Here is a 229992-nt window from a genome sequence, read left to right on the forward strand (position 1 = left end):
TCGACCGCAACGCTGCAGCCGCAGGCCTGCAGGAAGGCATGATCGTTCTCGGCGTCGCCCACACCCACCACATTGTGCGGCGACAGGCGAAGTTCCTCGAGCGCGGCCGCCAGCCCGGTGGCTTTGTTGACGCCGCTCGGCAGGATCATCACCGCGCCTTTGTTGAAGATGATTTCGAGTTCGAGCCCCATCTTCTTGATGACGTCGAGCACGGTCGCCTGATGTGGCTCCCAGGTGGCGACGATCGACCGTCCCACCGAAAGCGGCTTCACCCCCTGCTTTTTCAGTCCGGCGACGAATTTGGGCTCCGGCGACGGCGAGATCACCCGCTCCTCTTCGCTCGCCGGCGTGTAGATCAGGGCGCCGTTCTCGGCGACGACCTTGTCGAACAGGCCGATCTCGGGAAACACGCGCTTGAGGTCGGGCAATTCGCGTCCGGTCACCAGAAGCAGTTTGCGGCCGCTTTTCTTGAACCGCTCCAGCGCGGCGAGCGTCTTCCCTGAAACAGTCCCGTCATGCGCGAGCGTTCCGTCATAATCCGTCGCCAGGGCAATGAAATACATTGCGCCGACCTCAATAGCCGCCGACGATCGGCAGGATTTCGCCGGTGATGTAACTCGAGCAATGCGCAGAGGCGAGGAACACATAGGCGGGAGCCAGTTCCTCCGGTTGTGCCGGCCGTTTCATCGGCGTGTCGGCGCCGAATTTCGAGACGTCGTCGGCTTCCTTGTCGGACGGATTGAGCGGCGTCCACACCGGACCGGGCGCGACCGCGTTCACCCGGATGCCCTTGGCGATGAGATTGCCCGAAAGCGCACGGGTGAAGGCATGGATGCCGCCCTTGGTCATCGAATAGTCGACCAACTGCTTCGAGCCGTCTATGCCCGTAACCGAACCGGTGTTGACGATCGCCGAACCCGGCTTCATGTGCGGCACGGCTTCCTGCGCCATATGGAAATAGCCGTAGAGATTGGTCTTCAGCGTCGTGTCGAAATGTTCTTCGGTCAGGTCGCCGAAGTCGCTGGAATGGATCTGGAAGGCGGCGTTGTTGACCAGCACGTCGATGCGGCCGAATGTCTTGACCGTGGCCGCCACGGCATCGTGGCAATCCTGCCGTTCGCTGACGTCGGCCTTTATCAGAATGCAGCGCCGGCCTTCTTTTTCGACGGCGGATTTCGTCTCTTCGGCGTCCCTGTCCTCGGCCAGGTAGACGATCGCGATGTCGGCGCCTTCGCGGGCGAACAAAACCGCCACCGCGCGGCCGATGCCTGAATCGCCGCCTGTGATGAGGGCCACCTTATCCTCGAGTTTGCGCGATCCGAGATAATAGGGCGCATCATAGAGCGGGGCTGGCTCGATCGCCCATTCGTGCCCGGGTTTGGCGTGATGCTGCTTGGGAAAGGGTGGCTCGGGATAGGCCCGCGCGCCAGCCTGCATGGCGTGCTCGACCTTGCCATTGCGCTTGGCTTTGTCCTTGGCATCGATGCCGCGCTGGATATGGCGCTGCTTGGCGGCTTCACCGCCCGTTTGTGACTTCGTCTGCATGGTCTTGACCTCGGCTAAAGAGAGTTCACGCGCGGCAGACGACGGGTCTGCGCGACGCATAGGCAGTCAGGGGTATCGCCGCACGCCCTTGTCAGTCCTTGACGTAGGCGCCGGGTTGGCGGCCCGACCTTGGAGCCTTCGCGTCCTTCGAATGCTCGGAGATCGCCGGGCCCGCGCCGGATGTCTTCTCCGTTGCGGGGCTGGGTGTCGCCTTGCGAGGCGGGTTCTGTCCTTCTGACTGATGTGTCTCTTCATTTGTCTGGTCCGCCGGTCGCGTAAGCCCCATTCCGCCTGCCGGCGGCTTGTTGCCGGCTGCGTCAGACGAGAAATCATCGTTCGGATCCGGGCCGGTCCTGGCGGGATACTTCCGCGCGCCGGTTTCATATTCGGTTCTGTCGCGTGCCATGGCTTCCTCCGTTTGTGGCTGAACGGAAAACAGCCGCCGGGCGATCAGGTTCCGAACAAACGGTTATCGTCACCCCTTTTCGCCAACGGTCGCCGTCGCGTGCAACGGCTGCAACCACCTGATGGCCTGGCACGTTGAGCCCGAACCCCGGATCGGCCCCTCGCATGCTCGAAGCGCTTTATCTGAACCTTGGTCAGCACGACGCCCTCTCGGATGGAGAGAAGGCGCAGCTCGCCGAAGCCATGTCGATTGAAAGGAACTTTGCCACCGGCGAAGACATCGTCGTGGAAGGCTCCCGGCCGACCTACAGCACGCTGATCGTCGATGGCCTCGCCGCGCGCTACAAGGTGCTGGAGGATGGTGGCCGGCAATTCACCTCCTTGCAGGTACCTGGCGATTTCGTCGATCTGCATGCCTTCCTCCTGAAGACCATGGACCATGGCATCATCGCGCTATCGCCATGCCATGTGATCGCGGCCGACCACAGCAAATTGCGCGCCATCACCGAGCAGGCGCCGCACCTGACCCGGCTCCTGTGGCTGGACACGCTGGTCGACGGCGCCATCCACCGGGAATGGATCGTGGCCATGGGCCGCCGTTCCAAGACCGCGCATCTGGCGCACCTGCTGTGCGAGCTCTTCGTCAGGCTTCAGGTGGTCAAGCACACAAGAGGCATGACCTTTCGGCTGCCGCTGTCGCAGGCGGAACTCGCCGACGTCCTCGGCCTTTCGGTGGTTCATATGAACCGGGTCATCGGTGCGCTGCGCAACCTTGGCGCCATCGGCTGGACGAGCCACATGGTCACGATCCTCGACTGGGAGCGGCTGATGACTATAGCCGAGTTCGATCCGACCTATCTCAGCATGCGACGCGAGCCCAGATGATCACGAGGCTGGTTCGGCCTCTGCGGCTGTCTCGGCAGGGCGAGTGTTCCGCGTCAGCGTCCAAAAACAGAATGCCATTCCTTACACATCGCATGGGAGCGATATAAATATCGGCTGTTGGCGATATAGGAAGTCCATGGATCACGATGCCATCCTGAAGGCACTGGCCCATCCGGTTCGGCGCGAAATCCTGAACTGGCTGAGAGAGCCGGAAAAGCATTTCACCAGCCAGGAACATCCTCTGGAGATGGGGGTTTGCGCGGGTCAGTTCGAGCGTTGCGGTCTCTCGCAATCGACCGTGTCGGCCCATCTCGCCACGCTTTCATCGGCGGATCTGGTGACCACGCGCCGCCTCGGTCAATGGGTTTTCTACAAGCGCAACGATGAAACGATCGCCGCTTTCCGCGCTTCGCTCTCCGATATCTGAACTTGCACTTGCTTGAGAATGAAAGGCATCCGATGACCACACTTTTCGACCCGATTGCGGCCGGCGACCTCGCCCTTGCCAACCGCATCGTCATGGCGCCGCTGACGCGCAACCGCTCGCCGAACGCGGTTCCGGGTGATCTGTCCGTCACCTATTACCGCCAGCGGGCGACGGCGGGCCTGATCGTGACGGAAGCGACGGCGATCTCGCATCAGGGCCAAGGCTATGCGAACGTTCCGGGTCTTTACGCGCCCGAACAGCTCGCCGGGTGGAAGAAGGTCACCGACGCCGTGCACGCCGAAGGCGGCAAGATCGTCGTTCAGCTCTGGCATGTGGGCCGCATTTCGCACACATCGCTGCAGCCGGGTGGCGGCAAGCCTGTCGCGCCGTCGGCGATACGCGCGAAGTCCAAGACCTTCCTGGTCGCGGAGGACGGCAGCGGCAGCTTTGCCGAGACGTCGGAGCCGCGGGCACTGGAGGAAAGCGAGATCCAGGGCATCGTGCAGGACTTCCGGCGCGCCGCGAAGGCGGCAATCGAGGTCGCCGGTTTCGACGGCGTCGAAATCCACGCGGCCAATGGCTATCTTCTTGACCAGTTCCTGCGTTCGGGCAGCAACCATCGCACCGACGCTTATGGCGGTTCGATCGAGAACCGTGCCCGCTTCCTGTTCGAGGTGGTGGAGGCGGTCGTCGCTGAAGTCGGCGCCGGCCGGACTGGCATTCGGCTCTCGCCGGTGACGCCGGCAAACGACTCCTCCGATCCAGAACCCCAGCCCTTGTTCGAACACGTGGCCAAGGAACTTGGCCGCCATGGATTGGCCTATGTCCACGTCGTTGAAGGCGCCACGGGCGGGGCGCGCGATTTCCAGCAGGGCGAGCGGCCGTTCGACTACGCCTCCTTCAAGGCGGCCTATCGCGATGCGGGCGGCGCCGGCGCCTGGCTGGTCAACAATGGCTATGACAGGGAACTCGCGGCAGCTGCCGTGAAGGAGGGGCGTGCCGATCTGGTTGCCTTCGGCAAATTGTTCATTGCCAATCCCGATCTCGTCGGCAGATTGCGGCAGGGCACCGCGTTGAACGCGCCTGACAGCAATACATTCTACGGAGGCAGTTCGAAGGGATATACGGACTATCCGACAGCGGCATAGCGGCTTGCCGACTGAGCCGAAGTTCCGGCGGATAGCGGTCGATCCCGCCGTGCCGGACCTTCGGCCGATCGACCCTTCGGGCAAGGCGATCTCTGTGGATCGGCAAGCCGTTGGCGCAATAATTTGAGCAATACCGGCCGGATGCGTAGCCCATGACACACAAGAAGCAGTTGCGGCTCGGCGCCTTCATGCGCCCGGTCAGTTTACACACAGGCGCCTGGCGTTATCCCGGCGCCTATCCCGATGCCAATTTCAACTTCGCCCATCTGAAGCGCTTCGCCCAGACGCTGGAGGCGGCGAAGTTCGACGCCTTCTTCATGGCCGATCATCTGGCCGTGCTCAACATGCCGATCGAAGCGCTGCGGCGCAGCCATACGGTGACGTCGTTCGAACCCTTTACCCTGCTATCGGCCCTGGCCGCCGTCACCGATCATATCGGGCTGGTCGCCACGGCATCGACGACCTTCGACGCGCCCTATCATGTCGCGCGCCGCTTCGCTTCGCTCGATCATATCAGTGGCGGCCGCGCCGGCTGGAATATCGTCACCACGTCCAATCCCGACGCGGCGCTGAACTTCGGTCTCGACGATCATGTCGAGCATGACGAGCGCTACCGGCGGGCTCGGGAGTTCTATGATGTCGTGACCGGCCTGTGGGACAGCTTTGCCGACGACGCATTCATCCGCGATGCCGAAAGCGGGCTCTATTTCGATCCGGCCAGGCTGCATGTGCTGGATCACAAGGGCGAGCATCTTTCAGTACGGGGCCCGCTCAACATCGCGCGGCCGGTGCAGGGCTGGCCGGTCATTGTCCAGGCCGGCGCGTCGGAAGCCGGACGGCAACTGGCGGCCGAGACGGCGGAGGTCATTTTCGCCGCCCATGCCGACCTCGCCGCCGGACAGCGCTTCTTTGCCGACGTCAAGGGCCGGGCGCAGAAACTCGGCCGCTCGCGCGACGACATCAAGATCCTGCCCGGAGCCTTCGTCATCGTCGGCGACAGCGCCGAGGAAGCACAGGCCAAGCGGGCCAGGCTCGACAGTCTCGTCTATTACGAAAGCGGCATCGCCTCGCTGTCGATCGCGCTCGGGCATGATGCGTCGGGCTTCGACCCGGACGCGCCCCTGCCGGAAATCCCCGAAACCAACGCCAGCAGGAGCGGCCGTGAGCGCGTCATCGAACTGGCGCGCCAGGAGAAGCTCACCGTCAGGCAGCTGGCGCAAAGGCTGGGCGGTTATTCCGGCCTAGCCTTCGTCGGCACGCCACAGGCCATCGCCGACGAAATGGAGGAATGGCTCGTCGCCGAGGGCTCCGACGGGTTCAACATCATGTTTCCCTACCTGCCTGCCGGGCTTGACGATTTTGTCGGGAAGGTCGTGCCCGAACTGCAGCGACGGGGCATATTCAGGCAGCAATATGAGGGATCGACGCTGCGCGAGAATCTCGGCCTGAAACGGCCTCCCAACCGGTTCTTCGGGTAGGACGTCATTCGAGGGGAGCTAGGGCAATGACGACGCTGACGAACACCCGCATCGTGCTTGCGGCGCGGCCGCAAGGCCGGCCGAAACCGAGCGATTTCCGCGTCGAGTCCGTCGCCATCGGCGAGCCGGGGGAGGGCGAACTGCTCTTGCAGATTCTCTATCTGTCGCTTGATCCCTACATGCGCGGCCGCATGAACGCCGCCAGCTCCTACGCCAAGCCGGTCGAGATCGACGGCGTGATGGAGGGCGGCACGGTGGCGCGTGTCGTCAAATCCCGCCATGCCGGCTTCGCGGAAGGCGATATCGTGCTGTCCCACTCGGGGTGGCAGAGCTTTGCCGTGTCCGACGGCGTCGGGCTGCGCAAGCTCGATCCTGCGGCGGCGCCCGTCACCACCGCGCTCGGAGTGCTTGGCATGCCGGGCTTCACAGCTTATGCCGGCCTGCTCACCATAGGACGGCCAAAGGCCGGCGAGACCGTCGTCGTGGCTGCCGCCAGCGGCGCGGTCGGATCAGCTGTCGGGCAGATTGCGCGCATCAAGGGGGCTCGTGCGGTCGGCATTGCCGGCGGCGCCGAAAAATGCGCTTTCGTGCGCCAGGAACTCGGCTTCGACGCGGTCGTCGATCACCGCGCCGATAATTTTGCCGAGCAGCTGAAGGCTGCCTGTCCCGAAGGCATCGACGTTTACTTCGAGAATGTCGGAGGTGCTGTATGGGACGCGGTGTTTCCGCTGCTCAACGAGTTTGCGCGCGTGCCGGTCTGCGGGTTGATCGCGCAGTACAACATCCCTGTGGATACCGGCGCCGACCGGCTGCCGGTGCTGATGCAGCAGGTGCTGCATCGCAGCCTGACGATAAGGGGCTTCATCCAGCGCGAGTTTGTCGATCAGCGCCCAGCCTTCTATCGCGAGATGGCCGAATGGATAGCGTCCGGACGTGTGCGGTACCGGGAGGATATCGTGGACGGCATAGCGAATGCGCCGCAGGCTTTTCTGGGGCTTCTCGAAGGAAAGAATTTCGGCAAGCTCATCGTGCGGGTGGCCGGATAGTCATCTCCCGGGATCGGGCCATTCAGGAGGTGGCTGCCGGAACCGCAAATCGCCTTCTTTAAGGGCGGCCCCCCTGGAAGAAAAATCTTCTCCGAATTCGTCCAATGGCGACCATCAATTCCTTTCGTTCAGCAGCAATGTCTATAAAAACTATGGACATTCTGGTAACCGGTTCGAACACGGAACAAGGCATCCATCATGACCAATTCGGCCATTGTCGGCTTCTCCGGCAATTTCACGCGGCCCTCAAAGACCCGCGGCTTCGTGGACCATATCGTGACCGAGATCGCCGGGCGATACGGCCTCTCCGCCAGCACCCATGACGTCGTCGATCTCGGTCCCAGCCTTGGCAATGCCAAAGGGACGCGCGACCTGGACGAACAGGCTCGCGCCGTTCTCGAGCGGATCCTGGCCGCCGATGTGCTGGTGGTCGGCTCGCCCACCTACAAGGGCAGCTATACTGGTCTGTTCAAGCATTTCTTCGATCTCGTCGACCCGGCGGCCCTCAAGGGCAAGCCGGTGCTGTTGGCGGCGACCGGCGGCGGTGACCGCCACGCGCTGATCGTCGAGCATCAGCTGCGGCCTCTGTTCGGCTTCTTCGAAGCCTTTACGCTGCCGACGGCCGTCTACGCCTCGGAGAAGGATTTCGTCGACGGCGTGCTGGCATCCGAGGCGATCCGGGCCCGCGTCGGCCTCGCGGTGGACGATGTCGGCGTGGCGCTCTTCGGACGGCAGCGCGCCAGGATCGCCGCCGAATAGTGCGCTCCGGAAATATCCACCTCGCACTTGAGGCGCCGGCGATCGATCGCACCGGCCCCGGGACGCGATCTCCAATCCGCCAAGGTTGCCGTGGTCACGGCCGATGCCGTAGACAAGCGGCGGTGAATCACGTTGGCGGAGAAGAAACATGTCGGATCGGATGATAGTCATCTCCGCTGCCAGATCGCATGGTGGTGTGCAGGGCGTCTATTCCCATGCTTCGGATGCCTGCGCCTGCGACATGACTTTTGCCGTGTTCGTGCCGCCGCAGGCCCGTGAAAAGCCTTGCCCCGTCGTCTGGTATCTCTCCGGCCTCACCTGCACCCACGCCAATGTCATGGACAAGGGCGAGTACAGAAGGATGGCCGCGGAGCTTGGCCTGATCGTCGTTTGTCCCGATACCAGCCCGCGTGGCGCCGACGTCCCCGACGAGAAGGACAATTGGCGGTTCGGCTGCGGCGCCGGTTTCTATCTCGATGCGACGCAAGAACCCTTCGCCAGGAATTATCGCATGTATTCCTATGTTACCGAGGAATTGCCGGCGCTGATCGCGGCGGAATTTCCGGCCGACATGACGCGTCAGGCGATCTTCGGCCACTCGATGGGCGGGCATGGCGCGTTGACGATAGCACTGAGGAAACCCGAACGCTTCAAGAGCTGCTCGGCCTTCGCGCCGATCGTGCAGCCGAGCACCGCCGGCTGGTCGAAGCCGGCCTTCGAGAAATATCTCGGCGCGGACAAGGAATCATGGCGACGCTACGATGCCACCTTGCTCATCGAGGATGGTCACCGCTTCCCGGAATTCTTCGTCGATCAAGGAACATCGGATGGATTCCTCGATGACGGGCTGAGGCCGTGGCTGCTGGAGGCGGCCTGCGCCAAGGCCGGCGTTGCGCTGACGCTTCGCATGCAGGACGGCTACGATCACTCCTATTTCTTCATTTCGACATTCATGGACGACCATCTGAAATGGCACGCCCAAAGATTGTTGGATGCTGAGGTCTAATCCCGCAGCAGGTCGAACATCAGCTTGAAGAAGCGGTCCGCGTCGACTTCGTGGGCGATGCGCGCATTGTCCTTTTCACCGCGCTCGCCCCAGAAATCGGCAACCGTCGCGCCGAAAGCATAGGTGCCCGACAGATCGACGCCGATATGGGCCGGACGCGTGCGCACCAGCGTCGGGTCGATGGCGAGCGCCAGCGCCAGCGGGTCGTGCATGGCGCCGCCGACACCCATCGAGTTGCGGTGCAGCTTCTCGTAAAACAGCAGCCAGTCGTTGACGAGCTTGCCGAGCGGCGTGTCGATCGTGGCGAGTTCGGCATATTGCGGCGCCTCGATCAGCACCTGCATGGTGACGTCGAGGCCGACCATCAGGATCGGCACGCCGCTGTCCAGCACGATCTTCAGCGCCTCCGGGTCGCAGAAGGCATTGAATTCCGTCGGCGTGATGATCTCGCTCTTGCGATAGAACACTCCGCCCATCCAGATCAGTTCCTTGATCTTGGGCAGCACATCGCGATGCTTGAGGATCATCAGGCCGATATTGGTCAGCGGTCCGGTGGCGACGACCAGGATCGGTTCCGGCGTGGCACGGAGCTTGTCGGCCAGGAAGTCGACAGCGTGCTGGTCGACCGGCTTGATCGTGGCCTGCGGCAGATAGGGCGAGCCCTCGAGGCCGCTCGGGCCATCGGCGGTGCCGAGCACCAGCGGCCGCGCCAGCGGACGGTGACACCCTTGAGCGACAGGCACGTCGCCGGCGCCGATATATTCGAGGATGCGCAAGGCGTTGGCGGTCGTCTTCTCGACCTCGGCATTGCCGCATGTCGTGGTGACGCCAAGCAATTCGATGGCCGGAGAGCGGTGCGCCATGACCAGCGCAATGGCGTCGTCGTGGCCGGGGTCGCAGTCGAACAGGATGGGAGTTGCAATGGTCATTTTGTCGGTCCTCACGCCGCTTGTTCGTAGCGCGCGATGGTTTGCTTGAAGATGTCCAGGAAGCGGCGGCCGTCGAGATCGGTGCAGATGCGGGTGGTCTTCGGACCGCCGCCGGGCAGCAACTGCCGGCCGCGATGGGCAACCGTCTGTCCGCGAGCGAGGCGCCCGTCCAGCACGACGTCGACGAAGAGCGGTTCGGTCATCGTGGCAAGGGCAGGGTCGAAAGCCAGCGCCACGGTGATGACGTCATCCATCGGGAAGCCGACGAGATCGAAGAATTCGCGCCAGATGTCGATGTAGATCGGAAAGCTGTCGGCGATCATCTCCAGCACGGAATTCTTCCGCGCCACGGCTTGCATGTCGGCGATGTCGTCGCGCGTCAGCATCGAGGCGGCGACGCGGTTGTCCTCGCAGATGTCGAGCGGCACCAGGATCTTGTCGACGTCGGCGTTGAGCACGATGCGCGAGGCTTCCGGATCGGCCCAGATGTTGTACTCCGACAGCGGCGTGATGTTGCCCGGCGTCTGGAAGTTGCCGCCAAGCACCAGGAGCCGCTTCAGCGCGCCCGTCAGGCGCGGCTCCTGCAGCAGCGCCATCGCCGCATTGGTCAGCGGCCCCGTCGTCACCAACGTGATCTCGCCGGGGTTTGCCATCACCGTCTCGATGATGAAATCAACCGCGTGCCCCGGTGTCGCCTGGCGTGACGGGGTCGGCGCCGGCGGATTGAATTTCTTCAGCCGGTCGCCGAAGCGGGCAACGAGCCGCTTCTCGAAATGGACCGGCGCTTCCATGTCGGCCTTCGAATTGCCGACGATCGGCCGCCAGGCGCCGGCATGAACCGGAATGTCGTCGCGCCCGGCCAGCGTCAGCGTGTTGAGCACGACATTGGTGACCTGCTCGATCGGGCCTGCGGCACCTGTAACCGTGGTCACGCCTTCGAGCCGGACATTGGGATTCGCCGCGGCAAACAGCACGGCCAGAATGTCGTCGCCGGCAGAATCCACGTCGAGGATTATGCTTTCCATGAGAGTTCCTTCATTGCGGATTTTTGTCGACCGGGGCGCTGTTCCTGTCCACCGACAAGAGTTTCTGCATCGACGCCAGCGTCTCCTTGATGATTTTTGGCCGCGCCCGGTAGGACAGCGCGAACAGTGCCGTCAGCGCCACCACATAGGGCACGGTCAGCACCAGGTAGGACGGAAACCCGAAGGTCTGCAGGCGCAGCGAGAAGGCATCGGCGAAGCCGAACAGCAGGCAGCCGGCCAGCACCTTCAGCGGGTCGCCATTGGAGAAGATCAGGATCGCCACCGCCATGAAGCCGCGACCCGAGGACATGTTCTCGGTGAACATGGTGATGTAGCCGAGCGACAGATGCGCGCCCGCCAGTCCCGCCAGCAAACCGCACAGCAGCGAGGCGATGTAGCGGACGCGGGTGATCGAGATGCCGAGCGCTTCGGCGGCTTCGGGCTTTTCGCCGACGACGCGGATGTAGAGCCCGAGCCGGGTGCGGTTGTAGAACAGCACCAGCAGCGGCACGGCGATGAAGGCGACATAGACGATTGGCGTGAACCCCGAGATCAGTGGTGCCCATGAGCCGAGCAGTGCCTGCGCGCCGGGTATCTGCACCTTGGGCAGGCCAACGATGCCGTGACCGACGATCGATCCGCGCGTGCCGAAAATCGCTTTCATCAGCGAGATCGTCATGCCGCCGGCAAGGATGTTGAGCGCCAGCCCGACGACCACTTCATTGGCCCGGAACGTCACCACCAAAACGGCAAAGGCGAGCGCGAAGGCAAGGGCCGCGGCAACGCCACAGGCAACCCCCGCGAAGGCCGAACCCGTCCAGATCGAGCCGATGACGGCGAAGAAGGCGCCGACCAGCATCTGGCCCTCGAGGCCGATGTTGAAGATGCCGGCCTTGGTGGTGAACGATCCGCCGAGCGCCACCAGGAGAATGGGCGCGGTGGTGCGCAGCGTCGCCGCGATGAGCGCGACGTTGATGAGCTTGTCTAGAATTTCCATCGCCGCTCCCCCGCCTGGCTGTCGCCGCGGCGCCTGATCAGAACCTGCGCCGAAACGCTGAGGATGATCAGCGCCTGGATCACGGTGATGATTTCACGCGACGCGCTGGTATCGACCTCGAGCAGCAGCGACCCGCTGCGCAGCGCGCCAAAGAACAGCGCCGTCACGATGGTGGCAACCGGCGAGCCGTTGGCGAGCAGGGCCGCGATCAGCCCGTCGAAGCCGAAGCCGGGCGCGAAGCCCTCCATGAACCGGTGATGCACGCCGAGCGTCTCGACACCGCCGGCCAGCCCGCCGACGGCGCCCGAAAGCAGCAGCACGATGAAGCCCTGCCGTTTCACGTTGACGCCGCCATATTCGGCGAATTTCGGCGCCGACCCAACCATGGTGACGCCGTAACCCCAACTGGTGTAGCGGAAGACCAGCGCGACGCCGACCGCCAGCAGCAGACCGATCGCCAGCCCCCAGTTCAGCCGCGAGAATGAAAAGATCTCCGGTAGATAGGCTGTGGCCAGGATCGGTGGCGTCTCCGACCAACCGCCGGGCCGCTTGAACAGGAAGATGGTGAAGTAGGAAGTGAGCAGCACGGCGATGTAGTTCGACAGGATCGTCGAGACCACTTCGTTGGTGTTGTAGCGGGCACGGAAATAGGCGGGGATGGCAACCCAGGCAGCGCCCGCGACGATCGCGAGCGCCAGTGCTGCCAGCGTGTGGATGCCCGCGGGCAGGGAAAAGCTGAAGCCGACCCAGGCGGCGGCAAATCCGCCAAGGAAAAGCTGGCCTTCGATGCCGACATTGAACATGCCGCCACGCAGGCCGATGCAGGCGGCGACGCCGCAGATCAGGATCGGTGTCGTCTGCAGCAAGGTGCCGGCAATCTTTTCCTGGTCGCCGAAAGCGCCGCGCAGCAGCGTCATCAGGACACGGACCGGGCTTTCGCCGACCATGAGGATGATGATCGCCCCCAGCAGCAACGCAACGCCTACGGCGATGACCTGACCGGAAACGGCGCGCAAACGGTCACTCATTGTGCGGGCTCCAGCTCAGGCGATACGCCCGCCATCATCATGCCGATCCGGTCCTCGTCGGCATCGTCGCCGGCGACTTCGCCCATGATCCGCCCGTTGAACATCACCAGGATGCGGTCGGCAAGTGCGGCCAGTTCGTCAAGCTGCACGGAAATCAGCAGGATCGCACGGCCGGCCGCGCGCTGGCGCATGATCTCGTCATGGATGGCCTCCTGGGCGCCGATATCGACGCCGCGCGTCGGCTGGTCGATCAGCAGGAAGTCGGCGCCGTTGGTGAACTCGCGCGCCAGCACGACCTTCTGGATATTGCCGCCCGACAGCCGCTTGACGGCATCGCCGGACCCTTGGGCACGGATGTCGAAGCTCTTGATCAGCGCTCCGGCGTTGCCGGCGATCGCCTTCCAGTCGAGCACGCCGCCGCGGCTCCACGGACCGCGATGCTGGCGGCCCATCAGCGTGTTTGCCGCGATCGATGCGTTGCGATCGACTCCGCGCACCATCCGGTCGCCCGGCACATGGGCAAGACCCGTCTCGCGTATCGCGGCCGGCGAAAGCGTGGTGAGATCCTGGCCTTTGAGCCATGCCTCGCCGTGGCTTGCCGGCCGCAGGCCCGAAAGCACCTCCGCCAGCTCCGTCTGCCCATTGCCGGCCACGCCCGCGATCCCCACCACTTCGCCGGCACGAACCGTGAAACTGGCGCCGCGAACAGCCGGCAGCCGGCGGTCGTCGCGCGCCCAAAGATCCTTGACCTCGAGGACGGCGTCGCCGTGTAACTGGGCGCGCGGCCGGCGGTCGAAACTGACCTCGCGGCCGACCATCATGCGCACCAGTTCGTCCTTGCTGAGCTCTGACGTCGGACGGGTCGCCACCTTTCTGCCGTTGCGCAGCACCGTCACCGTGTCGGACACCTCCATCACCTCTTCCAGATGGTGCGAGATGAAGATCACCGTCATGCCCTCGGCCACGAAGCTGCGCAGCGTCTGGAACAGTTCGCGGCTTTCCTGTGGCGTCAGCACGGCGGTCGGCTCGTCGAGGATGATGGTACGGGCGCCGCGAACCAGAACCTTGAGGATTTCGATGCGCTGCTCGATTCCGACCGAGAGCAGTCCGACGCGCTCTGTGGGGTCGACATGCAGCCCGAAACGCTTCGAGAGCTCATGCGTGCGCGCGATCTGCGCCGCATGATCGATCAGCCCGTGACGGCGGATTTCCATGCCGAGAAAGACATTGTCGGCGACCGAAAGCGAAGGCACCAGCTTGAAATGCTGATGCACCATGCCAAGCCCGGCCTTGATGGCGGCGGCAGGGTCGGCGACCACGGTCGGCTCGCCATTCAACCGGATCGAGCCTTCGTCCGGCTGGAGCAGGCCGAAAAGGATGTTCATCAGCGTCGTCTTGCCGGCACCGTTCTCGCCGATGATGGCGTGAATTTCGCCCCGGCGCACGGCCAGGTCGATGCCGTCATTGGCGATGAAGGCGCCAAAACGCTTGGTGATGGCAGCCAGCTCGACGGCCATCGCGGCAGTGTTTTGGGGGGGCGGTGACCCCGGCGCGTTCGACACGATGCTCTCCCAGATTGGGGGCTCTGATAAACTGGACGCTGATCCGTCGCGGCAAGCCGCGGCGGATCAGCGTAGCGCTTTCTTGGGAGGGATGCGCTGTTGCTGCCTACTTCGCCTTGGCGATCGCGATCTTGCCGTCGACGATGCCCTTCTTGATCTCGTCCAGCTTGGCGGTCACGTCGGCTGGGATCTTGGCGGCGATATCGTCGCAGACCTTGAACTCGACACCGCCCGAAGCGAGGTCGAACGTGCGGGTGCCGGCAGTCACCTTGTGGCCTCCGACCTCGTCCTTGATCAGCGTGTAGACGGCGATGTCGCCGCGCTTCAACATGCTGCCGAGCACGTTCCCGGGAGCCGTGCCGCACATGTCGATGTCGACGCCGATCGAATATTTGTCGGCGGCGGCACTTGCCTGCATCACGCCTTCACCCGTTGGGCCGGCGACGTTGTAGACGATGTCGGAGCCCTGGCCGTAAAGCGCTTGGGCAAGCTCGCTGCCCTTGGCCGGGTCGTCGAAGGTTCCGGCGAACACGGAGTTTACCTTCACATCTGGCGCCGCATGCTTGGCGCCCTGTTCGTAGCCGCCAAGGAAGTTGCGGATCACCGGGATGTCGCGGCCGCCGACGAAACCGATTGCCTTGCCATCGCCGATCTTGGGAAATTCGCTGCCCTTGGCCTCGATCATGCCGGCCAGCGCGCCGGCGATGAAGGAGCCCTGCTCCTCGGCGAAGTTGGCGTAGATCATGTTGGGATTGTCGAGCACGCCGTCGATGAACACGAAGCGCTGGTCGGGATATTCCTTGCTGACCTTCTGCAGCGAATCCACCAGCTCCCAGCCCATCACGAAGATGAGGTCGTACTGCTTGCCCTTGGCAAGGTTTTCGAACTGCTCCTGATAGTCCAGTGCGCGATTGCCGGTGTCGACCAGCTTGAGGTCGATGCCGAAATCGGTCTTGGCCTTGTTGAGACCGTTGACGATCGAAACGCCAAAGCCCTGCGCGAAGTATCCCGAGATGGCGGCCACGGAAACCTTGGCCTGTGCGGCGGCCGATCCCAACGAAATGGCCAGCATCGTGCCGGCCAGAAATAAACTCTTGAGCGCCCTTGTCATATCATTCCCCTTCAGCTTTTTTCAGCTTTTGAAGCCACGCCTTGACCATCCCCACATATTACCGGAATACCGGCGAGTTCGTTGATGGTCATATGAGTTTATGAGCGGTCATACAGGCTGTCAATCGCCCTCCGGTGCAGTTTTCTTGCGGCTTTCCCTGCATCGTCGGTGTCGGCGCTTGACAAACACCGGTGATGCATAATTGTTGATACTCTAACGAGTTTTCATGAGTGACGGGACGAAGGATACGCGCGATGCCGGCTGTTGTGGTCAGGAAATTTCTGGTTCAGGTCGAAGAAATCTTCCATGAGGGCGGCCCGCTTTCGGCGCGCCCGCCCAAGCGCGGCGCGATCGTGGCCGTCATCGCCAACCCCTTCGCCGGGCGCTACGTGGAGGAGATCACCGGATTCATGGAGGATCTGAAGCCGCTCGGCCTCGAAATGGCGCGGCGCCTGATCGATGCCATGGGCGAGGGGACCGCGGCCATCGAAGGCTATGGCAAAGGTGCCGTCGTCGGCGCCGCCGGCGAACTCGAACACGGTGCGCTCTGGCACAATCCGGGCGGCTACGCGATGCGCGAACTTCTCGGCAACGCTAGGGCTATCGTGCCCTCGACCAAGAAGGTCGGTGGCCCCGGAACCCGCATCGACATTCCGATCACGCACATAAACGCCTCCTATGTGCGCAGCCATTTCGACGCCATCGAGATCGGCGTCGGCGACGCGCCGCGCAGCGACGAGATGGCGGTCATCCTGGCGATGACCACCGGTGCGCGTGTCCACGCACGCGTCGGCGGCCTGGCGGCGGCCGACATCAAGGGCGAGGATGGATTGCGATGAGCCCGGAAATCCGTCGCATCATCACCATCGTCGAGGAAACCCTGATCGAAGGCGGCCGCCCCGTCGATCCGCCAACGCGGCGCGCCGCGGCGATAGCGGTGATCCGCAACCCTTATGCCGGCACTTTTGTCGAGGATCTGTCGGCGCTGAGTGTCGTTGGCGAGGCGTTGGGCGACATCTTGCCCAGACGTGCCGTCGCCGCTCTCGGCATTGCCGGCGGTGAGGTGGAGAGCTTCGGCAAGGCCGCCGCCGTCGGCGCCGACGGCGAACTTGAACATGCCGCCGCCATCCTCCATCCACAGCTCGGCGCCCCGTTCCGTGATGTGCTCGGCAAGGGTGCCGCGCTCATTCCCTCCTCCAAGAAGCGCGGCGGGCTCGGCGTGCCGCTCGACATTCCGCTCGGCCACAAGGACGCGGCGAGGGTGCGCAGCCATTTCGACGGCATGGAGGTTCGCGTTCCCGATGCACCGCGCGCCGACGAGATCGTCGTCGCCATCGCCGTCACCGATTCAGGCAGGCCGCATCCGCGCGTCGGTGGGCTGACCACGGACAAGATCGTCGGCAAGGACGGCGTGAGCTAATCCAGCGCAATTGCGGAGAACCTTCGCGGAGGTTCTCCATCTGGATGCCCAAACGTCGTCAGGCAGCTCTGACTTCCGGCACCCGCATCGCCGGCGGGGTGTTGCGGCTGCGACCGGTCCGCACCTCGCCGTCGATGACCACCATGCCGATGCCCGGCAAATTGCCGAGCGCCACGCTGTCGAGCAGCCCGTCGCCGGCGCCGCCGATCGCCTGATCGATGAAGATCAGATCGGCTGCGCGGCCGACCTCGATGATGCCGCGGTCAGCCAGCCCGCGCACGCGCGCCGTGTTGCCGCTGGCAAGACAGAACGCCACTTCCGGCGCGATACCGCCCAGCGAAGCCAGCATGGTCAGCGTCCTCAGGATGCCGAGCGGCTGCACGCCCGATCCGGCTGGGCTGTCGGTGCCTAGGATGACGCGCGAAAGTTCGCCGCGCTGTCTTGCCAGCTCGAGCACGAACAGCCCGGTGCGCAGATTCCCATTGTGGACGATTTCCAGCGCGCGCGAGCCGTTCTCGCAGATCTGCCGTATCTCGGCTTCCGGCAGTGCCGTGGGTCCGCCATTGACGTGAGCCACGATGTCGGCGTCGACCTCCAGCACGACATCGGCGCCGATGCGGCCGGAACCGGGCAGGGATGGGCCGCCCGTATGGGTCATTGAGGTCATGCCGTATTTGCGCGCCCAGCCGATCATCTGGCGGCCGGTCGGACCGTCCTTGACGCCGCCAAGCCCGACCTCGCCGACAAGCGTCACGCCGGCCTCGGCGAGGGTACGGAAATCCTCCTCGACCAGGCCCGGTTCCAGAATGGGGGCGCCAGCCAGGATCTTCATGCCGTTGGGGCGGAAGTTGGAGAAGGTGCGCTGCGCCGCGATCGCCAGCGCCTTCAGCCCGACAAGATCACGTGGGCGGCCCGGTGTGTGGACCTCTCCCGCTGAAATCATGGACGTGACGCCGCCATGCACGGTCGAATCCATCCAGCCGATCTGGTTCTGCCTGGGCGTCCAGTCGCCAGCGACCGGATGGACATGGTTGTCTATAAGCCCCGGCGCCACCGCGCAGCCCATCGCGTCAATGATCGTCGCCGCACTGCCGCTGTCGACCTCGCTGGCCTTGCCAATGGCGGAAATGCGTCCGTCGGCAACGACAATGGTGTCGGCATCGATGATTGGTTTTGAAAGGTCACCGCTCAGCATCAGGCCGATGTTGCGGACGACGAGCGTGTTGGCAGACGACTTGGGGTCGGACGACATCGGGTCTCACTTCTGCTGCTATGGAAAAGTCCGGACACGGCCTATTTGCCGCTGTCGCCATTCGATGGATTGTCGTCATTGATGCGCGTGAGCAGTCGGAGCAACGTCGCCTGCTCGGCGGGTGAAAGCGGCGACAGGAAGCGCCGTCCGACTTCAACGCTGCGTTCCAGCCGCTCGAGCGTGTATTCGGTTCCTTTCTCGGTCAGGGCGATCATCGACAGGCGCTGGTCTGTGTCGGAAGCGCTGCGCGTGATCAGCCCGTGCTTGAGCAGCTTGCGCATCACAATGCTGATGGTCGACGGGTCCATCGCCGTCAGCCGGCCGAGATGGTTCTGCGAGACCTCGCCATGTTTGAGGATGGTGGCGAGCGCCGCGAACTGGGTCGGTGAAAGGTCTTCGCCGGCCATCACCTGCTGGAAACGCAGCGTCGCGCGCTGATGCGCCTTGCGGATGACGTGCGCCGGGTGGAGGTCCAACGCGTATCCGGTGTCCGCGTATCGCTGCAGCACTTGCTCGCGGCTCAACGGCGCCGCCTTGTCGCGCTGCCGCTTCGGTGTCGCGTCTCTCTCGGATTTCTTTTCGGTCGTCAAACCGGACTCCTGTTGGCTGTCTTGGATGCTGCCGATACCGGGGCTCAAGCCGCGACTTCAGCCGGTTGCAGCGACGTCCCGTCGCGAAGCGCCGCTACGACGTCGGCCGAATCGCTGACCACGCCGAAATGCGTCGCTATGTCGTAGAGCGAACTTTCCTGCTCGCGCGGTCCTGTCGCCGCGCAGCAATCGCTCGGCACCACCACTTCATAACCCTGGAAAAACGCGTCGTGGACGGTCGAGCGCACGCAGATGTTGGTGACCACGCCGAAGATGACCAGCTGGTCGACCTGCATGTCCTTGAGCGTCAGGTCGAGATCAGTCTGAAAGAAAGCCGAGTAGCGCCGCTTGATGACGTGGATCTCGTCATCGCGGGCGCCGAGGTCCTCGATGATTTCCGGTCCCCAGCTTCCTTCCACGCAATGCGGCGTGCGCTTCACCCACTCGCGCTCGCGGCGCATGCCCGGCCGGTGCGCGTCGTGAACCCAGATCACCGGGACGCCGGCGGCGCGCGCGGCTTCGATGACGGCCAGTTGCGGTGCGACCAGCGTCTCATAGCCCGGCAGGACCATGGCCCCGCCGGGCTTGCAGAACTCATTGACCATGTCGATGACGATGATCGCCGCACGATGCCGATCGAGGCGCACCGTGTCGTCGTGCCTGTGTGAGGAAAAAACGTCCACGGACATGGCGATCTCCTTTGGTCGATCGTTGATGCTCATACAAAAAACCTTGGCGGGTGCCAAGTCAATCCCGTTCGACGCAAAGCTGTGGTCGCCAGCCTTGCGCGCGCCGCTCGCACCAGCGTATGCGCTATTTGTCCGGCGCGACATGCCCTTGACAAGGGATGGCAATCATGTGCTCGATTTGTATGACCATCAACGATATCAAATCGCCTGTCTTGTCGGGTCGAGGGCCATGATATGAAGACAATCGTCACTGGGGCCAGCGGTCTGCTTGGCCGCCACGTGGCCGAGGCCCTGGCCGCGGCCGGCCACGATGTGCTGGGCATCGATGCGGTGGCGCCGGCCGGCGGCGCATGGCGGCACGCCACCGCCGATCTGACGGATTTGGGATCGGCCCTGCAGCTGGTGCGCGATTGCGATGCCGTGGTGCATGTGGCGGCCATCCCGAGGCCCACCGGGCGAGCCGGCGGCGAGGTGTTCAAGACCAACATCACGACCGCTTACAATGTCGTCGAGGCCGCCGCCCTGGCCGGCGCCAGGCGCTTCGTCTATGCCTCGTCCTTCAGCGTCTTCGGCTATCCCTTCTTCGAGAAGGCGGTCATTCCACCCTATCTGCCGGTCGATATGAACCACCCGGTAGGCGCGCAGGACCCCTACGGCCTGTCGAAATGGCTGGGAGAGGAGATCGTCGACGCGGCGGTGCGCCGCGGCGCTTTTTCGGCGGTCAGCATCCGCATGCCATGGATCCAGACGACGCAGTCCTTCTTCGCCGGCGTCGGTCCGCGCCGCGCCACCGCCGACAGCGCCCGCGACCTGTGGAGCTATCTCGACGCGCGCGATGCGGGCCAAGGCTTCCTGCGGGCACTCGAATGGCAAGGTGAAGGCCATCTGCGCGTGCTGCTCAGCGCCGCCGACACCTTCATGGAGGAGGAAACCGGGCCGCTCGTGCGCCGGGTCTATCCAGCTGTCCCCCTGTCGCGGCCGATCGCCGGTTTCGGTTCGGTGCTCGATACGGCCCATGCGCGCGAAACGATCGGCTTCGAGCCGGAGCATTCATGGCGGTCCTATCCAAAGCCGGAGATCCAGGGATGAAACGGTTCGACCAGAAGAAAGTCCTCGTCACCGGCGGCGCCGGCGCCATCGGCAGTGCGGCGGTCCGGCGTTTCCTCGACGAGGGCGCGCGGGTCGCCATCGTTGACCGCAACGGCGCGGCGGCACGGCAACTGGCAAGCTCGCTTGGCGAAAAAATCATCGCCATCGAAGCCGACGTCACCGACGAGAACAGTGTGCGCGGCGCTGTCGAAACGACCGTCGAGGCGTTGAGCGGGCTGGATGTGGTGTTCAACAATGCCGGTATTTCCGGTGTCGTCGCTCCCGTGCACGAGCTGCCGGTGGAGGATTGGGACACCATCATCCGCATCAATTTGCGCGGTATCTTCCTTGTCCTGCAGGCCTCGCTCCAGGCCATGATCAAGGCTGGAACCAGCGGCTCGATCGTCAATATGGGGTCGTCCATGGCCGGATGGGACGTCCTGTCAGGCGGCGCCGGCTATGTCGCCTCCAAACATGGCGTGGTCGGGCTGACGCGGGTCGCCGCACTCGATGCCGCGCCCTACGGCATCCGCGTCAACGCTATCTGTCCTGGTGTCATCGAGACGACGCTCGGCGTGCCGGCTTCCGGCGACGGCGATTTCAAGAGCGGCGTCCAGCATTTCGCCGACCGGATTCCCTTACGCCGGATCGGCCAGCCGGAGGATGTCGCGGCCGCGGTCGCCTTCCTCGCCTCCGACGAGGCAAGGCACGTCACCGGCGTCGACTGGCTGATCGACGGCGGCCAGACCTTGCAGAGCTGGGCCAATGCCCCGGCGGGCGACGTGTTTCCGAGGTACCGCTAGAGCAATTCCAGGAAAAGTGTATAACGGTTTTCCGTCCGGAATTGCGTAAAAACAAAGGGTTAGAGCGGTTCAGCAATTCCACCAAACGCTGAACCGCTCTAAAGCCGCTTTGGCGGCATCGCCCGGATGATCTGGACGGCAAGGTCGAGATCGGCGAGACCGCCTGAAAGCGGCGTGCGTGGCTTTGCTCCGGCCAGGATGCAATCGGCGAAGTGTTGCCATTCCCGGCGAAACGAGGTGTCGGGGGGCCCTGGTATGACGCGCTCGGACGCCGTTTCGCCTGTTGCCTCACGCAGGCGCACCGTCGCCGAGGCATTGCGGTAATAGGGATTCTGGAATTCGATCCGCACTTCGTCACGCTCGCCATGCACATGGATCCACTCGTCCCACCACTCATACTGGGCGAGCGCCATGTCGAAGAGGCAAGGGACGCCGCCATAGTCGAGCACGGCCAGCAACTGGTTCGGACCGGTCTGCTGGGCATGGACCACGCGATCGGGCGTGCCGAAGGCGCCGCGCATGACCGCAAGGTCGTGGCTGCCGAGGCCAAGCAGCAGCAGATAGAGGTCGCGATAGCCGGCATGATCGGCACCGAGTGCGGCCTCGACGCGCCGCGCGACCGCATCGCGCCCCGCCGCAAGCACGTCGGTTGGAACGTCGGTGCCCCGGATCTGCGTGTAGAGCTTGCCATAGCGGTCGAAACGGCCGGCGAAATCATGGACATGGATCGACTTCGGCCGCCCGATGGCGGCAATGTGCTCGAGGCCGACCTCATAGCTCGGATCGTAAAATTTCATGTAGCCGACAAGGGCAACGAGGCCGCTGCGCTCCGCCTGCTCGACCAGCGGGCGTGCCTCTTCGGGCGTAAACGCGAGTGGCTTCTCGACGATCACGTGCTTGCCGGCACGGATCGCGTCGGCGACCATCTCGCCATGGTCGTAGGTGCAGATCACCACCGCATCGACATTGGGATCGGCGAGCAGGGCGCGATGGTCGGTGTAGCGCGCGGCGATGCCATAGTGGTCGGCGACTTTGGCGACCGTCCCCGGCGAGATGTCGCACAAAGCGGCGATGCGAAACGCCGGCAATTCCATGAGATACGGCAAATGCATCAGCTGGGCGATCTCGCCGCAACCGATGACGCCAACGCCGATAACGCGATCCTGCATATCAACCCTTCACGGCGCCGGCCGTCAGGCCGGCGATGAACTGCCGTTGCATCGCGAGGAAGACGACGATCACCGGCAGGGTCGTGATCGTCAACGCGGCGAAATAGAGCGTCCAGAGCGAATCGTACTGCTGGAAGAAGGAGACCAGGCCGAGCGGGATGGTTTGCACGGAGGGGTCACGCAGCAGCAGGAAGGCGAGGAAGAAATCGTTCCAGATCTCGATGAAACCGAAGATCACGATCAGCGCGACGCCCGGCCGGACCAGCGGCAGCATGATGTGGATGAGGATTTCGAGCCGGCTCGCGCCGTCGACGCGCGCGGCGTCCTCGAGGTCGGCGGGCAGGGTGACGAAGAAGCTGCGCAGGATGAACACTGACAATGGCAGCGACGTCGCCGCGTAGACGAAGGCAACGCCGAGCCGGTTGTTGATCAGGCCAAGGTCGCGCGCCACCATGAACAGCGGGATGGCCATCACCTGCGGTGGCACCAGCATGGCCGCCACCGCCACCGCGAGCACCAGGCCGCGCCCGGGAAACCGCAGCCGCGCCAACGCATAGGCGCAGGGCGTTGCCACGACGACCAGGATGATCAGGGCCGAGCCGGTGACCAGCACGCTGCTGACGATGCGCGATCCCATGCCGGCGATGCGCCAGGCATCGACGTAGTTCTGAAGCACCAGGCTCGACGGCGGACCCCAGATGTTGCTCAGCATCTCCTCCTTGGTCTTGAGCGAGCCGAACAGCACCCAAAGCAAGGGATAGAGCGTCTCGATGAGCACCAGGATGAGCGCCGCGTAGAGGCCGGCGACTTCAAGCACGCCGCTCGCGCCGAGGCGCCGGGGACGGCGGGCCGCGTCACTATCGAGTGTGAGCGAAGGCTTGGCCGCGCTGCTCATCAGATATCCAGCCTCTGTCGCCGCATCATGGCGAGCAGGCCGACGCTGGCCAGCCCGACGATCAGGAACAGCACGTATCCGATCGCCGCCGCGTAGCTCATGGCCCCGTCCTGAAAAGCCTTGCTCATCATGTAGGTGAGCACCACCTCGGTGGCGTGGTTCGGGCCGCCCTTGGTCAGCACATAGACGATGTCGAAATTGCGCACGAAGGCGCCGGAAAGACCGAGAATGGTGTTGATGAAGACGATCGGCATCATCATCGGGATGGTGACATGCCGGAAGCGCTGCAGTGGACCGGCACCGTCCATCTTGGCCGATTCATAGAGTTCCGAAGGGATCGTCTGCAGGCCGGCCAGATAGATGACGGCATGGAAGCCGAGCCATTTCCAGACGTCGACGACGATGATCGAATAGAGCGCGATGTCGGCATCGCCGAGCCATGACTGTTTCAGTCCGCCGAGACCGAATAGATCGAGAGCGCCGTTGAGCAGGCCGAAGACCGGATTGTAGATCCAGGACCAGAGCAGCCCGACGGCGACGAAGGACATCGTCACCGGGACGAAGGCGGCGGCACGAAAAAAAGCGCGGCCGACCAGCGCCCGGTCGAGAAGCAGCGCCAGCCCGAGGCCGAGCATGTTCTTCAGGATGACGACGGCGACGACGAAGATCAGATTGTTGCGCAGCGCACCGAGGAAGATGCGGTCATGCGCGAGGCGTGTGTAGTTGGAAAAACCTGCCCAGGTCGGGTCGGAAAACCCGTCCCAATTGTGCAGGCTGAGCCAGAAACCGTTGACGAAGGGCCAGAGGTAGAAGAGGCAAAACAGGATCGCGGCGGGCAGGATCATCAAGAAGGCAACCGCACCGTCCCCGGCAAGAAAGCGCCAGGGATCGGATCTAGGAGCGGTAGGCTCTTGCGATCGCGTGGTCATGCGGCCTTGGCGCCTTGCGGCGTCAGCACCAGCCCGAGCGTGTCCCTGATATAGGCGATGCTTTCCAGCGTGCTTTGCTCCGCCGTCTTCTTCGACGCATCCAGTTCGATGATGGCGAGGCCGTCGTAGTTCGCCTCCAGCAGGACGTCGACGATGCCGGCAAGATCGACGACGCCGGCGCCGAGTTCGCAAAAGGCTCCGTAGCGGTCATAGCCTTTCAGAGCCGGATCGACCCTGGTGTCCTTGAAATGCATGTAGCGTACCGCCGACATATAGGTCCTTACCGCGTCGACCGGATCGGAATTGGTGTGGGCAAGGTGGGCCGGATCGATGCACAGCCCGGCGAGATCGGTGTCCAGTTCATCCATCATGCGGTCGAGCTGGTCGCGGCGCTCGATGAAGGTGTCGAGATGCGGGTGATAGACCGTCTCGATGCCGAGATCCTTGGTCCGCCTGCCGATGTCTTCGAGCGCCCGGCAAAAGGCGCGGTAGTCGTCGGGAGTGTGGGTGCCCGAAATCGCTTCCGAGGGACCGCCGCCGAGAACCAGCACCGGTGACCCAAAACCCTTCAGCATCCTGGTCAGCGCCACCAGCACGTCGCGCTCATAGGGCCATGCGACCGGATTGGTGAAGATCGCATTGACGTAGAAGGATGAGAGCTTGATGCCATGCTCGCTCTGGCCTTCCGAGAGCAGCGCGTAGCGCCGCAATATGTCGGTGTCGGTGGTGACCCCCATCGGTGCCTGATTGCCGAGCTGCATGTATTTGCGGGCGTACTGGTCTGAAAGGCTGGTGAAGGCGAGGATCTCGAACCAGCCAAACCCCTGTTCGGCCAGGAATTTGATGGCCGGCCCGAGCGGCAGGCCGGTGAGGTCCCAGCTGTTCAGATGATAGCCGATCGAGAAGCGCTGCCGGTCGGCGCGGGTCTGCGTCATGTGTTGTCTCCGATTGATGAGGCTGCCCGAAACGGGCGGCCTCTGTTTGTTTGTGCCTCGCTGATGGCTTGGCAGGGGCGCGCGCGCCTGGATGCCCTATTTGGGCGGCCAGTTGCCCTGGGCCTTGAGGTCGTCGAAGGTGGCCTGGATCGAGGCGGCGGCTTCCTCCGGCGTCGTCGTGCCGCCGACGATGCCGGCGATGGCCGAAGCCGTGGCGGTCGCGACTTCCGAGGGCCAGATCCAGTCGAGGAACTTGATCGTGCTCGGGAAGGCTTGCTTGCGCAGTTCGACGGCATAGGCGTCGTCGACTTGCGGCACGCCCTTGATCGAGGCGGCGATCGGCTGTTCCGGCGCAAGATAGAGCGTCGCCACTTCCGGCCTTGTCAGATATTCGATGAACTTGACCGCCGCATCGAGCTTCTCGGGGGGTATAGACGAGGCGACGCACATGCCGTTGTCGGCGCCGCCGCCATGGCCCGGCGCGCCCGGCGTTCCGTCCATTTTCGGAAAAGCAAAGACACCCCATTTGAACGTCTTCACGCTGGCCTGGAGCGAGGGGATTTCCCACGTGCCGCCATAATACATGGCGCTCTTGCCGGCGGCGAAGGCGGCCCGCATGCCGTCCTGGTCGACCGAAAGCGAATCCTTGGACAGGATGCCGTCGTCCACCCACTGCTTGATCAGCTTGAACCCTTCGACATCGGGTGCGTCGGTGAATTTCGCCGTGCCTTCGAGGTTCTTCTGGGTCTTGCCGACGGCGTCGCCCGAGGCCTGCGACAAGGTCTCGAAATACCACATCGGCCACATCACGGTGTTCGAACCCTGATGCAAGAGCGGGATCACGCCTTCGGCCTTCAACTTCGGCACGGCTGCCTTGAGGTCGTCATAGGTCGGCGGAACCGGGACGCCGAGCTTCTGGAACAGATCGACATTGTAGAAGATCGTCGATGTCGACAGCGTCGAGATCGGCACGCCGTAGACCTGTCCGCTGATGGTGAAGGCGCCAAGTGCCGCGGCGTCGATCCGGTCCTGGAACGGCTTGATCTTGTCGGTGATCGGCATGATCAGCTTGCGCCTGACATAGGCGCCGTTGGTGTAGAAGGCCGGGCAGGCGATCAGGTCCATTTCCTGGTTCGCCAGCTTGGCGGTCATCAGGCGCTGGATCGAATCGGTCTGCGGTCCCTGCGCGTCCCATTCGACCGCGGTCACGTCGGGATTGGCTTTGAGAAAACCGTCGATGACCTGCTGCTGGATTTTCTTCTGTTCGTCCGGCGGTTGGCGCGGTGCGAGTTCGTCAAGGGCAGAGCCGCCGAAAACCTTGAGCGTGATCCCGTCGGCATGGGCAGGTTCGGTGATCAGGCCGAGGCTTAGCAGCGCGGCGGCAAGGATGAAGCTGGCGGGTCTTTGTTTGGAACGATGGGTCACTCTCTGCTGAATGGGCATCTGGCTCTCCTTTTCGCCAATGCCGAGGGGCAACCTCGGGACCAAGATCGTTGATGGTCATATGATCTTGGTCGCCTGTTATGATTTTTGTCAATCGGCAAGTGTGCCTATAATTTGATCGGCCCGTGGCGGGCGCCTGGAGGGGCCAAAAAGGGCTCAGCCTTGCGTTCGCGTACTGGAACGACGTCGCAACAAACCGATCGCGGCCTAGCCAGGCTGCGATCCCCTGGGCCGTCGGGCCGGGCCGGCTTGTCTCGTTAGAGGCCGAACCGGTCCTTCACCCGGCCCGAAAGGATCGCCGCCTTGACGCCAAGCGGCCAGAAGCGATGGAACCGGATGGGCTTCAGTCCCGATATCGGCATGGGGAAGGGAGCGGTCGCGTCGCCGCGAAGGCGATTTGCCAGCGCCTTGCCCATCGCCGAGGCCATGGCGACGCCACGGCCGTTGTAGCCAAGGCAGATCAGCACGCCGTCTTCCGGCTCGTGAACGTGCGGGAGATGATCTCCAGTGATCGCGACCCGGCCGTTCCAGCCATGTGTCCACGCAGTTCCCGCGAGCGCCGGCCAGAGCCGCGGCGCATAGTCGGTGAGGTAGCGGATGGCGGAAGCATCCCCGATGGGTCTCATCGGTCCCCGGCCGCCCATGAGAAGCCGGTTCCGCGCGTCGATCCGGTAATAGACGGTGATGTTGCCCGCCTCGTAGACGACGGGCCTGTGCGGGAGAATTGCCGCCGCCACCGCCGGCGGCAGCGGTTCGGTCGCCGCGATGGCGCTGAACACCGGCACCAAAGATTGCTCCAGGCCCGGCCACAGGGCTCCGGTATAGCCATTGGTCGCGACAAGAACCTTGTCGGCGCTGACGGACCCGCTTGCCGTCTTGAGGACCCATCGCCCGGCCTCGCGGCCAAGCGAGAGGACTTCGCTATCGCCGAATATCCGCGCGCCGTCGTTCTGGGCCGCCGCAGCAAGGCCCAGCGTGTATTTCAGGGGATGGAGATCGCCGCCGCGGGCGTCGAACATGCCGGATATGTATCTGTCGGTTCCGGTTCGCGCCGCCATGGCCTCGGCGTCCAGCATTTCGACGGGCATCCCCCGTCGCACGCATTGCGCCGCTGTGGTCCGCACCGCGACTTCCGGCTTCGGCCGGACGGCCGCGCGTATGGTGCCGTTCTGCCGGGCCTCGCACTCGATCGACAGGCGCTTGATGAGGTCGAAGGTGAAATCTGGCGCACCGTAGGAGAAGTCGATCATCCGCGACCCGAGGTCGGAGCCGAACATCGCCTCGATCGTGTCGGGATCGTATTTGAGCCCGGGATTGACCTGGCCGCCATTCCTGCCCGATGCCCCCCAGCCCGGCTGGTGGGCTTCGAGCACACAGACGTCGTCGCCGGCTTCCGCCAGATGCAAGGCGGTCGACAGGCCCGTGAAGCCGCCGCCGACAATGGCGACCCTTGCGCGCTGCGCACCGGCCAGGGAAGGATAGTTGCCGGTGCCGCCGGCCGTTTCGCGGTAGAGGCTCCTGGGCGGGCTGCTTTCCAGCATATGACGGGCTCTTACGATAGGGCGGCGGGCTTGACGGGCAAGCTGGTTTTCAATTGCCCGATATCGTGCACGCGCGGCAGACCCAGACTTTGGTGTCGGGTGCGCCAGGCAATTCCGCCGGGGCTCGGGAGATCACAACAATTGCGACAGCGCGGTCATGAAGTGGTCGTTCTCCGACGGCGAGCCGATGCTGACGCGCACATAGGTGTCGAAGCCTTCCTGCTTCCAGGGTTTGACGATGACGCCGTCCCGCAGCAGGCCTTCGACGAAGGCGGTGGCATCTTGCCGGCAGTCGAAGAACAGGAAGTTGCCCCGGGACGGAGCGACTTCGAGGCCTTTGCCGGTCAGGAAACTCTCGACGCGTGCCCGCTCCGTCCTGGCCAGCGCGACGACCTTGGCCAGGTGCTCGTCATCCGCGAGCGCCGCCAGCGCGGCGGCCTGCGCGACGCCATTGGCGTTGAACGGCGTGCGCACCCTGTCGAGCAGCGCGCGCAATTGCGGGTCGCCGACAACGCCGAAGCCGATCCGCAGCCCTGCCAGGCCGAACGCCTTGGAAAATGTCCGCAGCACGATCCAGGGTTGATCGCGTTTGCTCAGATGGGGCAGGGACGAGACATAGTCGTCGCCCTCGGCATATTCGGCATAGGCCTCATCCATGACGATCAGCGTCTCGTCGCTGACAGCATCCAGGAGCTTCGACATTTCGCCGCCGGAGAGCCAGCTGCCGACCGGGTTCATCGGGTTCGAGAACAGGAGCATGCGGGGCCGTTCGCGCACGGCCTCAATGAGCGCGTCGACATCGATGCTGAGATCGTCGTTGACGCCGACACGTTTGACGCTCGCGCCCATCAGCGTGGCATAGTCCTCGTGCAGCGGGAACGATGGATAGAGGGTGACGACGGCATCTTCCGGCCGCAGGACGGCACGGCTGATGACGGAGAGAAGATCCTCCGAACCGTTGCCGAGAATGACCTGGTCTTCGCCGACCGCATGTCTGGCGGCGATGGCCTGCCGCAGTTCGCGCCCGGTCGGATCCGGATAGAGCCGGAACATTTCGGAGCCGCCCTGCATCATCCTGGCCAGGGTCGGGCTCGGGCCGATGGGGTTTTCATTCGAGCCCAGCTTGGCGATCCTGGCCGGGGCGTATCGCAGCATCACCTCGCCGATGGTCAGCCCGGAATTGTAAGGTGACAGACGCTTGACTTCGGTTCTGACCATGTCTGAAGCTTTGGACAAGTTTGGTCTCCTCCATCGCGGGCCGATGCTGTTGTCCGCAAGCCTCGAACAAATCGCCGCCGCGGGATCTCGTCCGGGCGAGCCAAGCATGCGATCGAGCCCGGGGGCGGACGACGTAACCACTATCGCACTCAATGTCGTTTGTATATGCTTGTATATGTAAGTTGACCTGATAGTCTCTGCGCAACGCGACCGGAGCGGCCAAGGAGGATCATATGCGCAACGCTGCTCTTTTCGACCTCTCCGGCAGGAAGGCGCTCGTGACCGGCGCAAGTCGTGGCATTGGGCGCAGCCTCGCCGAGGCGCTCAGCGCGGCCGGCGCCGACGTCGCGGTCACCGCGCGCAGCCTGGACTCGCTCGACGAGACGGCGGCGGCCATCCGCGCCGCCGGCGGGGTCGCGCATGCCATTGCCCTTGATGTGACCGATGTCGAGCGCTGCCGCGCGGCCGTTGGCGAGGCAGCCCGCCTGCTTGGCGGCCTCGACATCCTCATCAACAATGCCGGGGTGGAGGAGGTCCGCCCCTCGCTCGATGTCGACGAGGCGCTGTGGGACCGGATCGTCGACACCAATCTCAAAGGGGCGTTCTTCTGCGCCCAGGCGGCGGCGCGGCAGATGCGGGATGCCGGCCGGCCTGGCGCCATCATCAACCTCTGCTCGCTGACGTCGGAAGTCGGCATCCCGACGGCGGTGCCGTACGGCTCGTCCAAGTCGGGTCTGCTCGGCATGACCCGGGCGCTGGCGGCGGAGTGGGCTCAGCTTGGCATCAGGGTCAACGCCATCGCCCCGGGCTACTTCAGGACGGCGATGACGGAGGCGTTCTACGACAACGAGGCGTGGCGGCAATCCATGCTGGCCAAGATCCCGCAGCATCGTTTCGGCGACCTCCGCGACCTGCACGGCGTCGCCGTGTTCCTTGCCTCGGATGCCGCCGCCTACATAACCGGCCAGTCCATTCCGGTGGATGGCGGTTTCCTCGCCTCGATCTGAGGGGGATCGCCGATGTTTCGAATTGAATGTCTTCCGCGATGTGACCGGTCGGCACAATGCGCTCTGAACTGAAGGAACAATCCATGTCCGACATCAGCTTCCACGATCTCTCGTCCCTCGATGCCACCCAGCGGGCCGGGTTGCTGAAACGCGCCGAGGGCGATCTGTCGGTCTTTGTCGAAAAAGTCCGCCCGATCATCCAGGCGGTCAGGGACGAGGGTGACGCCGCCCTGATCCGCTTTGCCAGGGAACTCGACAAGGCCAATGTGGCCGAAGGCGAACTGAAAGTGTCGGAAGCGGAATTCGACGCGGCATTCGACAAGGTCGAGAAGGAAGTCGTGGAGAGCATCGGCTTCGGCATCGACAACATCAGGCGCTTCCATGAGGAGCAGAAGCCGGAAACCATGTGGCTCAAGGAGGTCCGGCCGGGCGCCTATGCCGGTGACAGGTATACGCCGATCGCCTCCGTCGCGCTTTACGTGCCGCGCGGCAAGGGCGCCTTTCCCTCGGTGACGATGATGACGTCGGTCCCGGCCGTCATTGCCGGCGTGCCGCGGATAGCGATCGTGACGCCGCCGACAGCGGACGGTTCCGTGGATGCGGCCACGCTGGTCGCTGCTCGTCTCGCCGGGGTTGACACCGTCTACAAATGCGGCGGCGCGCAGGCCGTCGCCGCCGTCGCCTACGGCACCGAGACGGTGAAGCCGGCGCTCAAGATCGTTGGCCCCGGCAGCCCCTGGGTGGTGGCGGCCAAGAGCGTGTTGTCCTCGATCATCAACACCGGTCTGCCGGCCGGACCGTCGGAAGCCATCATCTTTGCCGACGACAGCGTCGATGGCGGCCTTGCCGCGCTCGATCTGCTGATCGAGGCCGAGCACGGACCGGATTCCTCGGCCTATCTGGTGACGCACAGCCGCAAGGTTGCCGAGGCAGCACTTGCAGCACTTCCCGAACACTGGTCGCGCATGACCGAACAGCGCGTCGAATTCTCGCGCGCGGTGCTGACGGGAAAGCGCGGCGGCATCGTCCTGACCGCTTCGCTGGAAGAGTCCTACCGCTTCATCAATGACTATGCGCCCGAACATCTCGAAATCCTCTCGACGGAGCCATTCGCGCATCTCGGCCACATCACCGAGGCGGCCGAGATCCTGATGGGCCCGCATACGCCGGTGACCCTTGCCAACTTCGTGCTTGGGCCCAATGCCGTGCTGCCGACCAGCCGCTGGGCGCGCACCTATGGGCCGCTTTCGGTGACGGATTTCGTCAAGCGCTCGTCGATCGGCTATGTCACCTCGGCCGCCTATCCTGAACTGGCGCTGCATGCCCGCAGGCTCGCCCGTTACGAGGGTTTCAGCTCGCACGAAAACGCGGTCTCGGAAATCCGCGACCGCTATCTCGCCGGCTGAGGGGAGGCGATGGCGATGAAGGCGGCAAGGCTTTATGGACCCGGCGATCTGCGGGTGGAGGACGTCGCCTCACCTGGCATTCCGGATGCCGGCTGGGTGAAGCTCAGCGTCGATGCCGCCGGCATCTGCGGTTCGGACCTGCACAATTTCCGCACCGGCCAATGGATAAGCCGGTCGCCCTCGACGGCCGGCCACGAACTGACCGGCACGGTGATCGCTGTCGGCGAGGGCGTCGGTACAATCGCCGTCGGCGACAGAGTGGTCGCCGATTCCCGTTTCTGGTGCGGAGACTGCGCGCAATGCCATGCCGGCAGGCGGCATCTCTGCGTCGCGCTGGGCTTCGTTGGCGAAATCTGCGATGGCGGTTTTGCCGAACAGGTGGTGTTGCCCGCACGTTTGCTGCACGTGATCGACGCCGGCCTTGACGAACGGGTCGCCGCCATGGCCGAGCCACTCGCGGTCGCGCTGCACGCGGTGCGGCGTCTGCCGAAGACGGCGAGCGCGGTGCTTGTCGTCGGCTGCGGGCCGATCGGTGGTCTTGCCGCGCTGCTGCTTTCCCGAACTTTCGCCGGCACCGTGCTTGTCGCCGACCGCAACCAGGCACGTTGTGCCCGCGTGGCGCGGGTGACGGGCGCCACGATCGTCGATCTCGACCGTGATGCCATTGCCGCCGCAACAGCCAACACTTCGCTGCTGGCGGCCGTCGAAGCGACCGGCAGTATAGCTGCCTTCAATAAGTTGCTCGGCGTGCTCGATTCCGGCGCCACGGTGGCCATGGTCGGCATCTTCCACGGGCGTCTCGACATTGATCCCAATCTCCTGGTCGAACGCGAAATCGCGTTGCTGGGATGCCATGCCTTTGCCGACGAATTGCCCGAGGCCGTACGGATGCTGGGGGAACTCAGTGAGCCGCTGCTGGCGCTGGTCGACCGCGAAATCGGCCTCGACGAGATTCCAGCCGCCTATGAGCGGCTGCTTGCGGGCAAGAGCGATGGCTTGAAAACAATCATCCGCATGCGGCAACCTGCCGAACATCGTTGATTTCCGATAGTTTGCCGGAAAGGACTTTTGAAATGATCGATTTGCCCGACACGGCGAGCCCTCTTTACGAGAAGGTGAAGGACTACATCCTGACCAACATCGGAACAGGCCGGTGGGGCAAGGATCGCAAGCTGCCGTCGGAGAACGAGCTGGTGGTTTCGCTGGGCGTTTCGCGGATGACGGTTCACCGGGCTCTGCGAGAGCTGACCGCCGCCGGATTCTTGATCCGGCTGCAGGGGGTCGGAACGTTCATCGCGCCACCCCGGCCGCAATCGACGCTGATCGAGATCAACAACATCGCCGCCGAGATCGTCGAGCGCGGCAACAGGCATCGTTCCGAAGTCCTCGTCCTCGAAACCATCATGCCGACCAAGGAACTCGCTCTATCGTTCGAGTTTGCGAAACGGGTTTCGATCTATCACTCCGTCGTCGTCAATTTCGAGAACGACCTGCCGGTGCAACTGGAGGAGCGCTTCGTCAATCCGGGCCTGATACCCGACTATGACAAGCAGGACTTCGCCAAGACGGCAACCTATGACTATCTCATGCAGAAGACCCCGGTAACCGAGGTCGAGCATATCATCTCCGCCATCCCGGCCGACAAGGAGACCGCGCGGCATCTGGCAATCGATGTCGGCAGTTGCTGCCTTCTCCTGCATCGCCGGACATGGACGGGGGCGGTCGTGGCCACGATCAGCAAATTGACCTATGCCGGCAGCCGCTATTCGCTTGGCAGCCGCTACTCGCCTTCCAGGGCAGGCTGACGTCGATAGCGAATGCATCCCGAGAAGGTTTGGCCGTTAATGTATGTACATGTACTGATAAGAATCGCGTCACGCTTGACCGGCGGATCGCCTGGAAGGAACGACCGATGACGGCGACACCGAGCCGCACGGCGCGGATCAGGGCTCTCGCGCAGCATGATGTCGCCGAAGCGCAACGTGCGCTGTCGGCGTTGCTGGGCGACCTGTTCGGGATGAACCCCGGCAATGTCCGCATCAATGTCGACAAATACAGCCTCAATTCGTTGAACGGCTTCTTCGACAGCGAAGGTCAAGCATACTTCTTCAAGTTCCATCAGGAGGAACGGGAAGAGGCGATGACCGGCGAATATTATCGCGCCGAAATCCTGTCGCGCGCCGGCCTGCCGGTCGACCAGCCCGTGCACATGTCCGCCCAGCCCGGCGAGCAGATCCTTGTCTATCGCCGGCGTACGGATCCGAGATTTTCGGATGTGCTGTTCGCGCTGGATACCAGGGACGATGCCGGCGGACGGCGCGAGGCGGTTCTTGCCGAGCGCGACCTGTCCGCCAGGCTGCTCGATGTCTATCTGGAAACGCTGCATCCGGTGACCGTCGCGCAGGTGTCGGCGGAGCCGATCCATCGGCTGTTCCACGAGCGGCTGATCGACGCCGATACGCGTTTGTCGCCAGGGGGCCGCCTGGCCGATTTCTACGTCGGCAAGCCGTTTGTCTTTCCCGGCGTGGAACTTGGTTGGGACCAGTTCTCCCGGCTGAAGTTCGTCATCAACGGCCGGCGCTACATCAGCAGCATCGGCGAACTTTTCGACGCCGCCGCGGAGCGCCTGCGGCCGGACAGGCTTGCCGATGCCGGCGGTGTGGTCGCGCATGGCGACGCCCACAATGCCAATGTCTGGTACGTGGAGAAAGCAGGCGGGGCGGAACTGTCCTTCTTCGATCCCGCCTTTGCCGGCTCGCACATCCCCACGCTGTTGGCCGAGGTGAAGGCGACGTTCCACAACATCTTCGCCCACCCGTTCTGGCTCTACGATCCGGCCATGGCGACGCAGGCTTTTAAAGCGCTGGCGCGGCTGGATGGCGACTTTCTGCATGTCGACACGGACTGGGATTTGAGCCCGGTCCGCCACGACCTTCTGGAAGTGAAGGCGGTCGACCTGTGGCGGCCCTTGCTGCTGGAACTCAAGCGTCGCGGCATGCTGCCGGCGGATTGGCGAACCGTGCTGCGCTTGGGGCTGTTCCTGTCGCCGACCCTGGTCATGAACCTGCGGGCCGGCGCGCGAAGCCACACGCCGGTCTCGTCTCTCATTGGCTTTTCAGTCGCGGTTATGGTCGGCAGCGAGCCCGATGGCGGAACCGACCGGGTGACCGGTTTTTTTGACCGGATCGATCCCGAAAAAGCATAAGGGGTCGGGTGGAGGACTCGCGCTGATCAACGTAAAATTCTAGCCGCTCCAACTTGTATATGCATGTATGTATTTTAGCCTTGACATCCTCTGCCGCTGACGCTGAAATGTGTCAGCACTTCAACCATGAAGTGGCGGGCAAGACGCCGAGGCACAATGCCGCAAGAGCTGAACCCCGCAGTCTCACCAGACCGGACGCCCTGGGTAGAAAAGCGGTCTGATCATCAAGGGGAACGAAAGATGACGCTTAACCTAGCAGGACAATTTCGCGCGTTGGCCATGGCGGTTGCCGTCGGGCTCGCCGCCGCCCCCGCGGCCTATGCTGCCGATGCGGCCATTCCCACGACGCCCGAGGCGGGATCGTTCAAGATCGGCATCGAGCCCTGGCTCGGATATGGCCAGTGGCACGTCGCCGACGCCAAGGGCTTGTTCAAGACCAATGGCCTGTCGGACGTCCAGATCGTCAATTTCGCCGAGGACAAGGATATCAACGCCGCACTCGCCAGCGGCCAGCTCGACGCCGCCAATATCGCCACCCACACGGCGATGGGCATGGTCGCGGCCGGTCTGCCGGTGAAGATCGTGCTGCTGCTCGATGTCTCCATGACGGCCGATGCCATCGTCGCCGGCAAGGAGGTCACCTCCATCGCCGATCTCAAGGGCAAGCAGGTCGCTTTCGAGGAAGGCACGACGAGCGACATCCTGCTCAAATACGCGCTCGCCAGGAACGGCATGTCGGTCGCCGATATCCAGCCGGTACCTATGCCAGCGGCCGATGCCGGCGGCGCCCTGATCGCCGGCCGCGTACCGGTCGCGGTCACCTACGAGCCCTATCTCACCGTTGCCATGGCGCAGAACAAGGACGTCAAGCTGCTGTTCACCGCCGGCGAGGATCCCGGCCTGATCAGCGACGTGCTGGTGGTGCGCGACGAGGTGATCAAGTCGCGGCCCGGCCAGGTGCTGGCCATGATCAAGAGCTGGGACGCCGCGCTCAAGGACTATAACGCCGACACGCCTGGTGGTCGCGCCATCATCGCCAAGGCGGTCGGTTCCGACGTCAAGGACCTCAACACCGCTTTCGACGGCGTGCGCTACTACTCGCTCGCCGAAAACAAGACGGCGCTCACCGGCGAGTTTACCACCAAGACATTCGCCGATGTCGAAGCGGCCGCCAAGAACGCCAAGCTGCTCCAGGCCGATGTGACACCCGAGCAGATGATCGATCCGTCCTTCGTCAAGGCGGCGCAGTGACGAGATCCGGATCGCGGTGGTAACGCGGATGACCGGGGCGCCTCCCGCGAAAACCGGCTTGGCCCGCACGGCACCGGCGCCGGCCTCAAGACCGGCAAGACGCCGATCCTCCGGGATCGGCGTGCCCATCGCGAGGGCGCGCTTCCTGACCATAGCGGTGGCCGTCTTTGTCGGCCTTGGCCTTGCCTGGTGGGCGGCGACCGGGCTCGGATGGGTGAAACCCATCTTCCTGCCGTCACCCGGCAGCGTCGCGACCCAGATTGCCAAGCTCGCCGCCGACGGCACCTTGTGGCTCGATCTCAGGGCCTCGATGTACCGTATTTCCATCGGCTTCCTCCTCGCCTCGGCACTGTCCATACCGATCGGCGTGCTGATCGGCAGTTTCCGCTCCTGGGAGGCGGCCATCGAGCCGCTGGTGGATTTCATCCGCTACATGCCGGTCGTCGCCTTTGTGCCGCTCTCCATCCTGTGGGCAGGCACAGGCGACACCCAGAAATTCCTGATCATCTTCATCGGCACGTTCTTCCAGCAGGTGCTGATGATCATGGACAATGTGAAACGGGTGCCCGCCGATTTCATCGGTCTTGGGCGAACGCTCGGCCTGCCGGACCGCAAGATCCTGACGCGCATCGTCGTGCCCAGCGCCTTGCCGGGCATATGGGACACGCTGCGCATCAGTCTCGGCTGGGCATGGACCTGGCTGGTGCTGGCCGAACTCGTCGCCGCGACGTCCGGTCTGGGCTATCGCATCACCGTGTCGCAGCGCTATTTCCAGACCAACACCATCATCGGCTACATTCTGCTGCTCGGCGTGCTCGGCCTCATCACCGACCAGGTCATGAAGGCATTGGAGAAGGTGCTGTTCCGGCAGGACGGCCACTCGCAATGAGGAACCGCCGATGACTGTTCCCAAATTGCGGATCGCCGGTCTCGACAAGAGCTTCGGCACCGGCGAGCGGCGTACGCAAGTGCTGCGCGACATCAATCTCGACCTTGCTGACAATGAGTTCGTCTCGCTCGTCGGCACGTCGGGCTGCGGCAAGAGCACGCTGCTGTCGATCGTCGCCGGACTGCAGGATTTCGACGCCGGCGATCTCAGCATCGACGGCGCGCCGATCCTGCAGCCGGGCCTCGACCGCGGCGTCGTCTTCCAGTCCTACACGCTGCTTCCCTGGCTGACGGCGCGGCAGAACATCGAGTTTGCCCTCAAGGCCGCCGGTTATGATCGCACGAGCTGTCGCGAGATCGCCCTCGAGCATCTCGATCTCGTCAAGCTGTCGCAAAGTGCCGATCGCTTCCCGTCGGAACTTTCGGGTGGCATGAAGCAGCGCGTCGCCATCGCGCGCGCGCTCTCCTATCGCCCCAAAATGCTGCTGATGGACGAGCCCTTCGGCGCGCTCGATGCCTTGACCCGGCATCAGATGCAGGAACTCCTGACCCAGATCTGGGAAGAGCACCGGCTCACGGTGCTGTTTGTCACACATGACGTCGAGGAGGCCGTCTATCTGTCGGACCGCATCGTCGTCATGGGCATCGGCCCGGGACGCATCATGAAGACGTTCAACGTCGACATCGAGCGTCCGCGCCGGGAAGAGGTGATGGAAACGCCAGCCTTCATGGATTTGCAGCGCGAGGTGCACAAGGCGATCCGCGAGGCATCAAGACGACCTGAAATGGCGTAATCCCTGGCATCTTGAAGACGACCCAGGGACGGCGTCCGCTGAAACCGGCAATGTCTTCGCGCGGCGTCGTGGCACTGTCGACTATCTTCCCGATGCCCGTCAATTCACGGCGGTCAAGATTTGTTGACTTCCAGCGAAGCGGAAATGACTACCGCTCGTCTGTTTGTCGGACCATAAGACGGCCTGCGATCAGGCCGGCTGGCCCATACGAGGCAATCTTGCCTTTGATCCGGGATGCGCCACTTTGGCCAGGGCATACAAGCCACCTGCATGACGGAATTGGCCAGAGTATTGGACCAGCCTCAGTTTGCCACCGAGCGCGACCCGAGGCTGAGGCTGATCATCCCGATCATCGTTGCCATCGCCTTTCTGATGGAGCAGCTCGATTCCACCATCATCACCACCGCGATCCCGGCCATCGCGCGCAGCCTGGACACGACGCCGGTCAGGCTGAACCTGGCGATCACCACCTATATACTGACGCTCGCCGTGTTCATTCCCGTCAGCGGCTGGTTCGCCGACAGGTTCGGCGCGCGCAGGGTGTTCGCACTGGCGCTTTTCACCTTCACCCTCGGCTCGGCGCTGTGCGGCATGGCCGACAGTTTCGGCATGCTGCTGGCCATGCGTGCCTTGCAGGGGCTGGGCGGTGCCATGATGACGCCGGTCGGGCGGCTGATCCTGCTGCGCAGCTTTCCGCGCAGCGGCCTGATCGCCGCCATGACCTACATGACCTTGCCGGCCATCATGGGGCCAGTCATCGGGCCGTTGCTCGGCGGCCTGCTGACCACCTACGCGTCGTGGCGCTGGATATTCTACGTCAACGTGCCGTTCGGTTGCGTTGGAATCCTGGCGGCGCTGCGCTTTGTCGACGATTTCCACGAGGAAGCGGTGCAGCGCTTCGACTTTGCCGGGTTCCTGATGGTGGGTTGCGGCGTGGCGCTGCTGCAATTCGGGCTGGAAAACATCGGCCGGCCGATCATTCCGGCTTCCGCGACGGTGCTGGTGCTGGCCGCTTCCGTCCTGCTGCTGCTCGCCTTCGGGCGCTATGCGCGCCGCGTCGTGGCGCCAGCCGTCGACCTGACGCTGTTCCGGTTTCGCTCGTTCTGGGTCGGCACGCTGGCGGGCGGCCTGTGCCGTGTGGGTCAACGGCGTTCCGTTCCTTTTGCCGCTGATGCTGCAGGTCGGCTTCGGCATGAGCCCGGTCACGTCAGGCTCGCTGACATTCGTCGGCAGTTTCGGCGCGCTGCTCATGCGGCCGCTGCTGTCGCCACTGCTGCGCCGCTTCGGCTTCAGTGTCGTGCTGATCGGCAGCGCCATAATCGGCTCGGCCACCGTCGCGGGCTTTGCGCTGATGGGGCCCGATACGCCGCATTGGCTGATCGGCTCTTACGTCTTCCTGTTCGGCATCGTCCGGTCGGCGCAGTTCATGACCTCCAACACTTTGTCCTACGCCGATCTGCCGGCGCACAAGCTCAGCCGCGCCACCAGCCTCGGCGGCGTGTTGCAGCAGCTCAGCGTGTCGCTTGGCGTCTCGATCGCCGCCATGCTGCTGGGGCTGATTGCCGGCGAAAGCCACGTGCTCACGCCGGAACGGTTTCACCAGGTATTCCTGCTGACCGCGATCATCCCGCTGATCTCCATTCCCGGCTTTCTATACCTGCGCGCCGAGGACGGCGTTCAGGTCAGCGGCCACGTCAGAGGATCTCGCAACTAGGCCCTGTCGGGAAGGGCTTGGAGGCATTCCCGGTCGAACCCAGCCGATACCGCTCACGTCGCTTTTCCGGCCGCCGCGTCCATTCCCATCTCTTCCTCGGAAATGTCGTCGAAGGACGCGTAGTTCATGTTGTAGAGCCGGGCGTAGAGGCCCTTCTTCCGCATCAGCTGTTCGTGGTTGCCGCTTTCGACGATCTCGCCATTCTGCAGAACGATGATGCGGTCGGCGCCGCGAATGGTGGCGAGGCGATGCGCGATGACCAGCCCGGTGCGCCCCTCCAGCAGTTTGATCAGCGCCTTCTGGATCAGCATCTCGGTGTAGGAATCGATGCTGGCCGTGGCCTCGTCGAGCACCAGTATCTTGGCGTCGGCCACCAGCGCTCGCGCAAAACTGATCAGCTGGCGCTGGCCGAGCGAGAGATTGCCGCCGCGCTGCTCGAGTTCGGTGTCGTAGCCGTCGAGCAGGTCTTCGATGAAGTCGTGAGCGCCGACGGCAACTGCTGCGCGCACCACTTCTTCGCGGCTGGCGCCGGTCTTGTGATAGCGGATGTTCTCCAGCACCGTGCCGGAGAACAGGAACGGCTCCTGCAGCACCATGGCCACCTGGTCGCCGAGCGAATCCTGCGTCAGGTCGCGCACGTCATGGCCGCCGACCAGGACCTCGCCCGACCAGACATCGTAGAAGCGGTGCACCAGCGCCATCGAGCTCGACTTGCCCGACCCGGTTGGCCCGACAAGCGCTACCGTCTCGCCCGGATTGACGTGGAAGGAGATGTTCTTCAGCACCGGCTGGTTCGGCCGATAGCCGAAGGTGACGTTCCTGAACTCGACCGAACCGTCCATGTCGCGCGACAGCGCGATGGCGCCGTCCTTGTCGCTGACGTCCACCGGCACGTCGAGCACTTCGGAAATGCGTTGGCCCGACGCCATGGCGCGCTGCATGACGGAGTACTGCATGGTGAGCGAGCGGATCGGGTCGAAGAAGCGCTGGATATAGAACAGGAACGCCACCATGACGCCGACGTCGAGACTGTGCGACAGCACCATCGAACCGCCGACGACGATGACCGTCGCCATGGCGATGCCGGTCAGCGTATCGACGATCGGCACCATCACCTGCGCGTATTTCGCCGACCGCAGATGTGCGTTGAGATTGGCCAGCACCTTCTCGTCGTAAAGGTCGAAATTGACATGCTGTCGCTCCAGGCTCTGCACGGTGCGCACGCCGTGGATGCCTTCGGCCAGCGCGCCGTTGGCGATCGAGTTGGTTTCGTGCGCCACCATGAAGGCGACCTTGGCGCGCGGCAGCCAGAACAGGCGCACGATGAACAGCATCGGCATGGTCGACAGTGTCAGCAGCCCGAGCCGGAAGTCGAGCCAGAGCAGGACGGTGACGATGCCGAACAACAGCACGATGTCGCCGACGGACATGACCGACGTTTCGAGAAATTCCTGCATCGAATTGACGTCGCCCTGGAGGCGCGACATCAGCCGGCCGACCTCGGTCTTGTCCATGAAGCTCAGCGAGACCCGCTGCAAATGGCTGAACATGGCGCGGCGCAGGTCGGACAGCACGTTTTCCGCCACCTTGCCGACGACGCTCTCCTGCACATGGCTGGCCGCGTAATTGATGAGGATGATCACCGTGAAAGCGATGATCGCGGTGATCATCACCGAGCGGTCGAGCTTGCCGGGCGCCATGCCGTGATCGATTGCGTAACGGATGACCAGCGGGATCGCGAGCTGCGTCAGCGTGAACACCAGCACGGCGGCGACCGAGATGAAAATCCGGCCCTGGTATGGTCTGACGAAGCTCCAGATGCGCCTGACGATGCGCGGATCGTAGACCTTGCCGAAAACCTCTTCCTCGTCGCGGTGCGAGCCGACGACAGCCTTGGTCGGGCGGCCGCTTTTGTCTTCCCTCTCGTGGTCGTCCTGGGGCGACATCAGGCGGCTCCCTCGAGCCGATTGTCGTCCGGCCGCAGTTGCAGATCGTAGAGCGCGCGGTAGCGTCCGCCGAGCGCCAGCAAGTCCTCATGCGTGCCGCGTTCGACGATCCGTCCGCCCTCGACGAATAGAATCTGGTCGGCATGCATCAGCGAACTCAGCCGGTGCGAAATGATGAGCGTCACGCGATCTCGGGCGAAGCGCTTCATCGCCGTTCTTATCCGCTGCTCGGTGCCGGCGTCGACGGCCGCGGTGGAATCGTCGAAGACCAGCACCGATGGCTTGAGCATCAGGCTGCGCGCGATGGTCAGGCGCTGCCGCTGGCCGCCGGACAGCGAGGCGCCGCGTTCGCCGACGACGGTGGTGTAGCCGGCCGGAAGCCCGATAATGTAGTTGTGCAGCTGGGCATACTCGGCTGCCTGGCCGATGCGGGTTTCGCGCGCCCAGGGGTTGCCATAGGCGATGTTGTTCTCGATCGAGGTGGTGAACAGGAACGCGTCCTGCTGCACGACGCCGACCGCCTTGCGCAGCGATTGCAGCGTGACCCCGCGTATATCCTGGCCGTCGATGGTGATCGCGCCCGAGGTGACGTCGTAGAAGCGCGGGATCAGATGCGCGATGGTCGACTTGCCGCTGCCTGGCGGGCCGACGATGCCGACGGTTTCGCCGGGCCGGGCCTCGAAGGAAACGCCGGAAAGCGTCGGACGCTCGCCTGCGCCCTCATAGCGGAAACCGACATTGTCGAAGCGCAGCACACCGTCGGTGATGACGAGCTCCCTGGCGTCGGGCGCGTCCTTGATGTCGAGTTCGGCATCGAGCAGTTCGAACAGCCGCGTGCCGCAGGTCGAGGCGCGAGCGAAGGAATTGACCATCAGGCCGAGCTGGCGCACCGGCATCTGCAATATGGTCATGAAGGTGAGGAACTGGGCCAGCGTGCCGACGCTGATCTGCCCCGCGATCACCTTCTGGCCGCCGAACCACAGAACCAGGCCCATGGAGGCCAGGAAGGAGAAGTTCATGGCGCCGGTGTTGGAGACGCGGATGTCGACGCGCTCGTTGGCGAGTTCCAGCGCAGCCTGCTTGGCGCGGTCGAATTTGGCCAACTCATGCCGCTGCGCCGCGAAGGCGCGTACCACACGGATGCCGCCGAGATTCTCGTCCATCACCCGGCTCAGCACCGACAGCCGCTCCTGCAAGGTGAGCCAGGTGCTGCGCAGCCGGAGCTGCGTCACAGAAGAGCGCCAGGCGACGAACGGCACGAAGCTGAGGCTGAGCAACCCGAGCACGAGATCGATGCTGATCAAGAGATAGGCGCCGACACCGATCAGCACGCCAAGCAGGACCACGCGCAGGATGCCTGTCGAAAAGAACATGCGCACGCCGTCGAGATCGAGCAGCCCGAGCGTGATCAGGTCGCCGGTATGGACCTTGTCGTGGTAGGAAAAGCTCAGCCGCTGGATCTTCTCGTAGAAGGCGAGCCGCAGCTCATAGCCGGTCTGGTGGCCGACGGCCTCGCCATAATAGTTCTGCGCCATGGTGAAGAGGCCGCGCAGGATGCTGACGACCAGCAGTGCCAGCGCCGTGTTCCACAGCGCCTGCTCGGCCGCGGTGCCGGCACCGGCGGCCATCACGCCTTGCGCCTGGTCGATGGCGCGTCCCAACAGGCGCGGAATGAAAAGCTGCAGCGTCGCGGCGATGAAGGTCGAGATGAGAGTGACGGCTACCTGCCAGGGATGGCGCAGCGTCATGCGTACGATGCGCAGCAAGGTGCTGAGGCCCTTGCCCCAGGAGGCCTCCGCCACATGGGCAAATGATTTGCCGCGCTTGGCCGCGCTGGTTGCATCCGTAAGCAAGGAAAATACCCAGACCGTTGCGGACATTAGCCCGAACGAATGTAGCAGACTCAATCAGATAGCGCGATTTTACGCGCGTCCGACTTGCCCGTTCAAGGGGCCAATGGCGGCATCGCACTGTACCTGAAAGGCGATGCCCGCCAATTTGCCGTCACCATCGCCACGAAATGTGGTCCGGCGCGGCGGCCTTACATCTCGGTGACGAATTTCGTCCTGAGATAGGCGTCGAGGCCTTCGATGCCGCTCTCCGAGCCATAGCCGGATTCGTTGACGCCGCCGAAGGGCGTTTCCGGTGTCGACACCATCATATGGTTGACGCCGACCATGCCGGCTTCCAGTGCCGCCTCGGTCTTCTGGGCAAGGCTGAGATTGCGGGTGAAGACAAAGGAAGCCAGACCGTAAGGCAGCGAATTCGCCCGCTCGATCATGTCGTCGAAGCTGGAGAAGGTGGTCGTCGGCGCGATCGGACCGAACGGCTCCTCCGACATGATGCGCGCCGTGTCCGGAACGTCCCGCAGCAGCGTCGGAGCAAAGAAATAGCCCTTGTTGCCGATCCGCTTGCCGCCGCTGACGACGGTTGCCCCCCGCGCCGTCGCGTCGCCGACCAGGGCGTCCATGGCATCGAGCCGCCGCGGCGCGATCATCGGTCCCATCTGGACGCCTGAATCGAGGCCGTTGCCGATCTTGAGCTTTTCGGCGCGCGAGGCAAATCCATCGATGAAGCGGTCATAGACGGCTTCATGCACGTAGAAGCGGGTTGGCGAGGTGCAGACCTGGCCGGCATTGCGGAATTTGAAGGCGACGACCGTGTCGAGCGTCTTGTCGAGATCGGCGTCCTCATAAACGATGACCGGGGCGTGACCGCCAAGCTCCATGGTGCAGCGCTTCAGTGTATCCGCGGCCTGCTTCTGCAGCAGCTTGCCAACCGCCGTCGAACCGGTCAACGAGACCTTTTTGGGGATCGGCGAGGCGATCAGGTAGGACGAAACCTTCGCCGGTTCGCCGAAAACGATGTTGAGGACACCTGCCGGAAGGCCCGCGTCCTGGAAGCAGCGGGCGATGGCCACGGCCGTTCCCGGCGTTTCCTCCGCCGGCTTCAGGATAATCGAGCAGCCGGCGCCAAGCGCGCCCGCGATCTTGCGGATGACATTGCTGGCCGGAAAGTTCCATGCGGCGAAGGCGACGACCGGCCCGACCGGTTCCTTGAACACCATCTGCCGCACGCCGGGCAGCCTGGCAGGGACGATGCGGCCATAGGCGCGTTTGCCTTCCTCGGCATACCAGCGGGTCGCATCCGCCGCGAACTGCACCTCCCCGGTGGCCTCGGCCAACGCCTTGCCGTTTTCCATCGTCAGCGTGCGGGCGATAGTGTCCTTGCGCTGCTCGATCAGGTCGGCGGCCTTGTCCATGATCGCCCAGCGCTGCATGGCGGTCATCGTCTTCCATAGCCTGAAGCCTTTGAGCGAGGCCGCGAGAGCGCGGTCGAGATCGGCCTCCGTGGCATGCGGCACGGTTGCCAACGCCTCTTCGGTGGCGGGGTTGACCAATGTTTCGGACTTGCCGTCCGACCCCTGGCACCACACGCCGTCAATCAGCAACTCGATCGTCTCTGGATACATGTCCTGGCCCTTTCCGGTCCGGCGGTGCGCGGAAAGCCGCCGGCAGATTGCACGTCACAAGAAAGTTTCCGCTATGGCTTGACCTGTACATTGTATACAGTATGGTGTCGACATGATTTTGGCGCGCATCCAGAAATTGTCGGTCGCGATTCCCGAGAACCTCGCCGAGATGCTCGAGGAGGAGATCATCTTCGGTCGCCTCAAATCCCTGGAGCGTTTGACCGAGGAGACGGTCGCCGCGCGCTACGGCGTCAGCCGGTCGCCGGTGCGCGAGGCGCTGAGGCTGCTTGAGCGCGACGGTCTGGTGATGCGTGAGGCCAGGCGCGGCATCTGGGTCTCGCCGATGACGCAACGCGATTTCGACGAGGTCTACACTTGCCGCATCGAGCTCGAGGGGCTGGTCGCCAAACAGGCCGCCGAATCCGCCGACATTGAAAAGAAGGCCGAGTTCAAGAACCTTCTGTCGGAGCTGAAGCAGGCTCAGGCCAGGAACGATGCGCGGCAGTTCTTCATCGTCGACGTGCGCGGCTCTCTGCTGACCTACACGCTGGCAGGCAACAAGACCCTGACACGCTTGCTCGGCGGTCTGGAAAAGCAGGCCCTGCGCTATCGCTATCACGCCTACGAGCAGGATCCCAAGATCATCCAGCTATCCCTGGACGACACGGCCCGCATCTATGACGCGATCACCGCGGGCGATGGCGAAAGCGCCAAGGCGATGACCGAAAATCTCATCCGGGAAATCTGGCAGAGCATGCGGGCCGGCATTCGCGACGCCTTCGGAGAGGGCTAGGTCGTGTCCAGCTTCTCGTCAGCGTTCAGCGTCATCGATTCCCACACCGCCGGCCACCCCACCCGAGTGATCCTGAGCGGCGTGCCGAAACTGTCCGGTTCGAGTGTGCGCGAGAAGCGGGACGATTTCCGCCAGCGCTTCGACCATCTCCGCCCGGCGCTTCTGCATGAGCCGCGCGGCCATGCGGCGATGGTCGGCCTGGTGCCGGTCGCCTCGGATTTGGCCGACTACGGCGCGTTCTTCATCTCGTCCTATGTCTATCTCGACATGTGCGGTCACGGCACCATCGGCCTTGCCAGGACGCTGGCCTTCACCGGGCAGATTTCTGCCGAAACAGGTGACAGCTTCACATTGGAAACGCCGGCGGGCGTTGTTTCGGTTCATCTGGTCTGGAACCAGGACGGCTCGCTGGACCGCGTACGGATCGCCAATGTGCCGAGCTATGTCGGGCTGGAGCATCTCGGCGTTGCCGTCGAAGGTGTCGGCAAGGTCGATGCCGCGATCGTCTATGCCGGCATGTGGTACGCACTGGTGGACGCGGCCCCGCTCGGCTTCAGGCTGGTCCCGGACAATGCGTCGGCCTTGATGCTGGCTGGCTCCAGGATCAAGGACGCGATCAAGGCGGCAACCAGGGACATGCCGCTGCTGGCGGGCGCGGCCGCGCCGAGCGTGCTGTTCTACGATGCCGACAGCGAAACCTCGGCGACGCATTTTCTCGTCCTGGAATCCAACAAGTTCGACCGCTCGCCTTGCGGCACGGGCACGTCGGCGCGCCTGACCCATCTGCTTGGGAAGGGGCTGATCAGCCCCGACCAGACTTATCACGCCAAAAATATCTTCGGCATTCCGTTCGAGGCGCGCCTGCAACGGCGCGTCGAGGAGCAAGGCCGCGAGGCGATGATCATCGAGATCGAGGGCGCCGCCTTCATCACCTCGACCCAGACCATTTACTTCGAGAAGAGCGACCCTCTCTCGCAGGGATTTCTAAGCCGGTAATCACCAATAAACTCAGAAAAGGGGAATGAGATGAAACTGACAGTAATGCGTACGTTCATGGCCGCTTTGACCATTGGCCTCGGCCTGCTCACGGCACCGGTCGCCGCTTCGGCCGACGACAATCCATCCGCCGTCATCGACCAGATCCGCGCCAGCGGCGTGCTCAAGGTTCCGGTGATGACCGGTGAAGAGCCGGGCTACATCAAGGATCCGGCCACCGGCCAGTGGAGCGGTTTCTACTACGAATTCCTGGGCGAGATCGCGACCCAGCTCGGCGTCAAGCTCGAACCGGTCGAGACGACCTGGGGCAATCTGGCCGCCGATTTCCAGTCCAACAAGATCGACATCGCCATCGGCGTCAATCCGAACCCGAAGCGCGGCCTCGTCGTCGATTATCTCTGGGAGCCGCTGTTCACCGACGCCTGGGCCGTGCTGACGCCTCCCGGCAAGCCGGTCAAGACCTGGGCCGAACTCAATTCGCCGGACAAGACCGTCGTCGTGCAGAAGGGCAGCACCATGCAGGTCGTCGCCGAAGCGTTGCTGCCGAAGGCCAAGGTCACGCCGGTGGAAGATCGCGGCCTGGCGCTGATGGAACTCCAGGCTGGCCGCGCCGATGGTGTCGTGCTGTCCATTTTCGATGCGCTGCAGATCACCAACCAGAAGATCGGCAATGTCTCGCTTCCCGAGCCGATCCTCCGCAACCCGGCAACGCTTGCCGTCGCACGCAAGCCCGGCAATGCCGGTTACATCAACTTCCTGACCAACTGGATCCTGCAGGAACGTTCGCTCGGCCTCGCCCAGGGCAAGCTTGCCCGTTCGTGGGAAGCCCGGGGCATCGACCTGTCGATCCTTCCGGCAGGTTTTTCCTTCTGATCGCAACGGCCTGACCGCCGCCTGGTGCGGCGGTCAGGCCGCCACTGGACGTGCATCGCACCAGTGAGGACAACATGCTGTTCGACTACACCGTCATAACCAACAATATCGGGCTGCTCTGGCAGGGCCTCCTGATGACGCTCTACTTCACCGTGATCACCATCGGTGCGGGCATGCTGATCGGCTTGTTTATCGGGCTTATCCAGCTGAGCACGTTCAAGCCACTGGTCGTCCTCGGCCAGATCTATGTCGAGTTTTTCCGCAACATTCCGCTGCTCGTCACGCTGTTGTGGGTCTACTATGCATTCCCGATCTTCGCCGGCATCAATGTCACGAAATTCTGGGCCGGCTTCATCGGGCTGAGCTGCTATGTCGGCTCCTTCTACGCCGAGATCCTGCGCGCCGGCGTTCAGTCGGTCGATCCCGGGCAGACCGATGCGGCGACGGCGATCGGCATGTCCTACGGCCAGCGCATGCGGCGCATCATCCTGCCGCAGGCTTTCCGCAAGATGATCCCGCCGCTGGCTGGCCAGTCGATCATCCAGATGAAGAACACGACGCTGTTGTCGATGATCACGGTCCCGGACCTGCTCTATCAGGCGAGCTACATCTCGAGCTTCACCTATCGGCCGATGGAAGTTTACACCGCCGTCGGCGTCATCTTCCTGATCATCCTGGTGCCGCTGACGCTGCTGTCGCGGAAACTCGAAAAGAGCGGGGCCAGCGTTAAATGAGCATCTCCCAATCGAATATCCCCGAAAAAAGCGGCAAACCGGTCCTGCGGCTGCAGAGCATCTGCCTGAAGTTCGGCGACAAGCGGGTGCTCAACGGCATCGACCTGTCGGTCGTCGAAGGCGAGGTGGTCGTGCTGATCGGCGCCAGCGGATCGGGCAAGACATCGCTCCTGCGCTGCATCAACTTGCTCAACATGCCGAGCAGCGGCGGCATCGTCATCGATGATGAGACGCTGTTCATGAGGCAGGCCGATGGCAAGAGCGTCGCGCAGATACCGGCCCAGGAGGTCAACCGTATCCGCTCCAAGACCGGCATGGTTTTCCAGCAGTTCAACCTCTTCCCGCACATGACGGCGCTGGAGAACGTCATGGAAGGCCCGGTCATCGTCAAGAAGGAGCCGAAGGAGCAGGCACGCCAGAAGGCGATGCAACTGCTCGATCTGATGGGCCTGGCGCAGCACGTGGACAAATATCCGCGCCAGCTTTCCGGTGGCCAGCAGCAGCGTGTGGCCATTGCCAGGGCCATGGCCATGCAGCCGAAGGTGATGCTGTTCGACGAGCCGACCTCGGCGCTTGACCCAGAACTCGTCGGCGAGGTCATGAAGGCGATGGTGGAACTGGCCAAAAGCGGCATGACCATGGTGATCGTCACCCACGAGCTCGGCTTCGCCTTCGAGGTCGCCGACCGGGTGGTGTTCCTCGATCAGGGTTTGGTCGCGGAACAGGGCCCGCCCGCCAAGGTATTGCTGCATCCCGAACATCCGCGTCTGAAGACATTCGTCGGCCGCTTCCATGAATCGGCCGACCTGCTTCGCCCCTTCCTCGAGGCGCGTGAGGCCGAGAAGGCCTGATCGCTGCCGCAACCATCAAGCGACATCGCCGATGCGATGTTCGTTCCAGCCCATGCGATCGCCTCGGCCGCAGAAGGAAAGCATTCAATGACACTGAGTTTCGACCCGGCCGCAGTCGCCATCCCCAGAGGCCATCACATAGGCGGCCAATATGTCGAGCTGCCCGGCGCGGAGATCGAGGTTCTGCGCCCCTCCGATCTTCAGCATATGGGCATGATCACCGACGGCGGCGAAGCCACGGTGCAACTGGCTGTTGATGCCGCGAAGATGGCTCTGGCGCAAAGCCGCTGGGCGAGGATCGCGCCGCGCGACCGCGCCGCCGTGCTGGTGCGTTTCGCCGCATTGATCGAAGAGAACGCCATTTATCTCGGACAATTGGAAGCGATGGGGTCGAGCCGCCTGATCTCGATGACGATTGTCCGCGACGCGGTCCGCACCGCCGGCGTCGTGCGCTACTACGCCGAATTCTGCGACAAGGTTGAAGGCACGGTCACGTCGACCGAGGCGAATGCGTTGAGCATCGTGAAACACGAGCCCTACGGCATTGTCGGCGCGATCGTTCCCTGGAATTTTCCGATGATCACGGCCGCCTGGAAATTCGCCCCGGCGCTGGCCGCGGGCAATGCGGTGGTGATGAAGACGTCGGAACTGACCCCGCACAGCCTTCTGGCGCTGGCCGAGCTCGCCGTCAAGGCCGGCCTTCCCAAGGGCCTGTTCAACGTCATCAATGGCTACGGCCACACGACGGGCGCGGCAATCGTGCGCCATCCCGATATATTGAAGATCTCGTTCACCGGGTCGACGCAGACCGGCGCCGCCATCATGACGCTTGCCGCCCAGTCCGGCATCAAGCCGGTCACGCTCGAACTCGGCGGAAAGAGCCCGCAACTGGTGCTGGCCGATGCCGGCGACATCGACGCGGTCGCCGGCCGTGTCGCCGCTGCCTTCATGGACAATGCCGGCCAGGTCTGCACGGCGGGTTCGCGGCTGATCGTCGAGGACAAGATCGCCGACCAGCTTGTCGAACGCGTCATCGCCCGGACGAAGGCGATCAAGGCCGGCCCGACCTGGGACGAGGCGACCACCTTCGCGCCGATCATCAGCCGCAAGCAGCTCGATCGCATCGACACGATGGTGCGCGAGAGCGTCAGCCAAGGCGCCTCCGTCGTCACCGGCGGCACGGTTCTGGAAGGCCGCAACGAAGGCAGCTTCTACGCGCCGACGATCCTGGAAAACGTCTCCGACGACAATATCGGCTTCAAGGACGAGTTCTTCGGCCCGGTGCTGACGGTGCGCAGTTTTTCCGACCTGGAGGAAGGGCTCGCGCAGGCCGCGCATCCGGTCTACGGGCTTGCCGCCAGCGTCCACACCACGGACCTGAAGAAGGCGCTCAAGGCGGCGAATTCGATCGAGGCCGGCATGGTCTGGATCAACCAGCATGGGCGCGGTCCGGAATTCACCTATCCGGCCGGCGGTTACAAGGGCTCCGGCTTCGGTAAGGATATGGGCCGTGCCGGCATCGAGGCGTTCCTGCGCCAGAAGGCCATCTGGGCCAATTACGCCTGAGAGCAAGCACATGCAATTCGATTACATCATTGTCGGCGGCGGCTCGGCTGGAGCCGTGCTTGCCAGCCGTCTTTCGGAAAACGGCACCAAAGAGGTGGCGCTCTTCGAAGCCGGACCCGACACCCCGCCGGACGATGTTCCAGACGTGATCGCCGACAGCTATCCCGGCCTTTCCTATTTCGATCCGAAATACCACTGGACGGAACTGCGCGTCTTCAACCGCTCGCCCAAGCAGAACGCGCAAGTGGTCAAGACGGCCAAGCTCGAACAGGCCAGGGTGATGGGCGGCGGCTCCAGCATCAACGGCCAGTTCGCCGTGCGCGGCCTGCCGCATGACTATGACGAATGGCAAGGGCTCGGCCTGCCCGGATGGGGGTGGGACGGCATGCTGCCCTACCTCAAGAAGCTCGAGCGCGATCTCGACTTCGACGGCGAGCTTCACAACAAGACCGGGCGCATTCCGATCCGCCGCGTCTTTCCCCAGGATTGGGCAGGCTTCACCCGCTCCGTCCTCAAGGTAACAGAAAGCGAATATCCCTACCGGCCCGATTACAATGCCAGCTTCGAAGATGGCTCGTTCCCGCTGCCGCTGTCGAACGAGAACGACCGCCGCGTGTCGACGGCGATCGGCTATCTCGACAGCGCGGTGCGCGCGCGCAAGAACCTGCACATCTTCGCCAATGCCTTCGTCGAAGGGCTGGTGACCGAGGGAACGCGCATCACCGGCGCCAGGGTCACGATATCAGGCCAGACCAGGATCTACAACGCCGGTGAGACCATCGTTTCGGCCGGCGCCCTGCACTCGCCGGCCATCCTGCTGCGCGCCGGCATCGGGCCGGCCGCGCAATTGAAGCGGCTGGGCATCGAGGTGATCGCCGATCGTCCCGGTGTCGGCGAAAACCTCACCGACCACCCGCATCTGGCCGTCGGCGCGCATTTCAGGAAATCCGCGCGCCTCAAGCCCGGCCAGCGGCGCCATATCTTCCTGGGCGTCAGATACTCCTCCAACCACGCCGACTGCCACCCTGGCGACATGCTCCTGATGCCGGTCAACCGCGCCGGCTGGCATCCTCTTGGCAAGGCAATGGGGGCACTCAATGTCTGCGTCAACAAATCCTATTCGCGCGGCACGGTGACGTTGAAGTCGTCGGTCCAGACCGACGAGCCGATCGTCGATCTGAACCTTGCTTCCGATGGTCGCGACCTGATGCGCCTTGTCGATGGTTTCAAGCGCATCTGCAGGATCATGCAATCGCCCGACGTCCAGCAGCACGTCAACACCTGGTTCTTGGCCGGCTACAGCGACGAGGCGCGTGCGCTCAGCGTCCGCAAGCCGTCGAACTGGATCAAGACCGCGACCGCGGCCTACCTCTTCGATTATGCGCCCTTCTTTCGCGAGACCTTGCTCAAGCGCAAGTTCGGCACCACCGACCGCATCCAGGCGATGCTCGGCAATGAAGAGTTGATCACCGATTGGGTGAAGCAATCCGTCTGGTCGGGCTGGCATGTCTCGGGCACCTGCAAGATGGGCGCCGACGGCGATCCGCTGGCGGTGCTCGACGCCGAATGCCGCGTGCGCGGCGTGCAGGGCCTGAGCGTCGTCGATGCCTCGATCATGCCGACGATCGTCGCCGCCAACACCAACATCACCACCATCGCCATCGCTGAAAAGGCGGCGGACCTGATCCTGAATTCCCGACAGTAGCAAAGGACCTGAATTCCATGCGCAAGAACAAGGTGAAAGACATCTGGGCCGCTGGCGGCGAAGTGGTGACCGGCTGGCTCGGCATCCCCTCGTCGATTTCGGCCGAGCTGATGGCCCAACAGGGCTGGGACGCGCTGACCGTCGATCTCCAGCATGGCGCCACCGATTATGTCGACATGGTGCCGATGCTGCAGGCGATCTCGATCACCGACACCACGCCGATGGTGCGCGTGCCCTGGAACGACCCGGCGATCATCGGCAAGGTGCTCGATGCCGGTGCCTATGGCGTGATCTGCCCGATGGTCAACACGGCGGAAGAAGCGGACGCGTTCGTCAAGGCCTGCCGCTATTTCCCCAAGGGCGGCCGCAGCGTCGGCCCGCTGCGCGCCTCGCTCTACGCCGGCGCGGACTATTTCCAGCACGCCAACGACACCGTCATCACCATGGCGATGATCGAGAGCGAGCAGGCGGTGAAGAACCTCGAAGACATACTGAAGACGCCCAACCTCGACGCCATTTTCGTCGGCCCCTCGGATCTCGCGGTGACGATGGGCGAGGCGCCCGGCTTCGATCCGCGCTATCCCGCGGTCTACGAGGCGATCGAATACATCGCCGCCAAATGCAAGGAGGCCGGCGTCATTCCGGGCATCCATTGCGGCTCGGTCGCCTATGGCGTGGACATGCGTAAGCTGGGCTACCGCTTCATGGCCTATCTCTCCGACTTCCGCATGCTGCAGCAGATGGTCTCGCGCTCGCTGCCGGCCTTCCGCGCCGGCACACCGAGCGCGATCGCGCCCTGATCTCCCGGATCGATCGCCATGACACCGACAGGCACGCCGCGCGGCAAGGTCACGGTCATCGGCGCCGGCATCATCGGCGTCTGCACCGCGAACTATCTGATCGAGCAGGGTTTTGCCGTCGAGGTGGTCGATCCGGCCTTGCCGGGCTCGGAGGAGCAATGCTCCTTCGGCAATGCCGGCGGCATCTGCCCGGGATCCTGCATCCCGAATTCGATGCCCGGCGTGCTTCACAATGTGCCGAAATGGCTGATGGACCCGGAAGGGCCGTTGATCGTGCGGCTGGCCTATCTGCCGCACGCGCTGCCTTGGCTGCTGCGCTTCCTGGCCGCCAGCCGCAAGCCGCGCGTGGAGCAAATCTCGGCGGCGATGCGTGCGCTGCACCGCTACACATTCGAGTGCTACGAGCCGCTGATCAAGGCCGCCGGCTGCGAGGAGCTGTTGCAGAAACGCGGCCAGCTCTTCGTCCATGAAACGGCCGATGGACCGGCAAAAGGTGCATACGGCCTCGGCCTGCGGCGCGAGCATGGCGTCAAGGTCGATATCCTCGACGCCGACGAAATCCGGCAGCTCGAACCGGCCCTGGCGCCGATCTTCAAGAGCGCCGTCTATCTGCCCGAGCAGGGACAGTGCCCCAACCCCGGTCGGCTTGTCGCGAAACTCGCCGAGCATGCGGCGCGTCAAGGTGCGCGTTTCGTCAGGGCAAAGGTGATCGGCTTCGACATGGCCGCCAATGGCCCATCGGCGCTGCGGCTCGAAGATGGAGGGCGCATGCCCGTCGAAACCGTGGTGCTGTGCGCCGGCGCCTGGTCGGGGGAGCTTGCCCGCAAGCTGGGCGACCGCATTCCGCTGGAGAGCGAGCGCGGCTACCACATCATGGCCAGGGGCGCCGATACGGGCCTGCGCATCCAGACCATCTCGGCCGACCGCAAATTCGTCGCCTCGCCGATGGAGGACGGCTTGCGGATCGCCGGCAACGTCGAGTTCGCCGGCCTGAAGGCGCCGGCGAACATGAACCGTGCGGATGTGCTCCTCAAGCAGGCGCGGCCGATGTTCAGGAGGCTGGAGGTCGGCGAGGTCACCCGTTGGATGGGTCATCGCCCCGGCACGCCCGACAGCATACCGGTCATCGACCGCGCGACGCGGGCCAGGAACGTCATCTACGCCTTCGGCCATGGCCATCAGGGCCTGATCGGCGGCGCGGTCACCGGCAAGATCGTGTCGCAACTCGCCGCTGGTCTGCCGCCGGTGATCGATCTCACGCCGTTCCGGGCGGATAGGTTCTGAGTGCTCAGAGCCTGCTTCACCAGCAGGCCTTTCCGTCCTGCATGAAGGGAACGACGTGACCGCGACCACAGACACACACGCCGTCGAGTCGATCGATCCGCAACGCGCCTACGCCGTTTTGATCTGCGATCTGATCGGCCTGCGTTTCGACGCCGACGGAAAGCCCGACCCTTCGGAGGTGAGTGCCCATATCGAAGCCAAGGGCGGCCGCTTTCATGCGACCGGACTTGCCGACAAGGATGCTCTCGAACGCGGGCGCGTTCATTTCTTCTACCAGCCGGATCTCAGCACCCGCGAGGAGCTGATCGTAGCCGCCGGCGACGGCCGCTATGATGCCGTCATTGCCGCCGCGACCTTCCTCCCCGCCGAAACCGTCTTTCCGCTGGCCGGCGTGCGGATCGGCGCCGGCACCGGCAATATGGGCTCGCGCTCGTGGGGTGGCGGCAGTGGCGAGGGCGGCACCGCCGTGCTGATGAACACGCCCGGCATCAACAGCCGCGCCACCGCCCAGATGGTGATGAAGGCGATCCTGAAAGTGCTGCCGGATCTGCCGGTCGACACGCTGCACAGCCGTGTCGCGCGAGGCGCCTTCGACACCGGCAGGGAACTGCGCGATTTTCCCACCGAAAAGCTCGAAGGCAAGACGATCGCCGTCATCGGTTACGGCAATATCGGCCGCGAGGTGGCCAAGCTCGCCCGCGCCTTCGGCATGCGGGTGGTGATCCATGCGCGGCCTCGGCATCGCGACTGGATAGAGGCCGAGGGCTTTGCCTTTGCGCCGAACCTTGCCGACGCGGCCGAAGGCGCCGATGTGCTCAGCGTCCATGTCGGCCTGGGCAAGCAGGATGCGCAGACCGGGCGCTACGCCAATGCCGGGCTCATCGGCGCGGACGTCCTGTCACGCATGAACAAGGGCGCCGTGCTGGTCAACTACGATCGCGGCGAGCTTGTCGACATCGAGGCTCTTGATGAAGCTCTGAATACAGGCCGGCTACGCCACGCCGCCATCGATGCCGATCTGTTCAGGGATGCCTCGACCGGCAGCCTGTCCGGCCCGATGCTGCCCTATCTCGGCCTCGTCGAGAAGCATGGCGCCAGGCTTGAGCTGCTGCCGCATGCCGCCGCCGACACCGATCATCCCTCGCGTGTCGCTGGCGCCAAACAGGCCGTTGACCAGATCTTCGACGTCATCCGCCGAAACGCGGTGACGAATGCGAAAGGCACCGTGCCGCCGGGCTATATTTCCCTTGGCGCGACCACGCCCCCCGGCATCGGGCCGGTGACGGCGGGCCATTTTTTGAAACTGACGGCCAGCGACTGCGCTGAATTGGCGGATGTCTGCGATCGGCAAAGCCGGTTGTGGAAAGCGCTCTCGGATACCCCGCCTGCCGAACGGGGCAAGATTGTCGCCGGACAGGGCGACGAGCTTGTCCGGCTGATCGACCGCTTCTGCCTTCTGGCCGAGACCCTCCATCTCAGGGGGCCGTTTCAGCAATAGGCCGTCGCTGGAGTTTCTCAGTCCCGGGGACCGGCCACCATGCGGGCGACCCGCGTCATGTCGGTGCTCATCTCGCGGTCGTCGTCGAGCGGGCTGACGAGCGCGCGCACGGCGGCGAAGGTGCGTTGCGGTCCTTCGCCCATGCTGTCGACGACTCCGCGCAGCTCCACGCCCGTCGCCGCGAAGATCAACTCCATCGCAACGAGGTAGCGCAGCCGCTCGACGATCTCGGCCGTCTTTGCCACCACGCGCGGCGCCATCGACGACTGGTCCTCGATGCCGTCCGAGACAGCCAGCGGGCTGAGCGACATCGGATTGGCCAGATGCCGGATTTCGGCTTCGAGCGCTGCGAGCGGTTTCTGCAGTTCCGCGTAGCCCTGGCGGCTGCCGCCTTTGGCGGACAGGAAGCGCGGCAGCTCGGCAATCGTCGGCGACATCAGCTTCATGCAGCGGTTGGCTGTGCCGACCGCGCAATGCGCGAGCGCCTGGCCGAGATGCTCCCAGGCCAGCGTCATCGCCGTGAGGTCGAAATTGCCGTTCGAGACGACGCGTTCGTCTCCAGGCAGGATTACGGGGTTGTCGCCCGAATGGATGAGTTCGATTTCGGTCGCCAGCTTCGCCTGTTCGAATGCATGCAGCAGGCCGCCCCAGACTTGCGGCACACAGCGATAGCTGAGCGGATCCTGGAGCCGCCGTGCCGCCTTGTCCTTCCACAGGCCGCTTCTTGCCAGTTCCTTGCGTAGCCGCGCACCGATCTCGCGCTGGCCGAAGGCCGGCCGGGCGGCGAGGGCATCGTCATCGATCGCGGTGAGGGAAGAACGAAACGCCTCGTAGTTGAGCGCCACCGCAGCTAGCGCCCAGTCGATGAGATTGGCGACGTCTTCGAGACACAGGCACGCGGTGCCGGTTGACAGGCTGTTGGCGACGATGATGGCGTGGCCGTCCTTCTCGCGCAGGTCGAGCGGTTCGAGCCCGGCCAGCGCGAGCGCCTCGGCGGAAGGCATGATCCTGCCCTGGAACTCGGTCTCGCCGTCGCCGCGCAGCGCCCGCGCCATGTGGCCGAGATGGGCGAGGTCCGCCGCCCCGATCGATCCCCAGGTGGGGATCACCGGATGGACGCCGGCGTTGAGCGCCGCCACGAGGCCCAAGACCACGCGTTCGGACGTGCCGGTGCCGCCGGCGGCCATGCCTGAAATGCGCGCGGTCATCAGCGCCCGCACCGCCTCGGTCGGAAGGGCGGGGCCGATCCCCATGCTGTGGCTGAGTGGAACGCTGTGCTGGAAGGCGATCAGATCGGTCTGCGCGAGCGGCGTGTCGACACAGGCGCCGAGGCCCGTCGTGACGCCGTACATCGGCTTGCCGAGCCCGGTCAGATGCTCGATGAGCGCGCGGCTCGCCCGGATGCGGCGCATCGCCTCTTCGCCCAGCACCAGCCGCGCGTTGCGCCGTGCGATCTCGGCAACGTCGGCCGCGCTGAGCGGCTTGGCGTCGAGCAGTATCATTCGAACTGTCATGTCCCGCCTATATCCCGTGACCGGATGCCCGGGCCGATGGCGCGGCGGGCGTCACCGTTTGTGGCGGCTTGCTGGCTGGAGAGCAAGCCATTCCGATTATGACAATGGCAGGCGAGGGGAAATTCTGAACTTAGGCGGATCGCTGCGCGACGGCGTCGGGAACCACCACCAGCTTGCCGACGAAATCCTTGGCGATGAAATCGGCCTGCGCCTGGTGGAAATCGGAGAGCTTGTAGACGCCGCCGACCAGCGGTCGGATCTTGCCTTCCTCGATATAGCGAACGATGCGGCGGAAATCGGCGCGCGTGCCCTGGCTCGAACCATGCAGTTGCAGCTGCTTGAGATACATGGTCCTGAGATCGAGCTGGACGACCGGGCCTGCAATCGCGCCGGCCGTGGTGTAGCGGCCCTCTGGTCGCAGGATGCGCAGCAGGTCGTTGAAGATCGCGCCGCCGACGAGATCGGCGACAACATCGATCGGTTGCCCGCCTGTCGCCTCCGCCACGGCTTGCGGCAGGTCGGCGACGCCACGGGTGATGACGGCCTCGGCGCCGATGTCGAGTACGGCCTGTTCCTTGCCCTTGCCGGCGATCGCATAGGGAATGGCGCCACGCGCCCGCGCTAGTTGCACGATGCCGGAACCGACGCCGCCGGAGGCGCCGGTGACCAGCACGCGCTCGCCAGCCTTCAGGCCAGCGCGTTCCAGCATCTGTTCGCCGGTAAGGTAGGCGCAGCAGAAGGTCGCGAGTTCGACCTCGCTCAAGGTGGTGTCGACGACATGCGCGTTGTCTGCTGGCACCACCTGATACTCGGCATAACCGCCATCGCGGCCGTGGCCCATATAGTCGATGTCGGCCAGCGAATCGTCGTCGCGGTTGTAGATGGAGAAATCGACCATCACCCGTTCGCCGATACGGTCGGGCGATACGCCTTCGCCGACGGCGGCAATGGTGCCGACAGTATCGGTGCCCTGGATGCGCGGGAAAACAAGCGTATTGCCCTGCCTTCGCCAGGTCGACACCGCGCCGGCATCTTCCTCGGTGCCATAGGCGCCCTGGCGCACCCAGACATCGGTGTTGTTCATCCCGCAAGCGCTGACCCTTATGAGCACTTCACCTGAAGCGGGGACAGGCACTTTGACATCGGTGCGGTAGACGAGTTTTTCAGGTCCGCCATGCCCGGTGAGCAGCACGGCGGCCATGGTGGCGGGGAGGGTTTTGGTCATGGCATTCATGGGTCGGTCTCAGAGATTGGCAAATACGCTGTTCACGGCATCGGCGGCCTTGGCCACCACGATGTCGGCTTCCTCGCGGGTCAGGCAGAGCGGCGGCGCGAAGCCGAGTATATCGCCCTGCGGCATGGCGCGGCCGATGACGCCGCTGGCGGCAAGTGCCGTGGCGACCTGCGGTCCGATCTTGAGCGAGGGATCGAAGAAGACACGGTCGTCGCGGTCTTTCACGAACTCCACCGCTGCCAGCATGCCGTCGCCGCGCACCTCGCCGACGTTCCTGTGACCGCCGACGGCCTTGGCCAGTTCGGCACGGAAATAAGCGCCGGTCTCGCCGGCATTCCGCACAAGGTCCATCTCATCGATCAGTTCGAGATTGGCCACGCCTGCTGCGACGCAGATCGGATGCGCCGAATAGGTCCAGCCATGGCCAAGCGAGCCGAGCTTGTCTGAACCCTGCACCAGCACCTGCCACATCTTGTCGGCGACGATGACGCCCGACAGCGGCGCATAGGCCGAAGTCAGGCCCTTGGCGATGGTGATCAGGTCAGGCTTGATGCCGTAATGGTCTGAGCCGAACATGGTGCCGAGCCGGCCGAAGCCCGTCACCACTTCGTCGGCGACCAGCAGCACGTCGTACTTCTTCAGCACCGCCTGGATCTTCTCCCAGTAGCCGGCGGGCGGTGGCACGATGCCGCCAGTGCCGAGGATCGGCTCGCCGATGAAGGCGGCGACGGTTTCAGGCCCTTCGGCGAGGATCATCTCCTCCAGCTTGTCGGCGCAATGCTGCGAGAACTGCTCCTCGCTCATCGAACGGTCGGCGCGGCGGAAATAATAGGGCGCCTCGGTGTGCAGGATCGGCGCGCGCGGCAGGTCGAAGGCATTGTGGAAGAGGTCCAGCCCGGTCAGCGATCCCGTCATCACGCCCGAGCCGTGATAGCCACGCCAGCGCGAGATGATCTTTTTCTTCTCCGGCCGGCCGAGCACGTTGTTGTAGTACCAGATCAGCTTGATGTTGGTTTCGTTGGCATCCGAACCGGAGAGGCCGAAATAGACCCTCGACATGCCCTTCGGCGCGCGGTCGATGATCATCTTGGCAAGCGTGATCGAGGCCTCGGTGCCATGCCCGACATAGGCGTGGTAGTAGGCAAGGTTCCTGGCTTGCGCGGCGATGGCGTCAGCGATCTTCTGGCGGCCATAGCCGACATTGACGCAATAGAGGCCGGCGAAGGCATCGATGCTCTTCTTGCCATTGTTGTCCCAGACGGTCACGCCTTCGCCACCAGCCATGATGCGCGTCGGCGATTCACCCCGCGCATGCGTGCCCATATGGGTGGAGGGATGGAAGAAGTGATCGCGATCCCAGGCGGAAAGTTCGTTGGACTGGTCGAGCATCTTTTTGACTCCTGAGGAAAATGCGGCCCGCGCAGCTTACGCTACGTCGAGGCAGAGGTATTTGAGGTCGGTGAAAGCTTCGAGCCCGTGGCGTGAGCCTTCGCGGCCGATGCCGGACTGCTTGACGCCGCCGAACGGGATCGGCGCGCCGGTGATCTTGACGCGGTTGATGGCGACCATGCCGTAGTCGAGCGCGCGGCCCATGCGCTGCTGGCGCGCGCCGTTCTCGGTCACGACATAGGCGACCAGCCCGTACTCGGTTGCATTGGCGCGGGCGATGATTTCGTCCTCGCTATCGAAGGGCGTGACGGCGGCAACCGGACCAAAAGTTTCCTCGCGCATGATCAGCGCCTCGTCAGGGACGTCTACCATCAGTGTCGGCTGGTAGAACAGCGGCCCGGCCTGATGGCGTTTGCCGCCGGCAAGGCAGCGCGCGCCAAGGGCTACGGCGTCGGCAACCTGCTCCTCGACCTTCTTGACGGCGCGCTCATGCATCAGCGGCCCGATGTCGATGTCATCAGCCAAGCCATTGCCGGCCCGCAGCGTCTCGATGCGTCTGGAAAATGCGGCGCAGAAGCGGTCGTAGAGCGGACGCTGGACATAGATGCGGTTGGCGGCGAGGCAATCCTGGCCCGATGTGGCGAATTTGGCGTCGACGGCAATGGTCACCGCCTTGTCGATATCGGCATCGGCAAAGACGATCAGCGGCGCGTGGCCGCCGAGCTCCATTACCAGCCGCTTCATCGTCGGCGCGCTCTGGGCGGCGATCAGCCGGCCGATCTCGGTCGAACCGGTGAAACTCATGGCGCGCACGCGGGGGTCATCGCACATGCGGCCGACGATCGTCGCAGCCTTGCCGGTAATGATGTTGAAGACGCCGGCGGGCAGGCCGGCGCGCTCGCCGAGTTCGGCCAGCGCCAGCGCCGACAGCGGCGTCTCCGAGGAGGGATGCGCCACGATGGTGCAGCCGGCGGCCAGTGCTGCGGCGGCCTTGCGGGTCAGCATGGCCGACGGAAAATTCCATGGCGTAACGACGCCGACAACCCCGAGCGGCTCGCGCCGCACTATAATTTCCGCGTTCGGCAGATGGCTGGTGACACTCTCGGCGTTGAGACGCTTTGCCTCTTCGGCATACCATTCGACGAAGGAGGCGGCATAATCGATCTCGCCCAGCGACTCCTTCAACGGCTTGCCCTGCTCGAGCGTCATCAGCAGAGCCAGGTCATCCCTGGCGGCGACCATCAGCTCGAACCATTTTCGCAGGATTTTCGAACGTTCCTGCGGCAGGATCGCTCGCCAGGCCGGGAAGGCGCGAGCGGCGGCATCGATCGCTCTCGTCGTCTGCCCTGAGTCGAGCGCGGCGACGAAGGCGACCGTTGCGCCGGTAGCCGGATCGGTGACCTCGAAACTCTCTGCCGTCTCGCTCGCCGTCCAATGGCCATCGACATAGGCAAGTTCGCGCAGCAGCCGGCGGTCGGCGAGCCGGTCGAGCGCTTCATGGCGATGCGAGCGGGCGAAATGCGCGGACATGGTCGAAGCCTCCCGGTTAGGTTTGATCCGGGAAGACTACCCATCACCGGCAGACAGAGAGGCTGTTTGGACGCCCGACCGTAGAGAGAATCTCTCTATTGCGCCGAGAGGGCAGTCGATCTCTCCGGTCTACGTCAACGGCGGCAACAGGTCCGCTATGGGCAGGGCGATATCATCCTTCACCGTCTTGATGACGATATAGGTGAAGTAGCGGTCGATGCCGATCTCACGCTCGAGCAGGGAATCCACCAGGCGCTGGTAGGCGTCGATGTCGCGCGCCATCACCTTCAGCACATAGTCGACGCCGCCGCCCACCGACCAGCAGGCGACGATCTCCGGGATGTCGCGGATCACGCGCTCGAAGCGGTCGAAATCGGCCTGGCGGTGACTGGCCAGCGTCACCTCCATCAGCACTGTGGCGACAGGCGCCACGACGCGCATGGCGATGCGGGCGTGATAGCCCGAGACGATCCCGGCTTGTTCCAGCTTGCGCAGCCGCATCCAGCACGGTGTCGGCGAAAGCCCGACCTGCTCGGCCAGCGCCAGCTTCGTGATGCGCCCGTCACGCTGGATGGCGTCGAGGATTTTGAGGTCGATCGCGTCGAGTTTCGCAGCAGTCATCAGCGCCCACTTTTTCGTCCATCGTACCATGAGGGCGCATTATTTCGATTGTCAATTGCACTGATTTCGATCTCTAATAAGTCATGACATTGTGGCAACCCGATCCCGCGCTGATCCGTCGGCCAGCCTATCAATCATTGGCCGACCAGTTCGCGCGCGCCATCCATGACGGGCGCCTGGCCAATGGCGCGCGGCTGCCGACGCATCGCCGGCTGGCGGACGATCTCAAGCTCTCGGTGCAGACGGTCAGCCGCGCCTATGAGGAACTGATCCGGCGCGGCCTGATTTCGGGCGAGATCGGCCGCGGCAGCTTCGTCCAGACACAGCGTCGCGAACCCGAGCCGCCCTATCTGCCCGAACGCCTTGGTGAGGTCATCGATCTTTCCATCCTGAAGCCGGTCTGCGAGCCGATGCATCTGGAGCGGATGAAGCAGGCGCTCGGATGGCTGGCCGAAAACCTGCCGTCGAGTTCGGCGCTGTCGTTCCGGCCAAACATGGTGTTTCCGCGCCACCGCGCCGTGGCGGTCGAATGGCTGAAACTTTGTGGGCTGGATGCCTCCGCGCAGAACATCAGCCTGACCAACGGCGCTACCGCCGGCATGACGGTAGCACTGATGAGCGTCGCGCCGCCCGGCTCGACCGTTGCTACCGAGGCCATTGGTCACCACACGCTGGTGCCGCTCGCCCGCTATCTCGGCTTCAACCTGCAGGGCCTGCCGATCGACGGCAACGGCCTCATTCCGGAAGCGCTGGACGAGGCCTGCAAGCTGTCCGACATTCGGGCTGTCTTCGTGCAGCCGTCGGTGATCAATCCCACCGCAACGCTGATGGATGCACGGCGGCGCGAAGAGATCGCGGCGGTGGCGCGCAAGCATGACATCGCCATTATCGAAAACGATGTGCTGGGCCCGCTGGTCGAGGACCGGCCGCCTCCGGTCGCGGCCTTCGCTCCGGAGCGGACGCTCTACGTCACCTCCTTCACCAAGATCACCGTGCCCGGTCTACGCATCGGCTATCTCGCCGCGCCCGACCGTTACGTCGCCGCCGTCGCCAACCGGCACCTGGTCTCGAACTGGATGGCGACACCGATGGTGGCAGAGATCGCCACCAAATGGGTGACCGACGGCACCGCGATGGAACTGGTGCGCTGGCAGCGCACGGCGCTGCGGCGGCGGCAGGACATTGCCGCCGAGGTGCTTGCCGGCGTCGACTACCGTGCCCGTCGCGATGGATTGCATATCTGGCTGCAACTGCCTGCCGACCGTTCCGAGGAGAGCTTTGTCGCCCAGGCCAGGTTGCAAGGCGTGGCCATCGCACCAGGCACCTCGTTCCGCATTTCGGATGCGCCCTGGCATCCGGCGGTGCGCATCTCGCTGGGGTCGACCACCGAGGGGGAACTGCGCGCCGGTCTCGGCGTTGTCACCAAGCTGTTGCTTGGCGATCCGGAGCATCTGCTGCTGGCGATTTAGGCTCGCAATGCTCCGAAATTGTGCGGAATCACAAATATTGTCATGATATTATTTTATCAATTGACATGATTTGGCGCGTTCCCCATCGTTAAGGGCACAGGCTTCTCCTGCACGGGGAAATTCATTTGTCCGCAACCACGCCCATCATCAAGATCGACGGCATCTCGAAGAGCTTTGGCAGCTTCAAGGTGCTGGACGGCCTGTCGATGCAGGTCATGCCGCGCGAAAAGTTGGCGCTGATCGGCCCTTCCGGTTCCGGCAAGACGACCATCCTGCGCATCCTGATGACGCTGGAGCGTATCGACGGAGGCCATATCCAGATCGAGGGCGAGCAGCTCTACCACATGGAACGCAACGGCCAGCTGCTGCCGGCCGACGAGCGGCATCTCGCGCGGATGCGCCAGAAGATCGGCATGGTCTTCCAACTGTTCAACCTGTTTCCGCACAAGAGCGTCATCGACAATGTGACGCTGGCGCCGATGCTGACCAAGGGCACGCCGCGCGCCGCCGAGCAGAAGCGGGCGATGGAACTGCTCGACATGGTCGGCATGGCCGACAAGGCCAAGGCGATGCCGGCGCAACTGTCCGGCGGCCAGAAGCAGCGCGTGGCGATCGCCCGTGCGCTCGCTTTGCAGCCGAAGATAATGCTGTTCGACGAGGTGACATCGGCGCTCGATCCGGAACTGGTCGAGGAGGTGCTCAACGTCTTGTGGCGGCTCTGCGCCGAGACCGACATGACCATGCTGCTGGTCACGCACGAGATGGGGTTCGCCCACGACTTCGCCGACCGGGTGCTGTTCTTCGATCGCGGCCGAATAGTCGAGGAAGGCAAGCCCGACGAGATTTTCCGCAATCCCAAGCAGGAACGCACGCAAGGCTTCCTGAAGAAGATCATCGCGGCCGGACACCGTGTCTGACCGCATGCCAAGGCGGCGAATGCCGTCCTGAAATCACGCAAACCAAGACAAGAACAAGGAGTTGGGAACAATGAAGAAACTTGGCATTCTGGCCGGCGTCGCCGGTCTTGCACTGACGGCGGTTCTGGCCGCCTCGATCCCGGGTTCGGCTGATGACAGCAAGCTCGAGCAGCTCAAGTCGCAGGGCTTCGCCCGCCTCGCCATCGCCAACGAGCCGCCCTATACGGCAGTCGCCGCCGACGGCAAGGTTTCGGGTGCGGCGCCTGACGTGGCGCGCGAGATATTCAAGCGCCTGGGCGTCGCCGATGTCGCCGCCTCGATCTCGGAATATGGCGCCATGATCCCCGGCCTGCAGGCCGGCCGCTTCGACGTCGTCACCGCCGGCCTGTTCATGAAGCCGGAGCGCTGCGCGGCGGTTGCCTATTCCGAGCCGGTTCTGTGCGACGCCGAAGCGATGCTGGTGAAGAAAGGCAATCCGAAAGGCTTCAAGAGCTACGAGGATGTCGCCAAGGACACGTCCGCCACGATCGGCGCGCCCGGCGGCGGCACCGAGGAGAAGCTGGCGCTCAACGCCGGCGTGCCGCGTGAACGTGTCATCGTCGTGCCGGATGGCCAGAGCGGCCTCAAGATGGTGCAGGACGGCCGCATCGACGCCTACTCGTTGCCCGTGCTCTCGATCAACGACCTGATGAAGAAAGCCGCCGATCCGAACCTCGAAGTCATCGCGCCGGTGCAGGGCGCTCCGGTCTATTGCGACGGCGCTGCCTTCAAGAAGGGCGACGAGGCCCTGCGCGACGCCTTCGACGTCGAACTGGCCAAGATGAAGAAGTCGGGTGAGTTCGCCAAGATCATCGAGCCCTACGGCTTCTCGGCCGCCGCCGCGATGTCGACCACGCGCGACAAACTCTGCGCCGCGAAGTGACTTTTACCTTCTCCCCGTTTCACGGGGAGAAGGTGTCACGAAGTGACGGATGAGGGGCGGCGCCAAGTTTGGAGAAGCTAGCGCTGCCCCTCATCTGCCTGCCGGCATCTTCTCCCCGTGAACGGGGAGAAGGAAGCCAATCGCCAACGTTGGAACCCAGATGACCCAGTGGTCCGGCTATTTCGGCCTGATAATGCAGGGAGCGCTTGTCACCATCGAGCTGACGCTGATGGGGTCGGTGCTTGCCCTGGTCATGGCCTTTCTCGCTGGCATGGGGCGGCTGTCGCGCTTCTTCGTGCTGCGCGCGCTTGCCACCGCCTATATCGAATTCTTCCGCGGCACCTCGATCTTCGTGCAACTGTTCTTCGCTTACTTCGTCTTGCCCCTGGTGGGTTTCGAGCTCACCCCGTTGCAGGCCGGCGTGTTGGCGCTCGGCCTCAATGTCGGCGCCTATGCCGCCGAAGTGGTGCGCGGCGCCGTGCAATCGATCGGTCGCGAGCAGCACGAGGCCTGCATCGCCCTCAATCTCGGCCGCTGGCAAGGCATGCGCCATGTCATCCTGCCGCAAGCGTTTCTGGTGATGCTGCCGACCTTCGGCAACAATGCCATCGAGTTGCTCAAGGCGACATCGGTCGTCTCGCTGATTTCGCTCGCCGACCTGACCTTCCAGGCGCAGGTGGTGCGCGCCCAGACCGGCAATACCATGGTGCCGTTCACCACCATTCTCGTCATCTATTTCATCCTGGCGCTGCTCATCTCATGGGGTGTGCGCTCGCTGGAACGCCGCATGGCACGCGGCCTCGACGGAGTGCGCGTCTGATGGCCAGAGCATTCCTGATGAATCGGGCCCGCTGATGGATTGGGATTGGAATTTCGTCTGGGAGATCATGCCGACCCTGATCCAGGGGGTGAAGATCACCATCCTGGCGACGCTGCTCGGCTCGGTGCTGGCGGCGATTGTCGGGTTGGGCATCGCGCTGGCGCGCCGCTCGCCCAACAAGGCCTTGTCGCGCGGCGTTGGTTGGGTGGCCGAATTCATCCGTGGCACACCGCTCCTGGTGCAGCTCTATTTCATCTTCTACGTGCTGCCCGACATCGGCATCCTCTTGCCCCCGCTGGTCGCCGGCGCCATCGGGCTCGGGCTGCACTACGGCACCTACACGGCGGAGGTCTACCGCGCCGGCATCGACAATGTGCCGCGTGGCCAGTGGGAGGCCGCCAAGGCGTGCAATCTCAGCGCCCGGCAGACCTGGTCCCACATCATCATCCCGCAGGCCATCCCGCCGATGATCCCGGCCTTGGCCAACTACTTCATCGCCATGTTCAAGGAGACGCCGCTGCTCTCGGCGATCACCGTTCTGGAGCTGATGAACCAGGCCAAGAGCGTCGCCAACACCTATTATCGATACCTTGAGCCGATCACACTGGTCGGCGCCTTCTTCCTTGCCATCAGCCTGATTTCGGTCGTGCTGCTGCGCTGGCTGGAACGCCGCTACGGCAAGATCGAAAGATAGAAGATGAAGCCCTTGCCGCAGATCAAGCTCGTGCCCAACCGGCCAGCGCTCGATGAGCGTCCGCTGGAGCGGCGCGTCGGCCTCATCATCCTGGCCACCGACCATACGACGGAGCCGGATTTTCGCCGCATGGTGGCCAGCGAACGGATCGGCGTCTATGTCGCGCGCACTCCCTATGCCAATCCGACGACGCCTGAGAATTTGCGCAAGATGCAGCCGGCGCTGACGGCGGGCGCGGCCTTGATCCTGCCTGACGAGAAGCTCGACGCCGTCTGCTATTCCTGCACGTCGGCCTCGGTGGTGATTGGTGATGCCGAGATCGAGACGGCGATCCAGGCCGCCAAGCCTGGCGTGCCTGTCGTCACACCAACAATGGCCGGTGTGCGCGGGCTGAACGCCTTCGGCGTGCGTCGGATCAGCATCCTCACGCCCTATACGGTCGAAACCTCCAGGCCGATGGCGACCTATTTCGCCGAGCGAGGTTTCGAGATAGTCAGCTTTACCTGCCTCGGCTTTGAGGACGACCGCGAGATGGCGCGCATTGCCCCGGCAGCGCTTGTCGACCTCGCTCGTCAGGCGATGCATCCGCAGGCCGATGCGCTGTTCGTGTCTTGTACGGCGCTGCGCGGTGCACTCGCGGTCACAGGCATGGAAAAGGCGATCGGCCGTCCGGTGGTGACCAGCAACCAGGCGACCGCTTGGAACTGTCTGCGGCTGTGCGGTGACGAGACTGCCCATCCCGAATTCGGCAGTCTGATGACGCTGCCCTTGCCGGCCGGCTGACGACCATGGCGACAGTGACCCTTGGCGATATCCGTGCCGCGCGCGAGCGAATTGCCGGCAAGGTCGAGCGCACATCGACCGTGCTTTCGGTGAGTCTTTCCGAACGACTGGGCGTGCCGGTTCATCTCAAGCTCGAGCATCGCCAGACCACCGGCAGCTTCAAATTGCGCGGTGCATCCAACGCCGTTGCATCGCTTGACGCCGCGGAGAAGGCGCGCGGCGTCGTCGCGGCATCGACCGGCAATCATGGCCGTGCGCTTGCGCATGCGGCGAAGCTCGAGAGCATGCGCGCGGTGATCTGCATGTCGCGTCTGGTGCCTCAGAACAAGCTCGACGAAATCCGCCGCCTCGGCGCGGAAATCCGAATTGTCGGCAACAGCCAGGACGACGCGCAGCAGGAGGTCGATCGGCTGGTGGCGGAGGAGGGACTGGTCATGCTGCCACCCTTCGACCATCCCGCGATCATCGCCGGGCAAGGCACGCTCGGCTTGGAGATGATCGAGCAGGTCCCGGATGCCGCTCTGGTGCTGGTGCAACTCTCCGGAGGTGGGTTGGCCTCGGGTGTAGCGGCCGCAATCAAAGGCGTTAGCCCCGGCACAAAAATCATCGGCGTGTCGATGGCGCGCGGCGCGGCGATGAAGGCCAGCCTCGATGCCGGCCGTCCCGTTCTGGTCGAGGAATTGCCGACGCTGGCGGATTCGCTCGGCGGCGGCATCGGCCTCGACAACCGGCTGACCTTCGCCATGTGCCGCGACCTGCTCGACGATGTCGTCCTGCTCAGTGAGGACGAGATCGTCGCCGGCATTCGCCATGCCTATGAACAGGAACGCGAGATCGTCGAAGGCGCCGGCGCCGTTGGCATCGCGGCGCTGCTCGCCGGCAAGGTCAAGGCGAGCGCGCCGGTGGTGGTTCTGCTGTCCGGCCGCAACATCGACATGGGCCTGCACAGGAAAATCGTCTGCGGGGAAATGCCATCGATTTCGGAGCGCGCCGCATGAGCCGGATGACCATCCTCACCGAAGCTGAACTGCGCGAGATCGTGACATTGGATCTCGATGCCGTCGCCTGTGTCGAAAATGCCTTCCGCGCGCTTGCCACGCTGCCGGTGGCGATGCCGCCGATCCTGCGGCTCGACATCCCCGAGCATCGCGGCGAGGTCGACGTGAAAACAGCCTATGTGCCCGGCATCGACGGCTTCGCCATCAAGATCAGCCCCGGCTTCTTCGACAATCCCAAGCTCGGCCTGCCCAGCGTCAATGGCATGATGGTACTTTTGTCAGCGAAGACCGGTCTGGTCGAAGCGTTGCTGCTCGACAATGGCTATCTGACAGACGTTCGCACCGCTGCCGCCGGAGCCGTCGCGGCCAAACATCTGTCGCGGCCGGACGCGTCCGTCGCCGCGATCTTCGGCGCCGGCGTCCAGGCGTCACTGCAACTCGAAGCGCTGAAGCTGGTGCGGCCGATCACGCAGGCCCGCATCTGGGCGCGCGATGCCGCCAAGGCGGAAGTGGCCGCAGCCGCCTTGCGCGAAAGGCTCGGCATCGACGTACGCGCTGTATCAGACGCGGCCAACGCGATTGCCGGCGCCGACATCATCGTCACCACCACGCCTTCGACCGAGCCGCTGATCAAGGCTGGGTTTGTCTCGGCCGGCCAGCATATCACGGCCATGGGGTCCGACGCCGAGCACAAGAACGAGATCGCGCCGGCGATCCTGCGCATGGCCGATCTCTATGTCGCCGACAGCGCGAAGCAGACGCGGCGGCTGGGCGAACTGCGCCATGCCATCGCTGCCGGTGTGATGGCGGCCGATGGCGAGGTGGTTGAACTCGGCCAGATCATCGCCGGCCAAAAACACGGCCGGTGCTCGGCCAGCGATATCACCATTGCCGATCTCACCGGCACCGGCGTGCAGGACACCGCGATCGCCACGCTCGCCCGCGATCGCGCGCTGGCGGCCAATGCCGGAACCATTTTCGAAAGCTGATGCTAGCCGCGGGAGCATGATCCGGAAAAGTGGCAACCGGTTTTCCGATCGGATCATGCTCCGACAAAAGAATACCTGGAGACAGATTCAACAAAGTTGAAGCGGGTTCCAGGCCCAACAAACGAGGACCAACAAAATGCAGCCGAACCTGAAATTCTCGCGAAGCGAATACGCGGATCGCCTCGCCAAGACGCGCAAGGCGATGGAAGCCAAAGGCGTCGATCTCCTTGTTGTCAGCGATCCCTCCAACATGGCCTGGCTGACCGGATATGACGGCTGGTCCTTCTATGTGCACCAGGCAGTGATCGTGCCGCCGTCGGGCGAGCCGGTATGGTACGGCCGTGGCCAGGACGCCAACGGCGCCAAGCGCACCGCTTACCTCGCACAGGACAACATCGTCGGCTATGCCGACCACTATGTGCAGTCGACAGAACGCCACCCGATGGATTTCCTGTCCAGCGTGCTGAGCGATCGCGGCTGGGGCAAGCTTGCCGTCGGCGTCGAGATGGACAATTACTGGTTCTCCGCCGCCGCCTTCGCCTCTTTGCAGAAGCATCTGCCCAACGCCCGTTTCGTCGATGCCACCGCGCTCGTCAACTGGCAGCGCGCGGTGAAAAGCCCGACCGAAATCGACTATATGCGCAAGGCAGCCCGTATCGTCGAGGCGATGCATCAGCGCATCGTCGACAAGATCGAAGTCGGCATGCGCAAGAACGATCTCGTCGCCGAAATCTACGATGCCGGCACACGCGGCGTCGACGGCATCGGCGGCGACTATCCCGCGATCGTGCCACTGCTGCCATCCGGCGCGGATGCCTCGGCGCCGCACCTGACTTGGGACGACAAGCCGATGAAGCGGGGCGAGGGCACCTTCTTCGAGATCGCCGGCTGCTACAACAGGTATCATTGCCCGCTGTCGCGCACCGTCTTCCTCGGTAAGCCGACGCAGGAATTCCTCGATGCCGAGAAGGCGACGCTGGAAGGCATGGAAGCAGGCCTCGCCGCCGCCAGGCCGGGCAATGCCTGCGAGGATATCGCCAATGCCTTCTTCGCCGTGCTGAAGAAATACGGCATCGTCAAGGACAACCGCACCGGTTACTCGATCGGCCTGTCCTATCCGCCGGACTGGGGCGAACGCACGATGAGCCTGCGTCCCGGCGACCGCACCGAACTCAGGCCAGGCATGACCTTCCATTTCATGACCGGCCTCTGGCTGGAGACGATGGGACTGGAGATCACCGAATCCATCCTGATCACCGAAACCGGCGTCGAGTGCCTGGCCAATGTGCCGCGCAAGCTGGTGGTGAAGGATTGAGCCCGATGTCCAGTCTCCGCCCGTCGTCGATCGCGCCGACCGTCGACTTCGACCGCGACGGCGTTCAGCATGGTTTCCTGCGCTTGCCCTATAGCCGCGACGACTCGGCCTGGGGCTCGGTGATGATCCCGATCTGCGTCATCCGCAACGGCAAGGGGCCGGCGGCGCTGCTGACCGGCGGCAACCATGGTGACGAGTATGAGGGGCCGCTCGCGCTCTACGAACTCGCCCGAACGCTCGATCCCAGCCGGATCAGCGGCACGGTGATCATCGTGCCGGCGATGAACTATCCGGCTTTCCGGGCAGGCACGCGCACCTCACCGATCGACAAGGGCAACATGAACCGCAGCTTTCCCGGCCGGCCGGACGGCACGGTGACGCAGAAGATCGCCGATTATTTCCAACGCGAGTTGCTTCCCCGCGCCGACATCGTCTTCGACTTCCATTCCGGCGGCAAAACGCTGGATTTCTTGCCGTTCTGCGCCGCGCACACGCTGCCCGACAAGGCGCAGGAACAAAAAGCCTTCGCGGCGGTCGAGGCCTTTTCGGCGCCGTTCTCGATGCGCATGACCGAGATCGATGCGGTCGGCATGTATGACACGGCGGCCGAGGAGATGGGCAAGGTCTTCGTCACCACCGAACTCGGGGGCGGCGGCACATCGCGTGCCGAGACGGTGCGGATCGCCCGGCGTGGCATTCTCAACGTGCTGCGCCATGCGGGCATTGTCGATGGTGCGGTCGAGAAGACTAGAACTCAATGGCTCGACATGCCTTCGGGCGATTGTTTCGCCTTCGCCGAGGACGACGGCATGATCGAAACCATGGTCGATCTCGGCGAGTCCGTCGAAGAGGGCGCGGTGCTGGCTCGTATCCATTCGACCGGCCGCACTGGTGTCGCCCCCCAGGAGATCCGCGCGAACATGTCGGGCATGCTGGCGGCGCGCCATTTCCCCGGACTGGTCAAGGCCGGCGACTGTGCCGCGGTGGTCGCCGTGAAGGTCGATTGACCAATTCCGCCCCGACCACACCGGGGCGGACCGCTCCATCGACAATTTCTGGTTTCACTCTTCTGGCCCCGAAACCAAAGCGCTCCCGTACACGGGATACTTATATCCCCTGACGTTTTCCAATAGGCTGGATTTCGCGTGACAGGGGAGCTTCGATTGCGCGGATTCACGGAAGGCCTGATCGAAAAGCCGCGGACGGTGGCGGAGCAGGTCGCCAATGTCCTGCGCGAGGCCATAGCCAGCGGATCGCTGAAGGCAGGCACAACGCTGCGTCAGGATGAACTGGCCGAGCAGTTCGGCTTCAGCCGCATGCCGATCCGGGACGCGCTTCGCCAATTGGAAGCCGAGGGCATCGTTTCCATCCATCCCACGAAGGGCGCGCATGTCGCCGGGATGGATGGAGCCGAGATCGCCGAAATATACGCGGTGCGCGAATTGCTCGAATGCGAGGCGCTCCGGCTGTCCGTTCCGGTCCTGCCCGGCGCCAAGCTTGAAGAAGCCGAGCAGGCTCTCGACCAGATCGATGCCGAGCGCAATGTCGGTCGCTGGGGCGCCCTGAACAGGGTCTTTCACCTGTCGCTCTACGATGCCTGCGGCAACCGCCGTTTGCTTGACCTGATCGATGCGCATCACAACGCCGCCGACCGCTATGTCCGCATCCTGCTGTCGAACCTCGACTATCGCACCCGCTCGCAGAGCGAGCATCGCGATCTGCTGGCCGCTTGCCGGCGGCGTGACGAGAAGAAGGCCGTGAGCGTTCTGAGGCAGCATCTTCGCGAAGGCAGCGACACACTCGTCAATGCGATAGAGGGTGGCGGACTGTCGCGAAAATCCTAAGCCGAAAGCGTGGTTCGAATGCCTTTGACAGTCTGCGAATAGGGTCACGGAGATCAACGACACTGCCTTCGGCGCTGGTGGACTAAGCCGCCCTTCATCCGGTCGCTTGCACTGAGGCGGGCAGCTCGCACTCCTTGCATCGCAGCCTTGGTCGATTAACATGGTTTCATGGCGGTTAGGGCGCGGACGATCTCGATGGCAAGGCGGGAAGCGCGATAGATGTGGGTCAAGCGGCTTTCCTCTGACGAGAAACTAATCATCACCGCTGCCTGCGAGCGTTTCATCGCGGATGTTCTGAAGCCTCGATTCATCCCCAGCCAACCGAATCGGCTCGATCATCCGGTGGCCATCTTCGGCAAATGGCGAGGAGGCAAATACGGTTTATCGGCGCGCTACCATTTCGATGACGGTGAAGACTTCAACGTTCCCTTCGCTCGGCTCGATCACGTGGAGGAGGACGTCCGTGCCGAAACCCGGTTCGACCTCATGTGGCATAGGCACACCGGGGCATGGTGGCGGTTGCACGCCGCCGTTACGGTCGAAGAGGCCCTGCGCCTGATTGCTGATGACACAAGGCTTCAGCCGCCGTTATGAACCACGAGAACAGTCGTCCCCGCTTCGATGTCGATGCCTTGCGCGACCTTGTCGGCGACAAAGTCTTCTCGCGCGGAGAGGCCTACTGGCGTGATGGGGTGGTGGAGTTGCTGGCCGTCGGGCCGAAACGGGTACTGGCGCAGGTTGCCGGCCCGCAGGACTACCGTGTCGAACTGACGGGGCGGGGCGAATCGGCCGACGGGACGTGTTCTTGCCCCGCCTTCGGCGATTGGGGCTATTGCAAACATTGGGTGGCGACGGCGCTCGCGGCAAATGCGGCAGGCAGCGATGCCGAAGCGAAAAGCCTCGACGCCTTCGCGGAAATTCGCCGATATCTGAACGGCAAGGACGTTTCGGCGCTCGTCGAGACGATCATGGATTGCGTCGAGCGCGACCCTATTTTGTTTCGCAGGCTGGCGGCTGCCTCAATTGTCACGCATGAGGACGGCGCGACCCTTGAGGCGCGTCTTGGCAAGATGATCGACGGCGCGACCGCGACGAACGGTTTCGTCGACTACAGCGAGGCCGCCTGTTGGGCGCGAGGTGTCGACGAGGTGCTCGATGTGATCGCCGAACTCTCGACCAAGCAAGCTGGCATCGCGCTCGGGCTTGCGATGCGGACTATCGACAGGATCGAGAGCGCCATCGATGATATTGATGATTCCGATGGTCATTGCGGCGCTCTTCTCGACAGGGCATGCGAACTGCACCGAACCGCCGCCCAGACGGCACGACCTGCCCCCTTGTCTCTGGCGCGAGACCTCTTCGCCCGTGAGATGAAGGACAATTACGACATCTTCGGTGGTGCGGCCGGGCGTTATGGAGATATCCTTGGCGATGAAGGTTTGGCGGAATATCATCGTCTCGCCACCGAAGCTTGGGAGAAGCTTCCCGCGAGTTCCGGTAAGAACCGGACTGGCATGGGCCGGCCCGAAAACCATTTCAGGCTGCGGGAACTCCTCGATTTCTTTGCCGAGCGCGATGGCGACGTGGAGGCGCGTATCGCGCTTCGCGCCAAGCATCTGGACTCACAGGGAAGCTATCTGAAAATCGCACAATTCTGCCTCTCGCAAGATCGGGCAAAAGAGGCTTTGCGTTGGGTCGAGGACGGGTTGTGGATGTTCGAAGACGACCTGCCTGACGAGCGGCTCATTGCGCTGGCGGTCGACCTGCTCTCCAAGGCCGGCCGAGATGGCGACGCAGAGGCGCATTTGTGGCGTGCCTTCGAGAAGGCGCCGAGCCTCGAACTTTATCAGCGTCTGTGTAAGGCGGCCGGCGCGGCGGCACGCGACAAAGCTGTCAAGCGCCTTCAATCCCGGCTGACAGGCGCGAAGTCTTCCGCCTGGCATTTTCCGGCTGATCTGCTCATCACCATCCTGATGGAGGAGAAGCAGTTTGAAAGGGCTTGGCTCAATGTGCGCGACCATGGCGCGTCGGAAGGACTGAAGCAGAAACTTGCGCGGGCCAGCGAGGCTACGCATCCGAGAGAGGCACTGATGGTTTACGCCGCAAGCGTCGATCAAATGGCCCAACTGGGCGGTGATGGCGCATATGCCGAGGCGGCAGCACTGATCGGTCGCATGGCCGGGCTGCACGGTGCATCGGCGCATGCCGCCTATCTGGCGGATGTAAAGGTCCGCTTCGGTCGCAAGCGCAATTTCATGAAGCTGTTGGCCTGACATGCGCCGCGCGGCCATCGAGCAACAGGACCGCTATATGGTGGAACGCCAGCGGCAGTTTCGTGCCGCGGCGGATATCGTCACCGATGCCTGGATGCGCTTCCAGGAGGTGGTTGCGGTGGCGGTAATCGGCTCTGTCGCCAAGCCGCTCTGGAAAGAAGTGCCGCGTTTCTCCGAATTCCGGCGTTCGCGGATCGAGGTCTGGCACGAATGTGGCGATCTTGACCTGGCACTCTGGCTCGATTCCCAGCAGCGGCTTGGCGAACTGCGTCGCGCCGGCGCTCTTGCCTTGCGCGAAGCGTTCGAGAAAGGCATGGGGATCAGCGTCGCCGATCATCAGCTGGACGTTTTTCTGATCGAACCCGGCAGCGATATCTATCTCGGCCGGCTATGCAAATTCAGCCAATGCCCCAAGCAGAAGATCGACTGCATGGTACCAGGTTGCGGCGAGGTTGCTTTCAACAAGCGCATCGCTGAATTCCCGCCGCATGCCGATCTGCTCGCCCCAGCCGAAGGTGCGATGCTCTACAGGCGCGGCGTCGGCCGGGTGCGCTCCGCGCTCGATCTGCCGCAGACCCGTTGAACGTCCTTCACGGTCCGTCGGCCCGCACCTCGAGGCTGGAAAATCGCGTGAAGCCTGGCGACAATTTGCTTCTGCTCACATTCGCTGCCACATATTGCAACATCAATGCTTGACACGAGGATCGCCATGTCTCCCGTCAGCCGCCTGCCGGCACGCGCCCTTGCTCCTCGACGCCATGATGAGATTCTCAGGCGGCTAGGCGTCCAGGGCTCTGTCAGCGTCGCCGAACTGGCCGGGTTCTTCGATGTCTCGCGCGAAACCATCCGCCGTGACCTGAAGCTGCTTTCGGACCAGGGCAGGCTCGGCATCGTCCATGGCGGCGCCGCCCGCTTCGAGCCCAGCGAACCGGCGATGAGCCTGCGCAGTCGGGAAAACGCTGATGGCAAGGCAGCGATCGGCAAGGCGGCCGCTGGTCTGGTCAGGAATGGCATGGTGATCTTTCTCGATTCCGGTACCACCACCTTGGCCGTCGCGCATGCCCTCACGGATCTGCGCGATCTGACGATCTGCACGGCCAGCCTGAAGATAGCGCTGCACCTATGCCACGTTCCCGGCATGCGCGTGCACATGCTGGGCGGCGAAGTCGACCCGGGCGAGGAGGCGGCTTCCGGCATCGACACGCTCGATGCGATGGCCCGCTTTCGCGTCGACATCGCCTTTCTCGGGGGCGGCGCGTTGTCCCCTGACGGTGAGGTCACCGACTTCACCCGCGCCGGAGCCGAGCAGCGCGGCCGCATGATCGCGCTCGCCGGCAAGGCCTATTTCGTGCTCGACGCCAGCAAGTTCGGCAAGCTGACGCCGCTCAGGATTCCGAATTTCGAACATGCCGCCGGGGTGATCGTCGACGCCAATCCCGAACCAGCGCTTGCCGCTACGCTTTCGCAAAAGGGTCCTGAACTCGTTGTTGCGGATTGATGTGATATTTTGTGACCTTATGAGTTGATATTTGGTTTTTCCGTGATAATGTCTCGGCCATCCCTCAAATGGCGGAACGGTCATGGCACATGCATTTCCCACCCAGGCTCGAATCGTCATTGTCGGCGGCGGCATCATTGGCTGTTCGGTCGCCTATCACCTGACCAAGCTGGGCTGGAGCGATGTGGTGCTGCTCGAGCAGGGACAGCTGAGTGGCGGTACCACCTGGCACGCGGCTGGTCTTGTCGGCCAGTTGCGCAGCCATTCCAACATGACCAGCCTGATCCGCTATTCCACGCAGCTCTACAGCGAACTCGAGGCCGAGACCGGTTTTGCCACAGGCTGGAAGAATTGCGGATCCGTGTCTGTTGCGCGCACCGCCGACCGCATGACGGTGTTGAAACGTACGGCCGCGTCGGCGCGCGCCCAAGGGGTGGAGATCGACGTCATTTCACCGAGGGAAGCCGGGGATCTCTGGCCTGTCATGGCAACCGACGATCTGGTCGGCGCCGTCTGGCTGCCCGGAGACGGCAAGGCCAATCCGACGGATCTGACGCAATCGCTGGCCAAGGGCGCGCGCAATCGCGGCACCAACATTTTCGAGCGGGTCAAGGTCACCGGCATCACGGTGAAAAACGGCGTCGCTTGCGGTGTCGAGACCGACCATGGCAACATTGCAGCCGAGATCGTCGTCAACTGCGCCGGCCAGTGGGCGCGCAAAGTCGGGCTGATGTGCGGCGTCTCGGTGCCGCTGCATTCGGCCGAGCACATGTACATCGTCACTGGCCGGATCGAGGGCGTCCATCCGGACCTGCCCGTGATGCGTGACCCCGACGGCTTCATCTACTTCAAGGAAGAGGTCGGCGGCCTGGTGATGGGCGGCTTCGAGCCGCATGCCAAGCCGTGGGGTATGAACGGCATTCCAGAGAATTTCGAGTTCGCTCTGCTGCCGGATGATTGGGACCAGTTCGAGATACTGATGGAAAACGCGTTGGTGCGCGTGCCGCAATTGGCGCAGGCCGAGGTCAAGAAATTCTACAATGGTCCTGAAAGCTTCACGCCCGACAACAATTTCCTCCTCGGCGAGGCGCCGGAGCTGAAGAATTTCTATGTCGGCGCCGGCTTCAACTCGATGGGCATCGCCAGCGCCGGTGGCGCGGGCCGGGCACTGGCCGAATGGATCGTCAACGGCGCGCCGACCATGGATCTTTGGCCGGTCGACATCAGGCGCTTCGCCGCCTTCAACAACAATCCGCGCTGGCTGCATGACCGGGTCAAGGAGACGCTTGGCCTGCATTACGCGATGCCGTGGCCGAACCGTGAATTGGACACAGCACGGCCATTCCGCCGTTCGCCGCTTTACGACCGGCTCGCCGCCAAGGGCGCATGCTTCGGCTCCAAGATGGGCTGGGAGCGCGCCAACTGGTTCGCTGCAGCGGGAGAGAAGGCCGAGAATGACTACGCCTTCGGCCGCCAGAACTGGCACGAGGCTGTGCGGCGCGAGATGAAGGCGACGCGCGAAGCGGTCGCGGTCTTCGACCAGACCTCCTTCGCCAAACTGCTTGTCCAGGGGCGCGATGCCTGTGCGGTGCTGAACCGGATCTGCGCCGGCGACATCGATGTGCCGGTCGGCACGTCGGTCTACACCGGCGTGCTCAATGCGCGCTGCGGCTACGAAAGCGATCTCACCGTGATGCGGCTTGGCGCGGAAAAATTCCTCATCGTCACCGGCTCAGCCCAGGCAGTCCACGACGCCGACTGGATCGTCAAGAACATCCCGGCGGACGCGCATGCCATTCTGACCGACGTCACCTCGGCTTACGCGGTGCTGGCGTTGATGGGGCCGCGTTCGCGCGACCTCCTGGGCAAGCTGTCATCGGCGGATCTTTCCAACACCGGCTTCCCCTTCGCCACGATCCGCGAAATCGATATCGGCTATGCCACGGCCTACGCCAACCGCATGACCTATGTCGGTGAGCTCGGCTGGGAACTGATCGTGCCGACCGAATTCGCGGTCGGCGTCTACGAAGCGCTGCATGAAGCCGGCCGTGAATTCGGACTGACCGATGCCGGTTACTACGCGCTCGACGCCTTGCGCATCGAAAAGGGTTTTCGCGCCTGGGGCCGCGAGCTGACGCCCGATATCAACCCCTGGCAGGCTGGGCTCGGCTTCGCCGTCGCGATGGACAAGCCAGGCGGCTTCATCGGTCGCGATGCACTCATCGCCGCGAAGTCGGCGACAGCGCCGGCCAAGCGCATCGTGCTGTTCACGCTAGACGATGCCGAACCGATGCTGTGGGGTGGCGAGCTGATCCTGCGCGACGGCAGGCCGGTCGGCGAAGTGCGCTCGGCAGCCTATGGCCATACGCTCGGTCGCTCCGTGGCGCTTGGGCTGATCGAACAGGAAACGGGCGTAGACGTCTCGTTCTTGAGCGATGGTCATTTCGAGATCGATCTAGCCGGAATACGCCATCCAGCCACAGTGCACCTGCGCAGCCCTTACGATCCGAAATCGGAACGGGTGAAGGCGGATGCAACGGAGATGCAGGCGGAGGCCTAGAAAAATTCTAATCCGCCGACATCGAGCGCGCCATGTCGAGAAAGGCGCGCACCAGTTTGCCGCCGCTGCGCTCGCGCAGGCAGATCAGCGCCTCGTCCATCAAGGTCTCGGGCGCGTCGATGGTGATCGGGACGAGCCGCGAATCCTGGCCGAATTCGGCCGCCGAGACAAAGCCGATGCCGGCGCCCGAGGCGACGATCTCGCGCACGGCCTCGCGGCCCTCGGCCTCGATCACTGGCCGCAGTTCGACCTTCGACGCGGCGGCCAGGTCTTCGAGCTTCTGGCGCGTCTTCGAGCCGCGCTCGCGCATGACGAGTGATTCCTGCGCGAGCTGCTTCAAGGTCAGCGACTTCTTCCCCGCGAGCGGATGATCGATGGAGGTGAAGGCGATGATCGGCGTCGAATTCAGTTTCAGCACCTCGAAGTCGCGCCCGGCGGGCACTTCGCCCAGCACGCCTATATCGGCATCATAGCTGTAAAGGCTGCTGATCACCGTCTCGGTGTTGCCGGCGCGCACCGAGACCTGCACGCCGGGATAGCGGGCCCGGAAGCTGCCGAGGATGTGCAGCAGGTGGTGCGCGGCATCGGCGACGATGCGCAGCGTACCGGAACGCAAAGCGCGCGACTCGGTCAGAAGCTCGAGCGCCTGCTGCTCGGTGTCGAACATGCGGTGGGTTATTTCGAGCAGTTTCTGGCCCGAATGGGTCAGCGTGACCTGCTTCTTGTTCCGGTTGAACAGCAGGACATCATACTCTTCCTCCAGCTTGCGCACCTGGTCCGATATCGCCGGCTGCGTCAGGAACAGAGCTTCGGCCGCCCGCGAAAAGCCGCCGGAGATCGCCACCTGGTGAAAGGCCCGCAACTGGACGTAGCGCATATCTGTGCCTTTCAGGTGCCCGAAACCGCACCTTATCATAAGCCTTGCTATCCAAAAGCCGGGAATAAACGATTCCCCTGATGTCTGGGGATGAAGGCGCTGATGTTCACAGTCGTGTCATGACCAGCAGGCAGCCTGTCCAATGCGTTTTTGACCATCGTTCTAATCGATACATCGATACAAAATAACGATTTTACAAATATATCGTCCGGACCAACAATGACGCCACATCAAAGAAGCAGCGACCTGTCGGAGGACACCATGCGCGCCGAGACGATATTTGCCGCTGAGCCGTTGGCCAGGCCGGCACTGGGCGAGCCCTATCTTTTGACCCCCGGGCCACTCACCACGGCCTATTCGGTCAAGCAGGCGATGCTGCGCGACTGGGGATCGTGGGACGGTGACTTCCGCGCCATGACATCAGACATGCGCCGCCGCCTGCTGGCGCTGACCGGCGACGTGAAAGGCGAGTTCGACTGCGTGCCGATGCAAGGCTCGGGCTCCTTCTGCGTCGAGGCGATGCTGGGCTCGTTCGTGCCCAGGGACGGCAAGGTTCTGGTGCTAGCCAACGGCGCCTACGGCCTGCGCGCCGCGCAGACCATGCAGTATCTCGGCCGTGCCTATACGTTGATCGACAAGGGCGATTACCTGCCGCCGCGCGGCGACGAAGTGGCGGCCGCGCTCGAGGCTGACCCCGCGATCACGCATGTCATCGCCATTCATTGCGAGACCAGCTCCGGCATTTTGAACCCTGTCGCCGAGATCGCCGAAGCCGTCCATGCCAAGGGCCGCAAGCTGCTGGTCGATTCCATGAGTGCCTTCGGCGCCGTCGCGCTGGACGTCAACGAGATCCGCTACGAGGCGATGGTTTCCTCGGCCAACAAATGCATCGAGGGCGTGCCCGGCTTCGGCTTCATCATCGCCCGCAAGAGCGAACTGGAAGCCGCCAAGGGGCGCAGCCATTCCCTGTCGCTCGACGTCCATGCGCAGTGGGCGCATATGAACAAGACCGGGCAGTGGCGCTACACGCCGCCGACCCATGTCGTCGCAGCCTTCCTCGAAGCGCTTCGCCAGCACGAGGCCGAAGGCGGCGTCGCCGGCCGCGGCGCCCGCTATGTCAGGAACCGCGACGTCATGGTGGCGGGCATGCGCGAACTCGGCTTCGAGACGCTGCTCCGGGACCGTTGGCTGTCGCCGATCATCGTCACCTTCTTCAACCCGGCCCACGCCAACTTCGCCTTCGATCGCTTCTACGAGCTGATGAAGGACAAGGGTTTCATCATCTATCCCGGCAAGTTGACCGTCGTGGATTCCTTCCGCGTCGGCTGCATCGGCCAGATGGACGAGCATGTCATGCGCCGCGTCGTCGAGGCGGCGGCGCAGTCGCTTGATGAAATGGGCGTCGACACCGCCGCTCCACCCGCCGCGGCAATCGCCGAGCGCGCCAAACTCGCCGCCTGAAGCGGCCGATTTCGAGGATACCAGATGAACCAGATGTCTCCCATCAATGTCGCGGTCAATGGCCGCACTTATGCCTGGCCGCGCGTGCCCGCCATCGCCATCTGTCTCGATGGTTGCGAGCCGGCCTATCTCGACGAAGCGATCAAGGCCGGACTGATGCCGGCCCTGGTCAGGATCAAGCAGAAGGGCACGGTGCGCTTTGCGCACTCGGTCATTCCGAGCTTCACCAACCCCAACAACCTGTCGATCGCCACCGGTCGTCCGCCATCGGTGCACGGCATTTGCGGCAACTATCTCTACGAGCGCGAGACCGGCAAGGAAGTGATGATGAACGACCCGCGCTTCCTGCGCGCGCCGACCGTCTTCCAGGCCTTCTACGATGCCGGCGCCAAGGTCGCGGTGGTCACCGCCAAGGACAAGCTGCGTGCGCTGCTCGGCAAGGGCCTCGCCTTCGACGAAGGCCGCGCGCTGTGCTTCTCGGCTGAAAAGTCGGACACCACGACAGTGGCCGAGCACGGCATCGACAATGCCTCGAAGCATTTCGGCCTGCCTGTGCCGGAAGTCTATTCGGCCGAACTGTCGGAATTCGTCTTCGCCGCCGGCGTCCAGCTGCTGAAGGAATTCCGCCCCGACATCATGTACCTGACGACCACCGACTACGTGCAGCACAAATATGCGCCGGGCGTGCCGCAGGCCAATGCCTTCTACGAAATGTTCGACAAGTACCTGACCGAGCTCGATGCGCTGGGCGCGGCCATCGTCGTTACCGCCGACCACGGCATGAAGCCCAAGCACAAGGCCGATGGTTCGCCCGCCGTGGTCTACGTTCAGGACCTCCTAGACGAATGGCTGGGCAAGGACGCCGCCCGCGTCATCCTGCCGATCACCGACCCCTATGTCGTGCATCATGGCGCTCTCGGCTCCTTCGCCACCGCCTATCTGCCTGATGGCGCCGACCAAGCCGACATCATGGCGCGGCTTGCCGAGGTCGACGGCATCATGCTGGTCCTCGACAGCCCCGATGCCTGCGAGCGCTTTGAACTGCCGGCTGACCGCATCGGCGACATCGTGCTGATCTCGACCGAGAACAAGACGATCGGCACATCAGAGCATCGTCATGATCTCGCTGCCCTCAATGAGCCGCTGCGCTCGCATGGCGGGCTGACCGAGCAGGAGGTGCCGTTCATCATCAACCGCGTGCTGCCGGATCTGCCCAATGAGCCGACCTTGCGCAATTTCGATGCGTTCTACTACGCGACGATGGCGGCGGCGCTGGCGTAGCGGAGTTGGACCGCCGGCAAGATGTGTAGCCATCGATGATAGTGCTGGTCGACCCCCACTCCGGCCCTTCGGGCCACCTCTCCCCCGATCGACGGGGGAGAGGAAAGGTGCCGCTTCGCCGGCCTTGGCTCCCTTCCTCTCCCTCCGGAGGGGGGAGAGGTGGCGCCGCGAAGCGGCGACGGAGTGGGGGAAGCCATTGGAGGACGCGATGCCATTCCCTACGAAAATCGACCTGGCTCTCTGAGCATCTAGGAATCGACATGACCAAACTCGATACTTCCATCACAGTCCGCCACGAGCCGATGCGGATCGCCGGGCGCAAGGTTGACGCCGACGATGTCGTCCCCGTCCACTACCCCTATACTAATGCTGTGGTCGGCACCGTCCCCGCCGGCGGGGCCGAACACGCCCGTCAGGCCTTCGAAATCGCCGCCGGCTACAGGTCGAAGCTGACGCGCTACGAGCGCCAGCAGATATTGTTTCGCACGGCGGAAGCGCTGGCGTCGCGCCGCGAGGAAATCTCCGATCTCATCACGCTCGAGCTCGGCATCTCCAAGGCGGACTCGCTCTACGAAGTCGGCCGCGCCTATGATGTGTTCACGCTGTCGGCGCAGATGTGCATCCAGGACGATGGCCAGATATTCTCCTGCGATCTCACCCCGCATGGCAAGGCGCGCAAGATCTTCACCATGCGCGAGCCGCTGAAGGCGATCTCGGCGATCACGCCGTTCAACCACCCGCTCAACATGGTCTCGCATAAGGTGGCGCCGGCGATCGCCACCAACAATTGCGTGGTCGTCAAGCCGACCGAACTGACGCCGATGACGGCGCTTTTGCTGGCCGACATCCTCTACGAAGCCGGCCTGCCGCCGGAAATGCTGTCGGTGGTGACCGGCTGGCCGGCCGACATCGGCAACGAGATGATCACCAACGGGAACATCGATCTCATCACCTTCACCGGTGGCGTACCGGTCGGCAAAATGATCGCCCGCACCGCCGGCTACAAACGCCAGGTGCTGGAACTCGGCGGCAACGATCCGCTGATCATCCTCAACGATTTGTCGGACGAGGATTTGGCAAAGGCGGCGGACCTGGCAGTGGCCGGAGCGACCAAAAACTCCGGCCAGCGCTGCACCGCTGTGAAGCGCATCCTCGTCCAGGAAAGCGTCGCCGACCGTTTCGTGCCGCTGGTGCTGGAGCGGGCGAAGAAGATCCGCTTCGGCGACCCGATGGACCGGTCGACCGACCTTGGCACCGTCGTGCATGAAAAGGCAGCCGCACTCTTCGAAACCCGCGTCCACATGGCCGCCGAGCAGGGCGCAGAGATCCTCTACAATCCGGGCCGCCAGGGCGCGCTGCTGCCGCCGATCGTCGTCGACCGCGTGCCGCACACATCCGAACTGGTGATGGAAGAGACCTTCGGGCCGATCATCCCGATCGTGCGTGCGCCCGACGATGACGAGGCGCTGATCGCGCTCTCCAACTCGACCGCCTTCGGCCTGTCGTCTGGCGTCTGCACCAACTCGTTTCCGCGCATGCAGAAATACATCGCCGGCCTTGAGGTCGGCACGGTCAACATCTGGGAAGTGCCGGGCTACCGTATCGAGATGTCGCCCTTCGGCGGCATCAAGGATTCGGGCAATGGTTACAAGGAAGGCGTCATCGAGGCGATGAAGAGCTACACCAATGTGAAGACATTTTCGTTGCCGTGGTCCTGACCGGGCGCGACTGACGGACAGAAACAGAGGGGGCGGCCAACACTCCCTCATTCGCGTTTTGGAGAGGGCGATGGCCGCGATATCCGAGCTTGTGCATACAGAGGGCGATTCCAACACCACGGCGGCGCGCGGCCGCTGGGATGCCGGCCAGGATGATCCCCGCATTCGCGGCCTGCTTGACCGCGATGCTGCCGCGTTCATGCACCAGAGCCTGTCCAGCCCTTGTCTTTCGACGATCGCCAAGGCTGAAGGCATCTGGATCGAGGACACCGCCGGCCGCCGCTTCATGGATTTCCATGGCAACAGCGTCCACCATCTCGGCTACGGCCACCCTAGACTGGTGGCGGCGATCAAGAAGCAGCTCGACGATCTCTGCTTCGCGCCGCGCCGCTTCACCTGCGAACCGGCTGTCGAACTGGCGGAGAGACTGGTGGCACTCGCACCAGGCAGTCTCGGCAAGGTGCTGTTCACCACCGGCGGCTCCGACGCCATCGAGGTCGCGCTGAAGATCGCGCGCGCCGCCACCGGCCGCTTTAAGACTGTATCGTTCTGGGATGCCTTTCACGGCGCCGGTTTTGGCGCCGCTAGCGTCGGCGGCGAGGCGACGTTCCGCTCGCACATATCAGGCCCGATGATGACCGGCACCGAGCATGTCGCGCCCTGGGACGGCTATCGCTGCCCTTATGGCCACGATTCCCTTGAGGCATCGGGCCTCGCCTGCGCCAACATGATCGCCTATGTGCTCGGCCGCGAGCAGGATGTAGCGGCTGTTATCGCCGAGCCGATGCGCGCGACGCCCAATCCGCCGCCGCCCGGTTTCTGGAAGCGGGTGCGCGAAGCTTGCAACCGGCACGGCACGCTGATGATCTTCGACGAGATTCCGACCGGCCTCGGCAAGACCGGTAAATTCTTCGCCCATGAGCATGACGGCGTGACACCAGACATCGTGGTCCTCGGCAAGTCGCTCGGCGGCGGCATCTTGCCGATCGCCGCCGTCATCGCACGCAGCGATCTCGACGTCACCGGCGGCTTCGCCATCGGCCACTACACCCACGAGAAGAACCCGGTGACGACGCGTGCCGCGCTGACCACCATCGACATCATCCTGGAGGAGGGGCTCGTCGAGCGCTCGGCCGAGCTTGGCCGCCATATGCTGTGGCGGATGCAGGATCTGATGGCGCGCTCCGTCCATGTTGGCGATGTCAGGGGCAGGGGGCTGATGGTGGGCGTCGAGTTGGTCGAGGACCGCGCTTCGCGCGCGCCGGCGCGCGATCTTGCAGAACGCGTCTTCTACGCTTGCCTGGAACAGGGCCTGAGCTTCAAGATCAGCCAAGGCAATGTGCTGACGCTGTCACCGCCATTGGTCATCTCGAAGGCCGAACTCGATCGCGCCCTCGATATTGTCGAGACGGCGGTTCTGGCGGCCTGACCATGAAGGCCATCCGCACCGACCGGGAACTCGAATGCCCCGGCATTGACGCCGGCCTGCGAGCGAGAGGCGTCGACCTGGTGACGCTGCCGGATGGCATTCCCGAAGCCGATCTCATCAAGGCGGTGGCCGACGCCGATCTTCTGCTCATGTGCTATACGCCGATCACCGCGCGAGTGATCGATGCGGCGCCGAAGCTGAAGGGCATCGTCAAATACGGCGTCGGCATCGACGCCATCGATATCCCCGCCGCGATCCGACGTGGCATTCCTGTCGTCAACGTGCCCGAATATGCCGAGGAAACCGTTGCCGAAGGCGCCTTCGCGCTGATGATCGCGCTGGCCAAGCGGCTGCCGGCGATCACACGGGCAATGGCGCGCGATGGCTGGATCTGGCCCGAGCAGGGCTGGCTGGGGCGTGATATTTCCGGCGCCACGCTCGGGCTCGTCGGCTGCGGCAAGATCGGCCGCAGCATGGCGCGGATGGCCGGCCAGGGATTTCGCGCCCGCGTGCTTGGCTTTGATCCCGGTGTCGATGCCTCGACGATGCACGCCGCCGGCATCGAGAAGGCGGACGATCTCCATGCCATGCTGGGCGCCTGCGATTTCGTCTCCATCCATTGCGTGCTGAACGACCAGACACGCGGCCTGATCGGCAAGCACGAACTCGCCTGCCTCAAACCCTCGGCAATCATCGTCAATGTCTCGCGCGGCGCGCTGATCGATGAGGCGGCCCTCGTCGAGGCGATCGTTGCCGGGCGCATCGGCGGGGCCGGCCTCGATGTTTATTCGGTGGAGCCGCTGTCGAAGTCAGGCCATCCGATGAGCGCGCTGTTCGGTCGCGACAATGTGATCCTGTTTCCGCATCTTACTTTCTTCACCCACGAGGCCATGCGCCGGCTGGAAGACGACACGCTCGCGCGGTGCTTCGAGATTCTCGACGGGCGGCCGGTGACCATTCGCTCACATGATCCGCGATTGCGGGCGCAGACGGCAGGCATTGCGTCCGGCTGATAACCGATATTTTTCAAGCTCATAGCCGGTCTCCGCCCGGGCCACGTTCCTATCCACGACGTGGATGCGACAGTTCCATGACAAATATCAGAGGAAGTTTGGCTCTCATAAAATAAATAGATTTTACTTATCGATCCCCGATCCCCAGAGTTGTCACAACGAAGACATCCAACCGGCTCAACGTCCATAAGAGACCCAAGGCCGGTTGGTCCTAGTGCATCGCAGAATGTGCCTTCAATCAAAGGGGAACTCGTCATGAAATCACGAAACGCAACCATGGTCGCGGCCTTCACCGCATTGCTCGCATCGGCGGCTCTCGTCGGCCCGGCGCTCGCCGATGGCGTCGTCACCGTCTACTCCGCCGACGGCCTGCATGACGGCAATGGCAGCTGGTACGAGACCGAATTCGCCGCCTTCACCAAGGCCACCGGCATCACCGTCCAATACATCGAGGCAGGCTCGGGTGGCGTCGTCGAGCGCGTCGCCAAGGAGAAGTCGAACCCGCAGGCCGACGTGCTGGTGACCTTGCCGCCCTTCATCCAGCGCGCCGCCGCGGATGGCCTGCTGCAGGACTACAAGCCCGAAGCCGCGTCCCAGATCGACGGCGGCACCGACAAGTACCGGCCGCTGGTCAACAACTACATGAACTTCATCTACAACAGCGCCGTGCTGTCGGAAGCGCCGAAGAGCTACAACGACCTGCTCGATCCGAAGTTCAAGGGCAAGATCCAGTATTCGACCCCCGGCCAGGCCGGCGACGGCACTGCCGTCATGCTGCAGATCATCCATGCCTTCGGCGGCGAGGACGCCGGCTTCGAATTCATGAAGAAGCTGCAGGACAATAATGTCGGCCCGTCCGCCTCGACCGGCAAGCTGACCGCGCTGGTCAACAAGGGCGAACTGCACGTCGCCAATGGCGACCTGCAGATGAACATGTCGCAGATGGCCGACAATCCCAACATCAAGGTGTTCTGGCCTGCCGGTCCCGACGGCGTGCGCTCCACCTTCGCGCTGCCCTACGAAATCGGACTGGTCACCGGTGCGCCGAATGGCGACAACGGCAAGAAGCTGATCGACTTCCTGCTGTCCAAGGAAGCCCAGTCGACCGTAAGCTCGATTGCCATCGGCATGCCCGCCCGCAAGGACGTGGCGCCGTCCGATGCCAACTTCGCCAAGCTGCAGGAGGCGATGAAGGGCCTGACCATCTGGTCGCCGAACTGGGACGAGGCGCTGAAGAAGCTCCCCGACTACGTCAAGAAGTGGAACGAAGCGACCGGAAGCTGACACCCGAGGGCAGAAATCCGGAGGACCAAGCCATGTCGGCCGTCGCTTTCACAGGTCCCAGTGTCATGGATATCGACGCCGCGAAAATTCGCGGCGCCGGCTCCAACGTCCACTTCGACAAGGTCAGCGTCGCCTATGGCGCCCATGTCGTCCTGCATCCGCTGACCCTCGACATCGCGCCGGGCGAAATCCTGGCGATGATCGGCCCGTCCGGTTCAGGCAAGACCACGGCACTACGCGCCGTGGCCGGCTTCGTGCGGCCGGCAAGCGGCCGCATCCGCATCGGCGCGACCGACGTCACCGACCTGCCGCCCTATGAGCGCGGCCTCGGCATGGTGGTGCAGAACTACGCGCTGTTCCCGCATATGCGCGTCGAGGACAACGTCGCCTTTGGCCTGCGGGCACAAGGCGCCAACAAGGCGTTGATCAGCGAACGGGTGAAGGATGCGCTCGCCACCGTCGGCATGGCGACATTTGCCCGGCGTTATCCGCGCGAACTTTCGGGCGGCCAGCAGCAGCGCGTCGCAATTGCCCGCGCCCTGGCCGTGCGGCCGCGCGTGCTCCTGCTCGACGAGCCGCTGTCGGCGCTCGACGCGCAGATCCGCCGCAACATGGTGGAGGAGATCGCCCGGCTGCACCGCAGCCTGCCCGGCCTGACCATCCTCTATGTCACCCATGACCAGACCGAGGCGCTGACGCTTGCCGACAAGATCGCCATCATGCGTGACGGCAGGGTCTGTTCGCATGGGCCGACGACCGAACTCTATCGCCGCCCGCCAAACCGCTTCACAGCCGAGTTCCTCGGCCGCGCCAACCTGCTGCCGGTGACGGTTGCCGAAGCTGCCGGCCCGAAGGGCTTTGCCACGGCAAGGCATGGTGATGCCGTGCTCACCGGGGCCGGCCGCGACGAGAAGGCCGGCGACAAGAGCCTGCTCTGCATCAGGCCGCAGCATCTGAGCCTGACGGCAGACAGCGAGCACACCAATCGCATTGTCGGCACGCTGAGCGAAGTGCACTGGCAGGGCGAACTTACCCATCTGGTTCTCGATGTCGACGGCACGCCGGTGCGTGTCTCGGCGACGAAACTGCCTGTCGCCTTGCCCGAACCCGGCGCAAAGGTGCCGCTGTTCTTTGCGCCGGCCGATACGTCGCTTCTTCCGGAAGACGCCAGTGTCTGAAGCGCTCGCCATTGCTGCGCCGACGGCGAGGAAGCGAGAGCCGGGCCGACTATGGATCGTGCCACCGGCGGCGCTGCTGGCGCTGCTGTTCTTTTACCCGCTGGCGCTGATTATACGTCAGGCCTTCCTCGACGACAGCGGTGTCGCCAATGTCGCGGAGATCATCCGCGTCCTGCATTCGCGCTTCTTCGTCAACGCGCTGATCAATACGGTGACGATCTCGGTCACCGCGACCGCCGGTTGCCTGATCGTCGGCCTCGTGCTGGCGCTGATCCTGGCCTTCGTGCCGTTCCCCGGTAGCGGCTTCATCGCCCGGCTGATCGACACCTTCATCGCCCTGCCGACCTTCCTGGTGACCTTGGCCTTCACTTTTCTCTACGGCTCCGCCGGCATGCTCAACTCCGGGCTGATGGAGGCCTTCTCGCTGCCGCTGCCGCCCGTCGATTTCCTCTATTCGACCTGGGGCGTCGTGCTGGCGGAAGTCACGGTGTACACGCCCTTCATCCTGCGGCCGCTGCTCGCCGCCTTCTCATTGGTCGATCGCGGTCAGATAGAAGCGGCAAGCGTGCTTGGCGCCAGGCCGTTCCGCATCGTGCGCCAGATCATCCTGCCGGCGGCAATTCCCGCGCTCATCGCCGGAGGCAGCCTCTGCCTGCTGCTCACTGTCAACGAATTCGGCATCGTGCTGTTCATCGGCGCCAAGGGCGTGATCACGCTGCCGTTGCTGATCTATGGCAAGGCAATCCAGGAATCGGCCTACCAGGTCGCCTGCATCATCGCCGTGGTCAACATCGCGCTGTCGCTCGGCCTGTTCGGCCTCTACCGTTTCGCCGCCGGCCGGTTGGGAGTCTAGCCATGCTGGTCTGGTCGCGCTCCGGCCGCTTGGTGATCTGGGTGATCTTCGCGCTGATCTTCGGCGTGCTGTTCCTGGCGCCGCTGGCTGTCATCCTCTTGTCCAGCCTCGCCGACCAATGGAACGGCGTGCTGCCAAATGGCTTGACCACGGAGCACTACGCCGATGTCGCCAAGGGCGCGGCCTGGAACGCGGTCAAGGCGAGCCTCGTCACCGGCTTCGCGGCAAGCGCATTGGCGCTGGTCAGCGGCACCTGGGCGGCCTTGTCGCTTCGTCTTCAAGGGCCTGCTTTGAAGCGGCTGCTCGGCCTTTTGTTCTTCATCCCGAGCGCGGTGCCTTCGGTGTCCGTCGGCCTCGGCCTGTTGGTGGCCTTCAGCCACCCGCCGCTGCTGCTCAACGGCACGATCGCCATCGTCATGATCGCGCATTTCGTGCTGATCTCGGCTTTCACCTTCGGCAATGTCTCGGCCGGGCTGGCGCGGCTGTCGCCCGATTTCGAGCAGGTCGCGTCGAGCCTCGGCGCGCGGCCGGCCTACCGGCTCCGGCATGTCACGCTGCCCTTGCTCGCGCCCTATCTGGTCGCCGCCTTCGGGCTGAGTTTCGCGCTCTCCATGGGTGAGCTTGGCGCCACCGTCATGGTTTATCCGCCGGGCTGGGTGACGCTGCCGGTGTCGATCTTCTCGCTCACCGATCGCGGCGACATCTTTGCCGGTGCCGCACTCACCATGATCCTGGTGGCGGCAACGCTGGTCCTGCTGCTTGGGCTCGAGCGCATCACCAAGCGCGCCACCGGTTCGTAGGCATTGAAGCTCAGCTCTGCGCCGGCTTGCGTTCGACGATGTAGATGTGGTCGGTAGCCAGCACCACTTCGCCGCGCTGGTTGATCACCTCGCAACGCTCGATCACGCGTCCTGAAGCCGGCCGCTTCGGATCGTCTTCCTTGGCCGCGATGGTGGTGCGCGTGCGGATCGTGTCGCCGATGAACACCGGCTTGATGAAGCGCAGCCGGTCATAGCCATAGGAGAAGGCAACGGGATTGATGACCGTCGCCGTCAGCCCGATGCCGACCGAGAACACCAGCGTGCCATGCGCGATGCGCTGGCCGAACGGCGTCGTCTTCATGAACTCTGCGTCCATATGATGCGGGAAGAAATCGCCGGTATGTCCGGCATGGACGACGAAGTCGGTCTCGGTGATGGTGCGGCCGCTGGTGAGGCGTGACGAGCCGATCTCGTAGTCTTCGAAATAATGGATCTGTTCCATCAGGGCCTTTCCGCGATCGGCGTCGCTGGCGCCGCGCTCGAACGATAGGCCGCTTCCACCAGCGCCATTGTGCTCCAGGCGTCCTCGACCGAGCTGATCAACACATCGTCTTCGCCTGATGCAAAGCGCTGGACATTGGCCATGCGGCCGACAAAGGCGTCGGGAAACCATTCGCCGGCCAAAGGCACTGCGATCCAATCGCTCCCGCCTTTCGGGTAGATTTCCAGAATGTCCGGCTCGCCTCGGGGATAGTCGAGGTTGAGACCGAGCTTGAGATAGGCCGCACCCTCTGTGCCGCTGATGCGGAACTCGCAGGCCTGGTGCCGGCGCCCGAACTTGTGGTCGTGGTTGATCGACAGCGCGCAGCGCACCGTGTCGCCATAGTCGAGAATGGCGCTGGTGCGCGTCTGCGCCACTTTGTGATTGGGATGGCCAAGCGTCTTGGCGTGAACACCCTTGGGGTCGCCGAGCAACTGCCGGATCAGGTCGAGATAGTGGATCGAATGCATGGCGATCTCGACGCGCGGCGCCTTGAGCAGGAATTCCCACAATTGCCACGGCGTCGCCAGCGCCAGCCAGGCGTCGAAGTCGACGACCTCGCCGAGCCAAGCCTTGGCGACGGCGTCCTTCAGCGCCAGCATCATCGGCGCGAAACGGAGCTGGAAATTCACGGCCGCCTTGAGCTTCTTGGCGCGGCAGATTTCGAGGATTTCGGTTGCTTCGCCGAGATAGTTGCCCATTGGCTTCTGGATCAGGGCGACCGCATCGTCGGGCAGAGCCTTCAGGATATCGGCGTGCCGCCCCGGTGGCGTTGCCAGATCGAAGATCGCGTCCTCAACTCCAGCGGCTTCTTCCATCGAGCGGAACGCCGTCACGTCCCATTTATCGGCCAGGGCCTGCGCCTTGGCCTGGTCCGGATCGTAGAGACCGGCGATCGGAAACCCCGCTTTTCGGTAGGCCGGGAAATGCGCGTCGCCGACAATCGACCCTGCACCGAAAGTGACGATCGGTCGGGGTTGTGAGGGTTTGGCCCAGGCCTGGACGAGTGAGGCAGGGTCGAAACCGCCTTCAGTCATGGTGGAAGACCTCGTCCATCGAAGCCCACCATTCACCCTCTTTGCGGGTCGCCAGCGGCTCCTGGCAAGGTATGCAGACGGCCCACCATTCCTGCGTCCTCGGATCGGCCGCCATCTTGGCCATGTCGGCCACGTAGTCGGCGCCGTGGTATTCGAAGGTGCTGAACAGCAGGTTCTCCGGCCGCTTCAGGTAAATGGAATAGTTCTTGATGTTGCAGGCCGAAATCATAGTCAGCACGTCGGGCCAGACGGCGGCATGCAGGCGAACATATTCCTCGACCTTCTCCGGCTTCAGCCCGAGTACAAATCCCATCCGCTGCATATCAGCTCCTTATGTCGTGATCGCCGTGGTGAATTCGGCGATGCTCATGGCCTTGACCGCGTCCCAGTCCCAATCGATGCCGATACCGGGCTCGTCGGGCGCCAGCGCATGCCCATCCTCGATGCGCATGCGCTTGCCGGTCAACTGGTCGAGTTGAGGAATGTACTCGACATATCTGCCGTTCTGAACAGCGCAGGTCAGGCTGACATGCAATTCCATCAGGAAATGCGGGCAGACCGGAATGTCGAAGGCCTCCGCCGCATGGGCGATCTTGAGCCAGGGCGTGATGCCCCCGATGCGGCCGACATCGACCTGTACGATCGAGCAGGCGCCTTTCTGCATGTATTCGCGGAAGTGGCGCATGGAATAGAGCGATTCGCCGATGGCGATCGGCGTCGGCGTTGAGTTGGACAGCCTGATGTGTCCGTCTATGTCGTCGGCGGGCAGCGGCTCCTCGATCCAGGCGAGATCGAGTTCGCGCAACCTCGCAGCGCGCCGGATCGCCTCGTCGACGGAAAAACCCTGGTTGGCGTCGGTCATGATCTCGTAGCCGTCGCCGACCGCCTTGCGCACTGCCGCGAGCCGCGCGAGATCCTCCGATCCATGCGGCCTGCCGATCTTTACCTTCGAGCCGCGAAACCCCTTGGCCTTGGCGGCCAATGCATCATCGACCAGTGCCTGGGTCTCGATGTGCAGCCAGCCGCCTTCGGTCGTGTAGAGCGGGCAGCGGTCCTTGGCGCCGCCGGCGAGCTTCCACAGCGGCAGGTTCTGCTTCTTCGCCCTGAGATCCCACAGTGCCGTGTCGATCGCCGCGATGGCGATGGCCGTGATGGCGCCGATCGTGGTCGCATGGGTGGCGAATTCGAGATCGTGCCAGATCGCCTCGATCATGTCAGGGTCGCGGCCGACGAGACGTGGCGCGAGATGGTCGGAGAGCAGCCGCATCACCGACGAGCCGCCGGTGCCGATCGTGTAGCTGTAACCCGTGCCGACCGCGCCATCGGAATCCGTGATGGTGACGATCGGCGTTTCCTGGCTGACGAAACTCTGGATGGCGTCGGTGCGCTTGACCTTGGGTACGAGGTCGACCATCCGCAGTTCTATCTTTTCGATCCTGGCCATTTCAGCTCCGCAAGGTCTTGCCGGTGTCGACGGCAAACAGATGTGCCTGCGACAGGTCCAGGCTCATCGTCATCCGCTCGCCGGACTTCAGCGGGCGCGGGTTCAGCATGCGCGAGACCCAGTCGCTGCCATTGAACTCGACGAACACCAGCGTCTCGTTGCCGAGCGGTTCGGTGACGGTGATCGGCAGTTCGATCTGGTGCACGTCCGCGGCACCGCCGGAGCTGATGCCATGGCCGGTCGGATAGATGTCATCGGGCCGCAGCCCGAACACGACCTTGTCGCCGACAGCGACATTGGGCTTGAACTGACCGGGCAGGGGCAGCTTGGCGCCGCTGGCGAAAACCAGTTGGCCGTCGTCGACCGTCGCCTCGTGCAAATTCATCGGCGGTGAGCCGATGAAGCCGGCAACGAAGCGCGTCGCCGGCCGGCGGAACACTTCATCTGGGGTGCCAACCTGTTCGATATGGCCGTCGCGCATGATGACGATGCGGTCGGCAAGCGTCATCGCCTCGACCTGGTCGTGGGTGACGTAGATCACCGTCGACTGCACCTTGGCATGCAGCTTCTTGATCTCGGTGCGCATCTGCGTGCGCAATTTGGCATCGAGATTGGAAAGCGGCTCGTCGAACAGGAACACATCCGGGTCGCGAACGATGGCGCGGCCCATGGCGACGCGCTGGCGTTGCCCACCGGACAGTTGCGAGGGGCGGCGGTCGAGCAGCGTGTCGAGGCCGAGGATGGCCGACGCCTCCGCGACGCGTCGGTCCATATCGTCCTTGGCGGCGCCCGCGATCTTGAGCGAAAAGCCGAGATTCTCGCGCACCGTCATGTGCGGATAGAGCGCGTAGGATTGGAACACCATGGAGATGTTGCGTGAACGCGGCGGCAGATCGTTCACGACGCGCCCGCCGATCTCGATCGAGCCGGCGCTGATTTCTTCCAGCCCGGCGATCATGCGCAGCGTCGTCGACTTGCCGCAGCCGGAGGGCCCGACCAGCGCGATGAATTCGCGGTCGGTGATGTCGAGGTCGATGCCATGCACGATCTCGATGTTGCCGTAGCGCTTGGTCAGTTTTTTGAGGGAAACCGTTGCCATGGATCAGCCTTTCACCGCGCCGGAGGTCAGGCCGCCGACAAGGTGTTTCTGGACGATGAACGTAAGCGTGAGTGCCGGGATGATCATCACCACGGCGAGCGCGCACATGCCGCGCCAATCGATGGTGAATTCGGCCGTATAGTCGAGCAGGCCGACCGGCAGCGTCTTGGCGCTGACCGAGCGGGTCAGTTGCGAGGCCAGCGCGAACTCATTCCAGCAGGTCAGGAAGGCAAAGATCGCGGCAGACGCGATGCCCGGACCGGCGAGCGGAAACTCGACCTGCCAGAAGGCCTGCCAGCGCGTGCAGCCGTCGATCTGGGCGGCTTCGGCGAGATCCTTGGGCACCTGGCGGAAGAAGCCGTCGATCAGCCAGATCGTGAACGGCACGTTGAGTGCGACATAGGCCAGGATCAGGCCGAAATGCGTATCGATGATGCCGAGCCGCACATAGAGGAAGAACAGCGGCAGCGACAGCGCAATGCCCGGCACCGTGCGGGTCAGCATCAGGCCGAGGAACACGCTCGACTTGCCGCGGAAGCGGTAGCGCGCGAAGGCATAGCCCCCGGCCATGCCGATGGCGACCGCGATCACCGTCGAGGTCACCGAGATGATCAGCGAATTGCGAAAATATTCGATGACCGGGATGCCGCCCTTGCCGATGCCTGAGAACATCGCGACATAGGCGTCGAAGGAGATTTCCTGCGGGATCCACACCGGCGGTTTGGCCATGATCTCGACTGTCGGCCTGAGCGACGACAGCACGATCCACAGGCCAGGCAGGCAGATGGTCAGCATCGCCAGGAACAGGCCGATGCGATAGACGATGCCGAGCAGCCGGCGCTTCAGGCGGGCGGAAGAATTCTCGTTCATCTTCACCACCCCGCCCTTCACCACTCGGCGCCGATTTGCGTGCGCGCCGCGGCGAGCTTGTTGAAGAAATAGACGGTGAAGGCGATCGACAGCAGGATCGAGAAATAGGCCATGGCGTTGGCCATGCCCATGCGCCCGTCGCTATAGGCGGTGCGCGCCACCAGCGTCCACAACAGCTCCGTGCGGCCAGCCGGTCCGCCATCGGTCATGATCTTGACGATGTCATAGGCGCGCGCGACGTCGAGCGAGCGGATGGTCATGGCGATGTAGGCGAATGGCATCACGAACGGCCACGTCACATAGCGGAATGTCTGCCACGGCGTGCAGCCATCGACGCGCGCCGCCTCGATCGGCTCCTTCGGCATGGCGAGCAGGCCGGCGAGAATGAGAATGGCGAAGATCGCCGTCGACGACCAGATCTCGGCGACCGAAATGGCGATGAAGGCGAGATGGCCTTCGATCAGCCATGGTATGGCATCCCTGGTGATGCCGAGCGACTGCAGGGCGTTGTTCACCAGGCCGATATTGTCGTTGAACATGAATTTGAACTGGAAGCCGACCAGGATCGGCGAGAACATCATCGGGAACATCATCAGCGTGCGCAGGATGCGTTGCCCGCGCGTCGCCTTCTCGACCAGCATCGCCAGGCCGAGGCCAAGCAGCATTTCGAGATTGAGCGCGATCGTCAGCAGCAGAACCGTGCGCCCGAACGCCCACCAGAAATCGGTGTTGGCCAGTATCGAAAGATAGTTGCGAAAACCCACGAAGACGAAGAACGTCTCGGGTTTGGTCAGCCGGAACGGCGTGAAGCTGGAATAGAGCGACAGAAGCAGCGGCACCACGACGACCGCCGCCAGCACGACGATGGCCGGAAGCAGCAGCAGGAACGGCGCGGATGGCTTGAGGCCCTTCATCGGGCTCCTCTGGTGTCTGGCATTCAAATCTTGGGCCGAGGCCCGATATGGTGAAACGAACAGTGCCGCCAAAAGGCGATCGCCTCCCCCATTTGTGAATGGGAGAGGCGGCTTTGGGAGCAATGCCTAGAGTTTACCGGCGTCCTGAAGGATCTGCGTCGCCTTGGCGGCGGCTTCGTCCAATGCCTGCTTGGAGGTCTTGTCGCCTAGGATCGCCGCCTGCAACTCGGGATAGACGGCGTTTGAGATCTCGATCCATTCAGGCGTCTGCGGCACTGCGAAGGCGTGCTTGGCTTCTTCCTGGAAGGCAGACAGAACCTCCTTCTTGTAAGGATCACTCGCCGCCTGCTGCAGGTCCCAGTCCCAGACCGCGGTGCGGGTCGGTAGCGGACCCGCGGCGGCCTCGAGCTTCTGGCTGTCCTCATTGGTCAGCCACCACACCAGCGACGCCGCGGCCTCCTTGTTCGGGCAGTTCTCGGTCACCGAGAAGCCATGGAAGCCCGACCAGCCGGTGCGCTTGCCGGAAGAGCCCTTCGGTGCGACCTTGACGCCGACATTGCCGGCGACCTTCGACGACTTCGGGTCGTTGAAGAAGCCGGCCCAGCCCGGCCAATCGAGGTTGATGGCGACGGTGCCGGAGGCGAAGCCTTGGCCCAGATCGTCCCAGAGGTAGTTGGTGGTCCCGGCCGGCACCGCCTTGGCCTTGTAGAGGTTGACGAACCAGTCGAGCGCCCGGATGCCGGCCTCGGAGTTGAAGACCGGCTTGCCGTCCTTGTCGAGATATTCGCCGCCCTCGGCGACCACCATCTCATAGAAGCGGCCATTGATCGCCTCTTCCTTGCCGGCGAACTGCGTGCCGTAGAAATTGGGCGGGTTGGCGAAGAACTCGGCCTGGTCGGTGACTTCTTTCCAGGTGTCCGGCGGCACCAGGTCATAGCCGTATTTGGCCTTGAACTTGGCTTTGTTGTCGGCGTTCTCGTAAAGGCTCTTCTGGTAATAGAGCGCAGAGACGTCGAACTGCGCACGCGGCAGCATCTCCAGCTTGCCGTCGATGGTCGCCGCCGTGATCGTCGACGGCACGAAGGCGTCGATCTCCGATTTCGGCAGGAGCTTGCTGAGGTCGGTGTAGAGCCCGGTATATTGTGGCGCAAAGGAGGAATGGTTCCAGCCGACGCACCAGTTGGTGCTGCCCGAGGCGATGTCGGACTTGAGCTCCTTGTCGATATCGAAGCCGTTCTTCTTGGTCAGGATGTTGACCTTGGCGCCTGTCGCCTTCTCCCATTCGGGGATGCGCTCGTAGAGCTTTTCATATTGCTGGCCGCCGATCAGTTTCACGTCGACGGTCACGCCTTCGAATTTGCCGGGCAAGTCGCCGGCAAGGGCGGTGCCTGCGCCTGACGCAAGCACCAATGCGCCGGCGCACACGCCGGAAAGCAGTCTGTTCATTGGTATCCTCCCTGGGTGCGCCTTGGCGGCGCCGGCAACTCGTCACGTGACAAGAAGTGCTACATTCATATACAAACAAAACATTCATCCATACGTCAAGGCGAAATTTGTTTCCGCCGGCCGCGTTCCTGCGTATATGAAAAATCGAATTCACTAAGGGATGAGCCATGGACGACAGCGAAGACGAGCGGTACCGCGCGCCGGCGCTTGACAAGGGCCTAGACATCCTCGAACTGCTGGCCGGCGTCGACGGCGGCCTGACCCAGGCCGAGATCGCCAAGAAGCTCGACCGCAGTCCCAATGAATTCTATCGCATGCTCGACCGGCTGGTGCGACGCGGCTATGTCACGCGGCTTGATGGCGACCGCTATTCGCTGACGCTCAAGCTGTTTGGCCTGGCGCAGCTGCACGCGCCGGTGCGCAGGCTGGTTTCCTACGCGACACCGCTGATGCGCGAACTGGCCGAAACCTCGCAGCAGGCTAACCAACTCGTTGTTTTTGATCGCGGTTCCGCTGTCGTCATCGGCCAGCAGGAGGCCCCGAATTACTGGGGCATCTCGATCCGTGTCGGCTCCCACATCAGCCTTTTCGACACCGGTTCGGGCCATGTCCTACTCGCATTCCGTTCACCGGAAGAGCGGCGGATGATGATTTCGGAGCACGTCCGCAGCACCGACAAGACGGCGCAGCCGGCCGAGTTCTTTACCCGGCTCGATCAGATCCGCGACCGCGGCTACGAGATGATGGCTTCCATGCAGACGGCAGGCGTCTTCAACCTGTCGGCACCGGTGCGCGGGTCCGACGGCAATGCCATTGCCGCGCTGTCGATCCCCTACATCACAGTGGTCAATGCGCCGTCCGCGCCCGACATCACGCGAACCATCGAACTGTTGCTGGCAACCTGCGAAAAGCTGTCGCATCTGGCCGGGTCGGCTGTGGGCTCATCGGCCTAAATTCTTATTTGAATGAAGAATTCCTCCGTGAGATGATCCGGAGAGCCTAGGGGAGGAGCCCGCCATGATCATCGACACCCATCTGCATCTCATCGATCGCTCGGCCTTGCGCTATCCCTGGCTGGCCGGTGTGCCGGCGCTGAACCGCGACTTCTCCTACGAGGAATACGCCGCGGAGGCGCAGCGGGCAGGTGTTGGGTACGTGCTGCACATGGAGGTCGATGTCGATCCGACCGATATCGAGGCGGAGACCGCCCGTGTCGAGGGCCTGTCACGACAGGCGGGCAGCATGCTGGTCGGAGCGATCGCATCTTGCCGGCCCGAGGAGGCGGATTTCCCGGCCTATCTCGAACGCCAGCGGGCAAATCCCTTCGTCAAGGGCTTCCGCCGCGTCCTCCACGTCGTCCCCGACGATCTTTCGGAAGGCGCACTGTTTCGGGACAACATCAAGCGGCTTGCCGGCACCGGTCTGACCTTCGACCTCGTCGTGCTGCCGCATCAGATCCCCAAGGCGATCGCGCTGGCCGACCTGGCGCCCGACGTCCAGTTCGTGCTTGATCATTGCGGCGTCCCCGACATCAAGGGCAATAGCGAACACCCCTGGCGCGAGCATATGAGCGAGATCGCGCGGCGCCCGAACGTGATGGCCAAGATTTCAGGCGTTGTCGCCTATGCCGATGCCTCCAGCTGGATCGTCGAGACGCTACGGCCTTACGTCGAACACACCATCAATGCATTCGGCTGGGACCGTGTCGTCTGGGGCAGCGACTGGCCGGTCTGCACGCTTGGCGGCGGCCTGTCGACCTGGGTGGCGGCGACCCATGCGCTGCTTTCCGGCTGCAGCGTTGCCGAGCGCGACAGGCTGTTGTCGGGAAATGCCCGCAAGTTGTGGCGGTTGCCGTAGCAGCCCTCAGATGGTCGTCGAGACGTGCCGCTCGCGACCGTACAGCGAGACCAGCAGCACGATGATGAAGCCCAGCGCTGCCTGCACCGCCGAGGGCTGGAAGCCGAGGCCGATCAGCAGCGTGTTGATTTCGGTCAGCACCAGCACGCCGGCGATCGTGCCGAGATAGCTGCCGCGGCCTCCGACCAGTGCCGCGCCGCCGACGACAACGGCTGCGATGGTCTGGAACAGATAGGGCTGGCCGACATCGCCATAGGCCGAGCCGGTGAAACCGAGCAGCAGTACGCCCGCCACGGCGGCGAAGAAGGCGCTCGCCGCATAGGTGACCACCCACATGCGCACCGGGTCGATCAGCGCCAGCGGCGCGGCGCCAGGATTACTGCCCAGCGCGTATAGCCGGCGACCGTAAGCCGTTCGTTCCAGCACCAGGACGACGAGCGCCGCCAGCACGATGAAGCTCGGCACCAGCCACGGCACCGGCAGCGGTCCGGCCGATCCGCCGATCGAGACGAAGCTCGAAACCGCTTGCGGCGCGGAGCCCGAGGGGAAGCCGGCGGTCCACAGCAGCACGAGACCCTGCACGACCATGCCGATGCCGAGCGTGACGATCAGCGGCTGGATATCGAGGCTGCGCGAGATCAGCCCGTTCAGCCCGCCGATAAGCAATGCCAGCACGCCGACGAGGCCGCAGACAAGGACAAAATTCCAGCCATCGCCATAGAGCTGTGCGGCCACGACGTTGGCGAAGCCGATGACGAAGGGAATCGACAAATCGATACCGCCCATGATGACGACGAGCGTCTGGCCGATCGAGGCGACGGCAAGCAGCGAAGCAAGCACCAGCATGGCGCGCACGGCAAATGGCGAGGAGTAACCGGGAATGAGGATCGTGCCCGCGAGATGCAGGAGCGCTGCCACACAGAAGGCGCCGACGGCGCGGGCGTTGGTTGTCGCGAACAGATTTCGGCCCGCCATGTCAGCGCCCTCTCATGGCAAGACGCTCCTGCGCTGCTGTCAGCATCACCGCCAGCACGAGGATGGCGCCGTAGGCGATCTGCAGCACGAAGGTCGAGACGTTAAATGTCGTCAGCACGCTCTGCAAAAGGAAGATGTCGATGGCGCCGATCGCGGCACCAGCGACGCCGCCACGCCCGCCTGCCAGGCTGACGCCACCGAGAGCGACCGCGGCGATGGCGATCAGTGTGTAGGTCGGCCCGATATTGGGGTCGGCCGAGCCGATCAGCGCCGTCAGCATCAGCCCGGCACAGCCGCCGAGAACACCTGACATGACATAGGCGATGAAGCGCACGCGCGTGACGTCGACGCCGGCGGTGTAGGCGGCACGGTCGTCGCTGCCGACCGCCATCAGCTGGTCGTAGTAAGGCGTGCGCCGCACCAGCCCCCAAGCAATGAACATCAACAGCAGCGGCAGCATCGACCAAGGACCCGCCAGCGCCTTCAGCCAGGCCGGCGCCGGGCCGATCGGTGCGGGCAGGATCGTCAGCGTCACGCCGGTCAGGATCAGATAGGTGCCGAGCGTGGCGACGATAGGCTGGATACGCACGACGGTCGCTAGAAAACCGTTGGCCACGCCGACCAGCGCGCCGATGAGCAGAGCCGCCGGGACAAGCAGCAGCGGCGACGAGATGCCGGCCTTGAGGAACAGCACCTCGATCACGGCGGCGTTGACGAAGCCCATCAACGGCCCGACCGAGATATCGATGCCGCCCCGTCCGGCAAGGATCGCCGGCGTCGAGGCGATGGCCGCGCCGATCAAAGGTGCCGCCAGTCCGATCAGCGCGCCCCACGACCCCGGCTGGAAGCGTGCCGGATTGAGGATGAGATTGACCGCCAGCAGGATGACCAGCAGCACGACGGCGAAACCGACGCTCCGCGAAAGAGACAGAAGGCGTGTACTCATGCCGCACGTCCGAACATGGCCGATATCACGCCATCGGTGTTCATGGCTTCGCCGGCAATTTCCGCTGCAACCTCGTTTTCCCTGAACACCAGCACGCGATGGCAGAGGAGCAAGATCTCTTCGATCTCGCTGGACAGGATGACAAGCCCCATGCCGTCGGCGGCCAGCCCGCGAAAGACATCGTAGAGAACATGGCGGGTCGCCACGTCGACGCCGCGCGTCGGGTCGTTGAGAAGCAGGATCGCGGGTTCCAGCGCCAGCGCCCGCGCCAGCAGCACCTTCTGCTGGTTGCCGCCCGACAGGGTGGTTATCGGCGCATCGGGCCGGGGCGCCACGATCGACAGCTTTTCGCGGTAGAGTTCGTAGCGCGCCTTGCGCGCCGCTGGACTGATCAAACCAAGGCGGGTATCGCGCGACAGGGTCGATACGGCGAAATTGTCGAGCACCGACTGTGTGGGAAATATGCCGTTCGCGCGTCGGTCACGCGGCAGATAGGCGACGCCGCTGGCGACGGCCTTGCGGAACCCGATGATCTTGTGCGCCCCGCCGGGCAGGTCGAGCGTGATCGAGCCGCCAAGCGGCGGTACCAGGCCGGCGAGCATTTTCAGGAATAGTTCCTGGCCATGTCCGTCGAGGCCGGCAAGGCCGACGATCTCGCCCGGCGCGATGGCCTGCGTGATCGGGCTGGCGCCGGGCGCGATGACGAGGTTGCGAACGGTGAGGGTGCCGCGATCAGCCATGCGCCAGCTCCGCCGCCGTGCGTGGCGCCATGGCTTTCAACAATTCGGCCGGCGTCGAGGTCCCACGCTCTTCGGTGCGCACCACGTTGCCGCCGCGCAGGATCGAGATGCGATCCGACAGCGACATCACTTCATCCATTCTGTGGGTGATGAACAGGATGAGGCAACCTTCGGCGGCGAGCGAGCGCATCAGCAGAAACACCGACTCGCGGTCGGCGAAATCGAGCGCGGCGGTGACCTCGTCGAGGATTAGAATTTTTGGGCTACGCACGACCGCACGCGCGAGGACGACGAGTTGCTGCGCGGCGAGCGGCAGCAGGCCGGCGGGCGTGTCGAGCGGAACGTCGGTGACGGCGAAGCGTTTGAGCGCGGCGGCAGCCCTGTCGCGGCGTTCGTTGCGCGGCACCGTGCGCCGCACCAGTCCATCGAGACCAAGCAGAATGTTGTCGGTCACGCTGCGGTCCGGCGCGATCAGCACTTCCTGGAAGACGGTCGCGAAGCCCTGCGCCTTGAAGGCCGAGGGGTTGCCCCCCGAGAACGGCTTGCCTTGCAAAAGAATCGCGCCGCTGTCCGGCTGCACGATGCCGGACAACAGCTTGACCATCGTGCTCTTGCCTGAGCCGTTCTCGCCCAGGATGGTGTGAATGGTGCCCGCCCGGAACGCAATCGAGGCATCCGCGAGCGCGACCGTCTCACCATAGCGTTTGGATATGTTTCTGATTTCAAGCATGCCGTGTTTCGAAGCTGGCTGGCCGGCTTCCCGAAGGGAGCCGGCTAGCTGGTCTGTCGCGGACGTCACTTCGAGCGGGCGCTATTTTGCACAGGCATCCGGCACCTTCGAATAGTCCCAGCCCTTGGTCGGTGCCGGGTTGGAGAAATAGGCGTCGAGCCATTCCTCCGGCATCGGATCCTTCGGCGGGATCGGGAAGATCGAGACGGCATCCGTCGTCATGCAGTCCTTGTACCAGGCGCCGAGATCGGCGTTGTGTACCGGCGGGATCGGTATGAGCAGCGTGTTCAGCTTCGGCTTCTGGCCGTCGAGCATGCGCTCGCCGACGCGAAACAACGTCTGCGCGGTCCAGTGCGGCAACACCGCATGGCCCTCGAAACGGTATTTCTCCGGGTTGGCCTTCCAGTAGCCCAACGCATCACCGGTGATCGAGCCGGTGATCAGCGGCGCTGGCCGGCCGGCCTCGGCAAAGGCCTCCGCGACGACGCGGCTTTCGCTGCCGGTTGTCCACACAGCATCGATCGGCGCCGGGTTGGTCGCGATCGCCTGCAGCACCACGGTCTTGGTGACGTTCGCCGTCCAGTTGCCGTTGACGTTGCGCGAGACCTTGAGTTTGGGGTTCTCGGCAAGCGCCTTGTCGGCGCCCTGGCGCTCCTGCACGACGATCGGGTGGCCGGCAATGCCTTCGACCAAAAGGATGCTGGCCCCATCCGGCTCAGCCTTGCCGATCGCCGTCATCATGTCATAGCCCCAGCGCGCATAGTTGGAATCGACATTGATCGCGTTCGGGCTGGTCACCGACCCGGCCGCCGTTATGAACGGAATGCCTGCCTTGGCGGCGGCGTCGATCGCATCGTCAAGTGCCGCCGCCGAGCCCGGGATCGAGGTGATGATCGAGCACTTCTTGTCGATGAAGGCGCGGATCTGATTGATCTGCTGGCTGGCGTCGTTGTTGGAGTCCGATACTTCGAAGCTGGACACGGTGCCGTCGGCGATCAGCCCGTCGACAAGCCGCTTCAGTTCCTTGGTGACGGTCACCCGCCACGGATTGCCCTGGTAGGATTCCGAGTGGCACCATTTCCACGGCTTGGGCGGCGGGGTGAAATTGTCCCAGGCCGAAGGCAGCACCTTCTGTGGCGCGCCGTCATATTGCGCCTTGAGTTCATCAGGCAGCCCACCGATGACGCCTTGTACATCCTGGGCAAGAGCATTTGTCGCAAGCGAGGCCAGCGCGGTTGCGGCCAACAGGCCGCGGATCATGTTCTTCATTTTGTCTCCTCCGTTCGGTTTGGTTCAGGCTCCTCCACCGGCAGCGCCGGACACCTGCGCCGGAGAGTTGTCCCGGAACAGGCTGATGAGATCGGCGACCACCTGGCCAGCCGAATGGCCCGATGTCATGCCGGAATTGATGCGATCGGACGCCGCTTGCTGGAACGCCATGTAGCCGTCATGGCGCGGCCGCACCCATGCGCCCTCCAGCGTCGCGCGCGTGTCCCGATAGAAGTTGCCGGCCGCTTCGTTGATGGTCCGGTCTTCCCAGGCAGCCGCATGGCCGGGTTGACCGCCGGCTGCGGCATAGGGCCCACGCTGGACATCGCCGCTGGCGACCCAGTAGGCAAAATCGATCGCGGCCGCCTTGGCTTTCGAGAAGGCCGACACCGCTATTCCGGTGCCGCCGAGCGCCGAACCGATAGGGCCGCCGGCACCGACAACCGGCATGTCCGCGAAGGCCAGGCGATGGGTGCGAAAACCGGCAACGGCGTAGGGAACATAGCCGTAGATCAGCGGTGCGCAGACGAACCGGGAGTGGGCCTCCGCCATCCGTTCAAAAACGGCGATCGGGTCCATCTCGAGACAGGCTGGATCGACCAGCGCCGCGATCTCACGCATCCTTTCGAAGACTTCTGTGCCTGTCTCGACATCGATGAGATCGTGGGACGGGTCGGTCCCGCAAGGGCGTCCCAGATTGCCGGCCAGCGTGTAGAAGGTCATCAGCGAGTGAGGCGGCCGCAACGGGAGCAGCACGCGGCCCTGCCGTGCGAGATCGAGCACCTCGCGCCAAGTCGCCGCCGGCGCTTCCAGCGCGTCCGGCCGCCAGGCCTGCACCTGCGCCGCCGCGTCGATCGGAAACGCCCATTGCCGGCCCTGCCAGCTGTAGCTCGGATAGGACTGGCCGACGCTGCCCGAGGCGAGCGCCGTGCGCTCCGCCTCGCGGCCGGCGACGTCGAGCGGTTCAAGGCAGCGCTCCGCCGTGATCTGGCCGACATGCGGATGATCTATGACGATCAAATCATAGGCGCGCGCCAGTTCCTCGACCGGGAAGGATTCGAAATCCTGCAGCGAGCGCTTGTCCCACGCGACGGCAACGCCGGTTTTCCGCTCCCACAGGGATGAACACGCGACCATCGGATCGTAGCCGCGTGGGTGGCTCCAGGTCATGCCCTTGAGTTTACGCACGCTCACAGGCCGAACTCCGCGCGGATTTTGGCACTGTGCTCGCCGATACGCGGTGCCGCCCGATCGACCTTGGCCCTGATGCCGTCGACCCTGAGCGGCGAACTGGTGGTGAGGATCGACACGTCGTCCTCGCGCGTCACCGTCTGCAGCATGTCGAGCGACTGGAAGCCCTCGCTTGCGAGCATCTCGGGCCAGGTCAGCACCTTGGCGCACCAGATGTCGGCCGGCTCCAGGATGGCGAGCCACTCGTCGATGCTCCTGGTCGCAATCCTCTGCGCGATGATCGCCTTGATGTCGTCGCGCGCGGTGAACCAGGATGTCGGTCTGTCGCGATAGGGGGCCAGTTCGCTGAGCGACAACAGATCGGCGAGCTTGGGGATCGGCGTCATTGCGATGGCGAGGTAGCCGTCCTTGGCCGGATAGACGCCGTAAGGCGCCGACAGATAGGCATGCGCGCTGCGGAAGCTGGAGCGCCTGGGCAGGCGGCGGCCATCATTGAGATGCGTGGTCAGCACCTCGAACTGGAAATCGACCAGCGCCTCCAGAAGGCTGGTCTCGATGTGGCTGCCCTGGCCGGTAATGCCGCGCCGCACCAATGCGGCCAGTATACCTTGGGCGCAGGCAGCGCCCGCCAGCATGTCGCCAATGGCGAGGCCGAACGGCACCGGCCCCTGGTCCTCGTCGCCGTTCAGCCACATCACGCCCGAACGCGACTGGGCCAGCAGATCCTGGCCCGGCCGCTTGACCCACGGACCTTCCTCGCCATAGCCACTGATCGAGGCATAGACCAGGCGCGGATTGATCTGGCGGACGGCTTCGTAATCGAGGCCGAGGCGCTCGATGACACCCGGCCGGAAATTCTGGATCAGCACGTCGGCCTTGGCCAGCAGGCCGCGCAGTGCCGTGAGGTCCGCCTCATTCTTCAAATCGATGGCAAGACTTTCCTTGGCCCGGTTGATGGCGTGGAAGATGGTGGAATCGCCGCCGATCTCGGTGTCGCTGAGATAGAGCCGGCGCGACAGGTCGCCGCCATCGGGCCGCTCGATCTTGATCACGCGGGCGCCGAGGTCGAGCAGTCTGAGCGAGCAATAGGGCCCGGACAGGAACTGGCTCATGTCGACGACGACGAGACCAGCGAGCGGCAAATCGGCTGCTGCCGGCATTGCTATTTCTCCGTCTTGCCGACGAAATCGGCAGGGTTGCGGTACTTCACCGTCTGCAGATGCTCGCAATAGAGAACGAGTTCGCCTTCGCCCTTGAATACCTCGTAGCTGGCGCGGATCAGCCCCATCTCCTTGTAGCGGGGCTGCTTGTCGAGATTGGAACGGATCGAATAGATCGTATCGCCAATGAAGACGGGCTTTATGAAGCGCAGCTTGTCGTAGCCATAGGAAAAGGCGTTGACGCAGTTGGTGGCGACCAGCCCCAGCCCCGCCGAGAAGACGAACGCGCCGGCAATCAGCCGCTTGCCGAAAATGCCCTCGCTCTCCGCGAACATCTGGTCCTGCACATAGGGATGGATGTCGAGCACCAGCGTGTTGAAAAGGTGGCTGTCGCCCTCGGCCATCGTGCGCCGCAGCGAGCGAATTTTCTGGCCAACCGGCCAGTCTTCGTAAAACCAGTTCTCGGCGTTCCATACCGGCAACGCGGCATGATCGGCAGGCATATTGCTGGGGTGCGTCGAGGCAACGCCGACGGTCGGCGCGAAATCGTTCATGGCTCAATCCATCGGTCTCGTGAGAGAGGCCGGGCAAGCATTCGAGCACGCATCAAGGCGCCTGATTGCACGACGTCTCCTCCCGTCAATCTTCTTTTATAAATACTATTTTCACATATGGGGTTGCGTTGCAAGCGAGGACAGGCGAAATTTTGGCTGTTCCGACAGCACTTCGAGGCTGGCGGGCAGGGGAGGAAAAACATGCGCAATGCCAGTCTGGTCTTCGTCGGCAGCCTGAACCGGGAGGCGCCTTATTTTCAGGGCGCGCGCGGCGTCGGCCTCGGGGTCTACAGCTTCGACGAGGAAACGCTGGAAACACGGAAACTGGCTGAGACCAACGACGTCGACAATCCGACATTCCTGTCGGTGACGCCGGACGGCTCGCGCATCTACGCCAATTCGGAAGTGTTTGCCTGGCGCGAGGGAACTGTGTCGGCCTACAGCTTCGATCGTCGCTCGGGCAGGCTCGCCTATCTGAACAAGCAGCCGTCGCTCGGCAGCATCACGGCGCACAACACCATCACGCGTGATGGTACGAAATTGCTGGTCGCGAATTATGGTATGGGCGAGGGTGGGCCGGACCGCGCCGTGGCGGTCTATGGTTTCGACGGGGATGGCGCCTTGTCGGCCCCGTTGGCCGGCGTGTCGCACAAGGGCACCGGCCCCAACGCGGCGCGCCAGGAGCGTTCGCACGCCCACAGCGTCACCGAAACCATCGCCGGCGGAGTGGCCATCGTTGCCGATCTCGGCATCGACCGGTTGGTCTCCTATCGGATCGAGCAGGATGGCAATCTGACCAGACTTGCCGAATCCGCTCTGCCGCCCGGTGCAGGCCCACGCCATCTCGCGCTGCATCCGAACGGCCGCTTCGTTTTCGTCATGAACGAGCTGGATTCGACCATCATTTCGATGACGCTCGACGAAACCATCGGCAAACTGTCGATCCTCGACGCCAAGCCGGCAGTGCCAGCCGAAGCGCGCAACGACAACCATTGCGCCGACATCCAGATCTCGCCGGATGGCCGTTTCGTCTACGGTTCAAACCGCGGCCACGACAGCGTCGTGATCATGGCCGTCGATCAGGAGACCGGCGGCTTGAGCCTTGTCGACTATGTTCCTTGTGGGGGTGCCACGCCGCGCAACCTGGCGCTGACGCCATCGGGAGGCCATCTATTTTCCGCCAACCAGAACGCCGACCGTATCTCGATCTTCGCCCGCGACCCCGGCAGCGGCATGCTGACCGACACCGGGCGCGTCATCGAGATCGGCACGCCGATGTGCGTCAGGATCGTGGCTTGACCGCCCGCGGGCGGACTCGCCGGGCTCAGGCCTGTTGGATGGCCGAGAGTTTCCAGCTCGAGCCATTCTGACGCGTGAACGTCCACAACTCGGTCGTCTCCGTGGGATGATCCTCGTCGCCGTCGACGACCTTGCCGCTGGCCCGTTCGCGCGTCACATCGCGCGACTCGTAGCGCAATGCGGCGGTCGCATAGTCGCGGTCGTCCTCGCGCCAGCTTTCCGCGATGTCGGCCTGCAGCAGGTGGATGTCCGATACCTCGTTCCTGAGACCTTTCTGGGCGTTGTCGGCCAGTTCCTCGGACAGATAGGACACCATCTCTGGCGTCACCGACCGGCGCAATGCGGCATGGTCCTCGCGGCCGAATGCTTCCTGGACCTCGGTCAGCAGCTGCTGGAACGCGTCCAGGTCGGTCTGGGCCAGCGTGATCTCCTCGAATCCGGTGGCAGCGGAGCCTCCGCCCGCCTCCCCGCCAAAGCCCGGAATCGTGAAGGAGCCAGCGCTGCCCGCGTCCTGCCGTTCCGTTGCGCGGTTCTCGAACCGTGAAGCCTGGGCATTGCCCATGCCGGCGAGCGCGGGGGCGGGACCTCGGGCGGATTGCGACCGGAAGAAGCGGATGGCCAGCATGATTGCGCCACCGATCAGCAGGGCCTGAAGCAGGAATCCAAACATGCCGGCGAGGCCGCCGAAACCTTGGCCCAGGAGCAGGCCGATCAGGCCGCCGATCAGCAGGCCGCGCATCATCGTTCCGCCGAAGCCGCTCATCAAGCCGGGCCTCTGCGGGCCGGCCTGCGGCTGCCGAGCCGCATTGTTCACACCGGTGTTGGGCGTCATCGAACGCTCGACCGGCGCGGCCGGAGCCGGCGCCGTCCTGGTCGGCGGCGCCGACTGGAAGGTGCGCGTGCCACGGCTGCCGAAACTGCCGCCCCGACGCGCCTCGGCATGATCGATCGCGACCATGGAGAAAGCGAGGAACAGGCCGGCAAGGAGGGTGACGAATCGGCTTGTACGGGAAATCATCGGGGGGACCTTTGTCGATGTGGTTTCGGAAATTCAGCAAGACGCCGGCCATCTGGCGGGCGTCATATGGTCAATCGAACAGCTCTTCGAAGAATGACTTTTTTCGCTTGGGATAGCGTTGGCCATGCGAGCGGGAATAGTCGTCGTCACGGTCGCGGCCATGGTGTGGCTGGGAGAACGCTGCCGGCTGTGGCTGCGGCGCGGGCGACGCCTCCCTGCCAGACCGTTCGACGATCTTGTCGAGTTCGCCTCGATCGAGCCAGACGCCGCGGCACTGCGGACAATAGTCGATCTCGATACCCTGGCGTTCGCTCATCACGAGCGCGACGCGGCAGGAGGGGCAAACCATACCAAGGAGGGAAGATGTCATGCGGGGCTCCTGACCAGAAAGAAGAGCCCTTGACCGAAAAGAATGGAAACGGGCCCGTTGAAGCGGTCCGACATCACGGTCGCCAGAAGCGACAGTCAGAGGGGCCCGGCCCGCACGGGAAAGTTAGGAATGCGAGGCGGCACCTTCAAGGGCGATTCTTGTCCGCAAGCGTGATTTGTTGCTCAGACCGTCACCACGATCTTGCCGAACTGGTCGTTCGATTCGAGATAGCGATGCGCCTCGACGATCTGATCGAAGGCAAAGGTCCGGCCGATGATCGGCTTGAGTGTGCCGGTCTCCAGCCCTTCAAGGACGAACGTCTTGGCGGCCTCCAGCTTTGCGTGGTCTCCAGTGATTTCGTGGACGAGGTAGCCGCGCAGCGTCAATGTCTTGCCTAGCACGGCAGGCAAGGGGAACGGCGTCGGTTCGCGGCTGAGGCCGCCATATTCGATCAGGATGCCACCCTTCGACATCGCCGCCGTCAGTGGCTCGAAGATCGGACCGCCGATCGGGTCGAAGACCACGCGCACGCCTTGCGGCCCGGCGATTTCTTTCAATCGTGCAGCGAGATCTTCTTCGGCCAGGACCACGACTTCAGCCGCTCCTGCGTCGAGTAGGGCCTGCTTCTTCGCCGATGTCCGCGTCACCGCGATAGCTGTCGCACCAATGCCGTTGGCGATCTGGATCGCCGCAAGCCCGACGCTGCTCGACGCCGCCGTGATGATGATGAAATCCTCTGCGCGCAGCCCGGCGATCTCGATCAACGCACCATAGGCGGTGAGGTACGGCATCCAGATCGCCGCCGCCGATTGCCAGTCGAGGGACGGCGGATGCTTGACGACGAGCCCGGCGGGGAAGGTGACAAGCTCGCCGTAAGCCGGCCAGCGAACCATCGATCGAGGCGGGATGATACTGACGGCATCGCCAGCCGCCAACTCCGTGACGCCTTCGCCAATTGTTTCGATAACACCCGCCGCTTCCAGCCCGAGGCCGGAGGGGAGGGTGGGTGTCTCGATATAGCTGCCCGCCCGCAGCAGCGCCTCGGCGCGGTTGAGCCCGAGTGCCTTGACGCGGATTTGCACCTCGCCCGGGCCCGGAAGCGGAAGGTCGATATCCTCAATGCGCAGAACCTCGGGGCCACCATGCTGGTGAAAGCGGACGACACGTGTCATTCGGTTGACTCCAAATCATATGAACCGAATGATCTATGTCGCGTGCGTCGAAGGCGATAAATGGTGATACGGATAGAACAGTAGAAACCAGGAGTTCCGAATATGGATAGGCTCGAGAGCATGGCCGTGTTCGTCAGGGCGGTGGATCTCGGTTCGTTCGCGGCCGCGGCGGCCGCGCTGGACCTGTCCGGGCCGATGGTTGGAAAGCATGTCCGGTTTCTCGAGGAGCGGCTGGGCGTGCGTCTCATCAACCGCACCACGCGCCGCCAGAGCCTGACCGATTTCGGTCGTGCTTATTATGAACGCTGCCGCTTGGTGCTGGCCGAGGCCGAGGCCGCCGATGCGCTCGCCGCCGACCAGCTCTCAGAGCCGCGCGGAAAATTGCGCGTCACCATGCCGGCGCATTTCGGCCGCCACTGCGTTACCCCCGTACTGTTGCAACTGGCGCGGCGGTATCCGACGCTGGAGCTCGACCTCTCGCTCAGCGACCGCTTTGTCGATCTCGCCGAGGATGGCTACGATCTGGCGATCCGGACCGGGGATCTCGACGACAAGGCCGGCGTGATCGCGCGCCGCGTTGCGCGTCAGGACATGGTCGTCTGTGCCGCGCCTTCCTATCTGCAAATCCATGGCGAACCTTGGCGGATCGGAGACCTCGCCGATCATCAGGCGATTGTTTACCGCCGGCTTGGCATGATCGTTCAGCCCTGGCTGTTTCCGCGCGAGGGACAAACCGCCCTCGAGTTCATGCCAACCGGCCGGCTGCGGCTCGACGATCTCGACGCCATCGCCGATGCCGCGGTCGACGGCATGGGGCTGGCGTGGCTGCCTCATTGGCTGGTGCGCGAACGCATCCGGGCCGGCACGCTGGTCGAGCTGTTGCCGGAGCAGCCGCGTTATCCCTACGACTGCCATGCGCTCTGGTTGCGGACACCGCGTCTGCCGCTCAAGGTCCGGCTTGCCGTCGACGCGCTTGCTGCGGGCTTGCCGAAAATGATGGCGTGACCGGTGATCGAGAAATTTGCGCTCTTTGAGGTGTCGCGCTCCAATGCCATATGAAGGTGGCTGACGGAATGCGCATCGCAGGAGAGACGGTTCATGACCAAGGGTTCGGATCTGTTCGTGGCGGCTCTGGAGAACGAAGGGGTCGATCGGATCTTCGGCATTCCGGGCGAAGAAAATCTCGACATCGTCGAATCCATCCGCCGCTCCTCGATCCAACTGATCCTGACCCGCCACGAGCAGGCGGCCGCCTTCATGGCCGCCACCTATGGCAGGCTTACCGGCAAGCCGGGCGTGTGCATCACCACGCTTGGCCCGGGCGCGCTCAATCTGACGACGGGTGCTGCCTATGCGCTGCTCGGCGCCATGCCGATGATCATGCTCACTGGCCAGAAGGGCATCCTTTCGTCGCGCCAGGCGCGCTTCCAGATCGTCGACATCGTCGCGGCGATGAAGCCGCTGACCAAGCTGTCGCGCCAGATCGTCTCGCCCAGGATGATCCCCTCGCTGGTGCGCGAAGCCTTCCGCGTCGCCCAGGAGGAGCGCCCCGGCCCCGTGCATCTGGAACTGCCGGAAGACATCGCGGCGGCGCAGTGCGATCCGGTCGCGCTGGTGCCGACGCACCCGGTCGACCTGCCCATAGCCGGCGCGGACGCGCTCGACCGCGCCGCTCGCATGATCATCGAGGCCAAGCGTCCGCTGCTGATGTTCGGCGCCGCCGCGTCGCGCCCGCGCGTCACCTCCGACATCGCCCAGTTCGTGCTGCGCACGCAGATTCCCTATTTCACCACGCAGATGGGCAAGGGCACCGTCCCTGGCGGCACCGAACTCTACATGGGAACGGCCGCATTGTCGGAACGCGACTATGTCCACGAGGCCATCGAGCAGGCCGACCTGATCATCACCATCGGTCACGATACGGTGGAGAAGCCGCCCTTCATCATGGGCGCCAACGGGCCGAAGGTCATCCATGTCGGCTATCACTCAGCCGATGTCGAGCAGGTCTACTTCCCGCAAGCCGAGATCGTCGGCGACCTTGGTCCGTCGCTGGCGCTGCTGGCCGATCGCGTCGAAGGCAGGATCCCCAACGCGCAGGCCTTGCTGCCGCTGCGCGAAGGCATTTTGAGCCGCATCGCCGCGCGCGCCACCGAAGACCGCTTCACGCCGCAGCGCATCGTGCACGACGTGCGCGCCGTGATGCCGGCCGACGGCATCCTCGCGCTGGACAACGGCATGTACAAGATCTGGTTCGCGCGCAACTACCGCACCCGGATGGCCAACACGCTGCTGCTCGACAACGCGCTGGCCACCATGGGCGCCGGCCTGCCGTCGGCGATGATGGCGGCGCTGCTCTATCCCCAGCGCCGTGTCATGGCCATCGCAGGCGACGGCGGCTTCATGATGAACAGCCAGGAATTGGAGACCGCCGTCAGGCTCAAGCTCAACCTCGTCGTCCTGCTGCTGGAAGACCATGCCTATGGCATGATCCGCTGGAAGCAGGCTGTCGACGAATTCCCGGATTTCGGCATGACCTTTGGCAATCCCGACTTCGTCAAATACGCCGAAGCCTATGGCGCCAAGGGGACCAGGGTTGGCGAAGTTGCCGACCTGCTGCCGGCGCTGGAACAGGCCTTCGCCGGCGGCGGCGTGCATCTCGTCGTCGTGCCCATGGACTATTCCGAAAACACCAGGGTGCTTGTCGACGAATTGCGCGAGCGCTTGCCCGCGCCAAAGGCACCCTGACGGCAGCGGCAAAGCCGCCGTCAGGATCGGTTGATGCCTACAGCTTGCAGTAAGGCGTTACCGGCGCGATCGTTCCGAAATCCTTGACGATCTCGTAGCCGATGCCGTCCGCCGCCGCCTTGCCGACATAGGAATGGCAGAGCGTGTGGTTGTTGCTGGCATCGACCCGGATCTTGCCTTGTGGCGCATCGAACTCGATCGTAGGCAGCGCCTTGAGTACATCGTCATCCTTCAGCGAGCCGGCCTTCTCGGCCGCCAGCGCGTAGAGATGCAGGCCGTTATAGCCGGCCTCGCCGATGCCATTGACCATCTTCTCCTGGCCGAATTTCTCGCGGAAGTTCGCGATGAACTTCTTGTTGACCGGGTTGTCGAGCGCCATCCAGTAGGGCTGCGGCGCGTAGGTGCCGGCGGCGACGCCAGGCGGCAGCGCGTCCTTGTTGAAGACCTCGTCGAGCGGTGCGATCAGAGGCTGTTTGATGTCGAAGCTGCGATACTGCTTGAGCTGCGTGACGGCGTCGTTGCCGACCACCATCGACCACACGACATCAGGCTTCAACGACTTGATCTTCTGGAAGGCCGGGCCGAAATCCGTGGTGCCGAATGGATAATAGTCGGCGCCGACGATCTTGCCGCCGGCCATTTCATAGGCCGCTGTGATCGCCTCGGTCATCTTCTGCGGCCAGGCATAGTCGGACGCCATGATGTAGATGGTCTTGCCGAGGTTTTCGGCCACCCACGGCATCATCGGGTCTACCTGCTGCATCGGGATCGGGCCGGTGGCGACGAAGTAGCGATTGCATTCGCCGCCCTCGAAATTGGTCGGGTAGAAGAACAGCTTCTTGGCCTTCGAGGTGACGGAAAGCGTGGCGCTGCGCTCGGGCGAAATGATCGTTCCCATGATCACGTCGACCTTGTCCTCGTTGAGGAGCTTGCGGGCCTTGTCGATGGACCCCTTGGTCGTGGTCTGGTTGTCCTCGATGAAGAGCTCGACCTGGCGCCCGCCAATGCCATTGGCGGCGTTGAGCTCGGCGGCGGCGAGCTTGTAGCAATTGAGCAGCGTCTCGCCCAGGATCGCCTGCAGCCCTGTGATCGGGATCGATAGCCCGACCTTGACCGTATCTGCAGCGCGCAGGATTCCAGGCGCGCCGACCATTGCGAAGGCGGCCGCGGCGCCGCCGGATTTCAGAACAGTTCTTCTGTTTATCATTGTTGTGTTCCCTTCCAGTCCAGGCGCGCCCCATGCACGCCTTACAAGTCAACAAGCTCCCAGGCGCTTCAGGCGCCCCTATAGGGCCAACAGGTCCTTCAGTAGGCTCTCGTCGGCGAATGCTTCCGGCGTGCCCTCATGCACGATCCTGCCCTTCTCCATCACCAGGCAGCGATCCGCCGCCTTGAGAACGAGATCGAGATTCTGCTCGACCAGAACGATGGCGATGCTACGCTCACGTGCGATGCGCGGCACCAGCTCGGCAATCGATTGCACGACGTTCGGCTGGATGCCTTCCGAAGGCTCGTCGAGCAGCAGCACCGACGGCAGGCCGCACAGCGCGCGGCCTATCGCCAGCATCTGCTGCTGGCCCCCCGAGAGCGTACCGGCGATCTGCGCCTCGCGCTCGCGAAGGATGGGAAAATAGCCAAAAATATCGGCTGGAATGTCGCCGTCGCCACGATCCTTGGCGGCGCGCGTGCCGACCTCCAGGTTCTGTCGCACGGTCAGCTGATTGAAGATGCCGCGGCCCTGCGGCACATGGGCGATGCCCACGCGTGCGCGGCGGAAGGCCGGCGCGTTGGTGAGATCCTGGTCGCCGAGAACCACCGCGCCGCCGCTCGCCTTCAGGCCGCCAGCGATGACGCGCAGCAGCGTTGTCTTGCCGGCACCGTTGCGGCCGAGCAGGCCGACCACTTCGCCCGGCGAGACGCTGAGGTCGATGCCGTTCAGCACTGGGAGCGGGCCGTAGCCGGCCGAAACGGCAAGTGTCCGCAGCATGCTCAGCGCCTCCCTAGGTAGACGTCGCGGACCATCTCGTCGGCCTCGATGTCGCGGAAGGGACCGCTGCGAAGCAGGCGGCCCTGGTGCAGCACCAGCGTCTCGCAATTCAGCGCCCGCACGAAGCGTATGTCATGCTCGACCGCGACAATCGAGAACTCGCCCTTCAACCGCAGCAGCATTTCGGCCGTCGCCAGCGTCTCCTGCGGCGTCATGCCGGCGGTTGGCTCGTCGAGCAAAAGTAGCCGTGGCTCGATGGCCAGCGCCATACCGATCTCCAGCCATTGCTTCTGGCCGTGCGCCAGTTCGCCGGCTAATGTGGCGGCACGATTGGTCAGCGCGACCAGTCCCATCAATTCACCGATTGTACGGGCCGGGGAGGGGGCACCCCATCGTGCGACCTTGAGGTTGTCCTCAACCGAGAGGCTCGGGAAGACGGACGGGATCTGGAACTTGCGGGCAATGCCGAGCCGGGCGATGCGATGCAGCGGCAGGCCGGCAATGTCTCGGCCGAGGAAATGGACGCTGCCGCTGGTCGGGCGCAGCGTGCCGGTCAGAACGTTGAGGAACGTGCTCTTGCCGGCGCCGTTCGGCCCGATGATGCAGCAGAGCTCCTTGTCGCGGACCGTCAGGTTCAATCCTTCGAGGGCCTGCAGCCCTCCGAAGCGGATGCCGACATTTTCGGCCTGGAGCAGGACGTCGCTCATCAGGCCTGCCTCCTGCCTTTGAACAGGCTCCTCAGCCGCGCATGGATCGATAGGATGCCGTCCGGCAGCACAAAGACGATGATGACGAAGACGCAGCCCAGCAGCAGCGGCCACAGGCTCGGATTGAAGCTGCTGATCGTCTGCTGCGCGCGCTGGATGAAGATTGCGCCCAGCACTGGGCCAAGCAGCGTGCCGCGCCCGCCGACCGCCACCCAGACAATGACCTCCGTCGACAGAAGCAGTCCGGACAGATCGGGGGCAACCAGCCCGGCCATGCAGACATAGAGCGCGCCGGCAAGCCCGGCGATGGCTGCCGAAAGGATGAAGGTGACGAGCAGCCGTAACGGCGCATTATGGCCGAGTGCCGCCGCCCGGACCTCATTGTCCTGAATGGCGGTCAGCACCGTGCCCCAGCGGCCACGGCTGATCGACCACAGCGCCAGCACGACCACGGCGACGATAGCCGAGACGAAGATATAGCTCGGCAGGTCCTGGCTGAGGTCGACATTCCGGCCACCAACATCGAATTCGATCGGCGGGATGCCGATCAGGCCGCTGTCGCCACCGGTGACCGAACTCCACGAGACCGCGGCCTGCTGGCAGATGACGCCCATGGCGAGCGTGACAATGGTGAAGTAGCTGCCGCGTATGCCGCCGAAGAACAGGAAGTAACCGATGATGGCGGCGACGAAGGCAGCACCCGCAATGGCGCCCACGATGCCGAGCAAGCCGCCGAAAGGATTGGCGTCGTTGAGGGTGACCAACGCCATGACGTAGCCGCCTATACCGAAGAACGCGGCGTGGCCGAAGCACAATATGCCGGTGCGGCCCCAGAAGAAGTCGAGGCTCGCCGCGAACAGGCCGAAGATCAGCGCGTCGCGGATCACCGTCAGTTGGTAGCCGTCGGCGAGGAAGGGATATAGGATCGCGAGCGCCACGCAGACGACGAAGATCAGCAGCCAGTTGCGGTCGCGGGCAATCATCGCGAAGCCCCGTTGAACAGGCCGTTAGGCCGCAGCCGCACGGCGACGATGGCCGCCAGCAGCACGATCGCCTGCGCCAGCGATGGCGAGATCTGGTAGTTGAGGATGCTTGTCAGCCCGCCGACGAAGACGCTGCCGGCGACGAGGCCGGCAATCGAGCCGACCCCGCCGACGATCACGACGAAGAAGGCGTTGGCGAGATAGTTCACCCCCATCTGCGGCAGCACGATCGCCAGCGGCGCGACCAGCCCACCCGCAAGGCCCGCGATGGCCGCGCCGAAGGTGAAGGCGATGGCGTAGGTGCGGCGCGTGTTGATACCGACGCCCTCCGCCATTTCGCGGTTCTGGATGACGGTGCGGATGTCGAGCCCGAAGGATGTCCGGCTGATCAACAGGATCAGGCCGAGCAAGGTCGCCATGGCGATGCCGATCAGGATCAGCCGGTAGGCGGGATAGACGGTGAAGAACAGGTCGAACGTGCCCTCGATCGGTGGCGTCACCGGCTTGGCACCGAGGCCGAAGGTCAGTTCCAGCCCTTGCTGCAGGATGAGGCTGACGCCCCAGGTGGCGAGCACGGTCGAGACCGGCCGCGAATAGAGATGGCGGATGATGGCGAATTCCAGGATACAGCCGACCACCGCGCCGGCGATGGGGGCGGCAAGCAGCCCCAGCCAGAACGAGCCGCCGATGCTCTGGACGAAATAGACCGCGAAGGCGCCGACGGTAACGAATTCGCCATGCGCCAGATTGGTGACGTTCATCAGGCCGAAGCTGATCGCCAGCCCGAGCCCGACCAGCATCAGGATGCTGATCAGCGTCAGCGCGTTGAGCAGCGTGGTGACGGCAAAGTCCATCGCGTCAGGCCGCGCTGGCGAGGCGTTGGCGCAGGCCCGCGAGCAAGCCTTCGGCGGCGTCGATTGCCTTGGCTTGGTGTGGCTGCAGCTCCTGTCCGGCCCATTCGTCGATATGGTCCGACAGGGGATCGACCACTTCGGTGCGATGGTTGGCCAGCGTCTCTATGACGGCGTGGCCACAGAACGGCACATAACCTTCGGAATAGCCGCCTTCATGCGTCATCATCAGGCGCCCATTCGAGACTTCGGCGGCCAGCGCCACCATGCGCGCGGTCAGGCGGCGGAAGCATTCGCTGTTGAGCATCATGCGGCCGAGCGGGTCGAAGCCCGACGCGTCGAAGCCGGAAGCGACGATGACGAGGTCGGGCTTGTAGGCGCGCAGTGCCGGGGCGACGACGCGGTCGAAGCTCGCTTCATAGGCGCCGATGCCGCTGCCCGCCGGCAGCGGGATGTTGATGTTGTAGCCTTCGCCTGCGCCCTTGCCATTGTCGGTCAGCGCGCCGCGTCCGGTCGGATAGAGATTGTCCTGGTGCAGCGAAATCGTCAGCACCGACGGGTCGGCATAAAACACCGTCTCGGTGCCGTTGCCGTGATGCACGTCCCAGTCGACCACCGCGGCGCGGCCGAGCAGGCCTTCATGCTGCAGCCGGCGCACGGCCACGCCGATGTTGGAGAACAGGCAGTTGCCCATCGCCTGGTCGGGTTCGGCGTGGTGCCCCGGCGGGCGCGCCAGCGCATAGGAATTGTCGACGCGGCCCGTCAGCACCGCGCGCATCGCCGCATAGGTGGTTCCGGCGGACAACAGCGCGATGTCGAAACTGTTGAGGCCGATCGGTGCCTGAGGCCCGGCGAAACCGGACCCGCCTTCGCTCAGCGTCCTGATATCGTCGACATGGCGCTGCGTATGGACGCGCAACAGGTCCTCGACCGTCACCGGTTCGGCAATGATCGGCACCAGATGGCGCGCCAGGCCGCTGACCTGGATGAGGTTGTTGAGCCGGCGCTTCGACCCGGGAGATTCCAGATGGCGACCGGGCTCCACGAAGCGGCCGGGAGGCATCATGTCGGCGCTGGAGCCGGTATCATGCCACATCAGCTGTTCGTGAAAAACGTACCCTGTCGCCATCCGCAGCGTCCTCTACCAACCAGACGACGCTAGCAGGCTAACAATCACATGACCCGACCCGAAAGAGGGGTTTTGGCGGATGTCTATGCCCCTCCTTTCGGAGGGGCGAGCAGGTTCAAGGCAGCCGGTGCGGCGCGCACGGCCTGGACGCGGTTCGAGACCGAGAGCTTGCCGAAAATGTTCTTCAGATGCCATTTCACCGTCGTCTCGCTGACTGACAAAGCGAGCGCTATATCGCGGTTGGACATGCCCTCCGACAGGCAGCGCAGCATTTCGGATTCGCGCTGTGTGAGTTCCTCTTTTTCGGCTGCCGGCATGGCCGGCTTGCGCGTCGCGACAGGCATCGTCTGCGCGGCATCGATGATACGCGTCGCATAGGCCGACAATGCCGGATCTGTCTTTGCCTGTGCCGCGCGCAGCCGCATCAAGGCCTCCACGACGGGCCTGCCCTCGTCGACGAAGGAGCGGATGAAGCCGGAGGGCTGGGCAAGCCGCAACGCTTCGAGCAGATGACGATCGGCCTCACGCGGGTCATGGCTGGCACTCTTGGCGCGCAGGATCAGCGCCAGTATGTGGCGGCGCATGCGCCCACCGCTTTTCGTTCGCTCCAGCAGCGCGTCGAAAATCGCCGCCGCAGCGGCATAGGATTTCTCCGCCGTCAGCAGCCGGCCCTCGGCGAAGAACTCGAATTCGTTGGCGACGGTTGGGGTGGTCTCGCCCTGGTCGCGGCGGTGTTCGTCGAGCAGCGCGCGCGCTTCCGGTATGCGGTTCTGGTCGATCAGCAGCCGGATGCGATCATGCACCAGCACCGAAGCGAGGCGGCGGTAGACGGAGCCGCGCACACGCTGGTAGACGCGCTCCAGCATGTCCAGTGCCGCGTCGCTCCGACCGGTCAGCTGCAACACGCGGGCATAGGTCGGCACGCTGGCCAGGGGATAGACGATGACCGCGGCGCCCTCGATCAGCGGCCCGAGATTCTCGACCAGCGCCAGCGCTTCGCCGGACGCGTTGGTCTCGTAGGCGAGTTCGGCAAGCAGCGTTCCGGCGAGCGCCTCGGCATAGGAGTTGGCGCCGATGCGCGTCCTGGCCTCGATGATCGCGTTGCGCAGCAGCCGTTCGGCGGCGGGCAGGCGGCCGGCCGAGCGTTCGATGACGGCCATGTAGCAATTGGCGATGGTGACGCCGAGCAGGCTGCCGCTGCGCTCATGCGCCTTGCGCGCCGCGTCCACCGCCGCGCGCGCCCCTTCGAGGTCGCCCAGCGCATAGAGGTTGTAGCCGATGACGTTGGCGGTCGCCCCTTCCATGAACCAGGCATCGGGCGCGATGATGCGCAACGCGGCCAGCGCGGTGTCGCGTGCGTCCTCGAACTGTTCCAGCGTGCTGTGCACCGCCGCGGCAAGAACCTCGAGTTCGGCCTCGATCGTGGTGCCGGTCAGCGTGCCCGGGTCATTGCCATCAGCCGGCCCGGCCTCCACCAGCTTGCGCGCGTTGGCGAGCGTCTGCTGGGCAATTTCGGGCTGGCTCGAGTGCACCGCAAGCCAGAGCACGACAAGCTGCAGCCGGATGCGCTGGTCGATCAGTTTCCTCGGCAGCAGCGCCAGCAACTGGCGCACATAGAGAAGCTGGCACTGGGCGATGAGTTCGAGCGCGTTGTTCTCGACGAACACCGCGGCGCGGGCCTGGTCGCCGGCGGCCAGCGCATGGCCGATGGCTTCGGTAAGCATCTTGCGTTCGCCGAACCATTCCGAAGCCGCCAGGTGCAGCGGCGCGATCATCTCCGGTTCGCGCCGTTCCATCTCGCGGCTGAGAAAGTCATGGAACAAATGATGATAGCGGAACCAGCGCCGCTCCTCGTCGAGCGGCACCAGGAACAGGTTGCGGGTCTCGATCTCGGTGATATCGGCCTCGGCGTCCGCCGTTCGCATCACCGCCCGGCAGGCCTCGGCGCTGAAGCGCTCGAAGATCGAGGAATGGAGCAGGAATTTCGCCAGCGCCGGCGGCAGTCCCAAAAACACTTCCCCCATCAGGAAGTCGGCGACATTGCGGTTGGCGCCGGTGAAATTGCCGATGACGGTTTCGGGCGCATGGGCGGCACTGAGCGACAGTGAGGCGAGCTGCAGGCCGGCGGCCCAGCCTTCGGTGCGCGAGCACAAGGTTTCCACCGTGCCGCTGCTGACGGAGAGGCCGAGCTTGTCGTTGAAGAAGGCTTCGGCCTCGGACGAGGCGAAACGCAGATCGTCCGGGCCGATTTCGAAGACATCGCCGAGGACCCGGAGCTTGCCGAGCTGCAGGTCGGGCAGGTTGCGCGAACCGATGACCAAGGCGACGTTGGCGGGCGCCTGCCGCGTCAGGCGTTCCATGAACCGCTTTACCGCCGGTTCTTCGATGGCATGATAGTCGTCGAAGAACAGGGTGATGTCGGCGTGGCGTGCCGCAAACCCCGCTATAAGGGCCGCGAGCACCACGTCGAGCTGCGGGATGGGACTCGACTGGAAGGCGAGGTCGAGCTCGGCCGGGTTCTGCACGAGATGGCGCAGCGCCCCGACCAGATGCGACAGGAAGGCGCCTTCGTCATTGTCCGTCGCTTCGCAGGACAGCCATGCCGTCAGCCGGCCATGGCGCGCGACCTCGGTTGCCCATTGCGCCATCGTCGTCGACTTGCCGAAGCCGGCGGGCGCGGCGAACAGCACGATGCGCGTGTCGACATGTCGCTCCAGCCTCGACAGGATAGCCTCGCGCCGCACCCACCGGCGGTGGTGGGGCGATGCCTGGCTGTCGGGTTGCGAAGACGGTCTCATCTGGCGCCGGACACCCATTCGGTTTCGATCAGCGGGATTTGCGGTGCGCAATCGCGCGGCAGGGTTCCCTTGACGCGCGGATCGTCGGTGATCTCGAAGCCGGCCGCGAAGGGTTCAAACCCGCACGCCCTGTAGAAGCCGATGACGCTGTGGTGATCGAAGCTGCTGGTGTGCAGCCAGATGCGGTCGGGTTTTAGGCGCCAGGCCTGATCGAGCGCGCCCGCCATCAGCCGCTTGCCAAGGCCTCGACCGGTCGAGGACGGGAAGAGGCCGAAATAGGTGATCTCGATCTCGTTGCCGTCGCCGGCAACGAATTCGACCATGCCGACATGGCCGCCGCTGTCATCGTGGCCGTAGTAGAGATGCTGGCGCGGGTCGGCGAAATGCGCCGCGATGTCCGCGTCCGACATTTCCGCGGCGCGGTCCCAGAGCCAGGGAGCGCCGATCTCGAGAAAGACCGAACGGTAGAAGGCGGGCTCGGGCTCGATGACGCGGGTCATCGCCAGCGGATGCGCGAGACCCTGCACCGGCGCGCGCGCCTCCATCCACGTCACCGCGTTGACGATCTTGCCGGCCGGAATGCGCCGGTAACCCGACGACAGGTCGGTGATTTCATCCGGCAATGTACCTTCGGTGACTTGCATTCGTCCTCGATCTCCGCCGCGTGGCCTCGCTGGCACATCAGGAAGCTGATGCCAACTCCGCGACGACCTGCCAAGAGGCTGCAGGGGTGGGCCATGATTTTGGCCCGCCTGTCTTCTTGCCTTTTCGAGAATGGCATATGAGATATGATACACCATTTACGGAGAAGCGGAATATCATGCCGGAGCGAATTGCGGACGAGGCCATTTTGCGGGCGGTCGACGACGGTTTCGACCGCCAGCTCGCCTTTTTGGCCGATCTCGTGCGCTTTCCCTCCCAACGTGGCGAGGAACATGCCGCGCAATCCTTCATGACGGCGGCCTATGAAGCCGATGGCTATGCGGTCGATATGTGGCGTGTCGATGTCGACGCGATCCGTGACTTGCCCGGATTTTCACCCGTGGCGGTTTCCTATGATGACGCCTTCAATGTCGTCGCCACCCATACGCCGAAGAACGCTACCGGCCGATCGCTGATCCTCAACGGGCATATCGATGTCGTGCCGACGGGACCGCTCGACCGCTGGGTGCGCGATCCCTACGATCCCGTGATTGAGGATGGCTGGATGCATGGTCGGGGCGCCGGCGACATGAAGGCCGGACTGTCGGCCTGCCTCTATGCGCTGGCCGCCTTGCGGAGCCTCGGTTATCAGCCGGCCGCGAAAGTGTTCCTGCAGTCCGTGGTCGAGGAGGAGTGCACCGGCAATGGCGCGCTCGCTTGCCTGCAGCGTGGCTACCGCGCCGCCGCCGCCTTCATTCCCGAACCGCTGGAGCCAAGGCTGATGCGTGCACAGGTCGGGCCGATCTGGTTCCGGGTCGAGGTCGATGGCGATCCGCAGCATGCGTCGGGCGCCTTCTCGGCCGGCGCCAATGCCATCGAAAAGGCCTTCCTCATCATCCAGGCGCTGAAGCAACTCGAAATCGTCTGGAACGCGCGCAAGGTCGATAACAGGCATTTCTGCGATCACCCGCACCCGATCCGCTTCAACCTCGGCAAGATCGAGGGCGGCGAGTGGACGTCCAGCGTTCCGGCGCGTTGCGTGTTCGAGATGCGTGTCGCGACCTATCCCGGCCAGAAGCTCGAGGACGCCCGCGCCGAGCTCGAAGCCTGCATCGCGGACGCGGCGCGCGCCGATCCGTTCCTCGCCAATCGTCCGCCGAGGATGACCTATAACGGCTTCATGGCCGAGGGCTACGTGCTTGAAGGGGCCGACGAGATGGAAGCTGTGCTGCGTCGCAGCCACACCGCCGTGTGGGGCGAGCCGCTGACGGAGCACGTCACCTCGGCCACGACAGATGCGCGTTTCTTCGGCCTCTATGCCGACACGCCGGCCATCGTCTATGGCCCGATCTGCCGCATGCCGCATGGCTATGACGAGGCCGTCGATCTCGACTCCGTGCGCAAGGTCACGCAGACCATCGCGCTCTTCATCGCCGACTGGTGCGGCCTCGAACCCATCGATGCCGAGGTCAGGCCATGAACGAGGCGGTATCGGATGCCTTCGGCGAGACGCTCGCGGAGGACGCGCCTGACGTTTCGATCGTCGAGGCGCTTGCCCTGTTGCGTCGGCACTATGGGGTCACAGGCAGCGCGCGCCCGCTGCCGGGCGAGCGCGATCACAATTTCCATATCGAGACCGAAGGCGAGGGCGCGTTCGTCCTGAAGGTCTCTCATCCGGCGGAAGAGGCCGGCTTCACCGATTTCCAGAACAAGGCGCTCGACCATATCCTGACGGTCGATCCTTCCTTGCCTGTTCCCTCGGTGCGCAAGAGCCTCGAAGGCGAAGCGCAGTTCATGGTCAGCGTCGGCGGCTCGCCGCCGCGCATCGTGCGGCTGGTCACCTATCTGCCGGGCCAACTGCTTTCGCGCTCGCCCACATCGGCGGCGCAGGATCGCAATCTCGGCATCTTCCTCGCCCGGCTTGGCCGGGCGCTGCGCGGATTCTTCCACCCGGCCGCGGGCAGCGACCTTTTGTGGGACATCCGCAAGGTCGCCAAGACGCGGCCAATGCTGGCGCATATCACCGACGCCGCCCATCGCGTCATGGTCGAGCGTGTCATCGACGCCTTCGAGGAACATGCGGCGCCGGTGATCCCCGGCCTGCGCGCACAGATCGTCCACAACGACATGAACTCCTACAATGTGGTGGTGGATGCCGCGCGGCCGGAAGTGGTCAGCGGCATCCTCGATTTCGGCGACATGATCCATTCGCCGCTGATCTGCGACCTCGCCATCGGTGCCGTCTACCGCTGGCCCGCCGAAGGTCATCCGCTGGCGCCTGCGGCTCGCTTCGTCGCCGGCTATCAGTCCGTGCAGCCGCTCGAAATCGAAGAGCTTGGTATCCTCTTCCATCTCATTCGCGCACGGCTCGCGCTCATCGCCAACATCGCCAGCTGGCAGGCCGAGCGGTTTCCGGCCAAACGCGACTATGTGCTGCGCCTCATCACCGAGGTCTGGACCTCGCTCGAACGGCTGGACGGTCTATCGCCCGCTGACGCCCGCCGCTATTTTCTCGACCATTCCAAGCCGGAGTAGATGCCCGTGTCCCAGTCCTCGCCCTATCCTGCAAACGCCGGCTCGGCGGCATCCGAGCAAGCCCTGCTCGATCGCCGTGCAAGATTGCTCGGGCCGACCTACCGCGCCTTCTACCGCAACCCGATCCATCTGGTGCGCGGCAGCGGCGTCTGGCTCTACGATGCGCAGGGCCGAAAATACCTCGACGCCTATAACAATGTCGCCTCCGTCGGGCACTGCCATCCGCGCGTCGTCGAGGCATTGTCGGGACAGGCCGCCACGCTCAACACGCACACGCGCTATCTCAGCGAGATCATCCTCGACTACGCCGAGAAGCTGCTTGGCACGCTGCCGCCCCATCTCGGCCATGCCATGTTCACCTGCACCGGCAGCGAGGCCAACGACCTTGCCATCCGCATTGCCCAGCACTCCAGCGGCAACACCGGCGTGATCATCACCGACTTCGCCTATCACGGCGCCACCATCGCCACCGCGCAGCTATCGCCGGCGGCGGTCGGGGCGAAAGGCGTGCCCGCGCAACACCGGACCGTGGCGGCGCCGGACACGTTGCGTGCCGGCGGCCGCGCCGCGCATGATTTCGCCAGAAATGTCGCCGCCGCCATCGAGGATATGCGCGCGCAAGGCATCCGTCCGGCGGCGCTGCTGCTCGATTCCGCCTTTTCCAGTGACGGCATCTTCTTCCCCGATGCCACCGTCATGCGCGAGGCGACCGATCACGTCAGGAAAGCGGGCGGCATCATCGTTGCCGACGAGGTCCAGTCCGGTTTCGGCCGGCTCGGACAGGGCATGTGGGGCTTCGCCAATTACGACCTCGAACCCGACATCGTCACCATGGGCAAGCCGATCGGCGACGGACATCCGATGGGCGCGGTCATCGTGCGGCCACGGCTTGTTGCCTCCTTCGGCTCGAACACCGGCTACTTCAACACCTTCGGCGGCAATCCGGTCGCGGCCGCTGTCGGCATCGCGGTGCTGAACGTCATCGAGGGCGAAGGGCTGATCGAGAACGCGCGCACGGTCGGCGCCTATACCGGAGAACTGCTGGACGCCTTGAAAGGCCGCCACGGCATGGTCGCCGACGTCAGGCACAACGGCCTCTATTTCGGCGTCGAACTGACGGCGGAGGATGAGGCCGCCGCCGCTGCCAAGACCTCGTCCGTCGTCGAAGCCATGCGCGAGGACGGCGTGCTGATCTCGTCCTGCGGTCCGCGCGGCAATGTGCTGAAGATCAGGCCGCCGCTGCCCTTTGCCAGGGACAATGCCGAGCAGTTGGCCGAGACGCTCGATCGCGCACTGTCGAAATGGTGAGCTGAGCGGGCGCATGCTGAAGCTCGAACATCAAACCCTCAACGACCGCGCCTATGGCGCGCTCAAGCAGGAATTGATCTCGGGCGGTTTCAGCCCGGGCCAGACACTGGTCATCCGCAAGCTCGCCGAGACCTTTGGCATTTCGACCACCCCGATCCGCGAGGCGCTGCAAAGGCTGGTCGCCGAGCGGTTGCTCGAAATGCAGAACAACCGCTCGATCATCGTGCCCTTGCTGTCCGAGCCCGCTTTCGAGGAGCTGACGCGCATCCGCATCGCCGTCGAGGGATTGGCGGGCGAGATGGCCGCCACGCGCATGGGTGAGAGCGCGCTGATTGACATACAGGCCGCGCTCGCCGGGATGCAGCGCGCCATCGAGGCCGGCGACGCCAAGGCCTATCTCGCGCTCAACGAGGCTTTCCACTTCGCCATCTACAGGCATGCCGGCGCGCCGATCCTCTTGAATATGATCCACGATCTCTGGGGGCGCGTCGGACCCTATCTCAAGCTGCTGATGCAGGCCGACCGTTACATTCCGCAGTCGAACGACGCGCATCTCAGGATTGTTGCCGCGTTGGAGCGGCGCGATGGCCTCGCCGTCCAGGCGTCCCTGGCGGAGGACATCGCCGTGGCCGCCGCAATTCTCTCCGAAAATCTTCGCGCGGCGCACTGACCGCACGGCAGGCTCGGTCGCCTATGCCGTTTCGTCCATCCGGTCGCGCAGCATGCTCCAGCCGAGCAGGATGTTGGGCGCGTGGCGCAGCAGGGCATGGAACGGGATCGGCGCCGGCGGCGCGAACGGCAGCGGCAAATCACGCGTGTCGGTTCCAGCGGCCCAGTCGGCCAGCACCTTGCCCATCGCCGTGGTCATGGCGATGCCGCGTCCATTGCAGGCGCGGCCGGCGATCAGGCCGGGGCCAAGATCCAGGAGGTGCGGCAGGAAATCCGGCTCGACCGCTGCCATTCCTGACCAGCCATAGGCAAGCGGCGGCAAATCAGGCAGGTCGAGGTGCCGGCCAAGCCGTCGCCAGATCGTTTCCGGCACGCGCGTGTCGGCGCCGGCGCCAAGGATATGCATGCCGCCGCTGATCAGCCGGTTGTCGGCATCGAAGCGGAAGGTGAAGAGATTGCGCCTGGTGTCGCCGACGCCTAGCCCCCCGGGAAGCAGACGCGTGCGGATTTCGAGCGGTAGCGGCGCCGTGGCGATCTGGAAAACCTTCAGTGGAATATAGGTTCGCCGCAGCAACGGCTCGAGCGACCCGCCATAGGCGTTGGTGGCGATCAGCACCCTGGCAGCGCGCACCGATCCCGATGGCGTTTTCAGCGCCCAGCCGTCGGCCACGCGATCGACCGACGTGACGCGTGTCCGTTCAAAGATGCGCGCGCCGGCTTTCTCCGCCGCATCGGCGAGCCCCCGCGCATAGGCGACGGGATTGAGCACGCCGCCTGAACGATCCATCCAGCCGCCGAGATAGCCGCGCGCGCCCGTCAGCGTTTCGACATCCGGCCGATCCAGGGTAACGGCAGGCCGGCCGCGCCGCGCCCATTGTGCGGCCCGTGACTTGACCTTCTCCAGGGCTGCGCGCGAGTGCGCCGGCTGGACCCATCCGTTTTGGACCGCGTCGCAGTCGATGCCGTGCCGCCGGATCAGGCCGAAGACGAGGTCGGCACTGCCGGCGGCAAAATCGATGAGGCGTTCGCCGCGTTCGGGGCCGAGATGCGCGAGGATGCTATCGGGATCCATCTTGGCGAAGTTCGGTACGACGAAACCGGCATTCCGGCCGGTCGCGCCCCAGGCGATGATTTCGGCTTCGAGAACGGCGACGGAAAGTCCTTTTCCGGCGGCGTGCAGTGCGGTTGAAAGCCCGGAAAAACCGCCGCCGACAATGGCGAGGTCGACATTGAGGTCGCCATTCAGCGCGGGCCGCTCGCGACGATCGCGGCTGACGGCGTGCCAGAGCGAAGCGCCATGCGCCTCCTGCCTGACCACGGCATTCATCCGTTGGAACCGCTTTTGGCCGTGTCGATCCGCTTACGCTTGCCAAGGCGCGTCCGCAGGGGCCTGTCGCCGAACAATCCGTTCGGCCTGATCAGCAGGATGACGCAGAGCATGACACCGATGGCGACGATCTGCAGTGAGGCGGCGCGCGCCTGCTGCTCCGGCGGGAAGAACACGCTGGTCAGCGTGCCCGATCCCGCCCATATCGCCCAGACCAGTATGCTGCCTATGACGGCGCCGCGATTGCTGCCGGAGCCGCCGACGATCAGCATGACCCAGACCTGGAAGGTGAGGATTGGCAAATAATTGTCGGGCGCGATGAAGCCGGTGAAATGCGCCTGCATTGCGCCGGCCAGCGCCATGATGGCGCCGCCGACGGCGAAGGCCTGGACGCGGTAGAAACGCGCGCTCTTGCCGAGCGAGATCGCCGCCCGCTCGTCCTCCCGCAGCGCCCTCAGCACGCGTCCCCAGGGGCTGCGCGACAGATGCTCCAGGGCGAGATAGGCCATCAGCGTCACCGCGCAGACGACCGCAAGGTTGGACAGGTTGAACAGCAGCGGCGTTTCGGCCAGGCCGCCGAACGGGCGTGGGATGAAACCGATGCCGAATGGTCCGCCGGTCAGTTTCTGCGCGTTGAGTGCGACCAGTTGCACGACGACGGCCACGCCAAAGGTGGTGATCGCGAGATAGTCGGATCTGAGACGCAGCGTGGCCATGCCGGTAAGTGCCGCGGCAATGCCGCCAACCACCATGGCGCCAATCCAGCCGACAAGGATCGGCAGGCCGAAGCCGCCGAGGCGCGTGGGATCGTCCGGCGTCGTCAGAAGCGCCGAGGTGTAGGCGCCGATGGCGACGAAACCGGCGAGGCCGACATTGAACAGGCCGGTCAGCCCCCACTGCAGATTGAGCCCCAGCGTGACCAGCGAGAAGATCAGCGCCGTGGTCAGGAAGAAGGCGCCGTAGCCGACGAGATCGATCATCTTTCCCGAACTCCGAAAAGGCCGATCGGCCGCACGAACAGCACTGCCATCAGGATGATGAAGGAGACGGCGGCGCGCCACTCCGCACCGATCAATTGCACCGCGCCGGCTTCGGCGAGCCCGATGATCAAGCCGCCGAGCACCGCGCCCGGGATGCTGCCGATGCCGCCGAGGATAGCTGCGGCGAACATCGGCAACAGCATGTCGAAGCCCATGAACGGGCGGATCTGTACTAGGACGCCGATCATGACGCCGGCGACGCAGGCAAGCGCGCCACCGATGATCCAGGTGACGCGCACCACGCTGGCGACGTCGATGCCGACGATGCGGGCCAGTGCCGCGTTCTGGCTCAGCGCCTGCATCGAGCGGCCGGTCTGCGTGCGTGTCATCAATAGATGCACGCCGAGCACGAGTGTGGCGGTCAGCAGCAGCAGGGCGATCTGGTCAGGCGTGATGCGGATGCCGAAGCCGACCGGCATGGCGATCTGGATCGCCCGGCTGAAATAGGTCGGCCGGGAGGTGAAGGTGAACTCCAATAGGCTGCGCAGTGCCATCGAGGCGCCGAAACTCGCCATCACCACGATGATCGCCTGCCCCTGCGAGCGCAGCCGCGAAAACAGCACCTTGTCGAGCAGCAGCGCCAGCAGTGCGGTGAACGCCATGCCGACGACCAGGGCAACAAGCAGCGGCCAGCCGAAGGACAGCGGCCCGATCGGCGCCACCTTGCCGAACATCGCGCCGATGGCGCTGACCACGGCCAGCGTCGCATAGGTGCCCCAGGCCATGAAGTCGCCATGGGCGAAGTTGGAGAAACGCAGGATCGAATAGGTGAGCGTCACGCCGATGGCGCCGAGGCCGATCATCGAACCCGTCAGCAATCCGTCGACGACAAATTGCAGGCTCATGCCGCGCCTCCCTTGTGAAGCTGAGGGCGTTGGCCGAGATAGAGTTCGGCGACGACCGGGTCGTTCCACAATTCGGAGGCGATGCCTTCGTGCCGGTCCTTGCCTTCGACCAGCACATAGGCGCGGTCGCCGATGGCAAGTGCCGCCTTGGCGTTCTGCTCGACAAGCAGGATTGTGACGCCGGACTTGCGGATGCCGGCCAGCATCTCGAACACCATCGACACGAATTTCGGCGACAGGCCGGCGGACGGCTCGTCCAGCACCAGCACCTTGGGGTGGACGATCAGCGCCCGCGCGACGGCGAGCATTTGCCGCTGGCCGCCCGAAAGATTGCCGGCGGCCGTGCGCCGCTGGCGGACGAGGTCGGGGAAGGCGGCATACATTTCCTCGATGCGGCCGGGAATTTCGCGCCGCTCGAGGATGCCGCAGGCAACCCTGAGATTGTCCTCGACCGACATCAGCGGAAAGATGTTCTCGGTCTGCGGCACGAAGGCGAGGCCAAGCCGCACCATGGTGTGGGCCGGTGCGGCGGTGATATCCCTGCCGTCCAGGAACACCGTGCCGCCGGTGATCGGCACGAGGCCGGCGATCGCCTTGATGAAGCTCGATTTGCCGGCCCCGTTGGGACCGAGGACGACGACGATCTCGCCTTTTCTGACCGTGATCGAGGCGCCGCGCACGATCGGCACGCCGGGCTCGTAGCCGGCTTCCAGGTCGCGGACGTCGAGGACAGTCTCGCTCATGCCGCGCCTCCAAGATAAGCCTCGATGACGCGTGGATCGCGCGCGACCTCTTCCGCCCTGCCTTCGCTGAGCAATTGGCCGCTCGCCATGACCAGGACGCGGTGACAGAGCCGCGTCACCATGTCGATATTGTGCTCGATCAGCAGGAAGGTGATGCCGCGCGCATTGATGTCGCGGATGCGGTCGATGATGACTTCGAGCAGCGTCGCGTTGACGCCCGCCGCCGGTTCGTCGAGCAGGATGATCGCCGGATCGGCCATCATCACCCGGGCAAGTTCGAGCAGCTTGCGCTGGCCTCCGGACAGCACGCGCGCCGGCTCATGCGCGAGGTGGGTGAGGGTGACCAGGTCCAGCAGGTCGAGCGCCTTTGTCCGGGCGGCTCTTTCCTGCGCCGCCACCCGCCACGGCGTGACGAAGTTGGCGAGCAGCCTTTCGCCCGCCTGGCCCTGTGCCGCCAGCATGATGTTTTCGATCAGTGTCAGATTGGGCAGCGGGCGCGGAATCTGGAAGGTGCGGCCGAGCCCTCGGCCGATGCGCAGATGGGCGGCTTCGCCGGAGACGCGCACGCCGTTGACCAGGATATCGCCGCTGGTGGGCAGGATGCTGCCGGCAAGCAGGTCGAACATCGTCGTCTTGCCGGCGCCGTTAGGTCCGATCAGGCCAAGGATTTCGCCTGCCTTGACGTCGAACGAGACATCGTTGACCGCAACAAGGCCGCCGAACCGCCTGACGACATTCCTTGCCGTCAGGACCGGCGCATGGGTCTCCCGCCCTTGCGGTCTGCTTGCCTCGCTCATCAAACCCTCTGGCCGAAGACGATCGTCGCCGTCTTCTGATTTTTGATTTGTGATCACACTTGCTTTGATCACGCTATTCGGCTTTAATTTCATCCGCAAGCCGAAATCCGGCCAAGAACGGAATCCCATGCAAAAGGCTGCCATCGAAAGGAACAACGAGGCGATCGCGGCCCAGCTTGCGCCGGTCGGCCGCGAAACGGTGCAGGATCGGGTTTATTCCGAACTGCGACGCGCCTTGATCGGCGGCCTGTTCGAGCCAAGCCAGGTGCTGACCATTCGTGGCCTGGCCGATGCGCTGGTTACCTCGACCATGCCGGTGCGCGAGGCGCTCGGCCGGCTGATCACGGAAAAGGCACTGGAGGCGCTGCCCAACCGCTCGGTGCGCGTGCCGCCGATCACGCTGGAGCGTCTCGACGATCTCCTGCGGGCCCGAGTCCTGATCGAGGGCGAGGCGATCGCGCTTGCCGCGGCGCGCATGGGGCCGCGCCAGATCGCCGCCATCGAAACCATTCTTGGCGAATGGGACGAGATGCGGGCGCTGAAGCACAAGAAGGATGTCGACCGCGAAGTGACGCTCAACCAGAGCTTTCACTTCGAGATCTACCGCTCCTGTGGCTCGGCCGTGCTGATCCCGATGATCGAGAGCCTGTGGCTGCAATCGGGGCCATGCATCCGCGTCGCCATCTACGCCTTCTCGGAAGCCGGCGAGGTCGACACCGCCCAGTATCACCGCCGCATCGTCGAGGCATTGGCCACGCAGGACGCGCGAGCGGCACGCGAAGCGCTGGTCGCCGACATCAGCCGGCCCTTCACCTTCCTGCGCAGCAAACTGCAATCCGCCGCCGCGAAAGGCCAGCCATGACCGCCATCAGGATCAGCGAGCCGCGCTCGAAGCTTTCCGTCACGGCGCTGCTGCTGCCCGGGAAGGCGCCGGAAAACGCCGCCTTTCTCACGGCCTATCTGGCCGCGCCACGCGTCGTTCCGGGCATCCACGCCATGTGGACGGGACCGGAAATTTCCTGCCCGGTTCCCGCCGCCGATATAGAGGGGCAAGCCTATGCCAGGCCATTGCCGGCGGAGAACGCGACGCTGACGCCGCAGCCGGGCGATATCGTACTGTCCTATGTGCCGCCGCGCATGTGGGGCGGCAATCCCAATGCAATCTTCGACATCGGCCTGTTCTATGGCCAGGGCGCTCGGCTTCTGTTCCCGATCGGCTGGCTGGCCGGCAGCGTGGTGGCGCAGGTCAAGCCCGAGGAGCGCGATCAATTCGCGGCCGCCTGCGGCATCATCCGCCGCAACGGCGCGTGCGACATCACCTTCAGTCTGGCGGAGGCTTGAATGGCTGAACGCGACGACAGTTTCGAACTCTTCGACCTCCGCGTCGAGGCGGTCATCCCGCATGGCAAACCGATCTATTGCGGCGCCAACTCAGGCGATTATTTCGAACTCAAGGGCGAGATGCTGTCGATGCCGGCGGGGCAGGGCTTTTCGATCTATTCGCTCGCCGCGGTGCTTCCTCTGCTCGCGGCAAAGCAGCGCCCGAGCGACGCCAATGACTGGATGACCTCGGATGCCGAGATCGCCTGTCCCGATCCCAATTGCGGCAGCCGGCTGCGGATCGTCAGGCTGGCCAAGCGACGGTTCAGCCATGCCGAAACCACGGCCGTGCCACTGCCGAAGGAGAATGACCTGACATGACCGCCAGGACCTTCGAACTCGGGCCCGGCTACACGATCTCGCGCGTCATTCGTGGCGGCTGGCAACTGGCCGGCGGGCATGGCGCCATCGATCGCGGTCAAGCGGTGACCGACCTGATCGCCACCTTCGATGCCGGCATCTGGACCTACGATTGCGCCGATATCTACACCGGCGTCGAGGAACTGATCGGCGCCGCGCGCTTGCGGCTGGCCAATGAGCGTGGCCTCGATGCGGCGGCCAAAATGAAGGTGCACACCAAGCTGGTGCCTGATCTGGAACGGCTGGCCAATATCAGCCGCGATTATATCAGGGGCATTGTCGACCAGTCGCTGCGGCGGCTAAAGACCGAGCGGCTCGATCTCGTGCAGTTCCACTGGTGGGACTATGCGATGGCCGGCTATGTCGATGCGATGGGCTGGCTCGACGAGCTTCGGCGCGAGGGCAAGGTGCGCAATCTCGGCACCACCAATTTCGACGCGCCGCGCCTCGCCGAAATCCTCGCCGCCGGCATCCCGCTGGTCAGCCAGCAACTGCAATATTCGGTGCTCGACCAGCGCCCCGCGAACAGCCTTGCCGAACTGGCCGCGAAGAACGGCGTCAGCTTCCTCTGCTACGGCTCTGTCGCCGGCGGCTTCCTCAGCGACAAATGGCTCGGCGTGGCCGAACCCGCCACGCCGCTCGAAAACCGTTCGCTGGTCAAGTACAAGCTGATCATCGATGATTTCGGCGGCTGGGACCTGTTCCAGCAACTGCTCCAGGCACTCAAGGCCGTCGGCGGCCGCCACGGCGTCGATATCGCCACGATAGCCAGCGCCTGGGTGCTGGAGCAGCCGCAAGTGGCCGCCGTCATCGTCGGCGCCCGCAACCAGGCGCATGCGCTGGCCAATGTCAAAATCATGGATGTCGTACTCGACGCCGATGACCGCGCGCGGATTGCCGCCGTCATCGCCCAGGGCAACGGCCTCGAGGGTGACGTCTACACACTGGAGCGTGACCGCGAGGGCCGCCACGGCTCGATCATGCACTACAATCTGAACGCGGGCCGGGTGTGAAACCATGGACGACAGGCTGTTTTCGCAGGCCAGCGCCGAGATCATCGACCTGCATCGTTTTTTCGTCGACTGGTTCGTTGCCGCACGCGCCGACAAAGTGGATTTCGGCCGTTTCGAAGCCGTCATGGGCGAAGGCCTGACCATGATCGCGCCAGGCGGCCAGGTCCTCGACCGCGATGCCGTGATCGACCATGTTCGCTCCAGCCGCGCCACCTGCGACGACGGCTTCGCCATCTCGATCGAGGACATCAAGCCCGGATGGCAGGACGGCGATACGATCGTCGTCCTCTATGTCGAGGCGCAGTCGCGTGACGGCAAGCACAGCCGCCGCCAGTCTAGCGCCGTTTTCACCACCAGTTCATCGGCGCCCAATGGCGTCCAATGGCGGCATCTGCATGAAACCTGGCTGCAGGTGCCGGAACACTGAGACTTTCCAGACGTCAAATCAGTTCGTGTAACTCAAGGGGAACAACAATGAGAAAGACGATACTCCAACTCACCACCGCACTTGCTCTTGTCACGATTGCCGGTGCTGCCCAGGCCGCCGACTGCAAGATCACCGTCGGCCTCGTCATGGAATTGACCGGTCCGGCTGGCGAATACGGCCAGGCCGGCGCCAAGTCGGTCGAAATGGCCTTCCGCGACATCAACGATGCCGGCGGGGTGCGCGGTTGCGATCTCGTCACCGACACGCGCGACAGCCAAAGCCAGGGCAACATCGCGGTCGATGCCGCCACCCAGCTGGTTCAGGTCAAGAAAGTGCCTGTGATCATCGGCGGCATCATTTCCTCGGTGTCGATCCCGATCCTGACCTCGGTCACCGCGCCGGCCAAGATCGTCCAGGTCTCGCCGGCGTCGTCCTCGCCGACGCTGACGACACTCGGCCGCGACGGCAAGACCAACGGCATCTTCTTCCGCACCATCACCTCGGACGCGCTGCAGGGCGTCGCCGCCGCCAAATATGCCGTCGACAAGGGTTTCAAGAAGCTGGCGATCATCCACGTCAACAACGACTTCGGCGTCAACATGGTGGCCGAATTCTCGCGTGCCTACAAAGCGCTCGGCGGCACCATCGTCTCCGACACGCCCTACAATGAGAAGCAATCGAGCTATGCCTCCGAGGTCACCGCCGCGATGGGAGGCGAGCCGGACGGGCTTTACCTGGTCAGCACGCCCGTTGACGGCGCCACCATCGCCCGCACCTGGATTTCGCAGGGCGGCGTGCAGAAATTCCTGCTCAATGACGGCATGAACAGCCCCGATTTCATCGAGTCGGTCGGCGCCGACTATCTGAAGGACGCCTATGGCACGTCGTCCGGCACCAGCCCGACCGCCTCGACCGAGTATTTCACCAAGAACTACAAGGCATTCTCCGGCATCGAACCGTCGAACCCGGCGGCCGACCGTTCCTACGATGCCGGCGCCATCGTCGGCCTGGCCATCGCCATTGCCGGCTCGGAGGATCCGGCCAAGATCAAGGATGCCATGTACAAGGCGGTCGACCCTGCCGGCACGCCGATCTATGCCGGCAAGGAGGAGTTCGCCAAGGCGCTCGGCCTGATCAAGGATGGCAAGCCGATCCGTTACGAAGGCGTCATCGGCCCTGTCGCTTTCGACAAATTCGGTGACATCACCGGCCCGTTCCGGCTGTGGAAGATCGCCGACGGCAAGGTGACGACCGATGGCGAAATGACCACCGACGACGTCAACGCGCTGCAGGCCAAGCTTCAGTAAGCCGACACCGTGCTTCCGGCATCGATCTCGCCTCGTCGCGATTGGTGCCGGCATCGCCTGGGCCTAGTCGATATCGCTTGCACGGCATGCGATCACGAATAGGATCGGCCGGCTGCAATTCTGGGATGGCGAGCGTGTCGGACGGAAATACTCATCGTGCCATCCGATCGGTGGGTCCCGACGACGCGCCTCGCCACACAGGCGCCTGAGCGCGATGTCGCCTGAAACGGAACGACTTCTGTCTGCTCTCGGCGACCGGCTGGGCGCCGGCGGCATCCTCGCCGGCTCCGACGTCGACCAGCGCTATCGCGACGATCCCGACGGCAAGCTTGGCGCACTTCCCGAAGCCGTGCTGCGGCCGCGCGACACAATTGGTGTCGCGGCTGTCCTTGCCGGTTGCAACGCTGTCGGCCAGCCGGTCGTCGTCCAGGGCGGACGCACCGGCCTGGCCGGCGGTGCCCGCGTCCAGCCGGGCGAGATCGTGCTGTCGCTGGAGCGCATGACCGGCCTTGCCCCGCCAGACATCCAAGCCGCCAGCATCATTGCCGAAGCCGGTGCCACGCTGCAGGCGGTGCAGGAGGCCGCCGACGGCGCCGGGCTGATGTTCGGCGTCGATATCGGCGCGCGGGGTTCGGCCACGGTCGGCGGCAACATCGCCACCAATGCCGGCGGCATCCGCGTGCTGCGCTATGGCATGTACCGGGCGCAGGTGCTGGGGTTGGAGGCGGTGCTTGCCGATGGGAGCGTGCTGACGTCGCTGAAGGGCCTGCCCAAGGACAATTCCGGCTATGATCTAAGCCAGCTCTTCATCGGCGCGGAAGGGACGCTTGGCATCGTTACGCGCGCCGCGCTCCGGCTTCATCCGAAGCCAGCCTCCGAGGTGAACGCCTTCTGCGCGCTGCCCTCGCTCGATGCGGCGATCGCCCTGCTTGGTCTGCTGCGGCAGAAACTCGGTCCGCTTCTGTCCGCCTATGAGGTCAACTTCGCGCCGCTCTATGACCTCATGGTCGCCAGCATGGCCATGCCGGCGCCGCTGCCGGCTGGCGCGCCCGTCTATGTGCTGGCGGAGATCCAGGGCAGCGAGCCGGACCGCGACAGCGAGCGCTTCGCCGAAGTCCTGATGCAGGCGGTCGAGAACAGCGTCGTCGACGATGTGGTCGTCTCGCAATCGCCGCGCGAATTCCGCGCGCTCTGGGACGTGCGCGAGGACGCCAATCGTATCCTGTTTGCGATCAAGGGCCTGATCGGTGTCGACATCAGCATCCCGCTGGCGCGCATGGGAGCCTTCCTGCAGGAAGCGGATGCCGCTATCCACGCCGTCGATCCCGGCGCCGACATCTATGTCTTCGGCCATCTCGGCGACGGCAACCTGCACTATCAGGTCCTGACCAAGGATCCGGCGGCGGCCTATGGCATCATCTATCGGGGCGTGGCAGCGGCCGGCGGCGGCGTGTCGGCCGAGCACGGCATCGGGCTCGACAAGAAGCAGTGGCTGCATCTGGTGCGCAGCGAAGCCGAAATCGCCGCGATGCGGCGGCTGAAGACGGCGCTCGATCCGAAGAACATTCTTAACCCGGGACGGGTCTTCGACCTCGGCCCATCGGCTTGAACCTCAATTCCGTTCCGTCGCCATCTGTCTGGGAATGAGAAAGCGGGCGGCGAGCACGCACAGCAGCACGGTGAACATCAGGATCAGCGCCACCAGCGCATTGATGTCTGGCGAGAAGCCAAGCCGCATCATCGCCCACAGCCTGACCGGCAGCGTGCTTTGCGTGCCGGTGACCAGGATGGTGATCATGGTCTCGTCGAAGGACAGCGCGAAGGCCAGGATGGCGCCGCCGACCATGGCGCTCGACAGGTTCGGCAGGATGATGCGCCAGAAGGTCTGCCAGCCGTTGGCGCCGAGATCGTAGGACGCTTCGACCAGCGTGCGGCTCATCGACTGCAGCCGCATCAGCACGGTGCGATAGACGATCGCCAGCACGAACACCGTATGGCCGATGACGACCGTCAGCAACGAGCGTTCGAGGCCGATTTCGCGAAAGAAGATCAGCAGCGCCAGCCCGCTGATGATGGGCGGCATCAGGAACGGCAGGAAGATGATGAACTGCAGGATCGAACGGCCTGAGTGGCGGCCGTGATAGTAGAGTGCCAGCAGCGTTCCGCTGACCACCGACAGGATGACGGTGCAGACGCCGACCACCAGCGTGGTGCGCAGGGCGGCCAGAATGTCGTGGTTCCCCGCCAGCGCCACATAGGTCGAAAGGGTAGGCGACGACCAGTCGACATTGCCATGTGAAATGATGAAGAACGACGACACGATCGGCACGAACAGCGGGCTGTAGAGCAGCACCGCGACCAGCGTCGTGATCGCGGCAAGGAAGATCGTGGACGGCCGGGGCAGGGTGCTCATACCGAGGTCCCCCGGCTGCGTCCGAACCGTTCGCCGATGAGAATGGCGGCGATCACTACGATCGCAAGCGCCACCGAGAGTGCGGCGCCGAAAGGCCAGTTATAGGCGGTGCCGAACTGGCTGTAGAGGATGCGCCCGAAGGTGAAGCCGCTGATCCCGCCGACCATCTGTGGCGTCAGGAAATCGCCGATCGCCAGCACGAAGACGAAACTCGCCGCCGAGGCGACGCCGGGCAGGCTGAGCGGCAAGGTGATGCGCAGGAATGTCTGCAGGCCGCTGGCGCCCAGATCGTCGGAGGCGCGCAGCAAGGTCTGCGGGATCCGCTCCAGCGAGAGGAAGATCGGCAGGATGGCGAAGGGGATCAAAAGCAGGCTCAGCGTCAAAAGGATGGCGTTCATGTTGAACACGAACAGCGTCGAAGGCTGATCCAGGATGCCGAGCGCCACCAGCGCCTTGTTGAGGAAGCCATTGAGGCCGAGGATGCTGCGGATCGCGTAGATCTTGATGACGTAGCTCATCAGCAGCGGCACCAGCAGCAGCATCAGCAAGGCATAGCGCCACCGCCCTTTCAGCGTCGTCAGGAAATAGGCGGCGGGATAGGCGAGAAGGATGCATATGACGGCCACCGACACGCACAGCACGATCGTGTTCCAGAACACCGGCAGAAAGATCGGATCGGTGAAGAACCTGACATAGTTGCCGAGCGTCGGCGCATGGACGATCGTGCCCTGGTCGACGCTGAAGAAGCTGTAGACCAGGAAGATCGCCAGCGGCACGAGGACGAAGACCACCGGCATGGCGAAGGCCAGCACCGTGATCAGCTGCGACAATCGCCGTTCCGCGGCATGTGTCGACCCGGCTCCGCTCATGCCAGCACCAGATGGCCTTCATGCGGCGCGAACGAAAGCGAGACCGTCTCGCCCGATTTCAAAATACTGCCGTCGATCCGGCTCGGCATGCGCAACCGCAAGCGTTGCGCGGCATTGTCCGCTCCCGCCATGATCGTGGCAACCGTCGACGAACCGGCGAAGGCCAGATCGGCGATCGTGCCGGAAAAGCGATTGTCGCCATCATTGGCATCCGCAAGGCGCAAGGCTTCGGGACGGAACGCCGCGAAGGCGCTGGCGCCATCCGGTGCGGTTTTCAGATGCGGCTGATCGCTGATCGAGCAGACCAGTCGCCCCAGCGCGGTCTCGATCGGACGCTGCTCGCCTTGCACGGGACCGAGTTTTCCCGCCACCAGATTGTTCTCGCCGAAGAAGCGCGCCACGAATTCGCAATTTGGCTTGTAGTAGAGCTCATGCGGCGTGCCGAGCTGGCGGATATGGCCGGCCTGCATGACGCAGATCCGGTCGGCCATGCCGATCGCTTCTTCCTGGTCGTGGGTGACGAACAGGAAGGTGGTCTTGATCTCGCGCTGGATGGATTTCAGGAATTCCTGCATCTGCCGCCGCAGTTCGAGATCGAGCGCCGCCAGCGGCTCGTCGAGCAGGATCAGGCGCGGCTGGCAGATCAGCGCCCGGGCGAGCGCGACGCGCTGCCGCTGGCCCCCGGAAAGCTGCGCCGGGAAGCGCTCGGCGAAGCGCCCGAGCTGGACCAGCTCAAGGGCTTCCGCGACACGGCGCGCGATCTCCTTGCGCTTGATATGGCGCACCGAAAGCCCGTAGCCGACATTGCCGGAGACGGTCATGTGGGGGAACAGCGCATAGTCCTGGAACACGGTGTTGAACGGCCGCTTGTTGATCGGCATGCGGCTGATGTCCTGGCCGTCCAGCCGAATCTCACCCGCGGTCAGCGGTTCCAGCCCGCCGATCAACCGCAGCACCGTGGTCTTGCCGGAGCCTGATGGTCCAAGCACGGTGAGGAACTCGCCGTCCCGGATCGACAGGTCGATGTCGTGCAGCACGGGAACCGTGCCGTAGGATTTCGAGACGGACCGCAGCGTCAAGAGGTCGGTGTTCTGGCTCATGGAATAGTCTCGCATACGCCGCGGCGGTCCGGAACGTCCGGACCGCCGGGTCCTTCGAAATCAGGTGCGGAAAGGATCAGGGTGTCGCCTTGACCTCGTTCCACAGATCCGAGCGCTTGAGCGGATCCTCGACATTGTTGAGCCAGACCAGCTTGTCGTTGCCGCCGGCGCTGCTCGACTCGACCACGGTGTTGCCGAAGCCGGTGCGCTCGGAAAGCTCGCCGCCGATCTTCTTGCTCAGCATGAAGTCGATCCACTTCTCGGCCGCCGCATTGTCGCGGACGCCCTTGGAGATCACCCAGTTGTCGAGCCAGGCAAGCGCGCCTTCGCTCGGGTTGACGTAGGCGACATGGGCGCCGATCTTCTGCAACGCCTTGACCTGCTGCTGGCCGTAATTGGCCCAGATCAGCGCGACGTCATTGTTCTGGTAGATCTGCTGCGCCTCGTCGGCGGTGGTGTAGAAGCTCAGCACATTGCGCTTGAGTTCGACCAGCTTGGCCTTGACCGCCGCCATCTGCTCCGCATCGAGGTTGAACGGATCCTTGTAGCCGAGCGTCAGCGCGGTGAACGAGAAATTGTGCTCGCCATTGTCGTAGGCCAGGATCTTGCCCTTGTAGGCCGGATCCCACAGCACCGACATCGAGGTCGGCGCCGGCTTGACCTTGTCGGTGTCGTAGATCAGCCCGATGGAATCGAAGCAGAATGGAATGCCGTAGACCTTGCCGTCCTTGGTGTCGCCGCTGACCTGCGACAGATCGCGAAAGCGCGGCAGCACCTCCTTCTGGTTCGGCAATTTCGTGATGTCGATCGGCGATACCAGATCGGCCTTGATGTAGCGCTGCAGCTGGGCGGTGTTGACGGCGAAGACATCGAAGTCCTGACCTTCGCTGCCCTTGATCTTGGCCCAGATCTCGTCATCGCTGCCGATGAAGACGACATCGACGCCAATGCCAGTGGCGGCGGTGAAGTCCTTCACCCAGTCCGGGTCGGCGTAACCGTCCCAGGCCAGCACGCGAAGGTTCGCGGCGAGCGCCGCCGATGTCATCAGGCCAATGCCAAGCCCGATGGTCGCCAGTCTCAGAAATGCTTTCTTCAGTCCCATTTCTAATCTCCCATTGTCGTTCTGGTGGACCGCAATTTCCGGGGCTCTTGCCGTCACAGCGGGGTGACGGTGACCAGCCCCTCGTCCGGGACCGAAACCATCCGGTTGCGCAGTGGCTTGCCGAATGCCGGTGCCTGGATTTCATACTCGTCGCCGGAGGCCGTCTTGATGCCGGAGGCGTAGCTCATCACCGCCGCGCCGAAGAAATAGGCGTGCAGGTCGCCCGCCCTGCGGTGCATCGGGTAGCGGAAATGGAAATGTTCGAGATTGGCGATCGAGTGCGACATGTGCGCTTCGCCCGACAGGAATTCCTGTTCCCAGACGACCGCGCCGTCGCGCAGGATGCGGGAATGGCCCCGCACTTCTTCGGGCAGGTCGCCTACCAAAAGCTCCGGGCCGATCGAGCAGGAGCGCAGCTTGGAGTGGGCGAGGTAAAGGTAGTTCTCGCCCTCGGTCACATGGTCGGAATATTCGTTGCCGAGCGCATAGCCGATGCGGTAGGGGCGGCCATCCGGCCCATTGAGGTAGAGCCCGACGATCTCGGCCTCTTCCGCGCCAGCTTTCGCGAATGCGGGCATCGGCAGGTCGGCGCCAGGCGGAACCACGCAGGTGCCAACGCCCTTGAAGAACCATTCGGGCTGGATGCCGATCTTGCCGGCGCCAGGCTTGCCGCCTTCCAGGCCCATCTTGAAGATCTTCAGCGAATCCGATTCCTCGGCCTCCTCGCCATGTGTCAGCAAGTGCATCTGGTTGCGCGCGGCGGCGCTTCCGGTGTGGGTCAGGCCGGTGCCTGTGACCAGGAAGCGCGCCGGCTCCGGATGGTCGACGGGGGCGAGCACGCGGCCATCGCGCAGCAGTTCGTCATAGTCGACCGTCGCGGTGCCGGTCCGCTTCTCGGCCAGCGCCGCGATGGACGTGCCCTGGGCGATCGCTGCTTCGGCGAGCTCCAGCACGCTGCTGGTCTTGTCGAGCGTGTGTAGCCGATTGCCGTCATCGGAAACGCGGCCGACCCGCCTGCCGCCATCGAGCGGTGTGTACTGAACGAGACGCATGAAAAACCTTCTCCTTGAGACCGTACGGATCACACCCAGCCGGCATCGACGATGAACTGCTGGCTCGTGCACATCAGGCTGTCGTCGGCGGCGAGGAACAGCGCCATGCGCGCGATATCGGAAGGCTGCAGCCGGTCGGGCAGGCATTGCCTCTCCGCGATCTGGCGTTCGCCGGCCGGGTTCAGCCACAGCCGCATTTGGCGCTCGGTCATGACCCAGCCAGGCACCATGCAGTTGACGCGGATTCGCTCGGGGCCTAGTTCGCGTGCCAGCGCCCGCGTCATGCCGTAGACAGCGGCCTTCGCGGTGACATAGGCCGGGCAATCGGGATCGCCGACCATCCAGGTGATGGAGCCGAAATTGATGATCGAGCCGCCGCCCAGCGAACTCATTTGCGGGCGCACCGCCTGGGCGGCGAAGAACTGGTGGCGCAGATTGACCGCCATGCGGTCGTCCCAATAGGCTACCGTAACGTCCTTGGTCTGGTGGCGGTCGTCATTGCCGGCATTGTTGCACAGCACCTGGATCGGGCCGTTGTGCTGCATCGCCTGCACGGTTGCCGCCTGCAGCTGCTCGACATTGCGCAGGTCGCAGGCAATGAACAGCGGCGCGGGGTGTCCCTCGGCCGCGATCGCATTGATCAGGCGCCGCGAAGGCTCCTCGGCCAGATCGACGAAGGCAACGCGGCTGCCTTGCGCGCAGAAATGGCGCACCAGGCTTTCCCCGATGCCGCTGCCGCCACCGGTAATGAACACGCTGCGGCCCTTGAGGCTGGGGTAGGTCGCGTAGCTACCGATCTGATCCGTCATCGCGCGCCTCTAATGGGAATGCCGGGGGATACCGGCATCGCGCCGGCCGACGAGAAAGTCGAAGTCGCAGCCCTTGTCGGCCTGCAGCACGCGCTCGACATAGAGGCTCTGGTAGCCGCCCTGCGGCGGCGCCGGCGGCTTCCAGTCACGGCGGCGGATCGCCAGTTCCTCATCCGACACCAAAAGCTCCAGCCGGCGGCCGGCGACGTCGAGCTCGATGATATCGCCGTCACGCACCAGGGCCAGCGTACCGCCAGCCGCGGCCTCGGGCGCCACATGCAGCACCACGGTGCCATAGGCCGTGCCGCTCATGCGCGCGTCCGAAATGCGCACCATGTCGGAGACGCCTTCCCTGAGCAGCTTGGCCGGCAGCGGCATGTTGCCGACCTCGGCCATCCCGGGATAACCGCGCGGCCCGCAGTTTTTCAGCACCATCACCGAGGAGGCATCGATATCCAGTTCCGGATCGTCGATGCGGGCATGGTAGTGCTCGATATTCTCGAAGACGACGGCCTTGCCGCGATGCTGCATCAACTCCGGCGTCGCGGCCGACGGCTTGATGACGGCGCCATTGGGCGCCAGATTGCCGCGCAGGATCGAAATGCCGCCCTCCTTGGTCAGCGGCTCGCTCAGCGGCCGGATGACCTCACGGTTGTAGTTGGGCGCGCCGTCGATCAGTTCACCGATGGTCTTGGCGCTGACGGTCATGACGTCGCGATGAAGAAGCCCCACTTCATCAAGCGACGCCATGACCGCAGCTAGCCCCCCGGCATAGTAGAAATCTTCCATCAGGAACCGGCCCGACGGCATTAGGTCGACAATGGTCGGGACGTCGCGGCCAAGGCGGTCCCAGTCGTCGAGACCGAGATCGACACCGACCCGGTTGGCGATGGCGATCAGATGCAGCACCGCATTGGTCGAGCCGCCGATCGCGCCATTGACGCGGATGGCATTCTCGAAAGCCTGCCGGGTGAGGATCTGTGCGATCGTCACGTCCCGATGAACCAGGTCGACGATCTGCCGTCCGGCCATCTGGGCGAGCACGCCACGGCGCGAATCCACCGCCGGGATCGCGGCATTGTCCGGCATGCCGATGCCGAGCGCTTCCACCATGCTGGCCATCGTTGAAGCGGTGCCCATCGTCATGCAGCTGCCCGCCGACCGGCTCTGGCCCTGCTCGGCGGCGAGGAAGTCGGCGACCGGCATGCGGCCGGCCTTGACCTCCTCGGCGAATTTCCAGACATGCGTGCCCGAGCCGATATCCTGTCCGCGGAACTTGCCATTGAGCATCGGCCCGCCGGAGACGGCGATGGTCGGCAGGTTGCACGAGGCGGCCCCCATCAAGAGCGCCGGCGTGGTCTTGTCGCAGCCGACAAGCAGGATGACGCCGTCGATCGGATTGCCACGGATGGATTCCTCGACATCCATGCTGGCCAGGTTGCGGAACAGCATGGCGGTCGGGCGCATGTTGCTTTCGCCCAGCGACATCACCGGAAACTCCAGCGGCAGGCCGCCGGCCTCGTAGACGCCCCGTTTGACGTGGTCCGCCAGCGCCCGCAGATGCGCATTGCATGGTGTCAGTTCCGACCAGGTGTTGCAGATACCGATCACCGGGCGACCGTCGAAAGCATCCGCGGGAATGCCCTGGTTCTTCATCCAGCTGCGGTGCATGAAGGCGTTCTTGCCTTCACCGCCGAACCAGGCTTCGGACCGCAATTTGCGTTTGGTCTCGGTCACGATTGCTGGCCCCGGTCGTTGCGGCGTTTGTTGCGGTTCTCGACGCTGCGGCGCACGTCTTCTTCCGCATTGTCGATGAGCACCAGCAGCGCCTTTTGCGCGCCGGCGTCGTCGCCGGCGGCAATCTTCTCGGCGACTTCCCGGTGCAGCGGCAAGGAATGGCGCTGCCCTTCCGGATTGTCGTTGGAGAGGCGAAAGCTCATCACCAATGCGGTCTCCACCAGCGCCGCCAGCGAGCCGATCAACTCGTTGCCGGTCATGCGCAGAATAGTCTGGTGGAACACAAGGTCAGGCTTGGCGAAGCGGTCGCCATCATCGACAACCGCCTCCATCTCGGCCAACGCCGCATGGATATCGGCGATCTGCGCCGGCGTCGCGCGCTGGGCGGCAAGTGCTGCCGACATCGGCTCGATGGCGCGGCGCAATTCGAACAGCGCCCGCACGTCCTCGGCGCTGACACCGCCGGCATAGCGCCAGGACAGGACGTCGGGGTCGAGGAAATTCCAGTCGGAACGTGGACGCACCCGCGTGCCGGTCTTCGGTCGCGATTCAACCAGCCCCTTGCCCGCCAGCACCTTGATCGCCTCGCGCAGCACCGTGCGGCTGACCCCCAGCATCTCGCTGGAATCGTCGGCATTTGGCAGCGCCTCGCCGGGCTGGAAATCGCCCTGCACGATGCGCAAGCCGATCTGCTCGACGACGGTGGCGTGCAGCGCGGTGGAGCCGCTGGAGACCGCCACCGCGACCCTTGAGGTGCGTGCCGTGCTGAACGTTTTGGTATTCTTCATACTATTCATATGATATGTCTTATAGTCGTGGCGCTTGGAGTCAAGGGATTGGGGAGAGCCAATGACAAAGAATTCCGCTGTGGCCGTCGCGCAGGACACGGAACTGGTCTCGATCAGTGACGGCATCGCCACGGTCGACATTGCTCCAGCCGCTGGCGGAGCGCTGACGTCGTATCGCTGGTGGCCAAATGGCACTGCCGTGGATTGGCTGCGGCCCGCCGACCCGGCGGCGATCAGCCGTCGCGATGCCGGCGCCATGGCCTGCTTTCCGCTCGTGCCCTACTCCAACCGTATCAGAGGTGGCCGCTTCGAATTCGCGGGGCGTTCCATCCAATTGCCGAGCCAGCCTGACGATCCACATCATGAGCACGGCCATGGCTGGCGTCACCCATGGAGCGTCGTGAGCCACCAAGCCAGCGCGATCGTCCTGCGCTACCGCCATGCCGCCGATTCCTGGCCATGGAGCTACGAAGCCGAGCAAGCGATCTCGCTGGCCGACGGCAGGCTTTGCATGACCATTGCGGTGCGCAACCTGTCGGACGCGCCGATGCCCGTCGGCTTCGGCCTCCATCCCTATTTCCCGTCGACACCGTGGACGCATGTCCAGGCCCGGGTGTCAGGCATGTGGGAAACCGATGCGGAGGTCCTGCCTGTCCGGCATGTCCCGCCGCCTGCCGGGGCCGATCCATCGATCGGCTTTGACGTGTCGGAAGTGGACTTCGACACGATCTTCACCGGATGGGCGCGCCGCGCCCGGATTTCTTGGCCGGAGCAGGGGCGGGAGTTGAACATCGAGGCGGAGGCGCCGCTCGATTGTCTCGTCCTCTACACGCCGCCGGGCGAGCCGTTCTTTTGCGCCGAGCCGGTCAGCAACATCACCGATGCTTTCAACCGGATGGATGACGAGCAGATCGAAACCGGCTGCATCGTGCTGGCGCCCGGTCAGATAACATCCGCCAGCGTTCGCTTCACGCCGTCACTGGGTGTTTGAGCCTCGGCAGCCCGAAGCTGGGTCAGAACGGATAGTGCTGGCCCGGATCTTCGATCGTCACCCAGCGCAGGTCAGTGAATTCCGCGATCGAGGCTTTGCCGCCGAAGCGGCCATAGCCGGAGCCCTTGACGCCGCCGAACGGCATCTGCGCCTCATCGCCGACCGTCGGTCCGTTGATGTGGCAGATGCCGGCCTCGATACGGGCGGCGACCGCCATCGCACGTTTGATGTCGCGGCTGAACACGGCTGACGACAGGCCATATTCGGTATCGTTGGCCACCCGCACGGCCTCATCCTCGCCCTTCACCCGGATCACCGGCTTGACCGGCCCGAAGGATTCTTCCGAATAGACGCGCATCGCCGGTGTCACGTGGTCGAGCAGCGTTGCCTCGACCACGGTGCCCGTACGCTTGCCGCCGGCGACAAGCTTGGCCCCTTTGGCCACCGCATCGGCAACGAGTTCCTCCATCTTGTCAGCCGCCTGGCTGCTGATCAGCGAGCCCAGCACGACATGACCGCGCGGGTCGCCCGCCGGCAGCTGCGAGGCGCGGGCGGCGAGCTTGGCGACGAACTCGTCGGCGATCCCTTCGTCGACGATCAGCCGCTCGGTCGACATGCAGATCTGGCCCTGATGCATGAAAGCGCCGAAGGTCGCGGCGTTAACAGCAGCATCGATGTCGGCATCGTCCAGCACCAAAAGCGGCGCCTTGCCGCCGAGTTCGAGCAGCGCCGGCTTGAGGTGCCGGCCGGCGAGCTCGGCGATGATCCGGCCGACCTTGGTCGAGCCGGTGAAGTTGACGCGCTTGACCGCGGGATGCGCGACCAGCGCCTCGACGATACCGGCGGCGTCCCTGGGATCGTTGGTGACGACATTGATGACGCCCTTGGGCAGGCCCGCCTCGACCAGCACCTGGCCGATCAGCCGGTGCGTCCCGGGGCACATTTCGGAGGCTTTCAGCACCACCGTGTTGCCGCAGGCGATCGGCATGGCGATGGCGCGGGTACCGAGAATGACCGGCGCATTCCATGGCGCGATGCCGAGACAGACGCCTGCCGGCTGGCGGATCGCCATGGCCAGCGTCCCCGGCTTGTCGGAGGGGATGATCTCACCAGAAATATGCGTCGTCATGGCGGCCGCCTCGCGCAGCATGTTGGCCGCCAGCATGACGTTGAAGCCGGCCCAGGGGCCGGTCGCACCTGTCTCTTCCATCATCAGCCTGGTGAATTCGCCGACTTTCGACGCCATGACGTCGGCCGCTTTGGAGAGCAGTGCGCGGCGCTCGCCAGGCCCGGTCTTCGACCAGGCGGGAAAGGCAGCGGCGGCCGCGTCGACGGCGCTGTTGGCATCGGCCACGCTCGCCGCCGCCGCACGCGTCGCCAATTTGCCGGTGAACGGGTCCATGCGCTCGTAGGAAGCCTTGCCTGTTGCCGCCTTTTCGTCGCCGTCGATCAGAAGTCCGATATCCATTGTTCTTTCCCTCGCTCTCGATGGAGCTTCTCAGATTGGATGTTGGAAGCCGAGCACTTCGGCATTGATCGATGCTTCGAGGCCACCGTCAACCGGCACATTGGCGCCGTTGACCCAGCGCGCGCCATCCGAGCACAGGAACAGCACCACGGGCGCGATATCGCCCGATGTGCCGGCACGCCCGACCCGGGCGATGTCGCTGTCGACGCGGGCATCGCCGAGCACGCCGCGGAACTGTTTCAGGATAGGCGTCTCGACCGGACCGGGGCTCACCGCATTGACGCGGATGCCTCGGCGCCTGAACAGCTCCTGATGCGCGGCGCGCATGGTCCACAAGAGCAGCAACTCCTTGGAGACGGGATAGCCTTCCTCGTTCCTGACCGCGTGGTCGGCGACCACTTTGGCGATATCGGGAAAACCCCCGATGCCGACCATCGAGGCGGCGCGGTTGAGGTTGGCGCGCCAGCCATAACCGGCGATCGAGGCGACGTTGACGATGGCGCCGCCTTCGCGAAGTCTCGGCGCAAGCCCTTCCGAGAGCGCCCGCAGCCCGAAGAAGTTGACGGCCAGCGTCGAGGCCGCACCGGTGTTGCCGGAGAGGCCGGCGACATTGCAGAGTGCATCGATGCGCTGCGGCAGGCGCGCGATGAGCTCATCGACGCCCGCCTTCGACGAGATGTCGGCCTTGACGAAACTGTCGACCGGTGCGGCCGGCTCGCGTACATCGACGCCGATCACGTCGGCGCCGAGCTGGCCGGCGAGTTCCGCCGTCCGCGCGCCGATGCCGGAGGCAACGCCGGTAATGAGAATCGTCTTGCCGAAAAGCATGGTCATGCTTTCTCCTGATGCTGTGTGGTCTGCGGCGATGGCGCGGTGCCGTCGTCGGCCGGCGCTGCCGGGTTTCCGGGTAGCCTGACCCGGTAGCCTACGGGCAGCAGGCGCAGGCCGAAGCGCTCCTCGATCGTGCCCCACAGGCCGCGCGGCAGGAACAGCGAGAACAGCACGGCGATAGCGCCGAGGCCGACCAGGTACCAGACGCCCGCGCCGCCAAACCACGTCTCGATGAGGAAGAACACCACGGCACCCAGAATGGCGCCCTCGAAAGTGCCGATGCCGCCGACCAGCACCATGAAGATCATGTAGGCTGTCCACTGCACGTTGAAGTAGGTTTTCGGCTGGAAGGTGATCGACGTCGCCAGCCACAGCGCGCCGGCAATGCCGATGCCGAAGGCGGCCAGCACGAACAGCAGCCGCTTGGTGCCGGTGACGCGCACGCCGACCGAAGCGGCGGCGTCCTCATTGTCTCGGATGGCGCGGATCGCGGCCCCCGTGCTGCCGCGCAGCAGGCCGAACAGGATGGCAAGCAGGGCGGTCATCGACACCAGCGCCAACCAGTATATCGTGGTTCGTCTCGTGCCGGCATCGTAGACGTTGAGCGAGATCAGCGAGGTGCCGGTCTCGCCCTGCACCAGCCGGTCGAGATTGACCAGCAGATGGGTCAGCGCCGCGATTACCCACATGCCGATGGCGAACTCGCCATTCCTCAACCGCAGCATGAACAGCGACAGCGGCCAGGAGACGGCGCCGACGATAAGTCCCGATGCAAACAGCGCCAGGAGAGGGTTGAGGCCTGCGTCAGCCAGCCGGATGGCGAAATAGGCGCCGAGCCCGAAGAACACCTGCTGGCCGACCGAGACCAGCCCGCCGAAGCCGGCCAGCGCGTTCCACATCGCCGCCAGGATTACATAGATGAACAGCGCCGTCATCCGGTCGACCGCGCCGGCCGACAGGAATTGCGGCGCGGCCGCCAGCAGCGCGATGATGAGTGCGACCGCGATCGCCGCGATCCGCGACGTCGCCGTGCCGCGCTCGATGACTGGCGAGGTCGAGACAGCGCTCATGACCCGCTCCGGGAAGGCAGACGCAACAGTCCGCGCAGGCCAAGGCCGGATGCCGAAAGCCGCACGAACAGCACGACGAGGAACATGGCATGGCCGCCGATCAGAAATCCCTGCGGATGCACCTGCGCGCCGAGTGTCTGGGCCAGCGCTAGCACGATGCCGCCGATCAGCGTTCCCCACAGCGACCCGGCGCCGCCGATAACCGCCGCCTCGAAGGCAAACAGCAATTGCGGCGCGCCGGCATAGGGATCGAAGGTGGCGCGCATGCCGAGGAAGGCGCCAGCCAGGCCGACGGTGACCATGGCGATGGCCGCGGCGATGGCGTTGGCACGCCGTGCATCGACGCCGACCAGGCCGGCGGTGTCCGGGTCTTCCGACGTGGCGCGGATCGAGCGGCCGAGCCGCGTGCGGGTCAGGAACAGCTGCAGCCCGCCAAGCAGGATCACGGCGGTGGCGAACATGATCACCGCGAGCTTGCCGACATAGATGCCGCCAGGCCATTCCCAGGAATCATAGGACAGGCTGCCGATGAAGGGCGCCAGCGAACGGGTGTCGGCTCCGAACTGCTCGAACAGCATGTTGTCGATGACGATGGCGAGGCCGAACGTGGTCAGGATCGGCAGCAGCGCGCCGCCGCGCGCGCTACGTTCGAGCAGGAAGCGCTGCAACGCCCAGCCGATCACGGCCATCACGGGCAAGACGATGAGCAGGCCGAAAAACGGCGGGATGTGGAGCCGCGAGGCGAGCCACCACAGCGCATAGGCTGCGAACACGGCAAGGCTGCCATGGGCGAGATTGATGATGCGCATCACCGAAAACATGAAAGACAGGCCGCAGGCGATCAGCGCGTAGTAGCCGCCGAGCAGGATGCCCTGGATGATCTGGTTGGTCATGCCGGCTCGGCTTTCTGCCTGTGCAGGCCGAAATAGGCTTTCGTCACCTCGTCGCGCGAAACGCTCTTGCTGTCCGCGGCGAGCGCGATGCGCCCCTCCAGCATGCAGATGACCTTGTCGGAGACCGACAGCGCCCGGTTGAGATCCTGCTCGACCAGGATAATCGTGGTGCCTGAAGCGATCAGCCCCTGAAGTGCCGCATAGACGCGGTCGACGATCAGCGGCGACAGGCCAAGCGAAACCTCGTCGAGCAGCAGGACATCCGGATTGCTCATCAGCGCCCGGCCGATCGCCGTCGCCTGCTGCTCGCCGCCCGACAGGTAACCCGTCCTGGCGTGGCGGCGCGGTTTCAGATTGGGAAACATCTCGAGCACCTTGTCGACGCTCCACTCGCCTGGCCGCCCAGCGGTCCTGCCGAGCAGAAGGTTCTCCTCGACCGTCATCCGCACGAACAGTTTTCGCCCCTCCGGCACCAGCGCTATGCCCATGCCGACGCGGCTGTGCGATGGCACGCTGGTGAGATCGGCACCATCCAGCAGCACGCGGCCGGCCGCCGGCTGATGCGCGCCGGCGATGGCCCTGAGCAGCGTCGTCTTGCCGGCGCCGTTGGCGCCGACCAGCGCCAGCGTCTCGCCGCGCTCGACGCTGAAGCTCACGCCGCGCACCGCCTGCAGCAGGCCGTGCCGGACAACCAGGTTCTCCACCGACAACAGGCTCATTTCGGGCCTCCGCCGAGATAGGCGTGGATCACCTGTGGGTCGGCCATCACCGTTTGCGGGTCGCCATCGGCGATGATCTTGCCCGCATCCATGCAGATCAGTCGCTCCGCCACCTGCAGCAGGATGTGAACGATATGCTCGATCCAGACGATGCCGATCTTGCGCCGGCGCAATTCCTTGATCGTGTCGACCAGTTCGCCGGCTTCGCCATCGGTCAGGCCGCCGCCGATCTCGTCCAGCAACAGCAGCGTCGGCCGGGCCGCCAATGCGCGCGCCAGTTCCAGCCTCTTGCGATCGAGCAGCCCTAGCGTCTCGGCGCGCCGGTTGGCGACCCCAAGCATGCCGCACAGCTTCAGCGAGCCGAGCGCCTCCTCATAGGCCTCGTCGCGGGCGAGGCCGGCGCCATGCGAGGCGGCGACAAAGACATTCTCGAAGGTGGTCATGCCGCTGAACGGTTTTGGCACCTGGTGCGTGCGCACCAGGCCGAGCCGGCAGCGCTGCGTCGCCGGCAGGGACGTCACGTCGCCGCCCTTGAAGCTGACCGTCCCCGAGCTTGGCGGAAAGGCGCCTGAAAGCACGCTGAGCAGCGTCGTCTTGCCGGCACCGTTCGGCCCGACAATGCCGACCGCCTCGTCGGCCGACATGGTGAAGTCGACGGCATCCAGCACCACCAGCGCGCCGAAGCGCTTGTGGATGCCGGCGGCGGCGAGAACGGCCTGTTGTTGCGGATGGGTCACCAGACGGTCCTCGTCAGCGGTCCATCAGCCGTTGTAAGGCAGAAGCTTGGCCTCGACCGGCACCTTCGGGTCAGTGGCGTTCTCGGTCACGACATAGTCGAGCGGGAACTTACTGCCTTCCTTGGCGGCAATCCATTGCGTGCCGATGATCGGTCCGGGCGAGACATTGGCCACCGGGCCGCTGGTGAAGTCGACCTTGCCGATCATCGTCTCGGTCTTGAGCGTGCTCAGCGCCTTGGCGACCGCCGCCTTGTCCTTGGCGTCGGTGCTCGCCTTCAAAGCCTCGAAGCCGGCGTCGAGCAGCGACATCGATGCGCCGAGTTGCTGCGTCCATTGCTTGCCGCTCGCCGCCTCATAGCCATCGGCAAGCTCGGTTCCCGAAACGCCGGTCAGCGGCGACTTGTACGGGAAGGCCTTGTGCCAATAGGCGGCGCTGGAAACCTTCGCGCCGAGATCGCCCAGCGCCTCGATATCCGAGGGAAACAGCCCGGTCTTGGCGACCTGGCAGATCTTGATCTGCTTGATCAGCCCTTGCTGTGCCGCCTGACGCCAGAAGGCGGCGAAGTCAGGCGGGATCGGGAAGGAGTTGAAGATCTCGACGCCTTCCTGCTTGAACAGCGCGATCTGCGAGGAATAATCGGTGGTCCCGGTCTCGTAGGCGCCCGGGTCGACGATGGTGAAACCCTGCTTGGCCAAAAGCGGTGCCAGATTGGCGCGGATGGCGTTGCCGTCGGCGTCGTTGGGATACATGACGCCGACCTTCTTGTTGGTCTCGATCAGGTTCCACTGCGAGATGTAGGTCTTGAAGAACTCACCGACGCCGAAGCCGAAATGGTAGGTCCATTTGAACGGCGAGGGCGCGCCCGGCTTGGCGCCACGGCCGAAATACCAGGCTTCCCACGGCATGACCGTCGACAGGCACGGCACACCGGCGGCTTCGCAGGCATCGGCCACCGGATTGATCACCTCGGGCGTCGAGACGGCCAGCATCAGGTCGATGGCCTGGTTGTTGATCAGGTCCTTGGCCAACTGGCCGGCACGGGAGGGATCCGATTGCGTATCCTGGTCGAGGATTTCCACGCTGTATTTCTTGCCACCGATCTCAAGACCGCCGGCGAGCGCCTTGCGGGCGAGATCCAGCACATAGCCGTCGGTCTGGCCGAAGCCGGCCAGCGGCCCGGTGCGCGGGCTGACGAAGCCGATCTTCAGCGTGTCGCCTGCCTGGGCGAAGGCCTTCTTGCCGCCAAGTGCCAATGCCGCGCCGCCGGCGATCGAGGTGGCGATGAACTGGCGCCGCGACACGTCACGAACAATGGATCTGCTGCCGATAAATTGGGTCATGTGTTCCTCCCTTATGGCTCCTCCATAGGTACAGTGCACCAGCGTTTTGGTTCGGTAAAATGATATTTTGCCGCGTTTCACTAACCTCTGGGTTAAGAGATTTTCGACGGCCCGGAGGGCCTGTCGGCCGTCCAGGGTCTCAATTGCCCGGCCTTGCCGCCTCGCGAATGGTTTGCAGCAGGATGGAGAAAGCGGGCGAGGGGGCTGTGTCGGTGCGCATCGTCAGCCCGACCGGCCCCTTGGTTTCCTCGGTGTCGACCGGCAAGGCCACGAAAGCGCCGCTGGCGATCTCGTTGGCGACCACGCCGGCCGAAATGATCCACACCGCATTGCTCTGCCGCATGAACGCGCGGCCGAACGAATCCGAGACCGTCTCGATCTCGGTGGCCGGCGCGGTCATGCCGTTGGTTATGAACAGGCGATCGACAAACGGGCGGATGACGGATTCGCGTGTCGGCATCAGCACCGGGAAGTCGTCGAGGCTGGCGAAGATGTCGGCCTCCGGCTCCAGCAACGGATGTCCGGCCCGCACCACGAACAACACCTGTTCGGAATAGAGATGCTCAAAGAAGAAGCCGGTCATGTTCTCGGGCGCCGCCAGCCGCCCGACGACGAGGTCGAGCGCGCCGGTGCGCAACTGTTCGAGCAGAACGGCGTTCTCGCCGGTGACGATCTTGAGCGCGGCTCCGGTATTTTCCCTCAGGAACAGGCTCATGGCCCGCGGCATGACCTTCGCCGACACGGTCGGCAGCGCGCCGATGCGGATCGGATGGCGATTGACGGCGCCGTCCTGGCGCACGGAATCGACGCCACGCTTCAGAGCCGTGATCGCCGAGCCGGCATGGCCGAGGAAAATCTCGCCAAGCCTGGTGACGCGGATGCCGCGCCCGTCCCGCTCGACGACGGCGACACCGAGCGCTTCTTCCAGTTCACGCAGCGTCTTGGTCACCGCCGGCGCGCTGACATGCAGAAAATCGGCGGCGCGGGCCACGCTGCCCTGCCGCGCGACTTCCAGGAAGGCCTGCAGGTGACGGAACCGGATGCGGCTCTCGGACATGAGTTTGATAACCCCTGAGTTAATGAAACGGCGCAAAATATCATTTTACCGAACCAAATGCCTTGTGCAATGTGGGGATGGAGGATTGAAACCGTGCCATTCGTCACCCTTGGCGGCATCACGCTGCATCACCGATATGTCGCGGCGAACGGTAGCACGCCACCGCTGGTATTCATCAATTCGCTCGGCACCGACTTCCGCATATGGGACGAAATTGTCACCGCACTTGAGGGGCAAATGCCCTTGCTGGTCTACGACAAGCGCGGCCACGGGCTGTCCGACATCGGCGACATCAGGTCGATCGACGATCATGTCGACGATCTCTCGGCGCTCATCGATCATTTCGGGTTGGAGAAGGTCGTGCTGTGCGGCCTGTCGGTCGGCGGCATGATCGCGCAAGGGCTTTACGCCAGGCGGCCCGAAATCGTCGAGGCCATGATCCTGTGCGACACCGCCCACAAGATCGGCACGGCGGACAGCTGGAATACACGCATCGCGACGGTCGAAAGCAAGGGCATCCAGGCGATTGCCGATGGCGTGCTCAAAGTGTGGTTCACCCCCGCCTTCCATTCGGCGCGGGTGGCCGAGCTTGACGGCTACTGGAACATGATGACCCGGCAATCGACCGCCGGCTACATCGGGACTTGCGCGGCGGTTCGCGACGCGGATTTCACCGACGCGGCTCGCCGCATCGTGGTGCCGACGCTGTGCGTCGCCGGTGACCAGGATGGCTCGACGCCTCCCGATCTTGTCCGCTCGCTGGCCGCTTTGATCCCCGGCGCGCGCTTCGAATTGATCCGCGACGCGGGACATATCCCGTGCGTCGAACAGCCCGAAGCGCTCACCACCTTGATCCGCGACTTCGTCGCCTCGCTTTCCTGCGGAGAAACCCATGGATGAAGTCCCCGGCAACGCAGCCAGGTACCGCACGGGCCTTGCCGTGCGGCGGTCAGTGCTCGGCGATCGCCATGTCGACCGGGCCGAGGTCGCCGCCACCGATTTCGACCAACCCTTCCAGGACCTGATCACCGAGGCGGCCTGGGGAACGGTATGGGCCAGGCCAGGCTTCAGCAAGCGCGAGCGCTCTATCGTCACGCTGGCGTTGCTGGCGGCACTCGGCCATGATGAGGAGGTCGCCATGCATGTGCGCGCCACCGCCAACACCGGTGCGACGCGCGAGGATATCTGCGAGGCGTTCCTGCATGTCGCCATCTATGCCGGCGTGCCGGCCGCCAACCGCGCCTTCAAGATTGCCAAGGAGGTGTTTGCGGAAATGGACGCAGACAAGGCTGCCCATGTCTGAGCCCGGTTCCAACCGGACGCCGGAAACCGGCGCCTTCTTCCAGCGCGACCGCCAATGGCATCCGCCGGCCTTGACGCCGGGCTACAAGAGTTCGGTGCTGCGGTCGCCGCAAAAGGCATTGCTGTCATTCGACAACACGCTGTCGGAACTGACCGGCCCGGTGTTTGGCCATGCCATGATCGGTGAACGCGACAACGACCTGATCCACAATTTCGCCATGCCAGGCGAGAGCGCCATTGGCGAGCGCATCATCGTCCATGGACGGGTGCTCGACGAGCGCGGAATTGGCGTCCCCGGTGCGCTGCTCGAATTCTGGCAGGCCAATGCCGGCGGCCGCTATCGCCACAAAAAGGACGGTTATCTGGCGCCGCTCGATCCGAATTTCGGCGGCTGTGGCCGCACCATCACGGGCGAGGATGGTTCCTATGCCTTTCGCACCGTCCGGCCCGGTCCCTATCCCTGGCCGAATGGCCCGAACGATTGGCGGCCGGCGCACATCCATTTCTCGGTTTTCGGCCACGGCTTCGCGCAGCGGCTGATCACGCAAATGTATTTCGAGGGCGATCCGCTGATCTGGCGCTGTCCGATCGTCGGCGGCATTCGCGACAAGGCGGCCGTCGAAGCACTGATTGCCGCGCTCGACATGCAGTCGACAATCCCGATGGATGCGCTTGCCTACAAATTCGACATCGTCCTGCGCGGGCGCCGCTCGACGCTGTTCGAGAACAGGCCGGAGGGCAATTGATGGCGCAGTCGCCCGACCGGCCGAAGGAGAGCCCTTCGCAGACCGCCGGACCTTATGTCCATATCGGGCTGACGCCCAATTTCTGCGGCATCGACGGCGTCTACGCGAGCGATCTTGGCGCGACCATGGTCAACGACAGGACCAAGGGCGAACGCATCGGCCTGCGCATTCGCGTGCTCGACGGCACCGGCGCGCCGTTGAAAGACGCGTTGATCGAGATCTGGCAGGCGGATGCCGACGGGCTCTACAATTCGCCTTCGGAGATGCGCGGCGCCGCCGATCCAAATTTCCACGGCTGGGGCCGTTCCCCGACTGACATGGAAACCGGGCTCTGCTCGTTCGAGACCATCAAGCCCGGCCGTGTGCCGTTCCGCGACGGCCGCCTGATGGCGCCGCACATCACGCTCTGGATCGTCGCGCGCGGCATCAACCTCGGTCTGCATACACGGCTCTATTTTTCCGACGAGGAAGAGGCCAATGCGCAGGATCCGATCCTGGCGCGCATCGAGCACCGCGTTCGCGTGTCGACGCTGATCGCCGAGCGCCAGGGCGACGCCTATGTCTTCGACATCCATCTCCAGGGGGAGAAGGAAACCGTCTTCTTCGACAGTTGATGGACACAACGAGCAGGACATGACCGTATCGCCCTTTGACCATCCGCTGCTTTCGGGCCTGCTCGGCGACGAGGAGGCGGCGCGGCATTTTTCGATGGAAGCCGACATTGCCGCCATGCTCGCCTTCGAGCGTGCGTTGGCCGAAGCCGAGGCCGACTGCGGCATCATTCCTCAAGAGGCCGCGGCGGCGATCGTCAAGGCGATTGCCTCGTTCCGGCCGGATACCGGCAAGCTGCGCGCCGGCGTCACCAGGGATGGCGTCGTCGTGCCGGAGCTGGTGCGCCAGATCAAACTGGCCGTCGGCGAACCACATGGCGGTTCGGTTCATTTCGGCGCGACCAGCCAGGACGTCATTGACACCAGCCTTGTGCTGCGGCTGAAATCCGTCGTCGAGCATCTCAGCCTGCTGCTGACCGAGACCATCATACGTTTGGTGTCTCTGGAGGACCGCTTCGGGGGCAGGGCACTGACCGGCATGACGCGCATGCAGGCGGCAATCCCGATCAAGGTGGCGGATCGCGTCAATGCCTGGCGCGCACCGCTGCAGCGGCATCAGGAAAGACTGTCACAGCAATCGGCACGCCTGCTCGTCGTGCAATTCGGCGGTGCCGCCGGCACGCTGGAAAAACTTGGCGACCAGGGGCCCGCGATACGCGCTGCGCTTGCGGCGAAGCTGGGTCTCGCCGACGCGTCGCAATGGCACAGCCAGCGTGACGCGCTCGCCGATTTCGCCAATTGGCTATCGCTGGTGACAGGCAGCCTCGGCAAGTTCGGCCAGGACATCGCGCTGCTGGCGCAAGGCGGCGCCGACATCGCCCTATCCGGCGGCGGTGGCTCGTCGGCCATGCCGCACAAGCAGAACCCGGTGAAGGCAGAGGCGCTGGTGGCGCTTGCCCGTTTCAACGCCACGCAGCTTTCCGGCATGCATCAGGCGCTGGTGCATGAGCAGGAACGCTCGGGTGCTGCATGGACGCTGGAATGGCTGTTGCTGCCGCAGATGGTCGTCGCGACGGCCGCATCCTTGCGGCTCGCCGCCGAACTGGCCGCGCGGATCGAAAGTCTCGGCCACTGATGCGCACCCAGGTTCTGATCGTCGGCTCGGGGCCGTCCGGCCTGCTGCTTGGCCAGTTGCTCGCCACAATAGGCATCGAGACCGTCATCCTCGAGCGGTCGAGCCGCGAGCACGTGCTTGGCCGCGTGCGCGCCGGCGTGCTCGAACAGGGCACGGTCGACCTGCTTGGCGAAGCGGGCGCCGCGGACCGCCTGCATGCCGAAGGCCTTCCGCATTCCGGCATCTCGCTCGCTTTCGACGGCCGCCTGCACCGCATCGACCTTTCCGCGCTGACCGGCGGCAAGCATGTCACCGTCTATGGTCAGACCGAGGTGACGCATGATCTGATGGACAAGCGCGAGGCGGCCGGGCTCGTCACCGTCTACGAGGCCGCCGATGTAGCGCTGCACGATTTCGACGGCGCCGCGCCTTTCGTCACCTACGAGAAGGACGGCATCACTCACCGTATCGACTGCGACTTCATCGCCGGCTGTGACGGCTATCATGGCGTCAGCCGCAAATCGGCGCCGGCGCGGGCGCTGAAAACCTTCGAACGGCAGTATCCGTTCGGCTGGCTCGGCGTGCTGGCCGAAGTGCCGCCGGCCGATCATGAACTGGTCTACGCCAATCATGAGCGGGGCTTCGCGCTGTGCTCGATGCGCTCGACGCACCGCAGCCGCTACTACGTGCAGTGCCCGCAGGACGACCGGGTCGAGGCATGGTCCGACGACCGCTTCTGGGACGAGTTGCGCCGCCGCTTGCCGGAGCGGACGGCAGCAAGCGTCACCACCGGGCCGTCCTTCGAGAAGTCGATCGCGCCGCTGCGCTCCTTCGTTGCCGAGCCGATGCGCTTCGGCCGGCTGTTCCTGGTCGGCGACGCCGCCCACATCGTGCCGCCGACGGGCGCCAAAGGTCTCAACCTCGCCGCCAGCGACGTCCGCTATCTCTTTGCCGGTTTGCGGGACTTCTACCGCGAAAAATCCATGGCCGGCATCGACGCCTATTCGGGCAAGGCGCTGGCGCGGGTCTGGAAGGCGGTGCGCTTTTCCTGGTGGATGACGACCATGCTGCATCGCTTTCCCGACACCGGCGATTTCGGCCAGCGCATCCAGGAGGCCGAGCTCGATTACCTCGTGCACTCGCGCGCGGCATCGACCGCGTTGGCGGAGAACTATGTCGGCCTGCCCTATTGAAGGCAGCTATTCCGCGCCTTCCCGGTGCGGTCACCGTCCCAAAAGATTGCGCTCGACGGTTTTGAGATGCGCCAGCATGGCCTGGCTGGCGCTCTCCGGGTCGCGGCGCAGCAGGGCGTCCAGAACCGTCTGGTGTTCGCTGCAGTAGATGCCGCGGCGCTCCTCGGAAAAGGAACGTTTCTTCATTTCGAACCACGGTGCCTGATTGCGCAGGATGCGCATCAGATTGTGGATCTCCTTGAGGAATTCGTTGCGCGAGCAGGCGAAGATGCGGTGGTGGAACTCGGCGTCCCAGTGTTCGAAGGTCGGCATGTCCTGCGCTTCGCAGGCAATTCTGTGCGCCTCGCGCACCGCATTGAGCTCCATGGCGCTGGCGTTGGTGGCGGCGAACGATGCCGCCGCCGGCTCGAGCAACTGCCTGATTTCCATCATGTCGGCCGGGCTGGTGCCCTCCATGCGGCCGACGACCGCCGCCATCGAAGCCGGATTGGTGGCGGTCAGGAAGGTGCCGCGCCCGACATGGCGCACCACCGTTCCTTCGTCCTCGAGGAAGGAAACGGCGCGCCGCATCGTGTTGCGCGCGACGCCGAATTCGCTGGCCAGATCGCGCTCCGGCGGGATGCGGCCATTCTCGATCCACTCGCCGGAAGATATCCGCTTCTTCAGCGCGGTGGCGATGTCACTGGCGACAAGCTTGGGCATTTCTGGTCGCTTTTATCTGATCCAATGTTGAACCATCGATAGCAGCTTCCGGCGCTGCCGTCCATGACCGCCCCTCACTCCATTGTGAGGCGGCATATGCCTCCAGCTCTTGATTTTTTTTGATGGCGCCAGTTCAGATTCTGCTTGCGGCCTAAACCAATCGACGATAGCGTGTAACAAAAGAGCAAGAAATTGGCTCAATATTGGTTCAGGGAGGAACTGGATGCGGGTCGCGACTTTCTCGATCGCTGGCGAACGCCGCGTGGGCCTTGTCGATCTCGACGCCCAGACCATCGCGCCTTTCGATTTTTCGGTCGACCAGGCCAGGTCGGGCATCCTGGCGCTGATCGAGCGCAATGGCGCCGGTGTTCCGCGCACCTTGTCGCCGATCCCTCTGGCGCAGGTCGAGATCGAGGCGCCGATCCCGCAGCCGCGCCGCAACATTTTCTGTGTCGGCAAGAATTATCACGAGCACGCGCACGAATTCGCCCGCTCGGGCTTCGATTCCAGCGCCGGCGCCGGCGCGGTCCCCAAGCACCCGATCATCTTTTCCAAAGTGCCGGAATCGGTGGTCGCAAACCATGCCAGCGTGCTGATCGATCCTTCGGTCTCGACAGCCATCGACTATGAGGCGGAACTGGCCGTCATCATCGGCAAGGGCGGGCGCGGCATTTCGAGGGAAAACGCGCTCGACCATGTCTGGGGCTACACCATTGTCAACGACGTCACCGCGCGCGATCTGCAGGGCAAATACAGCCAGTGGCTGATCGGCAAGTCGCAGGACACGTTCTGCCCGATGGGGCCCTGGGCGGTGACAAGGGACGAGCTCGACCTGGCGACCGCCGGCATCAGGTGTTTCGTCAACGAGGATCTGCGCCAGGACTCCCGCATATCGCTGTTGATCTTCGATATCCCGACCATCATCGCCACGCTGTCGCAAGGCATTACGCTGAAGCCCGGCGACATCATCGCCACCGGCACGCCGGTCGGCGTCGGCATCGGCTTCGATCCGCCGAAATACCTCAAGGCCGGCGACGTCGTGCGCATCGAGATCGATGGCATCGGCACGCTGGAAAACCGCTTCGCGGAGCACGCACGATGACCACGGTGACGGTTGGCCAGGTTGTTGCCGAAACAGTGGGCGACGGCGCCGCCGTGGTGATGATCCACGGCCTTGGCGGCACCTCGAACATGTTCCAGCCGCAGATGGCGGCATTGTCGGCCTATCGCGTCATCCGGCTCGATTTGCCGGGCTCCGGCCGTTCGCTACGCCCGATCGAGCCGCTCCCCATCGAAGGCATGAGCGAGGCGGTGATCCGTGCCTTGGTCGGCATGGGCGTTTCCACGGCGCATTTCGTCGGCCATTCGATGGGCACCATCGTTTGCCAGCAGATCGCGGCGGCGCAGCCTTCGCTGGTCAGGTCGTTGGCGTTGTTCGGCGCCCTTGCGGAGCCGACCGAGGCGACGCGGCAAGGGCTGGGCAAGCGGGCGCAACTGGCGCGCTCTGGCGGCATATCGGACATAGCCGACCAGATTGTCGCCAACGCCATCTCGGCACACACGCGGGAGACATCTCCGGCCGCCGTCGCCTTCGTGCGGGAATCGATCACCCGCCAGGATCCGGAATCCTATGCCCGCACCTGCGAGGCGCTGGCCAAGGCGACCGCCGTCGATCTCAGGCGTATCTCTGCGCCGACGCTGCTGGTCACCGGCGATGCCGACACCGTCAATCCGCCCGGCGTCGCCCAGGCGCTTGCCGATAAAATCAAGGGCGCCGTGCTCTCGTCGCTGGATCGGTGCGGACATTGGGCAACGGTGGAAAGCCCACGCGAAAGCAACCAAAAGCTCGCCGATTTTTTGAGACGGGTTGATAGGTGAGGAATTCAGATCGGGCGTAAACTCATGCGCTCGGCAAGTTGGGAGGCTTGTGATGGCAGACGACAGCTGGAACGGAAACGGTTCGACCGGCACGCTGTTCACCAATGTGCGCGTGCTCGACGCGACAGGTGAATATCCCTACACCGGCGAGGTGCTGGTGCAGGGCAACCGCATCAAGCAGATCACCAAGGGTTCGTCGCGCTTCGGCTCATCCTCGTCGTCCTCCTACAGCGGCGGCGCAACCGTAATCGACGGCATGGGCGCGACGCTGATGCCGGGCATGATCGACGCCCATCTGCACCTGTCGTGGAACAACGCGCCCGGCATCGACCCCATCCAGATGATGGAGGTCGAGGAGCACATGCTGGTTACCATGGAGATGGCCAAGCTGGTGCTCGACGCCGGCTTCACCGCTGGGCGCGGTGCGGCCGCCGCCAAGCCGCGCCTCGATGTTGTGGCCAAGAAATTCATCAACCAGGGCCGCTTCCCCGGGCCGCGCTATCTCGCGGCCGGGCCTGAGATCACCACGGTCGGCGGCCTCGGCGATTCCGCCCCGTCGCACATTCCGCATGAGGGGCTGAACCTCGGCCTCGTCGTTTCCGGCCCGGAGGAAATCCGCCGCACGGTCCGCCAGCTGATCAAATACGGTGTCGACTCCATCAAGCTCAATCTGTCGGGCGAAAGCATCACCGGTATGGGCGCCGAGGAAACGCCGATGTCGGAGGAGGAGGTCGCCATGGCCGCCTCGGAAGCCCGCTGCCGCAACAAGGTGCTTTCGGCGCATGCGCGTTCGTCCGGCTCGGTCAAGCAATGCGTGCGCCACGGCATCCAGAACATCTACCACGCCTCCTTCGCCGACGAGGAAGCGCTCGACATGCTGGAAGCAGTCAAGGACAAGCATTTTGTTGCGCCGGGCATCGCCTGGCTGATCAACACTGCCCGCCATGCCGAGCAATGGGGCATCAAGCCCGGCTCGCCACTGTCGCTCGAATATGAGCGCGAACTCGAAATGTGCGTCGACACGATGAAGAAGATGCACCGGCGCGGCATCCGCGTGTGCATCGGCGGCGACTACGGCTTTGCCTGGACGCCGCAAGGCACCAACGCCAAGGACATCCAGACCTTCGTCGAAATGCTCGGCTTCTCGCCTATGGAAGCGATCCAGGCCGGCACCAAATATGGCGGCCAGATCATGAACATGGGCGACGAACTCGGCCTGATCAAGGAAGGCTATCTCGCCGATATCCTGCTCATCGACGGCGACCCGATCTCCGATGTCCGCATCCTGCAGGATAAGAATCGCATCCTCGCCATCATGAAGGACGGCAAGTTCCACAAGGCGCCGCGCATGAACGAACAGCGCCGGCGGCTGACTGCATGAGCCTGCTCGACCGGCCATCTCAGACGCTCTCAAGCGGCGGCATCACGGGCCGGCAGGCCTGGGGCCTTGTCGGTCTGCTGGCCGCAGCGATCGTCGCATGGCTGGTCTTCGCCGTCTGGCCCGATTGGCTGAACGCCATCCTGATTTCCAAGAAGGCTTTCGTCAGCGCCATCCTCAACGGCATTACGCTGGCCGGCCTCTACTTCCTCGTCGCCTCGGGCTTCACGCTGATCTTCGGCCTGATGCGCAACGTCAATCTGGCGCATGGCTCGCTCTATCTGCTCGGCGCCTATATCGGCTACGAAGTCACCAACCGGACCGGCTACTGGCTGCTCGGCGTCGCCGCCGGCTTCGCGGTGCTGGCCGTCGTCGGCGTCGTCATGCAGGTCTTCGTCTTCCGTCGCCTGGAAGGCGACGACCTGCGCCAGACCCTGGTCTCGATCGGCATCTCGATCGTCGCCGCCGACCTGATGCTGGCGGTGTGGGCTGGCGGCACCTACCAGATCACCACGCCGGAGTGGCTCGACGGCGCCCTGACCTTGCCCGTCATCACCGCGGTGCGCTCCAATGGTGCTTCGGTCTTCCTTACCTATCCGCTCTACCGCGTCGTCGTGCTGGCGGCGGCGATCGTCATCGGCGTCGTCCTCTGGCTGATGCTGCACAAGACTCGCGTCGGCATGATGATCCGCGCCGGCGTCGACGACCGCGCCATGCTGCAGGCCTCCGGCGTCAACGTGCACGCGGTGTTCGCCATCGTCTTTGCCGTCGGCGCGGGCCTCGCCGGCTTTGCCGGCGTCGTCGGCGGTTCGGCGCTGTCGGTCGCGCCGGGCGAGGACGTGCGCTATCTCCTGGCGTCGCTGGTCGTGGTCATCGTCGGCGGCATGGGCTCGATCACGGGCGCGGCCATCGGCGCGCTGCTCATCGGCCTCGCCGAGCAGATCGGCCTCGTCTATTTCCCCACCTACGGCATCGTCCTCACCTTCGTCATCATGGTGGTGACGCTCGCGGTCAGGCCGCAAGGCATCATGGGGAAGGCAAGATGAGCCTCGCCATCGCCACGGACGGCACGACGCAGCGGAACTGGCTGGAGAAGCTCGGCGCCGGTCACGTCATCCTTGGCGTCGCGCTGGTGCTGTACCCGCTCGTGGCGTCGGACTTCTTCCTGACCCAGATCGGCGGCTATTCGCTGATCTTCGGCATGCTGGGCCTCTCGCTTATGCTGCTCGCCGGCTATGGCGGCATGGTCAGCCTGGCGCAGATCACCGTCGCCGGCATATCGGCCTACGCAATCGCCATACTCGGCAACAACAATTCCAACATTTTAGGTTTCGGCTGGCCGTGGTGGCTGGCGGTGCCGTTCGCCGTTCTCGCGGCCGCTGTGGCTTCGGCGCTGATCGGTTGGATCTCGGTGCGCACCGAGGGCATCTACACGATCATGATCACGCTGGCGATCGCCACCGCGACCTACTATTTCGCCCAGCAGAACTACGCCATCTTCAACGGCCATTCCGGCTATGCCGGCATCCGCGCGCCGGCCTTCTGGGGCATAGGCTGGCGCGACGCCAAGCCCTTCTACTATCTCTGCCTCGGCCTTGCGGTGCTGTCCTACGCGGCGGTGCTCTACGGTTCGCGGTCGACCTTCGGCATGACGTTGCAGGCGATCCGCGACAACCCCCGCCGCATGCGCGCGCTGGGCTACCATGTCACCGCGCACAAGGTGTTCGCCTGGCTGCTTTCCGGCGTCATCGCCGGTCTGGCCGGTGTGCTTCTGGTCTGGTTCAACGGCCGCGTCTCGCCCGGCACCATCGGTGTCGATGCGGCGATCGACGTGCTGATCATCGCCGTCATCGGCGGCCTGCGCCACCCGATCGGGCCGTTCCTCGGCGCGCTCGTCGTCGTGCTGATGCAGACCTTCGCCATCGACATCGTCGGCGCCGAGCGCTTCAACACGCTGATTGGCATGGTGTTCCTGATAATCGTCTTCGTCTCACCGGACGGAATTCTTGGGTTGTGGGGGAGGATCAAGCCACATCTTGCCCAGGAGTCCTTGCGTCCCGGACCGTAAAAAAACCGGGACGAAACCACTGCAAAACCAAATCAACGGGAGGAAAAAACATGAGGATGCATAGACGTACCTTAATGGCGCTGGCGGTGTTCACCGGGCTGACCGCGCCGTCGATGGCGCTGGCCGCCGACGACACCATCAAGATCGGCCTGCTCGCCACTTTCGAGGGACCGTTCACCGTGCTCGGCGAAGATGGCGAGCGTGGCGCCATGACCGCGGTTGCCGAGATGAACGGCACCGTCGCCGGCAAGAAGATCGAGATCGTCAAGGGCTCGTCCGACGCCTCGCCCGACAGCGCCGTGCGCGCGGCGCGCAAGCTGGTCGAGCAGGACGGCGTCAAGGTGCTGGTCGGCCCGCTTTCGGGCGACGAAGGCATCGCCGTCAAGGACTACGCCAAGACGCAGCCAAACGTGACCTTCATCAACGGCACCTCGGCCGCGCAGGACACGACTTTGCGCGACCCCGCCGAAAACTTCTTCCGCTTCTCCACCGACGGCGCCCAGTGGATGGCCGGCCTCGGCACCTACGCCTTCAAGGACAAGGGCTACAAGAAGGTCGCCACCGTCGCCGAGGATTACTCCTTCCCCTACACGCAGGTGTTCGGCTTCATGGCCGAGTTCTGCAAGGCCGGCGGCCATGTGCCGTCGAAGTCATGGGTGCCGATCGGCAACAAGGATTTTTCGTCGGTTATAGCCGCCATTCCCGAGGATGTCGACGCGATCTATGTCGCGCTAGGCGGCGCCGACGCCGTCAATTTCCTGACCCAGTACCAGCAGGGTGGCGGCACCGCGCCGCTGATCGGCGGCTCGATCACCGTCGACCAGACGGTGCTGACCTCGAAGGGCAAGTTGAAAGACGTGCTCAAGGGCACGCCGTCGGCCGGACCAACCGCTGACACCAATGACGCGCCGGCCTGGAAGGCATTCGTCGAGGCCTACAAGAAGCAGCCCGGCGCCTTTCCGTCGCCCTCGCTCTTCGCCCATGGCTACTATGTCGACATGAAGGCGACATTGCTCGGTCTCGACCAGGTCGGCGGCGATGTCTCCGACGGCGGCAAGAAGTTGCGCGACGCGCTGTCGAAGCTCTCCTTCGACACGCCGACCGGCAAGGTGTCGCTCGACAAGAACCGCAACGCCATCGCCGACATCTTCCTGACCGAAGTCACCGAGGGTTCGGACGGCAATCTCCTCAACAAGCTGGTCAAGGTCGTGCCGCAGGTCAACCAGACGCTCGGCATTCCCGAAGACGAGTTCATGAAGCTCGGCGCGGTCAACCGCGACAATCCGAGCTGCCCGTAACAGCCGATATCGAATGCAGCCGCCAGTGACCGAAAGCCTCGCAGCAAACCGTCTTCAGAGCACCGGCGCCTATGCGCTGGAGCTCGATGGCGTGGCGCGGCGCTTCGGGGCGCTGGTGGCGCTCTCGGGCATCACCATGAGGATCGCGGCCGGCGAACGGCGCGCGGTCCTCGGCTCCAACGGCGCCGGCAAGACGACGCTGTTCAACGCCGTGACCGGCGACTTCATGCCGACGTCAGGGCGGATCCGCTTTTTCGGCGAGGACATCACCGACCTGCCGCCGCATGAGCGCATCCGGCGCGGCCTGCGCCGCACCTATCAGATATCGCAATTGTTCAAGGGCCTGTCGGTCCTCGATTCCATCTTCCTCGCCTGTCGCGGCGTTTCGCGGCGCCGCTTCTCGCTGCTCCGACCGGCGGCATCGGACGTCAACATGGCGCAGGCGGAATCGATCCTGAACGCCGTGCATCTGGACACCTATCGCGACACGCTGGTGGCGACGCTGAGCCATGGCCAGCAGCGCCAGCTGGAGATTGCGCTGGCTCTCGCCGGCGCGCCGCGCTTCATCCTGTTCGACGAGCCGGCGGCGGGCCTGTCGCCGACCGAGCGCCGCGACCTTGTCGCCATCCTCAACGCGCTGCCGAAACACATCGGCTACATCATCATCGAGCACGATCTCGATGTGGCGCTGCGCGTCTCGGAATATGTCTCGATGATGCACAATGGCCGCCTGTTCAAGGAAGGCACGCCACGGGAGATCGAGGCCGATCCCGAGGTGCAGGAGATCTATCTCGGGGGCAAGCATGGCTGAGCGTCCCGGGAAAATCGCCAAGGCAATCCTGCGCATAGAAGATCTGCAGGTTTTCTACGGCGAAAGCCATGCGCTGCAGGGCGTTTCGCTGACGCTGGAAAGCGGTGTGCTGTCGGTGGTCGGCCGCAACGGCATGGGCAAGTCGACTCTCTGCAACACCATCGTCGGCCTGAAGCGGGCGAAGTCGGGGTCGATCCGCGTCGACGGACGCGAAATCACCGCGCTCGAGCCACACGAGATTCACCGTCTCGGCGTCGGCTATGTGCCGCAGGGGCGCCGCGTCTGGCCTAGCCTGACCGTCGACGAGCATCTGCGGCTCGCGGCCGGTAGCCGCCGCGACGCCTCCTGGACGGTCGAGCGCGTCTACCAGACCTTTCCGCGCCTGGCCGAGCGCCGCACAAACGGCGGCTCGCAGCTGTCGGGCGGCGAGCAGCAGATGCTGGCGATTTCGCGCGCGCTGCTGAGCGATCCCAAACTGCTGGTCATGGACGAGCCGACCGAGGGGCTGGCGCCGGTCATCGTCGATCAAGTCGAAAGAATGCTGGTCGATCTCGCCGCCGAAGGCGAGATGGCGGTGCTGGTCATCGAGCAGAACATCGGCGTGGCGACCTCGGTGTCGAACCAGGTCGCCATCATGGTCAACGGCCGCATCAACCGGCTGATGGAGGCCAAGGCGCTTGCCGCCGATCGCGAGCTGCAGCAGCGGCTGCTCGGCGTCGGCCGCCACGCTGAGGAGGCGCCCGTCACGCCGGCGGAAGCCGCGCAGGCCAGGGAACAACTGGCGGAAGTCTATCGCGTCGACCGCACCGGCGCCGCATCGGGCGAGTCGATGCCTCAAAACGGCATCTACCGCCCGGTCACCGAACTGCCCAACCGCTGGAACGTCCCGGTCACCGAATTGCGCCAGGCGGCGGTCGACAAGACCGCCCCGCAGGACGATGCGAAAAAAATCTTCGCCATTCCCTTTGCCGAGCGTATCGGCAGGACCGTGCTGGTCGTCGGCACCTTCGACACCAAGGGCAAGGAACTGCGCTTCATGGCCGACCGGCTGAAGGCGCTCGGCCTGCCGGTCCGCACGGTCGACCTGTCGACCTCGGGAAAACCGACCAGCGCCGACGTGCCGGCCATGCAGGTCGCCGGCATGCATGTGCGCGGATCATCCGCCGTCTTCACCAATGATCGCGGCGGCTCGGTGAGCGCCATGGCGGAAGCCTTCGCGCGCTGGATCGAGCGCGAGCCGCGCATCGGAGGCGTGATTTCCGCCGGCGGCTCCGGCGGTACCACGCTGGCGACGGCGGGTATGCGCGTGCTGCCTGTCGGCATCCCCAAGCTGATGGTGTCGACGGTGGCGGCCGGCGATGTCGCCAAATATGTCGGCGGCGCCGACATCATGATGTTCCATTCGGTCGCCGACGTGCAGGGGCTGAATTCGATCACCGAACAGGTGCTGTCCAACGCCGCGCACGCCATGGCCGGCATGGTCGCGCAATTGCCCAATGCCGAAGCCTGGGAAGCCAAGCGCAAGCTGGCGCGGCCGGCCGTCGGCATCACCATGTTCGGCGTCACCACGCCTGCCGTGCAGGCGGTGACCAGACGCCTCGAAGCCGACTATGACGGCCTTGTCTTCCATGCCACCGGCATTGGCGGGCGCGCCATGGAAAACCTCGGCGATTCCCGGCTGCTGTCGGCCTTCCTCGATCTCACCACGACTGAAGTCGCCGACATGATCGTCGGTGGCGTCTTCCCGGCGACGCAGGATCGGTTCGGTGCGGCGATCCGCACCGGGCTGCCCTATGTCGGCTCGGCCGGCGCGCTCGACATGGTCAATTTCGGTCCGCGCGACAGCGTGCCGGAGAAGTTTCGCGGCCGCAAATTCGTCATCCACAATCCCAATGTGACGCTGATGCGCACGACCGTGGACGAATGCCGCGCGATCGGCGAATGGATCGGCGCGCGGCTCAACGCCATGAACGGCCCGGTGCGCTTCCTGCTGCCGGAAGGCGGCGTCTCGATGCTCGATGCTCCGGGCCAGCCCTTTCATGATCCCGACGCCGACAACGCTCTGTTCGAGGCGATCGAGAAGACGGTGCGCCAGACGCCGCAACGTAATGTCGAGCGGGTGCGGGCCAACATCAATGACCCCGCCTTTGTCGATGCGGTGATTTCCGCGTTCCACGCCATTACGCCGAAGCTGCGGAGGCGGGCATGAAGAATTGGACTTCGCCACCATACGGGTGGATGTTTGAGTTTGCTGCCGGTCGCCTCGCGCCGACCGCATTGTCTTGGGGAGGATAGATCATGGACGCGCAGACCTTTGGCGCTTTCCTGTTGTGGTTGATCATTGCCGCGGTCGTCGTGGTGATCGCCGTCTACATCTTGCGCTGGCTCTATCGCCGCTCGACCAAGGAGACGGCGTTCGTGCGCACCGGCTTCATGGGCGAGAAGGTGGTGGTGAATGGCGGCGCCTTCGTCATCCCGGTGCTGCATGAGATCACCCCGGTCAACATGAATGTGCTGCGCATCGAGGTGCGCCGCGAGGACGGGCTGGCGCTTATTACTCGGAACCGCATGCGCGTCGACCTGATCGCCGAGTTCTTCGTTCGCGTCGGCGCGCATCGCGAACTGGTCGCCGCCGCCGCGCAGACGCTCGGCCGCCGCACGCTGCAGCCGGACAGTTTGCGCGAATTGCTGGAAGGCAAATTCGCCGGCGCCCTGCGCACCGTCGCCGCCCAGATGACGCTGGAAGAAATGCACGAACTGCGCGGCGACTATGCCGCCAAGGTGCGCCGGCTGGCGGAGGAATCGCTGGCCGCCAACGGTCTCGAACTCGAAAGCGTCGCCATCGTCGACCTCGACCAGACCAGCCTTGAATATTTCGACCCGTCCAATGCCTTCGACGCCGAAGGCCTGACGCAATTGACGGAATCGATCGAGACCCGGCGCCGGATGCGCAACGAGATCGAGCAACGCACGCTGGTCGACATCCGCAACCAGAACCTCGACACCCAGCGCAAGGTGCTGGAGATCGACCGCGACACCGAATATGCGCGCCTCGAACAGGAGCGCGAGGTCGAGATTCGCCGCGCCGCGCAGCGCTCGGAACTCGCCATCGAGCGCGCGTTGCGCGACCAGGAATCCGAACAGGCGCAGCTTTCCTCGCGCGAGGCGGTCGAGAAATCGCGCCTCAATCAGGAGCGCAACATCACGCAGGAGCGGATCAACAGCGAGGAAGAGACGCAGCGCCGTGAGATCGCGCGCCGCCGCTCGCTCGACGAGACCGAGATGAAGATGCGCGAACTGACCGAGCGCGAACAGATCGCGCTCGAACTGTCGCTGGAGAAAGCCCGCATCGAACGCGAAGGCACGCAGCGCGAACTCGAGGTCGAACGCAAGAAACTGCTCGAGGTCGCCGAGCTGGAACGCCAGATCGCACTGGCCGAAAAGGCGCTGGAAGTGACCCGGGCCGAAGCGGAAAAGCGCCGCGCAGAGATCGTCGAGAACCAGGCGACGGAGACGGCCCGCATCGCCCATGAGCGCGCCGTCGACGAGGTTAGGGTTGAACGCGAGCGCCATCTGGAGGCGCTGCAGATCGCCAAGCGCCAGGCCTTCGAGGAAGCCGAGATTTCGGCCAGCGAAGAGGTCGAGCGCGCCCGCATCACCACCGAACGCGGCATCGAGGAAGCCCGTCTGATCAAGGAACGCGACATCCGCCAGCTTGGCGTCGACCGCGACCAGAAGATCGAAATCGCCGAGATCCAGAAGGCGATCGACATCGCCAAGAAGACGCAGGAGCGGTCTTCGGCCATCGCGGCTTCCGAAGCCGTGCGCGCCAAGGCGGTCCAGGCGGAGGAACAGGCCTTCACCGCCCGCGAACGCGAAATCGCCGAGCGCCGCAAGCTGACCGACCTGATCGGCGCGCAGCGCGAGGCCGAGCGCGAAGCTTTGCGCATCACATCCGCTGCCGATGCCGAGATGAAGGCGGCCAGGAGTCTGGCGGAAGCGCAGAAGATCGCGGCACTGGCATCGGCGGAAGCGGAGAAGATCCACGCCCTTGCCGCGGCACAGCGTTACGAAGTCGACGCCGCCGGCAACCGCCAGCTCAACGAGGCCGAGAACCTGTTGTCGAGCGAGGCACGCGCCGGCCGTCTGCGCGGCAAGCTGCTCGACCATATGGAAGGCATCATCCGCGAAAGCGTCAAACCGATGGAGAAGATCGACGGCATCAAGATCCTGCATGTCGACGGCATCAATGGCGGGCAGGGCGGCAACCGCAACGTCACCGATGAGGTCATCGACTCCGCGCTGCGCTACCGGGTGCAGGCGCCGATGATCGACAATCTGATGAAGGAGATCGGCATCGAAGGCGGCTCGCTCGGCCGCATGACCGACGTGCTGCGCGACGCCAAGGACATTTCCAGCCTGACCCGCGACAAGAAGGGCAAGGGCAAACCCGCCAAGGACGACGATGACGACCGCGACCATTGAGGTGAACGTCGGCGCTGCCCCTCACCTGCCTGCCGGCATCCTCTCCCCGTATAGAGACGGGGAGAGGGACGCGGTCATCGACGATTTCGCAAATCACCAACGTTGCGAGATTGGCGCCGAGGCTGCGGCCAGCCCATTTCTCCCCGTCACTATACGGGGAGAAATGTCCGGCAGGACAATGAGGGGCGGCGCTGGCGTCAACAGCCGAGGTGCACCCAAGTGCGGCCTCTATCGTTGCATCCTTGGCCAGCAAGCATGACCAAGGTCTATGTCTCCTCGGTCATTCCAGCACCGGCGGCCGAAGTGTGGAAGCTTGTCCGCAACTTCAACGCATTGCCAAGCTGGGCGCCCTTCGTCGTCGAAAGCCGCATCGAACAGAATGCGCAGGCCGACCAGATCGGCTGCATCAGGAGTTTCACGCTCAGGGATGGCGGGCGCATCCGTGAAAGGCTGCTGGCGCTGTCCGATTACGACCTCTCCTGCAGCTATGCGATCCTGGAAAGCCCGATGGCGGTGGAGAACTACGTCGCCACGCTTTCGCTGACGCCGATCACCGACGGCAATCTGACGCTCGCCGAATGGCAGGCGGAGTTCGACTGCGCGCCGGACCGTGAGGCGACCTTGATGCAGCAGATCGGCAATGGCGTGTTCCAGACCGCCTTGACCGCGCTGAAACACCGGTTCGGGCGCTGACGCCGGCCGATGGTCAGGGTCTGCCAGAGCACCATCATCGATGCGCCGATCGACGAGGTCTGGGCGATCCTGCGCGATTTCAACGGCCATGAGCGCTGGCACCCGGCGATTGCCTTCAGCGAGATCGAGGGCGGCGAACCAGTCGATGCGGTGGGCTCGGTGCGCCACTTCAGGCTGAACGACGGCGGCGAGCTGCGCGAGCAATTGCTGGCGCTGTCCGACAAGGACCGGCGGCTGAGCTATTGCTTGCTTGAAGCGCCGCTGCCGCTGATGGGCTATGTCGCCTCGCTGCGACTGAAGCCGGTGACCGATGGCGACGCCACTTTCTGGGAATGGCGTTCCGAATTCCACCCGCCGCCACATCGCCGCGACGAACTGGTCAGGCTGGTCACCGAAGGCATCTATCAGGCGGGCTTCGCGGCGGTGCACGCTCTTCTGCGGCGGCGCAACGCCGGCGCGCCGGTTGAGGCGAGACCGTTGCCGGCCAGCGTCGCGCCGGCTTCATCCGCGAGCGCGCCGCGCGTTGCCGCAAAGGCTGCCTCAATCCGTGCCGAAACGACCCGCGCGATCGTCGTCGAGCGTTACGGAGGACCGGAGGAGTTGCAGCCCAGGGCCATCGCCCTGCCGCCGCCGGCGCCGGACGAGGTGCGGATCCGTCACACGGTGATCGGCGTCAATTTCATCGACGTCTACTGCCGCACCGGTTTCTTCGATCTGCTGCAGCCACCCGGCGTGCCGGGCATGGAAGCGGCCGGCATCATCGAAGCGGTTGGTCCAACGGTATCGGGTTTCTCGATCGGCGACCGCGTCGCCTATGCCTGTCCGCCCGTCGGCGCCTACAGCGAACGGCGCAACATGGCGCCCGAACTGCTGGTTCGGCTCTCCGACGATGTCTCGGACGAGACCGCCGCCGCCGGCCTGCTCAAGGGCGTCACCGCGAGTTTTCTGCTGCACGATGTCCATGCCGTGAAGCGCGGCGACATCGTCCTCATCCACGCCGCCGCCGGTGGCATCGGCCAGTTGCTGGTGCAGTGGGCGCGCCATCTCGGCGCGACGGTCATCGCCACCGTGTCGAGCGACGGCAAGGCGCGCATCGTCGAGCGGCTCGGCGCGCATCATGTGATCGTCTATTCCCGCGAAAATTTCGCCGAGGCGGTCATGCGGTTGACCGGTGGCAGGGGTGCCGACATCGCCTATGACGCGGTCGGCAACGACACGTTCGCCGGCTCTCTGGCGGCGCTTGCAGTGCGCGGCCATCTCGTCAGTTTCGGCCAGGCTTCCGGGCCGGTCGGCAATTGGGACATCGGCCGCTTCGCCTCGAAATCGATCACCGTTTCGCGCCCCAACTATGCCCACTACACCGACACGCCGGAAAAGCTCGCGCCGCATGTCACCAGTTTTTTCCAGGCGCTGCGCCAGGGCGCGGTCAGGGTCGAGGCGCCGACCCGCTACGCCCTTGCCAACGCCGCCGACGCGCACCGCGATCTGGAATTGCGCCGCACCACAGGTGCCCTGGTTCTGGTGCCACGGGCGTAACTGTCGGGATCAGCCGGTTGCGCTGCCATAGATGTCGAGAACATCCGTTAGGGCTGCAATCAGGAGTTCCCTGGCTTTTGGCGCGACGGATCCGCTCGCCACCGCGCCATCCAGACGGCCGAGATACTGGCTGATCAGAGGTGAGGGGATATCGCGCTCGCCCAACGCCAGCATCAGTGCGTCCACGGCCTGCCCCGCCGCCGGCGCCGGCCAGTAGTAGCGGATGCGGTCGCTGTAGGAGAAATGGCGTTCGATCCGCTGCTCGGCCTCGGAGCCGTGATAGTAGTTCTTCCAGTTGCCCGGTGCGGCCAGCATGGCGCGCTCCATCGCCGCCGGCAGGTTCTCACGCCCCGGGTCGGGAACCAGAATGTCGGCGATGTGGCTCAGCCCGTAAAGCGCCTCGCGCAGCGCGAAGGTCAGCCACGGCCCGACCTTGAGGATGGCAAAACCGTCGTCGACCAGAGCGCTCAGCGCTCCGACCGGCTGGTAGTCGGTCGAGTGCGCCTCGAAGACGAATTGCGGCAGGTCTCGCAGTGTGCCGGCCAGCGCCCGGGCGCGTTCCGGGCGATAGGCGATCACCTCGGCATTGCCGAACTCGACGCCCGGCTGCACCACGACGCCGATCGCCCGCGAGAAGGCGGCATCGAGGCCACGCTGGTGAAAGGCATCGCGGTGGATGCGCACCGTCTCGCCTGCCGCTTCCGGTGTCGTCACCGCCAGATGGTCCATCGCCTCCTGTGCGCCGCCCGGCACCGGCACTTCGGTGCCGATGACATAGACAGGCCTGGCGCCGCCTGTTCGTTCAACCGCGGCCTCCGCCACTCCGGCTAGGTCGGCGGCGCGCGCGGCAATCGTGGCGTCGGGAGGCGCGGCACCTTCGCCGGCGCAGCCCATGCTGGCATCCAGATGGATCTTGGTGAATCCGGCTTCGGCATAGGCATCCACCATGCGCGATGCCCTTTCCATGGCCTCTGGCGCCGGCAGGTGCTTCCACGGATTGGGGCCAAGATGGTCGCCGCCGAGCACCAGCCTGTCCAGGGGAAAGCCGGCCTTGCCGGCGATCGTCTCGACGAAGCGGCGGAAATCGCCCGGCGTCATGCCGGTATAGCCGCCCTCGTGGTTGACCTGGTTGCAGGTGGCCTCGATCAGCACGTCGACACCGCGCGCCTTGCCGTGGCGCAGTGCTGCTTCGATGACCAGCGGGTGGGCCGAGCAGATCGAGGCGATGCCGGCGCGTTCGCCGGCCGCACGACGCTTTGCTATGGCGGCCAGCCTGTCGGTCGCCTGGCTCATGCCGGTGCTCCGGTCGTGGCGGTCGCAATGAACGCCTCGACGGTGGCGAGCGAGGCGATGCCTTCCATCGGGCCTTTCTTCGTCACCGCCAGCGCGCCGCAGCCATTGGCTATCTCGAGCGCTCTCCAAGGCGCTTCTCCACGCAGCCAGAAGGAGACGAAGGCCGCCGCGAAACAGTCTCCGGCGCCGGTCGGATCGATTTCCTCGACGACGAAGCCGGGTGAAGCGGTGCGCCCTGACCGGTCGTAGTGAACGGCGCCCTGCGCGCCCTTCTTGACGACCACGCCGGAGATGCCGCGGTCCAGCATTTCGCGCGCCGCGCTCTCCTCGTCGGTTGCCTCGGCGAAGGTGAAGAGTTCCGGCCCGCTCGGCAGGAACACATCGGTTTTCGACAGCACGAAATGCAGCGCGTCGCGCATGCCCGGCAGATCGAGCATCTCCTTGCGGATATTGGGGTCGAAGGAGACCGTGCCGCCGCGTGCCTTGACCGCCTCGATCCCGTTGCGGGCAACCTCGATCACCTCGGGCGAGAACAGCGATGTGCCCATGACGTGGAAATGGTCGGCACCGGCCAGCAGAGCGCGCGCTTCCGCGCCGATCTCGATCAGTCCGGCAGCACTCTGCTTGATGTTGTAGACGAAGTGCCGGCTGCCATCGGCCTCATAGGTGACGAAGGCGGTTCCGGTCGCGGCACCCTGGTGGACCTTGATGGCCGAGATGTCGGCGCCATCGGCGCGCAGGCGCTCGATGTTCAAATGGCCGAAATCGTCGTCGCCCACCGCCGCGATCAGCCCCGCCGGCTGGCCGAGCCGCGCCGCCTGGTCGATGAAGATGGCGGGGGCGCCTGATGGAAACGGGCCGACCAGCGGGCCAGGAGCGCGAAAACTCTGGCCGATCCGCTCGGCCATGATCTCGACCAGGATCTCGCCGGCGCAAACCAGTTTCTTCATGTCCTCACCATCTGCCGGACTCTGGTTGCCGTACGCTCCCCATGTCCGTGCGAGTTCAAAACCTAAGTTGAGATTTTCAGAGCGTCAATAAATAATTTGACGTGCGCAATTCTTTTGCGTTGTAATGGAAACATGGAAATTTGACTGAACAAGTTCGGTCAAGCAATGCTGCCTCATAGCGACGGCCGCAAGACTGATTCTGGCCAGAGTTCGGCTGGCGTTGAGGGTAAAGGGGCCCGAAAGATCGATGGCGGAGAAGACCCACCGGACGATGGATGATTTCGCCAGGGCGTCCGGCGTATCGCGGCCGACCCTGTCGAAATATTTCGACGATCCGGCCAGCGTGAAGCCGGCGACGCGGGCACGCATCGAGGCCGCGCTTCGTTCCTCGGACTATCAGCCGAATGTTTTTGCCCGCAACCTCAACCGCAAGCGCACCCGTAATGTCGGCATCGTCGTGCCGACGATCGCCGATCCGTTCTACGCCGAGATGGTCAGCCGCATCGAACTGCGCTGCCGCGACGAAGGGTTTTGGCCCATCGTCATTTCCTCGCACGGTTCGCCGAAACTGGAGGCGGAATCGGTCAGGACACTGATGTCGCTGAAGGTCGCCGGCGCCATTGTCGCCCCCTTGGGTCGAGTTTCCGAGCCCGGTGTTTTCGAGCGAATGAGCGAGGACATCCCGATCGTCTATTTCGATACTTATATCGAAGGCGACACGCCGTTCGTCGGCAATGACAACCACCAGAGCACCTCGACCATCGTCGACTATCTCTGCCGGTCCGGCGAACCGCCGGTCTATGTCGACATTCCGCACGTCAACCACAATTCGGGCGAACGCCTGCAGAGCTATATCGACACGATGCAGGCCGCGGGTCTGGAGCCTGTCGTCATCAAGTCGGCGGGCGACTATAACTGGGATTTCGAGCGCATCGGCCATGAATGGATGGACAGGACGCTCGAGAAGGGCGGCCTGCCGGCCCGCACGCTGCTGTGCGCCAATGACCGTCTCGCCTTCGGCGTGATGTCGGCCGCCTTTTCGCGCGGGCTGAAGATCGGCCGCCGGCCCGATTGCGATTTCCGTGTCGCCGCTCACGACGATCATCCGTTGAGCCGCTACACCTGTCCCGCGCTGACCACCATGGCGCAGGATTTCGCCGCCATGGCCGGCCGCAGTGTCGAGATCCTGCTGGCACTGCTGGACGAGGCCGATCCGCCCGGCCAGGATTTGGCGCGCAACGTCAAGCTCGGCGCGACCCTGGTGATGCGTCAGTCGGCCTGAGCACGCGTCCGCAGCTGAAGCCAGGCCGCCGCCTCGCTCACCGCTTGCCGCGCGGCCAGGATGTGGCGGCCCATCGAGACGAAGCCATGGATCTGACCCGGCCAGTGCCGCAACACCAGTGGCACTGCGTCGGCGCGCAGGCGCTCGGCATAGGCCGTGCCTTCATCGGCAAGGATGTCGTGCCCGGCTGTCACGACAAAAGCCGGCGCCGCGCCGGCAAGGCTGGAGGCCAGCAGCGGCGAAACGCGCCAGTCCGCGATGTCGTCGGGCGTCCGCACATAGTGGTCGCGGAACCAGGCCATGGTGGCGGCGGTGAGGCCGAAGCCGTCGCCGAAACGTCGGTAGCTGTCCGCCGTCTGGCGGGCATCGGTGTTGGGATAGATCAGGATCTGGGCGGCAAGCGGCGGCGCCAGCCCGTCGCGGGCAAGCAGCGCCAAAACGGCGGCAAGGTTGCCGCCGGCACTGTCGCCGGCAACGGCGATGCGGGCAGGGTCGATGCCGAGGTCTCCGGCATTCCCGGCCATGAAGCGCAGCGCCGCCGCGCAATCCTCGAGCCCGGCGGGAAACTTGTGCTCCGGCGCCAGCCGGTAGTCGGGACAGACGATGACGGCATTGCCGAGATTGGCCAGCCAGCGGCAGATCTCGTCATGCGAGGAGAGATTGCCGATGACCCAGCCGCCGCCATGCAGATAGAGCACGGCGCGCGCGCCAGAGCGTGGCGCGCCGATGCCGCGATGGATGCGGATCGTCACCAGGCCGTTCGGCCCGTCGATCTGCTGTTGCGAAGTCGCCGCCACCGGCTCGTGCTCGCCTTGCTGCGTCGGGAAAGAAGCGTTGTAGGCGGCCCGCGCCGCCGCCACGCTGCCATTCTCGAACGGCTCGCCGCAGGCGGCCCGGGCGATTTCGAGGATGCGTAGCGCGTCCGGATCGAGTGTCATCGTCATCTCCGCCACGGGGATCAGGCGAGCAAGGCGCGCGCCTCGTCTTCGCTGAGCAGGGCCGGCTGGACGACGTCACCGGCAATGGCGACCGAGCTTTTCGTCTCGCCCGACCGCAGAATCGCTTCCATGATCTCCAGCACATGCAGCGCCAGATTGCCGGACGCGCGCGGCGCTGCTCCCGTCTCTAGGGAGCGCACGAGATCGGCGACCCCGAGCATGCGGTAATTGGCGCGGTCGGGCGCGGCGTAAGGCCAGTTGCGGGCGCCGTAGAGTTCGCCTTCGCTGGCGAAATCCTTCCAGTCCGCGCCGCGTTCGGACAGCGAGACGGTGCCGCCGAACGTGTCCGGGTCGGGCAGGCGCAGCGAACCTTCCGTGCCGTGCAGTTCGATCGGATGGTTGGAATGCCTGAAGACATCCCACGAGGCGCCGAAGGTGACGGTGGCGCCAGAGCGGAATTCGAGCAGCGACAGCACATTGGTCGGGGTGCCGACCTTGAACGTCGTGTTCTTGAACGGCCCTTCGGCCGATATCAACCGCTCCTCCTGGCCCTTCGTCGCCATCGCCATGACGCGCGCGACCGGACCGAGCAGGTTGACCAGCATGGTCAGGTAGTAGGGACCCATGTCGAACACCGGACCACCGCCAGGCTGGTAGTAGAATTGCGGGTTGGGATGCCAGTGTTCCATGCCGCGTCCCATCATGAAGGCGGTGCCGCTGACCGGGCGGCCGATCGCGCCCTCATCCATCAGGCGGCGCGCTCTGCGTCCGGCTGCACCAAGGAAGGTGTCGGGAGCCGAGCCGAGCAGCACGCCGCGCTTCGCCGCCTCCGCCACCAGGCGGCGCCCGTCGCTGGCCGACGTCGCCAGGGGCTTTTCGGTGAAGACATGCTTTCCCGCCGACAGGGCTGAAATCGAAATATCGAAATGCGCCGCCGGAATGGTCAGGTTGAGGACGAGGTCGATCTCGGGGTCGGCCAGCAGCGCATCGACGCCAAGGGCACGGATGCCATATTCCTTGGCTCGCAGCGCCGCGATTTCGGCCGAGATGTCGGCGCAGGCACGAAGCTCGACCCCGCCAAACAGCGCGGCGTTGCGCAGATAGGTCATCGAGATGTTGCCGCACCCGACGACGCCAATGCCGAGTTTGGCCTCTGATTTCGCCTGCATTTCCTGTTGTACCTCCCAATACGCTCACGGGCCTGCCCGATCCGTCGCGACGATGCCGGATCGTTTTCGAAATCGCTATACAACATTTTAAATATTGACGCGCGTAAAATTTTTATAGAGCATGCGGAAATGCTGGCGCGACTTTGGGAGGCTGCCAGCCCTAGGAGGAGGAAATGACAGGCATGAAAAACCGGCCGGGCGCCGACGCGAATCTCGTGGGTCAAGCGCGCAGTGGACCTCTGCCGTGCGGCCAGGGGTCGCGAAGGGTTCAGGCGTAGATCACCTTGGCCACGGTCCCGTCGAGCTGGCTGCGTATCGGGCCTGCCAGGCCATCATCGGTGATCACCACATCGACGCTCGACAGCGAAAATGCCTTGGAGGTGCCGCTGACGCCCCATTTGCTCGAATCCGCAAGGAGGACAACGCGCCGGGCCATGCGTACGAGGTTTCGCTTCGTTCGCGCCATGTCTTCGTTGACGTCGACCACATCCAGTGACGAGTCGATCGCATGCGCTCCGACAAAGACTTGATGCGCCACCAAGCCGCCGAGAGCGGTATCGGCGTCGGTGATCAGCGTGCTCACCGTGTCTGGATAGACCCGGCCGCCGATCATGTGAACGTCGAGCCCGGGCCGATGCATCAGATGCTGCACGATATTCATCGCCGTGGCCGCGACCACGACATTGCTGAGCGGGGGTAACTGCATGGCAAGCTGCATCAATGTCGAGCCGCCGTCGAAGATGACGGATTGGTTGTCCTCGAACAGTTCTACCGCTGCCCGGGCGATGCGTTTCTTTGCATCGAGGTTGGTTTGCATCCGCCGGGCGAACGCGGCCGTGGTCGAATCCGTGGTCCGTGTCACCGCGCCTCCGCGGGTCTTGGTCAGCAGTCCCTTTCGGTCCAGTATCTCGAGGTCGGAGCGCACGGTGACTTCCGACACGCCAAAATCGTCGGACAGGTCCTTGATGCGAACCTGTCCGCTGCGTTGCACCTCACCCAGGATCGATTGGCGTCTCTGCTCCGACAACATTGCCCTGTCCTTGCCTCCATGTGCCAGGCGATCGCCATGGCCTCGATTCACCCTATTAAAAATACGAGAATTCGAAAGCTTTCGAAAGATTGCTTTTGTTCTTTCTTTCGAAAAAACTGGGTCTGGGATTTTAAAGTCAATCGATTGGAGATTTTTGGACTCATGAGCCTCGGAACCCAGGTGCGCCTTGCGCGCCTCTTCTCACATCCATCGGGCAACCTTTTCGGCGGCGCGGTCGACCACTTCGTCGGCTATGGCGACGTGCGCAAAGGCGGTCTTGCCGACCTGCCGGGCGCGCTAGCCCGCGTCATGGTGGGCAAACCCGACTATGTCAGCATCCAGCCTGGCACCGCGCGCCATCTGTGGCCGCAATACGCGGGCAAGGCTTCCCTGGTGATCCAGGCCGGCTGCTTCACCCCGGACGACCGCATCAGTGAACTGATTGCAACGCCCGAGGATGCGGTGCGCGCTGGCGCAGATGCATTGGCCGTGGCCATTCCGGTACGCGGCGCGACCGAGGGCAAGTACATACGCTGGCTGACCGATTCGGTGAACGCGGCGGCCCGCTACGGCATGCCCGTTGTCGCGCATGTCTACCCTCGCGATTTCACCGACGGGACAAAGATCGTCTTCACTCCCGACGAGATCGCCTATGCGGCGCGCATCGGCTACGAGTCCGGCGTCGACGTGATCAAGATCGGTTACACCGGCGATTTCGAGTCGTTTCGAGAGACCGTTCGGACCTGCCCGGTGCCGGTCGTGATCGCGGGTGGTCCGAAGACCGACACGCTGCTCGGCGCCCTTCAGCAGACCGCGGACGCCATCCGTGCCGGCGCGCGCGGCGCCGTGGTGGGCCGCAATCTCTGGGGGCATGGCGATCCGCAGAAGGCGGCCATTGCCTTCCGGGGCGTCATCCATGACGGGCTTTCGGCGCAAGATGCCCTGGCAAGGGCGGGTGCCTGACCGATGCCCACCGTCCCTTCAATCCTCGGCTTCGGAGCTATTGCGATCGACGACATCGTCTATGTCGATCAGCCGTTGTCGGCGGGCAAGGGGAAGGTTCTGCAAAGTGCCCGGGCTTTCGGAGGAAATGTCGCGACGGCCCTTGTCGCCGTCGCGCGGCTCGGCGGAAGCGCCGGCTTCGTCGGATGGCTGGGTAGTGCCGCCGACGACGCCGTGCTGTGCGATCTCGTTGCGAGCGGCGTTGAAACCGCGTTCGCGCCGCGCCATTCCAACGCACGCCCGGTGCGCTCGCGGATCACCGTCGGCTCGGATGGGGAGCGGTTCATCGCGTATGACGACGAAGCGATGCTGGGCACCGCGCCGGACTTTCCGGACGAGATCCTCAGCCGCGCGACCGTCCTGATCGTCGATAGTTACGCGATCGGGTCGCTGGATGTCGTGGCTCGGGCTCGCGATCTCGGCCTTGCCATCCTCGGCGATATCGAATGGAGCAGTGGCCCAGCTACCGAAAGGCTGATCGGGCTCTGCGACCATCTCATTCTTCCGCTCGGCTTTGCGCGCATCGCCACGGGCCGCCGATCGCCCGCCGAGATACTGGATGCATTGTGGTTGCCGTCGCGGTCCGCCGTGGTTCTGACGGATGGCGGTAGGGGCGTCTACTATCGTGGACGCGGCGAGGCCGGGCTCTGGCACCTGCCTCCGCACCAGGTTGAAGTCGTCGACTCGACCGGCGCAGGCGACTGCTTTCATGGCGCCTACGCCCTTGCACTGACGCGCGGCGCCGACACCGCGGGCCGGGTCGCATTCGCGGCCGCGGCGGCGGCCCATTCGATAACGGGACGAGGCGGGCGCGAGGCGCTTCCGACCGACGACCAGGTCACGGAACTGCTGGCATCGACGAACGCGCCGTCGCCGGTCGAACTGAAGCATGCGCGGCTCGATGCCGCGACAGAGCCCGAACTATCCGAGGAAATATCTCGCAGGTGATCATAAGCCGAGGAAACTATAAAAATCAGTGGCTTAGACTTGTGGAGGGAGGAAAATGGCAGAGGTCGTTCTTGAGAATATCTGCAAGACATACGGGAACAATTTTCACGCGATCGACCAGTTGAATCTGTCGGTCGAGGACGGCGAGTTTTTGATTCTCGTCGGGCCGTCCGGCTGCGGCAAATCCACCGCGTTGCGGATGATCGCGGGATTGGAGGACGTCACCAGCGGCAGCCTCCGTATCGGCGGTATCGACGTCGTCGACATGCCGCCCAAGGACCGCGACATCGCGATGGTCTTCCAGAGCTACGCGCTATACCCGCATATGACGGTGTTCGAAAACATCGCCTTTTCGATGCGGCTGGCCGGCAAGCCGAAGGCCGAGCGCAAGAAGCGCGTCGACGAGATCGCCAAAACCCTTCAGCTGACGTCGCTGCTGGACAGTAAGCCCGCGAACCTTTCGGGCGGACAGCGTCAACGGGTTGCCATGGGCCGCGCCATGGTGCGTGAGCCGGCCGCCTTTCTCATGGACGAACCGCTTTCCAATCTGGACGCGAAACTGCGCGTGCAGATGCGCGCCGAAATCACCAGTCTGCAAAAGCAGCTCGGCGTAACGACCATATACGTGACCCACGACCAGACCGAAGCGATGACGATGGGAGACAGGGTCGCCGTGTTGAAAGGCGGCGTTCTGCAGCAGGTCGATACGCCCAAGAGGCTCTATGAATCCCCGGTGAACGCCTTCGTTGCCGGCTTCATCGGGTCTCCTTCGATGAACCTTTTCGAGGCGACCCTGACGGGCGACGAACTGATGTCCAGCACCTTCGCCATCCGGCTGCAGGATGCGGCCTTCGTGCGCAGGCCGGGCTTGAGGTCGTATGCGGGGCGCAAGGTCGTGTTCGGGATCCGACCCGAGGATCTCTATGACAGCAACCTCGAATCCGGCCGCAAATACCAGACGATACCGGCAAAGGTGACCTCGATCGAGGAACTCGGATCCGAACACATCGTCCATCTCACCATCGACGCGGTCCGGGTGGACTCCGGCGACCCGGACGCGGTGCAGGATTTCGGCCTGGCGTCGAACGCGGTGGCGAGATTCGAACCGGCCAGCACGGTCCGCTCCGGCACGGAAATCCGCTTGGCCCTGGATGACGCCAAGCTCCATTTCTTCGATCCCGAGACGCATCTGGCGATCTGAAGACCCGAGGCAAGGCCCGCAGGCGAGGGGGAGGCGCCCGCGTAAGAAGACTTTTGAATAACCAGACGATCGTCCGCATTGTGCGGTCGATCCCCAAAGAAGGAGGAGAAAATGACGTTTCGTATTAAACCCGCGATGCTGAAAATAGCCGCGGCCGCATGGCTGCTTGGCGCAACCGGCGCCATGGCGGACACGACGCTGGAATTCACCCAATGGTGGGAGCCCGAATTGCCGGCTGGCTCGCTCAGGGCAATCATGGATGAGTTCGAGGCCGCGAACCCCGGCATCAAGGTGACGCTGGTCAGCGGCCCCTATGCGACGACGCGCGACCAGATCTCGGTCGGCGCCGCGACCGGAACGCTCAGCGACGTCGTCGGCCTCGACGGCGCCTGGGTCAACAATCTGAATGCGCAGAACGCACTCGCCGACATGAACCCGATGATGGATGCGAGCAAGTTCGACAAGAGCCAGGTCGCCGACATCATCAAGGTCGACGGCAAGGCGGTGATGTTTCCGGTCGCCTCGTTCGTCTATCCGGTTTTCGTCAATCTGGACCTCGCCGCCCAGGCAGGCGTGACCAAGCTGCCCTCGACCCGCGCGGAATTTCTCGACGCCGCCAAGAAGATGACGCACGCCGACAAGAACCAGTATGGCTGGGTGCTGCCGCTGTCGCTGCAGACGCCGTCCGGCGTCCAGAACGACATGATGTCGTGGGTCTGGGCTTCGGGTCAGTCGATGATGGCGGACGGCAAGCCCGCCCTCGAGGGCAAGCCGGTGGTGGATATGCTCTCCTTCGTCAAATCGCTCAATGACGCCGGCACCATCTCGCCCGGCATCGCCACCAAGACCGAACAGGAAAAGGTCGAGGAATTCGTCAACGACCGCGTCGGGATGATGATCGACTCGCTCGCGCATGTGAACCTCATCCGCAAGCGCAATCCCAAGCTGAACTTCGACCTCATCCCTGTCCCGGTCGTGGAGGGCTATACGGGCAAGCGCGGCCTTCCCTATGCCTCCTGGGGCATCGGCATCTCCGCGGCCTCGAAACATCAGGAAGAGGCCTGGAAACTCGTCCAGTATCTGATGAGCGAAAAGGTGAATGGCAAGCTCGTGTCGCTTGCCAATGCCTTCCCGGGCAACGTTAACGCCAAGCCCGATTTCGTGACCTCGGACAAGGCTTTCGGCAAGGCTTTCGAAATCTTCAAGACCGGCTATCTCGCCAATGAGTTCACGGGCCTGCCGGTGGCTGAAGACCTGATGACCCAGTTCGACGTGCAAGCCCAGAAGATGCTCGCTGGCGAGCAGTCTCCGGAACAGGCCGCAGCCGCCGCTCAGAAGGGTTGGATGGCGAAATTCTGATCGGGCTGTTCCCGTCTGTTACCTTCAACCGGGTGGCCTGCTTCGGGCAGGCCGCCCGGCAACAACGGATCGGCAATTGAGATGGATCCGTTTACGAAGCTCACCTTCTCTTGAAGGCGTATCCCAAGGCTGGCACATGACTCGACAGAAGCGCACCCACCACAGACTGAAACGAGCGGTCGCGCCCTATCTCTATCTGTCGCCTTCGCTGGTAATAATCGGCCTGCTGATGCTGCTGCCGATGGTGACGGTGATTGGCTACTCGTTCCAGAACAGCGCGGTGCTGCGTCGCGACCCGTCCTTTGCCGGACTGAAACACTACCAGGCGATCTTCGACGATCCCGTGTTCTGGGCTTCGCTGTGGCACACGCTCTACTTCACATGCATGAGCGTCGTTTTCCACATGACCATCGGCATGATCTTCGCGCTCATGCTGAACAGCGACCGCATCAATCCAACGCTGCGCAATATCCTGCGCGTGCTCTACATACTGCCCTGGCTGTTCACCGCGGTCATCATCGCGGTGATCTGGCGCCTCCTGCTCGAGCCGAACGGTGTCGTGAACAGCATTCTCCTGCAATTGGGCATCATCGGTTCCAAGGTCGAGTGGTTTTCCTCGCCGCGGACCGCGCTACACGCCGTGACCTTCGCCAATATTTGGGCGGGTTATCCGCTCTTCATGGTCAGCCTACTCGCAGGCTTGCAGGGCATTCCCAAGGATTTCTACGAGGCCGCCGATATCGACGGGGCGAAGGCCTACCAGAAGCTGATCTTCATCACCATTCCGCAGCTGATGCCGATCATCATCAGCATTTCGCTGCTCGACTTCATCTGGACCATGCAGGTCTTCCCGTTGATCTGGATCACGACGGGCGGCGGTCCGATCTACGCGACCGAGGTGCTGAGCACCTACACCTACAAGCTGGCGTTTTCGAGCTACAACCTGTCACAGGCGTCGGCGAGCGCCGTGGTCATCCTGCTGATCTCTCTCGGCCTGACGCTGTTCTACATCCGCTATCAAAAGGCTCGCTAGTCACCATGAGGAAAAGGCACACGCCGAAAGACAGGCTGATCACCGTCGCGCTGCATGTCGCGCTTGCCGCGGGGCTGTTTTTCGCGGCCTTCCCGATCTACTGGATGCTGAGCAGCTCGTTCAAGTCGAACACCGAAATCTTTGCGCTGCCACCAACCATCCTGCCGAAGGCCTTCACCCTGGAAGCGTATGCCGCCATCCTTGGCGACCCGGTAAAGCTGCGCTTCTTCTTCAACAGCTACTTCGTGGCGGGAGCGGTGACCGTGCTGACGGTGCTGATCGCCCTGCTGGCGGCCTATGGGTTCAGTCGCTTCGACTTCCGCGGCAAAGGCAGCCTGAATACACTCATCATCAGCACGCAGACGATCCCGCCGATCACACTTTTGATCCCCTTCTTCGGGCTTGTCGTCTCGTACGGCATCTTCGACACCTATGTCGCGCTGATCCTGACCTACCTGGTGTTTACGCTGCCCTATGCGATCCTTTTGATGACGGGATATCTAAACACCTTGCCCCGCGATCTCGATGAAGCAGTGGCTGTCGACGGCGGTAGCAGTTGGACCGCACTCTGGCGGGTGATCGTCCCGATTTCACTGCCGGGCATCGTGGCGACGTCGGTCTACACCTTCCTGCTATGCTGGAACGAATTTCTCTTTGCGCTGACGCTGACCAAGTCCACGTCCATGCGCACCGTCCCGATCGGCATCCAGCTGTTGATGGGGCAGCACGCCTTCGAATGGAACCAGATGATGGCGATGAGCGTGCTCGGCTCGCTGCCGCTCTTGATCATCTACCTCGTTGCCCAGAGATACTTCCTCGCCGGCATGACCGCGGGCTCGGTCAAATAGATGTCCACTCCAGGGTGACGCAGAGCGGCATCAAGGAATAAGCGGTATCAAGGGAATGAAAGGATGAACGTGAAAGACCTCAAAGTCGGCTGCCAGACCTTCACCTGGGAAATGCTGGGAGACCGGTTCACCGGCGGCCCCGACGATCTGTTGAAGGCGATCGCGGATGGCGGGTATGCCGGCATCGAGATCACCGACACCATGATCGGCCGCTACGCGGATAAACCCACCGAGTTCGCTGCCGCGCTGAAGTCGTCAGGGCTGACACTGGTTTCCTTCGCTTTCGGCTCCGCGAGCGGTTTCACGCTGAAGGAGAAGATCGGAGCCGACCTCGAAACCGCCAGGCGCTGGATCGATTTCGTGGCAAACTTTCCCGGCGCGCTGGTGTCGATGGGCTCGGCCACCGTCGTCTCCGAAGGACCGCGTGACGGCAAATTCGCCATCGCCGCGGAGGTCTACAACAAGGCCGGCGAGCTCGGCCGCAAGGCAGGCGTGCAAGTGGCGGTGCATCCGAGTTCGCACCACAACACGCTGCTCTTCGACCGTGCCGATTACGACGCGATCTTTGCTTTGCTCGATCCCGAGCTGGTCGGCTGGGTTCCCGACACCGGCCATATCCTGCGCGGCCACAAGGACATGGCCGACACGCTCACCACCTACCGCGACCGCATCCGCTACATCCATCTGAAGGACGTCGATGCCAAGGGCACGTGGGCCATGCTTGGCCAAGGCGTCTGTGATACCGCGCAGGTGATCGAGATCGCCGGTACCGCGCCGAACTTCAACGGCTGGCTGGTGCTGGAAGAAGAATCCGACACGGCCGCCGCCGATCCGGCGGGCGCGGTCAAGGTTAACCGTCGGACGATGCGTGGCTACGGGGCTTGAGACGATGATCAGGAAACAGGACAGACGGCTCAGGATCGGCGTGCTTGGCTGCGGGCCGATCGCGCAGTTCGCGCATCTGGAATCCTGCGTCAAGGCCGGCAATGCCGACCTCTACGCCATCTGCGACGCGGCCCCCGACCTGCTCGCGCGCATGGGCGCCACCTACGAACCACGGAAGATGTATGCCGACTATGATGCCATGCTCGCCGATCCCGAGCTGGAAGCGGTGATCGTCGCCACCTCGGATGCCTATCACGTGCCGATGTCGATCAAGGCGCTCGATGCCGGCAAGCATGTTCTCTGCGAAAAGCCGATCGGCACCTCGATCGAGGAAGGCGAAGCGCTGGCGGCAGCGGTCAGGCGCTCCGGCAAGGTGCTGCAGGTCGGGCACATGAAGCGCTTCGATCCGGCGCTGGAAGCGGCGCGCGACTTCGTCCGCGACGAGATGGGCGAGGTGCTGGCACTGAAGGCCTGGTATTGCGATTCCACCCACCGCTACACCAACACCGACGCCGTGCAGCCGCTGCCCGTCACCAGCAAGCTGGCGAGGAGGCCGGGCGGCAACCCCAAGGCCGATCTCAGGCAATATTTCATGCTGGCGCACGGCTCGCATCTGGTCGACACGGCGCGCTTCCTCTGCGGCGATATCGTCGCCGTGCGTGCCCGTCTCAACGAGCGCTTCGGCGCCTATTGCTGGTTCGTCGAGACCGAATTCGCCAGCGGCGCGCTTGGCCATCTCGACCTGACCGTCGCCGTGCGCATGGACTGGCACGAGGGTTTTCAGCTCTACGGCGAGAACGGTTCCGTCATCGCCAAGACCTTCAATCCCTGGTACTTCCGCGCCAGCGAGGTCGACATCTTCCATGAGAAGGACGCGACCTCGCGAAAGCCGCTCGGCGCCGACGGCCATTTCTTCCGCCGCCAGCTCGAGGGCCTTGCCGACACCGTGCTCACCGGCGCGCCGATGCGCGGCGCCAATGTCGAGGACGGCATCGCCTCGATCCGCGCCATGGTGGCGATTGCGCGCTCCGTGGAGACCGGCGAGCGGGTCGAACTCGCCTCGGTTTCGGGTGCGGTCTGATGCGCCTCGGCATTTTCGCCAAGACTTTTTCGGGCACCGACCCGGCCGTTGTGTTGGCTGCCGTGAAGCAGGCCGGATATGAGACAACACAGTTCAATCTCGCCTGCGCCGGCCTGCCCTCGATGCCGGATGCCGTGCCGGCGGATGCCGTCGCCGCGATCGGGACGGCCACGCGATCGTCAGGCGTTTCGCTCGCCGCGCTATCGGGCACCTACAACATGGCGCATCCCGACAAGTCCGTGCGCGACGACGGCCTCCGCCGTCTCGCCGTCGTCATCGAGACGGCGGCTACCCTGGATATTCCCTTGGTGACGCTCTGCACCGGTTCGCGCAATGCCGCCGACCAGTGGGCCTATCACCCTGACAACGCCACACCGGCCGCCTGGTCCGACATGGCCGCCGAGATGGCGAAGGCGCTGGCGCTGGCCGAGAATGCCGGCGTAGATCTCGGCATCGAGCCCGAGCAGGCCAACATCGTCACCTCGGCTGGCGATGCCATCCGCCTGATCGCCGACATGGGTTCGAGGCACCTGAAGATCGTGCTCGATCCGGCGAACCTGTTCGAACAGGCGACGCCGGACGAGGCGCGCGCCATGGTCGCCGCCGCGATCGAAGAGGCCGCCGGCCACATCGCCATGGCGCATGCCAAGGACCGCTTTGCCGACGGCCGCTTTGCGACCGCCGGGCAAGGCGTCGTCGACTTCCCGGATTTCGTCGCGCGGCTGAAGCGGACGGGTTTCGTCGGCGCGCTCGTTACGCATGGGTTGTCCGCCGACGAAGCACCCGCCGTCGCCACTTTTCTGCGCGGGCTCGTCTGATGGGCGCCGCGCCGACCACCATGCTTCGCGACGATGCAGCGCTTCGTGTCTTCGACACCGGGCAGGGCAGGCTTCCCGTCGTTTTCCAGCATGGGCTCGGCGGCGATGCCGCCCAGGTGGCGCTGAACTTTCCCGACAGTCCGTCGCGCCGCCGGCTGACCGTAGAATGCCGCGCGCAGGGCGGGTCCGGCACCGGTAGCGGCCGTCCGTTCTCGATCGCGATGTTCGCCGACGACGTGCTGGCCGCCGCCGATGCAGCCGGAATGGAGCGCTTCGTGGCCGGCGGTATCTCGATGGGCGCCGCCATTGCGTTGCACCTGGCGGCCCGCCACCCGGATCGCGTCACCGGTCTTGTACTGGTGCGCCCGGCCTGGACCTTCGAAGCGGCGCCGCAAAACATGCAGCCTTACGTCGAGGTGGGGGAACTCATCAACCGGCTGCCGCTGGACGAAGCGCGCGCGGCCTTCACGTCCTACGCGACGGCAACCCGCTTCGGCCGCGAAGCACCGGACAATCTCGCCTCCCTGCTCGGCTTCTTCGCGCGCGAAAACGCTGATGTCTTTGCCGAGGCGATGCAAGCGATCGCCAATGACGGGCCTGGCGTGACACGGGCCGAGGCCGCCGGCCTCGCAATCCCCACGCTCATCATTGGCAGCGGCATCGATCTCGTTCATCCCTTGGCGACCGCCCGCGAATTGGCTGAGGCCATCCCGGGCGCGGCGTTCGTGGAGGTGACGCCGAAGGCCACCGACAAGAACAGCCACTTCGCCGAAATCCGCGCCGCCATCGGCGGCTTCCTCGATAGAAATTTCAACAACCAGGACCAATCATGATCTCGAAAACTTTGTCAGGCCCGGCCGCCATCGCCGCATTGCCGCGCGATCGTCTGATCGCCGAATTCTCATCGTGGTCGGCCAATCTCGCCAATTTCGAGAGCGATTTGCAGCGCATCGAACCCTATGTCGATCTGCATCATATCGATGTCGCGGACGGCCATTTCGCGCCATCTTTTTTGTTTTTCCCCGATCTAGTCGCCCGCATTGCCAAGCTGACGGCCAGCCCGATCCATGTCCATCTGATGGTCGACGGTTCAATCGTCGAGGAACAGACGCGCCAGTTCATAGAGGCCGGCGCCGACATGATCAGCGTCCATGCCGAGAATGGCGAGGCGGGCCTGCGTGCCGTGCGGCTGGCACGTGAACTCGGCGCCGAAGCCGGGGTCGTGCTGAGGCTGGAGACGCCGGTCGAAACGGTGGCGCCTTTCGTCTCCGAAGTCGCCTTCGTCACGCTTCTGGGCACCGCGATCGGCGTCAAGGGCCAGGGCCTGTCCGAAAAAGCCTGCGACAGGCTGGGCGAGGCCCGCGCCATCCTGCGAAAGGCCGGCCGCGAGGCGGCTGTGGTGCTCGCCGCCGATGGCGGCATCCGCCACGAAACCGTGCCGCTGCTGCGCGCCGCCGGAGCCGAGACGGTGGTGCTCGGTTCGCTCGCTTTCGGCGACAAGGATCTCGCCGGCCGCATCGCCTGGCTGCATGGTTTGAAGGTCGCGGCATGAGAATCGAAGCCGCCCTCGCGATCGATCTTGGCGGCACCGAGCTTCGTGCCGCCCTGGTCGACCGTGACGGCAAGATCCTGGCCTTCGCGGCGGTGCCGACACAGGCGCAGGCCGGTCCCAACGTGGTGATCGGCCAGATCGAGGCGCTGGCCGCGACCGTCCATGCCGAGGCGCCGGGCCTCGCCATCGTCGGCGTCGGCGTCGGCGCGCCGGGACCGCTCGATCCGCTTGCCGGCATCGCGGTCGGGCCGCCGACGCTCGCCGGCTGGCAGGACGTGCCACTGGCCGACATACTCGAGCGGCGGCTTGGCCTGCCGGTACGGCTAGAGAACGACGCCAATGCGGCAGCGCTCGGCGAATGGCGCTTCGGTGCCGGTCACGGCGCGCGCTCACTGGTCTTCGTCACGGTCTCGACCGGCATTGGCGGCGGTGTCGTCGCCGACGGCCGCATCCTGCACGGCCGCCGTGGCCTTGCCGCCGAGATCGGCCATATGACCATCACCAACGAGGGCGAGCGCTGCGTGTGCGGCGTCGTCGGCTGCTTCGAGGCCATCGCCTCGGGAACCGCGCTTGGCCGCCGTGCCAATGCCGCGACATCGCCCCTGGACGGCTCGACGTTGCGCCGCCTCTCGGCCAACGCCGAGGTGACCGGACGCCACGTCGTCGAGGCGGCACGGCTGCAGGACGATCTCGCTGTGGCGCTGCTCGAAGAGGAGGCACGCTGGCTGGGTGTGGGTTTCACCAACCTCCTGCATCTCTATTCGCCCGACGTTCTGGTCGTCGGCGGCGGCATCGCCAATGGCCTCGACCTGATGGCGCCCGTCATCGAGGCGACCATCCGCCTGCGCGCCATGCGTGCCTATCGCGACGTTCCGGTCGTCCAGGCGCAGCTCGGCCGCCATGCCGGCCTTGTCGGCGCCGCAAGCCTCGTCCTGTTCGACGATGGCAGCCTGGCGGCTCGCATGCCTGTCGGCCCCAGCACATTTCCCGACACCAGGAGGGACTTCAATGGCTGAGCTCAAACCGCACAGCGATGCAGGCCGATCCGTTCCGCCGCCATCGCGCGCCGCCTGACATCGTCAGCGCATGAAAAATGGCCGGAGACAGCAATGTCCCCGGCCATTTTCCTGTTCTCGTGCGGTTGCGGGGCTCACTCGGCGGGAACGATGTCCGCCGGCATGCTGTCGTCGGCCGTACCCGCCAGGGCCCTGGCGAGCTTTGCCTCGTCGAGTTCGCCTTCCCAACGTGCCACCACCAGCGTGGCCACCGCATTGCCGACGAAGTTGGTCAGCGCCCGGCATTCCGACATGAAGCGGTCGACGCCAAGGATCAGCGCCATGCCGGCGACGGGCACCGAGGGAACCACCGAAAGCGTGGCGGCGAGCGTGATGAAGCCTGCCCCGGTGATGCCGGCGGCACCCTTCGAGGACAGCATCGCGACCAGCAGCAGCAGGATCTGGTCGCCGAAGGAGAGGTGGATATTCGTCGCCTGGGCGATGAACAGCGCGGCAAGCGTCATGTAGATGTTGGTGCCGTCGAGGTTGAAGGAATAGCCGGTCGGGATGACCAGCCCGACCACCGAGCGCTTGGCGCCGGCCTTTTCCATCTTCTCCATCAGCGAGGGCAGGGCGGCTTCCGATGACGAGGTGCCCAGCACCAGCAGCAGCTCTTCCTTGATGTAGCGCAGCAGCGACAGGATGGAGAAGCCGTTGTAGCGGCAGACCGCACCCAGCACGACGAACACGAACAGCAGCGATGTCGCGTAGAAAGTGCCGACCAGCATGGCGAGATTGACGACCGAGCCGATGCCGTATTTGCCGATGGTGAAGGCCATGGCGCCGAACGCGCCGATCGGAGCTGCCTTCATCAGCACGCTGACCAGCTTGAACATCGGCGCCATTAGCGCCTGCAGGAAGTTGAGCACCGGCGTGCCCTTGTCGCCGACCAGCGCCAGCGCGATGCCGAACAGCACCGAGAAGAACAGCACCTGCAGAATGTCGCCATCGGCGAAGGCGCCGACGATGGTGCCGGGGATGATGTTCATCAGGAAGCCGGTGACCGACTGGTCATGCGCCTTGGCGGCATAGCTGTTGACGGTCGAGGCATCGAGCGTCGCCGGGTCGATGTTGAAGCCGGCGCCCGGCTGCACGACATTGGCCACGATCAGGCCGATGATAAGAGCCAGCGTCGAGAAGGTGAGGAAATAGAGCATCGCCTTGCCGGCGACGCGGCCGACCTTCTGCAGGTCGCTCATGCCGGCGATGCCGGTTGCGACGGTCAGGAAGATGACCGGAGCGATGATCATCTTGACCAGCTTGATGAAGGCGTCGCCGAGCGGCTTCATGCTCTCGCCGATAGACGGATAATAGTGGCCGAGCAGGATGCCGACGGTGATCGCCACCAGCACCTGCACGTAGAGCTGGGCATAGAGGGGCTTGCGCTGCGCGGCGGGCGCGGCGGATTGGTCTGCGATATGCATCGAACTCTCCCTGGCCGGATGGAACGGACATGGCCGTTCTGCGTGACTTCTCCCATCGCGGCGCTCCGGTTGCCCGCCGCTGCAAATACGGTTGCAAGCGCTATGCCAGATGGCGCGAAGGGCGGGTTCCCGGGGTTCAGCCGTTCCTGCCCTGTTTTCGACGGGGATCTGTGCGGATTTCCGCACAGGCCTTGTTTGCTCTGGCGGAATTTCGCATTAGACTGGGGACCAAAGCCGTGCAGGGAAGGAGAGGCCGACGCCCCGACAGCGCATCGATAGCGAAGCCCCGGGCTTTGCCGGCCGCGACCTGCTGCGCGAAGCGGGAACGCGCCTGCGCGATGGCCGCTGGCTGCCTCTTGCGCTCGCGCTGGCGCTGCTGGCCGGCGCGGTTGCCGTCGCCGGGCGCATCGCCGAGGGGCAGGCGGCGGGCGACCTGCGCGACGGGGCCTTGGCCGCCTTGCCGCTGGCGGCGGGGACGTTGACCGGCGAGATCGAAAAGCAGCGCCTAGTCCCACTGGTGCTGGCGCGCGACGATGCGGTGCGCGATGCGCTGCGCCGCGCCGGAAAGGTCCAGGAAACAGCTCTTGACGCCAAGCTCAAGGCCATAGCCAGCGATGCGTCGGCCTCCGCCATCTATGTCATCGATACGGCTGGCATCGCGATATCGGCCAGCAATGCCGGACAGCCGGACAGTTTTGTCGGCATCGACTATAATTTTCGCCACTATTTCACCGGTGCGATGGCGAAGGGCGCCGCCAGCCAGTACGGCCTCGGCACGATCAGCGGCAAGCCGGGACTCTACCTTGCCAGCCGTGTCGACGATGGTGGAGAACCGCTTGGCGTCGCGGTGCTGAAGGTCGAACTCGGCGGTGTCGAAGCCAATTGGCGCGCAAGCGGCTTTCGCGTTTTCGTCACCGACGAGCGCGGCGTCGTCCTGGCCACCAGCCAGCCCGACTGGCGGTTCCATGCGCTGGCGCCGCTCTCCGCCGCGCACGCCGCCGCCGCGCGTGCCCAGCTTCAACTGAACGCCGCCGCCTTCGAACCGCTGCCGATACGGCGTGGCGCCGGTGACGGCCTAGCGACAATCGAGGAGGCCGGAAAATCGCGTCGCTTCGTCGAGGTGGTGCAGGATTTGCCTGGTGCCGTCCCCGGTTGGCGCCTGTGGCTGCTGACGCCCGCCGATGCCGCCTTGGCCGCCGCCGCCAACACGGCGCGCCTGACCACGCTGCTCGGACTGCTGTTGATGGGCCTGCTCGCTTATGTGCTCACCCGGCGCCGCCGCGCGCGCCGGCTGCGGCAGGAGGCGCTGGCGCGCATGAACACCGAGCTGGAAAGCCGGGTCAGCACAAGGACCGCCGAACTGACCCGTTCCAACAGCGCGCTCGCCGGCGAGATCGCCGAGCGCGAAAACGCCGAGGCCAAGGTCCGCCGGCTGCGCGACGATCTCGCCCAGGCCAACCGGCTCTCGATCCTCGGGCAGATCGCCGCCGGCGTGGCGCATGAGATCAACCAGCCGGTCGCCGCGATCCGCACTTATGCCGAGAATGCCGGCCGTTTTCTCGAGGCCGGCAGGACCGAACCGGCGAACGGCAATCTGACCTCGATCGTGTCGATGACTGAACGCATCGGCGCGATCACCAGCACGCTGCGCACCTTTGCGCGACGACCTGGCGTCGCTGCCTCGCCGTTGCCGGTAGGCGAGGCGATCGACGGCGCGCTGTCGCTTCTATCCGGCCGCATCCGCGATTCCGGCGTCACCATCGTCAAGCCGCGCGGCACCGCGTCGCCGCTGGTGATGGCAAGTCGCATCCGGCTGGAGCAGATCCTGGTCAATCTTCTACAGAACGCGCTGGACGCCATGAAGGACCGGCCCGATCCCCGCATCGAGATCGACCTCGCCGAACGCGGCGACCGCGTTCTGATCTCGGTGAGCGACAATGGTCCCGGCCTTGGGCCGGAAGCCGCCGGCAACCTGTTCATGCCGTTCCAGACCACCAAGGAGAAGGGGCTTGGCCTCGGCCTCGTGATCTCGCAGGAGATCGCCCAGGAGTTGGGCGGCACGCTGCGGCTCGACCCCGGATATGCCGGCGGCGCATCCTTCACCATCGACTTGAGGCGGATCGAATGACGGAAGCGACAGGGCTGGTGGTGCTCGTCGATGACGATGCCGACCTGCTGCATGCCACGACGCAACTGCTCGAACTTGCCGGCTTCACGGTGATTGCGCTGAAGGCCGCCGAAGCGGCGCTGGGCGTTGTCGACGAGAGTTTCGAGGGCGTGGTGGTCAGCGACATCAGAATGCCCGGCATGAACGGGCTGCAGCTGTTCGACCGGGTCAAGGCTGTTGATCCCGACTTGCCGGTGATCCTGGTTACCGGCCATGGCGATGTCGATCTTGCGGTCGCCGCGCTCAAGGATGGCGTCTACGATTTCATCCCCAAACCCTATGCGGGCGAGCGTCTGGTCGAGGCGCTGAAACGGGCGTCGGAGAAGCGGCGGCTGGTGATGGAGAACCGGCGGCTGCGCGAGGCCGCGGCACTTGCCGCCGACGGCATGCCGCTGATCGGCGAGGCGCCCTCCATCCGCCGCCTGCGCGAGACCTTGCGCCAGATCGCCGACATGGATGTCGACGTGCTGGTCGAAGGCGAGACCGGAACCGGCAAGGAAGTGGTGGCCGACCTCCTGCACAGATGGGGCCGGCGCCGTGCAAAGCCTTTCGTGGCGCTGAATTGCGGCGCCCTGCCGGAAACCGTGATCGAGAGCGAGTTGTTCGGCCATGAGGCGGGCGCCTTCACCGGCGCGCAGCGGCGGCGTATCGGCAGCGTCGAGCATTCCAGTGGCGGCACACTCTTCCTCGACGAGATCGAATCCATGCCCCCGGCCCTGCAGGTCAAGCTCTTGCGGGTGCTGGAAACGCGCAGCCTCACGCCGCTGGGCTCGAACGAGACGAGGCGGCTCGACCTCAGGGTCGTCGCGGCAACCAAGATCGATCTCGGCCGGCCCGACCAGCGCGGCGATTTCCGCGAGGATCTCTATTTCCGCCTCAACGTGGTGACGCTGCGCATTCCGCCATTGCGCGAGCGGCGCGGCGATATCCCGATGCTGTTCGGCCATTTCCTCGGCAAGGCGGCGGAACGCTTCGGCCGGCCCGTCGCCAGGGCGAATGCCGCTGTCAGCGATTATCTCCAGTCGCATGACTGGCCGGGGAATGTGCGCGAACTCGCGCATTTCGCCGATCGCGTCGCACTCGGCCTCGGGCCCGATGACGAGGCCGGCGCGCGGTCCGCGCGGCCGGAGCCTGATGTCGCGCTGCCCGAAAGGGTAGGGCAGTATGAGGCGCGGCTCATCCGCGACGCGCTGCGCGATCACGGCGGCGATGTGCGCGGCGCCATCGAAGCACTCGGCGTGCCGCGCAAGACGTTTTATGACAAGCTCAAGCGCTACGGCATTGCCGCATCGGATTTTCGTCCCTCCTGACGCTTGCAACCACGCAATCCGGAAAAGCCATGAACACCACGCTCGAGACGACCGCCAATCCCCTGCCGGAAGACCTCGCCTTTCTCGGAGAGCGGCTGACCGCGTTCAACGACAGCGATGTCGGCGCTTCCGAAAGAAAGGCGCTGGCGGTGTTCGTGCGCGACGAGGCCGGCGCGGTGGTCGCAGGTATCTCGGGCTATACGGCCTGGGGCTGGCTCTATGTGCAATGGCTGTGGGTCGATGAAAGGCTGCGCGGCCAGCATATGGCAGGCCGCATGCTCGACGCCGCCGAACAGGAAGCCATCGCGCGCGGCTGCGGCAATGCCTGGATCGACACCTTTAGTCCGCTTGCCGCCAAGGTCTATCAGCGGCAGGGCTATCAGCCTTTTGGTGCCTTGGCCGATTTCCCCGTCGGTCGCAGCCGCGTCTTCCTGCGGAAGCAGCTTTCGCCCTCCTAACCGGCGAGCCTTCCGCCGCGCATGGGCTGCGGCGCGCCGGTGGTGCTTGGAAAACTGATCGGCAGACCGCGCAGGACGCGGACCGCGAGAAAAGCAAAACACTCCGCCTCCACGGCGTCGCCGCTCCAGCCCAGGCTTTCGGCCAGCACCACCTCGACGCCGGCGCGGCTGGCGAGCATGGCCATCATCGTCGGGTTGTGGCGGCCGCCGCCGCTGACCACCAGCTTTTTCGGCCGGCTGGGCAGGAGGTCGAGCGCCTTGCCAACGGCGCCGGCTGTGAAGGCGGTGAGCAGGGCCGCGCCATCCTCGGCGCTCAGGCCGTCGGCCATGGCCGCGCCGAAGTCGAACCGGTCGAGCGATTTCGGATAGGCCTTGCTCAGATAGGGATGCTGCAACAGCTTGGCGAGCCGGGTTTCGTCCACCTTGCCCGCGCCGCCAAGCGCGCCGTCGCGGTCCATTTCGCCGAGGCCTTTCGACTTGATGAAATCATTGAGCGGCGCGTTGGCGGGGCCGGTGTCGAAGGCGATGACATTGTCGGCGCCGTCCCACCAGGTGATGTTGGCGACGCCGCCGAGATTGAGCACGGCCACCTCGCCACTGGCGCCGGCGCTGCGCATCAACGCGGTGTGATAGACCGCCGCTAACGGTGCGCCCTGTCCGCCGGCGCGCATGTCGGCCGAGCGGAAATCATAGGCGACCTTGGTGCCCAATATCTCGTGCATCAGTTCGCCGTCGCCGAGCTGCCGGGTCTGGCCGAGCCGACCGACCTGCGGCGCGCGGTGCAGCACGGTCTGGCCGTGAAAGCCGACCACACCGATATCGGCTATGGTCATGCCGTGGCCCTCGACCAATTCCTTGACCGCTGCCGACTGCGCACGCGTCAGCGCTTCCTCGGCGGTGCGGAAGATCGTCGGTTCGGGGCCGACAAAATTCCAGGCCCGCGCGGCCGTCAGCGTCTCTTCGAGCAAGGAGCGGATCGACGCGGGATAGGGCATCAGCCGGTAGGTGCCGAAATCCTCGATCCGCTCGCCGTCGGTCTTGATCAGCGCGACATCGATGTTGCCGTCAAGCACCGTGCCGGTCATCAGGCCGACGGCCCAGATTGGTTCCATTATCGAGCTCCATTCACGATGTCGCCGACCGTCTGCCGCAGCGAAACGATTCCGCTGTCGAAATGACGTGTCGGATGAATGCGGTTGGTGAGCAAGGTCCAGGCCTTGCCCCTGTCGAAGTCGATCCACAGGCCGGTGCCGGTAAAGCCGGTATGGCCGATGGTTCCCGCGCTGCACAAGGACCCGCCCGACCAGCCTTCGTAGGGGCGTTCCCAGCCATGGGTGCGGGTGGCCGACAAGGGCGTGCGCATCAGCGCGATCGACTGTTCGGACGCGCCTGTGCCATCCAGCAGCCCTTGCGCGAAATCGAGCACCGAAGCGGCCGTGCCGAACAGGCCGGCATGGCCGGCGCCTTGCAGCGCCGAGCAATTGTCGTCATGCACTTCGCCGGACAGCACGCGATGGCGCCAGGTGCAGTCCTCGGTCGCGGCGGCGGCATCCGGTTCCGTCGCCCAGGCAAAGCCCTGGCCGGGTTCCAGGTCGCGGATGCTCTTGCCCGACAGCCGCTCCAGCGCGAAGCCGAGCAGGATGAAGTTGATGTCGGAATAGACGGGATCGCGCGCCCGCCATTCGCGCTGCAGGATAAAGGCGCGCAGCAATTGGGGGTCGCGTCCATAGGTGTAGATCGGCTCGACCGCCGGGAAGGGCGTCTGGTGGCCGAGGCACTGGCGGAAGGTCACCTTCCGCTCCCAGGCGTTCGCGTCATACTGGCGAAGGTCGGGAAGCAGTGTGATCAGTGGCGCGTCGAGATCGATGGTGCCGTCCTGCGCCAGTGCCAGGATGCGTGGCGTGGTGAAGATCACCTTGGTCAGCGACGCCAGGTCGAACCAGGTGTTTTCCCGCATCGGCCTGATCTTGGGCACGAGCTGTGCCGAGCCGATTGCGCGGACGATGCGGTGGCCATTCCTGTCGACGATGCCGAGCACGCCCCCGGGGATACGCTTGGCCGCCACTGCGGTTGCGAGGGGCTGGAACGCGCGATCGAAGAGTTGGGTGAGGTCGCTCAATGCCGGCCTCCTTCGGAGAGGTAGCGCCCTACGGCGCCCCCCTCTGTCCTGCCGGACATCTCCCCCTCTAGGGGGGAGATTGGATGTTGCATCGGCCTTCGCCAATCTCGAACGTCTGAAGGCTGGCACCGCGCACGAACTGCCAATCTCCCCCCTAGAGGGGGAGATGCCCGGCAGGGCAGAGGGGGGCGCTGTCCCGCCGACCTTGCACGTCCCAGGGCCATCACGCCTCCATCCTCGCCAGATGATCCACCCCAAACCGCTCCCATCTCGCCGGCCCGGGCTCAAACCCCTGCGGCCTGACCAGCGAAGGCACCTGGCGCGTGTCGATCTCGAAATGCTCGTGCCGCCGGTCGATTGCCGGAACGGCGGCAATGAGTTTCCTGGTATAGGAATGCCTCGGCTGCGACAGCACGGATTGCGCGTCGCCGATCTCGACGATCTGGCCGGCATAGATGACCGCGATGCGGTGGGCGATCCGTTCGACCACCGCCATGTCGTGCGAGATGAACAGATAGGCCAGCCCAAACTCGCACTGCAGGTCGACCAGCAGCTCCAGCACCTTGGCCTGCACCGAGACATCGAGCGCCGAGACCGCTTCATCGAGAACCAAGACGGACGGGTTGAGCATCAGCGCACGCGCAATGCACAGCCTTTGCCGCTGGCCGCCGGAGAATTCGTGCGGGTAGCGTTCGAGGCTGTTCTTCGGCAGGCCGACGCGTTCGAGCAGGCTCGCCATCCTGGCCCGTATCTGGGCATCCACCCGCCCGACGGTGGCGATCACCGGTTCGGCCAGGATGCTCTCGACGCTGAGCCTCGGATTGAGCGATGCGTAGGGGTTCTGGAACACCATCTGCACCGGCTTGGCGCCGCGCTGCGCCGACGCCATTCGGCTGGCGACGGAGAAGCTGCCGCGCGTCGACCGTACCAGCCCCAGCACCGCCTTGGCGGTGGTGGATTTGCCCGAGCCGCTTTCACCGACGATGGCCAGCGTCTCGCCCTGCATCAGGTCGAAATCGATGCCATCGACGGCATGAACTGCCCCCGTTGCACGGCTGAAGAAACTGCTCTTGAGGGGAAACCGCACCACGAGCCCTTCGACCTTCAAGGCCGGTTGCGCGTTCTCGGTCTTGTCGCGCTGTCCGTCCGCGCGTGCCGCACGGCCGCCAGCGAAATGCGGCACGTCCCGAAGCAGGTGCTGCGTGTAGGGATGGCTGGGATGGTCGAGGATCTGGTTCAGTTCGCCCTGTTCCACGGCCTGCCCGTTCTGCATCACCATCACCTTGTCTGCGATGCCGGCGACCAGGCCGATATCGTGGGTGATGAAGATCATCGACATGCCGCTTTCGCGCTTCAGCTCGGCCAGCAGCGCCATGATCTGCGCCTGCACGGTGACGTCGAGCGCCGTCGTCGGCTCGTCGGCGATCAGCAGGCGCGGATTGCAGGCGAGCGCAATGGCGATCATCACCCGCTGCAGCATGCCGCCGGACAGCTGGTTGGGCGTGTATTTCAGCCGTCGCGCGGCGTCGGGAATGCGCACGCGGTCGAGCGCTTCCCTGGCCGCCACTGTCGCCTGCCGGCCGGTCAGCCCGCGATGTAGCCGGAACGATTCCTCGATCTGGGTGCCGATGGTCAGCACCGGGTTGAGCGATGTCATCGGTTCCTGGAAGATCATGCCGATTTCGGCACCGCGAATGCCGGTCAGTTGTGGCTCCGTGGCGGTTGCCAACCCGAATACGGTCCCATCGGCCCGCTTGAGCTTCATCGAGCCACCCGTGATGCGGCCGCCGCCGAAATCGACGAGCCGGTTGATCGACAGCGCGGTGACGGATTTGCCCGAGCCGCTTTCGCCGACAATGGCCAGCGTCTCGCCGTCGGCGACATCGAAACTGACGCCGCGCACCACTTCGTTGGCCCGGGGATCGCGGCCGAAGCCGACGCGCAGGTCCGAAACCGAGAGGAGCGTGGTCATGCGAACGCTCTCCGCATCCTTGGGTCGAGAATGTCGCGCAAGGCGTCGCCCAGAAGGTTGAAGCCCAGAATGCTGATCATGATCGCCAGGCCGGGGAAAATCATCAGCCAGGGCGCGGTTTCCATCAGATTGCGGCTGTCGCTCAGCATCAGGCCGAGCGAGGCGGCGGGCGGCTGCGTGCCGAGGCCAAGGAAACTCAAGCCGGCCTCGGTCAGCAGCGCCCAGGCCAGCGCCAGCGTCACCTGCACGGTCAAGGGCGCCACAAGGTTGAGCAGCAGATGGCGCGTGACGATATAGCTCGAACTGCTGCCGAAGGTGCGCGCGGCATCGACGAATTCTCGCGTCTTTAGCGACAAGGCAGGACCGCGCACCACCCGCGTGAAGATCGGCGTGTAGACGATGCCGATGGCCACCACGCTGGTCCATGTGCCGGGTCCGGCGACCGTGACGATGAGCAGCGCCAGGAGGATCGCCGGAAAAGCCAGCAGCACATCCATGATCCGCATCACCACGCCGTCCCAGCGGCGCCCGAGCCATGCGGCGGCAAGCCCCAGAACCGTGCCGGCAAGGGCGGCGAAGGCCACCGAGAAGAAGGCGACGGTAAAGGACTGGCCGATGCCCGCCATCAGCCGGCTGGCCACATCGCGGCCGAACAAATCGGTGCCCATCCAGTAGGCGGCGCCCGGCGCATGCAGCCGGTCGATGCGGTACTGCGTGATCGGATTGTGCGGCGTCAGGCCGAGCAGGCCGAGGAGGGCGAGCAGCAGATAGACGAACACGATGACGCCGCCGATGCGGCCGCTGCCATGCCCGAAGATGGCGCGCAGGATGCGCATCACTGTTCCCCCAGCCGGATGCGCGGGTCGAGCGCGACATAGGCGAGGTCGACCAGGAGATTGACGATCATGAAGTTGAAGGCGATGAACAGCACGCTTCCCTGCACCAGCGCGTAGTCGCGTTGCAGGATGGCGTCGAGCACCATCCGTCCGAGGCCGGGCAGGGCATAGATCTGTTCGACGATGACGGCGCCGCCCAGGAGATAGCCGAATTCTATTCCGCTCAGCGTCACCACCGGGATCAGCGCATTGGGAAGCGCATGCCGCCAGACGACGCTGCGCGCCGAGGCGCCCTTGCTGCGGGCCGTGCGCACATAGTCGTCGCTCAACACGTCAAGCATGGCCGAGCGCGCGATGCGGGTGACGGAGGCGGCGAAGGCGAAGCCGAGCGTGATGGCGGGCAGGATCAGCTGGCTGAGATTGCGCAAGGGATCCTGCCAGAGCGGCGCGAATTCGCCCATCGCCGGCAGCACGCCGAAGCCGGCCGACAGCGTGTAGATGATCAGCAGGCCAAGCACGAAGCTCGGCGTCGACTGGCCGATCATGGCGACGATGCGCACAACGAGATCCGACGGCTTCTCGTTGTGGGTTGCGGCATGGATGCCCGCCGGCATGCCGACGGCGAGGGCGATGATCATCGACAGCAGAGCCAGCTCCAGCGTCAGCGGGAAGCGCTCGAGGATGACGTCGAGGACCGGCCTGCCATAGGTGACGGAAATGCCGAAATTGCCGTGCAGGATGCCGCCGATCCAGCGCCAGTACTGGACGAACCAGGGCTGGTCGATGCCGAAATAGGCGGCGAGCGCATCCCGCTGTGCCGGCGTCAGCAGGCCGGCCTCGGTGCCCAGCATCGCCGTGATCGAATCGCCGGGCACCATCCGGATCGCCACGAAGACCAGGATGGACACGCCAAGCAGGACGAGAGGAAACGTCGCCAGCCGCCGCAGGAGATAGTTCACGCCAGGAAGACCTCTCGTCCCGTTGCCGAAGCCGCCACTACTGGATGGTCACCTTGCTCAGGCTGAACAGCGTGCCGGTCGGCGTCGGCACGAAGCCGGCGATGTTCTTCTGCTGCGCCGTATAGCTGTAGGATGTGTAGAGCCAGATCCACGGCGAAACCTCGGCGAGGTGCTTCTCGAACGCAGCGAAGATCGCCTTGCGCTTTTCCGGATCGGTCTCGGCGCGGCCCTGCTGCATCTGGCTGTCGAGCGTGTCGTCGATGTAGTTCGCCACCTTCTGCAGATTGCCTGCCTTGGTCCAGTAACGGTTGTACATGGTGTAGGGGTCGGCACGGCCACCATTGAGCGCGATCGCCATGTCGAAATCGCCCTTCAGCCAGGCGTCGACATAGACGTTGAGCTCCATCATCTTGATGTCGAGCTTGACGCCGATCTCGGCGAGCTGCGACTGGATGACCTGGGCTTCCGCCGCCGCCGTCGGCGGCTCGCCGGTGGCGCCGATCACGGTCGCCGAAAAGCCGTCGGCAAAACCGGCCTCGGCCATCAGCTTCTTGGCCTTCTCGACATCGCGCTTGTAGCAGAACAACTGGGTCGGATCGGTCGCCAGCGCCGGGATGGTCAGCGGCCCGGTGACCTTGCCTTCGCCGAGCGAAGCGGTGTCCAGCACCTCCTGCCGGTCGATGGCGCAAGAGATCGCCTGGCGCACCTTGATCTCGGTCATCGGCTTGCGCGATGGATTGAGCTGCAGCACGTGATAGGCCAGCACCGGCACGCGGTTGAGCTGCAGGCTGGCCTCCTTCGGCACCAGCGTGGCGACGAGCGGGTCGTTGAGGAGCGCGAAATCGATCTGCTTGGTGCGCATGGCGGCCAGGATCGCCGCCTCGTCCGGCAGCACGCTGATCTCGATGCCGTCGACGCCGGTGGCACCGCCGGCCCAGTCCTTGTTGGCGCTCAGGACTTCCTTGGCGTTGGGGTCCCATTTGTCGAGCTTGAAGGGACCGGAACCGACCGCCTTGGTGCCGATCGAACCCGCCTTGATCTCGGCCGCCGGCACGATGGCCGCGTTGACGTCGCTCATCGCCGTCAGGATCGGCGCGTCGGGCTGCGAGAGGTGGAACACGACGGTCGCCGCATCCGGCGTGTCGATGCTCGCGATGGACAGGAAGTTGGCGCGGGCCGCTGCTCCCGTCTTCTCGTCGAGGATGCGCTCGAACGACGCCTTGACGTCGGCGGAGGTTACGGCCGTGCCGTCCTGGAATTTCGCCTTGGGATCGAGCTTGAAGGTCAGCTCCTTGCCCTCCTTTGAGAACTCCCAGGAGGTGGCGATGGCGGGGATGATCCGCAGGCTGGCATCGACCCGCACCAGCGGCTCGTAGATCAGCTCCAGAAGCCGCAGCGACGAGAACGCCGTCTGTTTGTGCGGATCAAGCCCGGTGGCGTCCTGCGACCAGGCCATGTGCAGCGTCGCCGCCTGCGCAGAAACCGTTGCGATGCCGAGCATCGCGGCAAGGGCAATGCCCGAAAGCAGCCTTCTTGTAAGATGAACCATTCTCGTCTCCCATTATTGAACTCGATGCCTTGCAGTTTTCGCGGGCTGCTTCCAAGGCACACATGCTTTGGAGTATCGGCCCAGTCTAAGCGGCTTGACGCCGTCTTGTCCCATGCGGCTTCTTGCCGTCATGTCTAAAGCGGCTTTCAGCCGTCTGGTCCCATGCGGCTTCAGGTCGCTTCGTCGCCGATCGCCTTTCGCAGGAACCCTCCGGCCCTGGTCAAAGCGGCCCGCGCCGCGTCCACGTCGAGGCCGGTGATGGTCACCAGGATCGCCAGCTTGACGTCATTGCCGGTCCGGTCGAGCGACTCTCGTGCCTGTTGCGGAGTACAGCCGGTGGTCTGCATGATGATCCTGATCGCCCGGGCCACCAGCTTCCTGTTCGACGGGTTCAGGTCGACCATCAGATTCTGGTAGCTCTTGCCGATGCGGATCATCGAGGCGGTGGTCAGCATATTGAGCACCAGTTTCTGCGCGGTTCCCGATTTCAGCCGGGTCGAGCCGGTGAGCACTTCGGGGCCGACGACCGGCGAGATGGCGATGTCGGCGATGCCGGCAATGGTCGATGCCGGGTTGCAGGAGAGGGCGACCGTTGTGGCGCCGACCTGTTTTGCGTAATTCAAGCCGCCGATGACATAAGGCGTGCGTCCGCTGACCGCGATGCCGACCACCACGTCATCAGCTGTGAGCCCGATCTCCTGCAGTGCCCTGGCGCCCATCTTCGGGTCATCCTCGGCGCCTTCCAGCGAGCGTACCAGCGCGTCGGACCCTCCGGCGATCAGGCCGACGACCATGCCTTCGGGCACGCCGAAGGTCGGCGGGCATTCCGAGGCGTCGAGCACGCCAAGCCGGCCGCTGGTGCCGGCGCCGATGTAGATCAGGCGCGCACCTTTCTGGAAGGCGAGCACGATGCGATCCACCGCGGCGGCGATCTCCGGCAGCACCTTTTCGACGGCCGCCGGGACAAGCCTGTCCTCGTCATTGATCCTGCGCAGCACGTCGATGGTCGGCAGCAGGTCGATGTCGACCGTGCTTGGGTTCCGGCCCTCGGAAACCAGCCGGTCCAGCTCAGACATCAACCCTTGTTCGGTCATTCCGGTGCTTTCAACCCGCAGCCACTCCTCGTTAACTTTTTAGAATTCGATATTCGAGCGGTCAACAGAAAACTGGAATAAAATATTCCTCACCTATCGAACCTGGTCCTGGGCGAGCGACCGCCTGGCAAGAATGATCGCGCCGGACACGGCGTCGCCGTCGGCGGGCTTGAGGCGGCGGCGCACATCGGGCGAAAGCCAGGGTTCGAGCGGGCTGGCGAGGCCGCCGAGCAAGGTCACGCGCGGCGCGCCTTTTTCGAACAGCACCCGCACCAGCGTATCGATCTGTTCGGCGGCGCTTTGCACGATGCGGCGTCCGACAGGGTCGCCCTGGTCGGCATGACGCATCACCATGGGTGCAAGCGCGGCATAGTCCGTCGCGCTGGCGCGGTCCATCCAGGCGACGGCCTCCATCGGGTCGCCGGCGAAGCGCTGCATGACCTCCGCCAGCAACGCGGTCCGTTCGTGCCGGCCGTCATGGGCGCGCAGCGCCAGCTGTACGGCTTTCAGTCCGAGGTCGGCACCGCTGCCCTCGTCGGAGATCGGAAATCCATAGCCGCCGGCGCGCAGGTCGCGGCCTTCGACGAAGCCAAGGCCGATCGAGCCTGTCCCGGCAATAACGATGGCGCCATCCCGACCCGAATGCGCGCCAAGGCAGGCGCCGACGCCGTCGCTGACGAAATCGATGCTGGCAAAGGGATGCGCGATTGCCCGCAGCGCTTCCAGTGCGCCCTTGCGGCCGATACCGGCAAGGCCGATGCCGGCATGGATCCGCGCGGTCTCCGCCGGCGCGAAACCAGCCTCCTCGATCGCCGCGCCGAACGCTTTCGCAATCGAGGCCCAGGCGGCCTCGATGCCGAGCCGCGTTGTCGCCGGGCCGGACAGGCCCTGTCCAAGCACCATGCCTTGCGCGTCCTCGAGGCGGGCGCGGCAACCGGTGCCGCCGCCATCGGCGCCAAGGAAATAATGCGCCCCGGTATTCATGCGCTCAGCCGCTCGATGTCGGCGCCGCACAGGCGCAGCTTGCGGTCCAGTTGCTCATAGCCGCGGTCGAGATGGTAGACCCGGTTGATCGTCGTCTCGCCTTCGCTGACCAGCGCCGCCAGCACCAGCGACACCGAAGCGCGCAGGTCTGTGGCCATCACCTGCGCTCCGTGCAGCGTCTCGCCGCCGCGCACCAGCGCCATCGTGCCTTGCAGCTTGATGTTGGCGCCGAGCCGCATCAGTTCGGGCACATGCATGAAGCGGTTCTCGAAGATGGTCTCGCGCAGCAGCGAGGCGCCCTCGGCACAGCACATCAGCGCCATGAACTGCGCCTGCAGGTCGGTCGGAAAACCGGGATAGGGTTCGGTCGTCAGGTCGGCGGCCTTGAGCGGGCGGTCGCGCGACACGATCAGCCCGCGATCACCCGGCCAGACGGTCACGCCCGTCGCTTCCAGCAATTGCACCACCGAGGCCATGTGTTCGAGCCGGGCATGGGTGAGTTCGAGCTGGCCGCCGGTGATGGCGGCGGCGATGGCATAGGTGCCGGCCTCGATGCGGTCGGGGATGATGTCGTGCCTGGCGGCGCGCCAGCTGGTGTCGCCCGCGATCAGGATGCGGTGCGTGCCGGCGCCTTCGATGCGCGCGCCCATGGCATTGAGGCAAGCGGCGAGATCGGCCACTTCCGGTTCGCGCGCGGCGTTGAGGATCTCGGTTTCGCCCTTGGCCGTGGTCGCCGCCATCATGGCTGTTTCCGTCGCCCCGACCGAGGGCGAGGGCAGCACCATGCGGGTACCGGTCAATCCGTTGGGCGCCGAGGCGACGATCAGGCCGTTCTCGATGGCGATCCTGGCGCCGAGTGCTGCGAGTGCGGCGACATGCATGTCGACCGGCCGTGCGCCGATCGCGCAGCCGCCCGGCAGCGAAACCCTGGCATGGCCGAAGCGGGCGAGCAGCGGCGCCAGCACCAGCACCGTCGCCCGCATCTTGCGCACCGTGTCATAAGACGTTTCCTTCGAAACGGCGGCGCTGGTATCGATCGTCGCGGCATGGGCGGACCGCCTCACGTCGGCGCCGTGAAGCCGCACCACGCCGAGCATGTTCTCGACGTCGGTCACGTCAGGCAAATTGGTCAGTTCGAGCGGGTAGGGGCTGAGCAGCGCGGCGGCGATCTGCGGCAAGGCGGCATTCTTGGCGCCGGAGATTGTCACCGCGCCTTCCAGCCTGCGTCCGCCGACGATGCGCAATCTGTCCATGATATGGCTCCGTCCCGACTCCCAGGGGCCGGCTTACGGTCAAGAATTAATTCTGCGTTCTTGGCTGTCAATCAAATTTGGAATATTTTATTCCTCAGTCGTGGAATGCCGAACGCTCGAGAGGACCCATGTCCGTTCTGAAGAAGATCGCCGCGAAGCTAGACGGCATGGCGGCCGGCGACCGCGAGATCGGCCGCTATATCGTCGATCATCCCGACCAGATGCTGCGCCTGTCGACGGCGGCACTCGCCGCCGAGATCGGCCGCAGCCAGTCGAGCGTCGTCAAGTTCAGCCAGAAGCTCGGCTATGCCAGCTACCAGGAGCTCAAGCTCGCCGTCAGCGAGGCGAGGTCGCGGGACTGGCAGATGCCGGCCGGCGTCATTCATGGCTCGATCGAGGTCGGCGACGGCTTTCCCGTCATCCTGAAGAAGCTGATCGGCTCCAAGCTGCTGTCGATGCAGCAGACCGTCGCCGCCAATACCGACCGCATCCTCACGCGGACCCTGGAACTGCTCGATGGCGCGCGGCGCATCCATCTGGTCGGTGTCGGCGCCTCCTCGCTGGTGGCGCGCGATTTCTCCTACAAGCTGATGAAGCTCGGCCGAAACGTGCTGCATGACAGCGACAGCCACATCCAGATGGCCAATGCCTCGACGCTCGGGCCCGACGACGTGCTGTTTGCGCTGTCCTATTCCGGCGCCAGCATCGAAACCCTGCGCATTGCCGAGCTTGCGGCCAAGCGCGGCACGATGGTGATCGCCGTCACCGGCCTGCACGACAATCCGCTGAGCCGGGTCGCCGACATCCGCCTCTACACCATCGCCGACGAGGAGCGTGCGCGCTCCTCATCCATCACCGCGCGCGACGCGCAGCTGACGCTGACCGACCTGTTGTTCATCCTCTTGGTGCAGCGGCAGCCGGACGCCAACGACTATGTCCATAACAGCGAGGCAGCTGTCTCGGTGCTGAAGGCCGAGCGGCCGTCGTAAAGGCCTCAGACGCTTTCGAGATAGGTCTCGATCTCGAAGTCGCTGACGTTGAGGGCAAACGTGTTCAGTTCCTGGCGTTTGCAGGCGACGAACGAGTCGCGCAGGATTGCCGGGAAGATTTCCGCCACATGCGTCCCGCCTTCAAAGGCCGCGATCGCCGACGCCCAGTCCGGCGGCAGCTTGGCCGGGACAGCGCCTTGCCCGTCATTGCCGGCCGGATCGCCCGGCGACATCTGCTTCTCGATGCCGATCAGGGCGGCGCCCAGTATGGCGGCAAGCACCAGATAGGGGTTGGCGTCGGCGCCCGAAACACGATGTTCGATGCGGCGCGCGGCGGTCGGGCCGCCGGGAATGCGGATCGCGACCATGCGGTTCTCATAGCCCCAGGCGACCGCGGTCGGCGCATAGGATCGCGGGCGCAGCCTGCGGTAGGAATTGAAGTGCGGCGCGAACACCAGCGTGCTTTCGGCCATCGCCGCCAGCAGCCCGCCCACCGCGTGGCGCATGGTGTCGGAGCCCTGGTCGGTGCCGTCGTCGAACACGTTGCGCCCATCGGCGTCGACCAGGCTGAAATGGACGTGAAAACCATTGCCGGCGCGGTCGCCATAAGGCTTGGCCATGAAGCAGGCGGCAAAGCCGTGCTTGCGGGCAATCCCCTTCACCGTGCGCTTGAACAGGACGGCGTCGTCGGCCGCCCGCAAGGCGTCAGCGACATGGTTCAGGTTGATCTCGAACTGGCCGACGCCGTTCTCGGCGATCGCCGTGTCGACGGGAATGCCTTGCGCGCGGCAGGCTTCGTAGATGTCGTGGATGAAGGCTTCGAAATCGTCGATCTCGTCGATCGACAGCGCCGCGTCGGAATCGAGACGCCGTCCGGTGACAGGCGAGACCGGCCCGACCGGTCGCTGCGATTGCGGATCGACCAGGTAGAATTCGAGTTCGGTCGCCGCGACCGGAGTGAGACCGAGCGCCTTGTAGCGATCGAGGATGCGGGCCAGTGCCCGCCGGGGATCACCGAGATAGGGTGCACCGCTCTCGTCGGCGAGCCACAGCGGCACGAGCGCCGTCGGATGCGCCGTCCATTCAACCGGCAGAATGCCGCGTCCCGTCCATTGGCAAAGGCCATCGGCATCGCCGGTCGAGAAGACCAGGCTGTTGCCTTCGATGTCCTCGCCCCAGACATCGAGCCCGATCAGCGAATAGGGCATGCGGAGCTTGCCCTCCAGCGCCTTGCGCGCCTGCTCGACCGGGATGCGCTTTCCCCGCATGATGCCGTTGAGATCGCACACCGCGGCGCGCAGGCTCTGGATGTCGTTTCGGCTCTCGAGCCAGCTCAGAACGTCCGCAATTGCATCGCTCAATTTCCGTTACCTCTGGTTCCCTGCGGTGCCGCGCCCGAGGCGGCCACCCTATTTCACGACAAGACAGATGATCAGTTCATGAAGGCACATCCGACATCAGTCGGAAGAATTTCCTTCATTTTTTCAAATCATTAGCCGGGATGTCGGGAGGCATTTCAGGAACCAATTGCGCGATTTGCGATCGCAACATAGAGGCAAGGCAAGGGAAAGCCAAGTGGCATCTGGGTAATGTCTCAGTTTGAATCTCGGCTGTAGCTGGAAGGCTGTGTCTTGGGAGATTTGACGCACACTGGTTCGCCTTTGCCGGGCCACGCACAGTCCCACCCCGGTCCGAAGCCAAAATTTCTTCGCGTCTGTATCTCGCGCGTTTGGATCGGGAAAATCAACAACGCAACAACTAGGACCGCCAACAGCACGAACACCAATAGGATCCCAGTAGCGTCTCCTGGTCGCAGCGGAGGCCGATAGACTTCGCGTCCGAGTATCTTCATGTCGATCCCTGTCGACCAAAATTTGCCATCATATATTTGGGATCTGCCGAAATAAGCTTCAACAAAGAAGATCGCATTTGAACCGCCGCAAAGCGCCGTGGGGTGTTCTCTGGTCGCAGCCTTCTTTTTGTGTGGCAAACTGAGACGCTACCGGCGTCTGCCCAGGAGACACCGGTCTAGCCCCTCGCTTTCGGAAACCTGGCCTGCCGCAGGATGTGCGCGGCGCCCTCGTCGATGTCGCGAACGATGGCCGCGCGCGCCCGGGCGCCGTCCTGTGCCTCGATCGCCGCGACGACTTCCTCGTGATAGTCGATGTCCAGGATCGAGGAGAGGTCGTCCTCGAACCCCGTGGCGAGGTTTCTCAGGAAAGGGCCGACCTGCATCCACACCGTCTCGATCAGAAAAATCATCTGCTCGTTGCCGCAATGGCGATAGATCGAGAATTTGAAGTCGTGGTTCTTCCTGAGATAGTCGCCGATGTCGCCCTTGCGCGCGGCCAGGGTCAGGTCGGTGCAGTGGCGCCGGATCGCCCGCAGATTGTTGCCATTGATCAGCTTCGTCGCAATCTCGGTCGCCGGGCCTTCGAGGATCGTGCGCACGGCGGTCAATTGCGAGAACCGCTCGGCCGAGATCACCGGCACCTCGACGCTGCCGTTCGGCATCGGGCTCAGCGCCCGCAAGGCCTGCAACCGCATGAAGGCGCTGCGCACCGGCATGTCGCTGGTGCCCAATTCCTTGGCCAGTTTGCGCGAGGTCAGCTTCTGGCCGGGCAGGAATTGGCCTGACATCAAAGCCCGCACAAGCTCCAGATAGACCTTCTCGTGCAGGGGCACGGTGTCGACGGCGGTCAAACCGAAATGTGTTCTGTCGGCCATTGGCGGGGGCGTTGCTTCTGCATTCTGAAATTGACCTGACGACACGCGCCGCGGACAAACCTTGAGCCGGGCACGGCGGGGACACCCAAGCCGCCGATTGATCATGCATGATAGACGCTTCGGTCGTTGCGCGGCAAGCCAAGTGCTGGAACCGGCGCGGCGGCGGGCTGCCTTCCTTTCCAGGCTATCGATCCGAGGCCTACCGGCTCCTTGCCGCCGCCAGATGCGTCAGCAAATTCCTGGTGATCCGGCCGACGTCGTTCATGGCATCGCCGGCCGGCAAGGCGCCGCACCAGGCGACCGAACTGGCGCAGAAGATCAGGCCGCCCGAAGACAGATGGCGCAGCGTCATCTCCGCGCAGCGGCGGCCGTCGCGCTCCCTGTCGCCTCCCTCGTACCAGCGCGTCGCGTCATGGACGAAGCTGTCCGGGAAGCCGGTCGCCCGCGCAATGACCATGGTGTCGGGGGATGTGCCCAGATGCGGGTCGGTGGCATCGACCTCGTAGCCGGCAGCGCCGCCAAGCACGATGCCCTCGTCGCCGAAGGTCTCGTTGGCGACGCCGTCGAACAACCACGCGGCCGAGGGTTGATGGCTTTCCGGTGTGCGTGTGAAGGGCCGTGCACTGTCGAACCCCATCAGCGAGATGGCGACGCCCGTCAGCGAGAACTCGCCGCGCCCGCTGGCGCGCAGATAGCCGCCCGGCTGGTTGGTGATCGACAGCGACTGCTCGGCGACCGGTCCATCCCAGGTGCGGCCCGCTTCGAGCGGCGAGCGGCGCAGTTCCATCAGATCGTCCTGGAATGCGACCTTGCCGGCAAAGCCATTGCCGCCGAGATAGGCGATGCTGCCGCCCGCCGCCGCGAACTGGCGCAGCGCGTGCTCCATCTCGACCGACACATATTCGGGATGGCTGCCGGTGATGACCGCCTGATAGCCCTGCAAGCCGGCAAGGCCCCGCTCATGCAGGTCGCGGTCGGTGATGAGATCGAAGGCAATGCCGTTGCTATGGCAGAAACGCAGAAAGTACAGGTCGACCGGCAGATTGTGCGGGCAGCCGCACAGCGGATAATTGTAGTCGTCGCGCAGCGTCGCCTTCGGCTTCCTGGTGGAACAGATCGACACGCCGCTGAGATCACTATGGTAGTCGTAGAGCGACTTCAGATTGTTATCGATCGCGAAGCGATGGCCGCGATCCTCGCACATCCATTCGTAGAGATGCGCCGGCAGGAATTCATCCGCATAGGCGAGATAGGTGGCTGTCGGCACCAGGAACAACAGCGGCGCCCGGCGCACCGACGAAGTGATGAAGAAGACGATACGCTCCGATCCTTCATCGTGACCGACCTCGAAGGCATAGACCCCGGCCGGCGCCTCGGCGGGAACCTGTAATCGGTAGGAGGCGGGCCACTGCAACGCGCCCATGTCGTCGTCGTGGCAATGCACCGCGTCGTAATGCGACGGCACCAGGCGGGGATCGAAACTCGACCCATCCCAGCGGCGCGAGGTCATGCAGAAGGCGGGCTGGTTGACCGTTTCCAGGAGGAGGACGCGATCGGTGCCCATGGAGGCGATAGGGCCGCTCGGCAGCAAGGTCGGAAACGTCCAGGCGATACGACCGGCCGCGGTTCGCAAGGAGATCGCCGAGAATTTCGCATTGAGCGACCTGACATCGTTTGCCGTGCTGGTGCCGAAAACCATAGCGCCGGGCAGGGGCCGCCACGGCAGGTCGAAGCGATGGTTCAGGTGAAATGGCGACAGGAGATCGTCCGAGTCGATCCGCACCATGGTCGCGCCATCAATCGACGAAATCTCGACCCTGAGCCAGGTGTTTGCCGGCAAGGCCACGCCGGTTTCGAGCGTCTCGCCGTCGTGGCCTGACGTCAGCCCCCCGTCCTGCAGGCCGAGGCGCAGGTTTCCGCTCTCGAACAGCACGCGGGCGCCATCGTTGCGGGTCAAATACACTTCGAAGGCGACACCTTCGATCTCGGTGGCCTTGGCCAGTTCCGCCGCCGCGATCCTCAGGAAGGATCCATGATCGAAATCGCGATGGGACACGGCATTTCCCGTCGGCTCGACGCGCCAGCCCATCGGCTCGGCCGCTTGCGTGTCGAGCCGCACGACGCGCAAGTCGCTTGGCTGCCGCGACGACGACACGTGAAGGGCGACCGGTGTTCCGGCCGCTGTATGCCAGGGAACGGTGTAGCCCGAGACGGCCATGGCGGCGTGGTCGACGGGGCGCTTCATCGCCGCGAAACTCCGCGTCGCGATACCGGCGGCCGCATTCCCCTCGATGGCGAACTGGACAATTCTTTCATACCCTTGGGTTCTGGAGGTCGCCCCCTCGGCCTTGATGCCGACGAAGTGCGTGGAGATCTCACTCAGGCCATCAAGGCCATCGGCGAATCCACGACGACAGTATAACGATTGCCTGAAACCGGACAGTCGTTCTCGCAGGTCGGCCTCTTCATCACAAATCTTGACCCGAGCGCACTTGCACGTGCGGCCGCTCTCTGGCTTTTTGGGGTACCCATCCGAACGGACTGATTCGCGTCATGCCGCTCGATTGCAATGTCCCGCGGGCAGTTTGCTTGTGGGTCGTGAAGCGCACGCAATTGGCGAAGGAGAAGCAGGCATGGCCGAGTTCAAGAAGCCGGAAATCTCCGAGATGAGACCCAAGATCACAGTGATCGGCGTCGGCGGCGGTGGCGGCAACGCGATCAACAACATGATCGTGGAACAGCTTCAGGGAACCGAGTTCATTGCCGCCAACACCGATGCCCAGGCGCTGACGATGTCGAAGGCGACGCGGCTGATCCAGCTTGGCGCGCATGTCACGGAAGGCCTTGGCGCCGGCTCGCTGCCCGAGATCGGCCGTGCCGCGGCCGAGGAATCGCTCGACGAGATCATGGATCATCTGGCCGGCACCCATATGTGTTTCGTCACCGCCGGCATGGGCGGCGGCACCGGCACGGGTGCGGCTCCGATCATCGCCCAGGCGGCGCGCAAGGCCGGCATCCTGACGGTCGGCGTCGTCACCAAGCCGTTCACCTTCGAGGGCAGGCGCCGCATGCAGATGGCCGAAGAGGGCATCGAGCGGCTGCGCGAGGCCGCCGACACGGTGATCGTGATCCCCAACCAGAATCTGTTCCGCATCGCCGATGCCAAGACCACCTTCGCCGATGCTTTCGTCATCGCTGACCGGGTGCTTTATGCCGGCGTCAGCTGCATCACCGATCTCATCGTCAAGGAAGGCCTGATCAATCTCGACTTCGCCGACGTCAAATCGGTGATGCGCGGCATGGGCCGCGCTATGATGGGAACCGGCGAGGCGTCCGGCGACGGCCGGGCGATGAAGGCGGCGGAAGCCGCGATCGCCAACCCGCTGCTCGATGAAATGTCCATGAAGGGCGCCAAGGGCGTCCTGGTGTCGATATCGGGCGGCAGGGACATGACCCTGTTCGAGGTCGACGAGGCGGCCACGCGCATCCGCGAGGAAGTCTACGAGGACGCCGACATCATCGTCGGCGCCATCTTCGACAAGAGCATGGAAGGCCGCTTCAGGGTCTCGGTGGTGGCGACCGGTCTGGACCGTGCGCTCGGCGAGGGGGAGGTCCATGCCGATATGGCACGGGACCATCCAGGCCACGCGCCGACGCGGATCCTCCAATAGGATTTATTGGCGGGCCTCGCCAATAGCGCCGTATTGCGTGCGCAGGGGGCTGATCGGGACAATCGGCACGCAGCGTCTGTATTGATCTCCAGTCCGCCGCTGCTACAAGAATCCGTCACAGACTGCCATCTATACTGGCAACTGGCATTCGTTCTGGCGACCAGAGGCGCGGCTTGGAATTTGACTTGAAAACGATCGAGGCGCTTGCCCCTGACCAGGCATCGCTGAGCGCCGCTTCCAAGCTGACCAAACGATCGAACTGGCCACGCCTCGAAAAGAACGAAGCGCTGGCCCTCATGTGGGGCGAGTGTCAGGGATCCGGCTCCAATCCCTACCGCGTGGTCGTCGACACCGGCGATCATGGCTATAAATGCACGTGCCCGTCGCGAAAATTTCCCTGCAAGCATAGCCTCGCCTTGATGTGGATCGCCGCCACGGTGCCGACCAGTTTCACCCCGGCCGATTCGACGCCGGAGTGGGTGAATGACTGGCTCGGCCGGCGCAGGAAAACCACGCCACCGCCCACGCAGCCGGCCTCGGGTGCCGGCGGCAAGAGCATCGGTGAGGCCGCGCGGAGCGACGAGAGCACCGAGGTGGAAGACGCGGCGGCCGTGGAACGCCGCGAATCGGCACAGCGCAAGCGGGCCGAGGAGACGCGATCCTCTGTGTCGGCGGCGCTGGACGAGATGGACCAGTGGATATCGGATCAGTTGCGGCTTGGCCTTGCCGGATTTGTCGAGAACAGCAGCGACCGTTGCCGCCGGATTGCCGCGCGTCTGGTCGACATGAAGGCGACGGCCCTTGCCGGGCGTATTGATGAAATTCCATCGCGCCTGATGTCGCTGCGCAAAGAGGAACGGCCCGATGCGGCGATCCGCGAACTTGGCAAGCTGGTGGTGCTGGCCAAGGCCTGGCGTGCCGCACCCGACGATCCCGAACTGAAGCGGTTGGTGTCGACTTCCGAGACGCGCGACCAGGTTCTGGCGAGCCCCCACGCGGTCCAGGTCGAAAGTACTTGGGAGGTTCTTGGCGAGAAGATCGAGACCCGCCGCGATGGCCTCGTCAGCCATTCGACCTGGCTGCTCGATCTCAGGAGCGCCGCTCCGCGCTTTGCGCTTCTGCTCGATTATTTCCCGGCTTCGGCCGGCCGCCGGTCCAACGCCTTCACGCCAGGCGACCGCTTCGACGCGCGGCTGATCTTCTATCCGTCGCGGCAGCCGCTGCGTGCCCTGGTGATGGACCGCAGGGGTGACGTCTCTTCGGGCGAATGGCCCGCTGTCGCGTCGAGCGAACCGGATCCGCTCACCACGCATCTTGCCTGTCAGGACGCGGCGCCGTGGCTCACCGATTGTCCTGTCATGCTGCCGCAAGGCGCGATCCTGCTCGACGACCGGGGCGCGCCCTGGTGGCAGGCGGCCGGCGACCCGAACGGCATCGCCTTGCCGATCAACGAGGCTGTCAGTCCAACCCTGCTCGGTATCGATCTCGCGGCCACGGCCGCGCTTTGGAATGGCAGCCGGCTTGACCTCCTGGCGGCTCAGAGCAATTTCGGGAGGCTCGATTTGTCGTGAACGAGCTTGAGCAGATCGGCCTGGCGACGATGCGTGACTGCTGGATCACCGGCGGAGCGAGCTTCGACCTGGCCCCGGCCGCGTGGCGGGAAATCGGCGGCGGTTCGGACGCCGACGAGAAGGAGCGCCGGCTGCTGGCGATCGCCGCGCAGGCGCTTGAGATCGCCTTGCGGCCCGCCGCGCCATCGACGCTGAAACGCCGCCCCCCGTTGCCGAAACTCGCTTTCCCGATGTTGCCCGACCGGCTGCGGCCGCTTGCCAGAGCCGCACTCAAACAGGCGGCCGACACAAGGGGCAAGGCACGGGTGGTGACGCTGGTCGCCAGCCGTGGCCTGGTGCTGCATCCGATGGACTGGATGCCTTCTGCCTCCGATCAAGACAGTCCTGATGTCTATGCCCCCTGGGTCGACTGGCAGGCGGGCGTCGAAGGGCAAAGCCATATCAGCCAGGACAGGCTGGCGGCGCAAAACTGGGATGATTTCTACCCTGCGGCGCGGCGTACAGCGCTTGCCGAGATGCGGCGCCGCGAACCGGCTTCGGCCCGGCGGCTGATCGAGGCCAAGGGATCGGACGAGCCGGCGGAGATCAGGCTTGCCCTTATCCAACTCATGCATTTCGGGCTGGGGCCGGATGATGTGCCGTTCCTGAAGGGGCTCGCCGCCGACCGTTCGGGCAAGGTGCGCGAACTGGCCGGCCGGCTGTTGGCAAGGTTGGGTCAGCACGGCCTTCCAGGTGAGGCCGGAGGCGAGGATCCGGTCACCGAACTCGCGGCCTTCATCAGCGCGGGCAAATCCGGGTTCATCCGCCGGCGCACGACCTACACGCCGGTGAAACCGAAATCCCCGGCGCAGGACCGACGCCGTGCCGAATTGTTCGGCACCTGCAATCTCGTCGATCTCGCCGTACGCTTTGGCGTTGGCGAAACCGAATTCATCGCCGGTTGGCAGTTCGGCGCCGACAGCAATGCCGATATCTCTTTCGCGCGCATGGTGGCCGCCTCGGGCAGCGATGCCGCGGTGAAGCACATGGCCGACACGCTCGTCGCCGAAGGCGGTAGGCCCGCGCTTTTCGTCCTCCACCTTATGCCGCGCCTGGACATCAGAAGAAAACAGGCCCTCATCCGCCTGATCCTGAAAGACGTGACATATCTCGCCTCGCTCAACCTGCTCGAAGCCGCCGAGGCGGGCTGGGTGGAGTGGGGTGACGTCGGGCAAGTCCTGCAGGCGCTGCGTTCGGCCGTTGGCGGAAGCGATGACGGCGCTAAGCGGACCGCCCACAACCTCCTCGAAATGCTTGGCTTTCTTGCCACGTCAGCCACGGCAACGCGGCTGATCGACGAGATGGTAGCAGCCGGCATGCCGCCGGCCGCCCCTTCGCTCGGCTTGCTGCGCCTCAACGCGGCGCTGGGCGAATATCAGTCCGAATCTCGAAAATGATTAAATCCGGAGAACAGCAAATGAACGCAGTCATCCGTCTTCCGGTCGAGCAGGCCTATGCCGGCGAGTTGCAGGCGCTGGCGCGCAACGACGATCGGCAAAAGCCCGCCGGCTGGAGCCTGTCGCCAAAGGCGGTGCTGACCTATCTCCTCGGCGGAAAGGCCGACGACGGCACGCCGGTTACGCCGAAATATGTCGGCCGTCGCCGGTTGATGGAAACCGCGGTCGCGACGCTCGCAACCGATCGCGCCCTGCTGCTGCTTGGTGTTCCGGGTACCGCCAAATCCTGGGTGTCGGAGCATCTCGCCGCCGCCATCATGGGCGACTCGACGCTGATCGTGCAGTGCACCGCCGGCACCGACGAAAACCAGATCCGCTATGGCTGGAACTACGCACAGCTTCTGGCCAAGGGCCCGAGCGAGGAGGCGTTGGTGCCGACACCGCTCTATCGCGCCATGCAAGGCGGCAAGCTCTGCCGCCTCGAGGAACTGACGCGCATGGGTTCGGACGTGCAGGATACGCTGATCACCGTGTTGTCCGAAAAGATGATGCCGATCCCCGAACTCAACACCTCGATCTACGCGCAGCGCGGCTTCAACATCATCGCCACCGCCAACAACCGCGACAAGGGCGTCAACGAATTGTCCTCGGCGTTGAAGCGCCGCTTCAACGTCGTCGTGCTGCCCTTGCCCGAAGACATGGCGGAAGAAGTGGCGATCGTCTCCAAGCGCGTCGGCGAGATGGCCGGCGGCCTCGACCTGCCGGTACCGAAGAATGTCGGCGACGAGATTGCTCGCGTGCTGACCATTTTCCGCGAGCTTCGCTCGGGCGCGACATCGGACGGCAAGGTGACGTTGAAGACGCCGTCCGGGTCGCTGTCCACGGCCGAGGCGATCGCCACCATGGTCGGTGGGCTCAGCCAGGCGGCATGGTTCGACGGCGGCAAGCTGGGCGCCGAAGGCCTGGCTGCCAGCCTCGTCGGCGCGATCGTGAAAGATCCGGTGCAGGACAAGCTGGTGCTCGAGGAATATCTGGAGACGGTGCTGAAGAAGCGGCCCGATTATGCCGGTTACTATGCGGCCTTGAACGCGGCGATCTGACGCCATGTCGCAGGGCGAGGTTTCCTATTTCGGCATACGCCATCACGGGCCCGGCTCCGCCGACAGCCTGGTGCAGGCGTTGCAGGATTTGAAACCGGTCGCCGTGCTGATCGAAGGTCCCGCGGATGCTTCCGCGCTGCTGCCATTGCTCGCCCGCCCTGAAATGCAGCCGCCGGTGGCGCTGCTGTGCTATCCCGAAGACGATCCGGCTTCGACCAGCTTCTGGCCGTTCGCCGAGTTCTCGCCGGAATACCAGGCCGCCCTGTGGGCCATCGGCAACAGCGCTGCATTACGGTTCATCGACCTGCCGTCATCGGCCCGGGTGGCACCGGTTGAAGATGCGCAGGACGCTGCCGCTGACGAAGCGGAAGCCAAGGTCGAGATTGAAACGGCGCCGCATCTGCGTGACCCGATCGGCGCACTGGCACAAGCCGCCGGCTACGAGGATGGCGAAAGCTGGTGGGCCGACATCATCGAACAGAACCCGGAGCCAGGGCCGATCTTCGCGGCCATAGCCGATGCGATGACGACACTGCGCGAAGGCGAAGGCCCGCTTGCCGAATTCGAGGCCAGACGCGAAGCGCATATGCGGCTTGAGATCGCCGCCGCGCGCAAGGAATTCGACGGGCCGATCGCTGTCGTCTGCGGCGCCTTCCATGTGCCGGCCCTGCGGGCGACACGTCCGCAAAAAGAGGATCAGGCCCTCCTGAGAGGGCTAGCCCGGCGCAAGAGCACGATGACCTGGGCGCCTTGGACCGGGCCGCGCCTTGCGCTTGGCTTCGGCTACGGCGCCGGGGTCGTCGCCCCCGGCTGGTGCAAGCATCTTTGGCGCACCCGTGGCCGGCATGACGCGGCGACCTTGTGGCTCGCCATGATCGCCGCCGTGCTGAGGGCGAAGGGGCATATGGTCTCGACCGCCTCGCTGATCGAAGCCGAAAGGCTGGCCCGCGCGCTGGCTGTGATCCGCGAACGGCCAAAGCCCGGCTTCGAGGAATTGCGCGACGCCGCGATCGCCGCCTTGTTCAACGGCGAAGCCATCCTGTGGGCGCTGGTCGAGGCCGAACTGCTGTTGGGGGCGGATGTCGGCGAAATTCCGCCCGATACCCCGTTGGCGCCGCTGATCGAGGACCTGCAGCGCAACCAGAAGGCGGCGCGGCTGAAACCCGAGGCGCTGGAGCGCGAATTGTCGGTCGATTTGCGCAGCGAAAGCGGGCTGTTTCGCTCGACCTTGCTGCACCGGCTGAACGTGCTTGGCGTGCATTGGGGCAAGCTGACCGACGCAGGCCGCAGCCGTGGCACCTTCCGCGAGCGCTGGACGCTGTCATGGGAGCCTGAATATGCCGTTCGCCTGGTCGAGAACCTGGTCCATGGCCCAACCATCGAGAAGGCCGCCAACGGCCGGCTGATCCAGATGATTTCCGCCGCGTCATCCCTCGATGCGTTGGCGGGCCTGGTTCAAGGCGCCATCACGGCAAACCTGTCGGAAGCCTCGACCATCGGTCTCGCGACGCTGGAGGAACGCGCCGCGCACAGCAGCGAATGCCTGGAAATCCTGGCATCGGTGCCGCCGCTCGCCGACATCATCCGCTATGGCGAAGCCCGCAAGACCGAAACCGCCCGCCTATCCGGTCTTCTGGCGCGGCTGATTGTCGAAGGCGGGATCGCACTCCCCTATGCCGCCCGTGATCTCGATGCGCAGGCTTCCTCCGCGCTGGTCGGCGCCATGCGCAAGGCCGACGACGCGATCAGGCTGGTCGAACCGGAACAGGACGTTCTGGATGCCTGGCGCAACGGACTGGCGGCCGTGCTCGATGGGTCGCGCTCGACGGCGCTGGTAGCGGGATGTGCCGCGCATCTGCTCTACGAGGCCGGCCATCTATCGGCTGAAGCAGCGGCAGGCCTGATCGCGCGGCGCCTGTCGCCGGGCACGGCGGTCACCGAGGCCGCGGGGTTCTTCGAGGGCTTCTTCAGCACCGCCGGCCAGCGGCTCATCTATGATGAAGGGTTGCGCGGAGCAGTGGACGCCTGGCTCAAATCGCTCGACGAGGAGGCATTTGTCGCGCATTTGCCGCTGTTGCGCCGGGTCTTTTCGCATCTCGACTCTATGGAGCGGCGGCGGCTGATCGAAGCGGTGCTCGGCCGCGCCAGGCGCCTGCCGGCCGGGCTGACACCAACGCCTGATGGCGGCGAGGCGTGGCGCCGGCATCTCGATCGGCTCGCGCCATTGCTCAGCGGCGAGAATGGCCATGGATGACGGGATCGACATGAGCGTATCCGGCCAGGCGGGCGACGAGCGCGAGCGCCGCTGGCGCCTGGCGATCGGCGCCGATGATCCGTCATCGGCAGCGCTTTCCGAGACCGACAAGCGGCTGTCCGCGGCACTGGATGCGCTCTATGGCGACGGCGCCGGCGACGCGGCTGCCGATCCGCGCAAACGGCGCGGCGGTCTGGGGCGCTCGGCGCCGAAGGTCGCGCAATGGATGGGCGATATCAGGTCGTTCTTTCCCGCGCAGGTGGTCCAGATCGTCCAGAAGGATGCCTTTGAACGGCTGAACCTGAAGCAGATGCTGATGGAGCCGGAATTCCTCAAGGCGATCGAGGCGGACGTCAATCTGGTCGCCGATCTGATCTCGCTGCGCTCGGTCATGCCGGCCAAGACCAAGGACGTCGCCCGCACGATCATCGCCGACATCGTCGCCAAGCTGATGCAACGGCTGGAGCAGAAGACCGCCGAGGCGATACGCGGTGCGCTCGACCGCTCGCGCCGCACCAACCGCCCGCGCCAGCGCGACATAGATTGGCCGCGCACCATTTCGGCCAACCTTCGCCACTATCAGCCCGAGCACAAGACCATCGTGCCGGAAAGATTGGTCGGCTTCATGCGCCAGCAGCGTCGGCTGGTCGATCTGGACGAGGTCGTGCTGTGCGTCGACCAGTCCGGGTCGATGGCCAGTTCGGTGATCTATGCCTCGATATTCGCCGCCGTCATGGCCTCGCTGCCGGTGGTGAAAACCAAGCTGGTCTGCTTCGACACGGCGATCGTCGACCTGACCGAGGAACTCAGCGACCCTGTCGAAGTGCTGTTCGGCGTGCAGCTTGGCGGCGGCACCGACATCAACCAGGCGGTCGCCTATTGCGCCGAGCGTATCGAACGGCCGACCAAGTCGCACATGGTGCTGATCACAGACCTCTATGAAGGCGGCAACGGCCAGGAATTGCTGCAGCGGCTAGCCGCACTCGTTCGCTCGGGCGTCAATGTCGTGGTGCTCCTGGCGCTGACCGACCAGGGCAGGCCGGGCTATGACCCCAAAATGGCCGGGTCGGTTGCGGCACTCGGCATTCCCGTCTTTGCCTGCACGCCGGATCTGTTTCCCGACATGATGGCGGCGGCACTGCGTCGCGAGGATATCGGCGCCTGGGCGGCCGGGGCCGACATCAAGCTGGTACGCGCCGAGGCCGACGGTTCCATGGCTGGCGCGTAAGGCGCGATTCTTCATCCCGCCTGGAACGCGCCTGGCGTCGCCAGAGCGGGAACCCAGAAGCAATTTTGAAAGGCCCGGTGCTGACAGGGCACGGCGGAAGGGCCGCTTCGCATCATCATAAGCTGACATCGCCAAAAGGCCGGCCGACGCCGGCTTTGGCCGTCATGTCGTGAATTGCGCGCAGCGATCGCTTGACTCCCATCGCGCCATGTGAAAAATTTTGCAGCAACTGATAAAAATATCAAAGGGTGGAAATGGTAGGGTTCGGCAACGGCCTTTTGCGCGACGATGATGCCAGCATGGCGGCGCGTGCCGCCTGGCTTCATTACGCCGGCGGGCTGACCCAGTCCGAGGTTGCCAAGCGGCTCGGGCTGACCAGCCTCAAGGCCCATCGCCTGATCACCAAGGCCAACCAGGAAGGGCTGGTGAAGGTCTATATCGACGGCGAAGTGTCGGAATGCGTCGAGCTCGAGGACGAACTCTCCCGCCGTTACGGCCTCGACTATTGCGAAGTGGTCCCCGATTTCGATTCCGAGGACCTGCCGCTCAAGGCGCTCGGCATTGCCGGCGCGCAGTTCCTCAAGCGCGAGATCGAGCGCGGCGAAGAGGCGCTGATCGGCGTCGGCCATGGCCGCACGCTGGCTGCCTGCGTCGAATATCTGCCGCGCACCACCACCGACCGGATCCGCTTCGTTTCGCTGCTCGGCGGCCTGACGCGGAAATTCTCGGCCAACCCGCATGACGTCATCCATCGTCTCGCCGAGCGCACCGGCGCCGAAGCCTATGTGATGCCGGTGCCGATGTTCGCCAACACGGCGGAGGACCGCATCGTGCTGCTCGGCCAGAAGGGCATCAGCGAGGTCTTCGATCTCGCGCGTTCCGCCGACCTGTTGTTCGCCGGCATCGGTACCGCCGAACGCGAGGCGTCGCTTGTCGCCACCGGCATGATCGAGAAGGGCGAGATGGAGGAGATCCGCCGCAATGGCGGTGTCGGCGAACTGCTCGGCCATTTCTTCGACGAGGCCGGCAAGGCGGTGGCGACGACCGTCTCCAACCGGGCGCTGGCGCTGGCGCGCGAGGATATCGCCAGCCGCCGGATCGTCGCCGTCGCCGGCGGCAAGATCAAGGTTCGCGCCATCAAGTCGGTGCTGGAGGGGCGCTATCTCAAGGGCCTGATAACGGACGAGCGCACGGCGCGATCGCTCGTGGAAGAGACGCCGGTCGGGTAGCCGGCAACAGTTCAGTTGAAACTACCCTGTGGAGGAGAAGACGAAATGCATGAGAAAGAGAAAGACCTCATAGACGCCTTCCTGCGCGGACAAGTCGACCGTCGCGGATTGATCAAGGGCCTGGGTGCGATGGGCCTTGCCGCCGGCACCGCCGGCACGCTGCTCAACCTGGGCCAGACCCGCGCGCTTGCCGCCGACTTCGATTGGCAGGCGCATAAGGGCAAGACCATCAAGCTCCTGCTCAACAAGCATCCCTATGCCGATGCGATGATCGCCGACCTCGAGAACTTCAAGAAGCTGACCGGCATGAACGTCGTCTACGACGTCTTCCCCGAAGACGTCTATTTCGACAAGGTCACGGCGGCACTGTCGGCAAGCTCGCCCGAATACGACGCCTTCATGACCGGCGCCTATATGACCTGGACCTATGGCCCAGCCGGCTGGATCACCGACCTCAACGAATGGATCAAGGATCCGGCCAAGACCAATCCGAACTATGCCTGGGACGATATCCTGCCGGGCGTGAAATCGTCCTGCGCCTGGAACGGTAAGCCGGGTGGCGCGCTGGGTTCCGAGGATGCCAAGCAGTGGTGCATTCCGTGGGCGTTCGAACAGAACAACATCACCTACAACAAGGGCATGTTCGACAAGGCCGGCGTCGGCGTCCCCGGCAATCTGGACGAGATGATCACCACCGCCGCCAAGCTGCAGAAGGATATCGGCAGCGGCGTCTACGGCATCGGCGTGCGCGGCTCGCGTTCCTGGGCGACGATCCATCCGGGCTTCCTCTCGGCCTACTCGAACTTCAACGAGAAGGATCTGACTGTCTCGGCCGACGGCAAGCTCGCCGCGGCGATGAACACCGCCGGCTCCAAGGCCTTCCACGCCAAATGGGTGCAGATGATCCAGGAGAGCGGCCCCAAGGACTGGTCGACCTACACCTGGTACCAGGTCGGCACCGATCTCGGCGCCGGCGCCTCGGCGATGATCTTCGACGCCGACTGCCTCGGCTACTTCATGAATGGCGGCGACAACAAGATGGCTGGCAAGCTCGCCTATGCCGCCTTCACCGCCAATCCGGAAGCCAAGGCCTCGACGCCCAACATCTGGATCTGGTCGCTGGCGATGTCCAACTTCTCCAAGGACAAGGACGCGACCTGGTACTTCCTGCAATGGGCTTCGGGCCCTGAGCACGGCCTGTTCGGCGCCACCAAGATGGATTTCGTCGATCCGGTCCGCCAGTCGGTGTGGAAGGACGAGATGTTCCGCGAGAAGCTCAACAAGAGCTACCCCGGCTATGTCGAGATGTTCGACGCTTCGGCCGCCGGCGCCTCGATCAAGTTCACCGCGCAGCCGCTGTTCTTCGACCTCACCACCGAATGGGCGGCGACGCTGCAGAAGATGGTGGCCAAGGAAGTGCCGGTCGACGAGGGCCTCGACAAGCTCGCCGAGAGCATCAACGGCCAGCTCAAGGAAGCCGGTCTCGGCTAAGTCGCAATAAGGGCCGGCCTGCCTGGCGGGTCGGCCCTCGTCAACTTTTCATGTTTGCGATGCGGTGCCGAAAGGTGACCGCCATTTCGCCCGACCGGCCGCCTTGCTCCCTTGGGCGGCCGGCAGGGCGAAGCGACAGCAACAACGGAGCAGCTCGATGACCGCAGTGGTATCGCAAAGGCTCAAGCCATCCGGCTTCAGGATCAGCAAGCGGGTGCTGCCCTACGTGCTCAGCCTGCCGGCTCTGCTGGTCTGCATCGGCATCCTGATCCCGTTCCTGACCTCGGTGGTCTATTCGTTCCAACGCTACCGGCTGAGCCAGCCTTGGGCGCGGCAGTTCAACTGGGGCGACAACTACATCTCCTTCTTTACCGATCCAAAATTCTGGAACACGCTGAAGGTCTCGCTGCTCTATGCCGGCACCACGGTCGTGCTGGAACTGCTTTTGGGCCTTGCCATCGCGCTGCTGCTGCAGAAGCGCTCGACGCTGAACAACTTCATCTCGATCATGCTGTTGATGCCGCTGATGACGGCACCGGCGCTCGCCGCGCTGATGTGGAAGCTGATGACCAATCCAGGCTTCGGCGTGCTGAGCTATCTCGCCAGCCTGATCGGGCTGCAGGATTTCCGCTGGGCTTCGTCGCCGTCGACGGCGCTGTTCACCGTGGTGCTGGTCGACATCTGGGTCTACACGCCCTTCATCATGATCCTGCTGCTCGCCGGCCTGCGCAGCCTGCCGACGCAGCCCTTCGAAGCGGCGGCCCTCGACGGCGTGCCGAGAAGCTTCGTCTTCTTCCGCATCACGCTGCCGATGCTGACGCCCTACATCCTGACGGCGACCTTGTTTCGCCTGCTCGATTCCATCCAGCAGTTCGACATCATCTATGCGATGACCCAAGGCGGGCCCGGCGACACGCTGACCGTCTTCCAGGTCGAGGCCTATCTCAACTTCTTCCAGTCGACCAATGTCGGCCGCTCGGCGGCGCTGATGATCATCCTGTGGGCGATCACCTATTTCCTCTCCAACATCTTCATCAAGAACTGGCTCAGGCTGCGCGAACGCGCCCGTGGCCAGGCATAGGAGGCGGCCATGGAACACACCTCCCTGCTCGAACGCATCCTGCGCGGCATCGCACTGACCCTGGTCGTGATCTTCTTCATGTTCCCGATCCTCTGGATCTTCATGATGTCGTTCCAGACCAACGAGACCATCCTGCGCATCCCGCCGCAGCTCATCTTCGAACCGACGCTCGCCAACTACACGGCACTGATCACCGGCAAGCTGATGACCGCCGCCGGCACGCTCGACATCGCCTTCATGCGCAACCTCTGGAATTCGGTGTTCCTGTCGGTGACCTCGGTCGCGGTATCGCTGCTGCTCGGCGTACCGGCGGCCTACGCCTTCGCCCGCCACAAATTCCGTGGCTCGGAGGACATC

At 64.4% G+C, this 229992-nt stretch carries 210 protein-coding genes and 1 pseudogene (2 of these 211 only partly in view); 117 read left to right on the forward strand and 94 right to left on the reverse strand.

The genetic code is table 11. The annotated features are described in order from the left end of the window. Both FJ948_RS13680 and FJ948_RS13685 read right to left on the reverse strand, forming a co-directional pair. Positions 1 to 563, reverse strand: partial view of an HAD family hydrolase gene (locus FJ948_RS13680; RefSeq protein ID WP_140705186.1) — the 5' portion only. Its footprint begins 1150 nt before the window's first position; only the first 563 of its 1713 coding nucleotides appear in the window; its start codon is at positions 561 to 563; its stop codon lies beyond the left edge, outside the window. A 10-nt stretch (positions 564 to 573) separates the two neighbouring features. Next, positions 574 to 1545, reverse strand: coding sequence for an SDR family oxidoreductase (locus FJ948_RS13685; RefSeq protein WP_140705188.1), 972 nt, complete (start codon positions 1543 to 1545; stop codon positions 574 to 576). 570 nt (positions 1546 to 2115) lie between these two features. On the opposite strand from FJ948_RS13685, the gene FJ948_RS13695 reads away from it, so the two are divergent. From FJ948_RS13695 to fghA, 7 genes are all read left to right on the forward strand, one after another. After that, positions 2116 to 2835 carry a Crp/Fnr family transcriptional regulator gene (locus FJ948_RS13695; RefSeq protein ID WP_140705192.1) on the forward strand — a complete coding sequence of 240 codons (720 nt, stop codon included), beginning with the start codon at positions 2116 to 2118 and terminating at the stop codon, positions 2833 to 2835. 136 nt (positions 2836 to 2971) lie between these two features. Next, positions 2972 to 3262 (forward strand): metalloregulator ArsR/SmtB family transcription factor, encoded by a 291-nt coding sequence (locus tag FJ948_RS13700; RefSeq protein ID WP_140705194.1) that lies wholly within the window; start codon positions 2972 to 2974, stop codon positions 3260 to 3262. A 32-nt stretch (positions 3263 to 3294) separates the two neighbouring features. After that, a complete protein-coding gene (locus tag FJ948_RS13705; RefSeq protein ID WP_140705196.1) occupies positions 3295 to 4410 on the forward strand; it encodes an alkene reductase in 1116 nt (371 codons plus the stop codon). 152 nt (positions 4411 to 4562) lie between these two features. Continuing rightward, positions 4563 to 5888, forward strand: coding sequence for an LLM class flavin-dependent oxidoreductase (locus FJ948_RS13710; protein WP_140705197.1), 1326 nt, complete (start codon positions 4563 to 4565; stop codon positions 5886 to 5888). 26 nt (positions 5889 to 5914) lie between these two features. Beyond that, positions 5915 to 6934 (forward strand): NADP-dependent oxidoreductase, encoded by a 1020-nt coding sequence (locus tag FJ948_RS13715; RefSeq protein WP_140705199.1) that lies wholly within the window; start codon positions 5915 to 5917, stop codon positions 6932 to 6934. Positions 6935 to 7132: 198 nt separating this feature from the next. Beyond that, the gene (gene msuE, locus FJ948_RS13720; RefSeq protein WP_140705201.1) at positions 7133 to 7693 is read left to right on the forward strand and encodes an FMN reductase; all 561 of its coding nucleotides are present in this window, start codon (positions 7133 to 7135) and stop codon (positions 7691 to 7693) included. Between the two features lie 148 nt (positions 7694 to 7841). Beyond that, positions 7842 to 8699, forward strand: a complete 858-nt coding sequence (fghA, locus tag FJ948_RS13725; protein ID WP_224538579.1) for an S-formylglutathione hydrolase — start codon at positions 7842 to 7844, stop codon at positions 8697 to 8699. Here fghA and FJ948_RS13730 read toward each other — a convergent pair. The 6 genes from FJ948_RS13730 to FJ948_RS13755 all read right to left on the reverse strand — a co-directional run bounded on the left by FJ948_RS13730 (position 8696) and on the right by FJ948_RS13755 (position 15351). Then, positions 8696 to 9628, reverse strand: coding sequence for a nucleoside hydrolase (locus tag FJ948_RS13730; RefSeq protein ID WP_140705203.1), 933 nt, complete (start codon positions 9626 to 9628; stop codon positions 8696 to 8698). The two genes, fghA and FJ948_RS13730, sit on opposite strands and share 4 nt — an antisense overlap. Positions 9629 to 9639: 11 nt before the next feature. Beyond that, positions 9640 to 10653, reverse strand: a complete 1014-nt coding sequence (locus tag FJ948_RS13735; protein ID WP_140705205.1) for a nucleoside hydrolase — start codon at positions 10651 to 10653, stop codon at positions 9640 to 9642. A 10-nt stretch (positions 10654 to 10663) separates the two neighbouring features. Next, complete coding sequence (locus tag FJ948_RS13740) at positions 10664 to 11650, reverse strand: ABC transporter permease (protein WP_140705207.1); 987 nt, start codon at positions 11648 to 11650, stop codon at positions 10664 to 10666. Further along, positions 11638 to 12678 (reverse strand): ABC transporter permease, encoded by a 1041-nt coding sequence (locus FJ948_RS13745; RefSeq protein ID WP_140705209.1) that lies wholly within the window; start codon positions 12676 to 12678, stop codon positions 11638 to 11640. Before FJ948_RS13745 ends, FJ948_RS13740 begins: the two co-directional genes overlap by 13 nt. Beyond that, complete coding sequence (locus FJ948_RS13750) at positions 12675 to 14243, reverse strand: ABC transporter ATP-binding protein (RefSeq protein ID WP_140705211.1); 1569 nt, start codon at positions 14241 to 14243, stop codon at positions 12675 to 12677. Before FJ948_RS13750 ends, FJ948_RS13745 begins: the two co-directional genes overlap by 4 nt. Positions 14244 to 14346: 103 nt before the next feature. Then, positions 14347 to 15351 carry a BMP family ABC transporter substrate-binding protein gene (locus FJ948_RS13755; protein WP_140705213.1) on the reverse strand — a complete coding sequence of 335 codons (1005 nt, stop codon included), beginning with the start codon at positions 15349 to 15351 and terminating at the stop codon, positions 14347 to 14349. 254 nt (positions 15352 to 15605) lie between these two features. On the opposite strand from FJ948_RS13755, the gene FJ948_RS13760 reads away from it, so the two are divergent. Both FJ948_RS13760 and FJ948_RS13765 read left to right on the forward strand, forming a co-directional pair. After that, positions 15606 to 16190, forward strand: a complete 585-nt coding sequence (locus tag FJ948_RS13760; RefSeq protein WP_140705215.1) for an amino acid synthesis family protein — start codon at positions 15606 to 15608, stop codon at positions 16188 to 16190. Beyond that, the gene (locus FJ948_RS13765) at positions 16187 to 16771 is read left to right on the forward strand and encodes an amino acid synthesis family protein (RefSeq protein ID WP_140705217.1); all 585 of its coding nucleotides are present in this window, start codon (positions 16187 to 16189) and stop codon (positions 16769 to 16771) included. The genes FJ948_RS13760 and FJ948_RS13765 overlap by 4 nt, the downstream gene beginning before the upstream one ends. Positions 16772 to 16829: 58 nt before the next feature. On the opposite strand, the gene FJ948_RS13770 is transcribed toward FJ948_RS13765, so the two are convergent. Genes FJ948_RS13770 through FJ948_RS13780 form a run of 3 tightly spaced genes read right to left on the reverse strand, consistent with a single transcriptional unit; the run spans position 16830 to position 19302 of the window. Continuing rightward, positions 16830 to 18023 carry an amidohydrolase family protein gene (locus tag FJ948_RS13770; protein WP_140705219.1) on the reverse strand — a complete coding sequence of 398 codons (1194 nt, stop codon included), beginning with the start codon at positions 18021 to 18023 and terminating at the stop codon, positions 16830 to 16832. Positions 18024 to 18064: 41 nt separating this feature from the next. Further along, positions 18065 to 18613 carry a MarR family winged helix-turn-helix transcriptional regulator gene (locus FJ948_RS13775; RefSeq protein ID WP_140705221.1) on the reverse strand — a complete coding sequence of 183 codons (549 nt, stop codon included), beginning with the start codon at positions 18611 to 18613 and terminating at the stop codon, positions 18065 to 18067. Between the two features lie 44 nt (positions 18614 to 18657). Then, positions 18658 to 19302, reverse strand: coding sequence for an isochorismatase family cysteine hydrolase (locus tag FJ948_RS13780; RefSeq protein WP_140705223.1), 645 nt, complete (start codon positions 19300 to 19302; stop codon positions 18658 to 18660). A 234-nt stretch (positions 19303 to 19536) separates the two neighbouring features. On the opposite strand from FJ948_RS13780, the gene FJ948_RS13785 reads away from it, so the two are divergent. After that, positions 19537 to 20391, forward strand: coding sequence for an NAD(P)-dependent oxidoreductase (locus FJ948_RS13785; RefSeq protein ID WP_140705225.1), 855 nt, complete (start codon positions 19537 to 19539; stop codon positions 20389 to 20391). After that, positions 20388 to 21194 carry an SDR family NAD(P)-dependent oxidoreductase gene (locus FJ948_RS13790; protein WP_140705227.1) on the forward strand — a complete coding sequence of 269 codons (807 nt, stop codon included), beginning with the start codon at positions 20388 to 20390 and terminating at the stop codon, positions 21192 to 21194. Before FJ948_RS13785 ends, FJ948_RS13790 begins: the two co-directional genes overlap by 4 nt. A gap of 98 nt (positions 21195 to 21292) precedes the next feature. Here the strand turns inward: FJ948_RS13790 and FJ948_RS13795 are convergent, their stop codons facing one another. The 7 genes from FJ948_RS13795 to FJ948_RS13825 all read right to left on the reverse strand — a co-directional run bounded on the left by FJ948_RS13795 (position 21293) and on the right by FJ948_RS13825 (position 29342). After that, the gene (locus tag FJ948_RS13795) at positions 21293 to 22363 is read right to left on the reverse strand and encodes a Gfo/Idh/MocA family oxidoreductase (RefSeq protein WP_140705229.1); all 1071 of its coding nucleotides are present in this window, start codon (positions 22361 to 22363) and stop codon (positions 21293 to 21295) included. 1 nt (position 22364) lies between these two features. Next, positions 22365 to 23258, reverse strand: a complete 894-nt coding sequence (locus FJ948_RS13800; protein WP_140705231.1) for a carbohydrate ABC transporter permease — start codon at positions 23256 to 23258, stop codon at positions 22365 to 22367. Then, positions 23258 to 24103 carry a sugar ABC transporter permease gene (locus FJ948_RS13805; protein WP_246677517.1) on the reverse strand — a complete coding sequence of 282 codons (846 nt, stop codon included), beginning with the start codon at positions 24101 to 24103 and terminating at the stop codon, positions 23258 to 23260. The genes FJ948_RS13800 and FJ948_RS13805 overlap by 1 nt, the downstream gene beginning before the upstream one ends. A gap of 80 nt (positions 24104 to 24183) precedes the next feature. Further along, positions 24184 to 25122: a sugar phosphate isomerase/epimerase gene (locus FJ948_RS13810; RefSeq protein WP_140705235.1), complete on the reverse strand. Its 939-nt coding sequence runs from the start codon at positions 25120 to 25122 to the stop codon at positions 24184 to 24186. Positions 25123 to 25218: 96 nt separating this feature from the next. Further along, complete coding sequence (locus tag FJ948_RS13815; protein WP_140705237.1) at positions 25219 to 26565, reverse strand: extracellular solute-binding protein; 1347 nt, start codon at positions 26563 to 26565, stop codon at positions 25219 to 25221. Positions 26566 to 26822: 257 nt separating this feature from the next. Next, positions 26823 to 28106, reverse strand: coding sequence for an FAD-binding oxidoreductase (locus tag FJ948_RS13820; protein ID WP_140705239.1), 1284 nt, complete (start codon positions 28104 to 28106; stop codon positions 26823 to 26825). Between the two features lie 132 nt (positions 28107 to 28238). After that, positions 28239 to 29342, reverse strand: a complete 1104-nt coding sequence (locus FJ948_RS13825; protein WP_140705241.1) for a histidinol-phosphate transaminase — start codon at positions 29340 to 29342, stop codon at positions 28239 to 28241. A gap of 215 nt (positions 29343 to 29557) precedes the next feature. Between FJ948_RS13825 and FJ948_RS13830 the strand changes: the two genes are divergently transcribed. The 10 genes and pseudogenes from FJ948_RS13830 (at position 29558) to FJ948_RS30580 (ending at position 39589) form a co-directional block, all read left to right on the forward strand. Then, entirely contained in the window at positions 29558 to 30331 is a 774-nt protein-coding gene (locus tag FJ948_RS13830; protein WP_140705243.1) for a glucose 1-dehydrogenase, read from the forward strand. 83 nt (positions 30332 to 30414) lie between these two features. After that, positions 30415 to 31737: a histidinol dehydrogenase gene (gene hisD, locus FJ948_RS13835; RefSeq protein WP_140705245.1), complete on the forward strand. Its 1323-nt coding sequence runs from the start codon at positions 30415 to 30417 to the stop codon at positions 31735 to 31737. A gap of 15 nt (positions 31738 to 31752) precedes the next feature. After that, entirely contained in the window at positions 31753 to 32778 is a 1026-nt protein-coding gene (locus tag FJ948_RS13840) for a zinc-binding dehydrogenase (protein ID WP_140705894.1), read from the forward strand. A 32-nt stretch (positions 32779 to 32810) separates the two neighbouring features. After that, positions 32811 to 33542, forward strand: a complete 732-nt coding sequence (gene hutC, locus FJ948_RS13845) for a histidine utilization repressor (protein ID WP_140705247.1) — start codon at positions 32811 to 32813, stop codon at positions 33540 to 33542. 107 nt (positions 33543 to 33649) lie between these two features. Beyond that, a complete protein-coding gene (locus FJ948_RS13850) occupies positions 33650 to 34942 on the forward strand; it encodes a hypothetical protein (protein WP_140705249.1) in 1293 nt (430 codons plus the stop codon). 240 nt (positions 34943 to 35182) lie between these two features. After that, positions 35183 to 36193 (forward strand): ABC transporter substrate-binding protein, encoded by a 1011-nt coding sequence (locus FJ948_RS13855; protein ID WP_140705251.1) that lies wholly within the window; start codon positions 35183 to 35185, stop codon positions 36191 to 36193. 121 nt (positions 36194 to 36314) lie between these two features. Continuing rightward, complete coding sequence (locus FJ948_RS13860; RefSeq protein WP_210242270.1) at positions 36315 to 37082, forward strand: ABC transporter permease; 768 nt, start codon at positions 36315 to 36317, stop codon at positions 37080 to 37082. Between the two features lie 10 nt (positions 37083 to 37092). Further along, positions 37093 to 37875, forward strand: coding sequence for an ABC transporter ATP-binding protein (locus FJ948_RS13865; protein WP_140705255.1), 783 nt, complete (start codon positions 37093 to 37095; stop codon positions 37873 to 37875). Between the two features lie 372 nt (positions 37876 to 38247). Continuing rightward, positions 38248 to 38889 (forward strand): annotated as a pseudogene (locus tag FJ948_RS30575) (MFS transporter); the annotation flags it as partial. 121 nt (positions 38890 to 39010) lie between these two features. Further along, complete coding sequence (locus tag FJ948_RS30580) at positions 39011 to 39589, forward strand: MFS transporter (protein WP_246677518.1); 579 nt, start codon at positions 39011 to 39013, stop codon at positions 39587 to 39589. Between the two features lie 53 nt (positions 39590 to 39642). Here FJ948_RS30580 and FJ948_RS13875 read toward each other — a convergent pair whose 3' ends face one another. The 3 genes from FJ948_RS13875 to FJ948_RS13885 form a co-directional block, all read right to left on the reverse strand. Further along, positions 39643 to 41535, reverse strand: a complete 1893-nt coding sequence (locus FJ948_RS13875) for an ABC transporter ATP-binding protein (RefSeq protein WP_181173660.1) — start codon at positions 41533 to 41535, stop codon at positions 39643 to 39645. After that, a complete protein-coding gene (locus FJ948_RS13880) occupies positions 41535 to 43388 on the reverse strand; it encodes an ABC transporter ATP-binding protein (protein ID WP_140705259.1) in 1854 nt (617 codons plus the stop codon). Before FJ948_RS13880 ends, FJ948_RS13875 begins: the two co-directional genes overlap by 1 nt. Positions 43389 to 43576: 188 nt before the next feature. Further along, positions 43577 to 45007 carry an NAD-dependent succinate-semialdehyde dehydrogenase gene (locus tag FJ948_RS13885; RefSeq protein ID WP_140705260.1) on the reverse strand — a complete coding sequence of 477 codons (1431 nt, stop codon included), beginning with the start codon at positions 45005 to 45007 and terminating at the stop codon, positions 43577 to 43579. 112 nt (positions 45008 to 45119) lie between these two features. Here FJ948_RS13885 and FJ948_RS13890 point away from each other — a divergent pair, with 112 nt between their 5' ends. From FJ948_RS13890 to FJ948_RS13935, 10 genes are all read left to right on the forward strand, one after another. Beyond that, a complete protein-coding gene (locus tag FJ948_RS13890) occupies positions 45120 to 45800 on the forward strand; it encodes a GntR family transcriptional regulator (protein ID WP_140705262.1) in 681 nt (226 codons plus the stop codon). Positions 45801 to 45803: 3 nt separating this feature from the next. Further along, positions 45804 to 46796: a proline racemase family protein gene (locus FJ948_RS13895; RefSeq protein ID WP_140705264.1), complete on the forward strand. Its 993-nt coding sequence runs from the start codon at positions 45804 to 45806 to the stop codon at positions 46794 to 46796. Between the two features lie 30 nt (positions 46797 to 46826). Then, positions 46827 to 47669 (forward strand): transporter substrate-binding domain-containing protein, encoded by an 843-nt coding sequence (locus FJ948_RS13900; RefSeq protein WP_140705266.1) that lies wholly within the window; start codon positions 46827 to 46829, stop codon positions 47667 to 47669. A 74-nt stretch (positions 47670 to 47743) separates the two neighbouring features. Further along, positions 47744 to 48403 (forward strand): amino acid ABC transporter permease, encoded by a 660-nt coding sequence (locus tag FJ948_RS13905; RefSeq protein WP_140705896.1) that lies wholly within the window; start codon positions 47744 to 47746, stop codon positions 48401 to 48403. Further along, positions 48400 to 49254, forward strand: coding sequence for an amino acid ABC transporter ATP-binding protein (locus FJ948_RS13910; RefSeq protein ID WP_140705268.1), 855 nt, complete (start codon positions 48400 to 48402; stop codon positions 49252 to 49254). The genes FJ948_RS13905 and FJ948_RS13910 overlap by 4 nt, the downstream gene beginning before the upstream one ends. An 87-nt stretch (positions 49255 to 49341) precedes the next feature. Then, on the forward strand, positions 49342 to 50820 hold the full coding sequence (locus FJ948_RS13915; protein ID WP_140705270.1) for an aldehyde dehydrogenase family protein: 1479 nt from the start codon (positions 49342 to 49344) through the stop codon (positions 50818 to 50820). A 10-nt stretch (positions 50821 to 50830) separates the two neighbouring features. After that, complete coding sequence (locus tag FJ948_RS13920; protein WP_140705272.1) at positions 50831 to 52525, forward strand: GMC oxidoreductase; 1695 nt, start codon at positions 50831 to 50833, stop codon at positions 52523 to 52525. 17 nt (positions 52526 to 52542) lie between these two features. After that, complete coding sequence (locus FJ948_RS13925) at positions 52543 to 53325, forward strand: aldolase/citrate lyase family protein (RefSeq protein ID WP_140705274.1); 783 nt, start codon at positions 52543 to 52545, stop codon at positions 53323 to 53325. A gap of 18 nt (positions 53326 to 53343) precedes the next feature. Beyond that, positions 53344 to 54609 (forward strand): FAD-dependent oxidoreductase, encoded by a 1266-nt coding sequence (locus tag FJ948_RS13930; RefSeq protein WP_140705275.1) that lies wholly within the window; start codon positions 53344 to 53346, stop codon positions 54607 to 54609. 55 nt (positions 54610 to 54664) lie between these two features. Beyond that, complete coding sequence (locus tag FJ948_RS13935) at positions 54665 to 56107, forward strand: 2-hydroxyacid dehydrogenase (protein WP_140705277.1); 1443 nt, start codon at positions 54665 to 54667, stop codon at positions 56105 to 56107. Positions 56108 to 56124: 17 nt separating this feature from the next. On the opposite strand, the gene hutH is transcribed toward FJ948_RS13935, so the two are convergent. From hutH to FJ948_RS13960, 5 genes are all read right to left on the reverse strand, one after another. Next, a complete protein-coding gene (hutH, locus tag FJ948_RS13940; protein WP_140705279.1) occupies positions 56125 to 57621 on the reverse strand; it encodes a histidine ammonia-lyase in 1497 nt (498 codons plus the stop codon). 130 nt (positions 57622 to 57751) lie between these two features. After that, complete coding sequence (locus tag FJ948_RS13945) at positions 57752 to 58855, reverse strand: alcohol dehydrogenase family protein (protein WP_140705281.1); 1104 nt, start codon at positions 58853 to 58855, stop codon at positions 57752 to 57754. Between the two features lie 9 nt (positions 58856 to 58864). Next, a complete protein-coding gene (locus FJ948_RS13950; protein WP_140705283.1) occupies positions 58865 to 60244 on the reverse strand; it encodes an aspartate aminotransferase family protein in 1380 nt (459 codons plus the stop codon). A 36-nt stretch (positions 60245 to 60280) separates the two neighbouring features. Continuing rightward, positions 60281 to 61774: an NAD-dependent succinate-semialdehyde dehydrogenase gene (locus tag FJ948_RS13955; RefSeq protein WP_140705284.1), complete on the reverse strand. Its 1494-nt coding sequence runs from the start codon at positions 61772 to 61774 to the stop codon at positions 60281 to 60283. A 129-nt stretch (positions 61775 to 61903) separates the two neighbouring features. Next, positions 61904 to 62395 carry an Lrp/AsnC family transcriptional regulator gene (locus FJ948_RS13960; protein ID WP_140705286.1) on the reverse strand — a complete coding sequence of 164 codons (492 nt, stop codon included), beginning with the start codon at positions 62393 to 62395 and terminating at the stop codon, positions 61904 to 61906. 83 nt (positions 62396 to 62478) lie between these two features. Between FJ948_RS13960 and FJ948_RS13965 the strand changes: the two genes are divergently transcribed. From FJ948_RS13965 to FJ948_RS14040, 16 genes are all read left to right on the forward strand, one after another. Next, on the forward strand, positions 62479 to 63864 hold the full coding sequence (locus tag FJ948_RS13965; RefSeq protein WP_140705288.1) for a PLP-dependent aminotransferase family protein: 1386 nt from the start codon (positions 62479 to 62481) through the stop codon (positions 63862 to 63864). A 125-nt stretch (positions 63865 to 63989) separates the two neighbouring features. After that, positions 63990 to 64781: an ectoine/hydroxyectoine ABC transporter ATP-binding protein EhuA gene (gene ehuA / locus FJ948_RS13970; RefSeq protein ID WP_140705290.1), complete on the forward strand. Its 792-nt coding sequence runs from the start codon at positions 63990 to 63992 to the stop codon at positions 64779 to 64781. Positions 64782 to 64851: 70 nt separating this feature from the next. Then, positions 64852 to 65703 (forward strand): ectoine/hydroxyectoine ABC transporter substrate-binding protein EhuB, encoded by an 852-nt coding sequence (gene ehuB, locus FJ948_RS13975; RefSeq protein ID WP_140705292.1) that lies wholly within the window; start codon positions 64852 to 64854, stop codon positions 65701 to 65703. Between the two features lie 160 nt (positions 65704 to 65863). Continuing rightward, on the forward strand, positions 65864 to 66523 hold the full coding sequence (gene ehuC / locus FJ948_RS13980; RefSeq protein ID WP_140705294.1) for an ectoine/hydroxyectoine ABC transporter permease subunit EhuC: 660 nt from the start codon (positions 65864 to 65866) through the stop codon (positions 66521 to 66523). A 34-nt stretch (positions 66524 to 66557) separates the two neighbouring features. Beyond that, the gene (gene ehuD / locus FJ948_RS13985) at positions 66558 to 67217 is read left to right on the forward strand and encodes an ectoine/hydroxyectoine ABC transporter permease subunit EhuD (protein WP_140705296.1); all 660 of its coding nucleotides are present in this window, start codon (positions 66558 to 66560) and stop codon (positions 67215 to 67217) included. A 3-nt stretch (positions 67218 to 67220) separates the two neighbouring features. Beyond that, positions 67221 to 68000 carry an ectoine utilization protein EutA gene (eutA, locus tag FJ948_RS13990; protein ID WP_140705298.1) on the forward strand — a complete coding sequence of 260 codons (780 nt, stop codon included), beginning with the start codon at positions 67221 to 67223 and terminating at the stop codon, positions 67998 to 68000. A 5-nt stretch (positions 68001 to 68005) separates the two neighbouring features. Beyond that, positions 68006 to 68998 (forward strand): hydroxyectoine utilization dehydratase EutB, encoded by a 993-nt coding sequence (eutB, locus tag FJ948_RS13995; protein ID WP_140705300.1) that lies wholly within the window; start codon positions 68006 to 68008, stop codon positions 68996 to 68998. Then, a complete protein-coding gene (gene eutC / locus FJ948_RS14000) occupies positions 68995 to 69987 on the forward strand; it encodes an ectoine utilization protein EutC (protein WP_140705302.1) in 993 nt (330 codons plus the stop codon). The genes eutB and eutC overlap by 4 nt, the downstream gene beginning before the upstream one ends. Positions 69988 to 70123: 136 nt before the next feature. Further along, positions 70124 to 71302 (forward strand): ectoine hydrolase DoeA, encoded by a 1179-nt coding sequence (gene doeA / locus FJ948_RS14005; protein ID WP_140705304.1) that lies wholly within the window; start codon positions 70124 to 70126, stop codon positions 71300 to 71302. A 5-nt stretch (positions 71303 to 71307) separates the two neighbouring features. Further along, positions 71308 to 72309, forward strand: a complete 1002-nt coding sequence (gene doeB / locus FJ948_RS14010) for a N(2)-acetyl-L-2,4-diaminobutanoate deacetylase DoeB (RefSeq protein WP_140705305.1) — start codon at positions 71308 to 71310, stop codon at positions 72307 to 72309. Between the two features lie 156 nt (positions 72310 to 72465). After that, a complete protein-coding gene (locus FJ948_RS14015; RefSeq protein ID WP_246677519.1) occupies positions 72466 to 73146 on the forward strand; it encodes a GntR family transcriptional regulator in 681 nt (226 codons plus the stop codon). 219 nt (positions 73147 to 73365) lie between these two features. Further along, entirely contained in the window at positions 73366 to 73740 is a 375-nt protein-coding gene (locus tag FJ948_RS14020) for a hypothetical protein (protein WP_181173662.1), read from the forward strand. Next, positions 73737 to 75419, forward strand: a complete 1683-nt coding sequence (locus FJ948_RS14025) for a DUF6880 family protein (protein WP_246677520.1) — start codon at positions 73737 to 73739, stop codon at positions 75417 to 75419. Before FJ948_RS14020 ends, FJ948_RS14025 begins: the two co-directional genes overlap by 4 nt. 1 nt (position 75420) lies before the next feature. Next, a complete protein-coding gene (locus FJ948_RS14030; protein WP_140705307.1) occupies positions 75421 to 76002 on the forward strand; it encodes a hypothetical protein in 582 nt (193 codons plus the stop codon). A 126-nt stretch (positions 76003 to 76128) separates the two neighbouring features. Beyond that, positions 76129 to 76917 carry a DeoR/GlpR family DNA-binding transcription regulator gene (locus tag FJ948_RS14035; RefSeq protein WP_140705309.1) on the forward strand — a complete coding sequence of 263 codons (789 nt, stop codon included), beginning with the start codon at positions 76129 to 76131 and terminating at the stop codon, positions 76915 to 76917. A gap of 82 nt (positions 76918 to 76999) precedes the next feature. Further along, positions 77000 to 79477: an FAD-dependent oxidoreductase gene (locus FJ948_RS14040; protein ID WP_140705311.1), complete on the forward strand. Its 2478-nt coding sequence runs from the start codon at positions 77000 to 77002 to the stop codon at positions 79475 to 79477. A 7-nt stretch (positions 79478 to 79484) separates the two neighbouring features. Here FJ948_RS14040 and FJ948_RS14045 read toward each other — a convergent pair whose 3' ends face one another. Further along, positions 79485 to 80354 (reverse strand): LysR substrate-binding domain-containing protein, encoded by an 870-nt coding sequence (locus FJ948_RS14045; RefSeq protein ID WP_127870513.1) that lies wholly within the window; start codon positions 80352 to 80354, stop codon positions 79485 to 79487. Between the two features lie 261 nt (positions 80355 to 80615). On the opposite strand from FJ948_RS14045, the gene FJ948_RS14050 reads away from it, so the two are divergent. The 9 genes from FJ948_RS14050 (at position 80616) to FJ948_RS14090 (ending at position 91371) form a co-directional block, all read left to right on the forward strand. After that, positions 80616 to 81815 (forward strand): 2-aminoethylphosphonate--pyruvate transaminase, encoded by a 1200-nt coding sequence (locus FJ948_RS14050; RefSeq protein ID WP_140705902.1) that lies wholly within the window; start codon positions 80616 to 80618, stop codon positions 81813 to 81815. 24 nt (positions 81816 to 81839) lie between these two features. After that, a complete protein-coding gene (gene phnA / locus FJ948_RS14055; RefSeq protein WP_140705313.1) occupies positions 81840 to 83096 on the forward strand; it encodes a phosphonoacetate hydrolase in 1257 nt (418 codons plus the stop codon). 260 nt (positions 83097 to 83356) lie between these two features. After that, positions 83357 to 84814 carry a phosphonoacetaldehyde dehydrogenase gene (gene phnY / locus FJ948_RS14060; protein ID WP_140705315.1) on the forward strand — a complete coding sequence of 486 codons (1458 nt, stop codon included), beginning with the start codon at positions 83357 to 83359 and terminating at the stop codon, positions 84812 to 84814. Between the two features lie 70 nt (positions 84815 to 84884). Next, positions 84885 to 86243 (forward strand): aspartate aminotransferase family protein, encoded by a 1359-nt coding sequence (locus FJ948_RS14065; protein ID WP_140705317.1) that lies wholly within the window; start codon positions 84885 to 84887, stop codon positions 86241 to 86243. Positions 86244 to 86245: 2 nt separating this feature from the next. Continuing rightward, complete coding sequence (locus FJ948_RS14070; protein WP_140705319.1) at positions 86246 to 87256, forward strand: NAD(P)-dependent oxidoreductase; 1011 nt, start codon at positions 86246 to 86248, stop codon at positions 87254 to 87256. Positions 87257 to 87511: 255 nt separating this feature from the next. After that, positions 87512 to 88540 (forward strand): 2-aminoethylphosphonate ABC transporter substrate-binding protein, encoded by a 1029-nt coding sequence (locus FJ948_RS14075; RefSeq protein WP_140705321.1) that lies wholly within the window; start codon positions 87512 to 87514, stop codon positions 88538 to 88540. Positions 88541 to 88572: 32 nt separating this feature from the next. Beyond that, entirely contained in the window at positions 88573 to 89718 is a 1146-nt protein-coding gene (locus FJ948_RS14080) for an ATP-binding cassette domain-containing protein (RefSeq protein WP_140705323.1), read from the forward strand. Beyond that, a complete protein-coding gene (locus tag FJ948_RS14085; protein ID WP_140705325.1) occupies positions 89711 to 90571 on the forward strand; it encodes a 2-aminoethylphosphonate ABC transporter permease subunit in 861 nt (286 codons plus the stop codon). The genes FJ948_RS14080 and FJ948_RS14085 overlap by 8 nt, the downstream gene beginning before the upstream one ends. Before the next feature lie 2 nt (positions 90572 to 90573). Continuing rightward, entirely contained in the window at positions 90574 to 91371 is a 798-nt protein-coding gene (locus tag FJ948_RS14090; RefSeq protein WP_140705327.1) for an ABC transporter permease subunit, read from the forward strand. Between the two features lie 10 nt (positions 91372 to 91381). Here the strand turns inward: FJ948_RS14090 and FJ948_RS14095 are convergent, their stop codons facing one another. From FJ948_RS14095 to FJ948_RS14130, 8 genes are all read right to left on the reverse strand, one after another. Beyond that, the gene (locus tag FJ948_RS14095; RefSeq protein ID WP_181173682.1) at positions 91382 to 91837 is read right to left on the reverse strand and encodes a MaoC/PaaZ C-terminal domain-containing protein; all 456 of its coding nucleotides are present in this window, start codon (positions 91835 to 91837) and stop codon (positions 91382 to 91384) included. Beyond that, positions 91834 to 92910: a Gfo/Idh/MocA family oxidoreductase gene (locus FJ948_RS14100; RefSeq protein ID WP_140705331.1), complete on the reverse strand. Its 1077-nt coding sequence runs from the start codon at positions 92908 to 92910 to the stop codon at positions 91834 to 91836. Before FJ948_RS14100 ends, FJ948_RS14095 begins: the two co-directional genes overlap by 4 nt. Further along, positions 92903 to 93232 (reverse strand): L-rhamnose mutarotase, encoded by a 330-nt coding sequence (locus FJ948_RS14105; protein WP_140705333.1) that lies wholly within the window; start codon positions 93230 to 93232, stop codon positions 92903 to 92905. Before FJ948_RS14105 ends, FJ948_RS14100 begins: the two co-directional genes overlap by 8 nt. A 9-nt stretch (positions 93233 to 93241) precedes the next feature. Further along, a complete protein-coding gene (locus FJ948_RS14110) occupies positions 93242 to 94354 on the reverse strand; it encodes a mandelate racemase/muconate lactonizing enzyme family protein (RefSeq protein ID WP_140705335.1) in 1113 nt (370 codons plus the stop codon). A 1-nt stretch (position 94355) separates the two neighbouring features. Further along, complete coding sequence (gene ugpC / locus FJ948_RS14115; protein WP_140705337.1) at positions 94356 to 95453, reverse strand: sn-glycerol-3-phosphate ABC transporter ATP-binding protein UgpC; 1098 nt, start codon at positions 95451 to 95453, stop codon at positions 94356 to 94358. Between the two features lie 3 nt (positions 95454 to 95456). Beyond that, a complete protein-coding gene (locus tag FJ948_RS14120) occupies positions 95457 to 96323 on the reverse strand; it encodes a carbohydrate ABC transporter permease (protein ID WP_140705339.1) in 867 nt (288 codons plus the stop codon). A 17-nt stretch (positions 96324 to 96340) separates the two neighbouring features. Then, entirely contained in the window at positions 96341 to 97237 is an 897-nt protein-coding gene (locus FJ948_RS14125; RefSeq protein ID WP_140705341.1) for a sugar ABC transporter permease, read from the reverse strand. 126 nt (positions 97238 to 97363) lie between these two features. Beyond that, positions 97364 to 98683, reverse strand: coding sequence for a sugar ABC transporter substrate-binding protein (locus tag FJ948_RS14130; RefSeq protein WP_140705343.1), 1320 nt, complete (start codon positions 98681 to 98683; stop codon positions 97364 to 97366). Positions 98684 to 98850: 167 nt separating this feature from the next. On the opposite strand from FJ948_RS14130, the gene FJ948_RS14135 reads away from it, so the two are divergent. Together FJ948_RS14135 and FJ948_RS14140 are read left to right on the forward strand one after the other, a co-directional pair. Beyond that, entirely contained in the window at positions 98851 to 99636 is a 786-nt protein-coding gene (locus FJ948_RS14135; RefSeq protein ID WP_140705345.1) for an IclR family transcriptional regulator, read from the forward strand. 64 nt (positions 99637 to 99700) lie between these two features. After that, positions 99701 to 100540, forward strand: coding sequence for an amidohydrolase (locus tag FJ948_RS14140; RefSeq protein WP_140705347.1), 840 nt, complete (start codon positions 99701 to 99703; stop codon positions 100538 to 100540). 6 nt (positions 100541 to 100546) lie between these two features. Here FJ948_RS14140 and FJ948_RS14145 read toward each other — a convergent pair whose 3' ends face one another. The 8 genes from FJ948_RS14145 to FJ948_RS14180 all read right to left on the reverse strand — a co-directional run bounded on the left by FJ948_RS14145 (position 100547) and on the right by FJ948_RS14180 (position 108105). Next, positions 100547 to 101515 carry an ABC transporter permease gene (locus tag FJ948_RS14145; RefSeq protein WP_140705349.1) on the reverse strand — a complete coding sequence of 323 codons (969 nt, stop codon included), beginning with the start codon at positions 101513 to 101515 and terminating at the stop codon, positions 100547 to 100549. Between the two features lies 1 nt (position 101516). After that, positions 101517 to 102461, reverse strand: coding sequence for an ABC transporter permease (locus FJ948_RS14150; protein WP_140705351.1), 945 nt, complete (start codon positions 102459 to 102461; stop codon positions 101517 to 101519). Continuing rightward, on the reverse strand, positions 102458 to 103201 hold the full coding sequence (locus tag FJ948_RS14155) for an ATP-binding cassette domain-containing protein (RefSeq protein ID WP_140705353.1): 744 nt from the start codon (positions 103199 to 103201) through the stop codon (positions 102458 to 102460). Before FJ948_RS14155 ends, FJ948_RS14150 begins: the two co-directional genes overlap by 4 nt. Continuing rightward, positions 103194 to 103931 carry an ATP-binding cassette domain-containing protein gene (locus FJ948_RS14160; protein WP_140705355.1) on the reverse strand — a complete coding sequence of 246 codons (738 nt, stop codon included), beginning with the start codon at positions 103929 to 103931 and terminating at the stop codon, positions 103194 to 103196. The genes FJ948_RS14155 and FJ948_RS14160 overlap by 8 nt, the downstream gene beginning before the upstream one ends. An 81-nt stretch (positions 103932 to 104012) precedes the next feature. Beyond that, positions 104013 to 105200 carry an ABC transporter substrate-binding protein gene (locus FJ948_RS14165; protein ID WP_140705357.1) on the reverse strand — a complete coding sequence of 396 codons (1188 nt, stop codon included), beginning with the start codon at positions 105198 to 105200 and terminating at the stop codon, positions 104013 to 104015. Between the two features lie 24 nt (positions 105201 to 105224). Then, the gene (locus FJ948_RS14170; protein WP_140705359.1) at positions 105225 to 106394 is read right to left on the reverse strand and encodes an extracellular solute-binding protein; all 1170 of its coding nucleotides are present in this window, start codon (positions 106392 to 106394) and stop codon (positions 105225 to 105227) included. Beyond that, positions 106391 to 107551: a CaiB/BaiF CoA-transferase family protein gene (locus FJ948_RS14175; RefSeq protein WP_140705361.1), complete on the reverse strand. Its 1161-nt coding sequence runs from the start codon at positions 107549 to 107551 to the stop codon at positions 106391 to 106393. The genes FJ948_RS14170 and FJ948_RS14175 overlap by 4 nt, the downstream gene beginning before the upstream one ends. 2 nt (positions 107552 to 107553) lie before the next feature. Next, positions 107554 to 108105: a MaoC family dehydratase gene (locus FJ948_RS14180; protein WP_140705363.1), complete on the reverse strand. Its 552-nt coding sequence runs from the start codon at positions 108103 to 108105 to the stop codon at positions 107554 to 107556. Between the two features lie 201 nt (positions 108106 to 108306). Between FJ948_RS14180 and FJ948_RS14185 the strand changes: the two genes are divergently transcribed. Further along, the gene (locus FJ948_RS14185; RefSeq protein ID WP_140705365.1) at positions 108307 to 109404 is read left to right on the forward strand and encodes a lactonase family protein; all 1098 of its coding nucleotides are present in this window, start codon (positions 108307 to 108309) and stop codon (positions 109402 to 109404) included. Positions 109405 to 109429: 25 nt separating this feature from the next. On the opposite strand, the gene FJ948_RS14190 is transcribed toward FJ948_RS14185, so the two are convergent. From FJ948_RS14190 to FJ948_RS14200, 3 genes are all read right to left on the reverse strand, one after another. Then, complete coding sequence (locus FJ948_RS14190; RefSeq protein ID WP_140705367.1) at positions 109430 to 110422, reverse strand: Tim44 domain-containing protein; 993 nt, start codon at positions 110420 to 110422, stop codon at positions 109430 to 109432. 70 nt (positions 110423 to 110492) lie between these two features. Continuing rightward, positions 110493 to 110792 carry a zf-TFIIB domain-containing protein gene (locus tag FJ948_RS14195; RefSeq protein WP_140705369.1) on the reverse strand — a complete coding sequence of 100 codons (300 nt, stop codon included), beginning with the start codon at positions 110790 to 110792 and terminating at the stop codon, positions 110493 to 110495. Between the two features lie 182 nt (positions 110793 to 110974). Continuing rightward, positions 110975 to 111964 (reverse strand): zinc-dependent alcohol dehydrogenase family protein, encoded by a 990-nt coding sequence (locus FJ948_RS14200; RefSeq protein ID WP_140705370.1) that lies wholly within the window; start codon positions 111962 to 111964, stop codon positions 110975 to 110977. A gap of 102 nt (positions 111965 to 112066) precedes the next feature. Here FJ948_RS14200 and FJ948_RS14205 point away from each other — a divergent pair, with 102 nt between their 5' ends. Further along, the gene (locus FJ948_RS14205) at positions 112067 to 112969 is read left to right on the forward strand and encodes a LysR family transcriptional regulator (RefSeq protein ID WP_140705372.1); all 903 of its coding nucleotides are present in this window, start codon (positions 112067 to 112069) and stop codon (positions 112967 to 112969) included. Positions 112970 to 113062: 93 nt separating this feature from the next. Next, positions 113063 to 114709, forward strand: a complete 1647-nt coding sequence (locus FJ948_RS14210; RefSeq protein ID WP_140705374.1) for an acetolactate synthase large subunit — start codon at positions 113063 to 113065, stop codon at positions 114707 to 114709. Between the two features lie 37 nt (positions 114710 to 114746). Here the strand turns inward: FJ948_RS14210 and FJ948_RS14215 are convergent, their stop codons facing one another. From FJ948_RS14215 to FJ948_RS14250, 8 genes are all read right to left on the reverse strand, one after another. Beyond that, positions 114747 to 115916, reverse strand: coding sequence for a substrate-binding protein (locus FJ948_RS14215; protein WP_023782320.1), 1170 nt, complete (start codon positions 115914 to 115916; stop codon positions 114747 to 114749). Between the two features lie 78 nt (positions 115917 to 115994). Then, a complete protein-coding gene (locus FJ948_RS14220; protein WP_140705376.1) occupies positions 115995 to 116696 on the reverse strand; it encodes an ABC transporter ATP-binding protein in 702 nt (233 codons plus the stop codon). A gap of 2 nt (positions 116697 to 116698) precedes the next feature. After that, complete coding sequence (locus tag FJ948_RS14225) at positions 116699 to 117403, reverse strand: ATP-binding cassette domain-containing protein (protein WP_140705378.1); 705 nt, start codon at positions 117401 to 117403, stop codon at positions 116699 to 116701. Beyond that, positions 117403 to 118386 carry a branched-chain amino acid ABC transporter permease gene (locus FJ948_RS14230; RefSeq protein ID WP_140705380.1) on the reverse strand — a complete coding sequence of 328 codons (984 nt, stop codon included), beginning with the start codon at positions 118384 to 118386 and terminating at the stop codon, positions 117403 to 117405. Before FJ948_RS14230 ends, FJ948_RS14225 begins: the two co-directional genes overlap by 1 nt. After that, positions 118383 to 119240 (reverse strand): urea ABC transporter permease subunit UrtB, encoded by an 858-nt coding sequence (gene urtB / locus FJ948_RS14235; protein ID WP_140705382.1) that lies wholly within the window; start codon positions 119238 to 119240, stop codon positions 118383 to 118385. Before urtB ends, FJ948_RS14230 begins: the two co-directional genes overlap by 4 nt. Before the next feature lie 4 nt (positions 119241 to 119244). Then, positions 119245 to 120366 (reverse strand): class II histone deacetylase, encoded by a 1122-nt coding sequence (locus tag FJ948_RS14240; protein ID WP_140705384.1) that lies wholly within the window; start codon positions 120364 to 120366, stop codon positions 119245 to 119247. Positions 120367 to 120449: 83 nt separating this feature from the next. Then, the gene (locus tag FJ948_RS14245) at positions 120450 to 123164 is read right to left on the reverse strand and encodes a LuxR C-terminal-related transcriptional regulator (protein ID WP_140705386.1); all 2715 of its coding nucleotides are present in this window, start codon (positions 123162 to 123164) and stop codon (positions 120450 to 120452) included. Continuing rightward, positions 123161 to 123808 carry a GNAT family N-acetyltransferase gene (locus tag FJ948_RS14250; protein WP_140705388.1) on the reverse strand — a complete coding sequence of 216 codons (648 nt, stop codon included), beginning with the start codon at positions 123806 to 123808 and terminating at the stop codon, positions 123161 to 123163. The genes FJ948_RS14245 and FJ948_RS14250 overlap by 4 nt, the downstream gene beginning before the upstream one ends. Positions 123809 to 123984: 176 nt before the next feature. Here FJ948_RS14250 and FJ948_RS14255 point away from each other — a divergent pair, with 176 nt between their 5' ends. From FJ948_RS14255 to FJ948_RS14270, 4 genes are read left to right on the forward strand one after another with little or no spacing between them, the layout of a single operon-like run. Further along, positions 123985 to 125286: an ArgE/DapE family deacylase gene (locus FJ948_RS14255; RefSeq protein WP_181173663.1), complete on the forward strand. Its 1302-nt coding sequence runs from the start codon at positions 123985 to 123987 to the stop codon at positions 125284 to 125286. Continuing rightward, complete coding sequence (locus FJ948_RS14260) at positions 125283 to 126341, forward strand: phosphotransferase (RefSeq protein ID WP_140705390.1); 1059 nt, start codon at positions 125283 to 125285, stop codon at positions 126339 to 126341. The genes FJ948_RS14255 and FJ948_RS14260 overlap by 4 nt, the downstream gene beginning before the upstream one ends. Beyond that, entirely contained in the window at positions 126342 to 127649 is a 1308-nt protein-coding gene (locus FJ948_RS14265) for an aspartate aminotransferase family protein (RefSeq protein ID WP_181173664.1), read from the forward strand. It begins immediately after the preceding gene. Positions 127650 to 127662: 13 nt separating this feature from the next. Further along, positions 127663 to 128319: a GntR family transcriptional regulator gene (locus tag FJ948_RS14270; protein WP_140705394.1), complete on the forward strand. Its 657-nt coding sequence runs from the start codon at positions 127663 to 127665 to the stop codon at positions 128317 to 128319. 21 nt (positions 128320 to 128340) lie between these two features. Here FJ948_RS14270 and FJ948_RS14275 read toward each other — a convergent pair whose 3' ends face one another. Genes FJ948_RS14275 through FJ948_RS14295 form a run of 5 tightly spaced genes read right to left on the reverse strand, consistent with a single transcriptional unit; the run spans position 128341 to position 133070 of the window. Next, the gene (locus FJ948_RS14275; protein WP_140705396.1) at positions 128341 to 129645 is read right to left on the reverse strand and encodes an FAD-dependent oxidoreductase; all 1305 of its coding nucleotides are present in this window, start codon (positions 129643 to 129645) and stop codon (positions 128341 to 128343) included. Further along, positions 129642 to 130625, reverse strand: coding sequence for a branched-chain amino acid ABC transporter permease (locus FJ948_RS14280; protein WP_181173665.1), 984 nt, complete (start codon positions 130623 to 130625; stop codon positions 129642 to 129644). Before FJ948_RS14280 ends, FJ948_RS14275 begins: the two co-directional genes overlap by 4 nt. Then, a complete protein-coding gene (locus FJ948_RS14285) occupies positions 130622 to 131530 on the reverse strand; it encodes a branched-chain amino acid ABC transporter permease (protein WP_140705398.1) in 909 nt (302 codons plus the stop codon). The genes FJ948_RS14280 and FJ948_RS14285 overlap by 4 nt, the downstream gene beginning before the upstream one ends. Beyond that, positions 131527 to 132273, reverse strand: coding sequence for an ABC transporter ATP-binding protein (locus FJ948_RS14290; protein ID WP_140705399.1), 747 nt, complete (start codon positions 132271 to 132273; stop codon positions 131527 to 131529). The genes FJ948_RS14285 and FJ948_RS14290 overlap by 4 nt, the downstream gene beginning before the upstream one ends. Beyond that, positions 132270 to 133070, reverse strand: coding sequence for an ABC transporter ATP-binding protein (locus FJ948_RS14295; protein ID WP_140705401.1), 801 nt, complete (start codon positions 133068 to 133070; stop codon positions 132270 to 132272). Before FJ948_RS14295 ends, FJ948_RS14290 begins: the two co-directional genes overlap by 4 nt. A 127-nt stretch (positions 133071 to 133197) precedes the next feature. On the opposite strand from FJ948_RS14295, the gene FJ948_RS14300 reads away from it, so the two are divergent. The 7 genes from FJ948_RS14300 (at position 133198) to FJ948_RS14330 (ending at position 139166) form a co-directional block, all read left to right on the forward strand. Beyond that, on the forward strand, positions 133198 to 133932 hold the full coding sequence (locus tag FJ948_RS14300) for a GntR family transcriptional regulator (protein ID WP_140705403.1): 735 nt from the start codon (positions 133198 to 133200) through the stop codon (positions 133930 to 133932). Continuing rightward, complete coding sequence (locus FJ948_RS14305; protein WP_140705405.1) at positions 133929 to 134411, forward strand: DUF3830 family protein; 483 nt, start codon at positions 133929 to 133931, stop codon at positions 134409 to 134411. The genes FJ948_RS14300 and FJ948_RS14305 overlap by 4 nt, the downstream gene beginning before the upstream one ends. After that, on the forward strand, positions 134412 to 134771 hold the full coding sequence (locus FJ948_RS14310) for a TIGR04076 family protein (RefSeq protein WP_140705407.1): 360 nt from the start codon (positions 134412 to 134414) through the stop codon (positions 134769 to 134771). It abuts the gene before it with no gap. Next, positions 134768 to 135823 (forward strand): aldo/keto reductase, encoded by a 1056-nt coding sequence (locus FJ948_RS14315; protein WP_140705409.1) that lies wholly within the window; start codon positions 134768 to 134770, stop codon positions 135821 to 135823. The genes FJ948_RS14310 and FJ948_RS14315 overlap by 4 nt, the downstream gene beginning before the upstream one ends. 4 nt (positions 135824 to 135827) lie before the next feature. Continuing rightward, a complete protein-coding gene (locus FJ948_RS14320) occupies positions 135828 to 136250 on the forward strand; it encodes a DUF4440 domain-containing protein (RefSeq protein ID WP_140705411.1) in 423 nt (140 codons plus the stop codon). 47 nt (positions 136251 to 136297) lie between these two features. Further along, on the forward strand, positions 136298 to 137557 hold the full coding sequence (locus FJ948_RS14325; protein WP_140705413.1) for an ABC transporter substrate-binding protein: 1260 nt from the start codon (positions 136298 to 136300) through the stop codon (positions 137555 to 137557). A gap of 214 nt (positions 137558 to 137771) precedes the next feature. Next, positions 137772 to 139166, forward strand: coding sequence for an FAD-binding oxidoreductase (locus tag FJ948_RS14330; RefSeq protein ID WP_140705415.1), 1395 nt, complete (start codon positions 137772 to 137774; stop codon positions 139164 to 139166). 3 nt (positions 139167 to 139169) lie between these two features. On the opposite strand, the gene FJ948_RS14335 is transcribed toward FJ948_RS14330, so the two are convergent. The 8 genes from FJ948_RS14335 to FJ948_RS14370 form a co-directional block, all read right to left on the reverse strand. Beyond that, positions 139170 to 139970: an ABC transporter permease gene (locus tag FJ948_RS14335; protein WP_140705417.1), complete on the reverse strand. Its 801-nt coding sequence runs from the start codon at positions 139968 to 139970 to the stop codon at positions 139170 to 139172. After that, a complete protein-coding gene (locus tag FJ948_RS14340; protein ID WP_246677522.1) occupies positions 139967 to 140800 on the reverse strand; it encodes an ABC transporter permease in 834 nt (277 codons plus the stop codon). The genes FJ948_RS14335 and FJ948_RS14340 overlap by 4 nt, the downstream gene beginning before the upstream one ends. A 35-nt stretch (positions 140801 to 140835) precedes the next feature. Continuing rightward, entirely contained in the window at positions 140836 to 141939 is a 1104-nt protein-coding gene (locus tag FJ948_RS14345; RefSeq protein WP_140705421.1) for an ABC transporter ATP-binding protein, read from the reverse strand. 76 nt (positions 141940 to 142015) lie between these two features. Continuing rightward, positions 142016 to 143041 (reverse strand): ABC transporter substrate-binding protein, encoded by a 1026-nt coding sequence (locus FJ948_RS14350; protein ID WP_140705423.1) that lies wholly within the window; start codon positions 143039 to 143041, stop codon positions 142016 to 142018. A 53-nt stretch (positions 143042 to 143094) separates the two neighbouring features. Beyond that, positions 143095 to 144093, reverse strand: coding sequence for an AraD1 family protein (gene araD1 / locus FJ948_RS14355; protein WP_140705424.1), 999 nt, complete (start codon positions 144091 to 144093; stop codon positions 143095 to 143097). 29 nt (positions 144094 to 144122) lie between these two features. Then, positions 144123 to 144902, reverse strand: a complete 780-nt coding sequence (locus FJ948_RS14360; protein ID WP_140705426.1) for an SDR family oxidoreductase — start codon at positions 144900 to 144902, stop codon at positions 144123 to 144125. A 9-nt stretch (positions 144903 to 144911) separates the two neighbouring features. Then, a complete protein-coding gene (locus FJ948_RS14365) occupies positions 144912 to 146639 on the reverse strand; it encodes an IlvD/Edd family dehydratase (RefSeq protein ID WP_140705428.1) in 1728 nt (575 codons plus the stop codon). Continuing rightward, positions 146636 to 147427: a FadR/GntR family transcriptional regulator gene (locus FJ948_RS14370; RefSeq protein ID WP_181173666.1), complete on the reverse strand. Its 792-nt coding sequence runs from the start codon at positions 147425 to 147427 to the stop codon at positions 146636 to 146638. The genes FJ948_RS14365 and FJ948_RS14370 overlap by 4 nt, the downstream gene beginning before the upstream one ends. Before the next feature lie 61 nt (positions 147428 to 147488). On the opposite strand from FJ948_RS14370, the gene FJ948_RS14375 reads away from it, so the two are divergent. Further along, entirely contained in the window at positions 147489 to 148418 is a 930-nt protein-coding gene (locus tag FJ948_RS14375) for an aldose 1-epimerase (RefSeq protein ID WP_140705430.1), read from the forward strand. A 22-nt stretch (positions 148419 to 148440) separates the two neighbouring features. Here the strand turns inward: FJ948_RS14375 and FJ948_RS14380 are convergent, their stop codons facing one another. The 8 genes from FJ948_RS14380 to pcaQ form a co-directional block, all read right to left on the reverse strand. Beyond that, positions 148441 to 149886: an aldehyde dehydrogenase gene (locus FJ948_RS14380; RefSeq protein ID WP_140705432.1), complete on the reverse strand. Its 1446-nt coding sequence runs from the start codon at positions 149884 to 149886 to the stop codon at positions 148441 to 148443. 30 nt (positions 149887 to 149916) lie between these two features. Then, positions 149917 to 150714, reverse strand: a complete 798-nt coding sequence (locus FJ948_RS14385; RefSeq protein WP_140705910.1) for a coniferyl-alcohol dehydrogenase — start codon at positions 150712 to 150714, stop codon at positions 149917 to 149919. Positions 150715 to 150716: 2 nt separating this feature from the next. Next, positions 150717 to 151787, reverse strand: a complete 1071-nt coding sequence (locus FJ948_RS14390; RefSeq protein WP_140705434.1) for a branched-chain amino acid ABC transporter permease — start codon at positions 151785 to 151787, stop codon at positions 150717 to 150719. Next, complete coding sequence (locus tag FJ948_RS14395; RefSeq protein WP_140705435.1) at positions 151784 to 152680, reverse strand: branched-chain amino acid ABC transporter permease; 897 nt, start codon at positions 152678 to 152680, stop codon at positions 151784 to 151786. The genes FJ948_RS14390 and FJ948_RS14395 overlap by 4 nt, the downstream gene beginning before the upstream one ends. After that, entirely contained in the window at positions 152677 to 153399 is a 723-nt protein-coding gene (locus FJ948_RS14400; RefSeq protein ID WP_140705436.1) for an ABC transporter ATP-binding protein, read from the reverse strand. Before FJ948_RS14400 ends, FJ948_RS14395 begins: the two co-directional genes overlap by 4 nt. Further along, complete coding sequence (locus FJ948_RS14405) at positions 153396 to 154139, reverse strand: ABC transporter ATP-binding protein (protein ID WP_140705438.1); 744 nt, start codon at positions 154137 to 154139, stop codon at positions 153396 to 153398. The genes FJ948_RS14400 and FJ948_RS14405 overlap by 4 nt, the downstream gene beginning before the upstream one ends. 21 nt (positions 154140 to 154160) lie before the next feature. Next, on the reverse strand, positions 154161 to 155477 hold the full coding sequence (locus FJ948_RS14410) for an ABC transporter substrate-binding protein (protein ID WP_140705440.1): 1317 nt from the start codon (positions 155475 to 155477) through the stop codon (positions 154161 to 154163). Positions 155478 to 155616: 139 nt separating this feature from the next. Next, positions 155617 to 156534, reverse strand: coding sequence for a pca operon transcription factor PcaQ (pcaQ, locus tag FJ948_RS14415; protein ID WP_140705442.1), 918 nt, complete (start codon positions 156532 to 156534; stop codon positions 155617 to 155619). Positions 156535 to 156627: 93 nt separating this feature from the next. Here pcaQ and pcaD point away from each other — a divergent pair, with 93 nt between their 5' ends. The 6 genes from pcaD to pobA are packed head-to-tail and all read left to right on the forward strand — an operon-like array spanning position 156628 to position 161440. Beyond that, positions 156628 to 157434 carry a 3-oxoadipate enol-lactonase gene (gene pcaD / locus FJ948_RS14420; protein ID WP_140705444.1) on the forward strand — a complete coding sequence of 269 codons (807 nt, stop codon included), beginning with the start codon at positions 156628 to 156630 and terminating at the stop codon, positions 157432 to 157434. Then, positions 157427 to 157837, forward strand: a complete 411-nt coding sequence (pcaC, locus tag FJ948_RS14425; protein ID WP_140705446.1) for a 4-carboxymuconolactone decarboxylase — start codon at positions 157427 to 157429, stop codon at positions 157835 to 157837. Before pcaD ends, pcaC begins: the two co-directional genes overlap by 8 nt. Beyond that, complete coding sequence (gene pcaH, locus FJ948_RS14430) at positions 157824 to 158582, forward strand: protocatechuate 3,4-dioxygenase subunit beta (protein ID WP_181173684.1); 759 nt, start codon at positions 157824 to 157826, stop codon at positions 158580 to 158582. The genes pcaC and pcaH overlap by 14 nt, the downstream gene beginning before the upstream one ends. Next, positions 158582 to 159196, forward strand: coding sequence for a protocatechuate 3,4-dioxygenase subunit alpha (gene pcaG, locus FJ948_RS14435; protein ID WP_140705450.1), 615 nt, complete (start codon positions 158582 to 158584; stop codon positions 159194 to 159196). Before pcaH ends, pcaG begins: the two co-directional genes overlap by 1 nt. 19 nt (positions 159197 to 159215) lie before the next feature. Beyond that, a complete protein-coding gene (locus FJ948_RS14440) occupies positions 159216 to 160268 on the forward strand; it encodes a 3-carboxy-cis,cis-muconate cycloisomerase (protein WP_140705452.1) in 1053 nt (350 codons plus the stop codon). Further along, positions 160268 to 161440: a 4-hydroxybenzoate 3-monooxygenase gene (gene pobA / locus FJ948_RS14445; RefSeq protein ID WP_140705454.1), complete on the forward strand. Its 1173-nt coding sequence runs from the start codon at positions 160268 to 160270 to the stop codon at positions 161438 to 161440. Before FJ948_RS14440 ends, pobA begins: the two co-directional genes overlap by 1 nt. Before the next feature lie 30 nt (positions 161441 to 161470). Here the strand turns inward: pobA and FJ948_RS14450 are convergent, their stop codons facing one another. Continuing rightward, a complete protein-coding gene (locus FJ948_RS14450; RefSeq protein ID WP_140705456.1) occupies positions 161471 to 162142 on the reverse strand; it encodes an FCD domain-containing protein in 672 nt (223 codons plus the stop codon). A gap of 223 nt (positions 162143 to 162365) precedes the next feature. Here FJ948_RS14450 and FJ948_RS14455 point away from each other — a divergent pair, with 223 nt between their 5' ends. From FJ948_RS14455 to FJ948_RS14510, 11 genes are all read left to right on the forward strand, one after another. Continuing rightward, complete coding sequence (locus FJ948_RS14455; protein WP_140705458.1) at positions 162366 to 163244, forward strand: fumarylacetoacetate hydrolase family protein; 879 nt, start codon at positions 162366 to 162368, stop codon at positions 163242 to 163244. After that, positions 163241 to 164020 carry an alpha/beta fold hydrolase gene (locus FJ948_RS14460; RefSeq protein WP_140705460.1) on the forward strand — a complete coding sequence of 260 codons (780 nt, stop codon included), beginning with the start codon at positions 163241 to 163243 and terminating at the stop codon, positions 164018 to 164020. Before FJ948_RS14455 ends, FJ948_RS14460 begins: the two co-directional genes overlap by 4 nt. Before the next feature lie 52 nt (positions 164021 to 164072). Further along, the gene (locus FJ948_RS14465) at positions 164073 to 165401 is read left to right on the forward strand and encodes an amidohydrolase family protein (protein WP_140705462.1); all 1329 of its coding nucleotides are present in this window, start codon (positions 164073 to 164075) and stop codon (positions 165399 to 165401) included. Beyond that, positions 165398 to 166444, forward strand: coding sequence for a branched-chain amino acid ABC transporter permease (locus tag FJ948_RS14470; RefSeq protein WP_140705464.1), 1047 nt, complete (start codon positions 165398 to 165400; stop codon positions 166442 to 166444). The genes FJ948_RS14465 and FJ948_RS14470 overlap by 4 nt, the downstream gene beginning before the upstream one ends. Beyond that, positions 166441 to 167466: a branched-chain amino acid ABC transporter permease gene (locus tag FJ948_RS14475; protein WP_140705466.1), complete on the forward strand. Its 1026-nt coding sequence runs from the start codon at positions 166441 to 166443 to the stop codon at positions 167464 to 167466. Before FJ948_RS14470 ends, FJ948_RS14475 begins: the two co-directional genes overlap by 4 nt. A 56-nt stretch (positions 167467 to 167522) precedes the next feature. Then, the gene (locus FJ948_RS14480) at positions 167523 to 168764 is read left to right on the forward strand and encodes an ABC transporter substrate-binding protein (protein WP_246677523.1); all 1242 of its coding nucleotides are present in this window, start codon (positions 167523 to 167525) and stop codon (positions 168762 to 168764) included. 13 nt (positions 168765 to 168777) lie between these two features. Next, complete coding sequence (locus tag FJ948_RS14485; RefSeq protein WP_140705471.1) at positions 168778 to 169575, forward strand: ABC transporter ATP-binding protein; 798 nt, start codon at positions 168778 to 168780, stop codon at positions 169573 to 169575. Further along, positions 169568 to 171784 (forward strand): ABC transporter permease, encoded by a 2217-nt coding sequence (locus FJ948_RS14490; RefSeq protein ID WP_140705473.1) that lies wholly within the window; start codon positions 169568 to 169570, stop codon positions 171782 to 171784. Before FJ948_RS14485 ends, FJ948_RS14490 begins: the two co-directional genes overlap by 8 nt. A gap of 89 nt (positions 171785 to 171873) precedes the next feature. Continuing rightward, positions 171874 to 174060: a flotillin domain-containing protein gene (locus tag FJ948_RS14495; RefSeq protein WP_140705475.1), complete on the forward strand. Its 2187-nt coding sequence runs from the start codon at positions 171874 to 171876 to the stop codon at positions 174058 to 174060. Between the two features lie 255 nt (positions 174061 to 174315). After that, positions 174316 to 174753, forward strand: coding sequence for an SRPBCC family protein (locus tag FJ948_RS14505; protein ID WP_140705479.1), 438 nt, complete (start codon positions 174316 to 174318; stop codon positions 174751 to 174753). Positions 174754 to 174762: 9 nt separating this feature from the next. After that, positions 174763 to 176289 carry a zinc-binding dehydrogenase gene (locus FJ948_RS14510; protein WP_140705481.1) on the forward strand — a complete coding sequence of 509 codons (1527 nt, stop codon included), beginning with the start codon at positions 174763 to 174765 and terminating at the stop codon, positions 176287 to 176289. A gap of 9 nt (positions 176290 to 176298) precedes the next feature. Here the strand turns inward: FJ948_RS14510 and FJ948_RS14515 are convergent, their stop codons facing one another. Together FJ948_RS14515 and FJ948_RS14520 are read right to left on the reverse strand one after the other, a co-directional pair. Then, complete coding sequence (locus FJ948_RS14515) at positions 176299 to 177582, reverse strand: D-tagatose-bisphosphate aldolase, class II, non-catalytic subunit (protein ID WP_140705483.1); 1284 nt, start codon at positions 177580 to 177582, stop codon at positions 176299 to 176301. Next, entirely contained in the window at positions 177579 to 178532 is a 954-nt protein-coding gene (locus tag FJ948_RS14520; protein WP_140705485.1) for a sugar kinase, read from the reverse strand. The genes FJ948_RS14515 and FJ948_RS14520 overlap by 4 nt, the downstream gene beginning before the upstream one ends. A 247-nt stretch (positions 178533 to 178779) precedes the next feature. Between FJ948_RS14520 and FJ948_RS14525 the strand changes: the two genes are divergently transcribed. Continuing rightward, a complete protein-coding gene (locus tag FJ948_RS14525) occupies positions 178780 to 179814 on the forward strand; it encodes a LacI family DNA-binding transcriptional regulator (RefSeq protein ID WP_140705487.1) in 1035 nt (344 codons plus the stop codon). Here the strand turns inward: FJ948_RS14525 and FJ948_RS14530 are convergent. From FJ948_RS14530 to FJ948_RS14540, 3 genes are all read right to left on the reverse strand, one after another. Next, complete coding sequence (locus tag FJ948_RS14530; RefSeq protein WP_140705489.1) at positions 179802 to 180752, reverse strand: alpha/beta hydrolase; 951 nt, start codon at positions 180750 to 180752, stop codon at positions 179802 to 179804. The two genes, FJ948_RS14525 and FJ948_RS14530, sit on opposite strands and share 13 nt — an antisense overlap. A gap of 20 nt (positions 180753 to 180772) precedes the next feature. Beyond that, positions 180773 to 181921, reverse strand: coding sequence for a Gfo/Idh/MocA family oxidoreductase (locus tag FJ948_RS14535; protein WP_140705491.1), 1149 nt, complete (start codon positions 181919 to 181921; stop codon positions 180773 to 180775). A 268-nt stretch (positions 181922 to 182189) separates the two neighbouring features. After that, positions 182190 to 182951, reverse strand: a complete 762-nt coding sequence (locus FJ948_RS14540; RefSeq protein WP_140705492.1) for a DeoR/GlpR family DNA-binding transcription regulator — start codon at positions 182949 to 182951, stop codon at positions 182190 to 182192. Between the two features lie 162 nt (positions 182952 to 183113). Between FJ948_RS14540 and FJ948_RS14545 the strand changes: the two genes are divergently transcribed. The 12 genes from FJ948_RS14545 to FJ948_RS14600 all read left to right on the forward strand — a co-directional run bounded on the left by FJ948_RS14545 (position 183114) and on the right by FJ948_RS14600 (position 194694). Further along, positions 183114 to 183914, forward strand: coding sequence for a class I fructose-bisphosphate aldolase (locus FJ948_RS14545; protein ID WP_140705494.1), 801 nt, complete (start codon positions 183114 to 183116; stop codon positions 183912 to 183914). Positions 183915 to 183917: 3 nt separating this feature from the next. Next, positions 183918 to 184901: a PfkB family carbohydrate kinase gene (locus tag FJ948_RS14550; RefSeq protein ID WP_140705495.1), complete on the forward strand. Its 984-nt coding sequence runs from the start codon at positions 183918 to 183920 to the stop codon at positions 184899 to 184901. Positions 184902 to 184956: 55 nt separating this feature from the next. Further along, the gene (locus FJ948_RS14555; protein ID WP_140705497.1) at positions 184957 to 186102 is read left to right on the forward strand and encodes an ABC transporter ATP-binding protein; all 1146 of its coding nucleotides are present in this window, start codon (positions 184957 to 184959) and stop codon (positions 186100 to 186102) included. A gap of 111 nt (positions 186103 to 186213) precedes the next feature. After that, positions 186214 to 187461: a sugar ABC transporter substrate-binding protein gene (locus FJ948_RS14560; protein ID WP_140705499.1), complete on the forward strand. Its 1248-nt coding sequence runs from the start codon at positions 186214 to 186216 to the stop codon at positions 187459 to 187461. A 136-nt stretch (positions 187462 to 187597) separates the two neighbouring features. Then, the gene (locus FJ948_RS14565) at positions 187598 to 188494 is read left to right on the forward strand and encodes a sugar ABC transporter permease (protein WP_140705501.1); all 897 of its coding nucleotides are present in this window, start codon (positions 187598 to 187600) and stop codon (positions 188492 to 188494) included. A 5-nt stretch (positions 188495 to 188499) separates the two neighbouring features. Then, complete coding sequence (locus FJ948_RS14570) at positions 188500 to 189342, forward strand: carbohydrate ABC transporter permease (protein ID WP_140705503.1); 843 nt, start codon at positions 188500 to 188502, stop codon at positions 189340 to 189342. Positions 189343 to 189405: 63 nt separating this feature from the next. After that, positions 189406 to 190227: a sugar phosphate isomerase/epimerase gene (locus FJ948_RS14575; RefSeq protein WP_140705505.1), complete on the forward strand. Its 822-nt coding sequence runs from the start codon at positions 189406 to 189408 to the stop codon at positions 190225 to 190227. 4 nt (positions 190228 to 190231) lie between these two features. Then, positions 190232 to 191308, forward strand: a complete 1077-nt coding sequence (locus FJ948_RS14580; RefSeq protein ID WP_140705912.1) for a Gfo/Idh/MocA family oxidoreductase — start codon at positions 190232 to 190234, stop codon at positions 191306 to 191308. Continuing rightward, positions 191308 to 192126 carry a sugar phosphate isomerase/epimerase gene (locus FJ948_RS14585; RefSeq protein ID WP_140705507.1) on the forward strand — a complete coding sequence of 273 codons (819 nt, stop codon included), beginning with the start codon at positions 191308 to 191310 and terminating at the stop codon, positions 192124 to 192126. Before FJ948_RS14580 ends, FJ948_RS14585 begins: the two co-directional genes overlap by 1 nt. Beyond that, complete coding sequence (locus tag FJ948_RS14590) at positions 192126 to 192959, forward strand: alpha/beta hydrolase (protein ID WP_140705509.1); 834 nt, start codon at positions 192126 to 192128, stop codon at positions 192957 to 192959. The genes FJ948_RS14585 and FJ948_RS14590 overlap by 1 nt, the downstream gene beginning before the upstream one ends. Then, entirely contained in the window at positions 192956 to 193678 is a 723-nt protein-coding gene (locus tag FJ948_RS14595) for a ribulose-phosphate 3-epimerase (protein WP_140705511.1), read from the forward strand. Before FJ948_RS14590 ends, FJ948_RS14595 begins: the two co-directional genes overlap by 4 nt. Continuing rightward, a complete protein-coding gene (locus FJ948_RS14600) occupies positions 193675 to 194694 on the forward strand; it encodes an ROK family protein (RefSeq protein WP_140705513.1) in 1020 nt (339 codons plus the stop codon). Before FJ948_RS14595 ends, FJ948_RS14600 begins: the two co-directional genes overlap by 4 nt. Before the next feature lie 134 nt (positions 194695 to 194828). Here FJ948_RS14600 and FJ948_RS14605 read toward each other — a convergent pair whose 3' ends face one another. Beyond that, the gene (locus tag FJ948_RS14605; RefSeq protein WP_140705515.1) at positions 194829 to 196157 is read right to left on the reverse strand and encodes a dicarboxylate/amino acid:cation symporter; all 1329 of its coding nucleotides are present in this window, start codon (positions 196155 to 196157) and stop codon (positions 194829 to 194831) included. A 307-nt stretch (positions 196158 to 196464) separates the two neighbouring features. On the opposite strand from FJ948_RS14605, the gene FJ948_RS14610 reads away from it, so the two are divergent. The 3 genes from FJ948_RS14610 to FJ948_RS14620 are packed head-to-tail and all read left to right on the forward strand — an operon-like array spanning position 196465 to position 200092. Then, positions 196465 to 198285, forward strand: coding sequence for an ATP-binding protein (locus FJ948_RS14610; protein ID WP_140705517.1), 1821 nt, complete (start codon positions 196465 to 196467; stop codon positions 198283 to 198285). After that, complete coding sequence (locus tag FJ948_RS14615) at positions 198282 to 199634, forward strand: sigma-54 dependent transcriptional regulator (RefSeq protein WP_140705519.1); 1353 nt, start codon at positions 198282 to 198284, stop codon at positions 199632 to 199634. Before FJ948_RS14610 ends, FJ948_RS14615 begins: the two co-directional genes overlap by 4 nt. 29 nt (positions 199635 to 199663) lie before the next feature. Beyond that, a complete protein-coding gene (locus FJ948_RS14620) occupies positions 199664 to 200092 on the forward strand; it encodes a GNAT family N-acetyltransferase (protein WP_140705521.1) in 429 nt (142 codons plus the stop codon). Here FJ948_RS14620 and FJ948_RS14625 read toward each other — a convergent pair. The 9 genes from FJ948_RS14625 to murA all read right to left on the reverse strand — a co-directional run bounded on the left by FJ948_RS14625 (position 200089) and on the right by murA (position 210858). Then, the gene (locus FJ948_RS14625; protein WP_140705523.1) at positions 200089 to 201204 is read right to left on the reverse strand and encodes an anhydro-N-acetylmuramic acid kinase; all 1116 of its coding nucleotides are present in this window, start codon (positions 201202 to 201204) and stop codon (positions 200089 to 200091) included. The genes FJ948_RS14620 and FJ948_RS14625 overlap by 4 nt on opposite strands. Next, a complete protein-coding gene (locus tag FJ948_RS14630; protein ID WP_140705525.1) occupies positions 201204 to 202211 on the reverse strand; it encodes a serine hydrolase in 1008 nt (335 codons plus the stop codon). Before FJ948_RS14630 ends, FJ948_RS14625 begins: the two co-directional genes overlap by 1 nt. 223 nt (positions 202212 to 202434) lie before the next feature. Continuing rightward, complete coding sequence (locus FJ948_RS14640) at positions 202435 to 204183, reverse strand: ABC transporter ATP-binding protein (protein WP_140705527.1); 1749 nt, start codon at positions 204181 to 204183, stop codon at positions 202435 to 202437. After that, positions 204180 to 205019, reverse strand: coding sequence for an ABC transporter permease (locus FJ948_RS14645; RefSeq protein ID WP_140705529.1), 840 nt, complete (start codon positions 205017 to 205019; stop codon positions 204180 to 204182). The genes FJ948_RS14640 and FJ948_RS14645 overlap by 4 nt, the downstream gene beginning before the upstream one ends. After that, positions 205019 to 205978, reverse strand: coding sequence for an ABC transporter permease (locus FJ948_RS14650; RefSeq protein WP_140705531.1), 960 nt, complete (start codon positions 205976 to 205978; stop codon positions 205019 to 205021). Before FJ948_RS14650 ends, FJ948_RS14645 begins: the two co-directional genes overlap by 1 nt. 37 nt (positions 205979 to 206015) lie before the next feature. Continuing rightward, complete coding sequence (locus tag FJ948_RS14655) at positions 206016 to 207527, reverse strand: ABC transporter substrate-binding protein (protein WP_140705533.1); 1512 nt, start codon at positions 207525 to 207527, stop codon at positions 206016 to 206018. A 170-nt stretch (positions 207528 to 207697) separates the two neighbouring features. Further along, a complete protein-coding gene (gene murQ, locus FJ948_RS14660; protein ID WP_140705535.1) occupies positions 207698 to 208621 on the reverse strand; it encodes an N-acetylmuramic acid 6-phosphate etherase in 924 nt (307 codons plus the stop codon). Between the two features lie 93 nt (positions 208622 to 208714). Then, the gene (locus tag FJ948_RS14665) at positions 208715 to 209605 is read right to left on the reverse strand and encodes an N-acetylglucosamine kinase (protein WP_140705537.1); all 891 of its coding nucleotides are present in this window, start codon (positions 209603 to 209605) and stop codon (positions 208715 to 208717) included. Beyond that, positions 209602 to 210858, reverse strand: a complete 1257-nt coding sequence (gene murA, locus FJ948_RS14670; protein WP_140705539.1) for a UDP-N-acetylglucosamine 1-carboxyvinyltransferase — start codon at positions 210856 to 210858, stop codon at positions 209602 to 209604. The genes FJ948_RS14665 and murA overlap by 4 nt, the downstream gene beginning before the upstream one ends. Before the next feature lie 128 nt (positions 210859 to 210986). Between murA and FJ948_RS14675 the strand changes: the two genes are divergently transcribed. Beyond that, positions 210987 to 211847, forward strand: coding sequence for a MurR/RpiR family transcriptional regulator (locus tag FJ948_RS14675; RefSeq protein WP_140705540.1), 861 nt, complete (start codon positions 210987 to 210989; stop codon positions 211845 to 211847). Positions 211848 to 211852: 5 nt separating this feature from the next. Here FJ948_RS14675 and FJ948_RS14680 read toward each other — a convergent pair whose 3' ends face one another. The 3 genes from FJ948_RS14680 to FJ948_RS14690 all read right to left on the reverse strand — a co-directional run bounded on the left by FJ948_RS14680 (position 211853) and on the right by FJ948_RS14690 (position 216819). Beyond that, positions 211853 to 213208 carry a glutamine synthetase family protein gene (locus FJ948_RS14680; RefSeq protein WP_140705541.1) on the reverse strand — a complete coding sequence of 452 codons (1356 nt, stop codon included), beginning with the start codon at positions 213206 to 213208 and terminating at the stop codon, positions 211853 to 211855. Between the two features lie 667 nt (positions 213209 to 213875). Then, positions 213876 to 214574: a GntR family transcriptional regulator gene (locus FJ948_RS14685; protein ID WP_140705543.1), complete on the reverse strand. Its 699-nt coding sequence runs from the start codon at positions 214572 to 214574 to the stop codon at positions 213876 to 213878. 199 nt (positions 214575 to 214773) lie between these two features. After that, positions 214774 to 216819 (reverse strand): N,N-dimethylformamidase beta subunit family domain-containing protein, encoded by a 2046-nt coding sequence (locus tag FJ948_RS14690; RefSeq protein WP_140705545.1) that lies wholly within the window; start codon positions 216817 to 216819, stop codon positions 214774 to 214776. A 388-nt stretch (positions 216820 to 217207) separates the two neighbouring features. Here FJ948_RS14690 and ftsZ point away from each other — a divergent pair, with 388 nt between their 5' ends. From ftsZ to FJ948_RS14740, 10 genes are all read left to right on the forward strand, one after another. Then, positions 217208 to 218245 (forward strand): cell division protein FtsZ, encoded by a 1038-nt coding sequence (gene ftsZ / locus FJ948_RS14695; protein WP_140705547.1) that lies wholly within the window; start codon positions 217208 to 217210, stop codon positions 218243 to 218245. Positions 218246 to 218430: 185 nt separating this feature from the next. Next, positions 218431 to 219816 (forward strand): SWIM zinc finger family protein, encoded by a 1386-nt coding sequence (locus FJ948_RS14700; protein ID WP_246677524.1) that lies wholly within the window; start codon positions 218431 to 218433, stop codon positions 219814 to 219816. Continuing rightward, on the forward strand, positions 219813 to 221252 hold the full coding sequence (locus FJ948_RS14705; RefSeq protein WP_140705551.1) for a DUF5691 domain-containing protein: 1440 nt from the start codon (positions 219813 to 219815) through the stop codon (positions 221250 to 221252). Before FJ948_RS14700 ends, FJ948_RS14705 begins: the two co-directional genes overlap by 4 nt. Positions 221253 to 221272: 20 nt before the next feature. Beyond that, a complete protein-coding gene (locus tag FJ948_RS14710) occupies positions 221273 to 222352 on the forward strand; it encodes an AAA family ATPase (protein ID WP_140705553.1) in 1080 nt (359 codons plus the stop codon). Positions 222353 to 222356: 4 nt separating this feature from the next. Beyond that, positions 222357 to 224606, forward strand: a complete 2250-nt coding sequence (locus tag FJ948_RS14715) for a DUF5682 family protein (RefSeq protein WP_140705554.1) — start codon at positions 222357 to 222359, stop codon at positions 224604 to 224606. After that, entirely contained in the window at positions 224599 to 225834 is a 1236-nt protein-coding gene (locus FJ948_RS14720; RefSeq protein WP_140705556.1) for a VWA domain-containing protein, read from the forward strand. Before FJ948_RS14715 ends, FJ948_RS14720 begins: the two co-directional genes overlap by 8 nt. Positions 225835 to 226088: 254 nt before the next feature. Further along, entirely contained in the window at positions 226089 to 227063 is a 975-nt protein-coding gene (locus FJ948_RS14725; protein WP_140705914.1) for a sugar-binding transcriptional regulator, read from the forward strand. A 45-nt stretch (positions 227064 to 227108) separates the two neighbouring features. Further along, entirely contained in the window at positions 227109 to 228554 is a 1446-nt protein-coding gene (locus FJ948_RS14730) for an extracellular solute-binding protein (protein ID WP_140705558.1), read from the forward strand. Between the two features lie 157 nt (positions 228555 to 228711). Continuing rightward, the gene (locus FJ948_RS14735) at positions 228712 to 229635 is read left to right on the forward strand and encodes a sugar ABC transporter permease (RefSeq protein ID WP_015318968.1); all 924 of its coding nucleotides are present in this window, start codon (positions 228712 to 228714) and stop codon (positions 229633 to 229635) included. 9 nt (positions 229636 to 229644) lie between these two features. After that, on the forward strand, positions 229645 to 229992 hold the beginning of the coding sequence (locus FJ948_RS14740; RefSeq protein ID WP_140705560.1) for a carbohydrate ABC transporter permease. Its footprint extends 510 nt past the window's final position; only the first 348 of its 858 coding nucleotides appear in the window; the start codon lies at positions 229645 to 229647; its stop codon lies beyond the right edge, outside the window.

This window comes from Mesorhizobium sp. B2-3-12 (genome assembly GCF_006442205.1).
Classification (GTDB): Bacteria; Pseudomonadota; Alphaproteobacteria; order Rhizobiales; family Rhizobiaceae; genus Mesorhizobium.

Coding starts and splice junctions, on each gene's coding strand:
- FJ948_RS13685 (WP_140705188.1), bottom strand. CDS start 1,545: ATGCAGACGAAGTCACAAACGGGCGGTGAAGCCGCCAAGCAGCGCCAT.
- FJ948_RS13695 (WP_140705192.1), top strand. CDS start 2,116: ATGCTCGAAGCGCTTTATCTGAACCTTGGTCAGCACGACGCCCTCTCG.
- FJ948_RS13700 (WP_140705194.1), top strand. CDS start 2,972: ATGGATCACGATGCCATCCTGAAGGCACTGGCCCATCCGGTTCGGCGC.
- FJ948_RS13705 (WP_140705196.1), top strand. CDS start 3,295: ATGACCACACTTTTCGACCCGATTGCGGCCGGCGACCTCGCCCTTGCC.
- FJ948_RS13710 (WP_140705197.1), top strand. CDS start 4,563: ATGACACACAAGAAGCAGTTGCGGCTCGGCGCCTTCATGCGCCCGGTC.
- FJ948_RS13715 (WP_140705199.1), top strand. CDS start 5,915: ATGACGACGCTGACGAACACCCGCATCGTGCTTGCGGCGCGGCCGCAA.
- msuE (WP_140705201.1), top strand. CDS start 7,133: ATGACCAATTCGGCCATTGTCGGCTTCTCCGGCAATTTCACGCGGCCC.
- fghA (WP_224538579.1), top strand. CDS start 7,842: ATGTCGGATCGGATGATAGTCATCTCCGCTGCCAGATCGCATGGTGGT.
- FJ948_RS13730 (WP_140705203.1), bottom strand. CDS start 9,628: ATGACCATTGCAACTCCCATCCTGTTCGACTGCGACCCCGGCCACGAC.
- FJ948_RS13735 (WP_140705205.1), bottom strand. CDS start 10,653: ATGGAAAGCATAATCCTCGACGTGGATTCTGCCGGCGACGACATTCTG.
- FJ948_RS13740 (WP_140705207.1), bottom strand. CDS start 11,650: ATGGAAATTCTAGACAAGCTCATCAACGTCGCGCTCATCGCGGCGACG.
- FJ948_RS13745 (WP_140705209.1), bottom strand. CDS start 12,678: ATGAGTGACCGTTTGCGCGCCGTTTCCGGTCAGGTCATCGCCGTAGGC.
- FJ948_RS13755 (WP_140705213.1), bottom strand. CDS start 15,351: ATGACAAGGGCGCTCAAGAGTTTATTTCTGGCCGGCACGATGCTGGCC.
- FJ948_RS13760 (WP_140705215.1), top strand. CDS start 15,606: ATGCCGGCTGTTGTGGTCAGGAAATTTCTGGTTCAGGTCGAAGAAATC.
- FJ948_RS13765 (WP_140705217.1), top strand. CDS start 16,187: ATGAGCCCGGAAATCCGTCGCATCATCACCATCGTCGAGGAAACCCTG.
- FJ948_RS13770 (WP_140705219.1), bottom strand. CDS start 18,023: ATGTCGTCCGACCCCAAGTCGTCTGCCAACACGCTCGTCGTCCGCAAC.
- FJ948_RS13780 (WP_140705223.1), bottom strand. CDS start 19,302: ATGTCCGTGGACGTTTTTTCCTCACACAGGCACGACGACACGGTGCGC.
- FJ948_RS13785 (WP_140705225.1), top strand. CDS start 19,537: ATGAAGACAATCGTCACTGGGGCCAGCGGTCTGCTTGGCCGCCACGTG.
- FJ948_RS13790 (WP_140705227.1), top strand. CDS start 20,388: ATGAAACGGTTCGACCAGAAGAAAGTCCTCGTCACCGGCGGCGCCGGC.
- FJ948_RS13795 (WP_140705229.1), bottom strand. CDS start 22,363: ATGCAGGATCGCGTTATCGGCGTTGGCGTCATCGGTTGCGGCGAGATC.
- FJ948_RS13800 (WP_140705231.1), bottom strand. CDS start 23,258: ATGAGCAGCGCGGCCAAGCCTTCGCTCACACTCGATAGTGACGCGGCC.
- FJ948_RS13805 (WP_246677517.1), bottom strand. CDS start 24,103: ATGATCCTGCCCGCCGCGATCCTGTTTTGCCTCTTCTACCTCTGGCCC.
- FJ948_RS13810 (WP_140705235.1), bottom strand. CDS start 25,122: ATGACGCAGACCCGCGCCGACCGGCAGCGCTTCTCGATCGGCTATCAT.
- FJ948_RS13815 (WP_140705237.1), bottom strand. CDS start 26,565: ATGCCCATTCAGCAGAGAGTGACCCATCGTTCCAAACAAAGACCCGCC.
- FJ948_RS13820 (WP_140705239.1), bottom strand. CDS start 28,106: ATGCTGGAAAGCAGCCCGCCCAGGAGCCTCTACCGCGAAACGGCCGGC.
- FJ948_RS13830 (WP_140705243.1), top strand. CDS start 29,558: ATGCGCAACGCTGCTCTTTTCGACCTCTCCGGCAGGAAGGCGCTCGTG.
- hisD (WP_140705245.1), top strand. CDS start 30,415: ATGTCCGACATCAGCTTCCACGATCTCTCGTCCCTCGATGCCACCCAG.
- FJ948_RS13840 (WP_140705894.1), top strand. CDS start 31,753: ATGAAGGCGGCAAGGCTTTATGGACCCGGCGATCTGCGGGTGGAGGAC.
- hutC (WP_140705247.1), top strand. CDS start 32,811: ATGATCGATTTGCCCGACACGGCGAGCCCTCTTTACGAGAAGGTGAAG.
- FJ948_RS13850 (WP_140705249.1), top strand. CDS start 33,650: ATGACGGCGACACCGAGCCGCACGGCGCGGATCAGGGCTCTCGCGCAG.
- FJ948_RS13855 (WP_140705251.1), top strand. CDS start 35,183: ATGACGCTTAACCTAGCAGGACAATTTCGCGCGTTGGCCATGGCGGTT.
- FJ948_RS13865 (WP_140705255.1), top strand. CDS start 37,093: ATGACTGTTCCCAAATTGCGGATCGCCGGTCTCGACAAGAGCTTCGGC.
- FJ948_RS13875 (WP_181173660.1), bottom strand. CDS start 41,535: ATGTCGCCCCAGGACGACCACGAGAGGGAAGACAAAAGCGGCCGCCCG.
- FJ948_RS13885 (WP_140705260.1), bottom strand. CDS start 45,007: ATGTATCCAGAGACGATCGAGTTGCTGATTGACGGCGTGTGGTGCCAG.
- FJ948_RS13890 (WP_140705262.1), top strand. CDS start 45,120: ATGATTTTGGCGCGCATCCAGAAATTGTCGGTCGCGATTCCCGAGAAC.
- FJ948_RS13900 (WP_140705266.1), top strand. CDS start 46,827: ATGAAACTGACAGTAATGCGTACGTTCATGGCCGCTTTGACCATTGGC.
- FJ948_RS13905 (WP_140705896.1), top strand. CDS start 47,744: ATGCTGTTCGACTACACCGTCATAACCAACAATATCGGGCTGCTCTGG.
- FJ948_RS13910 (WP_140705268.1), top strand. CDS start 48,400: ATGAGCATCTCCCAATCGAATATCCCCGAAAAAAGCGGCAAACCGGTC.
- FJ948_RS13915 (WP_140705270.1), top strand. CDS start 49,342: ATGACACTGAGTTTCGACCCGGCCGCAGTCGCCATCCCCAGAGGCCAT.
- FJ948_RS13920 (WP_140705272.1), top strand. CDS start 50,831: ATGCAATTCGATTACATCATTGTCGGCGGCGGCTCGGCTGGAGCCGTG.
- FJ948_RS13925 (WP_140705274.1), top strand. CDS start 52,543: ATGCGCAAGAACAAGGTGAAAGACATCTGGGCCGCTGGCGGCGAAGTG.
- FJ948_RS13930 (WP_140705275.1), top strand. CDS start 53,344: ATGACACCGACAGGCACGCCGCGCGGCAAGGTCACGGTCATCGGCGCC.
- hutH (WP_140705279.1), bottom strand. CDS start 57,621: ATGACAGTTCGAATGATACTGCTCGACGCCAAGCCGCTCAGCGCGGCC.
- FJ948_RS13945 (WP_140705281.1), bottom strand. CDS start 58,855: ATGAATGCCATGACCAAAACCCTCCCCGCCACCATGGCCGCCGTGCTG.
- FJ948_RS13950 (WP_140705283.1), bottom strand. CDS start 60,244: ATGCTCGACCAGTCCAACGAACTTTCCGCCTGGGATCGCGATCACTTC.
- FJ948_RS13955 (WP_140705284.1), bottom strand. CDS start 61,774: ATGTCCGCGCATTTCGCCCGCTCGCATCGCCATGAAGCGCTCGACCGG.
- FJ948_RS13960 (WP_140705286.1), bottom strand. CDS start 62,395: ATGACTGCTGCGAAACTCGACGCGATCGACCTCAAAATCCTCGACGCC.
- FJ948_RS13965 (WP_140705288.1), top strand. CDS start 62,479: ATGACATTGTGGCAACCCGATCCCGCGCTGATCCGTCGGCCAGCCTAT.
- ehuB (WP_140705292.1), top strand. CDS start 64,852: ATGAAGAAACTTGGCATTCTGGCCGGCGTCGCCGGTCTTGCACTGACG.
- ehuC (WP_140705294.1), top strand. CDS start 65,864: ATGACCCAGTGGTCCGGCTATTTCGGCCTGATAATGCAGGGAGCGCTT.
- ehuD (WP_140705296.1), top strand. CDS start 66,558: ATGGATTGGGATTGGAATTTCGTCTGGGAGATCATGCCGACCCTGATC.
- eutA (WP_140705298.1), top strand. CDS start 67,221: ATGAAGCCCTTGCCGCAGATCAAGCTCGTGCCCAACCGGCCAGCGCTC.
- eutB (WP_140705300.1), top strand. CDS start 68,006: ATGGCGACAGTGACCCTTGGCGATATCCGTGCCGCGCGCGAGCGAATT.
- eutC (WP_140705302.1), top strand. CDS start 68,995: ATGAGCCGGATGACCATCCTCACCGAAGCTGAACTGCGCGAGATCGTG.
- doeA (WP_140705304.1), top strand. CDS start 70,124: ATGCAGCCGAACCTGAAATTCTCGCGAAGCGAATACGCGGATCGCCTC.
- doeB (WP_140705305.1), top strand. CDS start 71,308: ATGTCCAGTCTCCGCCCGTCGTCGATCGCGCCGACCGTCGACTTCGAC.
- FJ948_RS14020 (WP_181173662.1), top strand. CDS start 73,366: ATGTGGGTCAAGCGGCTTTCCTCTGACGAGAAACTAATCATCACCGCT.
- FJ948_RS14025 (WP_246677520.1), top strand. CDS start 73,737: ATGAACCACGAGAACAGTCGTCCCCGCTTCGATGTCGATGCCTTGCGC.
- FJ948_RS14030 (WP_140705307.1), top strand. CDS start 75,421: ATGCGCCGCGCGGCCATCGAGCAACAGGACCGCTATATGGTGGAACGC.
- FJ948_RS14035 (WP_140705309.1), top strand. CDS start 76,129: ATGTCTCCCGTCAGCCGCCTGCCGGCACGCGCCCTTGCTCCTCGACGC.
- FJ948_RS14040 (WP_140705311.1), top strand. CDS start 77,000: ATGGCACATGCATTTCCCACCCAGGCTCGAATCGTCATTGTCGGCGGC.
- FJ948_RS14045 (WP_127870513.1), bottom strand. CDS start 80,354: ATGCGCTACGTCCAGTTGCGGGCCTTTCACCAGGTGGCGATCTCCGGC.
- FJ948_RS14050 (WP_140705902.1), top strand. CDS start 80,616: ATGCGCGCCGAGACGATATTTGCCGCTGAGCCGTTGGCCAGGCCGGCA.
- phnA (WP_140705313.1), top strand. CDS start 81,840: ATGAACCAGATGTCTCCCATCAATGTCGCGGTCAATGGCCGCACTTAT.
- phnY (WP_140705315.1), top strand. CDS start 83,357: ATGACCAAACTCGATACTTCCATCACAGTCCGCCACGAGCCGATGCGG.
- FJ948_RS14065 (WP_140705317.1), top strand. CDS start 84,885: ATGGCCGCGATATCCGAGCTTGTGCATACAGAGGGCGATTCCAACACC.
- FJ948_RS14070 (WP_140705319.1), top strand. CDS start 86,246: ATGAAGGCCATCCGCACCGACCGGGAACTCGAATGCCCCGGCATTGAC.
- FJ948_RS14075 (WP_140705321.1), top strand. CDS start 87,512: ATGAAATCACGAAACGCAACCATGGTCGCGGCCTTCACCGCATTGCTC.
- FJ948_RS14080 (WP_140705323.1), top strand. CDS start 88,573: ATGTCGGCCGTCGCTTTCACAGGTCCCAGTGTCATGGATATCGACGCC.
- FJ948_RS14090 (WP_140705327.1), top strand. CDS start 90,574: ATGCTGGTCTGGTCGCGCTCCGGCCGCTTGGTGATCTGGGTGATCTTC.
- FJ948_RS14100 (WP_140705331.1), bottom strand. CDS start 92,910: ATGACTGAAGGCGGTTTCGACCCTGCCTCACTCGTCCAGGCCTGGGCC.
- FJ948_RS14105 (WP_140705333.1), bottom strand. CDS start 93,232: ATGCAGCGGATGGGATTTGTACTCGGGCTGAAGCCGGAGAAGGTCGAG.
- FJ948_RS14110 (WP_140705335.1), bottom strand. CDS start 94,354: ATGGCCAGGATCGAAAAGATAGAACTGCGGATGGTCGACCTCGTACCC.
- ugpC (WP_140705337.1), bottom strand. CDS start 95,453: ATGGCAACGGTTTCCCTCAAAAAACTGACCAAGCGCTACGGCAACATC.
- FJ948_RS14120 (WP_140705339.1), bottom strand. CDS start 96,323: ATGAACGAGAATTCTTCCGCCCGCCTGAAGCGCCGGCTGCTCGGCATC.
- FJ948_RS14125 (WP_140705341.1), bottom strand. CDS start 97,237: ATGAAGGGCCTCAAGCCATCCGCGCCGTTCCTGCTGCTGCTTCCGGCC.
- FJ948_RS14130 (WP_140705343.1), bottom strand. CDS start 98,683: ATGAACAGACTGCTTTCCGGCGTGTGCGCCGGCGCATTGGTGCTTGCG.
- FJ948_RS14135 (WP_140705345.1), top strand. CDS start 98,851: ATGGACGACAGCGAAGACGAGCGGTACCGCGCGCCGGCGCTTGACAAG.
- FJ948_RS14140 (WP_140705347.1), top strand. CDS start 99,701: ATGATCATCGACACCCATCTGCATCTCATCGATCGCTCGGCCTTGCGC.
- FJ948_RS14145 (WP_140705349.1), bottom strand. CDS start 101,515: ATGGCGGGCCGAAATCTGTTCGCGACAACCAACGCCCGCGCCGTCGGC.
- FJ948_RS14150 (WP_140705351.1), bottom strand. CDS start 102,461: ATGAGTACACGCCTTCTGTCTCTTTCGCGGAGCGTCGGTTTCGCCGTC.
- FJ948_RS14155 (WP_140705353.1), bottom strand. CDS start 103,201: ATGGCTGATCGCGGCACCCTCACCGTTCGCAACCTCGTCATCGCGCCC.
- FJ948_RS14160 (WP_140705355.1), bottom strand. CDS start 103,931: ATGCTTGAAATCAGAAACATATCCAAACGCTATGGTGAGACGGTCGCG.
- FJ948_RS14165 (WP_140705357.1), bottom strand. CDS start 105,200: ATGAAGAACATGATCCGCGGCCTGTTGGCCGCAACCGCGCTGGCCTCG.
- FJ948_RS14175 (WP_140705361.1), bottom strand. CDS start 107,551: ATGCCGGCAGCAGCCGATTTGCCGCTCGCTGGTCTCGTCGTCGTCGAC.
- FJ948_RS14180 (WP_140705363.1), bottom strand. CDS start 108,105: ATGAACGATTTCGCGCCGACCGTCGGCGTTGCCTCGACGCACCCCAGC.
- FJ948_RS14185 (WP_140705365.1), top strand. CDS start 108,307: ATGCGCAATGCCAGTCTGGTCTTCGTCGGCAGCCTGAACCGGGAGGCG.
- FJ948_RS14190 (WP_140705367.1), bottom strand. CDS start 110,422: ATGATTTCCCGTACAAGCCGATTCGTCACCCTCCTTGCCGGCCTGTTC.
- FJ948_RS14195 (WP_140705369.1), bottom strand. CDS start 110,792: ATGACATCTTCCCTCCTTGGTATGGTTTGCCCCTCCTGCCGCGTCGCG.
- FJ948_RS14200 (WP_140705370.1), bottom strand. CDS start 111,964: ATGACACGTGTCGTCCGCTTTCACCAGCATGGTGGCCCCGAGGTTCTG.
- FJ948_RS14205 (WP_140705372.1), top strand. CDS start 112,067: ATGGATAGGCTCGAGAGCATGGCCGTGTTCGTCAGGGCGGTGGATCTC.
- FJ948_RS14210 (WP_140705374.1), top strand. CDS start 113,063: ATGACCAAGGGTTCGGATCTGTTCGTGGCGGCTCTGGAGAACGAAGGG.
- FJ948_RS14215 (WP_023782320.1), bottom strand. CDS start 115,916: ATGATAAACAGAAGAACTGTTCTGAAATCCGGCGGCGCCGCGGCCGCC.
- FJ948_RS14220 (WP_140705376.1), bottom strand. CDS start 116,696: ATGCTGCGGACACTTGCCGTTTCGGCCGGCTACGGCCCGCTCCCAGTG.
- FJ948_RS14225 (WP_140705378.1), bottom strand. CDS start 117,403: ATGAGCGACGTCCTGCTCCAGGCCGAAAATGTCGGCATCCGCTTCGGA.
- FJ948_RS14230 (WP_140705380.1), bottom strand. CDS start 118,386: ATGATTGCCCGCGACCGCAACTGGCTGCTGATCTTCGTCGTCTGCGTG.
- urtB (WP_140705382.1), bottom strand. CDS start 119,240: ATGGACTTTGCCGTCACCACGCTGCTCAACGCGCTGACGCTGATCAGC.
- FJ948_RS14240 (WP_140705384.1), bottom strand. CDS start 120,366: ATGGCGACAGGGTACGTTTTTCACGAACAGCTGATGTGGCATGATACC.
- FJ948_RS14245 (WP_140705386.1), bottom strand. CDS start 123,164: ATGAGACCGTCTTCGCAACCCGACAGCCAGGCATCGCCCCACCACCGC.
- FJ948_RS14250 (WP_140705388.1), bottom strand. CDS start 123,808: ATGCAAGTCACCGAAGGTACATTGCCGGATGAAATCACCGACCTGTCG.
- FJ948_RS14255 (WP_181173663.1), top strand. CDS start 123,985: ATGCCGGAGCGAATTGCGGACGAGGCCATTTTGCGGGCGGTCGACGAC.
- FJ948_RS14260 (WP_140705390.1), top strand. CDS start 125,283: ATGAACGAGGCGGTATCGGATGCCTTCGGCGAGACGCTCGCGGAGGAC.
- FJ948_RS14265 (WP_181173664.1), top strand. CDS start 126,342: ATGCCCGTGTCCCAGTCCTCGCCCTATCCTGCAAACGCCGGCTCGGCG.
- FJ948_RS14270 (WP_140705394.1), top strand. CDS start 127,663: ATGCTGAAGCTCGAACATCAAACCCTCAACGACCGCGCCTATGGCGCG.
- FJ948_RS14275 (WP_140705396.1), bottom strand. CDS start 129,645: ATGAATGCCGTGGTCAGGCAGGAGGCGCATGGCGCTTCGCTCTGGCAC.
- FJ948_RS14280 (WP_181173665.1), bottom strand. CDS start 130,625: ATGATCGATCTCGTCGGCTACGGCGCCTTCTTCCTGACCACGGCGCTG.
- FJ948_RS14285 (WP_140705398.1), bottom strand. CDS start 131,530: ATGAGCCTGCAATTTGTCGTCGACGGATTGCTGACGGGTTCGATGATC.
- FJ948_RS14290 (WP_140705399.1), bottom strand. CDS start 132,273: ATGAGCGAGACTGTCCTCGACGTCCGCGACCTGGAAGCCGGCTACGAG.
- FJ948_RS14295 (WP_140705401.1), bottom strand. CDS start 133,070: ATGAGCGAGGCAAGCAGACCGCAAGGGCGGGAGACCCATGCGCCGGTC.
- FJ948_RS14300 (WP_140705403.1), top strand. CDS start 133,198: ATGCAAAAGGCTGCCATCGAAAGGAACAACGAGGCGATCGCGGCCCAG.
- FJ948_RS14305 (WP_140705405.1), top strand. CDS start 133,929: ATGACCGCCATCAGGATCAGCGAGCCGCGCTCGAAGCTTTCCGTCACG.
- FJ948_RS14310 (WP_140705407.1), top strand. CDS start 134,412: ATGGCTGAACGCGACGACAGTTTCGAACTCTTCGACCTCCGCGTCGAG.
- FJ948_RS14315 (WP_140705409.1), top strand. CDS start 134,768: ATGACCGCCAGGACCTTCGAACTCGGGCCCGGCTACACGATCTCGCGC.
- FJ948_RS14320 (WP_140705411.1), top strand. CDS start 135,828: ATGGACGACAGGCTGTTTTCGCAGGCCAGCGCCGAGATCATCGACCTG.
- FJ948_RS14325 (WP_140705413.1), top strand. CDS start 136,298: ATGAGAAAGACGATACTCCAACTCACCACCGCACTTGCTCTTGTCACG.
- FJ948_RS14330 (WP_140705415.1), top strand. CDS start 137,772: ATGTCGCCTGAAACGGAACGACTTCTGTCTGCTCTCGGCGACCGGCTG.
- FJ948_RS14335 (WP_140705417.1), bottom strand. CDS start 139,970: ATGAGCACCCTGCCCCGGCCGTCCACGATCTTCCTTGCCGCGATCACG.
- FJ948_RS14345 (WP_140705421.1), bottom strand. CDS start 141,939: ATGAGCCAGAACACCGACCTCTTGACGCTGCGGTCCGTCTCGAAATCC.
- FJ948_RS14350 (WP_140705423.1), bottom strand. CDS start 143,041: ATGGGACTGAAGAAAGCATTTCTGAGACTGGCGACCATCGGGCTTGGC.
- araD1 (WP_140705424.1), bottom strand. CDS start 144,093: ATGCGTCTCGTTCAGTACACACCGCTCGATGGCGGCAGGCGGGTCGGC.
- FJ948_RS14360 (WP_140705426.1), bottom strand. CDS start 144,902: ATGACGGATCAGATCGGTAGCTACGCGACCTACCCCAGCCTCAAGGGC.
- FJ948_RS14370 (WP_181173666.1), bottom strand. CDS start 147,427: ATGAAGAATACCAAAACGTTCAGCACGGCACGCACCTCAAGGGTCGCG.
- FJ948_RS14375 (WP_140705430.1), top strand. CDS start 147,489: ATGACAAAGAATTCCGCTGTGGCCGTCGCGCAGGACACGGAACTGGTC.
- FJ948_RS14380 (WP_140705432.1), bottom strand. CDS start 149,886: ATGGATATCGGACTTCTGATCGACGGCGACGAAAAGGCGGCAACAGGC.
- FJ948_RS14385 (WP_140705910.1), bottom strand. CDS start 150,714: ATGCTTTTCGGCAAGACGATTCTCATTACCGGCGTTGCCTCCGGCATC.
- FJ948_RS14390 (WP_140705434.1), bottom strand. CDS start 151,787: ATGAGCGCTGTCTCGACCTCGCCAGTCATCGAGCGCGGCACGGCGACG.
- FJ948_RS14395 (WP_140705435.1), bottom strand. CDS start 152,680: ATGACCAACCAGATCATCCAGGGCATCCTGCTCGGCGGCTACTACGCG.
- FJ948_RS14400 (WP_140705436.1), bottom strand. CDS start 153,399: ATGAGCCTGTTGTCGGTGGAGAACCTGGTTGTCCGGCACGGCCTGCTG.
- FJ948_RS14410 (WP_140705440.1), bottom strand. CDS start 155,477: ATGACCCAATTTATCGGCAGCAGATCCATTGTTCGTGACGTGTCGCGG.
- pcaQ (WP_140705442.1), bottom strand. CDS start 156,534: ATGTCCGAGAGCCGCATCCGGTTCCGTCACCTGCAGGCCTTCCTGGAA.
- pcaC (WP_140705446.1), top strand. CDS start 157,427: ATGGATGAAGTCCCCGGCAACGCAGCCAGGTACCGCACGGGCCTTGCC.
- pcaG (WP_140705450.1), top strand. CDS start 158,582: ATGGCGCAGTCGCCCGACCGGCCGAAGGAGAGCCCTTCGCAGACCGCC.
- FJ948_RS14440 (WP_140705452.1), top strand. CDS start 159,216: ATGACCGTATCGCCCTTTGACCATCCGCTGCTTTCGGGCCTGCTCGGC.
- pobA (WP_140705454.1), top strand. CDS start 160,268: ATGCGCACCCAGGTTCTGATCGTCGGCTCGGGGCCGTCCGGCCTGCTG.
- FJ948_RS14450 (WP_140705456.1), bottom strand. CDS start 162,142: ATGCCCAAGCTTGTCGCCAGTGACATCGCCACCGCGCTGAAGAAGCGG.
- FJ948_RS14455 (WP_140705458.1), top strand. CDS start 162,366: ATGCGGGTCGCGACTTTCTCGATCGCTGGCGAACGCCGCGTGGGCCTT.
- FJ948_RS14460 (WP_140705460.1), top strand. CDS start 163,241: ATGACCACGGTGACGGTTGGCCAGGTTGTTGCCGAAACAGTGGGCGAC.
- FJ948_RS14465 (WP_140705462.1), top strand. CDS start 164,073: ATGGCAGACGACAGCTGGAACGGAAACGGTTCGACCGGCACGCTGTTC.
- FJ948_RS14470 (WP_140705464.1), top strand. CDS start 165,398: ATGAGCCTGCTCGACCGGCCATCTCAGACGCTCTCAAGCGGCGGCATC.
- FJ948_RS14475 (WP_140705466.1), top strand. CDS start 166,441: ATGAGCCTCGCCATCGCCACGGACGGCACGACGCAGCGGAACTGGCTG.
- FJ948_RS14480 (WP_246677523.1), top strand. CDS start 167,523: ATGCATAGACGTACCTTAATGGCGCTGGCGGTGTTCACCGGGCTGACC.
- FJ948_RS14485 (WP_140705471.1), top strand. CDS start 168,778: ATGCAGCCGCCAGTGACCGAAAGCCTCGCAGCAAACCGTCTTCAGAGC.
- FJ948_RS14490 (WP_140705473.1), top strand. CDS start 169,568: ATGGCTGAGCGTCCCGGGAAAATCGCCAAGGCAATCCTGCGCATAGAA.
- FJ948_RS14495 (WP_140705475.1), top strand. CDS start 171,874: ATGGACGCGCAGACCTTTGGCGCTTTCCTGTTGTGGTTGATCATTGCC.
- FJ948_RS14505 (WP_140705479.1), top strand. CDS start 174,316: ATGACCAAGGTCTATGTCTCCTCGGTCATTCCAGCACCGGCGGCCGAA.
- FJ948_RS14510 (WP_140705481.1), top strand. CDS start 174,763: ATGGTCAGGGTCTGCCAGAGCACCATCATCGATGCGCCGATCGACGAG.
- FJ948_RS14515 (WP_140705483.1), bottom strand. CDS start 177,582: ATGAGCCAGGCGACCGACAGGCTGGCCGCCATAGCAAAGCGTCGTGCG.
- FJ948_RS14520 (WP_140705485.1), bottom strand. CDS start 178,532: ATGAAGAAACTGGTTTGCGCCGGCGAGATCCTGGTCGAGATCATGGCC.
- FJ948_RS14525 (WP_140705487.1), top strand. CDS start 178,780: ATGGCGGAGAAGACCCACCGGACGATGGATGATTTCGCCAGGGCGTCC.
- FJ948_RS14530 (WP_140705489.1), bottom strand. CDS start 180,752: ATGACACTCGATCCGGACGCGCTACGCATCCTCGAAATCGCCCGGGCC.
- FJ948_RS14535 (WP_140705491.1), bottom strand. CDS start 181,921: ATGCAGGCGAAATCAGAGGCCAAACTCGGCATTGGCGTCGTCGGGTGC.
- FJ948_RS14540 (WP_140705492.1), bottom strand. CDS start 182,951: ATGTTGTCGGAGCAGAGACGCCAATCGATCCTGGGTGAGGTGCAACGC.
- FJ948_RS14545 (WP_140705494.1), top strand. CDS start 183,114: ATGAGCCTCGGAACCCAGGTGCGCCTTGCGCGCCTCTTCTCACATCCA.
- FJ948_RS14550 (WP_140705495.1), top strand. CDS start 183,918: ATGCCCACCGTCCCTTCAATCCTCGGCTTCGGAGCTATTGCGATCGAC.
- FJ948_RS14555 (WP_140705497.1), top strand. CDS start 184,957: ATGGCAGAGGTCGTTCTTGAGAATATCTGCAAGACATACGGGAACAAT.
- FJ948_RS14560 (WP_140705499.1), top strand. CDS start 186,214: ATGACGTTTCGTATTAAACCCGCGATGCTGAAAATAGCCGCGGCCGCA.
- FJ948_RS14565 (WP_140705501.1), top strand. CDS start 187,598: ATGACTCGACAGAAGCGCACCCACCACAGACTGAAACGAGCGGTCGCG.
- FJ948_RS14570 (WP_140705503.1), top strand. CDS start 188,500: ATGAGGAAAAGGCACACGCCGAAAGACAGGCTGATCACCGTCGCGCTG.
- FJ948_RS14575 (WP_140705505.1), top strand. CDS start 189,406: ATGAACGTGAAAGACCTCAAAGTCGGCTGCCAGACCTTCACCTGGGAA.
- FJ948_RS14580 (WP_140705912.1), top strand. CDS start 190,232: ATGATCAGGAAACAGGACAGACGGCTCAGGATCGGCGTGCTTGGCTGC.
- FJ948_RS14585 (WP_140705507.1), top strand. CDS start 191,308: ATGCGCCTCGGCATTTTCGCCAAGACTTTTTCGGGCACCGACCCGGCC.
- FJ948_RS14590 (WP_140705509.1), top strand. CDS start 192,126: ATGGGCGCCGCGCCGACCACCATGCTTCGCGACGATGCAGCGCTTCGT.
- FJ948_RS14595 (WP_140705511.1), top strand. CDS start 192,956: ATGATCTCGAAAACTTTGTCAGGCCCGGCCGCCATCGCCGCATTGCCG.
- FJ948_RS14600 (WP_140705513.1), top strand. CDS start 193,675: ATGAGAATCGAAGCCGCCCTCGCGATCGATCTTGGCGGCACCGAGCTT.
- FJ948_RS14605 (WP_140705515.1), bottom strand. CDS start 196,157: ATGCATATCGCAGACCAATCCGCCGCGCCCGCCGCGCAGCGCAAGCCC.
- FJ948_RS14615 (WP_140705519.1), top strand. CDS start 198,282: ATGACGGAAGCGACAGGGCTGGTGGTGCTCGTCGATGACGATGCCGAC.
- FJ948_RS14620 (WP_140705521.1), top strand. CDS start 199,664: ATGAACACCACGCTCGAGACGACCGCCAATCCCCTGCCGGAAGACCTC.
- FJ948_RS14625 (WP_140705523.1), bottom strand. CDS start 201,204: ATGGAACCAATCTGGGCCGTCGGCCTGATGACCGGCACGGTGCTTGAC.
- FJ948_RS14640 (WP_140705527.1), bottom strand. CDS start 204,183: ATGACCACGCTCCTCTCGGTTTCGGACCTGCGCGTCGGCTTCGGCCGC.
- FJ948_RS14645 (WP_140705529.1), bottom strand. CDS start 205,019: ATGCGCATCCTGCGCGCCATCTTCGGGCATGGCAGCGGCCGCATCGGC.
- FJ948_RS14655 (WP_140705533.1), bottom strand. CDS start 207,527: ATGGTTCATCTTACAAGAAGGCTGCTTTCGGGCATTGCCCTTGCCGCG.
- murQ (WP_140705535.1), bottom strand. CDS start 208,621: ATGACCGAACAAGGGTTGATGTCTGAGCTGGACCGGCTGGTTTCCGAG.
- FJ948_RS14665 (WP_140705537.1), bottom strand. CDS start 209,605: ATGAATACCGGGGCGCATTATTTCCTTGGCGCCGATGGCGGCGGCACC.
- murA (WP_140705539.1), bottom strand. CDS start 210,858: ATGGACAGATTGCGCATCGTCGGCGGACGCAGGCTGGAAGGCGCGGTG.
- FJ948_RS14675 (WP_140705540.1), top strand. CDS start 210,987: ATGTCCGTTCTGAAGAAGATCGCCGCGAAGCTAGACGGCATGGCGGCC.
- FJ948_RS14685 (WP_140705543.1), bottom strand. CDS start 214,574: ATGGCCGACAGAACACATTTCGGTTTGACCGCCGTCGACACCGTGCCC.
- FJ948_RS14690 (WP_140705545.1), bottom strand. CDS start 216,819: ATGAAGCGCCCCGTCGACCACGCCGCCATGGCCGTCTCGGGCTACACC.
- ftsZ (WP_140705547.1), top strand. CDS start 217,208: ATGGCCGAGTTCAAGAAGCCGGAAATCTCCGAGATGAGACCCAAGATC.
- FJ948_RS14710 (WP_140705553.1), top strand. CDS start 221,273: ATGAACGCAGTCATCCGTCTTCCGGTCGAGCAGGCCTATGCCGGCGAG.
- FJ948_RS14715 (WP_140705554.1), top strand. CDS start 222,357: ATGTCGCAGGGCGAGGTTTCCTATTTCGGCATACGCCATCACGGGCCC.
- FJ948_RS14720 (WP_140705556.1), top strand. CDS start 224,599: ATGGATGACGGGATCGACATGAGCGTATCCGGCCAGGCGGGCGACGAG.
- FJ948_RS14725 (WP_140705914.1), top strand. CDS start 226,089: ATGGTAGGGTTCGGCAACGGCCTTTTGCGCGACGATGATGCCAGCATG.
- FJ948_RS14730 (WP_140705558.1), top strand. CDS start 227,109: ATGCATGAGAAAGAGAAAGACCTCATAGACGCCTTCCTGCGCGGACAA.
- FJ948_RS14735 (WP_015318968.1), top strand. CDS start 228,712: ATGACCGCAGTGGTATCGCAAAGGCTCAAGCCATCCGGCTTCAGGATC.